Annotated in this window: 200 protein-coding genes, 5 tRNA genes and 3 pseudogenes (2 of these 208 only partly in view); 125 read left to right on the top strand and 83 right to left on the bottom strand. The window is 33.4% G+C overall.

Annotated elements, in window-relative coordinates; genetic code table 11:
* The 13 genes from porT to VRU49_RS07155 all read left to right on the top strand — a co-directional run.
* A protein-coding gene (gene porT, locus VRU49_RS07095) for a type IX secretion/gliding motility protein PorT/SprT (RefSeq protein WP_330146084.1) crosses the window boundary here: on the top strand, window positions 1-436 show its 3' portion. Its footprint begins 308 nt before the window's first position; the window shows 436 of its 744 coding nt (coding positions 309-744); its start codon lies beyond the left edge, outside the window; it ends in the stop codon at window positions 434-436.
* Between the two features lie 8 nt (window positions 437-444).
* Entirely contained in the window at window positions 445-1203 is a 759-nt protein-coding gene (locus VRU49_RS07100) for an SDR family NAD(P)-dependent oxidoreductase (RefSeq protein WP_330146085.1), read from the top strand.
* 21 nt (window positions 1204-1224) lie between these two features.
* Complete coding sequence (locus VRU49_RS07105; protein ID WP_330146086.1) at window positions 1225-1671, top strand: GatB/YqeY domain-containing protein; 447 nt, start codon at window positions 1225-1227, stop codon at window positions 1669-1671.
* Window positions 1672-1786: 115 nt separating this feature from the next.
* Window positions 1787-2554, top strand: coding sequence for an alpha/beta fold hydrolase (locus tag VRU49_RS07110; protein ID WP_330146087.1), 768 nt, complete (start codon window positions 1787-1789; stop codon window positions 2552-2554).
* Complete coding sequence (locus VRU49_RS07115; RefSeq protein WP_330146088.1) at window positions 2551-3213, top strand: CBS domain-containing protein; 663 nt, start codon at window positions 2551-2553, stop codon at window positions 3211-3213. Before VRU49_RS07110 ends, VRU49_RS07115 begins: the two co-directional genes overlap by 4 nt.
* A gap of 8 nt (window positions 3214-3221) precedes the next feature.
* A complete protein-coding gene (locus VRU49_RS07120; protein ID WP_330146089.1) occupies window positions 3222-4103 on the top strand; it encodes an NAD kinase in 882 nt (293 codons plus the stop codon).
* Window positions 4103-4885, top strand: coding sequence for a type IX secretion system protein PorG (porG, locus tag VRU49_RS07125; protein ID WP_330146090.1), 783 nt, complete (start codon window positions 4103-4105; stop codon window positions 4883-4885). The genes VRU49_RS07120 and porG overlap by 1 nt, the downstream gene beginning before the upstream one ends.
* Before the next feature lie 24 nt (window positions 4886-4909).
* On the top strand, window positions 4910-5650 hold the full coding sequence (gene uppS / locus VRU49_RS07130; protein WP_330146091.1) for an undecaprenyl pyrophosphate synthase: 741 nt from the start codon (window positions 4910-4912) through the stop codon (window positions 5648-5650).
* Window positions 5651-5797: 147 nt separating this feature from the next.
* Window positions 5798-8338 carry an outer membrane protein assembly factor BamA gene (gene bamA, locus VRU49_RS07135; RefSeq protein WP_330146092.1) on the top strand — a complete coding sequence of 847 codons (2541 nt, stop codon included), beginning with the start codon at window positions 5798-5800 and terminating at the stop codon, window positions 8336-8338.
* 13 nt (window positions 8339-8351) lie between these two features.
* The gene (locus VRU49_RS07140) at window positions 8352-8882 is read left to right on the top strand and encodes an OmpH/Skp family outer membrane protein (protein ID WP_330146093.1); all 531 of its coding nucleotides are present in this window, start codon (window positions 8352-8354) and stop codon (window positions 8880-8882) included.
* Between the two features lie 31 nt (window positions 8883-8913).
* A complete protein-coding gene (locus VRU49_RS07145) occupies window positions 8914-9477 on the top strand; it encodes an OmpH/Skp family outer membrane protein (RefSeq protein WP_330146094.1) in 564 nt (187 codons plus the stop codon).
* Between the two features lie 52 nt (window positions 9478-9529).
* On the top strand, window positions 9530-10357 hold the full coding sequence (gene murI / locus VRU49_RS07150; RefSeq protein WP_330146095.1) for a glutamate racemase: 828 nt from the start codon (window positions 9530-9532) through the stop codon (window positions 10355-10357).
* 34 nt (window positions 10358-10391) lie between these two features.
* Window positions 10392-12293: a class II glutamine amidotransferase gene (locus VRU49_RS07155; RefSeq protein WP_330146096.1), complete on the top strand. Its 1902-nt coding sequence runs from the start codon at window positions 10392-10394 to the stop codon at window positions 12291-12293.
* A 19-nt stretch (window positions 12294-12312) separates the two neighbouring features.
* On the opposite strand, the gene VRU49_RS07160 is transcribed toward VRU49_RS07155, so the two are convergent.
* The gene (locus tag VRU49_RS07160; protein ID WP_330146097.1) at window positions 12313-12942 is read right to left on the bottom strand and encodes a LysE family translocator; all 630 of its coding nucleotides are present in this window, start codon (window positions 12940-12942) and stop codon (window positions 12313-12315) included.
* 147 nt (window positions 12943-13089) lie between these two features.
* Between VRU49_RS07160 and VRU49_RS07165 the strand changes: the two genes are divergently transcribed.
* The 5 genes from VRU49_RS07165 (at window position 13090) to VRU49_RS07185 (ending at window position 18982) form a co-directional block, all read left to right on the top strand.
* Window positions 13090-14520, top strand: coding sequence for an MFS transporter (locus VRU49_RS07165; protein ID WP_330146098.1), 1431 nt, complete (start codon window positions 13090-13092; stop codon window positions 14518-14520).
* A 72-nt stretch (window positions 14521-14592) separates the two neighbouring features.
* Window positions 14593-15048: a deoxycytidylate deaminase gene (locus VRU49_RS07170; RefSeq protein WP_330146099.1), complete on the top strand. Its 456-nt coding sequence runs from the start codon at window positions 14593-14595 to the stop codon at window positions 15046-15048.
* A gap of 77 nt (window positions 15049-15125) precedes the next feature.
* Window positions 15126-16655, top strand: a complete 1530-nt coding sequence (guaA, locus tag VRU49_RS07175) for a glutamine-hydrolyzing GMP synthase (RefSeq protein ID WP_330146920.1) — start codon at window positions 15126-15128, stop codon at window positions 16653-16655.
* Complete coding sequence (locus VRU49_RS07180) at window positions 16612-17817, top strand: ABC transporter substrate-binding protein (RefSeq protein ID WP_330146100.1); 1206 nt, start codon at window positions 16612-16614, stop codon at window positions 17815-17817. Before guaA ends, VRU49_RS07180 begins: the two co-directional genes overlap by 44 nt.
* A gap of 1 nt (window position 17818) precedes the next feature.
* On the top strand, window positions 17819-18982 hold the full coding sequence (locus tag VRU49_RS07185; RefSeq protein WP_330146101.1) for an RsmB/NOP family class I SAM-dependent RNA methyltransferase: 1164 nt from the start codon (window positions 17819-17821) through the stop codon (window positions 18980-18982).
* A gap of 33 nt (window positions 18983-19015) precedes the next feature.
* On the opposite strand, the gene VRU49_RS07190 is transcribed toward VRU49_RS07185, so the two are convergent.
* Entirely contained in the window at window positions 19016-21427 is a 2412-nt protein-coding gene (locus tag VRU49_RS07190; RefSeq protein ID WP_330146102.1) for an alpha/beta hydrolase family protein, read from the bottom strand.
* Window positions 21428-21538: 111 nt separating this feature from the next.
* Between VRU49_RS07190 and VRU49_RS07195 the strand changes: the two genes are divergently transcribed.
* Complete coding sequence (locus VRU49_RS07195; protein ID WP_330146103.1) at window positions 21539-22816, top strand: DEAD/DEAH box helicase; 1278 nt, start codon at window positions 21539-21541, stop codon at window positions 22814-22816.
* A 4-nt stretch (window positions 22817-22820) separates the two neighbouring features.
* Here the strand turns inward: VRU49_RS07195 and mazG are convergent, their stop codons facing one another.
* Together mazG and mnmC2 are read right to left on the bottom strand one after the other, a co-directional pair.
* Window positions 22821-23633 (bottom strand): nucleoside triphosphate pyrophosphohydrolase, encoded by an 813-nt coding sequence (gene mazG / locus VRU49_RS07200; protein ID WP_330146104.1) that lies wholly within the window; start codon window positions 23631-23633, stop codon window positions 22821-22823.
* Window positions 23634-23635: 2 nt separating this feature from the next.
* Window positions 23636-24295 (bottom strand): tRNA (5-methylaminomethyl-2-thiouridine)(34)-methyltransferase MnmC2, encoded by a 660-nt coding sequence (mnmC2, locus tag VRU49_RS07205; protein WP_330146105.1) that lies wholly within the window; start codon window positions 24293-24295, stop codon window positions 23636-23638.
* A gap of 46 nt (window positions 24296-24341) precedes the next feature.
* On the opposite strand from mnmC2, the gene VRU49_RS07210 reads away from it, so the two are divergent.
* Window positions 24342-24683: an MmcQ/YjbR family DNA-binding protein gene (locus VRU49_RS07210; RefSeq protein ID WP_330146106.1), complete on the top strand. Its 342-nt coding sequence runs from the start codon at window positions 24342-24344 to the stop codon at window positions 24681-24683.
* Between the two features lie 38 nt (window positions 24684-24721).
* On the opposite strand, the gene VRU49_RS07215 is transcribed toward VRU49_RS07210, so the two are convergent.
* Window positions 24722-26755: a M13 family metallopeptidase gene (locus VRU49_RS07215; RefSeq protein WP_330146107.1), complete on the bottom strand. Its 2034-nt coding sequence runs from the start codon at window positions 26753-26755 to the stop codon at window positions 24722-24724.
* 133 nt (window positions 26756-26888) lie between these two features.
* On the opposite strand from VRU49_RS07215, the gene VRU49_RS07220 reads away from it, so the two are divergent.
* Entirely contained in the window at window positions 26889-29510 is a 2622-nt protein-coding gene (locus VRU49_RS07220; RefSeq protein ID WP_330146108.1) for a valine--tRNA ligase, read from the top strand.
* Here the strand turns inward: VRU49_RS07220 and VRU49_RS07225 are convergent.
* A complete protein-coding gene (locus VRU49_RS07225) occupies window positions 29505-29966 on the bottom strand; it encodes a type I restriction enzyme HsdR N-terminal domain-containing protein (RefSeq protein ID WP_330146109.1) in 462 nt (153 codons plus the stop codon). The genes VRU49_RS07220 and VRU49_RS07225 overlap by 6 nt on opposite strands.
* 75 nt (window positions 29967-30041) lie before the next feature.
* Here VRU49_RS07225 and holA point away from each other — a divergent pair, with 75 nt between their 5' ends.
* The 3 genes from holA to VRU49_RS07240 all read left to right on the top strand — a co-directional run bounded on the left by holA (window position 30042) and on the right by VRU49_RS07240 (window position 34337).
* Window positions 30042-31052: a DNA polymerase III subunit delta gene (gene holA, locus VRU49_RS07230; RefSeq protein ID WP_330146110.1), complete on the top strand. Its 1011-nt coding sequence runs from the start codon at window positions 30042-30044 to the stop codon at window positions 31050-31052.
* 160 nt (window positions 31053-31212) lie between these two features.
* Window positions 31213-33717 carry a zinc-dependent metalloprotease gene (locus tag VRU49_RS07235; RefSeq protein WP_330146111.1) on the top strand — a complete coding sequence of 835 codons (2505 nt, stop codon included), beginning with the start codon at window positions 31213-31215 and terminating at the stop codon, window positions 33715-33717.
* 212 nt (window positions 33718-33929) lie between these two features.
* On the top strand, window positions 33930-34337 hold the full coding sequence (locus tag VRU49_RS07240) for an EVE domain-containing protein (RefSeq protein WP_330146112.1): 408 nt from the start codon (window positions 33930-33932) through the stop codon (window positions 34335-34337).
* On the opposite strand, the gene VRU49_RS07245 is transcribed toward VRU49_RS07240, so the two are convergent.
* From VRU49_RS07245 to VRU49_RS07255, 3 genes are read right to left on the bottom strand one after another with little or no spacing between them, the layout of a single operon-like run.
* Window positions 34327-34848, bottom strand: a complete 522-nt coding sequence (locus tag VRU49_RS07245; RefSeq protein ID WP_330146113.1) for an acyl-CoA thioesterase — start codon at window positions 34846-34848, stop codon at window positions 34327-34329. The two genes, VRU49_RS07240 and VRU49_RS07245, sit on opposite strands and share 11 nt — an antisense overlap.
* Window positions 34849-34861: 13 nt before the next feature.
* A complete protein-coding gene (locus tag VRU49_RS07250) occupies window positions 34862-36124 on the bottom strand; it encodes a type IX secretion system plug protein (RefSeq protein WP_330146114.1) in 1263 nt (420 codons plus the stop codon).
* A gap of 2 nt (window positions 36125-36126) precedes the next feature.
* Window positions 36127-38034 carry an ABC-F family ATP-binding cassette domain-containing protein gene (locus tag VRU49_RS07255; RefSeq protein ID WP_330146115.1) on the bottom strand — a complete coding sequence of 636 codons (1908 nt, stop codon included), beginning with the start codon at window positions 38032-38034 and terminating at the stop codon, window positions 36127-36129.
* Window positions 38035-38183: 149 nt separating this feature from the next.
* Between VRU49_RS07255 and VRU49_RS07260 the strand changes: the two genes are divergently transcribed.
* On the top strand, window positions 38184-39212 hold the full coding sequence (locus tag VRU49_RS07260; RefSeq protein ID WP_330146116.1) for a quinone-dependent dihydroorotate dehydrogenase: 1029 nt from the start codon (window positions 38184-38186) through the stop codon (window positions 39210-39212).
* 69 nt (window positions 39213-39281) lie between these two features.
* On the opposite strand, the gene VRU49_RS07265 is transcribed toward VRU49_RS07260, so the two are convergent.
* From VRU49_RS07265 to VRU49_RS07275, 3 genes are all read right to left on the bottom strand, one after another.
* Complete coding sequence (locus VRU49_RS07265; protein WP_330146117.1) at window positions 39282-39455, bottom strand: spore protein; 174 nt, start codon at window positions 39453-39455, stop codon at window positions 39282-39284.
* Window positions 39456-39485: 30 nt separating this feature from the next.
* Window positions 39486-39559 (bottom strand) — tRNA-Cys (locus tag VRU49_RS07270).
* A gap of 72 nt (window positions 39560-39631) precedes the next feature.
* Window positions 39632-40384: a TrmH family RNA methyltransferase gene (locus VRU49_RS07275; RefSeq protein ID WP_330146118.1), complete on the bottom strand. Its 753-nt coding sequence runs from the start codon at window positions 40382-40384 to the stop codon at window positions 39632-39634.
* Here VRU49_RS07275 and tamL point away from each other — a divergent pair.
* Entirely contained in the window at window positions 40369-42768 is a 2400-nt protein-coding gene (gene tamL, locus VRU49_RS07280) for a translocation and assembly module lipoprotein TamL (protein WP_330146119.1), read from the top strand. The genes VRU49_RS07275 and tamL overlap by 16 nt on opposite strands.
* Here the strand turns inward: tamL and VRU49_RS07285 are convergent.
* From VRU49_RS07285 to VRU49_RS07300, 4 genes are all read right to left on the bottom strand, one after another.
* Window positions 42765-43298, bottom strand: a complete 534-nt coding sequence (locus VRU49_RS07285; protein ID WP_330146120.1) for a hypothetical protein — start codon at window positions 43296-43298, stop codon at window positions 42765-42767. The genes tamL and VRU49_RS07285 overlap by 4 nt on opposite strands.
* Before the next feature lie 4 nt (window positions 43299-43302).
* Window positions 43303-45618 carry a patatin-like phospholipase family protein gene (locus VRU49_RS07290; RefSeq protein WP_330146121.1) on the bottom strand — a complete coding sequence of 772 codons (2316 nt, stop codon included), beginning with the start codon at window positions 45616-45618 and terminating at the stop codon, window positions 43303-43305.
* Window positions 45619-45637: 19 nt separating this feature from the next.
* Complete coding sequence (locus VRU49_RS07295; protein WP_330146122.1) at window positions 45638-46126, bottom strand: TspO/MBR family protein; 489 nt, start codon at window positions 46124-46126, stop codon at window positions 45638-45640.
* A 268-nt stretch (window positions 46127-46394) separates the two neighbouring features.
* Window positions 46395-46466: transfer RNA gene (locus VRU49_RS07300), tRNA-Arg, on the bottom strand.
* A 178-nt stretch (window positions 46467-46644) separates the two neighbouring features.
* Between VRU49_RS07300 and mgtE the strand changes: the two genes are divergently transcribed.
* Window positions 46645-48018: a magnesium transporter gene (gene mgtE / locus VRU49_RS07305; RefSeq protein WP_330146123.1), complete on the top strand. Its 1374-nt coding sequence runs from the start codon at window positions 46645-46647 to the stop codon at window positions 48016-48018.
* A gap of 207 nt (window positions 48019-48225) precedes the next feature.
* Here the strand turns inward: mgtE and ychF are convergent, their stop codons facing one another.
* Complete coding sequence (gene ychF / locus VRU49_RS07310) at window positions 48226-49326, bottom strand: redox-regulated ATPase YchF (protein WP_330146124.1); 1101 nt, start codon at window positions 49324-49326, stop codon at window positions 48226-48228.
* Window positions 49327-49443: 117 nt separating this feature from the next.
* Between ychF and VRU49_RS07315 the strand changes: the two genes are divergently transcribed.
* On the top strand, window positions 49444-49920 hold the full coding sequence (locus tag VRU49_RS07315; protein WP_330146125.1) for a DUF5362 family protein: 477 nt from the start codon (window positions 49444-49446) through the stop codon (window positions 49918-49920).
* A gap of 33 nt (window positions 49921-49953) precedes the next feature.
* Here VRU49_RS07315 and VRU49_RS07320 read toward each other — a convergent pair whose 3' ends face one another.
* Together VRU49_RS07320 and VRU49_RS07325 are read right to left on the bottom strand one after the other, a co-directional pair.
* A complete protein-coding gene (locus VRU49_RS07320) occupies window positions 49954-50280 on the bottom strand; it encodes a DUF3276 family protein (protein ID WP_330146126.1) in 327 nt (108 codons plus the stop codon).
* A gap of 85 nt (window positions 50281-50365) precedes the next feature.
* Window positions 50366-52156 carry an ABC transporter ATP-binding protein gene (locus VRU49_RS07325; RefSeq protein ID WP_330146127.1) on the bottom strand — a complete coding sequence of 597 codons (1791 nt, stop codon included), beginning with the start codon at window positions 52154-52156 and terminating at the stop codon, window positions 50366-50368.
* Between the two features lie 148 nt (window positions 52157-52304).
* Between VRU49_RS07325 and nusB the strand changes: the two genes are divergently transcribed.
* The 8 genes from nusB to VRU49_RS07365 all read left to right on the top strand — a co-directional run bounded on the left by nusB (window position 52305) and on the right by VRU49_RS07365 (window position 57757).
* A complete protein-coding gene (gene nusB / locus VRU49_RS07330; protein ID WP_330146128.1) occupies window positions 52305-53258 on the top strand; it encodes a transcription antitermination factor NusB in 954 nt (317 codons plus the stop codon).
* A 3-nt stretch (window positions 53259-53261) separates the two neighbouring features.
* The gene (locus VRU49_RS07335; protein WP_330146129.1) at window positions 53262-53675 is read left to right on the top strand and encodes a DUF1573 domain-containing protein; all 414 of its coding nucleotides are present in this window, start codon (window positions 53262-53264) and stop codon (window positions 53673-53675) included.
* A 31-nt stretch (window positions 53676-53706) separates the two neighbouring features.
* A complete protein-coding gene (yajC, locus tag VRU49_RS07340) occupies window positions 53707-54021 on the top strand; it encodes a preprotein translocase subunit YajC (RefSeq protein ID WP_330146130.1) in 315 nt (104 codons plus the stop codon).
* 213 nt (window positions 54022-54234) lie between these two features.
* Window positions 54235-55017, top strand: coding sequence for an SPFH domain-containing protein (locus VRU49_RS07345; RefSeq protein WP_330146131.1), 783 nt, complete (start codon window positions 54235-54237; stop codon window positions 55015-55017).
* An 87-nt stretch (window positions 55018-55104) separates the two neighbouring features.
* Complete coding sequence (locus VRU49_RS07350) at window positions 55105-56052, top strand: YbbR-like domain-containing protein (RefSeq protein WP_330146132.1); 948 nt, start codon at window positions 55105-55107, stop codon at window positions 56050-56052.
* Window positions 56052-56642 carry a dephospho-CoA kinase gene (gene coaE, locus VRU49_RS07355; RefSeq protein WP_330146133.1) on the top strand — a complete coding sequence of 197 codons (591 nt, stop codon included), beginning with the start codon at window positions 56052-56054 and terminating at the stop codon, window positions 56640-56642. The genes VRU49_RS07350 and coaE overlap by 1 nt, the downstream gene beginning before the upstream one ends.
* Window positions 56642-57583, top strand: coding sequence for an MBL fold metallo-hydrolase (locus VRU49_RS07360; protein ID WP_330146134.1), 942 nt, complete (start codon window positions 56642-56644; stop codon window positions 57581-57583). Before coaE ends, VRU49_RS07360 begins: the two co-directional genes overlap by 1 nt.
* 3 nt (window positions 57584-57586) lie before the next feature.
* Entirely contained in the window at window positions 57587-57757 is a 171-nt protein-coding gene (locus VRU49_RS07365) for a C1orf53 family protein (protein ID WP_330146135.1), read from the top strand.
* Here VRU49_RS07365 and VRU49_RS07370 read toward each other — a convergent pair.
* From VRU49_RS07370 to VRU49_RS07380, 3 genes are read right to left on the bottom strand one after another with little or no spacing between them, the layout of a single operon-like run.
* Window positions 57741-58463 (bottom strand): ZIP family metal transporter, encoded by a 723-nt coding sequence (locus tag VRU49_RS07370; RefSeq protein ID WP_330146136.1) that lies wholly within the window; start codon window positions 58461-58463, stop codon window positions 57741-57743. The two genes, VRU49_RS07365 and VRU49_RS07370, sit on opposite strands and share 17 nt — an antisense overlap.
* Window positions 58463-59026, bottom strand: a complete 564-nt coding sequence (locus VRU49_RS07375; RefSeq protein ID WP_330146137.1) for a phosphatase PAP2 family protein — start codon at window positions 59024-59026, stop codon at window positions 58463-58465. Before VRU49_RS07375 ends, VRU49_RS07370 begins: the two co-directional genes overlap by 1 nt.
* Window positions 59023-59754 carry a class I SAM-dependent methyltransferase gene (locus VRU49_RS07380; protein ID WP_330146138.1) on the bottom strand — a complete coding sequence of 244 codons (732 nt, stop codon included), beginning with the start codon at window positions 59752-59754 and terminating at the stop codon, window positions 59023-59025. Before VRU49_RS07380 ends, VRU49_RS07375 begins: the two co-directional genes overlap by 4 nt.
* 165 nt (window positions 59755-59919) lie before the next feature.
* Between VRU49_RS07380 and glmM the strand changes: the two genes are divergently transcribed.
* Both glmM and VRU49_RS07390 read left to right on the top strand, forming a co-directional pair.
* Window positions 59920-61308 carry a phosphoglucosamine mutase gene (glmM, locus tag VRU49_RS07385; RefSeq protein WP_330146139.1) on the top strand — a complete coding sequence of 463 codons (1389 nt, stop codon included), beginning with the start codon at window positions 59920-59922 and terminating at the stop codon, window positions 61306-61308.
* A 1-nt stretch (window position 61309) separates the two neighbouring features.
* Window positions 61310-62458 (top strand): cysteine desulfurase family protein, encoded by a 1149-nt coding sequence (locus VRU49_RS07390; RefSeq protein WP_330146140.1) that lies wholly within the window; start codon window positions 61310-61312, stop codon window positions 62456-62458.
* 357 nt (window positions 62459-62815) lie between these two features.
* On the opposite strand, the gene accD is transcribed toward VRU49_RS07390, so the two are convergent.
* Window positions 62816-63670, bottom strand: coding sequence for an acetyl-CoA carboxylase, carboxyltransferase subunit beta (gene accD, locus VRU49_RS07395; RefSeq protein ID WP_330146141.1), 855 nt, complete (start codon window positions 63668-63670; stop codon window positions 62816-62818).
* Window positions 63671-63792: 122 nt separating this feature from the next.
* On the opposite strand from accD, the gene fbaA reads away from it, so the two are divergent.
* The 3 genes from fbaA to VRU49_RS07410 are packed head-to-tail and all read left to right on the top strand — an operon-like array spanning window position 63793 to window position 65850.
* Window positions 63793-64872, top strand: a complete 1080-nt coding sequence (gene fbaA, locus VRU49_RS07400; RefSeq protein ID WP_330146142.1) for a class II fructose-bisphosphate aldolase — start codon at window positions 63793-63795, stop codon at window positions 64870-64872.
* A 42-nt stretch (window positions 64873-64914) separates the two neighbouring features.
* Window positions 64915-65421 carry a low affinity iron permease family protein gene (locus tag VRU49_RS07405; RefSeq protein ID WP_330146143.1) on the top strand — a complete coding sequence of 169 codons (507 nt, stop codon included), beginning with the start codon at window positions 64915-64917 and terminating at the stop codon, window positions 65419-65421.
* A 9-nt stretch (window positions 65422-65430) separates the two neighbouring features.
* On the top strand, window positions 65431-65850 hold the full coding sequence (locus VRU49_RS07410) for a GNAT family N-acetyltransferase (protein ID WP_330146144.1): 420 nt from the start codon (window positions 65431-65433) through the stop codon (window positions 65848-65850).
* Between the two features lie 55 nt (window positions 65851-65905).
* Here the strand turns inward: VRU49_RS07410 and VRU49_RS07415 are convergent, their stop codons facing one another.
* The 6 genes from VRU49_RS07415 to VRU49_RS07440 form a co-directional block, all read right to left on the bottom strand.
* A complete protein-coding gene (locus VRU49_RS07415; protein ID WP_330146145.1) occupies window positions 65906-67330 on the bottom strand; it encodes an aminopeptidase P N-terminal domain-containing protein in 1425 nt (474 codons plus the stop codon).
* A gap of 170 nt (window positions 67331-67500) precedes the next feature.
* Entirely contained in the window at window positions 67501-68358 is an 858-nt protein-coding gene (locus VRU49_RS07420; RefSeq protein ID WP_330146146.1) for a hydroxymethylglutaryl-CoA lyase, read from the bottom strand.
* The gene (locus VRU49_RS07425; RefSeq protein ID WP_330146147.1) at window positions 68342-69637 is read right to left on the bottom strand and encodes an NAD(P)/FAD-dependent oxidoreductase; all 1296 of its coding nucleotides are present in this window, start codon (window positions 69635-69637) and stop codon (window positions 68342-68344) included. Before VRU49_RS07425 ends, VRU49_RS07420 begins: the two co-directional genes overlap by 17 nt.
* Window positions 69638-69717: 80 nt before the next feature.
* The gene (gene secDF / locus VRU49_RS07430; protein ID WP_330146148.1) at window positions 69718-72657 is read right to left on the bottom strand and encodes a protein translocase subunit SecDF; all 2940 of its coding nucleotides are present in this window, start codon (window positions 72655-72657) and stop codon (window positions 69718-69720) included.
* Window positions 72658-72766: 109 nt separating this feature from the next.
* Window positions 72767-73261 (bottom strand): dihydrofolate reductase, encoded by a 495-nt coding sequence (locus tag VRU49_RS07435; protein WP_330146149.1) that lies wholly within the window; start codon window positions 73259-73261, stop codon window positions 72767-72769.
* Between the two features lie 10 nt (window positions 73262-73271).
* On the bottom strand, window positions 73272-74066 hold the full coding sequence (locus VRU49_RS07440) for a thymidylate synthase (protein ID WP_330146150.1): 795 nt from the start codon (window positions 74064-74066) through the stop codon (window positions 73272-73274).
* A 149-nt stretch (window positions 74067-74215) separates the two neighbouring features.
* On the opposite strand from VRU49_RS07440, the gene ispE reads away from it, so the two are divergent.
* Window positions 74216-75016: a 4-(cytidine 5'-diphospho)-2-C-methyl-D-erythritol kinase gene (gene ispE, locus VRU49_RS07445; RefSeq protein WP_330146151.1), complete on the top strand. Its 801-nt coding sequence runs from the start codon at window positions 74216-74218 to the stop codon at window positions 75014-75016.
* 47 nt (window positions 75017-75063) lie between these two features.
* Complete coding sequence (metZ, locus tag VRU49_RS07450) at window positions 75064-76227, top strand: O-succinylhomoserine sulfhydrylase (RefSeq protein WP_330146152.1); 1164 nt, start codon at window positions 75064-75066, stop codon at window positions 76225-76227.
* A gap of 10 nt (window positions 76228-76237) precedes the next feature.
* Here metZ and VRU49_RS07455 read toward each other — a convergent pair whose 3' ends face one another.
* The 4 genes from VRU49_RS07455 to tgt all read right to left on the bottom strand — a co-directional run bounded on the left by VRU49_RS07455 (window position 76238) and on the right by tgt (window position 80588).
* On the bottom strand, window positions 76238-76516 hold the full coding sequence (locus VRU49_RS07455) for a lipopolysaccharide assembly protein LapA domain-containing protein (RefSeq protein ID WP_330146153.1): 279 nt from the start codon (window positions 76514-76516) through the stop codon (window positions 76238-76240).
* Between the two features lie 942 nt (window positions 76517-77458).
* On the bottom strand, window positions 77459-78352 hold the full coding sequence (locus VRU49_RS07460; protein ID WP_330146154.1) for a DMT family transporter: 894 nt from the start codon (window positions 78350-78352) through the stop codon (window positions 77459-77461).
* Entirely contained in the window at window positions 78352-79458 is a 1107-nt protein-coding gene (locus tag VRU49_RS07465) for an LptF/LptG family permease (protein WP_330146155.1), read from the bottom strand. The genes VRU49_RS07460 and VRU49_RS07465 overlap by 1 nt, the downstream gene beginning before the upstream one ends.
* The gene (tgt, locus tag VRU49_RS07470; protein ID WP_330146156.1) at window positions 79458-80588 is read right to left on the bottom strand and encodes a tRNA guanosine(34) transglycosylase Tgt; all 1131 of its coding nucleotides are present in this window, start codon (window positions 80586-80588) and stop codon (window positions 79458-79460) included. The genes VRU49_RS07465 and tgt overlap by 1 nt, the downstream gene beginning before the upstream one ends.
* 184 nt (window positions 80589-80772) lie before the next feature.
* On the opposite strand from tgt, the gene VRU49_RS07475 reads away from it, so the two are divergent.
* The 4 genes from VRU49_RS07475 to VRU49_RS07490 all read left to right on the top strand — a co-directional run bounded on the left by VRU49_RS07475 (window position 80773) and on the right by VRU49_RS07490 (window position 85220).
* The gene (locus VRU49_RS07475; RefSeq protein WP_330146157.1) at window positions 80773-81900 is read left to right on the top strand and encodes a glycosyltransferase; all 1128 of its coding nucleotides are present in this window, start codon (window positions 80773-80775) and stop codon (window positions 81898-81900) included.
* Window positions 81900-82532, top strand: a complete 633-nt coding sequence (rsmG, locus tag VRU49_RS07480; RefSeq protein ID WP_330146158.1) for a 16S rRNA (guanine(527)-N(7))-methyltransferase RsmG — start codon at window positions 81900-81902, stop codon at window positions 82530-82532. The genes VRU49_RS07475 and rsmG overlap by 1 nt, the downstream gene beginning before the upstream one ends.
* A gap of 111 nt (window positions 82533-82643) precedes the next feature.
* Window positions 82644-83738, top strand: a complete 1095-nt coding sequence (dprA, locus tag VRU49_RS07485) for a DNA-processing protein DprA (RefSeq protein ID WP_330146159.1) — start codon at window positions 82644-82646, stop codon at window positions 83736-83738.
* A gap of 120 nt (window positions 83739-83858) precedes the next feature.
* Complete coding sequence (locus tag VRU49_RS07490; protein ID WP_330146160.1) at window positions 83859-85220, top strand: pyridoxal-phosphate dependent enzyme; 1362 nt, start codon at window positions 83859-83861, stop codon at window positions 85218-85220.
* Between the two features lie 56 nt (window positions 85221-85276).
* On the opposite strand, the gene VRU49_RS07495 is transcribed toward VRU49_RS07490, so the two are convergent.
* From VRU49_RS07495 to VRU49_RS07510, 4 genes are all read right to left on the bottom strand, one after another.
* Complete coding sequence (locus VRU49_RS07495; protein ID WP_330146161.1) at window positions 85277-85603, bottom strand: DMT family transporter; 327 nt, start codon at window positions 85601-85603, stop codon at window positions 85277-85279.
* Window positions 85604-85639: 36 nt separating this feature from the next.
* The gene (murA, locus tag VRU49_RS07500) at window positions 85640-86965 is read right to left on the bottom strand and encodes a UDP-N-acetylglucosamine 1-carboxyvinyltransferase (protein WP_330146162.1); all 1326 of its coding nucleotides are present in this window, start codon (window positions 86963-86965) and stop codon (window positions 85640-85642) included.
* 22 nt (window positions 86966-86987) lie between these two features.
* Window positions 86988-87635 carry a DUF4290 domain-containing protein gene (locus VRU49_RS07505; protein WP_330146163.1) on the bottom strand — a complete coding sequence of 216 codons (648 nt, stop codon included), beginning with the start codon at window positions 87633-87635 and terminating at the stop codon, window positions 86988-86990.
* Window positions 87636-87737: 102 nt separating this feature from the next.
* Window positions 87738-90032, bottom strand: a complete 2295-nt coding sequence (locus VRU49_RS07510; RefSeq protein WP_330146164.1) for an ATP-dependent helicase — start codon at window positions 90030-90032, stop codon at window positions 87738-87740.
* Between the two features lie 153 nt (window positions 90033-90185).
* Here VRU49_RS07510 and VRU49_RS07515 point away from each other — a divergent pair, with 153 nt between their 5' ends.
* On the top strand, window positions 90186-91562 hold the full coding sequence (locus VRU49_RS07515; protein ID WP_330146165.1) for a dipeptidase: 1377 nt from the start codon (window positions 90186-90188) through the stop codon (window positions 91560-91562).
* 35 nt (window positions 91563-91597) lie between these two features.
* Here the strand turns inward: VRU49_RS07515 and VRU49_RS07520 are convergent, their stop codons facing one another.
* On the bottom strand, window positions 91598-92809 hold the full coding sequence (locus tag VRU49_RS07520; RefSeq protein WP_330146166.1) for an MFS transporter: 1212 nt from the start codon (window positions 92807-92809) through the stop codon (window positions 91598-91600).
* 79 nt (window positions 92810-92888) lie between these two features.
* Here VRU49_RS07520 and VRU49_RS07525 point away from each other — a divergent pair, with 79 nt between their 5' ends.
* The 3 genes from VRU49_RS07525 (at window position 92889) to VRU49_RS07535 (ending at window position 94657) form a co-directional block, all read left to right on the top strand.
* Window positions 92889-93197 carry a hypothetical protein gene (locus VRU49_RS07525; protein ID WP_330146167.1) on the top strand — a complete coding sequence of 103 codons (309 nt, stop codon included), beginning with the start codon at window positions 92889-92891 and terminating at the stop codon, window positions 93195-93197.
* Between the two features lie 111 nt (window positions 93198-93308).
* Window positions 93309-94226: a DUF6607 family protein gene (locus VRU49_RS07530; RefSeq protein WP_330146168.1), complete on the top strand. Its 918-nt coding sequence runs from the start codon at window positions 93309-93311 to the stop codon at window positions 94224-94226.
* Between the two features lie 68 nt (window positions 94227-94294).
* Window positions 94295-94657, top strand: coding sequence for a response regulator transcription factor (locus VRU49_RS07535; protein ID WP_330146169.1), 363 nt, complete (start codon window positions 94295-94297; stop codon window positions 94655-94657).
* A gap of 493 nt (window positions 94658-95150) precedes the next feature.
* Here the strand turns inward: VRU49_RS07535 and VRU49_RS07540 are convergent, their stop codons facing one another.
* The 5 genes from VRU49_RS07540 to VRU49_RS07560 form a co-directional block, all read right to left on the bottom strand.
* Window positions 95151-95459 carry a helix-turn-helix domain-containing protein gene (locus VRU49_RS07540; protein ID WP_330146170.1) on the bottom strand — a complete coding sequence of 103 codons (309 nt, stop codon included), beginning with the start codon at window positions 95457-95459 and terminating at the stop codon, window positions 95151-95153.
* A gap of 49 nt (window positions 95460-95508) precedes the next feature.
* The gene (locus VRU49_RS07545; protein ID WP_330146171.1) at window positions 95509-95787 is read right to left on the bottom strand and encodes a type II toxin-antitoxin system RelE/ParE family toxin; all 279 of its coding nucleotides are present in this window, start codon (window positions 95785-95787) and stop codon (window positions 95509-95511) included.
* 114 nt (window positions 95788-95901) lie between these two features.
* A complete protein-coding gene (locus tag VRU49_RS07550; protein WP_330146172.1) occupies window positions 95902-96399 on the bottom strand; it encodes a hypothetical protein in 498 nt (165 codons plus the stop codon).
* An 11-nt stretch (window positions 96400-96410) separates the two neighbouring features.
* The gene (locus VRU49_RS07555; RefSeq protein WP_330146173.1) at window positions 96411-97847 is read right to left on the bottom strand and encodes a hypothetical protein; all 1437 of its coding nucleotides are present in this window, start codon (window positions 97845-97847) and stop codon (window positions 96411-96413) included.
* Window positions 97848-98015: 168 nt separating this feature from the next.
* Window positions 98016-99116 (bottom strand): mandelate racemase/muconate lactonizing enzyme family protein, encoded by a 1101-nt coding sequence (locus tag VRU49_RS07560; protein WP_330146174.1) that lies wholly within the window; start codon window positions 99114-99116, stop codon window positions 98016-98018.
* Window positions 99117-99252: 136 nt separating this feature from the next.
* On the opposite strand from VRU49_RS07560, the gene VRU49_RS07565 reads away from it, so the two are divergent.
* Entirely contained in the window at window positions 99253-101256 is a 2004-nt protein-coding gene (locus tag VRU49_RS07565; RefSeq protein WP_330146175.1) for a thioredoxin domain-containing protein, read from the top strand.
* A gap of 11 nt (window positions 101257-101267) precedes the next feature.
* Window positions 101268-101786 carry an FKBP-type peptidyl-prolyl cis-trans isomerase gene (locus VRU49_RS07570; RefSeq protein WP_330146176.1) on the top strand — a complete coding sequence of 173 codons (519 nt, stop codon included), beginning with the start codon at window positions 101268-101270 and terminating at the stop codon, window positions 101784-101786.
* 102 nt (window positions 101787-101888) lie between these two features.
* Here VRU49_RS07570 and VRU49_RS07575 read toward each other — a convergent pair whose 3' ends face one another.
* The 4 genes from VRU49_RS07575 to VRU49_RS07590 all read right to left on the bottom strand — a co-directional run bounded on the left by VRU49_RS07575 (window position 101889) and on the right by VRU49_RS07590 (window position 106212).
* A complete protein-coding gene (locus VRU49_RS07575; protein ID WP_330146177.1) occupies window positions 101889-102335 on the bottom strand; it encodes a hypothetical protein in 447 nt (148 codons plus the stop codon).
* A 16-nt stretch (window positions 102336-102351) separates the two neighbouring features.
* Window positions 102352-103551: an ABC transporter permease gene (locus VRU49_RS07580; RefSeq protein ID WP_330146178.1), complete on the bottom strand. Its 1200-nt coding sequence runs from the start codon at window positions 103549-103551 to the stop codon at window positions 102352-102354.
* A complete protein-coding gene (locus VRU49_RS07585) occupies window positions 103548-104177 on the bottom strand; it encodes an ABC transporter ATP-binding protein (RefSeq protein WP_330146179.1) in 630 nt (209 codons plus the stop codon). The genes VRU49_RS07580 and VRU49_RS07585 overlap by 4 nt, the downstream gene beginning before the upstream one ends.
* Window positions 104178-104589: 412 nt before the next feature.
* Window positions 104590-106212 carry an ABC-F family ATP-binding cassette domain-containing protein gene (locus tag VRU49_RS07590; protein WP_330146180.1) on the bottom strand — a complete coding sequence of 541 codons (1623 nt, stop codon included), beginning with the start codon at window positions 106210-106212 and terminating at the stop codon, window positions 104590-104592.
* A gap of 56 nt (window positions 106213-106268) precedes the next feature.
* Here VRU49_RS07590 and VRU49_RS07595 point away from each other — a divergent pair, with 56 nt between their 5' ends.
* From VRU49_RS07595 to VRU49_RS07605, 3 genes are read left to right on the top strand one after another with little or no spacing between them, the layout of a single operon-like run.
* Entirely contained in the window at window positions 106269-106838 is a 570-nt protein-coding gene (locus tag VRU49_RS07595; protein ID WP_330146181.1) for a hypothetical protein, read from the top strand.
* 53 nt (window positions 106839-106891) lie between these two features.
* Window positions 106892-107473: a nitroreductase family protein gene (locus VRU49_RS07600; RefSeq protein ID WP_330146182.1), complete on the top strand. Its 582-nt coding sequence runs from the start codon at window positions 106892-106894 to the stop codon at window positions 107471-107473.
* Entirely contained in the window at window positions 107458-107934 is a 477-nt protein-coding gene (locus VRU49_RS07605; RefSeq protein ID WP_330146183.1) for a 3-oxoacyl-ACP synthase, read from the top strand. Before VRU49_RS07600 ends, VRU49_RS07605 begins: the two co-directional genes overlap by 16 nt.
* Here VRU49_RS07605 and VRU49_RS07610 read toward each other — a convergent pair.
* A complete protein-coding gene (locus VRU49_RS07610; RefSeq protein WP_330146184.1) occupies window positions 107931-109046 on the bottom strand; it encodes an RsiV family protein in 1116 nt (371 codons plus the stop codon). The two genes, VRU49_RS07605 and VRU49_RS07610, sit on opposite strands and share 4 nt — an antisense overlap.
* A 1-nt stretch (window position 109047) precedes the next feature.
* Window positions 109048-109944 (bottom strand): polysaccharide deacetylase family protein, encoded by an 897-nt coding sequence (locus VRU49_RS07615; RefSeq protein ID WP_330146185.1) that lies wholly within the window; start codon window positions 109942-109944, stop codon window positions 109048-109050.
* A gap of 189 nt (window positions 109945-110133) precedes the next feature.
* On the opposite strand from VRU49_RS07615, the gene VRU49_RS07620 reads away from it, so the two are divergent.
* On the top strand, window positions 110134-112638 hold the full coding sequence (locus VRU49_RS07620) for a S9 family peptidase (protein WP_330146186.1): 2505 nt from the start codon (window positions 110134-110136) through the stop codon (window positions 112636-112638).
* A gap of 53 nt (window positions 112639-112691) precedes the next feature.
* Here the strand turns inward: VRU49_RS07620 and VRU49_RS07625 are convergent, their stop codons facing one another.
* Window positions 112692-113312: an L-threonylcarbamoyladenylate synthase gene (locus VRU49_RS07625; protein ID WP_330146187.1), complete on the bottom strand. Its 621-nt coding sequence runs from the start codon at window positions 113310-113312 to the stop codon at window positions 112692-112694.
* 65 nt (window positions 113313-113377) lie between these two features.
* Here VRU49_RS07625 and VRU49_RS07630 point away from each other — a divergent pair, with 65 nt between their 5' ends.
* Window positions 113378-115033, top strand: coding sequence for an FMN-binding glutamate synthase family protein (locus VRU49_RS07630; protein ID WP_330146188.1), 1656 nt, complete (start codon window positions 113378-113380; stop codon window positions 115031-115033).
* A 71-nt stretch (window positions 115034-115104) separates the two neighbouring features.
* Here VRU49_RS07630 and asnS read toward each other — a convergent pair whose 3' ends face one another.
* The 3 genes from asnS to sucC form a co-directional block, all read right to left on the bottom strand.
* Window positions 115105-116541 carry an asparagine--tRNA ligase gene (asnS, locus tag VRU49_RS07635; RefSeq protein ID WP_330146189.1) on the bottom strand — a complete coding sequence of 479 codons (1437 nt, stop codon included), beginning with the start codon at window positions 116539-116541 and terminating at the stop codon, window positions 115105-115107.
* A gap of 40 nt (window positions 116542-116581) precedes the next feature.
* Window positions 116582-117784, bottom strand: coding sequence for a GAF domain-containing sensor histidine kinase (locus VRU49_RS07640; protein WP_330146190.1), 1203 nt, complete (start codon window positions 117782-117784; stop codon window positions 116582-116584).
* 103 nt (window positions 117785-117887) lie between these two features.
* A complete protein-coding gene (gene sucC / locus VRU49_RS07645) occupies window positions 117888-119078 on the bottom strand; it encodes an ADP-forming succinate--CoA ligase subunit beta (RefSeq protein ID WP_330146191.1) in 1191 nt (396 codons plus the stop codon).
* Between the two features lie 262 nt (window positions 119079-119340).
* Between sucC and VRU49_RS07650 the strand changes: the two genes are divergently transcribed.
* Together VRU49_RS07650 and VRU49_RS07655 are read left to right on the top strand one after the other, a co-directional pair.
* Window positions 119341-120042: a CoA transferase subunit A gene (locus VRU49_RS07650; RefSeq protein WP_330146192.1), complete on the top strand. Its 702-nt coding sequence runs from the start codon at window positions 119341-119343 to the stop codon at window positions 120040-120042.
* 6 nt (window positions 120043-120048) lie between these two features.
* Window positions 120049-120708 (top strand): 3-oxoacid CoA-transferase subunit B, encoded by a 660-nt coding sequence (locus VRU49_RS07655; RefSeq protein WP_330146193.1) that lies wholly within the window; start codon window positions 120049-120051, stop codon window positions 120706-120708.
* On the opposite strand, the gene VRU49_RS07660 is transcribed toward VRU49_RS07655, so the two are convergent.
* Both VRU49_RS07660 and VRU49_RS07665 read right to left on the bottom strand, forming a co-directional pair.
* Entirely contained in the window at window positions 120705-121352 is a 648-nt protein-coding gene (locus VRU49_RS07660; RefSeq protein ID WP_330146194.1) for a uridine kinase family protein, read from the bottom strand. The genes VRU49_RS07655 and VRU49_RS07660 overlap by 4 nt on opposite strands.
* Entirely contained in the window at window positions 121342-122685 is a 1344-nt protein-coding gene (locus tag VRU49_RS07665; protein WP_330146195.1) for a LysM peptidoglycan-binding domain-containing protein, read from the bottom strand. Before VRU49_RS07665 ends, VRU49_RS07660 begins: the two co-directional genes overlap by 11 nt.
* Window positions 122686-122856: 171 nt before the next feature.
* Here VRU49_RS07665 and VRU49_RS07670 point away from each other — a divergent pair, with 171 nt between their 5' ends.
* A complete protein-coding gene (locus tag VRU49_RS07670) occupies window positions 122857-124677 on the top strand; it encodes a UbiD family decarboxylase (protein WP_330146196.1) in 1821 nt (606 codons plus the stop codon).
* Here the strand turns inward: VRU49_RS07670 and VRU49_RS07675 are convergent.
* Together VRU49_RS07675 and VRU49_RS07680 are read right to left on the bottom strand one after the other, a co-directional pair.
* The gene (locus VRU49_RS07675) at window positions 124674-126152 is read right to left on the bottom strand and encodes an OmpP1/FadL family transporter (RefSeq protein ID WP_330146197.1); all 1479 of its coding nucleotides are present in this window, start codon (window positions 126150-126152) and stop codon (window positions 124674-124676) included. The two genes, VRU49_RS07670 and VRU49_RS07675, sit on opposite strands and share 4 nt — an antisense overlap.
* A 15-nt stretch (window positions 126153-126167) precedes the next feature.
* Entirely contained in the window at window positions 126168-127106 is a 939-nt protein-coding gene (locus VRU49_RS07680; RefSeq protein WP_330146198.1) for a hypothetical protein, read from the bottom strand.
* Between the two features lie 102 nt (window positions 127107-127208).
* Here VRU49_RS07680 and proS point away from each other — a divergent pair, with 102 nt between their 5' ends.
* The 5 genes from proS (at window position 127209) to VRU49_RS07705 (ending at window position 132221) form a co-directional block, all read left to right on the top strand.
* The gene (gene proS, locus VRU49_RS07685; protein ID WP_330146199.1) at window positions 127209-128681 is read left to right on the top strand and encodes a proline--tRNA ligase; all 1473 of its coding nucleotides are present in this window, start codon (window positions 127209-127211) and stop codon (window positions 128679-128681) included.
* A gap of 66 nt (window positions 128682-128747) precedes the next feature.
* Window positions 128748-129443: a hypothetical protein gene (locus VRU49_RS07690; protein ID WP_330146200.1), complete on the top strand. Its 696-nt coding sequence runs from the start codon at window positions 128748-128750 to the stop codon at window positions 129441-129443.
* Window positions 129444-129491: 48 nt separating this feature from the next.
* Window positions 129492-130631, top strand: coding sequence for a cystathionine gamma-synthase (locus VRU49_RS07695; RefSeq protein WP_330146201.1), 1140 nt, complete (start codon window positions 129492-129494; stop codon window positions 130629-130631).
* A complete protein-coding gene (locus tag VRU49_RS07700) occupies window positions 130632-131549 on the top strand; it encodes a TIGR02757 family protein (protein ID WP_330146202.1) in 918 nt (305 codons plus the stop codon).
* Window positions 131550-131708: 159 nt separating this feature from the next.
* Window positions 131709-132221: a YdeI/OmpD-associated family protein gene (locus VRU49_RS07705; RefSeq protein WP_330146203.1), complete on the top strand. Its 513-nt coding sequence runs from the start codon at window positions 131709-131711 to the stop codon at window positions 132219-132221.
* On the opposite strand, the gene VRU49_RS07710 is transcribed toward VRU49_RS07705, so the two are convergent.
* The 3 genes from VRU49_RS07710 to VRU49_RS07720 form a co-directional block, all read right to left on the bottom strand.
* Window positions 132218-133027 (bottom strand): polyprenol monophosphomannose synthase, encoded by an 810-nt coding sequence (locus VRU49_RS07710; RefSeq protein ID WP_330146204.1) that lies wholly within the window; start codon window positions 133025-133027, stop codon window positions 132218-132220. The two genes, VRU49_RS07705 and VRU49_RS07710, sit on opposite strands and share 4 nt — an antisense overlap.
* 25 nt (window positions 133028-133052) lie before the next feature.
* Window positions 133053-134648 carry a peptide MFS transporter gene (locus VRU49_RS07715; protein ID WP_330146205.1) on the bottom strand — a complete coding sequence of 532 codons (1596 nt, stop codon included), beginning with the start codon at window positions 134646-134648 and terminating at the stop codon, window positions 133053-133055.
* A 143-nt stretch (window positions 134649-134791) separates the two neighbouring features.
* Window positions 134792-135970: an acetyl-CoA C-acyltransferase gene (locus VRU49_RS07720; protein ID WP_330146206.1), complete on the bottom strand. Its 1179-nt coding sequence runs from the start codon at window positions 135968-135970 to the stop codon at window positions 134792-134794.
* Window positions 135971-136173: 203 nt separating this feature from the next.
* On the opposite strand from VRU49_RS07720, the gene VRU49_RS07725 reads away from it, so the two are divergent.
* The 5 genes from VRU49_RS07725 to VRU49_RS07745 all read left to right on the top strand — a co-directional run bounded on the left by VRU49_RS07725 (window position 136174) and on the right by VRU49_RS07745 (window position 142935).
* On the top strand, window positions 136174-138222 hold the full coding sequence (locus VRU49_RS07725; protein WP_330146921.1) for an HD family phosphohydrolase: 2049 nt from the start codon (window positions 136174-136176) through the stop codon (window positions 138220-138222).
* Window positions 138223-138460: 238 nt separating this feature from the next.
* Window positions 138461-138547: transfer RNA gene (locus VRU49_RS07730), tRNA-Ser, on the top strand.
* Between the two features lie 672 nt (window positions 138548-139219).
* Window positions 139220-141118: a phospholipase D-like domain-containing protein gene (locus VRU49_RS07735; RefSeq protein WP_330146207.1), complete on the top strand. Its 1899-nt coding sequence runs from the start codon at window positions 139220-139222 to the stop codon at window positions 141116-141118.
* Between the two features lie 5 nt (window positions 141119-141123).
* The gene (locus VRU49_RS07740; RefSeq protein WP_330146208.1) at window positions 141124-141996 is read left to right on the top strand and encodes a hypothetical protein; all 873 of its coding nucleotides are present in this window, start codon (window positions 141124-141126) and stop codon (window positions 141994-141996) included.
* Window positions 141997-142215: 219 nt separating this feature from the next.
* Complete coding sequence (locus VRU49_RS07745) at window positions 142216-142935, top strand: endonuclease/exonuclease/phosphatase family protein (protein ID WP_330146209.1); 720 nt, start codon at window positions 142216-142218, stop codon at window positions 142933-142935.
* A 192-nt stretch (window positions 142936-143127) separates the two neighbouring features.
* On the opposite strand, the gene VRU49_RS11490 is transcribed toward VRU49_RS07745, so the two are convergent.
* Complete coding sequence (locus tag VRU49_RS11490; protein WP_488803431.1) at window positions 143128-143289, bottom strand: DUF2798 domain-containing protein; 162 nt, start codon at window positions 143287-143289, stop codon at window positions 143128-143130.
* Between VRU49_RS11490 and VRU49_RS07750 the strand changes: the two genes are divergently transcribed.
* From VRU49_RS07750 to VRU49_RS07775, 6 genes are all read left to right on the top strand, one after another.
* Complete coding sequence (locus VRU49_RS07750; RefSeq protein ID WP_330146210.1) at window positions 143232-143468, top strand: DUF6804 family protein; 237 nt, start codon at window positions 143232-143234, stop codon at window positions 143466-143468. The genes VRU49_RS11490 and VRU49_RS07750 overlap by 58 nt on opposite strands.
* 390 nt (window positions 143469-143858) lie before the next feature.
* A complete protein-coding gene (locus VRU49_RS07755; RefSeq protein WP_330146211.1) occupies window positions 143859-144323 on the top strand; it encodes a hypothetical protein in 465 nt (154 codons plus the stop codon).
* Between the two features lie 364 nt (window positions 144324-144687).
* Window positions 144688-145152, top strand: coding sequence for an SRPBCC family protein (locus VRU49_RS07760; protein WP_330146212.1), 465 nt, complete (start codon window positions 144688-144690; stop codon window positions 145150-145152).
* A 128-nt stretch (window positions 145153-145280) separates the two neighbouring features.
* On the top strand, window positions 145281-145544 hold the full coding sequence (locus VRU49_RS07765) for a GIY-YIG nuclease family protein (RefSeq protein WP_330146213.1): 264 nt from the start codon (window positions 145281-145283) through the stop codon (window positions 145542-145544).
* 85 nt (window positions 145545-145629) lie between these two features.
* On the top strand, window positions 145630-146277 hold the full coding sequence (locus VRU49_RS07770) for an NAD(P)-dependent oxidoreductase (RefSeq protein ID WP_330146214.1): 648 nt from the start codon (window positions 145630-145632) through the stop codon (window positions 146275-146277).
* 178 nt (window positions 146278-146455) lie between these two features.
* The gene (locus VRU49_RS07775) at window positions 146456-147937 is read left to right on the top strand and encodes a tetratricopeptide repeat protein (RefSeq protein ID WP_330146215.1); all 1482 of its coding nucleotides are present in this window, start codon (window positions 146456-146458) and stop codon (window positions 147935-147937) included.
* Window positions 147938-147939: 2 nt separating this feature from the next.
* Here the strand turns inward: VRU49_RS07775 and VRU49_RS07780 are convergent, their stop codons facing one another.
* The 9 genes from VRU49_RS07780 to VRU49_RS07820 form a co-directional block, all read right to left on the bottom strand.
* Entirely contained in the window at window positions 147940-148587 is a 648-nt protein-coding gene (locus tag VRU49_RS07780) for a 1-acyl-sn-glycerol-3-phosphate acyltransferase (RefSeq protein ID WP_330146216.1), read from the bottom strand.
* Window positions 148577-149407, bottom strand: coding sequence for an alpha/beta fold hydrolase (locus VRU49_RS07785; RefSeq protein ID WP_330146217.1), 831 nt, complete (start codon window positions 149405-149407; stop codon window positions 148577-148579). The genes VRU49_RS07780 and VRU49_RS07785 overlap by 11 nt, the downstream gene beginning before the upstream one ends.
* Window positions 149385-149807, bottom strand: a complete 423-nt coding sequence (locus VRU49_RS07790) for a holo-ACP synthase (protein ID WP_330146218.1) — start codon at window positions 149805-149807, stop codon at window positions 149385-149387. Before VRU49_RS07790 ends, VRU49_RS07785 begins: the two co-directional genes overlap by 23 nt.
* Entirely contained in the window at window positions 149797-150609 is an 813-nt protein-coding gene (locus VRU49_RS07795) for an enoyl-ACP reductase FabI (protein ID WP_330146219.1), read from the bottom strand. Before VRU49_RS07795 ends, VRU49_RS07790 begins: the two co-directional genes overlap by 11 nt.
* A 2-nt stretch (window positions 150610-150611) precedes the next feature.
* A complete protein-coding gene (locus VRU49_RS07800) occupies window positions 150612-151961 on the bottom strand; it encodes a beta-ketoacyl-[acyl-carrier-protein] synthase family protein (protein WP_330146220.1) in 1350 nt (449 codons plus the stop codon).
* A 1-nt stretch (window position 151962) separates the two neighbouring features.
* Complete coding sequence (locus VRU49_RS07805; RefSeq protein WP_330146221.1) at window positions 151963-152220, bottom strand: acyl carrier protein; 258 nt, start codon at window positions 152218-152220, stop codon at window positions 151963-151965.
* Window positions 152221-152790, bottom strand: a complete 570-nt coding sequence (locus VRU49_RS07810; protein WP_330146222.1) for a hypothetical protein — start codon at window positions 152788-152790, stop codon at window positions 152221-152223.
* Entirely contained in the window at window positions 152774-153496 is a 723-nt protein-coding gene (locus VRU49_RS07815) for an SDR family NAD(P)-dependent oxidoreductase (protein ID WP_330146223.1), read from the bottom strand. The genes VRU49_RS07810 and VRU49_RS07815 overlap by 17 nt, the downstream gene beginning before the upstream one ends.
* Before the next feature lie 149 nt (window positions 153497-153645).
* Entirely contained in the window at window positions 153646-155793 is a 2148-nt protein-coding gene (locus VRU49_RS07820; protein ID WP_330146224.1) for a serine hydrolase, read from the bottom strand.
* A 92-nt stretch (window positions 155794-155885) separates the two neighbouring features.
* On the opposite strand from VRU49_RS07820, the gene VRU49_RS07825 reads away from it, so the two are divergent.
* A complete protein-coding gene (locus VRU49_RS07825; RefSeq protein ID WP_330146225.1) occupies window positions 155886-156773 on the top strand; it encodes a helix-turn-helix domain-containing protein in 888 nt (295 codons plus the stop codon).
* 10 nt (window positions 156774-156783) lie between these two features.
* Here VRU49_RS07825 and VRU49_RS07830 read toward each other — a convergent pair whose 3' ends face one another.
* Window positions 156784-157068 (bottom strand): hypothetical protein, encoded by a 285-nt coding sequence (locus tag VRU49_RS07830; protein ID WP_330146226.1) that lies wholly within the window; start codon window positions 157066-157068, stop codon window positions 156784-156786.
* 85 nt (window positions 157069-157153) lie between these two features.
* On the opposite strand from VRU49_RS07830, the gene VRU49_RS07835 reads away from it, so the two are divergent.
* The 5 genes from VRU49_RS07835 to VRU49_RS07855 all read left to right on the top strand — a co-directional run bounded on the left by VRU49_RS07835 (window position 157154) and on the right by VRU49_RS07855 (window position 166574).
* Window positions 157154-158107: a class I SAM-dependent methyltransferase gene (locus tag VRU49_RS07835; RefSeq protein WP_330146227.1), complete on the top strand. Its 954-nt coding sequence runs from the start codon at window positions 157154-157156 to the stop codon at window positions 158105-158107.
* Window positions 158108-158186: 79 nt separating this feature from the next.
* Window positions 158187-158630, top strand: a complete 444-nt coding sequence (locus VRU49_RS07840) for an NfeD family protein (RefSeq protein WP_330146228.1) — start codon at window positions 158187-158189, stop codon at window positions 158628-158630.
* Between the two features lie 3 nt (window positions 158631-158633).
* Complete coding sequence (locus VRU49_RS07845; RefSeq protein WP_330146229.1) at window positions 158634-159596, top strand: SPFH domain-containing protein; 963 nt, start codon at window positions 158634-158636, stop codon at window positions 159594-159596.
* Between the two features lie 265 nt (window positions 159597-159861).
* Window positions 159862-162363: a cation-translocating P-type ATPase gene (locus VRU49_RS07850; protein WP_330146230.1), complete on the top strand. Its 2502-nt coding sequence runs from the start codon at window positions 159862-159864 to the stop codon at window positions 162361-162363.
* A 362-nt stretch (window positions 162364-162725) separates the two neighbouring features.
* Window positions 162726-166574, top strand: a complete 3849-nt coding sequence (locus VRU49_RS07855; RefSeq protein ID WP_330146231.1) for a YDG domain-containing protein — start codon at window positions 162726-162728, stop codon at window positions 166572-166574.
* A gap of 873 nt (window positions 166575-167447) precedes the next feature.
* Here the strand turns inward: VRU49_RS07855 and VRU49_RS07860 are convergent.
* Both VRU49_RS07860 and VRU49_RS07865 read right to left on the bottom strand, forming a co-directional pair.
* Window positions 167448-167801: a hypothetical protein gene (locus VRU49_RS07860; RefSeq protein WP_330146232.1), complete on the bottom strand. Its 354-nt coding sequence runs from the start codon at window positions 167799-167801 to the stop codon at window positions 167448-167450.
* Between the two features lie 390 nt (window positions 167802-168191).
* Complete coding sequence (locus VRU49_RS07865) at window positions 168192-168887, bottom strand: WG repeat-containing protein (RefSeq protein ID WP_330146233.1); 696 nt, start codon at window positions 168885-168887, stop codon at window positions 168192-168194.
* A gap of 576 nt (window positions 168888-169463) precedes the next feature.
* Between VRU49_RS07865 and VRU49_RS07870 the strand changes: the two genes are divergently transcribed.
* A tRNA-Pro gene (locus VRU49_RS07870) sits at window positions 169464-169537 on the top strand.
* A gap of 906 nt (window positions 169538-170443) precedes the next feature.
* Here VRU49_RS07870 and VRU49_RS07875 read toward each other — a convergent pair.
* Window positions 170444-171139: a phage lytic cycle repressor MrpR family protein gene (locus VRU49_RS07875; protein ID WP_330146234.1), complete on the bottom strand. Its 696-nt coding sequence runs from the start codon at window positions 171137-171139 to the stop codon at window positions 170444-170446.
* Between the two features lie 627 nt (window positions 171140-171766).
* Here VRU49_RS07875 and VRU49_RS07880 point away from each other — a divergent pair.
* The 14 genes from VRU49_RS07880 to VRU49_RS07945 all read left to right on the top strand — a co-directional run bounded on the left by VRU49_RS07880 (window position 171767) and on the right by VRU49_RS07945 (window position 192396).
* Complete coding sequence (locus VRU49_RS07880) at window positions 171767-174613, top strand: hypothetical protein (protein ID WP_330146235.1); 2847 nt, start codon at window positions 171767-171769, stop codon at window positions 174611-174613.
* A complete protein-coding gene (locus VRU49_RS07885) occupies window positions 174610-180645 on the top strand; it encodes a DEAD/DEAH box helicase (protein ID WP_330146236.1) in 6036 nt (2011 codons plus the stop codon). Before VRU49_RS07880 ends, VRU49_RS07885 begins: the two co-directional genes overlap by 4 nt.
* Complete coding sequence (locus tag VRU49_RS07890; protein WP_330146237.1) at window positions 180642-181715, top strand: PD-(D/E)XK nuclease family protein; 1074 nt, start codon at window positions 180642-180644, stop codon at window positions 181713-181715. Before VRU49_RS07885 ends, VRU49_RS07890 begins: the two co-directional genes overlap by 4 nt.
* Window positions 181708-182835 (top strand): DNA cytosine methyltransferase, encoded by a 1128-nt coding sequence (locus VRU49_RS07895; protein ID WP_330146238.1) that lies wholly within the window; start codon window positions 181708-181710, stop codon window positions 182833-182835. The genes VRU49_RS07890 and VRU49_RS07895 overlap by 8 nt, the downstream gene beginning before the upstream one ends.
* Window positions 182822-183022: a hypothetical protein gene (locus VRU49_RS07900; protein WP_330146239.1), complete on the top strand. Its 201-nt coding sequence runs from the start codon at window positions 182822-182824 to the stop codon at window positions 183020-183022. The genes VRU49_RS07895 and VRU49_RS07900 overlap by 14 nt, the downstream gene beginning before the upstream one ends.
* Before the next feature lie 266 nt (window positions 183023-183288).
* Window positions 183289-184713: an HAD-IIIC family phosphatase gene (locus VRU49_RS07905; RefSeq protein ID WP_330146240.1), complete on the top strand. Its 1425-nt coding sequence runs from the start codon at window positions 183289-183291 to the stop codon at window positions 184711-184713.
* Window position 184714: 1 nt separating this feature from the next.
* Complete coding sequence (locus tag VRU49_RS07910; protein ID WP_330146241.1) at window positions 184715-185512, top strand: DUF488 domain-containing protein; 798 nt, start codon at window positions 184715-184717, stop codon at window positions 185510-185512.
* Window positions 185505-185972, top strand: a complete 468-nt coding sequence (locus VRU49_RS07915) for a DUF488 domain-containing protein (RefSeq protein WP_330146242.1) — start codon at window positions 185505-185507, stop codon at window positions 185970-185972. Before VRU49_RS07910 ends, VRU49_RS07915 begins: the two co-directional genes overlap by 8 nt.
* Window positions 185969-186607, top strand: coding sequence for a dual OB domain-containing protein (locus VRU49_RS07920; RefSeq protein ID WP_330146243.1), 639 nt, complete (start codon window positions 185969-185971; stop codon window positions 186605-186607). The genes VRU49_RS07915 and VRU49_RS07920 overlap by 4 nt, the downstream gene beginning before the upstream one ends.
* Before the next feature lie 182 nt (window positions 186608-186789).
* Window positions 186790-187797: a hypothetical protein gene (locus tag VRU49_RS07925; protein WP_330146244.1), complete on the top strand. Its 1008-nt coding sequence runs from the start codon at window positions 186790-186792 to the stop codon at window positions 187795-187797.
* A 145-nt stretch (window positions 187798-187942) separates the two neighbouring features.
* Complete coding sequence (locus VRU49_RS07930) at window positions 187943-188437, top strand: DUF4760 domain-containing protein (protein ID WP_330146245.1); 495 nt, start codon at window positions 187943-187945, stop codon at window positions 188435-188437.
* A gap of 210 nt (window positions 188438-188647) precedes the next feature.
* Window positions 188648-189547 carry an urea transporter gene (locus VRU49_RS07935; RefSeq protein ID WP_330146246.1) on the top strand — a complete coding sequence of 300 codons (900 nt, stop codon included), beginning with the start codon at window positions 188648-188650 and terminating at the stop codon, window positions 189545-189547.
* A gap of 316 nt (window positions 189548-189863) precedes the next feature.
* Window positions 189864-190526, top strand: coding sequence for a hypothetical protein (locus tag VRU49_RS07940; RefSeq protein WP_330146247.1), 663 nt, complete (start codon window positions 189864-189866; stop codon window positions 190524-190526).
* A gap of 1591 nt (window positions 190527-192117) precedes the next feature.
* Window positions 192118-192396, top strand: coding sequence for a hypothetical protein (locus tag VRU49_RS07945; RefSeq protein WP_330146248.1), 279 nt, complete (start codon window positions 192118-192120; stop codon window positions 192394-192396).
* A gap of 38 nt (window positions 192397-192434) precedes the next feature.
* On the opposite strand, the gene VRU49_RS07950 is transcribed toward VRU49_RS07945, so the two are convergent.
* On the bottom strand, window positions 192435-193307 hold the full coding sequence (locus VRU49_RS07950) for a pirin family protein (protein WP_330146249.1): 873 nt from the start codon (window positions 193305-193307) through the stop codon (window positions 192435-192437).
* Window positions 193308-193483: 176 nt separating this feature from the next.
* Between VRU49_RS07950 and VRU49_RS07955 the strand changes: the two genes are divergently transcribed.
* From VRU49_RS07955 to VRU49_RS11495, 3 genes and pseudogenes are all read left to right on the top strand, one after another.
* Window positions 193484-193990 carry a tetratricopeptide repeat protein gene (locus tag VRU49_RS07955; protein WP_330146250.1) on the top strand — a complete coding sequence of 169 codons (507 nt, stop codon included), beginning with the start codon at window positions 193484-193486 and terminating at the stop codon, window positions 193988-193990.
* Between the two features lie 465 nt (window positions 193991-194455).
* Window positions 194456-194953: pseudogene (locus VRU49_RS07960) on the top strand (RteC domain-containing protein).
* A complete protein-coding gene (locus tag VRU49_RS11495) occupies window positions 194913-195185 on the top strand; it encodes an RteC domain-containing protein (RefSeq protein ID WP_488803432.1) in 273 nt (90 codons plus the stop codon). The pseudogene VRU49_RS07960 and the gene VRU49_RS11495 overlap by 41 nt, the downstream one beginning before the upstream one ends.
* A gap of 172 nt (window positions 195186-195357) precedes the next feature.
* Here the strand turns inward: VRU49_RS11495 and VRU49_RS07965 are convergent, their stop codons facing one another.
* Window positions 195358-195822 carry an RteC domain-containing protein gene (locus VRU49_RS07965; RefSeq protein ID WP_330146922.1) on the bottom strand — a complete coding sequence of 155 codons (465 nt, stop codon included), beginning with the start codon at window positions 195820-195822 and terminating at the stop codon, window positions 195358-195360.
* Window positions 195823-196185: 363 nt separating this feature from the next.
* Here VRU49_RS07965 and VRU49_RS07970 point away from each other — a divergent pair, with 363 nt between their 5' ends.
* The 15 genes from VRU49_RS07970 (at window position 196186) to VRU49_RS08040 (ending at window position 214331) form a co-directional block, all read left to right on the top strand.
* Window positions 196186-197154, top strand: a complete 969-nt coding sequence (locus tag VRU49_RS07970) for a hypothetical protein (RefSeq protein WP_330146251.1) — start codon at window positions 196186-196188, stop codon at window positions 197152-197154.
* A 15-nt stretch (window positions 197155-197169) separates the two neighbouring features.
* Window positions 197170-198351 carry a hypothetical protein gene (locus tag VRU49_RS07975; RefSeq protein WP_330146252.1) on the top strand — a complete coding sequence of 394 codons (1182 nt, stop codon included), beginning with the start codon at window positions 197170-197172 and terminating at the stop codon, window positions 198349-198351.
* The gene (locus VRU49_RS07980) at window positions 198352-199575 is read left to right on the top strand and encodes a tetratricopeptide repeat protein (RefSeq protein ID WP_330146253.1); all 1224 of its coding nucleotides are present in this window, start codon (window positions 198352-198354) and stop codon (window positions 199573-199575) included.
* A gap of 10 nt (window positions 199576-199585) precedes the next feature.
* Complete coding sequence (locus tag VRU49_RS07985; RefSeq protein WP_330146254.1) at window positions 199586-200218, top strand: hypothetical protein; 633 nt, start codon at window positions 199586-199588, stop codon at window positions 200216-200218.
* The gene (locus VRU49_RS07990) at window positions 200215-202125 is read left to right on the top strand and encodes a hypothetical protein (protein ID WP_330146255.1); all 1911 of its coding nucleotides are present in this window, start codon (window positions 200215-200217) and stop codon (window positions 202123-202125) included. The genes VRU49_RS07985 and VRU49_RS07990 overlap by 4 nt, the downstream gene beginning before the upstream one ends.
* Before the next feature lie 377 nt (window positions 202126-202502).
* Complete coding sequence (locus VRU49_RS07995; protein ID WP_330146256.1) at window positions 202503-203501, top strand: hypothetical protein; 999 nt, start codon at window positions 202503-202505, stop codon at window positions 203499-203501.
* A gap of 44 nt (window positions 203502-203545) precedes the next feature.
* Window positions 203546-204451 carry a hypothetical protein gene (locus VRU49_RS08000; protein ID WP_330146257.1) on the top strand — a complete coding sequence of 302 codons (906 nt, stop codon included), beginning with the start codon at window positions 203546-203548 and terminating at the stop codon, window positions 204449-204451.
* Between the two features lie 20 nt (window positions 204452-204471).
* The gene (locus VRU49_RS08005) at window positions 204472-205467 is read left to right on the top strand and encodes a hypothetical protein (protein WP_330146258.1); all 996 of its coding nucleotides are present in this window, start codon (window positions 204472-204474) and stop codon (window positions 205465-205467) included.
* A 23-nt stretch (window positions 205468-205490) separates the two neighbouring features.
* On the top strand, window positions 205491-208403 hold the full coding sequence (locus VRU49_RS08010; RefSeq protein WP_330146259.1) for an RHS repeat domain-containing protein: 2913 nt from the start codon (window positions 205491-205493) through the stop codon (window positions 208401-208403).
* Window positions 208404-208416: 13 nt separating this feature from the next.
* Complete coding sequence (locus VRU49_RS08015; protein WP_330146260.1) at window positions 208417-209436, top strand: hypothetical protein; 1020 nt, start codon at window positions 208417-208419, stop codon at window positions 209434-209436.
* A gap of 14 nt (window positions 209437-209450) precedes the next feature.
* Window positions 209451-210503 carry a hypothetical protein gene (locus VRU49_RS08020; RefSeq protein ID WP_330146261.1) on the top strand — a complete coding sequence of 351 codons (1053 nt, stop codon included), beginning with the start codon at window positions 209451-209453 and terminating at the stop codon, window positions 210501-210503.
* A gap of 1 nt (window position 210504) precedes the next feature.
* On the top strand, window positions 210505-210849 hold the full coding sequence (locus VRU49_RS08025) for a hypothetical protein (protein ID WP_330146262.1): 345 nt from the start codon (window positions 210505-210507) through the stop codon (window positions 210847-210849).
* 110 nt (window positions 210850-210959) lie between these two features.
* Complete coding sequence (locus tag VRU49_RS08030) at window positions 210960-212801, top strand: sensor histidine kinase (protein WP_330146263.1); 1842 nt, start codon at window positions 210960-210962, stop codon at window positions 212799-212801.
* Window positions 212802-212811: 10 nt separating this feature from the next.
* Window positions 212812-213630 carry an alpha/beta hydrolase gene (locus VRU49_RS08035; RefSeq protein ID WP_330146264.1) on the top strand — a complete coding sequence of 273 codons (819 nt, stop codon included), beginning with the start codon at window positions 212812-212814 and terminating at the stop codon, window positions 213628-213630.
* A gap of 50 nt (window positions 213631-213680) precedes the next feature.
* A complete protein-coding gene (locus tag VRU49_RS08040) occupies window positions 213681-214331 on the top strand; it encodes a response regulator transcription factor (protein WP_330146265.1) in 651 nt (216 codons plus the stop codon).
* A 54-nt stretch (window positions 214332-214385) separates the two neighbouring features.
* Here the strand turns inward: VRU49_RS08040 and VRU49_RS08045 are convergent.
* Together VRU49_RS08045 and VRU49_RS08050 are read right to left on the bottom strand one after the other, a co-directional pair.
* A pseudogene (locus VRU49_RS08045) lies at window positions 214386-215210 on the bottom strand (RteC domain-containing protein).
* A 28-nt stretch (window positions 215211-215238) separates the two neighbouring features.
* Window positions 215239-215493 (bottom strand): annotated as a pseudogene (locus tag VRU49_RS08050) (YWFCY domain-containing protein); the annotation flags it as partial.
* 207 nt (window positions 215494-215700) lie between these two features.
* Here VRU49_RS08050 and nhaA point away from each other — a divergent pair.
* The 3 genes from nhaA to VRU49_RS08065 all read left to right on the top strand — a co-directional run bounded on the left by nhaA (window position 215701) and on the right by VRU49_RS08065 (window position 219230).
* Window positions 215701-217032, top strand: a complete 1332-nt coding sequence (nhaA, locus tag VRU49_RS08055) for a Na+/H+ antiporter NhaA (protein WP_330146266.1) — start codon at window positions 215701-215703, stop codon at window positions 217030-217032.
* A gap of 63 nt (window positions 217033-217095) precedes the next feature.
* Window positions 217096-217908, top strand: a complete 813-nt coding sequence (locus VRU49_RS08060; protein ID WP_330146267.1) for an ion transporter — start codon at window positions 217096-217098, stop codon at window positions 217906-217908.
* Between the two features lie 128 nt (window positions 217909-218036).
* A complete protein-coding gene (locus VRU49_RS08065) occupies window positions 218037-219230 on the top strand; it encodes a DUF389 domain-containing protein (protein ID WP_330146268.1) in 1194 nt (397 codons plus the stop codon).
* A 513-nt stretch (window positions 219231-219743) separates the two neighbouring features.
* Here the strand turns inward: VRU49_RS08065 and VRU49_RS08070 are convergent.
* From VRU49_RS08070 to VRU49_RS08080, 3 genes are all read right to left on the bottom strand, one after another.
* On the bottom strand, window positions 219744-220004 hold the full coding sequence (locus VRU49_RS08070) for a TFIIB-type zinc ribbon-containing protein (RefSeq protein ID WP_330146269.1): 261 nt from the start codon (window positions 220002-220004) through the stop codon (window positions 219744-219746).
* A gap of 98 nt (window positions 220005-220102) precedes the next feature.
* Complete coding sequence (locus VRU49_RS08075; protein ID WP_330146270.1) at window positions 220103-221440, bottom strand: Xaa-Pro peptidase family protein; 1338 nt, start codon at window positions 221438-221440, stop codon at window positions 220103-220105.
* Between the two features lie 152 nt (window positions 221441-221592).
* Window positions 221593-222192, bottom strand: coding sequence for a GIN domain-containing protein (locus VRU49_RS08080; protein ID WP_330146271.1), 600 nt, complete (start codon window positions 222190-222192; stop codon window positions 221593-221595).
* Between the two features lie 400 nt (window positions 222193-222592).
* Between VRU49_RS08080 and VRU49_RS08085 the strand changes: the two genes are divergently transcribed.
* Window positions 222593-222666, top strand: a tRNA-Arg gene (locus VRU49_RS08085).
* 66 nt (window positions 222667-222732) lie between these two features.
* On the opposite strand, the gene VRU49_RS08090 is transcribed toward VRU49_RS08085, so the two are convergent.
* Together VRU49_RS08090 and VRU49_RS08095 are read right to left on the bottom strand one after the other, a co-directional pair.
* Entirely contained in the window at window positions 222733-223140 is a 408-nt protein-coding gene (locus VRU49_RS08090; RefSeq protein ID WP_330146272.1) for a c-type cytochrome, read from the bottom strand.
* 1 nt (window position 223141) lies between these two features.
* A complete protein-coding gene (locus VRU49_RS08095) occupies window positions 223142-224290 on the bottom strand; it encodes a PQQ-dependent sugar dehydrogenase (protein WP_330146273.1) in 1149 nt (382 codons plus the stop codon).
* Window positions 224291-224414: 124 nt separating this feature from the next.
* Here VRU49_RS08095 and VRU49_RS08100 point away from each other — a divergent pair, with 124 nt between their 5' ends.
* The 5 genes from VRU49_RS08100 to VRU49_RS08120 form a co-directional block, all read left to right on the top strand.
* Complete coding sequence (locus tag VRU49_RS08100) at window positions 224415-225812, top strand: aminopeptidase P family protein (protein WP_330146274.1); 1398 nt, start codon at window positions 224415-224417, stop codon at window positions 225810-225812.
* A gap of 145 nt (window positions 225813-225957) precedes the next feature.
* Window positions 225958-227664, top strand: a complete 1707-nt coding sequence (locus VRU49_RS08105; protein WP_330146275.1) for a M1 family metallopeptidase — start codon at window positions 225958-225960, stop codon at window positions 227662-227664.
* A 114-nt stretch (window positions 227665-227778) separates the two neighbouring features.
* A complete protein-coding gene (locus VRU49_RS08110) occupies window positions 227779-228693 on the top strand; it encodes a dihydrodipicolinate synthase family protein (protein ID WP_330146276.1) in 915 nt (304 codons plus the stop codon).
* A 12-nt stretch (window positions 228694-228705) separates the two neighbouring features.
* Window positions 228706-230283: an aldehyde dehydrogenase (NADP(+)) gene (locus VRU49_RS08115; RefSeq protein ID WP_330146277.1), complete on the top strand. Its 1578-nt coding sequence runs from the start codon at window positions 228706-228708 to the stop codon at window positions 230281-230283.
* 1 nt (window position 230284) lies between these two features.
* Window positions 230285-230686 carry the beginning of a 4-hydroxyproline epimerase gene (locus tag VRU49_RS08120; protein WP_330146278.1) on the top strand. 600 nt of this gene lie beyond the right edge of the window, so only the first 402 of its 1002 coding nucleotides appear in the window; it begins with the start codon at window positions 230285-230287; its stop codon lies beyond the right edge, outside the window.

Raw genomic sequence — 230686 nt, forward strand, 5'->3', positions numbered from 1 at the left:
GTTTAACGATCGAATTTTAGATTATAAATATCAATATCCAAATATCATAAATAAGGAATTTACTTCAATCAGAAAGGTAATTGAATCTACCATGGCAGAAATTCCAATAGGAATTAAGTTTAAGTCCGATAGAAGAAAAAACTTTAGAGCTTATTTGTTGGCGGGGGGAAAATTGTCATTTGATTTGGCATCTAAGAAAAAGACAGACGATGCAAGTAAGTCTATTCTTTATAAATATGTTAAATCTCAGGTCTCTTATTTTTCTTATGAAGGAGGAGTTGGTTTCGATTTATATTTTAAAAATTTTAAATTGTCTCCGGAATTAAAAATGAGTTACTCCCCAAATAATATTTTAATTAAGGAACAGACGCCATTTTCAACGCCCATAGAAAAGGGTAAATTGAGACAATTTACGTTTAGTTTGTTTATAGAGTAAAATTGAATATGAATAAAATAGGATTAATTACTGGTGCCAGTTCTGGAATAGGAGAGGCTACTGCCGAAATGTTAGCTGCCGAAGGATATGATTTAATTTTATTGGCAAGAAGGGAAGATAAATTAATTGAGCTAAGTGATAAGCTTACGTCTAAATTCAATATTCAAGTAAAAAAAATTGTTGCCGACATTCGGGATAAGGAAAATATTTCCTATTTATTAAACGCTTTACCAGCTCAATGGAAATCAGTTCAAATTTTGGTAAATAATGCAGGGTTAAGTCAGGGTTTAAATTCTATTGATACTGGCGATGTTGACGATTGGGATACCATGATAGATACCAATGTTAAAGGTTTATTATATGTTTCTAGGATAGTTTCTGAATGGATGGTAAGTGCGCAAACAGGGCATATAATTAACATTGGTTCAATTGCAGGAAAGGAAGTCTATTTAAATGGGAATGTTTATTGTGCTACTAAACACGCCGTTGATGCATTATCGCAAGGAATGAGGATTGATTTACTACCTTATGGTATAAAAGTAACTGCTATTCATCCTGGAATGGTAGAGACTGAATTTTCGGTGGTTAGATTTAAAGGTGATGTAAATAGGGCAAAGAAGGTATATGAAGGGTTGGAGCCATTGTATGCAAAAGATATTGCAGATGCTATTCAGTTTGTAATTAGTAGGCCTAAACATGTAAATATAAACGACATGTTAATTATGCCTACTGCACAAGCAACAGCTGCAATTGTAAAGAGAGATTAAAAAATTAAAAGAAAGTAAGACATGTTATCAAATTCAATTGATCAAGAAATAAAATCAGCCATGTTGGCTAAAGACCAAGCAAAATTAAGAGGCTTGAGAGCAATAAAAGCGGCTTTTTTATTAGCTAAAACAGAAAAAGGTGCTTCTACAGACATAGATGAAGAAACAGAGATTAAGCTATTACAAAAATTGGTTAAACAACGTAAAGAATCTGCAGATATTTATAAAAGTCAAGGTAGAGAAGATTTATTCAATATAGAACAAGAAGAAATTTCTGTAATTGAACAATATTTACCTGCTCAATTATCAAGGGATGAGATTAAGGTGATTATTGAAAATATAATTCAAGAAATGGGTGGCGCTACCCAAAAAGAAATGGGCAAAGTAATGGGAGCGGCAAATAAAGCACTCGCTGGAAAAGCCGATGGCAAGTTGATTGCTGAAATAGTAAAAAGTTTGCTTTCTTAAAATTTACTATTAAATATTTCTACATATTTTACTTTAAAAAAGTCGGTAATTTATTAGGCTATTTAATTTTACTCTATTAACTTAGTAGCAAACCATTTTTTAAGATGGAACAAATATGAAATACGAACAAATACATGAAGATGGTTTTAGCTATGTAGAAGCAGGGACTGAAGGGGAGACTTTATTGCTACTACACGGTTTGATGGGAGAATTAAGTAATTGGGAATGGGCGATTGATTATTTTAAACAAAAATATAGGGTTATTGTACCTATTTTACCTATTTATGAACAACCCTTACTTACTTTAGGTGTAAAAAGCTTAAGTAAATTCGTGCATAAATTTGTGAAATATAAAAAGCTTAATCAGTTTGTATTAGTCGGTAATTCTTTAGGTGGACACGTAGGTTTGGTATTTACAATTAGTCACAAAGAATATGTTAAGGCATTGGTTTTAACAGGAAGTTCTGGCTTGTATGAAAACTCTTTCGGTGGGTCATTTCCAAAACGAGAAAGTTATGAATATATAAAAGAGAAGGTAGAGTTTACCTTTTATGACCCCAAAACTGCTACAAAGGAACTAGTAGACGAAGTTTTTAAAACCGTTAATGACCGAGGTAGGGTAATTAGGATTTTGGCTTTAGCAAAATCTGCTATCCGTCATAATATGGCTAAAGAGCTTCATAAGATTACAATTCCGGTTTCCTTAATTTGGGGTAAACAAGATCAAGTAACACCACCTGAGGTAGCCGAAGAATTTCATCAATTATTACCCAATTCAGAATTAAATTGGGTTGATAAATGTGGGCATGCGCCGATGATGGAACAACCTGAAATTTTTAATGCTTACTTAGAAAAGTTTCTTTCAAGAATACTTTTAAAATGACAGCCTCTTCATTAGTATCACAAGCTATAAGTCCTTTAAAATGTTCAGATTCTGTACAGGAAGCTTTACTTTGGTTAAATGATTTTAAAGTACAGCATTTACCTGTGGTATCTGAAGGCCGATTTATAGGGGTGGTTACTGAAGATAGTTTAATCGAAATTTCTGATAAAAATGCCCTTTTGAGAGATTTTTCAATATTTCATAAAGATTGGTGTGTAAAAGAAGATGTTCACTTTTTTGAAGTCTTAAAGCTTGCAAATGAATATAAATTATCATTAATCCCTGTTGTTTCTTTACAAGGGATGTATCTTGGATATATAACATTAACTTCAATTTTAGAGAAGTGTGCAGAAATAATCGGGATAAATGAAAGTGGGGGCGTAATAGTGATAGAAATGCAAGAGCACAACCATTCATTGGCTTATATTGCTCAAATTATAGAGGCTGAACAAGCAAAAATATTGTCGTCTTATGTGCAGGATTTTAAAGATTCAACACGGGTTAGGGTTACAATAAAAATAAATAGAACAGATTTAACCACAATTGTTGCAGGATTGGAGAGGTATAATTATCAAATTGTGGAAATATATAATTCTAGTAATGACTCAGGCGATTCAAATGATCGATATGATTCATTAATGAATTATTTAAATGTATAAATAGAACTATGAGAATAGCTGTTTATGGTAGGGAATTTAATAACACTGTACTTCCGTCAGTTCAAGAAACTTTTGATGTATTGGGAGAACATGGTATTGAGATATTAGTTTTTGATAAATTTTATGAATTTATTAAGGATAAGGTAAAATTGCCCTTAAAAGTCAATGTTTTTTCAAAATCAGACCGCTTATCTAGTGAAACAGATGTTTTAATAAGTTTAGGAGGTGATGGTACTTTATTAGATACAGTTGCTCTAGTAAGAGACTCTGGAACCCCTGTAGTGGGAATAAATTTTGGTAGAATGGGTTTTTTAGCGAGTATAAATAAAGCTGAAATAAGAAATGCTGTGACGGCCATTATTTGCAAAAATTATACTTTAGATAAGCGTAGTTTATTGAATATTGAATCTGGGTTGGACTTATTTGACGGTGAAAATTTTGCCTTAAATGATGTTACCATTCACAGACGAGATAATTCTGCCATGATGATCATTCATGCCTACATGAACGGAGATTTTATAAACTCTTATTGGGCTGATGGATTAATCACGGCAACTCCAACCGGATCCACGGCTTATTCATTAAGTTGCGGCGGACCAATTATTTACCCAAGTGCAGAAAATTTTGTAATTACTCCAGTAGCACCTCATAATTTAAATGTTCGACCTTTATTGGTTCCTGATACAGTAAATTTGGCATTTGAAGTTGAAGCTCGAAGTACAAAATTTTTAATTTCATGTGATAGTAGAATGGCAACTGTTGCAAGAACAGTGAAAATAATTTTAAATAAAGCCCATTTTACGTTTAATCTAGTAAGATTAAATAATGAAAGCTATTTAACTACGTTAAGAAACAAATTGCTTTGGGGAATAGATACAAGAAATTATTAATGAAATTTTTCATTTTCTCGATTGTTTTTATAACTGGAATTCAGTTTTCGGGTTATGCTCAGCAATGGGAGATTGGGAAAACTATTGGAAATACTTCGTTTATTGGCGATCTGAATCCAGATAATACATTAAAAATTGGCGGAGTACATGCGGGCGTATATATTAAAAGAGATTTTGATGGTTATTTTGGATTAGCTTTAGAATATAACTTCGGTAATTTTAAAGCGGACGATTCAAAAAATTCGAATGAAATTTATAAACAACGAAATTTAAATGTTAACACCAATTTAAATGAAGTAAACTTTAACATGCAATTCAATTTTTTTGAATTTATGCAGGGAATTGGCAAAAGTAAATTTACGCCGTTTATTTATTCTGGAGTAGGCGTTGTATTTTTTCAGCCTACAACCACTTACAATGGAAAACGTTATAACTTATCTGAATTAAATACAGAAGGACGGGATGTACCATATCGTACAAACGCAATTGTAATTCCTTATGGAGTGGGAGCGAGATTAGCATTAAATGAAAAAATTCAGCTTAATGCTAAGGTTGGATTTAGAGAAACGTTCACAGATTATTTAGACGATGTAAGTGGTTTATATCCAGATAAGTTTAAATTAGACGATTTAAGCCGGGCTCTTTCAGATAGATCTGGCGAGAAAACAAATAACTATATTGGTAATTATAGAACACAAAGGGGAGATCTTAGAAAAAGAGATCGTTATATGTTTGTAGGATTAGGCATATCTTTTACCTTTGTAAGCTCTAGATGTTATTAATATTTAGACGTATGGAAAATTAGCATGGGATTTAAAGAACAGATTGATTTAAATAAGGTACCGCAACATATTGCGATAATCATGGATGGTAATGGCAGATGGGCCAAAAATCAGGGCAAATTTAGAGTTTTTGGTCATGAAAGCGGTGTATTATCTGTTAAAGATATAGTAGAAGGTTGCGTAGAAATTGGAGTTAAATATTTAACTGTTTATGCATTTTCAACAGAAAATTGGAACAGACCCATTGAAGAGGTGAATGCCTTAATGGAATTATTAATTTCCACTATTAATCAAGAAACTGAAACGCTTAGTAAGAATAATATCCGATTAAATGCAATCGGTGATATTGCTTCATTGCCAGCAAAATGCATTGAAGACCTAAGTTCTGCAATGGAGAAAACATCGCATAATAGTAAATGTACCTTAACGTTAGCCTTAAGTTATAGTTCTAAATGGGAGATTTTGGAAGCTGCCAAGAAGCTAGCTTTAAAAGTTAAAGATGGAGCGATTGATGTTAACGATATAAATGAGGAAACATTCTCAAAAGAATTAACCACACAAAGTATTCCTGATCCGGAATTAATGATTCGTACAAGTGGCGAAAATAGGATAAGTAATTTCCTGCTTTGGCAGCTTGCTTACACGGAATTATATTTTACTGAAACACTTTGGCCAGATTTTAGAAGAGAGAATCTTTTTGAAGCAATTGTTGACTATCAAAAAAGAGAACGTAGATTTGGCAAAACCAGTGAACAACTTAACTAATTTTTCTTTTAACACTTTTTAACAAGCCTTTAAAGTATCTTAGTAGCGATTTTTTAGATTAATACACAAAAAGGAATTGATAAATAAATTATCAATAATACATTCAAATTTTGGATGTTATCCTACTGAATACGAAAACAAACCCTGATGAAAAAAATATATAGCCTTTTTGCTTTAATTTTATTTACAATACCCGCTTTTTCTCAGATTAGACAACAGCCTGCACAACAGATGCCATCATACAAAATTGACGGGTTGGATTTGGATTATTTTAGTCCAAGAGAATTTATTATTGGAGGTACTACTATACAAGGAACACAATACCTAGACAAAGGTGTGTTGGTTAAACTTTCAAAATTAACCGAAGGAGAAAGAATCACATTACCAGGAGAAGCTACTTCAAATGCTATAAAAAATCTATGGAGTCAAGGATTGTTTGATGATATTAAGTTATCCATCACCAAAATTAACTATGATACGGTTTATTTTGAGTTTGATGTGGTAGAATTACCTAGACTTATCGCTTTTGAATTTAGCGGAGTTAGTAAATCTCAAAATACTGAACTACAAGAAAAACTTTCTAATAAAGCAGGTAAGACTATTCTAAATACTGAAATTTATAATTATACAACCAATATTGTTACCAAATATCTTCAGGAAAAGGGTTATTTCTTTACAAAGGTTAGTTTTTCAACTACGCCAGATCCAAATCAAGAAAATGGGGTCTTTTTACAAGTTAAAGTTGATAGAGGTAACAAAGTAAAAGTTAACCAAATCAATTTTACTGGTAATAAAGTTTTTAGCGATGCGAAGCTTAAAAAATTCCTTAAAAAGACTAAACAAAGAGCATTTTATAAAGTGTTTGGTCCAGGAAAGTTTAATCGTGAAAAATTTGAAGCTGACAAGATTACCTTAATAGAAAAAATCCACGCTAAAGGATATAGAGATGCTCAAGTCTTAAGAGATAGTGTGTATGGGATTAATGATAAAACTATTGGTATTGATATAGATATTTATGAAGGTCCAAAATATTATTTTGGAGATATTACTTGGGCTGGAAATGCAAAATATACAACTGAGTTTTTAAGTCGTGTTTTAGGTATTGAAAAAGGAGAAGTATTTAGTGAAGAAAAACTTCAGAAAAGATTAAATGGAAGTACTAATGGCGATGACGTTTCTAGTATTTATTTAGATGACGGATATTTAACTTTCAATATTGATCCAGTACAAACAAGTGTGATTGGGGATACAATTAATATTGAAATGAGAATTTCTGAAGGTCCACAATACACAAACAACCGAATTAAATTGGTGGGTAATACCATTACCAATGAGCGCGTTGTTATGCGTGAAATTAGAACTAAACCGGGAGAAAAGTTTTCTAAAAGAGATTTAGTTGCAACTGTGAGAGATTTAGGGCAGATGGGTAATTTCGATGAAACGAAAATTAATCCAAGACCTATACCAAATGCAGCTGATGGAACTGTTGATATTGAATATACAGTTGAAGAAAAGCCTTCTGATCAGATTGAATTATCTGGAGGATTTGGTGGCGGTAGAATAATCGGTACTTTAGGTTTAACCTTTAATAACTTCTCTCTTAAAAATTTATTTAATGGTTCAGCATATAAACCTCTTCCAAAGGGTGATGGCCAAAAATTAAGTTTAAGAGGACAAACTAATGGTAAGTTTTACCAATCATATAGTTTCTCATTTTCGGAACCTTGGTTGGGTGGAAATAAGCCAATTAATTTTGGATTAAGTGCTTATACTTCATTACAGTCTAATGGATTGAGATCTTCTAGCGCTGATTATTTTAAAATTAGAATGAATGGTGTTACCGTGACTATGGGAACTCGTTTAAAATGGCCAGATGATTTGTTTAGATTGAGTTATTCAATTAATGCATCTCAGTACGTTTTAAACAATTATCCAGGTTTCCTATTTTCATCAGGTACTTCATATAACTTTAACTTAACGCAAGAAATTTCAAGGGATTCTAGAAATAATCCTATTTTCCCAACGGATGGTTCTTATTTTAAATTCTTAGTTCAAGCAACTCCACCTTATTCTTTATTGAATAATGTAAATTATTTGACAGCAACCGATAAGCAAAAATATAAGTTTACTGAATACCATAAGTGGAAATTTGATTCTCAGTGGTTTCAAAGAGTGGCTGGGAAACTGGTATTTAAAGCACAAGCTCAATTTGGTTTCTTAGGATTATATAATAGAGCAGTGGGTCAATCAGCGTTTGAGAGATTTAAGTTAGGTGGTGATGGAATGCAAGGGTTCGACTTCTTACAAGGTTCTGAGTTAATTGCAATGCGTGGATATGCAAACAATTCAATTATTCCTTTTGGTGCAAATCAAACCATTGCGCAAAATTCAGGAAGTCCGATTTTTGCTAAATATGTATTAGAGTTTAGATATCCGGTTTTGAGTAGTCAGCAAGCTACTGCCTTTTTAGTGACTTTTGCTGAGGGTGGAAATACATGGAATAAGTTTTCAGATTTTAATCCGTTGAACATTAGAAGATCTATTGGTGTAGGTGCAAAAGTATTTTTACCTATTTTTGGATTATTAGGTGTTGATTATGGTTATGGATTTGATAAAATTCCAGGAAACCCTAATGCAAATGGTGGCCAATTCCATTTTAGTATAGCCCAGCAATTAGGAGGATTATAATAAATTTTTGATTATGAAAAAGATTTTAATTCTAATAGCATTTTTATTTTCAGTGATTGGAGCATCTGCTCAGAAGTTTGCTTTTGTTGATTCTGAATATATACTTAAGCACATGCCAGAATATAAATCTGCTTTGAGTCAATTAGACGGATCTTCTAATCAATGGCAGACTCAAGTTGAGCTAAAATTTAAAGAAGTTGAAAGATTGTATAAGTCTTATCAAGCTGATCAAGTTTTACTTTCTGAAGAGATTAGAAGAAGAAGAGAAAATGAAATTGTAGAAACGGAAAAGGAAGCGAAAGAGTTTCAAAGATCAAAATTTGGTCCAGAGGGCGAACTTTTTAAGTTGAGAAATGAATTAATTAAACCTATTCAAAATAAAGTGTCTGATGCTATTGCGACTTTGGCAAAATCTAAATATATTGATTTTGTATTTGATAGAGGTAGTGATGCCACTATGATGATATATGCGAATAGTTCCTACGATTTAAGTAATGAAGTAATTATTAAATTGGGTTATAAACCTGGGACTGTAGTAAATTAAGAGCTTAACACAAATATTAAACAAAGAAAAAATGAAAAAATTAATTAACCTATTTTTAGTTGGTGCGGTGATGATGTTCACGGCAAGTAGTGCAGTTGCTCAACAAAAATTTGCTCATATTAATTCTCCTGAAATTTTACAATTGATGCCAGAAGTAAAAGCTGCTACAGCTACTCTACAATCTTTTTCTAAAACTAAACAGGATCAGATTGATAAAATGACGAATGAAGCACAAGTTAAATATGAAGCAGCATTAGCCAAACAAAAAACAATTAGCGAAGCAAACAAAGATGTTGTAGGAAAAGAATTACAACAAATGGATGCTGAGCTTCAAGATCTTTCAAAAAGAATTCAAGATGCAAGATCTAAAGCTGAAGAAGAGGTAGCAAATAAAGAAAATGAATTATTTACACCAATTCAGAAAAAAGCTAATGATGCAATTATGGCAGTAGCAAAAGAAAAAGGATATGCTTATGTTTTTGATTTAGCTGCAGCACCTGGTCAAACGCCAACCGTTATTTATTGGGCTGGAGGTGATGATATTACCAATCTAGTTAAAACTAAATTAGGTATTGCTTTAACTGCAAAACCTTAATTTATATAGATATTTGATAAATTGCGTCTCGAATATTCGGGACGCTTTTTTTATGCAAAAAAAATTAAAAATAGGAGTCTTTGATTCCGGAGTAGGTGGCTTAACGGTTTTCAAAGAAATAGTAGCTAAGTTGCCAGACTACGATTACCTATATTTAGGTGATAATGCCCGTGCGCCCTATGGCGACCATTCATTCGATGTAATATATAAATACACACTGGAGTGTGTTGAGTGGATGTTTAAACAAGGCTGTGAGCTAATTATCTTAGCTTGTAATACGGCTTCTGCTAAAGCATTAAGAAATATTCAACAAAAAGATTTAGTAGATAGATATCCCCATAAGCGAGTATTAGGCGTAATAAGACCTACTGCAGAAACCATTGGTAATTATTCTAAAACCGGAAATATTGCGGTTTTGGGTACCAGAGGTACAATAGAGTCTGGTTCATATCTTTTAGAGATAAATCATTTTTTTCCTAATTTAAAAGTTCATCAACAAAGTTGTCCATTATGGGTTCCTTTAATAGAGAATAAGGAGCATTTATCTGAAGGGGCAGCTTATTTTGTTGAAAAGGATTTAAAAAAATTAGCTATTCAATCTAATTCAATAGATGTTATTTTATTAGGATGTACGCATTATCCATTGATGATCCCAACTATTAAAAAATTTGTTTCTCCAGATGTCAAAATTATTTCCCAGGGTGAGATAGTTGCCAATAGTCTGGTTGATTATTTAAATCGTCATCCAGAATTAGAAAGGGAATTGAGCAAAAATTCTACAGTTCGGTTTTGCACCACAGGGAGTGAATTAGATTTTAAAAATCATGCCTCACTATTTTTTGACAAAGAAATTAATACAGAAAAGGTAACAGTTGGTTAATTTTTAATAAATTTGTAGCTCATCATCTTAGTTAATGAGCGAACAAATAAAGCATGAATGTGGCATAGCATTCATCCGCCTTCGGAAGCCCCTTTCGTATTATCAGGAAAAATATGGAACAGTACTTTATGGCCTAAATAAGCTGTATTTACTGATGGAAAAACAACATAATAGAGGTCAAGATGGCGCAGGCATAGCCACTATTAAGTTAAATATGAAACCAGGTAGCAGATATATTAGTCGCTATCGTTCCAAAGCAAAAAATGCGGTTTCAGACATTTTTGAATACGTCCAAAATAAGTTTGTCCCAATTCAAGAAAACTCTCCAGAGTTAATGAAAGACGCTGAGTGGCTTAAAAACAATGTTAGTTTTGTTGGAGAGGTTTTATTAGGCCATTTAAGATACGGTACTCATGGAAAAAACAGTATTGAAAATTGCCATCCTTTTCTGAGACAAAATAATTGGATGACAAGGAATTTGGTCTTAGCTGGTAATTTCAACATGACTAATGTTGATGAATTATTAGAGCAATTATATGAGCTCGGACAACATCCAAAAGAAAAAGCAGATACGGTAACTGTTCTTGAAAAAATAGGACATTTTTTAGATGATGAGAATCAGCAATTATTTGATTCCTTTAAACAAGAAGGAATTACAAATGTTGAAATCACAGAAAAAATATCGACTCATCTAAACATTCAAAAGATTTTAAAGAGATCTGCAAAAGATTGGGATGGTGGTTATGCAATTTCGGGAATTGTTGGAAATGGAGACGCTTTTGTGATGCGAGATCCAGCCGGAATTAGACCAGCTTTTTATTATTATGATGATGAAATTGTAATTGCAGCATCAGAACGTCCAGCAATCCAAACAGCTTTTAATATACAGTTTAATCAAATCAAAGAAATTAAACCAGGGCATGCTCTAATCATTAAGAAGGACGGACATGTTTCTGAAGAAATGTATCGCGAACCGGACGAAAAAAGAGCTTGTTCATTTGAAAGAATTTATTTTTCTAGAGGTAGTGATGCCGATATTTATAAAGAAAGAAAAAGATTGGGACAATTATTATGTTCGCAAATTTTAGAAAAGATTAATTACGATATTAAGAATACGGTATTTTCATTCATACCTAATACTGCTGAGGTATCTTTTTATGGCTTGGTAGAAGGACTAAATCATCATATTACCGAACAGTTAAGAAAACAACTTAATGCAAATAAGGAATCGCTTACAGAGGATTTAATTACAGAATTATTAAGTGTTCGACCTAGAATTGAGAAATTAGCTATTAAAGATGTTAAGCTAAGAACTTTTATTACTCAAGATGCAGATAGGCAAGATATGGTAGCGCATGTTTACGATACTACCTATGGCATTATTAATAATTATGAAGATACTTTAGTTGCTGTAGATGATTCTATTGTTAGAGGAACTACTTTAAAACAAAGTATTATTAAAATAATAGACAGATTACATCCTAAAAAGATAATTATTGTTTCTTCTGCACCTCAAATAAGATATCCGGATTGCTATGGTATAGACATGAGCAGGATGGGTGAATTTGTTGCTTTCGAAGCAGCTATTCAATTATTAAAGGAAAGAGGAATGGAGTCTTTAATAGAGGATGTTTATCAAAAATGTAAGGCTTCATTATCACTTCCAAAAACAGAGATGATAAATCATGTTAAGGAAATTTATGAACCATTTACTGATGAAGAAATTTCTGCTCAGATTACTAAAATAATTACCCCTGCAGGAACAAATGCCGAGGTAGAAGTAATTTATCAAACCTTAGATAATCTGCATATAGCTTGTCCAGATCATTCTGGAGACTGGTATTTTTCTGGGAATTATCCAACTCCTGGAGGAAACAAGGTAGTTAATAAAGCATTTATAAATTGGAAAGAAGGAAATAATCAAAGGGCTTATTAAATTAAGTCTTTTGATTATTTTAAAAGTACCAATGTTTTAGAATTAGTTCTAAAAAAATTCTGAGTGAAAATATTATAATAATTACGCCTGCAATTCTATTGAGGATAATTAATGTTTTTTCATTTATTCTATGCCTTAATTTTGCTGAATAATAAGTTTTTGCGACATCTACTGAAAATTGGGTAGACATAGCCGTTAAAAAGAAAGCAATTTTTTGATCCAGATTATAATGCAACTGTGCTGAAACAATACCCCCTACAATAATCCAAAACATATAGGTAGTGGGCGATAATATGCACATAAAGAAACCTTTGAGAATATATCCTCGTTTCTTGACTTTAATTTCGTCTGCAATATTATAATTGACTTTAGCCTTTCTAATTAGATAAAATAATCCGATTCCGAGTAAAAATGCACCCCCGCATAGCCCAATTACTTCGTAGTATTGAGCATTGATAGATACAATACTTGTTCCGTATAATGTTAGAACAACAAAAATTAGGTCGCTTAAAATAACACCAATTGCTAACGATAATCCTGCTTTAAATCCCTTTTCAATACTTGTTTTTATCATTGAAAAGAAAACAGGACCAGTTAGAAAGGAAAAAATTATTCCTGCCAAAATGCCTTGTAATATTGCTTCAATCATCCTCACGTTTTATTCAGGTCGCAAGATGCGATTTTTATGGTAAACTGAAAACAATTTTAATTTAAGATGTGATAAAATAGACTTTAAGAACCAATAATTTTTATTTATGTTTAGCGAAAATTATTTTTAAACAACCAAAAACTATTCATGGAACAAAATACAAAAACCAATTGGGGGCAGTTTATACCATTAGTAACTGTTTTTTTCTTTTGGGGATTCGTTGCGGCAAGTAATGATATTTTAATACCAGTTTTTAAAGAAGCTTTCAAACTTAGTCAGAGTGAAAGTCAATTGGTTTCACTTGCATTTTATATTGCCTATACAGTTGGCTCAATTATTTATTTAATTATTTCAAAAATAATTAAGACAGATTTAATTAATAAAATAGGTTATAAAAATAGTTTAGCATTAGGATTAACTATTTCGGCGATAGGAACATTGTTGTTTTATCCTGCAGCAAATTTAGGATCTTTCCCATTAATGCTTTCAGGATTATTTATTGTTGCGTTTGGTTTTTCATTACAGCAAACCGTAGCAAACCCATTAGCTATTGCATTGGGATCTATGCAAACAGGTTCGCAACGCTTAACTATGGCTGGAGGAATTAATAATTTAGGAACTACAATTGGTCCACTGATTGTTAGTTTTGCCATTTTTGGATCAGCAGTAAGTGGTAATTCACATATTAGTATTGAAGGGGTAAAAGTGCCTTATTTAATTTTGGGTGCTGCCTTTTTATTAGTTGCAATTTTCTTGAAGTTTTCATCTATTCCTGATCGCCCAGCAATGGTAGAGGTAGAGGTTAATGATACGGGATCTAAATCATCGGCCTTAAAATACCCACAATTGGTATTAGGTATGATTGCCATTTTTGTTTATGTAGGTGTTGAAGTATCTACGGCAAGTAATTTACCTGAATACATGGAAAAGGAATTGGGATTTGCGATTAAAGATATAGCTCCATACATTTCTCTTTATTGGGCAAGTATGATGATCGGTCGTTGGACTGGTGCTGTAGAAGCATTTACAAGTAATGTAAAAACACAACAGATTTTAAGATTTGTTGCGCCATATTTAGCATTTGGCGTGTTTTTGCTAGTAAATCTTATTGCAAAACATGACTTACAACATTTTTACGTTTATGGATTAATTATTTTAGTATTAATCATTGCAGATATAATAAGTAAGGGAAGTCCGGCAAGAATGTTAATGATATTTTCAATTATTGGAGTAATAGCATTATTGATTGGAATGTCTACAACCGGAATGTTAAGTGTGTATGCAATTACTAGCGTTGGATTATTCTGTAGTACTTTATGGCCATGTATATTTACATTAGCTGTAAGTGGATTAGGAAAAAATACCAGTCAAGGATCATCTTATTTAATCATGATGATTATGGGTGGAGGTATTATTAGTTGGTTACAAGGATATGTATCGGAATACACAGGCATACAATATAGTTATATTGTAGGTGTATTGTGTTTTGCATATTTAATATTTTATGCTTGGAGAGTTAAAGATATCTTAAAATCTCAGGGTATAAGCTTTGATACTAAAGTATCGGGCGGACATTAAAATTTATATTATTTAGGGAGGATACTTTAATTGGTGTCCTCCTTTTTCAATTCAGTATATTTTACACTAAAAATGATTAGAAAGGCCTATAACGAGATATTTATGAACCTGGCTGTAGATTTGGCCACACGATCTCATTGTGTGAGGGCGCAAGTTGGTGCAGTACTTACAAAGGATACACGTATTATTTCTATAGGTTATAATGGTCCACCTGCAGGAACTCATAATTGTGATGAAGAGTGGCCAGAAACGGGCTGTGCTAAAGATTCAAAAGGAAGTTGTTCATTGGCATTACATGCGGAGCAAAATGCAATTTTATACGCTATAAAAAATGGATCTAAATTAGATGGCGCTACACTTTATACTACTTTATCGCCATGTATTTCTTGTGCAAGAATTATACTTACATCTGGTATTAAAAAAGTTTATTTTCAAAAATCTTATGCAGCCTACAAAGGTATACCTAAAGATGAAGGTGTAGATTTTTTAACTAGATTTGGAGTAGAAGTTAATCAATTGCCTGAATAAGGGAAAAATTGAGCTAATTCTAATTATTTTTCATTTAATCTTCCCATAAATGTCCTTGGAAAATGGTAAATTTGTCCATGGCAGAGAAGATTATTATACTCGATTTTGGTTCTCAATTTACACAGTTAATTGCACGTCGTGTTAGAGAGCTTAATATTTATTGTGAAATTTATCCTTTCAATAACATTCCTCAATTTGATGGAGAAGTAAAAGGCGTAATTTTATCAGGTAGTCCTTATTCAGTAAGACAAGAAGACGCACCCCAAGTAGATTTAACGGAAATTCAGAATAAATACCCAATTCTAGCTGTTTGTTATGGAGCACAGTATATTGCACATATAAATGGAGGATCTGTAGAGGCTTCAAATACAAGAGAATACGGTAGAGCTAATCTTCAAACCTTAAATAATTCTAATCCTTTATTTAAAGGAATCGCAGTAGGTTCGCAAGTATGGATGAGTCATGGTGATACCATAACCTCAGTTCCGGAAAGTTTTGAAATTATTGCAAGTACAGATCATGTAAAAGTTGCTGCTTACCATATTAAAGACACCAATACGTTTGCTATTCAGTTTCATCCTGAGGTAACACATAGCATTGATGGTAAAAAATTACTTGAGAACTTTTTAGTTGGTATTTGTGGATGTTCACAAGATTGGACTCCAGATTCATTTATTGAATCGACCATTAATTCTTTGAGAAATAAATTAGGCAACGATAAAGTTGTTTTAGGTTTATCTGGTGGGGTAGATTCTAGTGTGGCGGCAATATTATTACACAAAGCAATCGGCACAAATTTACATTGCATTTTTGTGGACAATGGCTTATTGCGTAAAGACGAGTTTGCTCAAGTATTGGAGCAATACAAGCACATGGGACTTAATATTAGAGGAGTAGATGCTAAAGACCGCTTCTTAAGTCAGTTAGCTGGCCTAAAAGACCCAGAATTAAAGAGAAAAGCAATTGGAAGAGTTTTTATCGAGGTTTTTGATGATGCTGCCCACGAAGTAAAAGATGTGGTTTGGTTGGCTCAAGGAACCATCTATCCAGATATAATTGAATCTATTTCAGTAAAAGGTCCGTCTGCTACCATAAAATCACACCACAATGTAGGTGGATTGCCAGATTTTATGAAATTAAAAGTTGTGGAGCCTTTAAATACTTTATTTAAAGATGAAGTAAGAAAGGTTGGTAAAAGTTTAGGGATTGAAGATTTTATTTTATCTCGTCATCCTTTCCCAGGACCTGGTTTAGCGATCAGAATTTTAGGGGATGTAACGCCTGAAAAAGTTGATATTCTACAACAAGCTGATGCAATTTATATAAACATTTTAAAAGAAGAAGGGTTATACGATAAGGTTTGGCAAGCAGGAGCGATTTTCTTACCAGTACAATCGGTAGGTGTTATGGGGGATGAAAGAACCTATGAAAATGTAATTTGCTTAAGAGCGGTAGAATCTGTTGATGGAATGACTGCAGATTGGTGCCATTTGCCATATCCCGTATTAGCACGAATTTCTAATGAAATTATAAATAAAGTAAAAGGGATAAATAGAGTTGTTTATGATATTAGCTCGAAACCTCCTGCGACCATTGAGTGGGAGTAAAATAGTTATTTTATTCGTCTTATTTCTTACCTCTTGTAGCCCTAAAATTAGGCCTTCTAAAGATGAAGTAGATACTAAACAAGAAACAGAAAATTTAGAGGCCATTGCTAAAGATATAAATAGTAATGGCCCTGCTAAAATTTCATTGATATTGCCTTTTAATGCAAAGAAGGCGACTTTATCTACCGCTTCTAGTTTAGAAAATGCAACTATGGCCATAGATTTTTATCAAGGCTTTTTGATGGCTGTTAATGAAGTAGCAGAAGCTGGTAGAAATTTTCAATTGCAAGTTTTGGATAGTGAGCAATTAGGTAAAAATCTATCAAGCCATGCATTTAGCGAATCTATACAGCAGAGTGATTTAATTGTAGGTCCAGTATTCCCAGAAAATATAAAACAAATTAATGTAGGTGAGAAATACTTTGTTTCTCCTTTAGCTGCATCAGAACCATCGGAGTTTAATAAAAAGCACTTAATTTCTATTAACCCAAATATTAAGTTACATGCTGATAAACTTTCAAAGTTTATTAAAAAGACTTATGCTACGGAGAATCTAAAAGTCGTTTTGCTTCATCAAGCGAATAGTGATCAGCCATTTGGTGAACAGTTAAGACATCAATTCTTAAATACTAAGTTTGATTTTAGCGAGTATTTAAACATCAATGAATTTGAAACTAAAATTCAAAAGGGAGTAAAGTATATTATATTAATCAGTGCTTCAAATAGGGCAGTGGCAGCACCTACTATTGATAAATTAATTGCGCTTAAAAGGAAATATGATATCAGTATGGATGTATTTGGTCATCCTAATTGGCTAAAACAAAATTATACAATAGAAAAACTACAACTGTTAAACGTGGGTTTAACCACATCATATTTTATAAATTACAAAGATTTAAAAGTTATAGATTTTATAAAAAGGTATAGATCTAAATATAACTTTGAGCCCAGTGAGTATTCATTTAAAGGCTATGATACGGGGATGTATTTTGCTGAACTTATTGCTAAATATGGAGACAACTATTTTAGGCATTTAGACAACTTTACATTTGAAGGATTGCATAATAAATTTAAGTTTATAAAGGATCCAGCTTATGGATATATGAATATAGAACTAAATTTAGTGAGATATAAAAATCTTCAATTATATACAGTAAACTAAAATGAAGGTAGAACACCAGATACGTACTTTTGAATCTATTTTAAAAGCGTATAAACATGACATGCCCTTACATAGGTTCTTACCTAATTATTATAAGCAGCATAAGAAAATGGGTTCGTCTGATAGGCGATGGGCAAGCAGATATGTATATAGTTATTTTAGATTAGGTACTTCATTTCAAAGTTTAGATCATGTAGAAAAGCTGGGAATCGCCGATTTTTTATGCAACGAAACTGATTCGCTAATTGTAGCTAAAGTTCTACCTGAGTTAACAGCGCAACAATCATTATCTAAAATTGAAAAAGTTAACTTAATAAAAGCAAAATATCCTGATTTTGAACTTTCACAGCTATTTCCATTGTCTGGATATTTATCTCCAGGGATAGATCAACAAGAATTTCAATTATCGCATTTAACACAACCAGATGTGTTTATAGCATCAACTGAAAAAAATAGTTCTGAGATAGAAGAAATATTTATTGACTTGGGGATTCATTATAGACGCATAGGTAAAACAACCCTTGCATTCCCAAATAGTACTAAATTGGAAATGTTAATTCCAAAAAATATTGCCTATAGAATTCAAGATTTATCTTCTCAAACTACGGCAGATTTTATGGACCCTAAACCTTTCGAATATTGGTGGGATTGTTGTGCGGCATCTGGGGGGAAATCGTTATTGCTTCATCAAAAGGAGCCTAAAATTCAATTATTGGTAAGTGATAATAGAGAAAGCATGATTAATAATTTAAATTCTAGATTCGCTGAATTTGGAATAAAAAAATATCAAGCAAAGGTTTTAGATCTATTATTAAATAATGACCAGATACTACACAATTATGTATTTGATGGGATAGTTCTCGATATACCGTGTACTGGTTCAGGAACATGGGGTAGAACACCGGAAATGTTAACCAGTTTTGAGGAAAGGAAGATTGAGCAATTTAATCAACTTCAGAAATCTATATCCGGTAATGTTGTAAAATATTTAAAAATTGGAAAGCCATTAATTTATATAACCTGTTCTGTTTTTAAGAAGGAGAATGAAGATATAATTCAGTATTTGGTGGAAAATTTTCCTTTAAAATTAGAGCAGATGCAAACTATTAAAGGCTATACTGAAAAGGCAGATTCTATGTTTGTAGCCCGATTAATAAAGCAATAAAAAATCCCGCTTATTTCTAAGCGGGATTTTTTATTATTTGGCATTTTTAACATACTTGTCTAACCAAGTATTTATTTCCCATAATTGGTGTAAAATATTTTCTTGACCTCTATAGCCATGTCCTTCATAAGGTAAGAAAACAAACCTAGCGGTTCCTCCAAATCCTTTTATTGCATTAAATAAACGCTCACTATTAATTGGGAAAGTACCTTGGTTTTCATCCATATCGCCATGAATTAATAAAATTGGTGTTTTAATTTTATTGGCATAGCTAAAAGGACTCATTCTGTAATACAATTCTGGTGCATCCCAATAAGTACGGTCTTCGTTTTGGAATCCAAATGGCGTTAATGTTCTATTGTATGCTCCACTTCTCGCGATACCAGCTTTAAATAAATTGGTATGAGCTAATAAATTTGCGGTCATAAACGCACCATAACTATGTCCGCCTACAGCCATTCTATTTCTATCACCAACTCCCATTTCTGAAAGCTTATTAATTGCCGCTTCAGCATTTAATTGAAGTTGTTCTACAAAACTATCATTTGGTCTTTTTCCGTCTTGTGCTACAATTGGCATTTCTGCATTATCTAAAATTGCATAACCTTGAGTTACAAAAAACAAAGGACCTCCAGAACTAATCATAGTAAATTTATCCTGAGAACCTCTAATTTGGGCAGCATCTGCTGCTGAATTAAATTCTCTTGGATAAGCCCAAATAAGTACAGGAAGTGGGCCATCTTTTTCTTTATTATATCCTTTTGGTAAGTATAAATCGCCAGTTAAATCAACGCCATCTGCTCTTTTATAAGATATTTTTTGTTTGGTTACACCTTCTAATTGAGGATATGGGTTTTGGAAATCGGTGATTTTACGATCAGCAATTCTTAATACTAAATTTTTGATATAGTAATTTGGAACTTCTTTTTGCGATTCTCTTCTGGTAACAAGAACCAATTTCTCTGGATCTAAAATCTCATCAACAGTTTCAAAAGTTCCAGGGGCACTACGCCATATAATTTCGTTTTTCTTAGTTTTTAGGTCATACTTAGCTAAGAATGGCATATCTCCCTTTTCAGATGCACCAGTAGTATTATTCATTAATAATTTTGTTCCTTTGTCAACCAAATAAAGTACATTTCTTCCATAAATATTTTTCTTGGTATAAGGCGTTCCAGGGTTGTTATAAGCATCGGTAGTACTTCTTTCATAGAGAACTTCCATAGCCCCTGTAGTAGGGTTATATCTATTTACAACCGACATTTGTTTAGTTCTATTACTTTCATAAACCAATGCAAATTCTGGAGTTCCCCAAGTAATTCCGCTGAATCTCGATTTAGTTTTTAATAATTCAACCGGTTCTCCTGTAAACGGAGCAGGAAGTGCGTATAATGCATCATGGAATTCAACATTAGTTTTAAAAATACCTCCATCTAATGGTTTTACAAATGTAATTGTTGCAGGTTGATCATCTCTCCAGCTAAAACTTCTTTGAACATTTTGAACGTTATCGTATCCAGAAGGTCTAACCTCGGTTGAAGGTAAATCAACCAATTTTTTCACTACATTTCCTTTACGATCAGTAATATTAATAGTAGAAGGGAATCCTGAAGCTGAAACTAAATAAGAAAATGGTTTATTGATTACCCTAATCATTAAATAGTTTTTGTCGGGCGATGGAGAAACAGAAGTGTAAATTGCAGGTTTGCCAATTGGAGTTTCAACTCCATCTTTATTTTCTACCAACTGTGAAGTAGCAAAAAATTCAAATAATTGCTCGTCATATGGAGATTTAATTAAATCCTGAATGGTTGCACTTGGAGCTACTTTTCCTAAATTTTCTTGAATTACTGGTCCTTTTGGCATCAACGATTTAACAGGTGCTTGATTTGCCGGACGAATTGCAGTTCTATAAAGAATAGTAGAATTGTCAATCCAAGTAACTCCTCCACCTAAAATTAAGTTAATTGGATTTTTATTTACTTTAGTTGCTTTTTTAGTAGCGATATCTATTATGTATAAGTCGTTTTCGGTTAAACCAACGTTTACAAAAGCAATTTTAGATTCATCAGGACTCCAGCTGGTAGAAGTTGCATTCATTGGTGAAGGCAATCCAGAAATATTAAAAGAGGTATTAGATTTGATGTTTTTTAAAGAGAAGTTATTAATATAAGTTTGTCTGCTTAAAGAATAATTTCTTGGGTTAATGCGCATCCCTGCAATTTTATATTCAGGTTGAGCTAAATCTTCTACCGAAGGAAAAGAATTTCTTTCACTTAATAAAATCCATTCAGCCTTATTGTCAATAGAAACTGAAGGGGTTGCTTTTGCTAATAACAGTTCTGTTATTTCTTTAGCCGGTGTTTTATAGCTTAATTCATCTTGTGCAAAACTGGCACTAGACAATGCTATAAAAAATAAACTGGGGATCCATTTTTTAATCATATCGTTCGTTTTTATAAACTTAGTAAATAGGAATATCAATTCCTTAATGTATCAAAAATATTAAAGGTAAAAAGCTTTAAAATAGTATCCAATTAATTTGACTATTTTTGTATGTTAAAGAAAAATAAATTGGGATTAGAGGAATTAAAATTGAGTAAATCTTTGCATAATGCTATGCAAGATGCAGGATTAGCACAATCGCGAGAAATTCAAGTGAAAACTATTTCTAGGATTGTTGGTGGACAAAGCTTTGTAGCCATAGCACCATCGGAATCTGGAAAAACAACAGCTTATATTTTAGGCACATTAATGCGTTTTAAATATAGTTTGGATGAAGCTCCAAAAGTGTTGATTTTGGTTAAAGACCAGGAACGAGGAAACCAAGTTATTGAATTATTTAAAACATTAGCTAAAAATAGAGGGTTAAGAATTACAGGGCTATTTGGAACCGGGGGGATGGAAAATGAAATTTCTGAGTTAATGGAAGGTATAGATGTAGTGGTAGCTACACCTTCTAGAGCCAGAGCAGTTTATTTGAAATTGGGTTTAAATATGAATCGTTTACAAACCTTTATTATAGATGATGCTGATGAATTAATAGCTGCGGGTCAACAATTACCTATAAATGAATTAGCTAGAAGTGCTGGTAAATGTCAATATTTAGTATTTACTTCTGTTTTAACCAGAAAATTATCAGAGCAAATTTCATCATTTTTAGAGGACCCAACATTAATTGAAGTTAAAGAAGAACTAAACCGTGATGTTGCCTTGAATAATATTCAAGTCTTCGAAGCGCTTAATTTTCAAACAAAAATAAATTTGTTGCACTATTTTTTAAAGGAAGATAGTTTTTCTAATAAAGTGGTGCTTTATGTGAACTCTAGAATATCTGCAAGAAATTTGTACAAAGAAGTACAGCATTTAAATACGGTTATATTTAGGCCAATAGATTTCCATCAACAAGAGATAGAAGAATTAGAAATTTTCAATGAAGTAGAAGAATTAAATATTTTAATAGTTGCACACGAAAGTAATCCGGATTATACGATTCTTGAAAACTTACCAAGTATACATTTAGAAATATTGGATAGACCAGATGTTATGTCTTCTATTTTAACACTAAAGGAAGTTCCGGTAAATATCCAACTTTATATTAGTGATGCTGAACTAATTCATTTTAAAAGATTGGAAAATACTATTGGAAAAAAATTCGAATTTCTAGAGGTTCCAGATAGTTTAAAATCAATAAGCAACAAATCGAAAAAATCGATTAACAAAAATGAAACTGAAGATTCTGCTTTTCATAAAAAGAAAGAATCAAATTCTAAAACATTTAATTATGGTATTGGTGATAAACGTAAAATGAATAAGAAGAAAAAATATGGCTAAATCTTTATAAAGATTTGGCCTCATTCCAATAAATATCCATTTCTGCTAACGTCATATCGGATAAATTTTTCCCTAATTCTTTAGCTCTTTTTTCTAAATGTTGGAACCTGTGTATGAATTTTTTATTAGTTCGTTCCAACGCATTTTCTGGATTAATTTTAATGAATCTAGCATAGTTGACTAATGAAAATAATAAATCTCCAAATTCTGCTTCAGCTTCTTCCATATTGGTTTCTAAGTTAGAGGAGTTATTATAAGCCGATTTAAATTCAGCTAGTTCTTCCTCAACTTTTTCCCATACTTGTTCTTTATTTTCCCAATCAAAGCCAACACCTCGTGCTTTTTCTTGTAATCTGCCAGCTTTTACTAATGATGGGAGTGAAACAGGAACGCCACCTAACACAGTTTTATCCTTTCCTTCCTTTAGCTTTATCTGCTCCCAGTTTCGTTTAACTTCCTCCTCATTCTCAACATTAATGTCGCCATAAATATGAGGGTGTCTATTTATTAACTTATCGCAAACCCCATTTAATACATCTGTAATATTAAAGGCTTTTTGTTCTTCCGCAATTCTTGCATAAAAAACCAAATGCATCATAACATCTCCAAGTTCCTTTTTTATTTCGTCTAAATTGCCGTCCATAATGGCATCCGACAGTTCATAAGTCTCTTCAATGGTTAAATACCTTAACGACTCCATAGTTTGCTTTTTATCCCACGGACACTGTTCTCTAAGCGTATTTAAAACATTTAATAATCTTAAGAATGCTTTATCAGACGATATTTCTGAAGGAGGAATTGGGTTTTTCTGACTCATTGTTATAGGTTTTTAGTTGCTCTAAGCATTTCTCGTTTTCCGGGAGCTCCAGGAAGTTTTTCTATGGTACAGTTAGCGGCTTTTACCGCCCTTTTTAATTTACCTGTAATGGCATAAGTGACAAATATTCCTAAGGGTTTTAAAAAGGAACATGTTTTGTTGATGATTTCATCAGACCAAAGTTCTGGTTGATGTCTTACTGAAAAGGCATCAAAATAAATCAAATCAAATTTAGAGGATGGATTAAAATCTTCTAAGGTTGCTCGACTAATATGGAGATTTATGTTATTGTACGAGTTTTGAGGTGAATTTATTTTATATAATTTCTGAAAAATAGCCCATGTTTCTTCTGATACAAATTCGTGATGATTGAGCAATTTAATATCTTCTAATGTTAGTGGAAATGGCTCTAAAGAGGTGTAGTATAGCTCGCAATCGTTGTTTAAACATTCTTCTAAAGTCAACAGAAAATTAAGGCCAGTACCAAAACCCACCTCAAAAATTTCTATTTTTTTAGTTTTGCCTAAAATATTTTTTAGTCCAGCATCAATAAATACATGCTTACTTTCCTGAACAGCACCATGTTTAGAATGATAGTTTTCGCCAATATTTTCGTTGAAAAAGGTATTGGAGCCATCTGCTGTAAGGGTTAATAAATTCATTTGTCAAAAATAAATAAAGGGATTAACTTATGTCGAAATTAATTTTATGGATATCGAAGAAATTAGAGATTTCTGTTTAAGCTTAAAAGGAAGTACTGAGGATTTAAAATGGGGTGGGGTATTGTGCTTTACGGTGGAAAATAAAATATTTCTTTTATACGCTCTAGATTCGCCTAACCTTATTAATGTAAAAATAGATCCAGAATATTTTGATGAAGAAGTAGCGAAGCCTGGTATTTCACAAGCATTTCATATGGCCAAAAGGCATTGGATTTCTATTCACGAATTTGAAAGGCTTCCTGAAAATGATTTAAAATCCTATATTTTAAATAGTAGATCGCTTGTTATTAAAAAGTTGAGCAAAGCTATTCAACAAAAATATTTATAATAAAAAAACACCTTCAGTAAATTGAAGGTGTTTTTTTATTACCAAATCTTTATTCTTTCTTCTGGTTTTTTATAAAGCTTGTTGGTAGGTTTTATATCGAATGCTTCATACCATTCATCCATATTTACTAATGGACCAATAGTTCTGTATGGTCCGGGAGAGTGGGTGTCTGTTTTTATAAGCTGTAATGCATTTTCTGGTAAAATATTACCTCTCCATATTTGTGCCCAGCTTAAGAAAAATCGTTGAGCAGGTGTAAACCCATCAATCATCTCATTATTTTTATACTGATCGGTCATCTTAAAAGCTGTAAATGCAGCGTTCAATCCACCTAAATCACCAATATTTTCGCCAAGTGTATATCTTCCTTGAACTCTGAAAGTATCTAATACCACATAATTATCATATTGCTTTACCAATAGATCAGTTTTTTCAATAAATTTTTTTCTGTCTTCTTCAGTCCACCAATCTTTAAGATTACCATCTTTATCGTAATGACTACCAGAATCATCAAAACCATGAGAAATTTCGTGTCCAATAACTGCACCAATTCCACCATAATTTACAGCATCATCTGCATTGGGATCGAAAAATGGAAATTGTAAAATCCCTGCAGGAAACTGAATTTCATTCAATGTTGCATTGTAACTTGCATTCACAGTAGGAGGAGTCATTCCAAATCTTGACCTATCAACTGGTTGCCCCAATTTCATTATATTATCTCTATAAGTGAACATGGCAGCATTTTTTAGATTTTCGAAATATGTATTTCTTTTAATCTCTAAACCATCATAATTTTTCCAATTATCTGTATATCCAATTTTAGGAGTAAAAGTTGCCAATTTAGCCAACGCTTGTTCCTTAGTTGCGGGACTCATCCAGTCTAAGTTTTTAATTCTAATCTCAAATGCCTTTATTAAATTACTAACTAAAACATCCATTCTTGCTTTAGAATCTTCTTTAAAGTATCTAGCTATATAAAGTTGGCCTAGTAAATCCCCTAAAGTTCTGTCGGTTAAGGCCGACATTCTTTGCCAGCGTGGGGTTTGTAATTTTTGTCCAGTTTGAACCTGCTCAAATTTAAAATTGGCATTTACAAACGGACTACTCAAGTTAGGGGCAGCATTTTTTAAAATATTCCATTTTAAGTAAGTTTTCCAATCTTCTAAACTATAGGAAGATAGCAACTGATTTAAACCTTTAAAATATGCAGGAGAATTAACTAAAATAGAGTCTTGATCATTAATTAAATATTTGGAAAGCAAAAGATCCCATTTTATTGATGGGGTTAACTTATTTAATTCTTCAATAGAAAATTTATTATAGGTTTTATAAGGATCTCTAAGGTCTAATCTAGAAAATTGTTTGTCCGCCAAACTTGTTTCTAATCTAATTATAACCATCGCCTTCATGGCTGCTTCCATACTATTTGAACCAGATAATTCAAATAATTTTTTAGCGTATTCTATATATGAACTTCTTATAATTGTGCTTCTAGAATCATTTTTAAGGTAATAATCCCTATCAGATAATGTAGTTCCTCCTTGAGATAAATTTACGACGTAAAAATTTACGTTTTTTCTGTCGATACCAACGTTTAAACCAAAAAAAGCAGTTCCTAATCCTTCTACTTTGATCTTAGCAGCGTGATTTAGTAATTGCTCAATGCTTTTAATTTGATCAACCTCTCTTAAATGATCTTTTATAGGGGAATAACCCAATCTTTCTATGGTTAAACTATCCATGGCAGCTGCATAAAAATCGCCTACTCTTTTTAATATAGTGCCTGCTGGAGCTGTACTAGATGCTGCTTCTTCAACAATATCTCTCACAGCTTGAACGTTAAATTCTCTTAATTGATTAAAAGTACCCCAACGAGTTTCTTTTAAAGGAACTGGATTGTTTTTTATCCATTTTCCACTTGCATAAGTATAAAAATCATCACCTGGATCTACGCCTAAATCCATGTTTTCTGTATCTAAGTACTTTTTATTTTGTGCAAAAGTGAAATTCGAGCTAATTAGAAAGATCAATGCACAGAATAATATACACCTTGTTAATTTTATGTTCATTGGTTTAGGGATTGTGTACTACAATAATAATTTATTTAATCGAAATTTTCTATATTAAATATCGACAAATTCTAAGTATTTAAATTTTTGTAAGGAATTTGAAATCATTAGATTTGCGATTCTATTAAATAACATGAATTTAACTACAAAATACGAGCCACAATCTTCTGAAAATAAATGGTATAGCCTTTGGATGTCTAAAGGATTTTTTCATTCGGAACCGGATGAAAGAGAACCTTATACGATCGTAATTCCTCCGCCAAACGTAACCGGAGTCTTACACATGGGGCATATGCTTAATAATACTATCCAAGATGTATTAATTAGAAGGGCAAGAATGTTGGGTAAAAATGCATGTTGGGTACCTGGTACAGATCATGCCTCTATTGCAACTGAAGCAAAAGTAGTTGCCATGTTAAAAGAAAGAGGTATCAATAAATCTGATTTAACAAGGGAAGAATTTCTAAAATATGCATGGGAGTGGAAAGAAAAATATGGCGGTATAATTTTAGAACAACTTAAAAAATTAGGTGCTAGCTGCGATTGGGATAGAACACGTTTTACAATGGAAGACGATCTATCTGACTCCGTAATCGATACTTTTATTCATTTGTATGAAAAAGGTTTGATTTATAGGGGTGTAAGGATGATTAATTGGGATCCTTCTGGTAAAACAGCTGTTTCAGACGAAGAGGTTATTAGAAAGGAAGTTCAACAAAAGCTTTATTATATAAATTATCAAGTAGAGGGTACTTCAGATTTTTTAACAGTAGCAACAACGCGTCCAGAAACAATTATGGCCGATGCAGCTATTTGTGTTAATCCACTTGATGAACGCTTTAGCGCGCTTAAGGGAAAAAGTGTAATTATTCCGCTCATAAATAGAAAAATTCCAATTATAGAAGACAGCTATGTTGATATGGAATTTGGAACGGGTTGTTTAAAAGTAACACCAGCTCACGATTTAAATGATTATGAAATAGGAATGAGACATAATCTTCCAGTTATAGATATTTTAAATGACGACGGAACTTTAAATGAAAAGGCAGAAATTTTGGTGGGTGAAGATCGCTCAATCGCTAGAAAGAAAATTGCAAAATTATTAGAAGAGTCTGGTAACTTATCGAAAATTGAAGATTATAAATCTCAAGTTGGTTTTTCTGAACGAACTGATGCGGTAATTGAACCAAGATTGTCTATGCAATGGTTTTGCAAAATGGACGATTTGGTAAAACCTGCGTTAGATGATGTGCTAAATGGTGAGATTAAGTTAATCCCAGAAAAATTTATCAATACCTATAAACATTGGATGGAAAATGTTAGGGATTGGAATATAAGTAGACAATTGTGGTGGGGACAAAGAATACCAGCTTGGTATTTACCTGATGGCAGTTTTGTTGTTGCCAAAACAGCAGAACAAGCCTTAGAAAAGGCTTTGTTAAAAAATCCTGACTTAAAATTAGCTGATCTAAGACAAGAAGATGATGTATTAGATACATGGTTTTCTTCTGGATTATGGCCTATTACGGTTTTCGATGGTTTAAAAGACCCTAACAATAAAGACATAAATTATTATTACCCTACTAATGATTTGGTTACCGCTCCAGAAATTTTGTTTTTCTGGGTTGCAAGAATGATTATGTTCGGGCATGAATTTAGAGGAAAAAAACCTTTTAATAATGTTTATTTAACCGGAATTGTTAGAGATAAATTGGGTAGAAAGATGTCTAAATCTTTAGGCAATTCTCCAGATCCAATTGGATTAATAGAAGAATATGGTGCTGATGGTGTTCGTGTGGGCATGCTATTGTGTTCGCCCGCTGGTAACGATTTAATGTTCGATGCAAGTTATATTGAACAAGGAAGAAATTTTGCTAATAAAATTTGGAATGCCTTTAGATTAGTGAAAGGTTGGGAGGTTGATAATAATTTATCAAATACCAACCAAACTGCTATTCTTTGGTTTAAAAATAGATTTAATGAAGCCTTAAAGGAGATTGAGGAAAACTTCAATAATTATAGATTATCTGAAGCCTTAATGGCCACCTATAAATTGGTTTGGGACGATTTCTGTGCGTGGTATTTAGAAATGGTAAAACCAGCTTACCAACAGCCAATTGATGCCGAAACGCATGCTCAAACTGTTGAGTTTTTTGAATCGATTTTAAAATTATTACACCCATTTATGCCATTCATTACAGAAGAATTATGGCATAACGATTTATTTAAAACAAGAGGGGAAAATGATTTTTGTATTGTAGCGAGCTATCCTGTTTCAGCAGAATTTGAAAATGAAATATTAAATCAAGGAAAAGCTGTTAAAGCAATTATTTCTGAAATTAGAAATTTAAGAAACAAACAACAGATTTCTCCAAAAACAACATTGGATTTATTCATTAAGCCTCATTCAGAAAATTTATTCGCTATTTGGGAAAATGTAATTAAGCAGTTGGGTAATTTAAACGAACTTACCATAACTAATAATTTGCCAAATGGTATCGGATTTTTTGTCGGTAAGGACGAGTTTTTAGTTCCTTTAGAAATTGAAATAGATAAAGCGGCTGAATTGGAAAAATTGAATGATGAATTGGTTTATTATCAAGGATTTCTAAAAAGCGTAAATGCAAAACTGAATAATGAGAAATTTGTTCAGAATGCAAAAGCATCTATCATAGAAAATGAGCGAAATAAAAAGGCAGATGCTGAATCTAAAATCGCGTTAATAGAACAAAGTATAAAAGCTTTAAACTTATAATTCATGGAAGGGCAGTAGCTCTTCCATAAAAGTTGCCTTACCTTCTAAATGGTTAATAGACGCGTAAAAGTGAGAAAGGCCATTGGTTATAGCTAAATAGGGCGCTTTATGCACTAAATTATACCTTGCAGCTTGATCAAAGACTTCCTGATTTAGCTTGATGCTAGGTGCTTTACATTCTATTATCATTAATTTTTCGCCTTTTAAGTTGTAAACCAATATATCGGTTCGCTTCTGTAAAGCATTTAAAACTAATCCTCCTTCAACTTGAATAAGCGATTTTGGGAATTTTTTCTCGTTTATCAGGAATTGAATAAAATGTTGTCGAACCCATTCTTCGGGTGTGAGTAAAATTTGTTTTTTTCGAATTTCATCGAAAATATAATACTGCCCTAACTTTTGGGTTAATTTAAAAGGGTAGAAGGGAAGGGTTAAAGCAGTAGGAGTAAATGCCATATTGCAAATCTAAAATTTAGTGAAAGAATTTCAATCTTAAGTCGGAATTTAATTTTCAATCGGCTACATTTGAGCATGACAATAACAGAGCTTTCAAAAGAGATAAAAGCGCGAAAATTTAAGCCGGTTTATTTATTACATGGAGAAGAACCTTACTTTATAGATCAAATCACTGATTTATTAGAGCAAACTGTTTTAACAGATGCTGAAAAGGGTTTTAATTTAACGGTATTGTATGGTAAAGATACCGATATGAGTACCATTCTAAATGCTTCTAAACGTTATCCAATGATGTCGGAGTATCAATTGGTAATTGTAAAAGAAGCACAAGATTTAAAATGGGGTAAAGAAGAAGAAAATGAGCACGTTTTGGCTTATTTTGAAAAGCCTTTTGCAAGCACAATATTAGTTCTAGCTTATAAATACGGTAATTATGATAAGCGAAAAAAACTATATAAGCATATTGATAAATCGGGACAAACTTTTTTATCTGAGCCGATTAAGGATTATAAATTAGCACCTTGGATTGAAGAATTAATAAAATCTAAAGGCGCCCAGATTGCACCCCAAGCGGCTTTATTGATGGCAGAATATTTAGGTTCTGATTTATCTAAAATTGCTAATGAAACAGATAAAATGTTGTTAAACATTGCAAAGGGAACAATTATTAATTCAGATCATATTCAAGAAAACATTGGAATTAGTAAGGATTATAATGTTTTTGAATTACAAAATGCTTTAGCTAAAAGAGATCCATTAAAGTCCAATCAAATTATTCAATATTTTGCAGATAATCCAAAGTCGAACCCCATGGTGGTTGTTTTGGCAAATCTAAATGCATATTTCACTAAATTATTAAAATACCACGCCTTGCCAAATAAAGGAAATGCAGCTAAAGAGTTGGGTGTAAATCCCTATTTTCTTAAAGATTATGATATCGCAGCTAGAAATTATCCGCCCCAGAAAGTTATTCAGATCATCAGCTATTTAAGGGAGTGCGATATAAAAAGTAAGGGGGTAGATAGTTCTGGAAATGTTAGTGATGGATTGCTATTAAAGGAGCTTATTTTTAAGATTCTTCATTAGGAATGTAACGTGAAAGTTATTAAAATCAGCCTATAATTTAAGATGAATATTATCTATATTTAACGAATTAGATAATAAGTATGTTACCTAAAAAAATTAAGCTTTTTAATTTTGAAGCTTAAACCTAAACCAAATAACAAATTTTTAACAATTAAATAGAATGAAAAAACAACTATTGCTAATGGCGTTAGCTGTGGGTAGTGCTACATTAAGTATGGCACAAACCGACACTACGCGTCGTGCTGGTGGTGCAGTTCCTCCTGGGGCATCTGCGGCGGCTTCTACACAACCAAAAGCCTATTCAGCTGTCATTACAGACAAAGCTGTAACCCAAAGAGGAATGTTTACTACCCACAAAATTGATGATAAATATTTCTTTGAAATTCCTGATTCATTATTAGGAAGAGATATTCTTGTAATTACACGTATTTCTAAATCTAGTGCTGATTTACGTGCTGCACAAACTTATTCTGGAGATCAAATCAATAGCAATGTTATTAGATTTGAGAAAGGACCAAACAATAAAGTATTTTTAAGAAAAGTATCTTACAGAGTTTATAGTCCAGATAGCACAAGCTCAATGTATCAAAACGTACAACGCAATAACATCCAAGCTATTGCTGCATCGTTTAATATTTCAGCTTTCACTAATGCGAAAGATGCATCAGTTATTGATGTAACTACATATATTAATTCTGATAATGAAATTTTATATTTCAGTTCACCAGCAGCTAAAACTAGAGCTAGATTAGGTGCACAACAAGCTGATAGAAGTTATATTACTGATGTGAAATCTTTCCCAGGTAATGTTGATATTTCTGCGGTTAAAACTTATGCCTTAGCTGCTGCCCCTGCTACTGGTGGAGCTCCTGCTGGTGCTGCTTCAGGTTTTGGTACATTAGAATTAAAAGCTTCAATGGTATTATTACCTAAAGTTCCGATGAAGCCTAGATTATTTGATCCACGTGTAGCTTATTTTACAGTAGGTTATACTGATTTTGATGCAAATCCTCAAGGTGTAAAAGAAATTTCTTTAGCTAAACGTTGGAGATTAGAGCCTAAACCTCAGGATATGGCTAAATATTTACGCGGGGAGTTAGTAGAACCGATGAAACCTATCGTTTTTTATATCGACCCTGCTACACCTAAGAAATGGGTTAAATATTTAATTCAAGGGGTAAATGATTGGCAAAAAGCGTTTGAAAAAGCTGGTTTTAAAAATGCAATTATCGGCAAAGAAGCGCCAACTCCTCAACAAGATCCAACATGGAGTATAGACGATGCTAGAAATTCAGTTATTGTTTATAAACCTTCTGAAGTTCAAAATGCAAGTGGACCAAGCACCTCAGATCCAAGATCAGGTGAGATATTAGAATCACATATTAACTGGTTCCACAATATTCAAAGCTTATTGCGTGATTGGTATTTCATTCAAACTGCGAATGTTGATCCAAGAGCTCGTAAAATGGAATTAGATGAGGACTTAATGGGTGAGTTAATCCGTTTTGTTTCTGCTCACGAAGTTGGACATACACTTGGTTTAAGACATAACCACGGTTCTAGTTCTACTGTTCCTGTAGAAAAATTAAGAGATAAAGCATGGGTTGAAGCTAATGGACATACTCCTTCTATGATGGATTATGCACGTTTCAATTATGTTGCTCAGCCAGAAGATAAAATCGGGCCTAAAGGTTTATTCCCTAGAGTAGGTGCTTATGATGAGTGGTCTATTGATTGGGGATATAGAATTTACAACAAAGAAAATATTGATGATCAATCAAAAATTAACGCTAGAGTTGTAGAAGCTTCTAAAAATCCATTCTTATGGTTCGGTACTGAAAGTAATCCAGATGATCCACGTTCACAAAGTGAAGATTTATCTGATAATGCAATGGTTGCTAGTACTTATGGTATTAAAAACTTACAAGCAATTATTAAAAACTTACCGGAGTGGACTAAAACTAAGAACGAAGGTTACGATAACTTAAAAAACATGTACACTCAATTAAGAGGTCAGTTTGGTAGATATATGGGCCATGTTAATAAGAATATTGGTGGTTTAATGGAAACGCCAAAAACTTTAGAACAAGCTGGTAATATTTATGAGCGTACTCCTGCAGCTAAACAACGTGAGGCTATGGCATTCTTAGATGCTCAGTTGTTTAAAACACCAACATGGATTATTGATCAAAATATGTTAGACAAAACTGGAGAAAATGCTTTAGATGTTATTCATTCATTGCAAAACCCTACTATGTCTCGTTTATTAGGCGCAAATACACTTACTAAATTAATAAACGGTGAATTAGCTGATGGTTCTGCTGCTTATAAAATCAGTGATTTCTTTGCAGATATGGAAAATTCAATTTTCTCTGAGCTAAAAACTAATGGTCCTATTGATTTATATCGTAGGAATCTTCAAAAATCTTATGTAGATAAATTAATTGCTGTTGCTTATCCAGCTCCTGCTGCTGCAACTGCAACTACTGGTTTCGGACGCCCAACTAGTGTTGCTTTAGGTGATGCTCAGTCGTACGCAAAAGGCCAATTAAAAGCTTTAAATGCTAAGATTAAGAGTGCTACTGCTGCTCAAGGCGATTCAAGATCTAAATTCCATTTGGAAGATTTATCTGATAAAATTGAGACTGCTTTAGATAAAAAATAATCAGTTTTAAACTATATAAAAATCCCCGAAGAATATTCGGGGATTTTTTTTGCTATTATTTTTCAAAAAAGCACCTTATTATTGAAAATTTAGGCTTTATTTTCAGGTGTTCTAAGATTTATTAGAAACGAATTGTAAGAAATTATCCATATTTTAATTAACTATTTTTACCACCTCAACTTTCCCTATCTTTGCATTTTTAAAGTATAAATATGAATCATTGGTTAGTAAAATCAGAACCTAATAAATACAGTTGGGAGCGTATGCTTCAGGACGGAGAAACTTTTTGGGATGGAGTAAGAAATTATCAGGCAAGAAATAATTTGCGTGAAATGAAAAAAGGCGATTTAGTGCTTTTTTATCATAGCAATATTGGAAAAGAAGTTGTCGGAGTCACAAAGGTGGTAAAGGAATTTTATCAAGACCCAACAACCGAAGATCCTAATTGGGTAGTGGTTAATATTTCTCCAGTAGAAAGCTTAAAAAATCCGGTTACTTTAGAACAAATAAAAAAAGACGATTTGCTTAAAAATATTTCTTTAATTAAACAAAGTCGTCTTTCTGTAATGCCGATAAAACGAGAAGAATTCGACAGAATTTTAGAGTTATCTAATCCTTAAAAAATAAGGCTTTTAACTCTTTTGCATCATCTGGATGCATCTTGCCGCCTAAAATTAGACGCAATTGTCTTCTTCTTAAAGCTGCATCAAATAATTCTTGTTCTTCAGGAGTTTGAGGTAGAATTTCTGGAACTGGAATCGTACTTCCGCTTTGATCTACAGCAACGAATGTATAATAAGCTTCGTTGCTTTTTTGTCTGGTTCCTGTAGGTATATTTTCTGCCCACACATCAAGCCTTACTTCCATCGAAGTATTAAACGAACGAGTAACTTTTGCCTCTATGGTAATTACATCGCCTAATTTTATAGGTTGTTTAAACGAAACATTATCCACAGATACTGTTACCACAATTCTATTACTATGTTTCTGAGCAGAAATAGCTGCTGCAATATCCATCCAATGTAATAAGCGACCTCCCATTAAATTATTTAATGTATTTGTATCGTTCGGTAATACCAATTCGTTCATTACTGTCAACGAATCAGCTGGGTGTTTATGTTTTACTTTCATTTTTAAATTAAATTCAACGTTTTGTGGTGTTTACGTTGCTATAAGAAATAAGTTCTTCCCATCGGGATCCTGGCTTTGTGTAGTAAAAAAATACTTGATAAGTATTTTCTGTTTCATAAAAGTTTCCCTCAATCGGATTTTCATCTGCTAATTGAGCATCTTTTACCCACAAATATTTATAATCATATAAGCCTTGTTTTAATAAAATATTACCAAAATAAGATTGGCTTTGTAGGTCATATTTTAGCTCGTTTTGGTTAGTTAATGCATAGTTGTTAAATCTACCAATTACATAAATTCTCACATTTGGTTCTGGTTTAACAGTTTTTAGCCTAAAATATACATTTACATAATCTGCATCTATTTTTGGATTTCTTCCATCCTGATTTTGAATAAAAAAGTTGCCATTTTCATCAAATTGCGAAGTGTATCTAAATCTAGAATTAGCATCATCCACCACTAAAATTACTCTATTGGTAGAATCTCTAAATATATCTTGAACATTTATACCTTTAAATCTTAACGATCTAATATCAAATTTTCTAAATTCAGAACCACCCGGAAAATCGTTCATTATCATATCATTATAGATTAATGAATTATTTCTAATATAAGTAGGTTGGGTAAACGATTTAGCAGTTAAAGCGTTAAAATTTTGCATTATAACCACTTTTAAATCTGTATTAGGATTTGAAATCGGGAAATTATGCGATAAATTAACATTTACTTTTTGATGTGTATTTCTTTTATTTACTTGTTCACTAGGGGTAATATCAATATTTACAGTAGCAATATTGTTGGTGATATAAATTCTTTGAGTAAACACTGGGTTTTTCTCTTTTCCGCTTTCAAAAACTTTAACGATATAATTGCCAGCTATTTTTGGTATAATACGAGTATTTGGGAAATTGAATTTATAATGCGTGTATTTTGTTAATGTATTGAACGAAAGCTTATAATCTGAAATTCTATCTGATGTAAATCCGCCTGAATAATCTAATTTAGAAATGGGAGAAATTTTCCAATCAGAGGTACAATGTTCTATAGAATACTGATAATTTGAATTAGCTCTACCCAGCTCATCAAACTCAATAATTATTTCTTCTCCATTATTTAATTGAATAACAGGAATTGATTCTTCATTATTGCTATTATAAGCCTGTACCGATAGAATGGTGTTTTTAAAAATTTTATTTTCCTGGATAGAAGGATTTTGTTGGCCATTACTTTTTGTCCAAAACAAAATCATTCCGAAAAATAAAATCATTCTAATCATATTTACGCTTCTAAGTTCATAATTTCTTCTGCAAGCGTTTCCCAATCTTGTTGTGCTTTTTCTAAGGCAGATTTATCTGAAATATAAGCATTGTTAATTAAAGATAATTTATCTTGATTGTTGAAAATTTCAGGATCTGCCATTTCGGCTTCTTTTTCCTTTATGGCTTTTTCTAATTCTTCAATTAAACTTTCTAGTTTAGACAAATCCTGATTTAATTTTTTAAGCTGTTGCTTGTTGTCAGCATTCGTATTTACAGGCTTTTTTTCTTCTTTTTTTGTAGGAACTACTGGGATTGATTTTGAAGGTGGAATTACTCTTTTACTGTTCCAAACTTCAAATTCTGCATAAGTTCCTGGGTATTCTTTTATTTTTTCTTCTTCAATAAACCATATTTTATTAGCTACTGAATCTAAAAAATATCTATCGTGGGAAACTGAAATAAAAGTTCCTTCGTATTGTTGTAATGCTTGAATTAAAATATTTACCGACTGAATATCTAAGTGGTTCGTAGGCTCATCTAAAATTAAAAAGTTAGAATCAGTAGTTAATGATTTAGCTAATGCCACGCGCGACTTCTCTCCACCAGATAATACCCTAATTTTTTTAAATACATCGTCTCCCGTAAACAAAAAGCAACCCAAAAGCGATCTCAATTCAGTATCCGAATGTTTCGGTGCAAAAGCTTGTAGCTCTTCTAAAATAGAATTATCCAAATGCAAGGATTCAAGCTGATGCTGTGCAAAAAACGTGGTTGTTACATTATGTCCAGTTTCAACTTTTCCTTTAAAGGTTTCTGTTCCTGCTATTATTCTTAATAGGGTAGATTTACCTTTACCGTTCGCTCCAATTAAAGCAATTTTATCGCCTTTTTCAATGGTAGCCTCTGCATTATCCAAAATATCTACATTAGGATAACTTTTGGTTACATTTTCTAATCTAACCACATGTCTTCCAGATGTTTTGGTGAATTTAAAGCTAAAGTTTACAGTAGGGTTATCGTCATCTACATCTTCAACTCTTTCAAGTTTATCGAGTGCTTTAATCCTAGATTGTGCCATTTTTGCCTTACTGGCCTTGGCTTTAAAACGCTCAATTAAGCGTTCTTCTTGTTTTATTTTCGCTTGTTGATTTTTAAACTCCCCACGTTGAATTTCACTTCTTAATGCTTTTTCTTCAAGGTAAAAACTATAATTTCCAGCATAACTGGTTAATTTACCTTTTCTAGACTCCACAATTCTATTTACAATTTTATCTAAGAAATATCTATCGTGCGAAACAATTACAATTGCACCTTCAAAGCTCTGTAAATACGTTTCCAACCATTTAATAGACGGTAAGTCCATATGGTTAGTAGGCTCATCTAGTAATAGAATATCAGGATCTTGTAATAATATTTTCGCAAGCATTACCCGCATTCTCCATCCACCAGAAAATGTATTTAATGGCCTTAATTGATCTTCGGTACTAAAACCTAAACCTGCTAGTACTTCGTTCGTTTTATATTCAATATTATAACCATCTAATGCACTAAACTCTTCTTGTTTATTTGATAATTTTTGAAGAATATCATCAGAATAATCGGTTTCCATTTGTTTTAATAGCTCATCAATTTCTTTTTGAAGCTGATTTTGGCGCTCAAAGGCTTCCATAGCTACATTTAAAATAGGGAGATGAGAATCATAAGAAAGTAAATCTTGGTTTAAGTAGCCAATTTTTAAATCTTTAGACATAGAAACTGTACCAGATGTTGGTGCATATTCTCCTACAATAATTTTTAACAGCGTCGATTTTCCTGTTCCATTTGCGCCAATTAAACCCACTCTATCTCCGGGTTTTATATGCCAGTTCGCTTCGTCATATAATGCTCTGGAACCAATTAGAAAAGTTAAATCGTTAATGGAAATCATGTGTTTACTTTATTGCGGTGCAAAAGTACGGATAAAATGCGAATTTGAGTTCGTAATTTCCAATATTGGAGTAGTTTAGACTTAAAATTAACCTGTATTTTTAGCTTTTTATTCAATAAGTAATACAAAAATCATTGTACATTTGCTCCATGTATAATTTGTTCAAACCCCTATTTTTCAAACTTAATCCAGAAGATGCTCATTATTTTGTAGTTAAAAGATTAAAATGGTTTTATGATCATTTTCCTTTTGGTAAATCGCTTTTAAAGAGTTGGTTTGATATAGAAGATAAGAGATTGGAGCGGGAGGTTCTGGGCATTAAATTTAGGAATCCAGTGGGATTAGCTGCGGGATTTGATAAAAATGGAGAATATATTGAGCCATTAAGTGCGTTAGGATTTGGATTTATAGAAGTTGGAACGGTTACACCATTGCCTCAACCGGGAAATGATAAACCCAGAATGTTTAGGTTAATTGAAGATAGGGCTTTAATAAATAGAATGGGATTTAATAATAAAGGGGTCGATACTTTAGCAGAGCGATTAAGATTATTAAGAAACCAGAACACCAAGATTATTATTGGTGGAAATATTGGCAAGAATAAAAATACGCCAAATGAACAAGCAGTAGAGGATTATATTAAATGTTTTGATAGGTTGCATGATGTTGTGGATTATTTTGTAGTAAATGTAAGTTCGCCTAATACTCCAGGATTAAGAGCTTTACAAGAAAGAGGTCCCTTAACCGAAATTCTTAATACCTTAAATCAGAAAAATGCATTGCTCTTAAAAAGAAAGCCTATTTTACTTAAAATAGCCCCAGATTTAACCAATGAGCAGTTAAATGATATTGTAGAAATTGTACTAGAAACAAAAATTGATGGTATAATTGCTACCAATACAACCATAGACAGGTCGGGATTAAAGGCAGATGAAAAATTGAAGAATGAAGCGGGTGGGGTGAGTGGACAGCCCTTAACTAAAAGATCAACTGAAGTTATTCGATATTTATCTGAGCGTTCTAATAAAGCTTTTGTTATAATCGGGGCGGGAGGAATAGAAACTGCAGAAGATGCAATTGAAAAATTAAATGCTGGAGCAAGTTTGGTTCAAGTTTATACAGGTTTTATTTACCAAGGGCCAAGTTTGGTAAAAAATATTTGCAAAGCATTGATATAAATAAAAATTCGAGCATAAAAAAAGCATTTCCGATTATCGAAAATGCTTTAAAATAATTTTATTCTTAGATTAAGCTTTTGCTAATTCAGCTAAAATAGCATTGTTTTTAGCCAACTGATCAGTAGTAGATTGTGCTGATCTGCTTCCTTTTTCAATGTTTGTTGCTAATTTTAAGAATTTCACCTCAAGACGTGAAACCGTTTTATTTTTTCTGTCTTTTCTTTTTAATCTTGTAACTGCCATGGTTTGAAGTCTTTTATATTTAAATAAATCTGGAGGTCGAGAGCGGATTCGAACCGCTGTACAAGGTTTTGCAGACCTCTGCCTAGCCACTCGGCCACTCGACCATTTTATTAAGGTTGCAAAAATATGAAATTATTAATTAGGATGCAAGATAATTAGATAACCAAATAAAAATATTATTTTTTTATCAGTGCATTTCTTCGTATTTCACTGCAAAACAGCGCAGTACTTATTCCAACATTCAATGATTCGGTTATTCCGAGGCCTGGAATCGTGATTTTTTGAGTTATTGTTTTTTCTACAGCTTGTGATATTCCCTGACCTTCATTCCCTAAAACAATGAATCCATTTTCTGGCCAATTCATTTTGTAAATATTATCGCCATTTAAAAATGCACCACCAACCCATGGTTTATCTTTTAAAAACTCTGCAATATTGGTATAATAAACTTTTATTCTACTTAAACTTCCCATACTAGCCTGTACAGTTTTTGGATTAAATACATCGGCTGTATCTAGTGAACAAATAATATTATTGAATCCAAACCAATCGGCCGTTCTAATTATGGTGCCCAAATTTCCAGGATCTTGAATGCCGTCTAATACTAAATTTAATTGATTAGAATAAACATTTGGCTCTAATTTGGTGTTATTAGGCTGATGAAGTATCGCCAAAATACCTTGTGGATTTTGAAGTGTACTTATCTTATTGATTTCAGCGTTGTTTACTTCAAATAACTTTATATTTGTTGCAAGTTTTGGTAGATTATCTATTAATTCTGTTGTAGCGTAAATACTATGAAAACTGAAGGACGTATTTAGGAAATCTTGGATCGATTTAAGACCTTCCACAATAAATAAATTATGTTCCTTCCTGAATTTTTTTTGATGCAGCGATTTTATAAAACTGATCTGTGATTTTGAAAGCATATACTAAACTATTAAGCGCAAACCTACCATTTTACGCAATATTACTTATAATAATTGTTTTTTTTGCTGCTTGTTCTTCAACTCAATATATTGAGCCATACCAATCAATTGTAAAAAAAGTAAGAATCGATAGTATTGAAAATCAATACGAAGAAGCTGCTTACGATTATGTCCAAAAAGATATTAGGCCTGCTTCCAAATTGAGTATTAACGTATTAATATATAATATGTTTAATACTAAAGATGGTAAGTATAAGACATCAGGAATAAAACAATTAGGTTCTGCGCCACCCATATTAGATAGTACTTTAGTTGAGATTTCTAGAACGCAAATAGAAAAATACTTAAAAAGTAAAGGTTATTTTAATGCCAAAGTTGGTTCAGAAGTTAAAGTAGAAAACAAAAAGGCAACTATAATTTATAAAGCGAATCCCGGAATCCCTTACCAAATAAATAAAATTGATTTTACTATACCAGATACAGTTGTAAAAGCGCTCTATTTTGATGAGAAAGCACTTTTTTCTAATCTAAAAGAAGGTATGCAATTCGATGAAGATTCATTGTCTCACGAGGTAGAACAAATATATCAGATGATGAAAAGAAATGGGTATTATGATTTTTTAAGACCCTATATAAGTTTCGAAGTGGATTCTGCCTTGAAAAATTATAAAGTGAATTTAAACCTCCAAATAGACAACCCTAAGAATAAAAGTCGACATACCGTTTTTAATATTGGTGATGCTGATTTTCTTATCGCTCCAAATTCTGAAGGCTTTGTTGATACGCCTACGTTGAGTAATGATTTACAAAACGGGATTAGGTTTACAGATCTATCAGGAAGATTTAAAAGAGGTCCTATTGTAAAGTATGATTTCCTTTTTAAAGGCGATGTTTACGATATTAACAAAGAAAAATTAACATACGATAGACTTTATGAATTAAATGTCTTTAAAAACGTTAAAATAGATTATTTAAAAGCCAGTGATAGTTCTAATACTTTAGACCCAATTATTACTCTAATTCCACAAAAGCGAATGAGTAATAGAATTGAAGGGGAGGTGCCATTTAATAGTGGATCTGTAGGGTTTTCGGTTAGTAATACTTATACAAATAATAATTTATTTAAAGGAGCAGAGAGATTTGAGTTTCAAATAAAAGGCGGATTGCAAAGTAGAATAGGCCAAAATACGTCACTTTTTAAGGATGTTTATCAAAGGGATTTCTCCGTTAGTACCAAATTAACTATTCCACGATTATTGTTACCTTTTTCTTTAGGTACAATGGGTAGAAATGGTATGCCATTTACTACAATATCTACAAGTTATCTTTTTGCATTACAAAAGGATTTTTCAAGACGTCGGGTGTTTTTGAATTCTATTTCATATGATTGGGTTGAAACTAAAAATAAGCTTCATTCTGTAACACCATTAAACTTTGAATATAGGTTTGGCGATTTGTTATTAGATACGAATACGGTAAGTGGAAAAGCTATTCTAAATGCAAATTCATATAATATTCAATTATTAGATAGAAAAGACTTAACACTAGGAATAAAATATACTTTCTCTTATAACTTTAACCGTTTAAATCAGCTAAATAACTTCGTTTATTTTAGGGGTAATTTAGATATTGCGGGTAATTTATTAGGGCTTATTTCTAAGTTAGGAGGTAGTTCATCAAATCCTACTCAAGGCATATATTCAACAGTTTTTGGTTTGCCTTATAACCAATACATTCGACCAGAATTTGATTTTAGAGTTTATAAATCTCTAGGTGGAAATCACCAATTTATTGTAAGGTTAAATGCAGGTGCAGGTATTGCATACGGAAATTCGCGATCAATGCCTTTCGAAAAGTTATTTTATGCAGGTGGTGCAGGCGGTATTAGGGCATGGCAGGCACGTACCCTGGGTCCAGGAAATTATAATCGGGATATAATTCCTACAGATTCTTTAAGAAGAACATTTTATGGGTTGGATCAACTTGGAGAAATGAGAATTGAAGCCAATATGGAATACAGATATTTACTAATCAATAAATTTTTTGGCGGACAATTAAAAGGTGCCACATTTGTTGATGCGGGTAATGTGTGGAATATTGGTAAATCGAACGCAAACCCTGAAACTTTTTTTAATTTTAATAAACTTGGATCACAAATTGCATTGGGTATAGGCTCAGGAGTAAGGTATGATGTAAAGTATTTTATCTTTAGGTTCGATGTTGGACTTAAACTAAAAGACCCTCAGTTTCAACCTGGCAAACAATGGGTAATTGGAGATTTCCTAAAAGGAGGTCGAGATTTTAAAGATGCGTATTATTTAACCCATAGTCCAGAAAGATATAGGTTTATTCAGTATAATTTTGGAATTGGAATGCCTTTTTAATTAAAAAGATTCTTTAATCCGTCGAAAAACGTTTCAAATAAAGTACCCAAGCTTAATCCATTGCTGAAATTGAAATAGAAATATACGATCAATAAAATAGCGGCAAAAATTATTAATTTCCTAAACATAAATGCCAGGATAATTATAATTAAAGGGATAATAAAAAGCCACCATCCGTTAACTGAAAATGGAGTTAGGTCGTTATTTTTTTTATAAACATAGACTAGTTTGCTATGTGTTCCCGATTCATTTTCGTGCTTTACATAAATAAAAGTTGATTTTTCTATCTTAAGCGGAACAACTGCCACTCCATTATTGAAATTTAATGATTCAGTAAAACCACTGAAACTAAATGTATACAAGCCATTTATTTCTTCATTCGGTACATTAAGTGAGTCGACAGCAATAACCGCTATTTTATTGTTTTTTAATAAATTCTCCTTAATGATGAAGTTATTAATAGCCGTATTTTGAGAAAATGCTGAGCCAAAAGAAGAGAAAAAAATTAATAAAAGGAGCAAATTTTTCATACCCTTATTCTACAGATTTCTTGTTATAAATTAAGTAGCCCAAATGTAATAAAACACCATGTCTTTTTACTGGATCATCGTATAAGTTATAACTCAAACTTATTGGACCAAGCGGTGTATTATAAACCAAACCTGTAGAACCTGCATAATATGCGCTTTTGAAAGCAGATCCAAATTTTACATGTTGAAAATTTACTTGAACAAATTCTTTATAAGGTAGGAAGACATAACCCTCAACCCTTAAATCTAAGTTTCTTTTAAGTGTAAATACATTTTTTACGCCTCCCGCTAAATAAGTAGAAGCTCTAAAGTTTTTAATAAATAGTGATTTACTATCTTGAAGTGGATTAAATGTTGGTGCAACTAACAGCGTTGAATAATAATTAGAATATAAGGGCTGATTAGAAACTACAGCTTCAATTAAATAAGCTAAAGCATATTTTTTATTAGTGAAAAAATAGTTTTCATCTGTTAATTGAAGTTTCCCCCATTGTTGTTTGTTTCTTTCAACTGCAATTTGATTGTAAACAATAGAATTCTTTAAAATATTGCCGGGGGTGTAATTCTCTTGTCCATTTAGAAAACTTGCACTAAATAAAAATCTTCTGCCATAATTGGCATATTGTTTTCTGTTTAAACTATTCTGATCTAGTTCTATACTTGCTCTAAAACCATTAAAAATGGTTCTATCCAAGGCATCACCTTCGGTATAAGTATTGTTTGGGCTATAACGATCTCTATTGTTTATATAAGATGCCGCTAAAACCACTTTTCTGTTATTGTTTAAAGGGAATCCCATTTGCAAGGCAACTTTTCTATCACTCTGCTCAATAAATGTAGGTTCTCTGCTTTCAATAAAAATTTGACTGGTATTAAAATAATTGAAATTATTATAGGTTATTTCTGTTGCTAAAAATAGGGGTAGATTAGATGGGTAATCTATTCTACCTGTGAGTTGTACCGATTCATAAAACTTGCCAGAATAGAAATTTATTCCGGCAGAATAAGATTTATCTCTTAGATAATTGTATTGTAAACCTATAAAAACATTGCTTATTGGTCTGGTAGAAATATTACCGCCCAAATCAATTCTTAAATTATTGGTTGGGTTAGCTAAAATATCAAAATTATAAGAATCAGAATTCTTAATATAATTTATTGAAGGGAAGACCTGTTCAAAAGTTTCATCAGCAACTAACTTATAATAGCCTCTTTTAACATCTCTTAAAGAATGAGGTCCTTTATCTGTTTTAAATAGTCTTTCTACATATTTTTTTTGAAGATTTCCAATGCCAGAGGCTGTAACACTATGAAATTTGAAAGGTGGTTTTTTGTCATTAAAAACTTTTCTTCTTTCATATAATTCTGTTTGAGGTATTCTTCTATTAATTTGACCTAAAATCTTTGGGATTTCTTTTAAGGCTGCTTCATAGCCTTTTTGTATTAAAACTTGTACGGCACTAAATTGCGTTGCATTAAACTCATCAATATCAGGTTGTATGTAAACACCTTTGTCGCCAATTTTAGTGGAATCAGATTTAGATAAAAACATAAAAGTTATTAATCTATTCACTAATTTTTCGTCATCATTAGAGGGATATTCGTTAAAAACTTTCGAAGAAACATTTACACCGATAATATAATCTGGGTTGAATTCTTTTTGCATAATATCAACTGGAAAATTATTATACAAACCACCATCAAAAACAAACTTGCCATCTAATTTTAATGGCCTGTAAACCAATGGAACTGCCATAGTTGCACGAGCTGCTTCGGCTAAATTTCCTTTAGAAACGGTAATGCTTTCTTGAGAAAGCACATCAGAAACCATACATCGATAGGGAATAAATAGCTGGTCAAAGTTATTATTTGCTACAGTAGAAGCTTGAGAAAGTAATTCTAATAAAGCAAAATTGAGTGGGATATCACTAATTAAATTAGATCGAAAAATTAAGCGAAGCTGTTCTTCAACTTTTAGTTTTGCCGAAATAAATGAAGCATTTGTAGAAGTTTTCTGGAAGTAATAAGAATAATCGCTTTTATATCTTCCCACTACCCAATTTTGAAAATCATCGCCTAAGGCAATTTTTTCTATTTCTTCTGGAGAGTAACCTGCGGCATACAATGCGCCTACAATCCCACCCATTGAAGTTCCGGTTATGTAGTCTATTGGAATATTGTGCTCTTCTAAAGCCTTTAAAGTGCCAATATGAGCAAGCCCTTTAGCGCCACCACCACTTAATACCAGTCCAACTTTTTGAGCATTGATTTGGTTGATAAAAATTAATGAAAAGAATAGAATATAAATTGCTCTTACCACATAGCTAAAATACTTGTTTTTAATTAAAAAAGTATAGGTAATAAGACAAATATCCTATATAGGAAATCCATATTAAATAGGGTAATGTTAATAAGCCTGCTACTTTATTAATTCTGAAAAATGTAATGCTTGTTGTTAATATTAAAATGATTAAAGCAATCATTAAGAATGAACTTATAAAATAATCTGTAAAATTTATAAATGTAATTCTCCAGAGTAAATGAATTAAAAATTGTGAAAGGTATAAAGCAATTAAAGTATAATAATGTTTAATTTCTTTTCTTCTTTGCCATATTAGAAAAGCTGCAATACCCAATAAAATTGAAATAATTATAATGATTTTAATGGTAATACTTAAACTGGGGTATCCTAAGTGTTGACCACTAACTTCATAAAATTTCACTACATTTTTCTTGGTGAAATACCTACCAATTGCTCCAAAAACTAGGCAAATGGTTATATTAATGATAAATGGAAGGAATTGAAATTTTTTACGTAATTCTTGCATGTTTTAGGGATTATACTGCAAATGAATATGTTTTTTTTATATACTAGAAATAAAAACTATAAATATTACACAATTAACCTAGAATAAAAATTTAAACGCCTTATTTTTTATATTAAAGTTAATCTAAATTACCATGCAATGTAAATATAAATTTGTTTTTTAACCAACAGCAAATAAATATTGAAATCAATAAATTTAAGGAAAGTTTTTTTGAAGTTGGTAATAAAAAAGTCCTGCCAAACAAAAAGTTGGAAGGACTTTAAGGAGGTGTCCCCGACGAGATTCGAACTCATATCAGCTGAACCGGAATCAGCCATTCTATCCATTGAACTACGGGGACAGAAAGGTTGCAAATATAGACATAATTAAAATTATTTATGCTTGCCAAGCAAGGCCAAATTACTTAATCTTAAATTTATATGTTAACTATGTAAATATTTAAGACTAAAAACTCAGAATTTCTGAAAATAAAACCCCAAATTTGTTCCGATACTGAGATTTAAGATTAACCGTGGAATATGGAGGAAAAATTAGTTAATGATGCATTGGAATTTATTGAAGCTGATCAAGACCGTGAATTAAAAGCATGGTTAAATGAGCTTAATATTTCGGATGTAGAACATTTAATTGATGAATTACCTCAATACGCCGTTAAAATTATTGAAACCCTATCTACAAAAAGGGCTGTAAATGTTTTCAGAATTCTAGATTTTCCCACTCAGGAAAGAATAATTAAAAAACTAGCCGGTAATAAACTAACAGAAATTATTAGGCAATTACCTCCTGATGATAGAACAGCATTATTTAGTGAGTTAAAAGGTGATGCCGTTAAGAAATTACTGATTTTATTAAACGATGAAGATAGAATAGAGGCCTTAAATCTTTTAGGTTATAAAGTAGATAGTGTGGGCCGACTAATGACCCCAGATTTTATAGCTGTAAAGACAGAATGGACCGTTCAACGTGTGCTTTCACATATTAGAAGATATGGTAAGAATTCTGAAACTATTGATGTTGTTTATGTTATAGATAAAGAAGGCGTATTGTTAGACGATATTAGAATCAGAGAAATTTTACTTTCTGATCCTGATGCAAAAATTGGTTCACTAACCGATAATAGGCTAATTTCTTTAAATGTAAATGATCCTCAAGAAGAAGCTATTCAAACCTTTAGAATGAATAATAGGGTAGCCTTACCAGTAGTAGATGATAATAATATTTTGTTAGGTATAGTTACGGTTGATGATATTTTATGGGTGGCAAATGAAGAGTTTACCGAAGATATGCATAGAATTGGAGGTACTGAAGCATTAGATGAACCCTACTTAGATGTTCCTGTTTTTCAATTGTATAAAAAGCGAATTGTTTGGTTAATCGTTTTGTTTTTTGGAGAACTTCTAACCATAACTGCCATGTCGAATTTTGAAAATCAAATTGCGAAGGTGGTTATTTTGGCAACATTTATACCGTTAATTATTTCTAGTGGAGGGAATAGTGGATCTCAGGCTGCCACTTTAATTATTCAGGCTATGGCTTTGGGTGAAGTTTCTGTGAAAGATTGGTGGAGAGTAATGCGTAGGGAAATATTTTCGGGCATTTTATTAGGTTTCACCTTATTTGCCTTAAGTTTTGGTGTTATTGCATGTTGGCAATTATTAGCACCTTCTTTTGCTGAACATTACATTCGCATTGGTTTAGTAGTAGGTTTTTCTTTATTGGGCGTAGTTCTATGGGGAACTTTAATGGGCTCTATGTTGCCTTTGTTGTTAAAGCGGCTAAAAGCTGATCCGGCAGTTTCATCAACACCATTTGTTGCAACATTGGTTGATGTAACCGGACTTATAATATATTTCTCATTCGCTTTATTATTTCTTGAAGGCGTTTTGCTTTAGAAATTCGATTAATTGGGGTAATCTATATAACGCTGGATCTATTATCTAGGAGTGGGATACAAAGCAACAAAGGATCTAAAAGAATTTAACTCTCAGATCCTTTGCAAACTTTTATTATAATCAAGGTTGGACTTCTAGAATAAAGCCAATTGGACAACTGACTATAACAGGTCTCTATGTTGACCAGTTGAAGTAATAATTCTTTATTTAAACATTAAAACGGAAATGCATAATATCGCCATCTTCTACGATATAAGTTTTTCCTTCAACACCTAACTTTCCAGCTTCTTTACATGCCGCTTCTGAACCATAAGTAACAAAGTCTTGGTATTTTATTACTTCAGCTCTAATAAATCCTTTTTCAAAATCTGTATGAATAACACCTGCTGCTTGAGGAGCTGTAAATCCTTTAGTGATGGTCCAAGCTCTTACTTCTTGTACTCCAGCAGTAAAATAGGTGTAAAGGTCTAATAATCTATAGGCAGCTCTAATTAATTTATTAACGCCTGATTCATCTAATCCCATGTCTTCTAAGAAAATCTGACGTTCTTCGAAGCTCTCTAATTCTGCGATTTCAGATTCAATTTTTGCAGATATAATTAGCATTTCTGCATTTTCATCTTTAATTGCTTCTGCAACTTTCGCGGTAAAGGCATTGCCATTTACAACTGAACCCTCATCTACATTACAAACGTATAATACTGGCTTTTGGGTTAGTAAACCTAAATCTTTAATAAATTCAAAGTCATCTGCCTCAACTGCTGCAGATCTTACAGATTTACCCGACTCTAAATGTGTTTTAATTACTGATAAAATTTCAAAAGTGCGTTTTGCATCTTTATCTGAACCCGTTTTGGCCATTTTTTCAACCTTTTGGATTCTCTTGTCTACTGTATCTAAATCTTTTAACTGTAATTCAGTATCAATAATTTCTTTATCACGAATAGGGTCTACACTTCCATCAACATGTACAACATTACCATCTTCAAAACAACGTAGAACATGAATAATGGCATTGGTTGCGCGAATATTTCCTAAAAATTGATTTCCTAATCCTTCACCTTTAGAAGCACCTTTAACTAATCCGGCGATATCAACTATTTCAATTGTATTTGGAACTACTTTATTCGGTTTTACTAATTCTTCTAATTTGGTTAATCTACTATCTGGAACAGTAATTACGCCAACATTTGGTTCTATAGTACAAAATGGGAAATTTGCTGCTTGCGCTTTTGCATTAGATAAACAATTGAAAAGAGTAGATTTTCCAACATTAGGTAATCCAACAATACCACACTGTAAAGCCATTATATTTTATATTTAATTTCTAACTGTCAATAAAAGTTGCAAAGATACGGCGAATTTTAAAGCTATTATTATTGTTATTAAAATTTTATTTAAGTTTATAGGATAAAAAATAATTTTATGGAGAATAATTTAGAAGAAAATCAGGATGTAAATACTGAATCAGTAGATTTAAACGTAACAGAAGCTATGAGAAGCTATTTGTATGATACCGCGAGATGGGCAAAGTTTATAGGTATTTGCGGATTAGTAATAACTGGTTTTTTTGTTTTAATTGCATTCGGTATAAATTCAATTATAGGGAGTGGAACTTTAGATGGAGGTCCGTATGCTACCTTAGGTCAGTTAGGTTCTGCAGCATTAACTATAATCTTCTTGTTTTACGCATTAGTAATATTCTTTCCTAGCTTTTATTTGTATAGATTTTCAGTTAAAACTATAAAAGGTGTTTTATACCTAGATAGTGAATCTTTAACTGAAGGATTAAAGAAGTTAAAGTCTTATTTTTCTTTTGTGGGGATTTTAATAATTATCGGAATACTATTAAATATAATGACCATGGTTTCTACGTTGATAGTAGGATCTGCAATGGGCTAAAAAAAATCCCCGAATTTAATTCGGGGATTTTTTTTAGAAGCTAAAATCGTCGAGATCAGATTTTGAAGAACTGTATTCTCCATCGTTGAATTCGTATTTCTTTTCTACAACTTCCTGATGCTCGCGTATATATGCTATAGTATCTTGGAAACCTTCATTAAACTTTTCAAAATCTTCCTTATAAAGGAAAATTTTATGTTTAATAAACGCACCATCTTCCAGTCTCTTTTTACTTTCGGTTAAGGTTAGGTAATAATCTCCAGCACGTGTTGCTTTTACATCAAAAAAATAAGTACGCTTACCTGCTCTCACTTTTTTAGAATAAACTTCTTCTCTCTCTTTGTTGTCAAAATCTCCCATATAAGTTTTGTTTAAGGTTGGGGTAAATATAAGGCAATATTAAGTAATTTTCCAAAAGTCAAAATATTTTCCTTCCAAAAAACAATTAATTTATTAGCACGTCTTCTTCAAGAAGTTGATTTTTATGTATTTCAGCATAAACACCATTTAATTTTAATAATTGTTTATGGGTTCCTTGCTCAACTATTCTACCTTCATCCATTACTAAAATCTTATCTGCATTTTTAATTGTAGATATTCTATGGGCAATAATTATGGTGGTTTTACCCTTCATAATTTTGCCAAGATTTTTTAAAATAGATTCTTCAGTCTTTGTGTCAACAGCACTTAAGCAATCGTCGAATATTATTAATTTAGGCTCTTTAATTAATGCTCTGGCAATGGATACGCGCTGTTTTTGTCCGCCCGACAATGTAATTCCGCGTTCGCCTAACATAGTTTCAAATTTATGCTCAAATCCTTCTATATTATGATATACAGAAGCAGATTTTGAAGCATTTATAATCTGCTCATCACTTGCATCATCAACACCAAATGCAATATTATTTTTGATGGTTTCACTAAATAAAAATACTTCTTGGGGTACAAAGCCTGTTTGTTCTCTATAGTCTTTTAAATTTAGATCTTTTATATTTTTATCGTCTATAAAGATGTTACCATTTGTTGTATCGTACATTCTTAATAATAAATTAGCGAGTGTACTTTTTCCAGAACCGGTTCTACCAATTACGGCCATAAATTTGCCTTCTTCCAATTCAAAACTCACATCTTTTAGTGCTGTAATCCCAGTATCAGGATAGGTAAAACTCACTTCTTTGAAATCAATTTTTCCTTTTAATTCGTGCGTATCTGTGTTGGTTGAAATTATTTCAGGCTCAAGTTTTAGGAATTCATTTATTCTTTTTTGAGATGCAGAAGCACGTTGAATTAAAGAAGTAACCCAACCAAGCATGGTTACTGGAAAAGTTAATTGATTAACATATACAATAAACTCAGCAATATTTCCTGGTGTAATTGCGCCATTGATTACTTGCTTTCCACCAATATAAACGGTTAAAATGGTACTTAATCCAACCAATAACAACATGGTCGGGTAAAATAAGGCTTGTATCTTAATCAAATTAAGCATGCTATTTCGGTAGCCATCACTTTCTACTTCAAAAGTTTCGTTGGTATGATCTTCTCTTACATAAGATTTTATAACTCTGATACCTGAAAATCTTTCCTGCACAAACGAAGATAAATTGGATAATTGCTCCTGAATTTTTTCGCTTTTTTTAATGATCAGGGTATTTACCAAATAAATAGTTACAACCAACACGGGAAGTGGTAACAAGCTAAATAAGGCCAATTCTGTATTTACAGAAAACATGGAGTAAATCACCAAAATAAACAAAACTGTAGTATTTATGGCGTACATAATTGCTGGGCCAACATACATTCTAACCCTGTTTACGTCTTCTGTAGCACGATTCATTAAATCGCCAGTATTGTTTCTTCTGTAAAAAGCCAGTGTTAAAACTTGATAATGAGCATAAATCTCGTTTTTCATATCATATTCAATATGTCTGCTCATCAAAATCAATGTCTGACGCATTAAAAACAAGAAAAATCCTCTTAATAAATAAAGAATAAGAACTAATAAACCGAAATAAAGTAAACTTTTACTGAAAATACTGTAAACTAATTCTTGTCTGTTAAACCCATTAAATAGGCTGTAGATTGCAATTTCTTCAGTAATGAGATTAAATGCATGTCCAATTACTTGTGCAGGAATAACCCCAAATATATTAGAGATAATTACAAAAATTACGCCTGGTATAATCCACCATTTATATTTAATGAAATATTTGTTGAGGTGGGCTAAGTGCTTCATAGTAGGGTAAAGATACTCTTTTACTAAAATAATATCGCTAAATGTTGATGAATTGACATAAAATAAACCAATAAAATATGTAAATTTGTAACTCAGTTTTTGATAGAATTGAAAGTACACACAAATAATACATCATCGTTCTTAAATAATGTTAAATAGAAGGCATCTCAGGATAAAAGCATTGCAAAACATTTTTGCATGGCAAATGACCGATAAAAAAGATACTCAAAATAGAGTAAAAGCTTTAATGCAAAGTATAGATCAGGTTAATGAAATGTACGTGCGGATGTTGGCTCTTATTGTAGAAATAACTCAATATACTGCAATTGATGCTGCCGAAAGAGCAAATTTAAATTTACCATCTGAGGAAGATTTAAATGTAAGTCAAAAATTATTTACCAATAAATTTATTTCAGTATTAAAAGAAGTACCAGAATATGTTGCTTCGATAAATAAGTATAAAATAAACTGGAATAACGATCCCTCATTAATAAAAGGTGTTTTTATAAAGCTTAAAAATTCTAAAGAATACGCAGCTTATATTAATGATACTGAAGAAGAAACTCTCGAAAATTCAAAAGAAATAATCAAATATATTTTTAGAAAAATTATTTTAAAGGATGTTAACGTAATTCAGGCTTTTGAAGATAAATTTATTAACTGGAGCGTAGACCGAGAGGTTATGCAGGGAATGGTTGCTAAAACCATAAAAAATATGGTTGACCCAGATCCGTTTAGTAATTATTTGGTAGATATTAGTGCTGATTGGAATGAGGATAGCAAATTTGTTGAAGATTTATTCTTGTTTACTATTAAAAACGATAAACAATATCAGTCTATTATTTCAGAGCGGACTAAAAACTGGGAAGCGGATAGAATTGCGATAATGGATACCATTTTAATGAAAATGGCCATTTGTGAAATGATGAACTTTCCGACTATACCAGTAAAAGTTACCATCAACGAATATTTAGAAATTTCAAAAAATTACAGTACTCCGAAAAGTAATACTTTTATAAATGGTATACTTGACAAAATTTTAAATGATCTTCAACGTAATAACAGTATTGTTAAAACGGGTAGAGGATTAATGGAAGGGTAATTTATGAAATCAACTTTTTTATTGTTTTTGTCAGTAATATTGCTTTCAGCATGCAATAGCGCAGATAAAAAAAATAGTTCTAGTATTAATGATGCAGATAAAGCTGTAATTTTATTTGAAAATGAAATGCATAACTTCGGGTCTGTAGCAGAAGGAACGAAAGTAACGCATACTTTTAATTTTAAAAATACAGGAAAATCGCCTCTTATTATTGAGGACGCAAGTGCATCTTGCGGATGTACAGTTCCAGAATATTCAAACAATCCTATTCAGCCTGGTCAATCTGGGGTAATTAAGGTGGTTTTTGATACACAAGGAAGAGCTGGATTAAATGATAAAGTAATTACTGTTCTTTCTAATGCAACAGAGGAATCTGTAAAACTACATTTGGTAGGAGAGGTAAAATTAAATAAATAACTAAACAACACATAAAACTTAAATTTTGAATATGTTATCAACAATTATCTTACAAGCTGCGGGAGGCCAAGGTATATTAGGTACAATTTTACCAATGGTATTAATCATGGTTGTATTCTATTTTTTTATGATCAGACCGCAAATGAAAAAAGCAAAAGATCACAAGAAATTGGTAGAAGAGCTTAAAAAAGGCGATAAAATTGTAACTACTGCTGGGATTCACGGGATTATCCGCGATATGAACGAAACTACATTTGTTGTAGAAGTTGAAGGTGGAACTAAAATTCGTTTCGATAAAACAGCGGTTTCTTTAGAAGCAACTAAAGCAGTTACTCCAAAGGCATAAGCTTTAATTAAAAAATAATACAGTAAAACCTCGCTAATGCGGGGTTTTTGTGTTTAGAGCAAAAAGTTATTTCTATCTTTCGGGTTTTCCTGCTTAGCTTTGAAATAAACATATTATTTAATGTTTATTTCAAAGAACATCTGATGTCTTGTTTGAATTTAAAGTTATTTTTTGTATATTAAAATAAATAATAAACCTTATAACTAAAAATATATGAAGATACCTTTAATTATTGCCGGTGTTTTAATAACCGGACTTATTATCTTATTTACATTTACAGAAAGAATTGATGCCGGGCACGAAGGTATCTTAGTAAAGCTTTATGGAAGCGATAAAGGTGTGCAAGATGTTACTCAAGTAACGGGTAGAGTTTGGTATAACCCACTTACTGAGAGTGTATATGAAATACCAACTTATGTGCAAACAGTAAATTACAGCGCATTTACAGTCAATGCAAAAGATGGATCTGTGTTTACGGTTGATCCAACTTTGTCTTTAAAAATACAGGATGGACAATCGCCCAGAATTTTCAAGAAATACCGAAAAACTTTAGCTGAAGTATTAGACAGGACTTTAGTAAATCATATAAAGGATGTTTATAGAATTGAGTTTAATAAATATCCTACAGATAGTATTATTTCACAACGTGAGAAATTTGAAAACGGGGTTCAAACCAAGATGGAGGATTTTTTAAAAAAGGAAGGCTTTATGTTGGAACAGTTAACCAGTGGAATACAATATCCAAAAAGTATAACTGATGCAATTAATTTAAAAAATGCAGCTATTCAGAAAGCTCAGCAAGCCGAAAATGAATTAAGGGTGGTAAGAGCTCAAGCTCAAAAGATGATCGTTCAGGCAGAGGCAGAAGCTAAATCTAATGAGTTGCGCCAAAGAACATTAACGCCATTAATTGTACAGCAAATGTTTATTGAAAAATGGGATGGAAAAACACCACTTTATGGCAATTCGCCTACTTTATTTAAGAATATACCCTAGTGTTTCTACCTAATTCCATGTTTAGAATTGCATCAACCTATACTTTTACTTACTTTTGATTAGCTTTCCTATTTAAGTAATTGGTATATGTCATTCCTAAATCTTTCGAAATTAAAACGTAAAAGAATTACGGTGGTAATTACCTGTTTGCTTATTGCCATTTTGGGATGGTTGTTATTGGCTTTAAATAATCAATATACCTACAGCGTTAAAACGATAATGTTGTACAAAAATTTCCCACAAAACAGGGCATTTCATCCTTTACAATCAGATACGGTAGATTTATTGGTAAAAGGTACAGGCTGGGAATTAATTTTTGAAAAGTTTAGAATTAAACCAGAATCTGTGGATATTGATTTGGCTAAACTTAATCGTCAGGATTTTTTAGTGTTTTCTAACCAATTACCAGAAATTAATAAGATGATTAATTCCACTCAAAAGGTGGTTGGCGCAGATCCTGATACCCTATATTTTAATTTTACTAAATCTTATTTGCGGAAAATTCCAATTCGATTGCAGCGCCAATTAATTTATAAAAATCAATTTGGTCAAAGTGCAGATATTGAATTAAAACCGGCTTATGTAAATATTAGAGGTCCTTTAGAAATTTTAGATAGCTTGAAATTTTGGGTCACTGATACTTTAAAATTGGATAATATTGATAAAAAAACAGTTTTAACGGTTAAATTAAAAAATAATGCCGTTAAGAATGTTATGGTTTTTCCGACAACAACTCAGGTTACTATTCCGGTAGAAGAGTTTACAGAGAAAATTATTGAAGTGCCTATTAAAGTTTATAATAATAATGCATTTCATGATGTAAACATTTACCCTAGAAAAGCCTTTATTACTTTAAAAGTGCCATTTTCCAAATATCATAAAATAGACGCAGATAGGATAGTGGCATCGGTTGATTTAAACGATTGGAAATATAAAAAGCACAGGCAGTTAACGGTAAGGGTTTTAAAAATTCCAGATTTTTGTGAACTGGTAAATATTGATCCTATAAAGGTTGATTTTTTGATCGAAAAATAATGTTGAAAATTGGAATAACAGGTGGTATTGGTAGTGGAAAATCTACAGCATGTAAGGTGTTCGAAATTTTAGGGATTCCAGTGTTTTATGCCGATGATGTAGCCAAACAAATCATGGTTATAGACCCATTGCTTAAATCTCAAGTTAAAGATACTTTTGGCGTAGAGAGTTATTTAGAGGATGGTTCTGTAAACAGGAAGTACTTAGCACAAATTGTATTTAACAATGAGCAGGAACTTCAAAAATTAAATAAATTGGTTCATCCAGCTGTTTTTAGAGCTTTTGATAATTGGGCATTAGGTTTAACTTCTAAAGCTCCTTATTTGGTGAAAGAAGCCGCTTTATTGTTTGAGTCTGATAGTTATAAAATGTGTGATCAAAACATTTTGGTAACCGCACCTCTAGAGGTAAAAATTAATAGAGTGATGCAGAGAGACCATGTAAGTAGGGAAGAGGTTGAGGCAAGAATGTCTAAACAGTGGACAGATGAAGAAAAGATAAAATTGGCAAATTTTATTATTTATAATGATGAGCAACATTCTGTGATTTCGCAGGTTTTAGAGTTGCATGAAATATTTAGAAAAGGTTAATGATTTTAGAGGATTTTTTAATAAAAAATGAGGTGGGCTTGTTTTGTAAGTATGGTAATTTTTATCTCGATCCCCAACAACCTGTTCCATTAGCAATTATTTCTCATGCCCATGCAGATCATGCAATAAGAGGAAATAAAGTGGTGTATTGTACATTGGCCACTGCCGAATTCATGAAACACCGTTATAAAAAGTTTGCAGCAGATGAGTTTAATATTCTGCCATATAATGATGATTTTCAGGTAAATGGCATTAAGGTTACTTTTGTTTCTGCTGGACATATTTTAGGTTCTGCACAAATTTTAATGGAATATAATGGTGTAAGATATTTGTATACTGGTGATTATAAATTACAATCAGATGCAACTTGTGAGCCTTATACTTTTGTGAAAGCTGATGTTTTAATCACGGAAACTACATTTGCAGATCCGAATATTAAACATCCTGACCCGATAGACGAAATTAAAAAACTGAATGCTGAGCGAATCAATATTATGTTGGGGGCTTATGCTTTAGGAAAGAGCCAAAATATAATAAGGTTAATTAATGACCATTGTGTTGGGAAAAATATTTTACTTCATCATAGCATTTATCCTTTTGCAAAAATCTACGAAAATTTCGGAATTGATCTTGGTAAATACAGTATTTATGATAGAAAAGTGATGAAAAACAACCCAGGAGGAAATGTATATATTGTTCCTCCAATGGTGTTTAATAGTTACCATAAGGCAATAAATGTTAAAAAGGCATTTGCTTCTGGTTGGAGTCGTTTACAGCAAGGAAACGAAATAGAATTATATATTTCTGATCATGGCGATTGGTTAGACTTGTTAAAAGTTATTGAAAATACTAATCCTCAACAAATATGGACATTGCATGGAGATGGAAAACCATTGCAAAATTATTTAAAGCAAAAAAGAGAAGTTAAGATTTTGAATTAAATTATGAATCATCCACAAATTGTAGAAGGCGAGGACTATTATTTTAATGAACAAGGATTAATGGTTTTTACGGCACAGCATCATTTAAAAAGGGGCTATTGCTGTAAAAATGGATGTTTAAATTGTCCTTGGAAATTTAAAAAGAAGCAAAGTAAGATTAATGCTGATGACTAAATAAAAAGCCAGCAATAGCAATACCCATTCCTAAAAGTACAGCAATCATTTTCTTTTTATTGATTTTATGACCTGCACTGCTTTCAAATAAGATGGTTGTAGAGATGTGTAAGAAAATACCAATTACAACTCCCATCATCTTATTAAAATGAGCTTCCAGACCTAAAATACTGCCTTCGTTTATACCGCTACTAATGAAATAACCAAACGGTGCCATAACAGCAAATACGGCAACACAAATCATAATTTTAGAAGAATTAAAATTATTCTGCATCAGAATACTAGCTAAAGCAAATGATGCTGGAATATGGTGAATAGATATTCCATAAATTAATTCATTATGCGGATCATTGGCAAGTGGCATACCTTCTAAAAATGCATGCAAGCATAAACTAAACATTATTCCTACTGGGAATACATTTTTTTCTCCATGTTTATGAATATGGCCATGTTCTACACCTTCAGAAAACTGTTCTAAAAACACTTGCAGCATAAAGCCGAAGAGAATGTATAAACCAATAGATGCACCTTCCGCACCTTTATATGCACTCGGTATAAGATGTAATACAGTAATTGAGAATAAATAAGCTCCACTAAAAGATAAGACCAATTTTAATAAATTAGACTTATCGCTTTTAACGAAGAATATGGCTAATCCACCTCCAAAAGCTGCAATAAATAAGAGTAAGAGTTTCCAAGTTTCCATTAAAATTCTGGCTTTAATTTTTTAAATAATTGATAAACTAATAAGCCAATACAAGTTCCCAGTAAAGCACCAACAGTTACATCAATTGGGTAATGAACCCCTACATATACTTGCGAAAATGATATAGATGCTGCCCATAATAATCCGATTGGTAATACCGGTTTCCAGTGTTTATAAAAAACTAATATAACAAAAATGGCAATTGCAAAGTGGTTAGTTGCATGAGCAGAAGGAAAACTAAATCCTGAACCACAAGTTACTCTAGTAATTATTTCATCAGCCAAAAGCGGGTCATTGCATGGTCTAATTCGCTGAACGGCATTTTTTATTAATCTAGATGCGGTTAAGTCGCCAATAGCAAAAGTTAAAAGTGTTCCTCCAATAACGTAATACCCGTCTTTTTTATATTGTTTAATACAAAAAACAATAAAAAATATATATAAAGGCGACCAAAAGAAACGGTTTCTTAATAGTGGTAATAGAAAATCGAAAAAGTCGTTAGATAGACCTCTATGAATCTTAAGAAATAAATTTATATCGGTTTGATATAGCCAGTCTATCATACTTTAGAACAAATCATTATTAATCTATCAGAATTTTCTTTATCAAAAGCACCAAGATTGTAATCGCCAAAAACATTATTCACTTTTAATTTCGAGGCTTCAAACAACCTGTTAAAGTCATTTAATGTATAGGCAGAAACACGTTCCGTAAAATCATAATTTTCGCCATTATCTTGAAATTTAATGTTTTTTATAATCTTTCCTTTTTCTATCGTCTTTGTAATTTCGAAGCTAATATCGTTTGCTTTTACAAATGATTTAGGTTCAATATTAGCAATTACTTTATGAACATTGAAATAATCTAATACAAATAAACCATTCTCGTTTAACCCCTTTCTAAAAGATTTTAAAGCTTTTATATGCTCATAGTCCGTTTCAAAATAACCAAAACTTGTAAATAGATTTACAGCAATATCAAAATAGTTAATGTAAAGTAATTTGCGCATATCGTGAACAAAAAAATGAAGGTGACCATCTTCGTGTTTTTTTGCTTCGGCAATACTATTTTCCGAAAGATCAATCCCAGTTACATCATAACCTTTTTTATGAAGATAAATAGAATGGCGACCTTTTCCACAAGCAATATCTAGAATTTTAGCATCGTTTTGTGGACGAATGAAATCCATTAAATGGTCCATAAAATGTTCAGCTTCCGCCATATCTCTATTTTTATAGAGCTGATGATAGTAAGGAGAGTTAAACCATGATTTATACCATTTCTGTTGCATTGTATTCTACTTAATCGGCAAATATACAATTTTGAGACCGCCAAAAGAATGAATTTTGATTCTAATATATTGAGAATATTACTTTACAGGTTAATAGTTTTCTACAGAATTAGCTCATTATTTCTACTTAAAATTCTGTATTTTTGATTTTTAATACAGATCGGTTTGACATTAATAAAATCAATTTCAGGAATTAGGGGTACCATTGGTGGTGCTCCAGGAGAGGGTTTAACCCCTATAGATATTGTGAAATTTGCTGCTGCTTATGGAATATGGGCTACACAAAAATCATCTAATCAAACTATTGTAATTGGAAGAGATGCTCGTATGTCGGGTACTATGGTAAACCAATTGGTAGTTGGAACATTAACAGGATTAGGGATTAATGTTATAGATATTGGTTTATCTACTACGCCCACCGTTGAAATTGCTGTTCCAAAATTAAAAGCGGCAGGCGGTATTATTATAACTGCAAGTCATAATCCAGAACAATGGAATGCCTTAAAATTATTAAATGCCAAAGGTGAATTTATAGATGATGCTGAAGGTAAAATGGTTTTATCATTAGCAGATGAAGGCAATTTTACTTTTGCTGAAGTTAGAGCCTTAGGGAAATACATTCAAGATGATTCATTTCTTGATCAACATATTCAAGAAGTTTTAAATTTGAAATTAGTTGATGTTGAAGCAATTAAAAAGGCCAATTTTAGTGTTGCAATAGATTGTGTTAATTCTACAGGAGGTATTTTTGTCCCTGCTTTATTAAAAGCATTAGGTGTAAATACAGTCCACGAACTTTATACAAATCCAAATGGCGATTTTCCGCATAATCCTGAGCCATTGCCAGAAAATTTAGTAGCCATTTCTAAAGAAGTGGTAAATAAAAAAGCAGATTTAGGTATAGTAGTAGATCCAGATGTTGATCGTTTATGCTTCGTAAATGAAGATGGTAGCTTTTTTGGTGAGGAATATACTTTAGTAGCAATAAGCGATTTTGTTTTGTCGAACACGCCTGGAAATACAGTTTCTAATTTATCTTCTACAAGGGCATTAAGAGATGTTACAGAAGCAAATGGAAATGAATACTTTGGTGCTGCGGTAGGTGAAGTTAATGTTGTTACCAAAATGAAGGAGGTTAATGCAATTATTGGAGGAGAAGGTAATGGCGGTGTTATCTATCCTGAATCTCATTATGGAAGAGATGCCTTGGTTGGAATTGGTTTGTTTTTAACTCATTTAGCTAAATCGGGTAAGAAAATGACGGAGCTTAGAGCATCTTATCCAGCTTATCATATTTCAAAAAACAAGATAACCTTAACTCCAGAAATGGATATAGATCAATTGTTAATTGATTTAGAAAAGAAATATGCACATCAACCTTACTCTACAATAGATGGATTAAAAATTGAATTTGATAAATCTTGGGTGCATTTAAGAAAATCTAATACGGAGCCAATTATCAGAATTTATAGTGAGGCAAAAGATGAAGCTGCTGCTGATGCATTAGCTCAACAAATAATAAAAGACATTAAGGAAGTTTTAAATATACAATAATATGAATCGCATCTATTTAGATAATGCAGCAACTACGCCAATTGATAAAGAAGTAATAGCTGCTATGACGCATGTGATGGAGAATTTTTATGGAAATCCATCGTCTATTCATGCTCAGGGAAGGGAAGTTAGAACATTAATAGAGCGCTCTAGAAAGACGGTTTCATCTTTATTAAATGCAAGTCCGGCAGAAATATTTTTTACTTCAGGAGGTACTGAGGCAGATAATACAGCAATAAGATGCGGAATTCAAGCATTTAATATTAAACATGCAATTACCTCTAAAATAGAACATCACGCAGTAGAGCATACCCTAGAGATGTTATTAAAACAAGGCATAATTGAAAAATTAAGTTTTGTGAATATAGACAGCAAAGGAAATATAGATTATAAGCATTTAGAGGAATTATTAAGTACAAACGATAGAAGTTTTGTTTCTTTAATGCATGCCAATAACGAGATAGGAACGTTAACTGATATGGAAAAGGTTGGCGATTTATGTGAAAAGTACGATGCAATTTATCATGCAGATACGGTTCAAACAATGGGACATTATAAGCATGATGTTAAAAAACTTAAAGTTCATTTCTTAGTTTGTGCTGCCCATAAATTACATGGCCCAAAAGGTGTTGGTTTCTTGTATGTAAATAGTTCCATTAAAATTGCTCCTATGATTTTTGGAGGTGCTCAAGAAAGAAATATGCGCGGTGGAACAGAAAATGTATATGGTATAGTTGGATTAGCTAAAGCTTTAGAATTGGCTTATACCGATATGGAGGCTCACCAAAGTTATGTTCAAAATCTTAAGGATTATTTAAAGAATAGATTAAAAGAAGAAATTGAAGATATTTCATTCAATGGAGAGACAGATGCTGATAAAAGTCTTTATACAGTTTTAAATGTTTCGTTCCCGGCTATGGAAATGGCAGATATGTTATTATTTAATTTAGATATTAACGGTATTTCTGCATCTGGAGGAAGCGCATGTTCTTCTGGTTCTAATATTGGCTCGCATGTTTTAAATGGTATTGGAGCCGATCCAAAACGACCTTCAGTAAGATTTTCATTCAGTAAGTATAATACTATTGAAGAGCTTGATAAAGTGGTAGAGGAGGTTAAAAAGTTAGTAGCACAGAATGTAGGGGCTTAAAACTTTCCCGACTCCAAGCAAAGAAACTTATATATTGATTTGCTTGTTTAAATATCTAAGGGTAGACAGTAGACAGAAAAAGGTAGACGGTAGACAGTAGATGGTAGACAGAATTTAGCTTTAAGCTTTATACCTTTTTCCTTAAGCTACCCGCTTTTTGAAAGCGTTGAACCCGTAATCTCTACCTATAAATAGTAAGTGGAGAAATCTAATTGATGAGATTTCTCCACTTAGGTTGGAATGACAATTCAAGGGTTATAGTTGGCCGACACATATTAATAGGATTAAAGCTTTGAGCGCTTATCTTCCTAATTTCTTCCCTCAAAGGGTTGTCAGCTGTATTTTCTGCCTTTAGTTTTATCCCTTTGCCGGATAAACCATTTTTAAGAAGTTGGAAATTTTATTTTTCATGTCTCTTCTGTCCACAATAAAATCTAAAAATCCATGTTCTAAAACAAATTCTGAAGTTTGGAATCCTTTTGGAAGGTCTTTTTTAATTGTTTCCTTAATTACACGAGGACCCGCAAAACCAATTAAAGCGCCTGGCTCTGCAATATTTATATCGCCTAACATGGCATAAGAAGCCGTTACTCCACCAGTAGTAGGATCTGTTAATAATGAAATATATGGGATTTTTGCCTGACTTAATAAGGCTAATTTAGCCGAAGTTTTAGCCATTTGCATTAATGAGAACGCTGCTTCCATCATTCTGGCACCACCAGACTTAGATATCATTAAGAAAGGGATTTTATTTTCTAAAGCATAATCAATAGATCTTGCAATTTTTTCGCCCACAACTGATCCCATTGAGCCACCGATGAAATTAAAATCCATACAAGCAATCACAATTTTTTCACCATTAATGGTGCCTGTTGCAGAGCGTATAGCATCTTTTAATCCTGTTTTTTCGGTGGTTTCTTTAATTCTATCTTTATAAGATTTACTGTCTGAAAAGTTTAATGGGTCGCCTGAAGTTAAATTTTCAAACAATTCTGTGAAATTGTTTAAATCAAATAATACTTCAAAATATTCTTTAGACCCTACTCTTAAATGGTAATTGCAATAATGGCATACATATTTGTTTTCTGTTAAATCAGATATATGAACTGCCTTTTTACAGTTTGGACATTTATTCCATAAACCATCTGGAGCTTCTAATTTTTCTTCAGTGGTTGTTATTATTCCTTTTTTCTCTCTCTTAAACCAAGCCATATTTTTTTTAGCGATTTAGGTTACAAAGAAACAAAAAAAATATGATACCCTTTTACTATCAATTGTGGAATAAATATTTATTATTTCATAACTTCGATTCATTATTTAATGTTTAGAAAAATATGAGCTTAAAAGGATATAAGGGCGTAATTTATGGAGATGCGCTTCAGGAATTATTTGAAATTGCCAAAAAGCATCAATTTGCTTTACCTGCAGTAAATGTTACAGGCACAAATACCATTAATGCTGTAATGGAAACCGCAAAAGCTGTTAATTCGCCGGTAATGATACAACTTTCTAATGGAGGTGCCCAATTTTATGCGGGTAAATCTATGAATAACGACCAACTTCAGGCTTGTATTTTAGGGGCTGTTTCTGCTGCTAGGCATGTACATTTATTAGCTGAGCATTATGGTGTTGCAGTAGTTTTGCATACAGATCATGCAGCTAAGAAATTGTTACCATGGATTGATGGATTATTAGAACACGGTGAGCAATTTTACAAAGAAACTGGAAAGCCGCTTTTCTCTTCACATATGCTAGATTTATCTGAAGAGCCTATTGAAGAAAACATTGAAATATGTGTTGAATATTTAAAACGCATGTCTAAAATGGGTATGACCATTGAAATTGAACTAGGTGTTACAGGTGGGGAAGAGGATGGTGTTGATAATACAGATGTAGATAGTTCGAAATTATATACTCAACCACAGGAAGTTGCTTATGCTTATGAAGCTCTTAGTGCTGTAAGTGATAAATTTACCATTGCAGCTGCTTTTGGTAACGTTCACGGCGTTTATAAGCCTGGTAATGTAAAACTTCAACCAATCATTCTACATAATTCTCAAGTTTATCTTAAAGAGAAATTGAACTTGACTGCCGAAAAGCCTATCAATTTTGTATTCCATGGTGGATCTGGTTCAACTCAAGAAGAAATTAGAGAAGCAATTTCATATGGAGCCATTAAAATGAATATTGATACAGATATGCAATGGGCATTTTCTGAAGGCGTATTTGGTTATTATAAAAAGAATGAAGCTTATTTACAATCCCAAATTGGTAATCCAGAAGGAGAAGATAAGCCTAACAAAAAATATTATGATCCACGTGTTTGGTTGCGTAAAGGCGAAGAATTATTTGTTTCAAGGTTAAAACAAGCTTTTGAAGATCTAAATTGTATAAACGCATCCGATAAGCTATAAAACTATATCTATATTGCTTTGTTTTTTAGGAAACTAAAATATATGAGCAAGCAGGTTAAGCATAGTTTTTTTGAGAAATTTGCGAATGTTGCTACTAAATTTACAGGTAGCTCATTCGCTTTTTTATTGGCACTCTTTTTAATTTTAATTTGGGGAATATCTGGACCTATTTTTAATTTTTCGGAAACCTGGCAATTGGTGATAAATACGGGTACAACTATTATTACCTTTTTAATGGTATTCCTAATTCAAAAAACTCAAAATAAAGACAGTAAAGCAATTCAGCTAAAACTAAATGAGTTAATTGCAGCAAATAAAGCGGCCAGTAATAGATTGGTAGATATTGAAGAACTTACAGAAGAGGAACTAGACCAGATTGATCAATTCTACGCAAAGCTGGCTAATTTGGCTAAAATTGACGAAAATATACATCAATATTATTCTATTGATAGTGCAGAAGATGTTCAATCAAATAAAAAAAGGACAAGAATGCGATTGAATAAAAATAAACAGCGAAATACTGGTAAAAATATGGAATCGAAATCCTAATTTTAATTTATGGATATACAAGTTAATAAAGTAAGTTCGGAAGAAGAGTTAGAAAAAGTATTTGAAATTAGGAGAGTAGTTTTTGTTGAAGAACAAAATTGTCCGCCAGAGTTAGAATGGGAGAATGAAGATGTATCAATACATTTTTTAGCTACCGCAGATGCTGTGCCTTGTGGCGCTTGCAGATGGAGGAAAACTGAAAATGGGTATAAATTAGAACGATTTGCGGTTTTAAAAGAATTTAGAGGGAAGGGAATAGGGTATAAGCTTGTGGAAACCATACTAAAGGATCTTCCGCAAAATGCAAATCCTATTTATTTAAATGCCCAACTAGATGCCATGCCATTGTATGCTAAATTTGGCTTTGTAGCCGAAGGACCTCAATTTGAAGAGGCCGGAATTCAGCATTTTAAAATGGTTAAGCAATAAAAAAAGGAGCCTATAAAAGGCTCCCTTCGCATTAACAAGTTTAGTTTGGTTTTTGTTAATTTTTACTTGCAGATTTTAAAGCTGGCAATTTAAAGTTATCTAACGGACTTTTTGCACTCATTAATTTTTCTATATCTTCTATTTTTCTAGGCGCACCTATTGATAAATTTTCATATCCAGTTTTGGTAATTAAAATATCATCTTCAATTCTAACACCAATTCCCCACCATTTTTTATCAGTCTCGCTATTTGCAGGGATATAAATTCCTGGTTCAATGGTAATCACCATATTTTCAGCTAAAGTAGCCATTCCACCTCTATCGTGAACGTCTAAGCCAATATGATGTCCTAATCCATGTGTATAATATTTTCTTACTTCTCTAGCTTCTTTAATAATGCCTAATTTAATTAAACCATCAGAAATAACTTTAGACGCAGCAGCACTAGCTTCTGAGAATTTTGAACCATCTTTTAAAGTTTTGAAAGCAGCTTCCTGCGCATCATAAACTATTTGATAGATTGCACGTTCTTCAGGCGAAAATTTTCCATTAGCAGGAATAGTTCTTGTAACATCGGCAGTATAGCCATGATATTCTGCACCAACATCCATTAAAATTAGAGAATTTCCAACTTTGGTTTTGGTATTGGTAACATAATGTAGGATACAACCGTTTTCACCCGAACCTATAATTGAACCATAACCCACTGCTTCTGCTCCATAAATTTTATGAACATATTCGTGTAATCCTTGGATTTCCAATTCGCTCATATTTGTATGAGCAGCTTTCATTACTTCAATTTGTGCGTTTGTAGATATTTCTACTGCTTTACGTAACATTACCAGTTCTTCTGGTGTTTTTATTGCTCTTAACTGGCCAGTAATGGTCATGTAAGTTCTATCTACTGGTGTAGTTTGATTAATATTCGCTTTTTTAAAGAACGATGCCACTAAACCACCTAAATTAGCGTTTTCATTTGCTGGAATTGGTAATTGATCAGGCAAGCGGTACAATAATTTTGAGAATTTTGTTAGATCTAAAGGGAAGTTTTTAAACTCATCTGAATTGTAAGAATTTTCTATTCCTAATTTATTTTTTGCACCTTCTACACCTATACGTTTTCCATTCCAGCTTTCAGCTTGAGGATTTCTTTTTTGTACAAATAACAATTCATTATAAGATTTTCCATCCTCCCCTTTTTGAGTTTCTTTAAATATGAAAAGAATTCCGTCTGGTTCTTTATATCCAGTAAAATAATACATATCTGGATTTTGATGATACGGATAATCTACGTCGTTTGCATAATTTCTTTCAGGATTAGCAAATACAATTGCCACACTGTTTTCGGGCATTAATTTACGCATTGCTTCGCGTCTGCCTTTGTGAAATTCTTTTGGAAGGTAGTCTTTTGGTTCAAAGTCTTGAGCAAAAATAGGTAAAGCTATAATTGCCGCTAACATGAAACTAATTAGCTTTTTCATAGATGTTTAGTTTTATTAATTTTAAATAGTTTAGGTCATAAATATATTAAAATACCTGTTTATAATTGATTGGTATAAAATATTTTACAATTAAAAATTAATAAGAATAGTCGATACTTTTTTCAAGTAAAGAAAAAAATATAATTAAAAATTGGACTTAAAAATTAAACTTAGGAGAATATTTCTACGGCTAGTGACCTTGCTTCGTTAAATTTAGAATTGTCAATCGTTAAATTTTCTTCTTTATGATTTAAGAAAGCTAATAATTCTTCTGTCGCAATATTTCCTGTTAATTCGTCGGTGGCCATCGGACAACCGCCAAAACCCATCATTGCGCTATCGAACCTTCTACAGCCAGCATCATATGCTGCTTTTATTTTTTTTCCAGCTTCAAATGGTGTACTGTGTAGGTGAACGCCCCATTCTATTTGCGGAAATTTATTGAGTAAATAAGCTACTACCTCAGATATTTGTTCGGGCGTTGCCATTCCTGTTGTATCTGCAATAGATAAGATTTTTACGCCCAATTTAATTAATTCACTGGCCCAATTTTCAAGAATCTCAACACTCCAGTTATCTCCATATGGATTTCCGAAGGCCATTGAAAGATAAACGACCAACGTTTTTTCTTTCTTCTCACAAATTGAATGCATTTCTTTAACCACCAACAAGGCATTTTCTATACTCGAATTGGCATTACGCTGTTGGAAAGTTTCTGAAATGGAAAATGGAAAACCTAAATAGGAGATTTCAGGAAAACTTGCGGCTTCTTCTGCTCCTCTTACATTAGCCACTATAGCCAATAATTTGGTCTTAGTTTCAGATAAATCTAATAAACTAAGCACCTCTTTAGTATCCCTCATTTGAGGAATTGCTTTTGGAGATACAAAACTTCCAAAATCTAATGTATGAAAACCAACTTTTAATAGTTTATTTATATAGGCGGCTTTAGTTTCTGTAGGAATAAAATCGTGTAACCCTTGCATAGCATCTCTAGGGCATTCTATTAACTTAATGGGTGTTAACATTTCTTGTTTTCTTATCGTATGATCTAATTATTAAGCGCGTTCCTCTATCATAGCTTATATAGCTCCAAACCCAATTCACAAATACTACCAGTTTATTTCTAAAACCCGCTAATGTCATTAAATGTACGAACATCCAAGTGAACCATGCAAATATTCCTTGAAATCTTATTTTATTTAAATCAACAACTGCACGATTTCTCCCTACGGTAGCCATAGAACCTTTATCGTTGTACTTAAATATAGTTGAACTATTTAAAGTATGAGTTGCAAAAAGTTTAGCTAGATTTTTGCCTTGTTGAATAGCAACTTGTGCTACACCTGGGTGACCATTTGGATAATCATCAAGAATCATCGCTGCCACATCGCCAATGGCATAAACATTAGAATAGCCTTTTACTTTACTCGTTCCATCTACAATTAATCTATTTCCTCGAGTTATTGAGTCTGAAGAAAATCCATCTAAAATAACACCTTTTACACCTGCCGACCAAATAACTGTTGCCGAATGGATAGGCTGTTGATCTATTAAAAATAAAGTCTTACCATCATAATTTTCTACCCTAGTATTGAGCATAACATTTACGCCCATTTCCTCTAAAAATTCCTTAGATTTTTTTGAAGAATTGGCCGACATTGTGCTTAAAAGCTTATCTGAACCTTCAACTAAAAATATATTAACACTATTTAAATCTAATTCAGGATAATCGTTAGGTAAAACATGCTTTTTAAGTTCGCCGAGTGCGCCCGCTGTTTCAACCCCCGTTGGTCCGCCGCCTACTACTACGAAGTTTAACAATTCATTTTTTTCTTCAATAGTAGGGGCAATTAATGCGCTTTCTAAGTTTTGGAGAATAATACTTCTTAAATTTAAAGCTTCAGGAATTGATTTCATGGGCATCGAATTCCTTTCAATATTTTCCTGCCCGAAAAAATTACTGGTAGATCCTGTTGCTATAACCAAATAATCGTAAGCAATTTCGCCAATCGTTGTATGCAATAAATTGTTTTGAGTATCTACTTTATTTACTTTGGCTACTCTGAAAATTAAATTGTCTTGTCCTTTAAAAATTTTCCTTAATGGGAAAGCAATAGATTCTGCTTCTAATCCGCCTGTAGCTACTTGGTAAAGCAAGGGTTGAAAAGTATGGTAATTGTGTTTATCAATTAATACAATTTGATAATTCTTGTTCTTAAGCTTTTTGCAAAACTCAATTCCACCGAATCCACCTCCTATTACAACAATTCGAGGATGTTTACTATGAGGGATAATTGTATTCATTTTTTGAAATTTTAGTTAAATATAATAAAAAAGGCGTTCTGAATTAACAGAACGCCTTACCAAGAAAATTGTTTAATATATTATTTCTCTTTGTTTTTTCCGAAGTCGATAACAATTGGCGTAGAGATACATAATGAAGAATATGTACCAATTACTCTACCAATTAACAAGGCGAAAATAAATCCTCTGATACTATCACCACCAAAAATGAAGATGGCTAATAATACAAATAATACAGTTAATGAAGTTAAAATTGTACGACTTAAAGTACTGTTTAAAGCGAAGTTAATAAGTGTAATTCTTTCTTCACCATAAACTTCTTTCTTGCCTGCATGACTTAATTTCTCACGAATTCTATCGAATACAATTACCGTTTCTAACATGGTATAACCCATTACAGTTAAAATTGCTGCGATAAAATCTTGGCCAATTTCTAATGAGAATGGAAGAACACCGTCTAAAATAGTATAGAATGATAATACCAATGCAACGTCGTGAATTAAAGCGACAATTGCACCTAAACCATATTCCCATTTCTTAAATCTAATTAAGATATAGATAAACATTAGGATACAAGAAACAATTACAGCACCATAAGCACCCATTAAAATGTCATTTGCAACAATAGGTGTTACTTTTTGTGAACTTCCGGTTGTAAACTTAGCACCAGTAGCTTTTAAACCTTCATCTAATGCTTTTTCAACAATTTTATCAGCGTTTGGATGCGTGTCTGCGATATGGTAAGTAGTTGTAATTTTTAACTTATTATTTCCACCAGCAGTTTTAACCTCAGTTTGCTCATCTAAACCAAATACAGCTTCTAATTTCTCTTTAACTTCGGCTGTATTCATATCTCTATCGAACTCCACCAAGAAAGTACGTCCACCTTTAAAGTCGATACCTAAGTTAAATCCGCCATGTTTAATATAGAAGCCGATACCTAAAATGATAATAATTAAAGAACCGATATAGTATTTTTTTCTATGCTTAACAAAGTTGATTGCTACATCTTTAAATGCATTTCTAGTAACGTTATTATCGAAAGTGATGTTTTGTTTACGTTTTAACATACTATCGAAAACTACTCTTGAAATTAAAACAGCAGCAAATAAAGAAGATAAAATACCAATACATAATGTTGTAGCAAATCCTCTAATTGGTCCTGTTCCGAAGAACATTAAGATTAAGCCTAAGATGAATAAAGTAGCATTTGAGTCGATGATAGACGACATTGCATGTTTAAATCCGTCCTTAATAGCTGTTTCTGTAGATTTTCCATGTGCTAATTCTTCACGTACACGCTCAAAAATAAGAATGTTAGCATCTACCGATAGACCAATAGTTAATACGATACCTGCAATACCAGGAAGCGTTAATACGGCCCCCAGAGATATTAATATTCCGAAGATGAAGAACAAGTTAATTAGCAAAGCTAAGTTAGCTACCCATCCTGCTTTGTTGTAATACAAAGCCATAAATACTAGAATAACAACAAAAGCGATAACAAATGATAATAAACCATTATTAATAGCTTCCTGACCTAGGGTAGGACCCACCACATACTCACCAACAATTTTTGCTGGAGCTGGTAATTTACCTGCCTTTAAAATATTTGATAAATCTTTGGTATCTTCTGAAGTGAAATTACCTGTAATAGAAGAATTACCATTAGGAATTTCACCGTCTACAGTTGGTGCAGTATAAACTTGATTATCTAATACGATAGCAATTGCACGTTTATTATTTGGATCTGCAGAAGCATCTGCGGTCATTTTTTTCCATTTAGCAATACCTTCAACATTCATGTTCATAGATACTGCTGGTTTTCCAGATTCGTCGAAATCATTTCTAGAATCTGCAATAGCTTCACCACCTAATTCTGGTTTGCCATCAGGAGTAGTAATTTTAATAGCGTATAATTCAAACCTTTTATATAATTGGTCAGGTTTTACACTCCACATAAACTTCATATTACTTGGAATGTTTGCTGCTACTTCTGGTCTGCTTAAATAACTATTTACTTTTGCTGTATCTTTTTTGTCAACATAACCTATTACGGCAGACTGAGGATTTAATTGAGGTCCTTGTGGTCCTTGTACCAATGGGAATTGGAATAAGCTCAACATAGGATTGGTTTTGCTCAATTGATTCTTTTGAATTTCTAAAGAATCTTTAGCCTCAGCTTTATTTCTTAAGCTAGCAAGCTTACTTTCGTTATTTTTAGTAGAATCTTCTTCAACTGTAGTAGAAGGTAATGAAGCTGCTAAAGTTTTATCAATATTTTCTAAAAGAGAATATACTTCTTGAATTTGGTAAACATGCCAGAATTGTAATTCAGCAGTACCGGATAATAATTTACGAACACGTTCTCTGTCTTGAATACCAGGAAGCTCAATTAAGATTCTGTTTGAGCCTTCCTGCTTTTGCATATTCGGACTCACAACGCCAAATCCATCAATTCTACTTCTTAAAATTGTAAATGAGCGGTCGATTGCGCTATTAGCTTCTGCTGAAAGGTATTTTTGAACATCAGCATTGCTAGAATTAGCTTTAATATCTCTTGAATTATCTTGGCTAGCGAAATAATCTGCTAACTTAACTCCAGGTTTAATTTTCTCAAATTCATCAACGAAAATAGCTACGAAATCTTTACCGCCTTCAGTGATTCTTTTTTCAGCGTTTTGTAAGGCTGTATTGAAAGCAGGATCTGTAGGATTACCGGCTAATGAACTAACCAACTCAACTAGGGAGATTTCCATGGTAACGTTCATACCACCTTTTAAATCTAAACCTAAATTGATTTCTTTTCCTTTTGTAAATTGATAAGTAAATCCTAAAACTGGATATACTTTTACATTAGCCATAGAGTCAAGATATTCTTTCTCTTTTAGCGGATCGCCCTTCGCAAATTCTTTGGCGTCCTTTTCAACTCCAGCATTCACGAAATTGAACGACAGTGCGTACAAACAGATTAGCCCCAGTAGGACCGCCATGAATTTTATAAAACCTTTACCTTGCATTGTTTAGTTGTGTTGTGTTGTTGTGTTTGTTGATTTTTAACAAGTCGGCAAATCTAAGGATTTTTTTATATAAAAATCTGCCATCTAATTAATTAATTAAGTATATGTATTATTTTTTAATAAGTGTAGAAAATGTATAATCGTAAGCATTGCTTTCATCTGCATAAAAATGATGTTTTTTCACTACTTCCCATTCCTGAAATGAAATTTCGGGGAAATATACATCAGCCTCCCAAACACCATGTACAGTTGTAAGTTCAATTTTATTAGCTAACGGCAAAGCTTGTTCATAAACTTTTCCACCGCCAATAATACAAATTTCTTCTGCATCTGCACAAATTGTTATAGCTTCATTTAAACTTTTTACTGCAATTACCCCTTCAGGGAATTTTAAATCTTGACTGGTTATAACAATATTGGTCCTGTTTGGTAATGCTCTTCCGATTGATTCGAATGTTTTTCTTCCCATAATTATGGGTTTCCCGGTTGTTAAAGCTTTAAAATGCTTTAAATCTGCAGGTAGGTGCCATAAGAGGTCGTTGTTTTTGCCAATTGCCCAATTTTCGGCGGTAGCAACTACGATTGTGATATTTTTATTCAACATATTTTAAAGCTTAAACAGCTACAGCTCCTTTAATATGTGGATGCGGATCATAGTTTATCAATTCAAAATCCTCGTATTTAAATTCAAAAATATCTTTTACTTCCGGATTTATTTTCATGGTTGGCAATGGCCTAGGTTCTCTTGATAGTTGAAGTTGGGCTTGTTCTATATGGTTATTGTATAAATGAGCATCTCCAAACGTATGTATAAACTCACCAACTTTTAAATCGCATACTTGAGCAATCATCATGGTTAATAAAGCATATGATGCGATGTTAAACGGAACACCAAGAAAAATATCTGCGCTGCGTTGGTAAAGCTGACAACTTAATTTTCCATCAGCTACGTAGAACTGAAAAAAAGCATGACATGGAGGAAGTGCCATATTTTCGATCTCAGCAACATTCCATGCAGAAACAATTAATCTTCTAGAATCAGGATTATTTTTAATTGAATGAATTACATTTTTAATCTGATCTATTGGTTCGCCATTGGGTGATGGCCAACTTCTCCATTGAGAGCCATAAACAGGACCCAAGTTTCCTTCTTCGTCTGCCCACTCGTCCCAAATTTTCACACCATTATCTTTAAGGTATTTTATATTGGTGTCGCCCGATAAAAACCAGATTAATTCATGAATAATCGATTTAAGGTGTAGTTTTTTAGTGGTCACCATTGGGAAACCTTCTTGAAGATTAAATCGCATTTGATGACCGAAAACACTTATTGTACCTGTGCCAGTACGGTCGTGTTTTTGTGTTCCATTGTCCAGCACATGCTGCATTAAATCTAAATACTGTTTCATTGTCTGCGGATAACTTGCCTTTTAGTTGTTCTACTTACAAATCTAATGTATTTGATGGAAAAAAATTGGCAATTTCCTAACATCTATTATAGACTTTCTATAATTAACAGGGGTATTTTATAGATTTGTGTATAAAATTTGATCAATAAATGCTGGAATTTCCGAACGCTAAAATAAACTTAGGTTTACATGTTACCGAAAAAAGAACTGACGGATATCATAATCTGGAAACTATTCTTTTTCCTATTGCCATAAAAGATGCTTTGGAAATTCATGATTCAAACGAACTCGAATTAACCATCAATGGAGCAGAAATTCCAGGCGATATAAATCAGAATCTATGTATCCGCGCATTTAAACTTTTAGAAAGGGATTATAATTTGCCGGCCCAGCACATCACATTGCTTAAAAATATTCCAATAGGGGCGGGTTTGGGAGGTGGATCTTCTGATGCAGCTGCGTTGATTAATTTATTGGATAGAAAATTTGAACTGGGTATTTCTGTGTCAAAAAAAATGCAATATGCTTCGCTGTTGGGGTCTGACTGCGCTTTTTTTATAGAAAACAAGCCTGTTTATGCGACAGGGATTGGAAATGTCTTTGAGGAAATTGAATTAGATTTAAAGGCATTTAAAATTGTTGTAGTGATGCCAGATGTTCATGTTTCAACTGAAAATGCTTACAAAAACATTGTTCCAAGAAAATCTGATGTTAACCTAAGAGATGTAATTAAACAACCGGTCGGAACATGGAAAGAAAACATGAGGAATGATTTTGAAGCCACAGTTTTTGCGGCACATCCGGTTATTGCTGACTTAAAAGATTTGATGTATAGTCAAGGGGCTTTGTTTGCTTCGATGAGTGGGAGTGGAGCTAGCGTTTTTGGAATCTTTGATCACTATGTTCCAATTAAGCTCCCCGCGAACTATAAAATTTACGAAAATTTATAAATGAGATTAGTCCACCATACTTCCATAACTATTTAAATTAACTAGAAATGAGCTATAAAAATTTTGAAACCATCGCTATTCGTATACAAGCCGAACGAAGTGAGCATAAAGAGCATTCTGTGCCATTATATATGACTTCGAGTTATAAGTTTGATGATGCAGATGATATGCGTGCACTTTTTGCAAATGAAAAGGATGGAAATATTTATAGCAGGTATTCTAATCCAAATGTGACGGAGTTAATTGATAAAATGGCAGCTTTGGAAGGCGCAGAAGCAGGGTGGGCAACATCAACAGGTATGGCGGCGATATTCACTGCTTTGGCGGCTCTTTTGGGTTCGGGAGATCATGTGGTTTCGAGTAGGTCGGTTTTTGGATCAACCCATCAGTTATTGAATGGTATATTTCCAAAGTGGGGAATAGATTATACTTATGCCGATTTAGATAAACCTGAAGATTGGGAGAAAGCCATAAAAGCTAATACTAAGCTACTGTTTGTAGAAACACCATCTAATCCTGGTATTGATATAATTGATTTAAAATGGTTGTCTGAATTGGCAAAATCTCGAGGGGTTTTATTAATTGTGGATAATTGTTTTGCTACCCCATACCTTCAACAACCTATTGCCTTAGGCGCAGATTTATCTATTCATTCTGCTACTAAATTTATAGATGGACAAGGCAGATGTTTAGGGGGTGTGATTTTAGGGAATAAAGAATTGATTTTAAAAATTGAAGCATTTGCCCGACACAGTGGGCCAGCTATGTCGCCATTTAATGCTTGGTTGCTCTCTAAGAGCTTAGAAACGCTTGCGGTTAGAATGGATAGGCATTGCGAAAATGCAATTAAAGTGGCAGAGTATTTAGAAAATCAAGCTGGAATAAAAGCTGTAAAATATCCTTTTTTAGCTAGTCACCCTCAATATGAAATTGCGAAACGACAAATGAAACAGGGTGGGGGAATTGTAACTTTAGTTTTAAAAGATAGTGCGGCTGCGGTTAAATTTATGAACGGATTAAAAATGTTCTCTATTTCTGCCAATCTTGGCGATACTAGATCTATCGTTACTCACCCTGCTACGAGTACGCACTCCAAGCTTTCTGAAATGGAAAGATTACAGGTTGGGATAGAACAAGGAACAGTTAGGCTTTCTATTGGCTTAGAAAACATAAACGACATTCTTGAGGATTTAAAAAACGCTTTAGGTTAATCTAAACCTATTAAGAAATATAATCCCTGTCTTCTTTATTCAAAGTATCGTTGGGTAAATCTTCTTCCTCGTTCTCGAACTTAGGGTCGTAGGTGCTTACCACAGTTTTTGGTCGTGCAACCAATAATCCGATAATAAATCCGATTACAACACATACGGCCATTACAATTAATTTAGATACTGAAATCACCGTAAAAAAGAAATCGAAATCTACGCGGTCGTCGTTACGCACCAAGAAAACAGTAATCAATGCAGTAAGTATTATTGTGACGATGGTTTTTGTTTTCATCAGAAAAAGATTAAGTGAAAAATTAGTAGGTACAATATCGTAATAAAGTAAAGATAATTACAAACACTTAATAATTTAATGGACCGAATATTTCTGTACATAGGGGGTATCGTGATTTCAAATTCAAGATAAATGTTCGCCTTCTTTTCTTTCTACCAGTTATTGTCTTTTTGTTTCTAAGTTCTTCTTAAATTGATGGTAAACTATGTGTTTAGTTATAGGGCTTAATCTCGATTTTAAAAATTTACTTAGTGTATTTTATACTGAAAAAATTGTACTTGTTTTTTAGGTGTAGGTTAGGGCTAGAAAAAAGTGGTGAAATTTTGAATAATGTGGTCCCCAAATTTAAATTAAATTTTAAGTTTGATTTAAAAATAAATTTAGCTTAGTCTAAAAATAATTTTACAAAATTTGAATTGGATTATTTTGTCGGTCTAAATTGATAAAGTGAGCTAAAAATGGGTATTATCAACTTTTTGTTTATGTAAATTACATAAATGTATTGATAATTAATACTTTAAATGTTTTAAATTTATGCAAAAAGCATCAATACTAAATATTTTAGTATTTCTTACTTGTTTTGAATAATTTTTTTTGAATTGATTATTTAGTTGGTTTAAATTTTAAACTTGATTATCAACTACTTATGAAAAGTTAATTTTGATGATATTAAATTTTTTGTTCTTTAATATCTACTTATATTTAATCAAATATAGGGTTTAAATGGGTTATTTCATAATAACAACAATTTAAACTTATAAATGTTTTTGCAGTATAAAGTGCATAGAATTTGTCATCCAAATGGTATACATTACATACATTATATAAGGGATTTCTTCTCCCCTATTTATCCAATTAATCGCCGATGAATAGGAATTTTTACTACTTGGGGTAAATATAGAAGGTAAAATGAAAGAGATTTACGTTGCTTTAAATAGTTACTTAGTGTACTAAACTTCTTTTTTTCTTGTAGATTGGATAGCCGAAAATTGCAACTAAAATAAGCAGTGTACCCGCATAAAACCCATAGGTCATTTGTTCAGAATTACCGAAAATTAGGTAGGCTAAAACGATACCATAAACTGGTTCTAAGTTAGTAATTAGTGCTACCCTAAAAGCCGATAAACTGCGCATAACTTTTACTCCTGCAACATAGGCAAGAGCTGTACAAATGGTACCTAAACTAATTAACCAAATCCAATCATCACCCTTTAATATTAGGGTATCAAAATTTAGTTCGCCCGCAAAAATCTGGTATAAACTTACCCAAATGAAGGCGCCTAGAAGCTCATAAAAACCGATAATTTTAGGGTCATTATTTTTAACTAATGTTGAATTTATAGTTGCAAATAATGCGGATCCAATAGCGGCGAATAAACCAGTTATAATGCCCCAAAAGTATTGTGATTCGAATTTGAAAATTAATAAAATACCACTGATTATAATTAATCCTACCACAACATCTTGTATGAGAATTTTATTTCCCTTTATTAAAGGCTCTATAATAGATGTAAATAAAGTAGCTGCAGATAGTGCTACAAGCGCTACAGAAACGGTAGAAAGCTTTATAGAGTAGAAGAATAAAATCCAATGTATAGCAACAACGCCCCCAGTTGCTAAATACTTTAAAATTTTAGTTTTATCTATAGCTAACCGCTTAATTCCAGTAATTGCTATATAAATAAAGAGGGTTAGACTTGCAATTCCTACTCTAAACCACACCAAAGGAATAGCATCAATAGTAATTAGTTTACCTAAAATGCCAGTAAATCCCCATACCATTACCGTAAGATGTAGTATAATTAAATCTTTCTGGATAGGGTTAGAATTTTTCATTATTTGGGGGCTTTATACAATAAATAGGCACCTAAGGCTCCAAAGAATAGAGTAGGTGAAAGCGCTGCTAAAAGAGGCGGAAATCCACCTTGTGTAGCAAACATTTGTGCAAATTGGTTAAGAACGATGTAAATAAAACTTAAAAATATGCCTATTCCTAACGGTAGTCCAACTCCACCTCTTACTTTTCTTGAGGATAGTGCCACACCAATTAATGTTAATACATAGGCAGAGAGTGGGTGATAATATCTTCTGTACAATTCATATAATAAATCGTTCATTACCCCAGAACCTCTAACTTTTTCTTTTTCTATTTTTTCCTTTAGTTTTTTTGTGCTAATGTTCTGATAAACATTGTTATATGGAGAAAAATCGTCAGGATCCATATCTAAAACAGTATCTATTTTCTTTCCAGAACCATTGATCAATTTTTCTTTAAGTCCGTTAACTTCTCTAATACTGTAATTGGTAATTTGCCAGTTCTTTTTTACTGAATCCCACTTTACAACATCAGAAACTAATTTAGAACGTAATTTATCGCCATCAAAAATATCTAAATTAAAGCCATAGCCGATACCCTGTTTACTGTCGAAGGTTTTCATATAAACATAAGTATTGCTATCTAGTCGCATGTGAATATTGCTTCTGTTGCCTATACTTTGGCGTCTTTTAATGTATGTATTTTCGAAATCATTCTTAATTCTATTGGTAGTTGGCAATAAATATAGATTAGAACCTAAAGTGATAAGGAAAATAATAGATGCAGAAATAAAATAAGGGAACAGAAATCGATTAAAACTTATCCCACCACTTAAAATAGGTACAATTTCTGTTTGGTCGGCCATTTTTGCGGTAAAGAAAATTACAGCAATAAAGTTTATAAGTGGACTTAATAAATTAACATAAAACGGTATAGATCCAGCGTAATATTCGCTGGTGATTTGCCAAAGACTAAGGTCGTTTTCCAGAAAATTATCTAATTTTTCTGATAAATCGAAGATGATAATAATTAGTACAAACACACAAAGGGTATAGAAAAACGTACCTAGATACTTTCCTATAATAAATCTGTCTAATAATTTTAACCTGTCTTTGATTGCGTTCATTAAAGTTTTTGTCCTAAAATTTTAACCATTTTTTCTTTCCAAGGATAAAAAGTTCCTTCAATTATTTTTTCTCTGGCTTCATTTACTAACCATAAATAGAAGTGTAAGTTATGCAAGGTAGCAATTTGCGCGCCTAACATCTCTTTACTATGCATTAAATGTCTTAAATAGGCTTTTGTATAAACCTGGTCGGCATGTAAATCACTTTCAGCATCTATAGGTGAATAATCATTTGCCCATTTTCTATTTTGAATGTTAATGATCCCATTTCTAGTAAATAACATGCCATTTCTAGCATTTCTGGTAGGCATTACGCAATCGAACATGTCTATTCCTAAAGCAATATTTTCCAAAATGTTTATTGGAGTTCCTACACCCATTAAATATCGTGGTTTATTTTCTGGCAAAATATTGCAAACCACTTCGGTCATGGCGTACATTTCTTCTGCAGGCTCACCCACTGATAAACCACCAATTGCGTTTCCTTCTCTTTCTGTTGAAGCAATAAATTCAGCCGATTTTATACGCAAATCTTTATAAACCGATCCCTGAACAATAGGGAAGAGGGTTTGGTTAAATCCATAATGCGGTTCAGTAGTATCAAATCGTTCACAACATCTTTTCAACCATCTATGCGTCATTTCAATAGAATTGGCAGCATATTTATAATCACATGGGTAAGGTGTACATTCATCAAAAGCCATTATAATATCAGCACCAATGGTTCTTTGAATATCCATCGCACTTTCCGGTGTAAAAACGTGTTTCGAACCATCAATATGACTTCTAAAGGTTACTCCTTCTTCTTTAATCTTACGAACTTTACTTAGTGAGTAAACCTGATAACCACCACTATCTGTTAATATAGGTCTATCCCAACCCATAAATTGGTGTAATCCGCCCGCACCACTTAAAATATCTAGTCCGGGTCTAAGGTATAAATGATAGGTATTCCCTAAAATAATTTTCGCATTAATGTCTTCTTTCAGCTCACGCTGATGTACGGTTTTTACAGTCCCAGCTGTTCCTACAGGCATAAAAATTGGGGTCGGAATATCGCCATGGTCAGTAGAAACTACTCCTGCTCTTGCTTTCGACTGCTTATCCTGTGCGGATAAAGTAAATTTCATATATCTATCTTGCTTAATGAGGAAATAAAGCTATTATTGTATAAAAATTAATAGAATTATTAACCCTGAATCTTTTGATTCTAATAATCTCCAAAAATAATAAATCCTATTGGTTTAATTTCTGATTTTATTTATCCACAAAATCTTAAATTATTCCTATAAAAACGGACATTTGGAAAATATTATGCAATTTAATTTCCTTCCGCTAGAGATCGTTCTGCTCGTAATTTCTGTAATTTCGTTATTAATTCAGTTCTGGTTTACACTGGGAATTCATAGAAGTTTACTCTTTTTTAAATCTTCAGATAAGTTAAATCGGGATTTAAAGCCATTGAGTGTGGTTATAGCTGCAAGAAATGAAGCAGAAAATCTTAAACAATTTTTACCTAAGATTTTCGAACAAGATTATCCAAATTTTGAGGTGGTGGTTGTAAATGATAGATCATGGGATGGAACGGCAGATTTATTAAAGGAATTTTCGCTCCTATATCCTAATCTAAAGATTGTAACTATCGCAGAAGGCGAGAAGTTTATTGCAGGTAAAAAATTTGCTGTTTCAATGGGAATTAAAGCAGCTAAAAACGAATGGTTGGTGTTTACGGATGCCGATTGTGAACCATCTTCTGACCAGTGGCTAAAGGAGATGAGTACCCCAGAAGATGAAAATGTAGAAATTTTATTAGGTTACTCCCCATATTTTAAGTCGTTCGGTCTTTTAAACGCGCTAATTAGGTATGAAACTTTTTTTACGGCGGTCAATTATTTAAGTTTTGCCTTAAAAGGAAACCCGTATATGGGTGTTGGACGTAATTTGGCGTATAAAAAGTCATTGTTTTTTAAAGGAAAGGGATTTGCAGCACATATGCATATTTCTTCTGGCGATGATGATTTATTTGTAAATGCAAATGCAAATTCAATAAATACGGGTATTTGTATTGATAAAGATGCTCAAGTATGGAGTGTTCCTAAAGATTCTTGGTCCACGTATCTAAAGCAAAAAAAGCGACATGGAAGTGCTGGTAAGCTTTATAAAGCTAAACATAAATGGATTTTAAGTGTACAAGTAATTTTCCAGGTTATTTTTTATGCCTCATTATTGTTCTTAGTATTTTTACCTAATGGGTTGTATTTTGCAATCGGGATATGGTTATTTAGTACATTAATTAGAGCATTTGTATATCCAACCTTGTTAAGTCGACTGAACTACCCGGAATTGCGTTGGTGGTTTCCTTTCTTGGATGTTTTACTCTATGTTTTTCTGATGTTTAATGGTGTAGTGTCTATATTTGTGAAAAAATCTTCTTGGAAATAATGGAATCGAGTTTAGAAATTATTAAAAAATATTTTCCTGACATTACAGCAGAACAGGAAAATCAATTTAAAATGTTATATCCTTTATATCAGGAATGGAATGCGCAAATAAATGTTATTTCTAGAAAAGATATTGATGAATTATACATCAGACATATTCTTCATTCATTAGGTATTGCAAAGTTTATTTCATTTAAAGAAGGTGAAAATGTACTTGATGTAGGAACTGGTGGAGGTTTTCCGGGTATTCCGCTTGCAATTTTATTCCCTAAAACTAAATTTCATTTAATAGATTCTATTGGAAAGAAAATTAAAGTTGTGAGAGAAGTTGCACAGGCATTAGGTTTAAAAAATGTTGAAGCTTCACATATTAGAGCGGAGCAGGTTGATGAAAAATTCAATTTTGTAGTTTCAAGAGCGGTAACCAGATTGGCAGATTTTTACCCATGGGTACGTGGAAAATTTAAAAAAGACTCTAAACAAGCCATTCCAAATGGTATTTTATATTTAAAAGGTGGCGATTTAACCGAAGAAATTAAAGAAAGTAAGTTAAAAGCTGAATTATACCCCTTGTCGGAATATTTCGACGAAGAATTCTTTGATACCAAATACGTGGTCTATATACCTCAATAGAATTTAAAGCCGTTAAAAATAACGGCTTTTTTGTTTTTAGCGTTTCTTACTTAATTTATTTTTTAATTACAATTATTAATTTTAAATTAATAATTTTGTATATTTACAGATATGAGTAAGCTGCATCAATTGGCAATAACCAAAATAGAGGGGGTGGGGTATGTATTAGCTCGACTATTAATTAAACATTTTGGAGATGCTTCCTTAATTTTTAAGGCAACAAAGAAGCAATTGATGCAAATTCCAGGGATTGGTCCACTCACCGCAGAAAGTATAAAAAGCACAAATGCATTAAAATTAGCGGAAGAGGAACTTCGTTATTTAGAAAAGAATAATGTTCAATTAATCTATTATACGGACGATAATTATCCCCGAAGGTTAAGAAATTGCAATGATGCGCCTATTATTCTCTATTATAAAGGAGTAGCCGATTTAAATCATTTAAAAATTTTAAGCGTTGTAGGTACAAGAAATGCAACAGCATACGGCAGAGGCCTTTGTGAGCAATTGGCAGCATCTATTTATGATAAGAATATATTAATTATAAGTGGATTGGCTTATGGAATAGATATTCATATGCATAGTTCTTGTGTTAAAAATAATATTCCAACAATTGGGATTTTAGGTCATGGTGTAGATCGTATTTATCCTAGATTGCATGCAAATGTTGCCAACCAAATGCTCGAAAATGGAGGGATTTTAAGTGAATTTCCTTTAAAATCAGTGCCAGATAGGGAAAATTTCCCAAAGCGGAATCGGGTTATTGCGGGCATGGCCGATGGAGTCATTGTAATAGAAGCAGCAAAAAAGGGCGGAGCATTAATTACAGCAGAATTGGCAAATTCGTACAATAGAGATGTATTTGCCTACCCAGGAAGAGCTGGAGATTACTTTTCTGAAGGATGTAATTTCTTAATTAAAACCAATAAAGCCGCATTGGTTCAATCTGCAGACGATATTTTATATTATTTGGGTTGGGATAAAATTTTAAAATCTAAGCCCAAACCTATTCAAAAGCAAATGCCATTAGATTTATCGGAATTAGAAAAACAGGTTTATTTGGCTTTAGAGAAGGAAGATCAACATATAGATAAACTTTGTGTTCAACTCCTCATTCCACAGAGCAAATTAAATTTTACCTTGGTTAATTTAGAATTAAAGGGTATTATAAAACATCTTCCCGGAAATATGTTTGCCTTAGTATAAGTTTTTCAGTCGAAGTGGACTTATATGAAATTCTTATTTTTTAATTCATAAATATGCCATATAATATTCTGAAGCGATTGAAATAGGAAATATATGATTTGGAAATCTTAAATTTGTAACATGTGGTACAATAATATATTAGAAACTGTAGGCAATACGCCGTTGGTAAAATTAAATACAATTACCAAGAATATTCCAGGTACAATTTTAGCGAAAATTGAATCTACAAATCCCGGAAATTCTATTAAAGATAGAATGGCAATTAAAATGATAGAAGATGCAGAGAAATCTGGAAAGCTTTTACCCGGAGGAACAATCATTGAAGGAACTTCAGGAAATACAGGGATGGGATTGGCGATGGCAGCAGTTGTAAAAGGATATAAATGTATTTTTACGACCACCGATAAACAATCAAAAGAAAAGGTTGATGCTTTACGTGCATTTGGGGCTGAGGTAATTGTATGTCCAACAAATGTTGAGCCTGAAGATCCTCGTTCATATTATTCTGTGTCTTCTAGATTAGAAAAAGAGGTTCCAAATTCTTGGAAACCGAATCAATACGATAATTTATCCAACTCTGCTGCGCATTATGAGCAAACAGGTCCTGAAATTTGGGAGCAAACAGAAGGAAAAATCACCCATTTGGTAGTAGGCGTGGGTACAGGAGGTACAATTTCTGGTACTGGCAGATATTTAAAAGAAAAGAATCCAAATATTCAGGTTTGGGGAATTGATACATATGGTTCGGTATTCAAAAAATATAAAGAAACGGGTATTTTCGATAAAAATGAGATATATCCATATATAACTGAAGGAATTGGAGAAGATTTTTTACCAGCAAATGTTGATTTCGATGTTATTGATTTATTTGAAAAGGTAACGGACCAAGACGCAGCATTAATGACCCGTGAAATTGCTAGAAAAGAAGCAATTTTTGCTGGTAACTCTGCTGGTTCTGCTTTAGCAGGTTTAATTCAGTTAAAAGATAAATTAAAACCTGAAGATGTTGTAGTTGTAATTTTCCATGATCATGGATCGAGGTATATGGGTAAAATGTACAACGAAGATTGGTTAAGAGAAAGAGGGTTTTTAAAAGATGAAAAACTAACTGCATCATCTATTATTAATAAAAAGGAAGCTTCTGAGATCGTTACATTGGATATTGATAAATCTGTTTTAGAAGCTATTAATACCATGAAAATGATGAATATTTCTCAAATTCCAGTAACTCAACAAGGAATGGTAGTTGGGAAAGTTGCAGAATCTGATATTCTTAGTGCTTTATTAGAGAACCCTGGAGTGCGTTCGGCAAAAGTGGGTGATGTGATGAGCAATCCTTTTCCATTTGTAGATTTAAATACTTCAATTGATAAAATTTCAAGTTTAATTAATAAAGAAAATTCAGCAGTATTAGTAGAAACAGCAGAAGGTAAAATTGAAATTATTACTCAATATGATATTATAAATGCTATCTCTGCCTAAATTTAGGCAATTGATTAAAATAAAAAACCCATCAAATTTTTGATGGGTTTTTTATTTTAGTTAGAAACTACTTTAAGTCCGATTATAGAACCTATTAAAGTAGTTATGAAAAATATTCGCCAAAAAGTTGCTGGATCTTTAAAAACAAAAATTCCAACAAGAACGGTACCAACAGCGCCAATTCCTGTCCAAACGGCATAAGCTGTCCCAATAGGAAGCGATTGACTAACTTTAACCAATAAGCTCATACTTATAGTTAAGGATAGTAAAAAACCGCCATACCACCATATTGCAGTGGTACCGGTAGATTCTTTTGCCTTCCCTAGGCATGAAGCAAAAATAACTTCGAATAAACCAGCGATAATGAGTAAAATCCAATTCATATTGGGTTAATAATTAACTTTTTAATAGATTAATTATTAATGAGAAGGAGCATTAGCATCTACTCGTTTAATATCAGCGCCAAGAGCTCTTAATCTAGTATCTATATCCTGATAACCTCTTTCTATTTGCTCAATATTAAATATAGTTGATTTACCTTCAGCACTTAAAGCGGCGATTAATAATGATACACCAGCTCTAATATCAGGCGAAGTCATGCTAATTCCTCTTAATTTGTATTTTTTATCAATACCATTTACGGTTGCTCTATGCGGATCACAAAGAATAATCTGCGCACCCATATCTATCAGTTTATCAACAAAAAACAGTCGGCTTTCGAACATTTTTTGGTGAATTAAAACCGATCCACGCGCTTGAGTTGCTACTACTAATACAATACTTAATAAATCTGGTGTAAATCCAGGCCAAGGCGCATCAGCAATGGTAAGAATAGAACCATCGATAAAAGTATCAATTATATAATGCTTTTGAGATGGGATGAAAATATCGTCACCTCTTCTTTCTAATTTAATACCTAATTTTTTAAACACCTCAGGAATTACCCCTAATTCATCATAGCAAACGTTTTTGATGGTAATTTCTGATTCGGTCATTGCAGCAAGACCAATGAAAGAGCCAATTTCAATCATGTCTGGAAGCATTCTATGTTCGGTACCGCCTAATTTTTTAACACCATTAATGGTTAATAAATTAGATCCAATACCTTGAATATCTGCACCCATTCTATTTAACATTTTGCATAATTGCTGTAAATAAGGCTCGCAGGCAGCGTTGTAAATTGTAGTTGTTCCTTTTGCTAGTACAGCTGCCATAACAATATTGGCTGTACCAGTTACAGAAGCTTCATCTAAAAGAATGTATGCACCTTTTAAATCTGTTGCATCTACATTAAAAAATTCATTTTTAGAATCATAGACAAATTTTGCCCCTAATTTTTCAAATCCAATGAAATGGGTATCTAATCTTCTTCTTCCAATTTTATCACCTCCTGGTTTAGGAATAGCTGCTTTCCCAAATCTTGCCAAAAGAGGGCCAACAATCATTATTGATCCGCGCAAACCTCCACCTTTAGATTTGAAAGTCTCGGATTGGAAGAAGTCTAGATTTATGTTTTTGGCTTCGAAAGTATAAGTATCTTTATTTAAGCGTTCAACTGAAACACCTAGATCGCCCAATAATTCGATTAGTTTATTTACATCCTTTATGTCAGGAATATTGCTAATCGTTATTTTTTCTGAAGTTAAAAGTACCGCAGATAAAATTTGTAGAGCTTCATTTTTAGCTCCCTGAGGGGTAATTTCACCTTTTAATTTTTTACCACCAACTATTTCGAATGCCTTCATTATTTCGATGAAATTTTAAATATTAATAACGCTTTTGTTTACTGTTTTGATGTCTGTTTTTACCACCATTATTTTGGCGATTTTTCCCGTGATTATTTTTCTGACGAGCATTTTGAGGACGGAATTCAACTTTATTTAAATTGATGTTCTCATCCAATTGAAGTGCTCCACCAGATAATTCACTAAGGTTTTTTATAATGGTTTCGTCGGCAACATTATCTTTATTCCATTGAACGTATGCCATTTTCATAAAGTTTGCTATAGACTGAACCATATCTGCTTTACGCTCAGGATCTTCTTCAGATTTTGCTTTTTCTATTAAAGCTTCAACTGTTTTACCATAATGTTTATACCTGATTTTTTGTTGAGGATAACCTATATGTACTGGTTTTGGGCGCTCGGCTTCAGGTAATGGTTTAGGATATGGACTATCCACATCTATTTTAAAATCAGATATAATGTGGAGATGATCCCATAATTTATGCTTAAAATCTGCTACATCTCGTAAATGTGGGTTTAAAAAACCCATTAAATCAATTACTGCTTGCGCATACTTATTGCGTTCTTCTTTTGTAGGAAGATCAATAATGTATTTGACCATATTTTGTACGTTACGGCCATATTCCGATAAGATTAAATCGCTTCGGGTTGTGTTATAATCAAAACTCATGTAAGTATTTTAGGTGATAGAGAACTAGTGAAAATTGCTAGTATAAATTAATCACGACATATAAAAGTACAGAATATTTATAAAAAGCTAAAATCTTAATGATTATTTAACAATCATAAGTTTAGCAAATTTCAACAATAGCATTTTATTTCCTAGTCCTTGGAAAAAAACTGTGGCTTTAACATCCGGTAAATTCCCTTCCAAACTAATTATTTTTCCAAAACCAAATTTCTCATGTTCAACTTCCATACCTACTTGTAATTCATTAGGTGCTGCTGGACTAAAATTTGCGCTAGGCACATGGGCTTTAGGTAGTATTGAAGTAGTTTTTGGTCGAACCAATGGGGTGGTTGTTTGACTAGCTGCAGGCTTTGGTTTACTAAAGAAATCTTTTTGTTGCGACCAACTTCTTCGCTCATCATCAAAACTAGAATTTACCACACTTTGTTTATTTGAAAGTGTTTCAATTTCTAAATACCTAGGATTAAGTTCATTAATGAATCTACTTGGTTCACAGCTGGTTAAACTTCCCCATCTATATCTGGAAGTAGCATAAGTAATTACTAATTTTTTTTCTGCTCTTGTAATAGCAACATAGAATAGCCTTCGTTCTTCCTCCAAGTCTGTTCTAGAATTTAAGGACATTTGAGAAGGAAATAAATTCTCTTCTAAACCTACAATGTAAACGTTTTTAAATTCAAGCCCTTTAGAGGAGTGAATAGTCATTAAAGAAACGGTATTTTTATCCTTATTTTCTTTATCATCATTCGTTAAAAGCGCTATATCTTGCATATAAACAGCTAAGCTTCTATCCTCAATATCTTCTCTTTCACCAAATTCTTTTATACCGTTTAATAATTCCTGTATATTTTCAAATCTGCTTCTGCCTTCAACGCTATCGTCACTATGTAATTCTTTTAAAATTCCAGTATGTTGGGCAATATAAAGTGCAGTTTCATAAGCATCTAGCTTTTTTGCTTCTGCCATAAAACTTCTAATCAGCGTTGCAAAATCTTGAATCGGCGCAGCTATTCTACCTTCAATATATTTAGTAGGGTCGTTAATTATTTCCCAAAGTGTTTTATCATGTTTGTCGGCAGCAACAATTAATTTATCAACAGAAGTATCGCCAATTCCTCTTTTAGGATAATTAATTACACGTTTAATAGCCTCTTCGTCACTCGGATTAAATGTAATTCTGAAATAAGCGATCAGATCTTTAATTTCTTTTCGCTGATAGAAGGATAGTCCGCCGTAAATTCTATAAGGGATATTTAATTTTCTAAGCCCTTCTTCCATAGATCTACTTTGCGCATTTGTTCTGTAAAGGATGGCAAAATCACTATAATTCAATCCTTTTAAACTATGCTCCTGAGCGATAGACTCGGCAACCAATTTTCCTTCTTCATTGTCCGAAAAAGCTCTATTTATTTTAATACGATCGCCCTCTTCGTTGTCTGAAAATACATTCTTCTTAAGTTGATTTTTATTATTGGCAATAATGCTATTTGCTACTTCAACTATGTTTTGGGTAGATCTATAATTTTGTTCTAGCTTAAATACATTTAACTCAGGATAATCTCTTTCGAAGTTTAGAATATTTTGAATATTAGCACCCCTAAATCCATAAATACTTTGTGCATCATCGCCCACTACACAGATATTTCTGTTGGCTGCGGCTAGCTTTCTAACGATGGTATATTGTGAAAAATTGGTATCCTGATACTCATCTACCATTAAATATTTAAACTTGTGTTGATATTTATTTAGAACATCTGGATGATCTTTTAGTAACACATTGGTTTTAAATAGTAAATCATCAAAATCCATTGCACCAGCTTTAAAACAGCGCTTTGTATAGGTTTCATATATTAAACCCATTAAAGGACGATTATTTGAATTGTCTTCTGCCTGGATTTCGGCACTGTTCATGTATTCTGACCAAGAAACCAGGTTGTTTTTTGAAGATGAAATTCTGTTATAAACGAAATTTGCATTGTACAATTTATCGTCTAACTGCATTTCTTTTAAAATAGAGCGAATTAAACTTTTACTGTCATCCGTATCATAGATCGTAAAATTTGGCGGATAACCTATTTTTTCGGCTTCCACTCTTAAAATTTTCGCAAAAACAGAGTGAAAAGTACCCATCCAAAGATTTTTAGCTTCTGGACCTATTACTTGAGTAATACGTTCACGCATATCTTTAGCCGCCTTATTGGTAAAGGTTAGTACTAAAATATTGAAAGGATCAATACCTTTTTTAATTAAATGTGCAACTCTATATGTAATTACCCTTGTTTTTCCAGAACCAGCGCCTGCTACTATCATAACTGGACCTTCAGTAGTTTCTACTGCTGCTCTTTGCTGTGGGTTTAATCCTTCTAAATAATTCAAAACTTCTACTTTCTTCTAAACCTCAAATTTACTGATTTTATAGAAGAGAAATTATAGTTTTTTTAAATAGTAAGATGATAAATAAACCACATTTTTTAGGTTAAAAACTAAACTTCAAATTCTATATTTGTATGAGTTCAATAACCATTAAGTATGAAAGAAATAAAATCTTATGTGGAGGCCAATAAAGACCGTTTTTTAAACGAGTTATTCGAATTATTGCGTTTTCAATCGGTAAGTGCCGATCCAAAATATAAAGAAGAAGTAATCAAAACAGCAGATTATATAGCTCAAAAACTAAAAGATGCTGGTGCAGATAATGTAGAAATTTGTGCAACGGCTGGTTATCCTATTGTTTACGGTGAGAAAATAGTAGATCCATCATTACCAACCGTTTTAATTTACGGTCATTATGATGTTCAACCTCCAGATCCATTGGAGTTGTGGGAAACACCTCCATTTGAACCTACTTTACGTGATGGAAAGATTTATGCACGCGGAGCATGTGACGATAAAGGACAGGTTTATATGCATGTTAAAGCTTTTGAGCTGATGATGAAAACCAATACTTTAGCTTGTAACGTGAAGTTCATGATTGAAGGAGAAGAGGAAGTTGGATCTTCAAATTTGGGTATTTTCGTTAAAGCTAATCAAGAAAGACTTAAAGCTGATGTCGTATTAATCTCTGATACATCCATGATTAGTATGGAACATCCTTCTATTGAAGTTGGTTTAAGAGGATTAGCTTATATGGAAGTAGAAGTGGTTGGACCAAATAGAGATTTACATTCTGGTGTTTATGGTGGTGCTGTAGCCAACCCAATCACCATTTTATGTAAAATGATTGCTTCTTTACATGATGAAAATAACCACATCACCATACCAGCATTTTATGATAAAGTGGTAGAGCTTTCTGATGCTGAGAAGGAAGCTTTAAATGCTGCACCATTTGATTTGGATGAGTATAAAAAAGATTTAGAAATTGATGAAGTTTGGGGTGAGAAAGGTTATAGTACTTTAGAAAGAACCGGAACAAGACCTACTTTAGAAGTTAACGGAATCTGGGGTGGATATATTGGAGAAGGTGCGAAAACCGTATTGCCTTCAAAAGCAAATGCTAAAATTTCGATGAGATTGGTTCCAAATCAAAGTTCTGAAGAAATTGCTGAAATTTTCGCTAAACATTTTGAAAGTATAGCCCCTAAAAATGTTAAAGTAAAAGTTACGCCACACCATGGAGGTGAGCCAGCCGTAACGCCTACAGATAGTAAGGCTTATAAAGCTGCAGAAATGGCCATCATGGATAGTTTTGGCAAGAAAGCTATACCAACTCGTGGTGGTGGTAGTATTCCAATTGTAGCTTTATTTGAAGAGGTTTTAGGTCTTAAAACTGTTTTATTTGGCTTTGGTTTAGATAGTGATGCTCTACATTCGCCAAATGAAAAGTATGATTTATATAATTATTATAAAGGAATAGAAACCCTTCCATTGTTTCATAAATACTTTGCAGAATTAAATGCAAATGGTTAAAAAAGAATCCCGATTGATTTCAATCGGGATTTTTTTTACACTTTAACAAAATGTTTGCCCATTAAGTAGTATCCAAGAGAAACCAATAAAACACATACTCCTAGAAATATCCATAAAACATTATAACCTGCAGTTTCTGCTAAATAAAATCCTGCAGCTGGACCAACAACAGATGCTATAGACCAACTTAAGGTATATCCACCAGCGTATTGTCCGCGGTTATAATCGTTACTTCGGGTATAAACAAAATTGTTTATAAATGGTAGCGCTAACATTTCGCCAATAGAAAAACATGCAATACATGCCAAAGCCAAAACAATAGGCATAGTAGGGGGTAATATTAAAAAGACAAATGAAACGCCGACACAAAAAGTGCCTGCAATAATGTAAAAAACCGGTTTTCTTTTGTTTTCTAAATAATATAAAAGCACCATTTCGAAAAGAGCAATTAAAACCCCGTTAACACCTAAAATAATCCCAATCTGAAATTCATCTATATTCCATTCTTCCTTAAAAAATATGGGTACAACTCTAAACATTAAAAAGAAGCAAATGGCAAAAATTATGGTTAGAACAATGAATTTTAAAAATACAATATCCTTATAGGGAGGAATAATTTTTACTTTTTTATCTAAATTATCGTTCGCTGCTTTTTTGATTAACACATTAGGAAGCAATAAAAAAATTATAATTCCGATCACAATATTTACTATCCCATCTATATAAAAAAGTAATTTATAATTATAGGAAGCCACAATTCCTCCTAAACTTACCCCAAATGCCCAACCTAAATTGGTTGCCAATCTATTTAAAGAATAAGATCTGGTTAAATTTTGAGGTTTAGAATAAGCAGCAATTGCCGAATAATTGGCAGGTTTAAAGGCTTCAGAAAAAAAGCTAATAACTAAGGATAAAATACAAAGAATTTGAAAATCTTTTATTTCGGCGAAAAGAATAAAAAAAACACCCGTGCAAACAGAAGAAATAATTTGAACGGTTTTAAAACCAATCATATCTGTGAATTTACCTCCAGCAGTGGCGCCTAACATTGATCCGATTCCAAAAAGTGATATTATTAATCCAGCATCTGAAGTAGAACGATGTAAACTTTGAGTAATGTATAAACCCATAAAAGGTAATACCATATAACCAGCTCTGTTGATAAAAAGTACTAAACTTAATAACCAAGAGTTTCTATCGAGACCACTAAATGCTGATTTATATATTTTGAAAATGGAGGTAATCATAGGTGACTCAAAATTATAAGTTTTTATAGATTTTTTTAACCTTTTAAAATATTGCTTTATATTTAGTTAAAGTAAAATTATGTTGAGCAGAAATTGGATATTTTGGGTGGCAAGTTTTCTCTTAATTTTAATCCTATATGATGTAGTTACGTGGATTTTAATTGCTACAAAAGCAGGAAGTCATGAAACATCGGTAATAGAATATCTCCAGAGATTTCCAGATTTTCTTCAAAACCCAAGAGTAATCACGTTTTTAGAATTGATTGTTTTAGGATGTTCAATCTTTTTATTTTATAAATCCAGCAAATTAAATTATAAAGTTTGCTCAAAAATCGGCTTCTTTATTGCCTCAATACTATTTGGCTGGTTAACATTTTCATTGATGTAAGTTGTTGTTTTTCTATTAGTTACTAATAAATACTGTAAAATTTTATGGAATATTATTGAATTACTGAATTATTTTATATTTCTTTGTTTATAATTAATCTAAATAAAAATAATGAAAAATATATTAAATTTAATATTCGCTCTATTCATTTCCACAACCGTATTTTCGCAATCCAATATTGAAAAAGACAGGAAAGCCATAAAATCTATGTCGGGTTTTTATGAAGTAAGTTTTAATTATGTTGAAACTTTCGCTTCGAACAATACTTATGAATTTAAACCTAGATATGAAAGTCATGGTAGCGAATGGGTTTTGATACTAGAAGATACACCAACCAAAATTGTTATGCAACATATTTTGGTTTTGGGTAAGAATATGGTGATGAAGCATTGGCGTGAGGATTGGATTTATGAAGCGCCAACTTTATTAAAATATGAAAAGGATAACAAATGGATTAAAACTAAAGCATCAAATGATGAAGTAAAAGGTACTTGGGTTCAAAAAGTATATCAAGTAGATGATAGTCCACGTTATGAGGGAAGAGGTACTTGGACGCATGTGGATGGAAAAAGCAGATGGGAAAGTGAAACAGATTCTCCATTGCCAAGAAGAGAACATTCGAAGAGAAATGATTATAATGTTTTAAAGCGTCTAAATAGATTATACAGTACAGAAACAGGCTGGATGTTTGAGCAAGATAACCAGAAAATTATAAGAGATAATGGTAAAGATATTTTATTAGTTCGAGAAAAGGGATTAGAAGAATTTAATAAAATTGATGAAAAGATATTTGATGTAGCAAAAGTATGGTGGAAAGAACAAGCGCCTTTTTGGAAAGTTGTAAGAAATATATGGGAGAAAATATATGAGCAAAATGAGGTGATACAATTTCAAAATACTATAAATAGCAAGGCGCTATACGATCATTTATTTCCTTTGGCCCAAACCTCTATAGATAATAAATGGGGTGAAGAAAGAATAAATAAAGAGGTTTTTACTATTATTCATACTTATCTAAAAGAAAAGTAATTCAATTTTTTATTTCTCTAAACATTAATTCCTCGAAAGTGTTTATTAAGAAAAACCAATAATAAACTATGCCAAAACGTATTCATATTTTAGAAGATGATAAGGATATAAGTTATATCATCAATTATTTATTAAAAGATGAAGGCTTTGAATTGCAGTTGTCTGCTTCTTTCGCCGAGTTAAAAGAAAAAATAAAGGACGGATTGCCAGATTTATTCATTTTGGATGTTATGCTTCCGGATGGTAATGGCGCAGATATCTGTGAAGATTTAAAAACCGATTTATTTACAAAACATATTCCAGTTATTCTTATGTCGGCCAGTTCTGTAAATAAAGAAAAGAGTGAAGAGGTGTTTGCCGACGATTATATTAGTAAACCTTTCGATGTGGATTTTGTATTAACGAGGATTAATAAGATTTTGAATAATTAAAGGGAGTAATTTATGTACTTCTGTTTATGTCTAAAATATTAGGTAATTCAGGGAAATAAAATATAGAATAATCGGGCATAATAGCCCGATTATATTTAATTATTATTCGTCGCCGTTTAATTATTCATATTGTTTTTAGATGGTTTTAAGTTAATTAATAACCCACTTCTCACACACTTGCAAAAAATCCTCCTTCACTGTAGCGCCAATACCTGGTGCTTCAGATATGCTTAAATCGTAGCTATGTACACAAATTTTATGCGCATAGTGTACTATTTCACCTTTCTTGAATGTGTTGAAAGTTATTTGGGTAGTCAACTCCTGATTTAGTTCTTCACTAAGCGAGATGTACTTTTAAATATGGGCAACTATGTTTCCAGTAATTTTAATAAGGATTTTGCAAAAGTTTTAATGGAATTGCACAGTTAGGATAAGTATTTGTTGGTACAATAACAATGTTTACTTCTGTCGATTGCCTTGTAATTCAAAGTTTTTATATTTTGATAAATAATTCCAATTGACCTTCTAGCCCTACTTCCACAATTTTTTGAAGCGTGGAGAAGCGTATATCTTTTGTGTTGTTTTCTATTCTAGAAATGTAGCCCTTGTTGGCGCCAATTTTTTGAGCCAATTCTTCTTGAGTCATGCCCTTTTCCATGCGCTTTTGCTTGATCAAAATGCCTAATTTGAAAGCTTTGTAATCTTCCTCGAATTGATTTCGTCTTTTTGTGCCTTTTGCCCCATATTCCGCATCAATATATGTGTCTAAAGAAGTAAGTTGCTTAGGCGATGGAGTTTTCATATGCGTGTTTTATTGTTGTTGCTTTAATGATTTCAGTTAATGGTGTTCTCTATGTTTTCTTTTGGAAACCGTTTGCTAATACAACTAAATTATCTTGGTCAAAAAAGCAGAATATTCTAAATATATCTTTTCCTAACTGTATCCTAATTTCATATATTACTGCTGTCCCTTCTATAAGTTTTAAGAATTGCCTTGGTATTCTAGGTAAGTCTTCTATTAACTTTAAAGTCCAAATAATTTTCTCTTTGACCTTGGGCCGCTGCTTATTGAAGAAGTCTGCAAAGTAATTTTTGTATAGATATACAGTCCTAATTTTCTTTGTTTCCATCTACAACAAATGTACGTTATAGATGTTGTATAATAATACAACTTTTTTGGTAGAAAATATAAAGGTTTTCGATAGATTTCTGTTTGTGCTTCTTCCGTAGCAATATCTGCCCTGTTAGTGATCTATAACCACCTCCAAAATTATTGGCTCCATCCAGTATGCTTTGCCAGTGAAACTGGTATTATTGAATTTACCAAAATCTTGAAAATTAATTCTGTAAACTTCTGATTTGTCTTTCTTTAATACGTAAACTACTATGGGGATTAGTACTTCGATTGATCTAATCTTTTTTTTATTTAAAAAGTTCTGTAGAAGTTTTTTATCAAGTTTTTCCATTTCTGATTGAAAGGCAATTTTGTCTGAAGCATCTAAATTATCGGAGTAAGTGATATTTGAAATTGCTCCTCTTTTATTTAACTCAACTTTCATCAAAGTAATAATAGAATAATTATTTCTCTCGGTATTTTGTGCAAATTGGACAAGATTTCCAAGTATTGCTTTTCTCAAAGTTTCAAGTTCTTCAGAATGGTTCTGAGCTTGTGAGTTTACATATCCAAACAAAGCAAAAGCTATACAAAATGTAAATTTTATAAGTCTTGATATTTTTCTCATATATCTATTATTTAATTGCATCCAGTACCAACGTTAGTTAATGCATTATTTCTATGGTTAAAGGCTATTGTTGCATGATTAGCTGGTACTTGAATTGATGCTGGGGGATTACTGAATGTAGAGGTTGAAGCTAGGCCCACCCAAGATAACGACAAAGCAGTATTACGGTCAATTCCGAAAGTTGCTACTAAAATGTCTGTCATAGTAGATACGTATTTTGAAGCTAAAAGTTCATGGTTTTGGTGGGAAGAGCCAAAATCATATGATCTAGTATATGCATGAAGAGCTTCATGTAAAATGGTAGCTGCAATATATTCCTTTGAAGCATTCGAGAGCACCGTTTTATTTAATGTTATTTTTGCATCCAAACTTGGTGGAAGTGTAATGCTTGTTGTCGCATCGTCCATATTACTAAGATTTGCTGAATCAAATATTTCTAAGTTAACATTCCCGTTTTGACCATAAACACTTTTTACTAACAAAGATATATCATTTTCAACACTCCCTAATAATATATCATTCACCATACCCTTCAAACATGGGTCTTCTACCTTGTTTCTTATATCCCACTCATCAAAATCATCGTCATTTAAATCACAAGGGGCAGGTATACTCGCAAACCTTTCTCTAAATGCACCGTTAAAATTAATAGGGTCAGGTTCAGAAGGGCAAGGTTCATAATCTGGTGGAGTTGTTGGAGAAGTTGGTCCGCCTCCTCCCGGGCTACCATCGCAAACCGTGACATACGAAAAAGCGGTTCCATATCCTGCGGCATCTGGTCCGAATAAAGCACACCCATCTTCCCAAGGCCAATGCATTCCAGAGGAACATTTGTAAGGTACATCATAGTATACAGGATACACAGAACAGTCTACAGGCATTGAGGCTACTTTATCTAAAAGTGGGGATGTGCTACTTAAATATTTTCCTATGGCAGAATTTTGAGTGTAACTATTGGGTAGTGGAGTGGTGCCATCCAAATTGATGGGTGTAAATGTAATTTTGCCTTCAAATTTACCAGTGTTTTTAGTCTTACTAGCTCTGATCCACTTTTTTGTAGGAGTATAGGTTGTGATAAAAGAGGAAAGTTTTCCATCCTTTTCTACTATTGTCAGATTTTGAAAGGTTGTGGAATACTTGTATTTAGACTTTACAGCGAAAATATAACTGGTAAAGTCTTGCCCAGTTAAAACTTTGATGCTGTCTGTATGTAATTCTAAACCAGTATAAGCTTCATTGATATTAACAGACATCAACTTTTCCATGGACTTAGTTTCTATAAAAGCATCTTTTAATGTTCCTAACAAATCTGGATTAACCTTTTTTCTAAAATTGTTTAGAGAAATTTTTGTGATTTTAGGCGTATTGTAAAGTTCAATATTCTTTTCTTTTAGAGAAGAATTAACAACTTCATTTAAAACACCCTCTTTTTTACAACTATTAATCACAGTTGTAAGAATAATTAAACAAGCAAATAAAAAAAACGCTGATTTTTCATGTAATATTTTTGTTGAGTATCAAATATTTATATTTAATAATTGATAATGAATTTTTTTACATGAAATTTTATCTGTCATTGCAAATAAGTATTATTTAGTGGAAAATATGTTTTAATTTTACATAACTACCCACTTCTCACACACTTGCAAAAATTCCTCCTTTACTGTAGCGCCAATACCTGGAGCTTCAGATATACTTAAATCGTAGCCAGAGTATGTTAATCCGCCTTCAATAGGATCTACCAAATGGCCCAACATACAAGTATCCATATCGTAAAAGTGTATGTTTGGACTAGCTAGCGATAAATGTAAAAATGCAGAAGCTGCCAATCTACTTTCCAACATTCCGCCCATCATACATTTTACGCCATGTTGAGTAGCAACATCCAAAATTTTTATAGCTTCTAATATGCCTCCACATTTAGCGAATTTTATATTTATGTAATCAGTTGCCTGGGCATTTATTAGTTTTCTGGCATCATGGTGTAAATAACAACTTTCATCGGCCATAATCTTTATCGGCGAGTTAGCACATAATTCCGGAAGTAAATCGTCGTACCAAGTACGCATAGGTTGTTCACAAAATTCGATATCATATTTACCCATTTCACCTAATCCATATAGAGCATCATCGAAACTCCAACCTTGATTAGCATCTAATCTGATTTTAATATCAGGACCAACTGCAGTTCTTATTTTTTCTATACGAACAATGTCTTCATGTACATCTTTGCCAAGCTTTATTTTTAAAATGGTACATCCTTGTGAAACATATTTTTTAGCTAATTCTGCCATTTCATCGGCTTTGCCAATACCAATGGTCATATCAGTAGTAACACTTTTTTGCGTGCCACCTAGGAATTTGTATAATGGGAGTTCGGCATTCTTCGCTGCAATATCGAATAAAGCCATATCAAATGCACTTTTAATCGTGCCATTGCCTGCGGCCATAGCGTGCAATTCATCCATTCTTTCAGGTATTTCTAATGGATTTTTACCTATCCACATCGGTGCAAAATATTTAGCCATAGCCAAACAGGTGTCCTGCGTCTCACCAACAATCATAGGAAATGCAGAACATTCTCCATAGCCAATAATATTATTGTTGGTTGTGATTTTTATGAGGGTATTTTGCGCATAATCCATCGTGCCGGTTGCTATAACAAAAGGCTCCATTGGAATACTGAATCTGTAAATTTCTATTTGAGTAATTTTCATTTTTTAAGCTAATATTCAGAATTCTTATTTTAAAAACATTAAAAATGTTGAGATTTATAATATAAATATTAAATCTTGACTTGCTAAAGATAAAGAATAGAACAAGTTATTGGGACTTTTAATTTAATTTTACAAGATGAACAAAGAACCCAATTTATTAATTCATTCATCCTCACCCTATTTATTGCAGCATGCTTACAATCCGGTTAATTGGCAAGAATGGGGAGATGCAGCTTTGGAAGAGGCAAGAAGGGACAATAAGTTAATTTTAGTGAGTATTGGCTATTCGGCTTGCCACTGGTGCCATGTAATGGAGCACGAATCTTTTGAAGATTATGAAGTGGCAGATATTATGAATACCCACTTTGTTTGTATTAAAATAGATCGAGAAGAACGACCAGATATAGATCATATTTATATGATGGCGGTTCAATTGATGGGCATAAACGGGGGCTGGCCATTAAACTGTATTTGTTTGCCAGATCAGCGACCAATTTATGGAGGTACTTATTTTAGGAAAAATGATTGGATAAATATTCTTTTAAATGTAGCTAATCTTTACAAAAATGAGCCTAAAACAGCTTTGGCTTATGCCGATAGAATTACTGAAGGTATAAAAAGTGCTGAATTGATTTTACCAAAATTAGAAGCTGCCGATTTTAATTTAGATCAGATAAAATCTACAGTAGAAGTTTGGAAAAGAAATTTAGATATGCACTTTGGTGGTTATACAAGGGCTCCAAAATTCCCTTTACCAAATAATTGGCAGTTTTTATTACAAGCTGGTTTTCATTTAAATGATGAAGCATTAACTACTGCGACCTTATTTACTTTAGAAAAAATGGCGCTGGGGGGAATTTATGACCAAATTGGTGGTGGATTTGCAAGATATAGTGTTGATGAATATTGGCATGTTCCGCATTTCGAGAAAATGTTATACGATAATGCCCAGTTAATTAGGGTATATGCCCAAGCTTGGCAGTTTTCGCAACTTCCATTATTTAAAGAAGTGGTTTATGATTCGGTGGATTGGTTAAAACGTGAAATGTTATCGCCAACAGGGTTGTTTTATTCGGCATTGGATGCAGATAGCGAAGGGGTGGAGGGAAAATTTTATGTGTGGACTAAATCTGAATTTGAAGAAGTAGTAGGAGAAGATGCTGTATTAATCGGAAAATATTACGATGTTACAGAATCTGGTAATTGGGAAGAAGAAAATGTAAATATTTTACGAGTAAATGTAGCTTTAGAAGAATTTATTAACCAGAATAATTTGGATGCTTCCGATTTTAAATCAAGGTTAAGCAATGCAAAGAAAAAATTATTTGAAAGGCGGAAGTCAAGAATTTATCCCGGACTAGACGACAAGTGTTTAACTTCTTGGAATGCCTTATTAATAACTGCATTAGCAGAAGCATCGGCCATCTTTGATGATGCTGAGTTTTATAAACTAGCAGAAAATGCCGCTAATTATTTAGTAACCTCTTTAAAAGAGGAGACTGGAATATTATATAGAAATAAAAAAGGCGGTATTCCAGGTTTCTTGGATGATTATGCTTTCTTAATTGAAGCTTTTATTCAATTATATCAAGTAGATTTTAATGAAAAATGGTTGTTGGAGGCAGATGAATTAGTAAAATTTGTTTCCGAACATTTTAACAGTAATGAATCTCCAGCGTTATTCTATACATCTGATTTAGATAAAGCCTTAATAGCCAGAAAATTTGAAGTAATTGATAGCGTAATGCCCTCGTCAAACTCAGTTATGGCTCAGAATTATGAAAAATTGGGTTTACTTTTAGATAATAATGATTATGCTGATAGAGCTATAGAAATGTTAAAACCTATGGTTTCTTCTATATTAAAGTACAATGGATCTTATTCTAATTGGGCGCTTCAATTGTTAAATAAGGTAGTCGGGATAAATGAAATCGCCCTAACTGGAGTAGCCATTAAAACTAACTTTAAGGCCATAAATAAGTATTATATTCCTAATAAGATTGTCATAGCCGGAACAAATAGTAATTTACCTTTGTTAAAAGATAAGGATGGATCCCAATCAAACATCTATATTTGTAAAAATAAAACGTGCAGCCTTCCTGTAGAAACACTCGATGAAGCACTAGAATTAATAACTTAAATTTTTAAAAAATGACGATTAAACCCAATACAGTAGTTGCTTTAACGTATGTGTTGCACACCACCGGTAATGAAGGAAATTCTGTTGATGCAGGAAACAAGGTATTTGTAGAAGAGGCAAAAGAGGATAACCCTTTAGTGTTTTTATATGGTGTAGGTATGATGTTACCCAAATTTGAAGAATATTTAAGCGGACTAAAAGTTGGCGATGAATATGGTTTTGAATTAAGTGCTGCGGATGGTTACGGAGAAAAAGATCCAGGTGCAAGAGCAGATTTATCAGTAGAAATGTTTAAAGAAGGTGGATTACCTCAAATTGGCGATAAATTACCTTTACAAGATGATACAGGTAATCGTTTTCAAGCAGTTGTAACTGGAATTTCAGATGCAGCAGTTTCGGTTGATTTAAATCACCCTATGGCTGGACAGAGTTTACATTTTACAGGAAAAATTATTGCTGTACGTGAAGCTACGCAAGACGAATTGAACCATGGTCATGCTCATGGCATTGATGGTCATGCTGGACATTAAAATATAAAGGCCGAAAGGCCTTTTTTTATGAATAAAAAAGCCGTTTTCAAATAATTTCGAAAACGGCTTAAAGTTATGAAAACAAGTATTTAGAATTTATTCTTAATTTACTAATACCGAATTGGTTAAAGTTATCGGCGGATTATCCATTGAATTTCCTGTAAATAATTTTAAATTTCCTTTAATTTTTACAGTTTGGTAAGTGAATTTAATAGGTTTAGCCATTTCTACCATCACCATGATTGGAATTCCATCTTTACCACAATAAAAACATTGATTAATAGGTAAGGTAGCCAACATAAATTTAGTTTGTTGCATTCCGTCTTTAATTGGAACAATATAACCTTCAAGTTCAAAAGGTTTATTCTCATGTTTTTTAATTTCACTTCCAAAAATGGCATACATTTCAGTTTCTTTTGGAGTTCTAAAATCTACTGTCCCAATTATATTCCAGTTATCAGAACTAATTAAATCATCTGGATTGTGTTGTGCATTTGCCGTAATCCCGATGCCCAAAAATACTAGGAGTAAATAAAAGATTTTTTTCATATTCATTCGTGTCGATTTAGTTTTTACTTAATGTTTTAGATATATTAGCTCTGTAGGCTTGAATAGATGGTATAAGCGATGCTACAAAACCTATAGCCAACCCAGCTAAAATTAAATATAATTCTTTGTTTAAAAATAATTTTCCTGTCAATTTAGCTTGCGATTGCTCTTGGTAACTTCCAATTAATTCTAACGCAGTATGCCCTAAAACTAAACCAATAAAAGTACCTATTATTGCTAAAATTAAGCCTTCTAAAATTACTATCCAAAATAGTTTAGCTCTAGAAGCACCTAAAGTTCGCATAATTGCTAAATCATAACTTCTTTCTTTTAGTGAATTGTATAAGTTTACAAAAACACTGATTACGGCAATTGCCATTACCAAATAGGCAAACCATTGTAAGGTATCTACACCTACACCAATCAATGAAAATAAACGAGTACTTTCCATTGCAGGAGATGCAGATTGCATATTGGTTGTTGCATTTACCATGGCCGGAAACATAACTACCGACATAGGGGAGCGGTACTGAATTAGTACTGAAGTAAGTTCTTTGTCGTCTAAATTATCTGATTCTTCAGCTGCATGCTCTTCATCATGGTCGCCATGCATTTTCCAAACACTTGCTACATCAGTTAATATTAGATTGTCGGTAACATTACCCGACTCTTTTAAAATACCAACAATTTTATAGGGATTTTCTGCGTGCTTATCTTTTTCAGTAGTTAAACCATGGGCTCCTTCAAAAGTATCCCCAATTTTTAAATTATTTTGTTTAGCTACGGCAGAGCCAATTGTAGCTTCATAATTCTCAGTCCAAAATTTGCCCTGATCAATTTTTAGATCATAAAGCGCAACAAAATTTGAATCTGTACCTACAATTCTAATTCCCTTATAGTTATCGCCTAAAGCCAATGGAACTGCACGTTTTACGAATGGACTCTTCATAATTGGTAAAACCTCCTTGTATGGAATATTACCAGTAGGGAAGTCTATATAATAAATACTACTTAAAATAAGTTGAAGCGGACTACCTTTGGCGCCTACCACTAAATCTATATCTTTTGAGTTTTTATTTAATTTTTCATCTACTTGGTGGGATGCCAAAAGTAAAAGTGTTAAAATTCCAGTACCAAATGCAATTAATAAAACACTTAATGCAGACGATAGGGGTTTAGATATTATACTTTTCCAACTTATAAATAATGCCGTCATATTATGTTATAAATTTTAGTGAAAACATCTTTTACCCGCTTATCGTGTGTAGCTACAATTAAAGTTGAGCCATTTATAGAGGATTGTTCTTTTAATAAATCTATAACGGCAGTTGCGTTCTTATCATCTAAACTAGAAGTGGGTTCATCGGCAAATAGCAACGCTGGTTTATTAATTACAGCGCGGGCAATAGAAACCCTTTGCAGTTGACCTTGACTCATTTCATCAGTATAGTTATTCTTTTTTGAAAGAATATTTAAAGAATCTAGAACAGCATCAATACGTTTATTATCAACAGGTAATCCTGCAAAACTTTGTGCTAATTGTAGATTTTCTTTAATATTTAAGCTTTTAATTAAATGGGGTCTTTGAAAAATTATACCAATGTTTTGACCTCTAAATTTATCAAGCTCCCTAGAACTTAACTTTAAAACAGGTGTATCTTTAATAATTAATTCGCCTTCAGTAGGCTTCAAAATACCCGTAAGAATATGCAATAAAGTAGTTTTTCCACTTCCAGAATCGCCAGAAAGTAGCCAACTATCACCTTGTTCAATTTCCCAATCTTTAAAAGACAGAGAAAATCCATTTGTATATATATGTTTTAATGATTTAGCTCGTAGCATATAATTACAAATATTACCAATACCCACCAATTTACAAATTAAAAAAGTGTAAAGTAATTGCTACAACCAAAGGGTAGTGTTTATTAAGTGTCATAAATATAAAAGCTTAAAATTTCAGGTGATTTTAATCCGACTTCTTCCCTAAAATAGATGAAAAAAATAGTCGTAGTTTTCAGCATCTCCGACTATTTTATTATGATTTTTTAAATTATTTAGAGAAGTAGTGTAAAGCCAGTTGCGGCGAAATTAGGCTGCCAAGAAATTATTAAGGAGTTCAAAAACTCCCATCTTCCCGTCTTTCGGACTCCTCGACTCCTCGACTCCTCAACTCCTCAACTTCCCGTCTTCCCGTCTTCCCGTCTTCCTGACTTTCCGCGTCTTCCCGCCTCCCTAACTTTCGGACTTCCCGACTTTATTTATAATACTCCGCCCTTAAAGCAGCTACATCACTGCTATTGATATACTCATCGTACGTCATAAGCTTATCAATAGTACCTTTAGGAGTAATCTCAATAATTCTGTTTGCAACAGATTCTGTTAATGCATGATCTCGTGAAGTAAATAATATCGTGCCTTTAAAATCTTTCATACCGTTATTTAAAGCAGTAATAGATTCCAAATCTAAGTGATTCGTAGGTTCATCAAACATCAAGAAATTGGCTTGTTGTAACATCATACGAGAGAACATACAACGCATTTTTTCGCCTCCAGAGAGTACCTTCACATTTTTCAATACTTCTTCACCTGAGAACAACATTCTACCCAGGAAACTACGTACAAATTGTTCATCAGCATCTGTTCCCGAATATTCGCGTAACCAATCAACCAGATTTTCATCTTTTCCTTCAAAATAATCTGAATTATCATTTGGAATATCGGCAATACTTATAGTTACACCAAATTTAAATTCGCCGGTAAAATCTTGGTCTCTGCCCGAAAGAACATTATAAAAGGCCGTAGTAGCTAAGCTGTTTTGTGATAGAATAGCTATTTTATCGCCTTTATTTACCATAAATGAAATATCTTTAAATAATACTTCGCCATTCATGGTTTTGCTTAATTTCTCTGCTTGTAAAATCTGATCACCAGCTTCTCTTCCTGCATTATTGAACATAATTGCCGGATATTTTCTACTTGAAGCCTTAATTTCCGAAATATCTATTTTATCTAAAGCTTTCTTACGTGAAGTTGCTTGCTTAGATTTAGAAGCGTTTGCACTAAAACGTTGAATAAACTCTTGAAGCTCCTTAACTTTTTCTTCTAATTTTTTGTTTTGGTCACTGCGTTGTTTTAAAGCTAGCTGACTACTTTCGTACCAGAACGTATAATTACCTGAATATATACTCATTTTAGAGAAATCTATATCCACAATATGTGTACAAACTGCATCTAAAAAGTGACGGTCATGGGATACAACCAATACAATATTTTGGTAATCTGCTAGGAAATTCTCTAACCACGCAATAGTTTCGATATCTAAATCGTTGGTTGGCTCATCCAGTAATAAAATATCAGGATTCCCAAATAATGCTTGAGCTAATAAAACCCTTACCTTTTGGTTACCATCAAGCTCTTTTACTAATTTATAGTGAAATTCCTCTTTAATACCTAAGTTGCTTAATAGGGTAGCGGCATTACTTTCCATATTCCAGCCATCCATTTCAGCGAAACGATTTTCTAATTCTCCTGCACGTTCACCATCTTTTTCAGAAAAATCTTCCTTTAAATAAATGGCATCTTTTTCTTTCATTATTTCGTACAACTCTTTATGGCCCATCATCACCGTTTCAATAACGCTTAATTCGTCAAATTCATAGTGATTTTGTTTTAAAACTGCCATTCTTTCACCAGGGGTGATGGCTACTGAGCCGCTGGTTTGACTAACCTCTCCAGATAAAATTTTAAGGAAGGTAGATTTACCTGCACCATTAGCACCAATTACACCATAACAATTACCTTGAGTAAACTTTAAATTTACATCTTCAAATAAAGTGCGTTTGCCATATCTTAGCGAGAGATTAGAGACTGATATCATATTGTAAAAATTTGGTGCAAAGATACGAAAAAAAAGCGCATAAAGCTATTTTGAATATGAACGAATCCAATAGAATAGAGGAAGAAATGGTTTCCAAATTAGAGAAACCAATTGGAAAGCAAAAGGTGCTAGAATTGGCGGCAATTTGTGTGGATGATGAACTTGTTTTTAAAGTGTTTTTTAAACTCATGTTTCATACAGATCCCTTAATCTGTTTTAGAGCAGCTTGGGTTTTAGAAACAACTGCAATATTAAATGTAGCTACTATTCAAGTCATTTTGCCCGAGTTTATTGATAAGTTTCCATCAATTACCAATTTATCTTGTAAGCGACATATAACACGTATTATAATTGTTTTAAATAAACAATCAGCGGATTCTCCAAATTATAAAAATTACAGGAATTTAAATTTAGATAAGGTGGTAGATGCTTTGTTTCTATGGCTCGTAGATGAAAATACACCTGTTGCTGTAAAAGCCAATTGTATGGAAGCACTTACTGGCTTTATTAATACACATTCTTGGGTTAAAGATGAGCTAATTGCTACGGTTGATTATTTAAGTTGTAGGGAGTCGGTTGCATTTTATGGTAGATTAAAGAAAATTCGACGACATCTTAAATCTTAATCATATTTTAAAATAATTAAGTGTTACTAGCCTACAATGATGTACTTTTGAATATGGATAAAGGCATAGAAATTTTAAGGAATTTAATTCAATCTAGACGGAGTATATTTCCGAAAAGTTATATAAATAATATTATTGAAGAATCGGTAATTGAGCAAGTAATAGAAGCTGCAATTTATGCGCCTACACATAAAAAAACAGAACCTTGGAGGTTTGTTGCTTTTACTGGCGATGGTAAATCTAAATTGGGTAGGCATGCCGCCAATATCTATAAAACACTTACACCTGAGGATTTATTTTTAGAAAAGAAATACAATAGTTTTATAGAAAAGGCAGATCAAGCTGGATGTGTTATAGCTATTATTGTATCATTACATCCAGATAAGTTACCAGAATGGGAGGAAATTGCGTCGGTTGGCTGTGCAGTTCAGAATATGGCTTTAACAGCAGAATCGTTTAATTTGGGCGGATATTGGAGTTCTCCAGCTTTAATTATTAATAATATTGGCGATTATTTATCATTGGCTCCTAATGAGAAATGCCTAGGTTTTTATTATTTAGGTTACCATAATGAAGCACTAAGAAAAGCAGTAAGGACGCCTTTAGAAAGAAAATTAACATGGATAAAGGATTAAATTCCGACTCAAAAAATATACGTGAAGCATTGTTAAATGCATGTTCAGATTTTATTACCCAACGACTTAAAACTGCTCAAATTGCCTTAGATCAGGCAGTAGAAGCCAGTAATGACGACACAAAAAGTAGTGCTGGAGATAAATATGAAACGACGCGCGAAATGATGCAACAGGAAATTGAGCGCAATAAAAAGATGCTTTTAGATGCTGGTCAGCAAGGACAGGTTCTAAAACTTATTGAGCTCAATACATCTTCCCAAAAAATACAATTGGGATCTGTTGTAGAAACCAATCGTGGAAATTTTTTTATGGCTATAGGTGTGGGTAAAATCCAAATAAAGGGTGTCGATTTTTATGCTATTTCTCAAGGTTCTCCCTTGGGATTAAAACTAAATGGTCTCCAAAAAGGTGATGTTATAGATTTTAATGGCAATCGTTATCAGATATTAGAAGTTTATTAATTTAATCCCATTCTATTAGCAAAATCCGGCACCAAGAATGGCCTAATTTGTTTGTACGGAATTAAGATAAAAATCTGACCATCAGCATAACTCGCAATGTCATAAGGATTATATAGAAAACCTAATCCTAAATCGTTGAAATAGAATTCCTTGCTTGGCATAATTTTATTTTGAAACAAATAGTTTTCTAATTTTTCATTTTCAGGAATATTCCTAGAGATTCTATAATTTTTGGTGATAATTTTACCCAATTCATTAGAATCTATTCTAATAACATCTTGAAGCTTCATTTTCTTTTTATTCTTCACATCATAGTTATGAAGTAAACTAAAGCTAAACCCATGCGCTCCACCAGAATAACTATCGCTAAATCTGTTTAAGACAACGTAACCATGATTATTGTAATGAATAATACCCTGATTGCTGTTAAAATAATTAAGTACTGCAAGGGGCATTTTAGGATAATCTTTTATTAATTCTTCAGCATCGTAAACATAGTTTGCGAGATAATTTTTAGATTGTTTTAAGGCAATGTCTATCCAATCGCCAGTCCCAACAGAATCCATTGCTTTTTTAAATTCTGAGTTAATCCAATTATTTTCAGAGGTTGGTGCATAAAAATAAAACTTCGATTTCGGACTGTCTTTCTTATTTTTAAAGGCAGTTAAGCTCTCTGTGTATTCAAAAATATCGAACTTTAAGCTTCCTTGAGGGTATTTTTCTTTAGTTAATACAGGTAAAGTTTCTTGACTCTTTTTACTATTCCAGTTCCCGTTGAATCCATTTCCAACCCATTTTAAATGTAATCTAGCTGCATTTACATGATCCCATTCTCTATCAGATAGTTTATAATCTATAAGAATTAGGCTATCACCAATTACAGAATCTAAAATTAAATGGTGCTCTTCACCTTGGTTTGTATAGCCTCCAAATAATATAGAGTCGTGTTTTTGAAGTTGGATTATTACTTGATCTCCACCAATACTGCCTTCTAAACGCTTATAATAGTTTTTTGTTAATAGCGTACCGTTTTCAGCGTCATTAAGCTTTTCTTGCTTACAAGCAGATAAAAAAATTCCTGCAGCGATAAATAATAATCCAATATTTTTCATATTAAAAACTGTTTACCATGCTTCTGTGGAGGGTTTTTGCGTCCCAATATCCACTAGCAATAATTCTTCTAATTGTGTATAGAGGATCTTTTTCATCTCTTTTGGTAGCCAAAATAAATGCGGCTTTCATTCCTCTTTTCTTTAATTCTGGAATAGCTTCTGGGTTCCATAACCCAAATGGATAGGCAAAATATTCAATTTTTTTACCTGTAATTTCTTCTAATTTTTTCGAAGGTTTCTCAATTTGTTCTACCCAATCGTTTCCTGCATATTTTTTAACGTTTTTATGGTCATAAGTATGGCTACCAATAACGTTTCCGGCATCAGACAATTCTTTAATTTCATCTTTAGACATATAGCTAATCAATCCTTTTTTGCCAATAGAGACGGTCATGATAAAATAAACGGCTTTAAAACCATATTTTTTTAATTCTGGTGCTGCAACAGTATACTGATCTCTTCCTGTATCGTCAAATGTTATCATAACTGGTTTTTCAGGAAGTGGTTTACCTTCATTTAAATAAGCATATAGTTGATCTGGAAGAATGGTATTATAACCACTATCAGCCAACATTTTAATATGCGATTTAAAAGTTTCAATTGGCGTGATGTAGTCTTTGCCTACTTTTCCATCTTTTTCTGTCCAGTTTCTTATTTGATGATAGCATAAAATGGGTACTTGTTTTCTTTCTAAAATAGTTTTTGCAGAAGCTACTTTTATAGCATCGGTATCTATTTGTTCGGTTGAATTTGTAGAATTGGATGTGTTTTCTTCTTTTTCTAAAGAAACTTCCGTAGAATCTGCATTTTCTGCACTTTTAGTTTCTGTAGAACAGCTTGAGAAACTCCACATTATAGTTCCTGTAAATGCGTATAATAAGAATTGTCTTAATTTCATTGAGTAGTATTTTTAATAATTATGCTTCTAATACAAAACTAAAAATAAGTAGGTAGTAATGTAATATATTTTAAAAGTGTTGATAATTTACTGATTTTGTTGATAATATCTCAATTTTTCTAATCTTTCAATTTTTAAAGGAAGTTTTTAATCAATAATTTAGCGGGCGAACAAACTATTTTCTCATTCATGAAAAAATTAATACCCTTAGTATTGTTGGCCTTGAGCAGCAATTTTGCCATGGCCCAATCCACTTTTACCTTAGTTGAGCAACAGCCCGACAATAAGGTAAGAGCAAATTACCAATTAGCATCTAGGTTTTCTCCAGAAAAGTTAAGGAAGCTTGTTTTCTCAACTTCAGTAGATCCACATTGGTTAAAATTATCTAATAAATTTTGGTATACCTACGAAACACCAAACGGAAAAGAATGGTATATCGTAGATCCTGTAGCAAAAACCAAGCGCAAAATGTTTGACATGGATAAATTGGCTGCAGGAATTACTACAATTGTTAAGGATCCATTTGATGCACAACATTTACCAATTGAAAATTTAAAATTTTCTAAGGATGAGAAATCGGTAACTTTTGAAATTAAAAGTACGGTAGATGAATTAAAGCCTGATAGAAAGGATAAAAAAGCGGCTGATTCTCTGCAAAAAAAGGTTTTTTCATTTAAAGTAGATTTAGATACCGAAAAACTAACTGAGATTCCCAATTTTCAAAAGCCTAAAGCTAAACCGAGCTGGGGTTCTGTAGCACCAGATAGTTCGGCTATTATTTTCAGTAGAAATTATAATTTATACTGGATGGATAAGGAAAATTATAAAAAAGCCATCCAAAATGAGGAAGATAGTACTATTGTGGAGCATCAATTAACAAAAGATGGTGTGAAATATTATTCTTATGGTAGCGATGGAGATGGAGAAAATAATGAGGTAAATGAGAAAAATAATAAAAAGAGAAGGGGTGCATTTGTGTACTGGTCGCCCGACTCAAAACACTTTATTTTAAATAGAACAGATAGTAGAAAAGTTAAAGATTTCTGGGTTATTAATTCAGTTTCGGCTGGCCGACCAACCTTAGAAACTTATAAATACCATATGCCTGGTGAAGCAGAGGCGCCTCAAAACGAATTTGTTTTATTCAATTTTGCTACAAAATCTTACAAAGTATTAAGTCCAAATGCTTTTAAAGACCAAACAATCTCGTTATGGGGAGCACCATCTTTGGCAAAAGATAGAGATAATGAATTTAGACCTGCAATTTGGTTGGGCGATAATACTACTTTCTATTTCAATAGAACCAGTAGAGATTTAAAACGTATTGATGTAGCTACTTATAATATTCAAACAGGGGAAATTAAAACCATAATTGAAGAACGTTTTAATACCTATGTAGAAATCACGCGTCCGGCTTTAATTGATGGTGGAAAAGAATTGATTCACTGGAGTGAGCGCGATGGTTGGGCTCATTTTTATCTATATGATGGAAATGGTAAAATGAAAAATCAAATTACAAAAGGTCCTTATCATGTTGAAGCGATTGTTCATGTAGATCAAAAAAATAGAATGTTGTATTTTACGGCTAATGGTAAGGAAGCTAAAGAAGATCCTTATTATTATCACTTATACAAAGTAAATTTTGATGGTACAGGTCTTCAGCTATTAAATAAGGGTGATTTTGATCATCAGGTGAGCATGAATGATGATGGAAAATTCTTTGTAAATAATTTTTCTAGAGTAAATACAGTTCCTACTTCTGTTTTAATGGATAATTTAGGAAACAAAGTGATGGATTTAGAAATCGCTGATTTAAGTTTATTAATGCAAACGGGTTATAAATTCCCAGAGCCATTTAAAGTTAAAGCAGATGATGGAATTACCGATTTATATGGTGTAATGTATAAACCATTTGACTTTGACCCGAATAAAAAGTATCCAATTATTGAATATGTATATCCAGGACCACAAACTGAAGCGGTTAATAAATCATTCAGTAAGTCGATGGATAGAACAGACCGTTTAGCTCAACTTGGTTATATTGTAATTACGGTTGGTAATAGAGGCGGACATCCGGCACGCAGTAAATGGTACCATACTTATGGTTATGGAAATTTAAGAGATTATGGATTGGCTGATAAAAAAGCTGCAATTGAGCAATTAGCTGACCGCCATAAGTTTATTGATGCATCTAAAGTGGGTATTACAGGTCACTCTGGTGGTGGTTTTATGTCAACTGCCGCTATGTTGGTTTATCCAGATTTCTTTAAAGTAGCTGTTTCTGCTGCAGGAAATCATGATAATGCAATTTATAACCGTTGGTGGAGTGAAAAGCACCATGGAGTAAAAGAAGTTATCACAGCAAAAGGCGATACTACTTTTAAATATGCTATTGATAAAAACCCTGAATTGGCGAAAAACCTTAAAGGTAGATTGTTAATAATGCATGGAGATATTGATAATAATGTAAATCCAGCGGGTTCTATTAGATTAGCTAATGCATTGGTTAAAGCAAATAAGCGCTTTGATTATATGCTAGTTCCAGGACAGCGCCATGGCTTTGGAGATATGACAGAGTATTATTTTTGGCGTTTAGCTGATTATTTTAATCAGTATTTATTAGGAGATTTTTCTCAATCCGTAAATATTATGGAAATGGATAGAGAAATTCCGATGAATGGGAAGGGTAGGTAAATAAGCCTAATCAAAGAAATGGGATAATGTTAATTTACATTATCCCATTTTTATTATAAATATAAATTCAAATCACCTTTTCCTTCTCTTATTACTTCGAAGTATCCATTGGTACAATCTACTACTGTAGAAGCTTCGTTATCTCCATACCCGCCATCGATAACAATATCTACTAAATCTTCATACTTTTCATGAATTAATTCTGGATCTGTAGAATATTCTATCAACTCATCTTCATCCTTAATGGAGGCAGATACAATTGGGTTTCCTAGTGCCTTTACAATTTCGCGAGCAATATTATTATCGGGAACTCTAATACCGACCGTTTTTTTGTTAGAGCTCATTAATTTAGGGACATTATTATTTGCATTAAAAATAAATGTAAAAGGCCCTGGCAATGCTTTTTTTATTACCCTAAAAGTTGAAGTATCAATTGGCTTAATATAGTCAGAAATATGGCTTAAATCTGAGCATACGAATGAGAAATTAGCCTTTTCGGGCTTAATACCCCTGATTTTACAGATCTTTTCAATGGCTTTAGGATGAGTTATATCGCAACCTAATCCATAAACTGTATCTGTTGGATAAATAATTAATCCACCCTTCTTTAACACGTCTACAACCTGTTGGATGTGTTTTTCATTGGGATTATCAGAATAAATTTTAATTAGCATATGTAAAAGTACGTTAGTTGAAAGTAATTTAGGATATTTGTAAAAAAAAACTGCTAACAAAAGACATGAGAAAAGCATTTATCGCATTAGCCGCTTTCTTAATAACCGCTACGGTTATGATAAGTTTGGCTTGGCCGCCATTTATTTGGGCATTTATATTTATCGGACCATTTATAATTTTAGGTGTTTACGATCTTTATCAGCCTAAACATAGTATTGTGAGGAATTATCCTGTTTTTGGTCGTCTTCGTTATTTCATGGAAGATTTAAGACCTAAAGTTTATCAATATTTTGTTGAAAGTGATACCAACGGAAAACCATATAGTCGTTTAAATAGATCATTAATTTATCAACGTGCAAAAAAAGAAAATGATACTATTCCTTTCGGAACTCAATTTGATGTTTATGAGAATGGATATGAATGGTTAAGTCATAGTATTAATGCAATTAGTCATCATGAGTTAAATTCAAACCCACGTGTAATGGTGGGTGGTCCGGATTGTAAACAACCATATTCGGCGAGTATTTTTAATATTTCGGCGATGAGTTTTGGTTCATTAAGTAAGAATGCAGTATTGGCATTAAACGGTGGAGCAAAAATGGGTGGATTTGCACACAATACTGGAGAAGGTGGTATAAGTGACTACCATGAATTGCCAGGTGGCGATTTAATTTGGCAAATAGGAACCGGTTATTTTGGATGTAGAAACCAAGATGGAACTTTTAATTTTGATGCTTTTGCAGAAAGGTCTAAGACACCTAATGTGAGAATGATTGAAATTAAATTATCTCAAGGCGCAAAACCTGGGCACGGAGGTATTTTGCCGGCGAGAAAAGTAACACCAGAAATTGCAAGAATTCGTTTGGTAAAAGTAGGAGAGGATGTATTATCGCCTCCGGGACATAAAGCATTTACCACGCCAATGGAGATGTTGCAATTTGTGAAGAAATTAAGAGATTTAAGTGGTGGAAAACCTATCGGTATAAAATTATGTATTGGTCGTAGAAGTGAGTTTTACGCAATATGTAAAGCCATGGTAGAATCTAATATTTATGTAGATTTTATTACTGTTGATGGGGGTGAAGGTGGTACAGGAGCATCGCCACAAGAGTTTTCTAACTCAGTGGGTATGCCTTTACGTGAAGGATTAGCCTTTGTTTATGATGTGTTGTCTGGATTTGATTTGAAAAAACATATCCGCATTATTGCATCAGGAAAAGTATCATCTGGATTTGATTTGGTGAAAAATATTGCCCTTGGAGCAGATTTATGTAATTCTGCAAGAGGAATGATGTTCGCTTTAGGTTGTATTCAGGCTTTAGAGTGTAATAGCAATACTTGTCCTACTGGTGTAGCTACACAAGACGAAAGTTTAATGAAAGGTTTAGTGGTTGAAGATAAAACCGTTAGAGTTTACAATTACCATAAATTAACTGTTGCAAGTGCTGTTGAATTATTAGGCGCTGCGGGATTAAGAGAACCTTCTCAATTAACTAGAGCTTATATTAACCGTAGAGTTAGTCAAAATGTAGTTCAAAGTTATATTGAGACCTTCCCTTATGTTCCAGCAGGAAGTTTATTACAAACACCATATCCAGCTCATATGGAATTAGGAATGGCGTTGAGTACTTCATCAAGCTTTGCACCAACAGATTATAAAGTTTCTCCTATAGATTATGAAAATGCTTCTTCTTACGGAAGAGTAAATAAAAACGTATAGTAGCTAACATTAGTGCATAAAAAAGGCTTCATAAATTTTATGAAGCCTTTTTTATGGAATATAATTTGAGATTAAAATTCAGCACTTTTTGGGAAACGTGGAAATGCAATAACATCACGAATATTAGTCATCCCGCTAACGAACAATACTAATCTTTCGAATCCTAATCCAAAGCCAGCATGTGGAGCTGATCCAAATCTACGGGTATCTAAATACCAAGACAACTCGTCTTGTGGTACATGCATTTCAACCATTCTCTCTTTAAGGATGTCTAAACGTTCTTCACGTTGCGATCCACCAACAATTTCGCCAATGCCAGGGAATAAAATATCCATAGCAGCAACGGTTTTTCCATCATCATTTAAACGCATATAAAACGATTTAATATCTTTTGGATAATCCGTTAAAATAACTGGTTTTTTAAAGTGCTTTTCAACTAAATAACGCTCGTGCTCACTTTGTAAGTCGGCACCCCAGCTATCAATTAAATATTTAAATTGTTTCTTTTGATTTGGTTTACTTGCTTTTAAAATATTGATGGCTTCCGTATAAGTTATACGCTCGAAATCGTTGCTAAGGCAGAAATTTAACTTTTCTATTAATGAAAGTTCACTTCTTTCTTGTTGAGGTTTCTGTTTCTCTTCTTCTAATAATCTATTATTTAAGAATTCTAATTCTTCTTTACAGTTTTCTAACGCGTATTTAATAACAAATTTTAGCATATCTTCTGCTAAGTTCATATTGTCTTCTAAATCTGCGAAAGCAATTTCGGGTTCCATCATCCAGAATTCGGCTAAATGACGAGTAGTATTAGAATTTTCTGCTCTAAAAGTTGGTCCAAAAGTATAAATTTGTCCAAATGCCATGGCAGCTAACTCACCTTCAAGTTGTCCGGATACCGTTAAATTGGTAGCTCTTCCGAAAAAGTCTTCGGCATAATTGATAGCTCCATTTTCAGTTTTTGGAGGATTATCTAAATCTAAAGTTGTTACTTTAAACATTTCTCCAGCACCTTCTGCATCACTTGCCGTAATAATTGGCGTGTGCATATAAACAAAACCTCTTTCATTAAAGAATTGGTGAATAGCAAATGCTAATGCATGTCTTAATTTAAAAACAGCATTGAAAGTATTAGTTCTGAAGCGTAAATGAGCTATTTCTCTTAAGAACTCTAAACTATGTTTTTTAGGTTGAAGCGGGAATTTCTCAGGATCGCTATCACCTAAAATTTCAACACTCGTTGCTTTTACTTCAACGGTTTGACCTTTACCTAAACTTTCCACAAGTTGTCCAGTAGCTTTAATTGCTGCACCGGTATTAATTCTTTTTAGAATAGCATCGTCGGTATTATTAAAATCAACTACCACTTGTAGATTCCCCATGCACGACCCATCATTAAGGGCTATAAATTGATTATTTCGAAAGGTTCTAACCCAACCCATAACCGTCACTTCTCTATCAAACGTTGTTGATTGTAATAAATCGCTTATTTTTTCTCTACTGATCATTATTTTTGGACTTAAGGAATACAAAAATAAGGATTTTGTTTTAATCTACCACAGCTCTTGGTAAGCTAATGTAAAAGGTTGTTCCCTGGTTTTTTCCTTTGCTCTCCGCCCAAACTTTACCATGGTGTAAATCGGTTATGGTTTTTACCAAAAACAGACCTAGTCCATTAGAATGTTCTTTCCCTGTAGGTTGAGAACTAAGACTAACGAACTTTTTAAATAGTTTGTCATAATCATCTTCACTTAAACCTAAACCTTCATCTTTAATGTATATAACAACATTTTGCTCGTCAGAAACAGCGCCAATATTAATGGTTGAATTGGGGAAGGAGAATTTTAATCCGTTGCTTACTAAATTTTCAAAAAGGTCAGTTAATTTAGATTTATCGCCATTAATGGGTAATGGATTATTGATGTTTATTTTGATGTCCTGAGATTTTGATTTCGCAACCAGTTCTAAATTATTGTAAACCGTTTCTAAAATTTCCAATAAATCGCAAGGTTCTATTTTTAAAGCATACCTACCGGCTTCAATACTCGAAGTGTCTAATAATGAATTAATTTTTTTGAGCGTATTACCGCTTGCCGAATTAATTTTAGAAGTTAAAGTTTGAACGATTTCATTCTCCTTAGTCTTGGTTTGAATAATTTCGCTTGATAATTTTATAGTAGTTAGTGCATTCTTAATATCGTGTACCACTCTATTTAAACGATCTCTTTGTGTTCTAATAACAATACGAGAAGTTAAACGTTGTTCTAAAATATCCATAATAATAGATGATAATATGGATAATAAGTATAGATTACTACTAAACTCTGCTTTTGCTTGGTAATCTAAAATAGAAATAGATCCAATAATAAATCCTTCCTTGGAAACTAGTGGGGCAGAGGCCATGAAATTTATGCCATCATTAACCTGAAATGCAAATTTTGTTGGTGAATTAGCTAGATTGGATATATCGTTAAAAACAACAATTTCATAATCATCTAAATTAAGATTGAATAAACTATTATTTCGGGGTATATCTACGACATTTATTTCTCCAACTATCGACTTAAAAAAAATTCGTTTATCGTCTATAAAACTTATGGTAGCAATAGGCGTTTTAAAAATCTCGCTAGCCAAAATGGCTATTTTTTCGAAGGCAGCATCGGGAGGGGTGTTTAAAATCTCGTAACGATATAATTTATGTAATCGTTTGATTTCGAAATAATCAACATTTAAAGAATTTGCCTTCACCATCAAATTTACATTTTAAAAATTATTTAATATTAGACAAAAAAACTTTTAAAGCAAAAAAAAACTCCCAGAAATTTCTGGGAGTTTCATTAATAAAATTTATTATTTAGGCCAGTACTTTCGTTACCAAGTCTGCAGCATCTTTTAATGCAATTGCAGAATAAACGTGTAATCCAGATTCGTCAATTAATTTTTTTGCTTCTTCGGCGTTTGTACCTTGAAGGCGACAAATAATTGGAACAGGAATATTTCCAATTTCTTTATAAGCATCAATTACTCCTTGCGCAACGCGATCGCAACGAACAATACCACCAAAAATATTAATTAAAATAGCTTTTACATTAGGATCTTTAAGGATAATATTGAAAGCTGCTTTAACCGTTTGAGCATTTGCCGTACCACCAACATCTAAGAAATTAGCTGGTTCGCCACCTGCCAATTTAATTATGTCCATAGTTGCCATTGCTAAACCAGCACCATTAACCATACAACCAACGTTACCATCTAATTTAACATAGTTTAAGTTAGATTCACTTGCTTCAACTTCGGTTGGATCTTCTTCAGATTTATCGCGCATTGCGGCATAATCTGGGTGTCTAAACAAAGCGTTTTCGTCTAAATTTACTTTCGCGTCAACTGCAATAATCTTATCGTCACTGGTTTTTAAAACCGGATTAATTTCGAACATTGCAGAATCGGTATTATCATAAGCTTTATATAAAGCGTTTACAAATTTTACCATTTCTTTGAAAGCATTTCCGCTTAAACCTAAGTTAAAAGCAATTTTTCTAGCTTGAAAAGCTTGTAAACCAACTTTAGGATCTATTTCTTCTTTAAAGATAAGGTGAGGAGTTTTCTCAGCAACTTCTTCGATATCCATACCACCTTCTGTACTATACATAATTATATTGGTGCCATTACTTCTGTTAAGTAAAACACTCATATAAAACTCTTTAGTTTCAGATGGACCTGGATAATATACATCTTGAGCAATAAGTACTTTATTAACTTTCTTGCCTTCTGGACCAGTTTGAGGTGTTACCAATTGCATTCCAATAATATCGGATGCTCTTTGTTGAACTTCTTCTAAATTCTTAGCCAACTTAACACCACCACCTTTACCGCGACCACCTGCATGGATTTGTGCTTTAACCACAACCCAGTCAGAATTATAGTCAGTTTTCATTTTTTTAGCTGCTTCTACTGCCTGTTCTGGTGTTTCTGCAACTATACCCTCTTGGATATTAACACCAAAGCTTTTAAGGATCTGCTTTCCCTGATATTCGTGGATGTTCATTCTGCTTAATTATTTGCTCAAAGCTACAATTTTCGAGTGAATTTTTTAACAATTATCTTTAGTTAATCTTATAAATTGATTGTAATAGTATAAAATTATTGTTATACTGATTACTTTAGATGTTATAGAAGGCTATAAATTAAGGTATTAGAGTGTTTGTAAGTCTTGCTATTACATCTATGCAAATTGGCGTCTGTTAACTTTTCTATTTTTATACCATTCCATTGTCTACGATTGCTTAATTTAGCAAAAAACTAATCATATGATAAACAAAGTTGTAGAGGGTCCTGAAGTAGCAATTAGTGACATTCAAGATGGTGCAACCATAATGCTTGGCGGTTTTGGATTATGCGGTATTCCAGAAAATTGTATCACCGCTTTAGTGAAAAAGGGAACAAAAAATTTGACCTGTATATCTAATAACGCAGGGGTTGATGATTTTGGAATTGGCTTAATGCTTAAAACCAAACAGGTAAAAAAAATGATTTCGAGCTATGTTGGCGAAAACGAGGAGTTTGAGCGACAACTCTTAAGTGGAGAACTAGAAGTAGAATTAATACCTCAAGGTACGTTGGCTACCCGTTGTTTAGCAGCCGGGTATGGCATGCCAGCAATATTTACACCTGCTGGTATCGGAACCGAAGTTGCAAAAGGTAAAGAAGTACGTAATTTTAAAGGTAAAGATTACTTAATGGAGTACGCATTTGATGCTGATTTTGCCATAGTTAAGGCCTGGAAAGGAGATACCGCAGGGAATTTAATATTTAAATCTACCAGTAGAAATTTTAACCCAATTATGGCGATGGCTGGTAAAATTACCATTGCAGAAGTAGAAATTTTAGTAGAAGCCGGAGAATTAGATCCTGATCAAATTCATACACCTGGTGTTTATGTACATAGAATTTTCGAGGGGAAAAATTATGAGAAGCGTATTGAACAAAGAACAGTAAGATCTAAAAAATAATAGCATATGTTAGATAAAAACGGAATTGCAAAACGTATAGCAAAAGAAATTCAAAGTGGCTATTATGTTAATTTGGGTATAGGAATACCAACATTGGTTGCTAATTATATTCCAGAAAGTATGCCTGTGGTTTTACAATCGGAAAATGGATTGTTAGGAATGGGACCATTTCCTTTTGAAGGGGAAGAAGATGCAGATTTAATAAATGCTGGAAAACAAACCATTACTACTTTGCCCGGATCTTCTATATTCGACTCAGCCATGAGTTTTGGAATGATACGTGCTCAAAAAATAGATTTGACTATTTTGGGAGCGATGGAAGTTTCTGAAAATGGAGATATTGCCAATTGGAAAATTCCTGGGAAAATGGTGAAAGGAATGGGGGGAGCAATGGATTTAGTAGCATCAGCTAAAAACATTATTGTGGCTATGCAACATGTAAATAAAGCTGGAGAATCTAAATTACTTCCAAAATGTACACTTCCACTTACAGGAATTCACTGCATTAAGAAAGTAGTAACTGAATTGGCCGTTTTGGATATTTTACCAACGGGCGGTTTTCAATTAGTAGAAAGAGCGCCAGGTGTTTCAGTAGATCATATTAAGCAATCTACTGCCGGAAAGCTTTTTGTGCCAGATTATGTTCCAGAAATGATTATCGACTAAAGTGTTTCTGCTAAATAGATTTTTTTTAATTCTCCGGATATATCGTCAGTAACTCTGATGATATCATCCGGATCATTAGAATTATTGATAATTATCCGATTACAGGATTCTTTATAAGGTAGTAAATATTCCTTGTAGGCTGGTAATACATGGTTGTACCATTTATAAAGCACATCTTCTTCTGGATAACCCCTTTCAAATCCATCTCTCTGAATTCTCCGTTGTAAAGAAATTTCTTCATCAGCTTCTATAAAAATAGTATGGTCTAGTAAAGAGGCAATTTCTTTAAAATGTAGAATAAATAAACCTTCAACAATGATTATTGGAGCGGGTTTTATTTCTAAAATTTTATTTACAGCAATAGGGTTGTTAAAATTGTATTCTTTTTTATAAACAACTTCGCCTGAAATTATTTTTTTGATATCAATTAGAAATTGTACATCATCAATGGTAGAAGGTAAATCAAAATTGTATAATTTATTTTCCTCCTGGGTCATTTCGCCCGCGGGAATATAATAATCGTCTTGCGATACTAGCGTTACCTCATCTTGTTTAAAATGATGTAAAAAGCAATTTAAAAAGAAAGTTTTACCAGAGCCGCTTCCTCCGGCTATACCTATAATGTGAGGTTTATTATTTGTCATTCCCTTGTGCTGCATAACTTAAATTGCAGAAAAATCTTTTGTCTAAAACACCTAGTTTCTCGGCTACCGCCTTTGTAACTACGATTATTACATCTTTTGTAGTTTCATTCTCAGTGAATTTTCCTACAACTTTTGCAAAGGTAGAAATATTTCCCATTGGATTTTTAACCATTATAATTGTTCCTATAGGTAAAGTTCTATGAAGAACCAACATTTTAGTAGGGTCTAAATCTGGATCTTCTATCCAAACCGCAGTACCTTTTTCTTCAACATGGTTTAATCCGTAAACACTAGGACTTCGTCTTAAATTAGGGTCTGAAATGGTTTCTACTGTATCAGCAAATGTAGTATTTCTATTTGCTTCAGGAACAGAAACACCTGTCATACTAGATCCTGGAACTTTTAAAACTTGTCCAACGTTAATGGTATTATCAGTTAAGTTATTGGCTTCCCTAAGTTGAAAAGCAGTTAAAGCATAGCGTTGTGCAATGCTGAAAATAGTTTCTCCAGCACTTACTGTATGTGTTCTTCCACTAGTATTTGGTGCATTTTGACTAGTAACATTGGAGTTTGTTGGTGTAGGATTTGTAATTACTGGTGTTGTGCTTACTGGCGCATTGGTATTGGCCGCGACATTAGTCGATTCGGTAGGGATTTTTAAAATTTGACCAATTTTTAAGCTGTTTGAGGTAAGGTTGTTTGCACTTTTAATAGCTTCTACAGTAGTATTATAATCTTGGGCAATTTTATTTAAATATTCTTTAGGTTTTACCGCATGTTCTACAAAATTAGTAATTGTTGTATTTGCAGGTTTATTAACCACAGGAGGTGTATAAACTGAGGTAGTAGGAGTGGTATTTACAACTTGAGCGGCTGCAGTTGGTAGGCTTGGAGCTGTCCCGGGAATAATTAATTTTTGTCCGATTGATAAATTATTAGAATTAAGTTGATTTGCTTCTTTTAATTGAGCAACCGTTATTCCGTATAGATTAGATATAATACTTAAATTTTCTTTGGCTTTAACAATATGCGTTTTTTGAGCACCAGATTCAGTTGAAACAGCCGCTTGGCTTGTAAATGGAAGCTGAGTAGGTACTTTTATAATTACACCGGGCACTAATGTCTTATTATTGTTAAAACTTATGATATCTTTTGGAGCTACGTTATATTTTCTTCCTAAAGCATAGTAAGTCTCACTAGGATCTATTTTATGCAATACAACTTTCTTGCCGTTCAAATTTTCGACACCAATAGAATCTAATAAGCTATTTGCCCTTACTGTGCTGATTGTAAGAATGATAGAAATGCATGTAAGGCTTAATATTTTCTGCATGTTAGCTTTATGGTTGTTTTCATTTACAAATTTACGATAAAAATATTTTATCGGTGGATATGCAGATAAAACGATTGAACTAGTTTCGTATTGTTCTGATGCCTAATTTCATTAAAAATTATGAATATATTATGAATATTATATCAGAAATTAGTTAATATCTTTATCCCTATGGGATATAAAAGTTTAGAAGACTGTGTTCGAGATTTAGAAGCGAACAAGCATTTAGTTCGAATAAAAGAAGAAGTAGATCCATATTTGGAAATGGCCGCCATTCATATGAGGGTATATGATAATAAAGGGCCAGCTTTATTATTTGAAAATATAAAAGGATCTAAATTTCCAGCTGTTTCTAATTTATTCGGAACTTTAGATCGATCTAAATTTATTTTTAGGGACACCTTAAATAGTGTTGAACGTTTGGTTCAATTGCGTAACGACCCAATTAAGGCCATAAAAAATCCATTATTGGCTGGAAAAGCTGCAATGGGTGCTATTTCGGCCTTGCCATTAAGACAAAGGTTTTCTAAATCACCCTTCCATAAAACTACCATAAGTGCATTGCCGCAAATTGTAAACTGGATGGACGACGGAGGCCCGTTTGTTACTATGCCTCAAGTTTATACGGAGGACGTGGCGAATCCAGGAATCATGAAGTCTAATTTAGGGATGTACAGGATTCAACTTAACGGGAATAATTATATTCCAGACAAGGAGATTGGTTTGCATTATCAAATTCATAGAGGCATCGGTATTCACCAAGCAAAGGCTCAAGCAATAGGTAAGCCTTTAAAGGTGAGTATATTTGTTGGCGGTCCACCCGCACATCCATTATCGGCAGTAATGCCACTTCCAGAAGGACTTTCTGAATTGACATTTGCAGGCGCTTTATGTGGACGAAGATTTAGATATTTTTATGACGATGAAGGATTTTGTATTTCTGCGGATGCTGATTTCGTGATTACAGGGACAGTTTATCCGAACGATAATAAACCCGAAGGACCATTTGGAGATCATTTAGGTTATTATAGTTTGGTTCATCCATTTCCTGTAATGAAAGTGCATAATGTTTACCATAAACCTAATGCTATTTGGTCGTTTACAGTTGTAGGCAGACCACCACAAGAAGATACCAGTTTCGGAGAATTAATACATGAGATTTCGGGATCTGCTTTACCGCTAGAAGTTCCAGGTTTAAAAGAGCTTAATGCGGTTGATGCAGCAGGAGTACATCCATTGTTGTTTGCGATTGGCAGTGAGCGATATACCCCTTATTTAGAAACAAAAAGGCCTCAAGAATTATTAACTATTTCGAATAGAATTTTAGGGACTAACCAATTGAGTTTAGCTAAATTCTTATTCATTGCTGCGCAGGAGGACAATAAAAATTTAAAATCTACGGATCATGCAAATTTTATGATTCATATGCTAGAACGCGTAGATTTTACAAGAGATATACATTTTCAAACTCAAACTACAATAGATACGCTCGATTATTCTGGTGACGGAATAAATTCTGGTTCTAAAGTGGTTATCGCAGCAGTAGGTGAACCAAAATATGAATTATTAAGAACTGAAGCTAGTTTAGATGGCTTTGAAAGTAGTTTTGTATTGCCTGGTGTATTGGCGGTTAAAGGCGCAGCTTATAAAAACGAAGACGAAACTTTGACTACCATAAAAGCTTTAGAAGAAGCTTGGAATAAAAAACCAATTTCAGGTGCTAGGTTATTCATTTTATGTGATGATCTGCAATTTTTGGCTGCCACTTTAAATAATTTTCTGTGGGTAACTTTTACTAGGAGCAACCCAGCTGCAGATATTCATGGAATCGGTGCTTTTACAAAGAATAAGCATTGGGGATGTACAGGTCCGTTGATTATCGACGCAAGAAAAAAGCCCCATCACGCACCAGAATTAATCAAGGATCCAGCTATAGAAAGCAGGGTTGATGCACTGGGCCGAAATGGAGCTTCTTTACAGGGTATAATTTAAAATCTGGCGCCTATCGTCAACATCACGTTGTTCTTTTTTAAGTTAACATCGGTTGATGGTGTGGTGCCGTATACTAAATTATAAGGACTAAAATTACTGTTGTTTTCTAAATGTTGATAAGCTAAATCTATAGAGTAATTGTTTATACGAACACCTAATCCACCTGTATAAACTTGAGTGTATTGATCTTTATTGTCTTTATATGGACTACCATTTAATGCATATCCACCTCTTAAGCTAATATTATCAAATTTTATTTCAGCACCAATTCTATAATTTAATGCTTCCTGATACCTGTTTCTAATATTGGCATTATTTTCATTTACCAATTGGGTTTCATAAGTATAAGGATCAGAAATTCTAGCTGAAGCATAATCCACATAATCAATATCGGCACTAATTAATGCTGTGCTAGCGATTACATAACTTGCTCCAATAGAACTTTTCATTGGCGTTTTTATATTGTAATTGTATTCGTAAGTATTGGTATTGCTGGTGCCTCCAGCTGTTTTTCTATTGTCTAGGTATTCTGTATAGGTATCTTTTACCTCCATCCAGGTTGGCGTTTGGATAGTAGCTCCAATTCTAAATTCAGGAACTGGTCTAAATATAAAACCTAATCTTCCGTTTACACCTTCACCGGTGGTAGTTTGGTTTTGTCCGAAAATAAAATTATAAGGTTTTTGATTTCCTGTTGGAACACCTTGAGTGGTTAATTCACGGGCCATTCCTTTTTCGTTAAATTCTGCATCCCTTGTATAATCTAACGTAAGAAAATTAATTCCTAAACCAATATAAAACTCGTTTGAAATATTTACTGCTGCAGATAAATTAAACTCAGAACTATTACCTTTTCTTAACTCTTTTGCTAATTGAGTATTGTTTACATAAGTTTCGGGATAGTAATAACCAGCATTATCATAACTAATTAGATAATTGTTGTATGCCCATTTTTCGAGGCTGTTGTTACCTAAATTAGAAGGAGAAGAAGAGCCACCAATTTCTGCAAAATAATCGGCGAAAGAACTTTGGTTATTTACACCACCAAAAGTAAAATCGTTATTATAATCCGCCACTCTATTGTAACCCAAACCAAATACCACACTTAATGCGCCTTTAGAATTATTAGAAGTATAAGAAGGAAGGTAGAATGCAGCGCCCATTTGTCCGACGAAAGGAATTGTTTTACTGGTTTTATACCCTTCATTAAAATAATTGGTTCTGGTATTTAGGCTACTAAATTCTGGAGAGAAATTAAATTCAGATTTTGTAAAAAGTCCTAAACCTGCTGGATTTCCACCCAAAGAACTTAAATCGCCACCCACACCAATTTGTGCGCCTCCCATAGCTTTAAATCTTGCATTAGAAGAATAATTTGTTTCTGAGAAGCGTAAAACATCTCCTGCATATTGTGCATATGTTGTTGCTGTGATAGCTGATAATGCTACCATTAGACTAAGAATTTTAAATTTCATAAGCTTAAGTAATGTTTAATTTCCACCTCTTGTTGGTCGGCCCGAACTACTGCTTCCGCCACTACTACCTCTAGAAGAACTTGATCCAGAATTTCCTGAACTAGAAGAACTCGGTCTTTGTTGTTGAACCTGAGGTCTAGAAGCTGGAGCTGAACTTTGTCCGGATGGTCTAGATTGAGTAGTAGTTTCTCTCGAAGGTCTTGCTGGTGCATTTGTATTTGCAGTAGCGCCTCTTTGAGGGGTACTTGTATTTGGACGAGTCTGATTGGTATTGGTTGGTCGGCCTTGAGTCTGAACATCTCTATTAGGTCTTCCATCGTTAGTACCACTCATTGGGTTTCTATTTATATAATCATTACCTCTGTTTGGTCTTGGACCATAATTAGGGTTTACAGCTGGACTTCCTATAGGATAGCGAATTCCGCCATAGTAACCGCCACCATAGTAACCTCCGCCATAATAACCACCTCCAATGTAGTATGGATAACCTAAACCAAAATATGGATTATATCTATATCCATAGTAAAAATCGCTATACCAAGGATCGTAGTTATACCATGAATTTCCCCATCTAATTCCCATGTAAAGCGATGGAGAATAAGTGTACCAAGGCATAAATCGGTTAGAATAATAACCAAAATAGTAATCGCTATTATAATAAGGTCTGTATAAACCAGTACCGTAAAAATTATTTAAACGTGTAGAGTAATCTAACCCATAATATGGATCGTCATAATAATTATTGTCATAATTATCTTGCTGATTATCAGGATAAGCACTTGCAACGGATTCAGAATTAGATGAAAAAGTGTCTTCATAAACAGGTGTTTCTACACGAGTAATGTAAACATCGTCATCATAAGCTCCATGCTGCGCAGTTCTTGGTAGCGAGCAAGAGGAGACGACTAAAATAGTCATCAAAAAAGCTGTGTAAATAAATAATTTAGATTTCATATGATGTGTTTTATTTGTATGCGAGCTACAATCTTGTATTAAATTTATAAATTTGTGGATAACATAACAAATAATTTAACACAATTAACATTCCAATTATATATGAGCAAGGGTATAACAAGTCAAAACGAGGATTATTCGCAATGGTATAACGACATTGTTATTAAAGCCGATCTGGCTGAACACTCCTCAGTACGGGGATGTATGGTAATTAAGCCATACGGTTATTCTCTTTGGGAGAATATGCAGTCAGTTTTAGACCAAAAATTTAAGGAAACAGGGCATTCAAATGCATACTTTCCATTGTTTATACCCAAATCGTTTTTCTCTAAAGAAGCTTCGCACGTAGAAGGATTCGCAACAGAGTGTGCAGTAGTTACGCACTATCGTTTAAAGAACGATGGAAACGGACAAATTATTGTTGATGAGGAAGCAAAATTAGAAGAAGAGTTAATTGTTCGTCCTACTTCTGAAACCATTATTTGGAATACATACAAAGGTTGGATTCAATCTTACCGCGATTTACCAATTTTAGTAAATCAGTGGGCAAACGTTGTACGTTGGGAAATGAGAACACGCTTATTTTTACGTACTTCAGAATTTTTATGGCAAGAAGGCCATACAGCACATGCAACATCGAAGGAAGCCATAGAAGAAACAGAGAAAATGTTGGATGTTTATGCAGATTTCGTAGAAAATTGGATGGCTGTACCGGTTGTTAAAGGTGTAAAATCGCCGAACGAACGTTTTGCTGGTGCTATAGAAACTTATTGTATAGAAGCATTAATGCAGGATGGAAAAGCTTTACAAGCGGGTACATCTCACTTTTTAGGTCAGAATTTTGCAAAAGCTTTTGATGTAAAATTCACCAATAAAGAAGGTAAAATTGAGCATGTTTGGGCAACCTCTTGGGGGGTATCAACCCGCTTAATTGGGGCTTTAATTATGGCGCATAGCGACGATTTAGGATTGGTACTTCCTCCAAAATTGGCACCTACTCAAGTTGTAATTGTTCCAATTCATAAAGGAGAAGAAGATTTAGCTAAAATTACTGAATTTGTTGATGGCCTTATTCTAAAATTAAAAGCGCTTAATATTAGAGTTAAATATGACGACCGCGACACACAACGTCCGGGCTTTAAATTTGCAGAATACGAATTAAAAGGTGTTCCATTGCGTATAGCTATTGGTGCTAGAGATATGGAAAATGGTACCGTAGAATTAGCAAGAAGAGATACAAGAGAGAAATTTACTGTAGCTCAAGACGGTTTAGATACGTATATCCAGAACTTATTGGAAGAAATTCAAAAATCTATTTTCCAAAAGGCTTTAGATTATAGAAATTCACATATCACTAAGGCAGATTCGTTAGAAGAATTTGTAGAATTATTGGATAATAAAGGCGGTTTTATAGCGGCACATTGGGATGGAACTCCAGAAACCGAGCAAAAAATAAAAGAACAAACAAAAGCTACTATTCGCTGTATACCTTTAAATAATCCTTTAGAAGAAGGAACGTGTATCTTAACTGGTAAACCTTCTAAACAAAGAGTGTACTTTGCTAGGGCATATTAAAAAATATTAATTTGTTGAAAATTTAAGGCTATTTTGCCATTTGAAATTCAACATAATTGGAAAGTAATGGAAACATCAAATTATCAGTTAATACTTCAAAAATTAGAAACCAGAGCTTCCCTTAAACAACAAATTTACAGGAATACGGTCGATGTTTTTGCCTCAACCAAAAAGGCATTGTCGAAATTAGGGTCGCGCTTGCACCAAGATTATACGCTATCTGACCCATCTGTAGAAATTGTTTATAAGGACTCGCATCAATTTGAAGCAGAATTGAAATTTTCTGGTGATATGATCATGCTTTCTATGCATAGCAATGTGTTTAATTTTGAAGAGGGACATAGAATTTATTCTTCTACCTACTTAAAGCAGGATTTTTCTAGAAGCTATTGTGGCGTAATCTATATTCATAATTTTCTGGCAGACTCAATTAAATACAATAGATTAGCCGATGAGGGAACCTTAATTGCCAGGATTTTGGTAAATAAGGACAAGAAATTTATTGTTGAAGGCGAAGGTGAACTCGGATTTTTGTACGAAGCATTTAGTGAAGAAGAGATCAATGAAGAGCAAATTACCAAGATTTTGGAAATAGCAATTCTAAATTGCATCAATACAGATCTTAGATTACCGGCTTATGAATCTGTAAGAGACATAACCCTATATCAAAAACAAACCATTTTGGCGGCCAGCGGATACCCAACCGGAAAACGTTTAGGCTATCAGTTTAAAGCAGAAATGCAAAACAACAATAATATATAATAAACCCATGTAAACGTTTATACTTTTACAATTTAAAATAGTAAAATCATGAAATTCGCAACAAAAGCTATTCACGCTGGTCAAGAGCCAGATCCAACAACTGGAGCGGTTATGACTCCAATATATCAAACTTCTACCTATTGGCAACGTTCTCCTGGCGATAATAAAGGTTATGAATACTCTAGAGGAACCAATCCAACTCGTAAGGCATTAGAAGATTGTATTGCAGCTTTAGAAAATGCAAAATACGGATTGGCTTTTAGTAGTGGGATGGGTGCTACAGATGCTGTTTTAAGGTTGTTAAGCCCTGGTGATGAAGTAATTACGGGTGACGATTTATATGGTGGTTCTTATAGGATATTCACCAAAATTTATGAAAAATATGGGATAAAATTCCATTTTCTAGATTTAGATAAACCTGAGAATATTGAACAAGCCATCAATAAAAACACCAAATTAATTTGGATAGAAACGCCTACCAATCCAACTATGAGAATTGTGGATATTGCAGGTATTTCTAAAATTGCCAAAGCTAATGGTATAAAACTTTGTGTAGATAATACTTTTGCCTCGCCATATTTACAAAACCCGATAGATTTAGGTGCTGATATTGTAATGCACTCGGTTACCAAATATATTGCCGGACATAGCGATGTGGTAATGGGCGCACTTTGTGTTAACGACGAAGAACTTTATAAATCGTTATGGTTTGTATATAACGCATGCGGTGCAACCCCTGGTCCACAAGATTCATTCCTAGTATTAAGAGGGATTAAAACCTTGCATTTACGAATGAAAGCACATTGTGAAAATGGCGCTAAGGTGGCACATTACCTTAAAAATCATCCAAAAGTAGAGCATGTTTATTGGCCAGGATTTGAATCTCATCCAAATCATGAAATAGCGAAAAAACAAATGCGCGATTTTGGTGGTATGGTTTCAATCACATTAAAAAATGCAGGATTAGAAGAAACCTTTAAAATAGCTTCTAAATTTAAAGTATTCACCCTGGCAGAATCATTGGGAGGGGTAGAGTCTTTAATTAATCACCCAACAACCATGACACATGGTTCTATTCCGAAAGAAGCAAGAGAGAAAGTAGGGGTAACCGACAACCTATTGCGTTTAAGCGTGGGTGTTGAGGATATCGACGATTTAATTGCTGATTTGGAACAAGCATTAGCTTAAATGCAAGGGAAGGATGTAGCTCAATTAACGGAAGGTTCATTTATTGCTTTACGCGATTATTTAAATCATAAAGTAGAAAAATACAATCAACCCGCATTTATAGAAAAGGATCCAATTTGTATCCCACATAGGTTTTCTAAAAAACAAGATATAGAAATAGCTGCATTTTTTGCAGCTATTCTTGCTTGGGGACAAAGGAAAACCATTATCAATAAAATGACTGAGTTGATGGAACGCATGGACAATGCGCCTTATCAATTTATGCTTCATCATGAAGATCATGATCTAAAAAATCTATTAGGTTTTAAGCACAGAACATTTAACGATACCGACTTACTCTATTTTGTGGAATTCTTTAAAATGCATTATCAACGCCACGAAAGTTTAGAAGATGCATTTATCCCTAATGACTTAGCGTTTAATATAGACTATTTAGGGGGTGTGAGTATGAATTCGGCTTTAAATTCATCGCCTTGTATGGCGAGTAATATGGGATTTGAAATTGAAGATGCATTAAATTATTTTAAGCAATATTTCTTCTCTTTAGAAGATTTTCCATGGCGAACTCGTAAGCACATTTCTTCGCCCCTTCAAAAATCGACCTGTAAACGATTAAACATGTTTTTAAGGTGGATGGTACGTAGCGACAATAAAGGGGTAGATTTTGGAATTTGGAAAAAACTTAATCCGAGTATGTTAATTTGTCCTTGCGATGTACATGTCGACAGAATTGGAAGAGCCTTAGGCTTAATTAACCGTAAACAATTAGATTGGCGGACGGCCGAAGAACTCACCAGAAATTTGCGACTTTTTGATCCAATGGATCCTGTAAAATACGATTTTGCTTTATTTAGTTTGGGTGTAGAAGAAGTAAACAGAATGGGCGGTATACTTAATTTTAAGAAAACTAAATATTAAGCTATAAGCACTAAATAAACCCTAATCCTACCTTTAGACACAAAATAAACTCATTAAAACAGTTTAAAGATCCATTTTCAATAATTGGTCAATTTATTCATTCCCCTTTATTTCTAATTGAAAATTGCAAAATGCAATGATTAAAATTAAATTTATCCAATGGTAAAACTAGAAAGTGTAATAGAAAGATTTGATGAAAAGGGAGATAAAACAGGGTGGAGGTATATCTTAATTCCACAGTCAACAGCCCAAAAAATTAAACCTAATTTTAAGAAGAGCTTCCGGGTTAAAGGTTATTTAGATAACGTTCCAATTAAAGGCATGGCAACCGTCCCAATTGGGGAAGGCGATTTTATTTTAGCCTTAAAACAATCTTTAAGAAAACAACTTTCTAAAAACGAGGGCGACCCAATCATCGCATTATTAGAAGAAGATAAAGACTTTAAAATAGAAGCTCCAGACGATTTATTAATTTGTTTACAAGAAGAGCAATATCTATGGGAGAACTTCGAAAAACTAGCGCCATCTCATCAGGGCTATTTTATAAAATACATAACGGATTCAAAAACCTTCGAAACCCGATTTAAACGAATATCTATGGTGGTTAATGCTATGGATAAACAATGGGATTACGGGAAAATGATAAGGGAAAGCAGGGGCAACAAATTTTAGTACTTTCTAAACCAACTATTGATCTTCAATTGAAGAACACCTAGGAAAGCTTCACGGAAAATTTTGGTACTCATTTTAGAAGTGCCTTCGGTTCTATCTGTAAAAATAATAGGTACCTCAGTAACTTTAAAACCATATTTTATGGCTGTAAACTTCATTTCTATTTGGAATGCATAGCCAATAAACTTAATCTTATCGAACGGTATTTTTTCTAAAACACATCTTCTATAACATTTAAATCCGGCGGTAGCATCTTGAACTTTTATGCCAGTAATAATTCTAACATACATAGATGCGAAATAAGACATCAGCACACGTCCCATTGGCCAGTTAACCACATTTACCCCTGTAACATACCTCGATCCAATAGCAACATCTGCATTATCTTTTTGGATAGGGAAAATATGGGAAGAAAGCTCATGTTCAGCATCAACAGGAAGCGTATTGCCTAAAAATTCTGGTGTATTGGCAGGCAAACAAGCCATTCTTAAACGGATTAAATCTTTCGGATTATGAGAAAAATCTGCATCCATTTCAAAAATATATTCATATGACCTTTGCAAAGCCCATTTAAATCCATGAATATAAGCTGTACCTAAACCTAATTTTCCAGAGCGTTCTTCTAAAAATAAACGCTCTGGAAAAGTATTTTGAAGACTTTTAACAATATTTCCAGTGCCATCTGGAGATCCATCATCAATTATTAAAATATGGAAAGGTTGGTGTAATGAAAACACTTTCCTGATTATTTTTTCAATATTCTCCTTCTCGTTATAAGTTGGAATAATGACTAAGCTATCTGACACGTAGAGTTAAAGTTAAAAGTAAATATTAATGAACACCATGCATCCACTTACGTAAAATTGGAGAGATTGCAAATGCGAATAAACCAACTACAATAGGTAGAATAGTGAATATTAAGAAGAATACAGAAATAGAGTATTCGTTAGATATTTGATCAATTAAACCTCCAGATGTACCTGCTAACCAGTTACCAATAGCAGAACAAGTAAACCAAACACCGAACATTAAACCTACAAGTTTAGCTGGTGCTAATTTACTTACATAAGATAAACCAACTGGAGAAATACATAATTCGCCCACTGTATGGAAGAAATAAGCAAAAATTAACCAGAACATACTCACCTGAGCCACTGTAGCGCCTGCAGCAATATCTCTACCACCATAAGCTAATCCGGCGAAGCCTAAACCTACAAAAATTAATCCCATACCAAACTTAACTGGTCCGCTTGGATTAAATTTAGTTTCCCAAATTTTAGAAGCGAAAGGTGCTAAAGAAACAATAAAGAATGAGTTTAATATACCAAACCATGATGCTGGAACCTCAGTACCTTCAGCAGAAAATTCTTTATTTAATTTCCAAATTGCCAATCCCCAAATAATTAAAATACTCAAAGTAGTTAATAAAATAGACAATGGATATTTTTTCATTATTTTCTTAGCCAACGCAAACAATACTACAGAAACAGCTAGGAGAGGGAAAATAGTAAGTGCTGCATCAACGTATTTAAAAATTGTAGCAGAATTTCCGGTTAGGTTTCTCAAGGTATAATCCTTCGCAAAAATAGTCATAGAGCCTCCAGCTTGTTCAAAAACCATCCAGAAGAAAATGGTTAGAACAGAGAATACACCGATAACGTATAAACGTTGGGTTACAACTTTTTTATCTTGAATTTCATTTGCAGATGAAGTAGTTTCTTTTACTTCTTTTGCTTTTTTCTCGGCTTTAAAGCCTAATTTCCCGAAAATTCTTTGTGCAAAATAAAACTGTAATGAACCGAAGAACATAAAAATTCCGGCTAAACCGAATCCCCAGTGCCATCCAACTTTTTCGCCAATATATCCGCACATTAACATACCTAAGAATGCACCTGAGTTAATACCCATGTAAAAAATAGCGTATGCTGAATCTTTTTTATCGCTGATTGCCGGATAAAGTTGTCCAACCATTGATGAAATATTTGGTTTAAACAAACCATTTCCTAAGATCATTAGAACAAGTCCAACATAGAAGAAATTTGGATTAAAACCTTCTAAAGCCATAGAAGCATGTCCTAAGGTCATAATTATACCCCCTAAAACAATAGCTTTTCTATATCCAGTTAGTCTATCTGCAATAAATCCGCCAATAATTGGTGTTAAATAAACCAATCCTGTGTACCATGCATATAAATCAAGTGCATCTTTTCTGTCCCATTCCCAGCCACCTTTAGAAAGTTCGCTGATTAAGAAAAGGGTTAATAAAGAGCGCATACCATAATAACTGAAACGTTCCCACATCTCTGTCATAAAGAGTACAAATAAACCCGCAGGGTGATTGTACAACTTGGTTTGCTCTACATTGTTTTCAGCTAAGTGCTGGTCTAATGCTTGTTCATTTTCAAGCGAATTAACGACTGCTGCCATATTTTTTGGTTAAAAATTCAAATGTAAATTCAGTTTTATTTTTTAGTTAAGGGCGCAATATACTTACCACCAGTGGAAGTTTCAAAATATATAAATCATAAAAAATGAAAATACCACTGGTGGTTTAAAAAATATGCTATTGATTAAGCTAATTTTTCAATAACTATAGCACTGGCACCGCCACCACCATTACAAATTCCTGCTACACCAATTTTTCCGTTCTCTTGTTGTAGAACACTTAATAAAGTAACAACAATACGAGCACCTGAAGCGCCAAGCGGGTGACCTAATGCAACTGCGCCACCATTAATATTTACATTCTTATCTGTAATGCCTAATAATTGATTATTAGCTAGGGCTACCACAGAAAAAGCTTCGTTAATTTCAAAGAAATCTACATCTGCTACACTTAATCCAGCATTTGCTAATGCACGAGGGATGGCTTGAGCAGGAGCAGTAGTAAAATATTCTGGTGCTTGTTGAGCATCAGCATAACTAAGCACTTTAGCCAATGGTTTTAACCCTAATTCTTTTGCTTTATCGGCCGACATTAAAACTAATGCAGCAGCACCATCATTTAAGGTAGATGCATTTGCAGCAGTAACACTACCATCTTTTTTAAATACTGGTTTTAATCCAGGTATTTTGTCGAAATTAACAGCAAAAGGCTCTTCATCTTTATCGAAAACAGTAACATTACCTTTTCTATCTTTAATCTCAACTGGAATAATTTCACCTGCAAACTTGTTATTATTTACTGATTCTTGAGATCTTTTGTATGAATTAATAGCATAATTGTCTTGATCTTCACGCGAAATATTGCAGTCTACAGCACATAATTCTGCTGCCGAACCCATATGATAATCATTATAAACATCCCATAATCCGTCTTTAACTAAGCCATCAATTAATTGACCGTGACCTAATCTATATCCATTTCTAGCTTTATCTAAATAAAATGGAACATTACTCATACTTTCCATTCCACCAGCAATAGCAATATCTATTGAACCTAATGCAATTGCTTGAGCAGCCAACATAATTGATTTTGTACCTGAAGCACAAACTTTATTAATAGTAGTTGCAGGAAGATCTGGTAATCCAGCAAATTTTGCAGCTTGTGTAGCAGGAGCTTGACCTAAATTTGCAGATAATACGTTCCCCATAAATACTTCTTGAACCATTTCTGGTTTAATTCCGGCCTTTTCTATTGCTCCTTTAATAGCAATTCCACCTAATTGGGTAGCTGAGAATCCCGATAAAGATCCTCCAAATGAACCGATCGCTGTACGAACAGCAGATACAATTACAACTTCTTTCATATTATTTAATTGGTTAAAGGATGCAATTTAGCGAAAACCTACTAGAAATGGAGAATTGATCTGCTTTATAAAACAATTGTTGCTAAATAACAATTAGGTTAATATTATCTACAGCTATGCACCGCTGAAAATCATTAATCAAAAAAATATACTAATTTTGAAATACTTATACTTTGAAATTGGAAAAGAACTCAAATCCAAATATGATTGCAGATGGGAACTATCCCAGAAACATGAAGTACTTTATGATGGTACTTTGTGTATTGTTAATTTCCTATTTTCTTCCTAAACAACCCCGTTTTAGATATGAATTTGAAAAAGGGAAGGAATGGAATAATAAAGACCTAGTATCGGCTTATACCTTTGGTATTCTAAAAACCAATCCGGAAATGGCTACCGATAAGAAAAAAGCCATACAAAATGTTCCTCCAATTTATATTTACGACGAAACCATTGGTCAGACCGAAATAGATGCCTTTCAAACCGAATTCGATATCAAATGGAATAGTAGCGGTTTGCCTGAAAGCTCAAAACTAAAAGTAAAACAACGAAGCACAGAATTACTTAAAAATATTTATGCCAAAGGAATAATCGGCATTATACCTAAACATAGCGACAACCTAAGTGGGTTTATATTAACCCTTGTAAAACAAAATGTAAGTCAGAAAGTAAACAGCGACGATTTATACACTGCTCAATCTGCCTTATTCTACATCAAAGAATCCATTAAAAACAAAACATTAGCTGAGCAGAAATTGGTGTCCACATTAATCGAAGACCATATTCAGCCCAATGTTAATTTTGATGAACGTTTAACCAAAACTATTCAGGAAAGCACAGTAAATAGCATTTCTACTACTCGAGGTATGGTGCAAAAGGGAGAAGTAATAGTTACCAGAGGTAGCGTGGTTGATGAAGAAACTTATCAAAAACTACTGTCCTTCAAAGAAATTTATGAAAGTCAGGCTCGTGCAACGGGGAACACTAATTTTGTATTCTTTGGTCAGATTTTACTTGTAACCTTCATCATCAGCTTGTTGATGATATTCCTCTTCATGTTTAGGAAGGATATATTCGCCAACACGCGACAACTTATCCTATTACTCATCATCATAACCTTTATGTTGTTGGCCTTAACTTGGGCTATTAAACTAAACTTAAGCAGCTTATACTACATACCGTTTTGTATAGTTCCCATTATCATCAGAATCCTATTTGACACCCGACTTGCTTTATACCTTCATTTATTAGTTGTATTGATAGCTGGATTCTTTGTGCCAAATAGCTTCGAATTTGTTTTCTATCAGATTACGGCCGGAATGGTAGCCATTTATAGCATAAGAAACTTACTGAAGCGGGAACAACTTTTAATATCAGCCGTATTCATTTTAATATCTTATTTTATTTCATTTACAGGAATTTCCTTATTAAGAGAAGGTTATTTAGCCGACATAGAATGGAGTAACTTTATACCATTTTTATTCAGTGTATTATTAACCTTATTGGCTTATCCTTTGATCTATGGATTTGAAAAAATATTTGGTATAACATCAGATATTGCACTCATTGAGCTAACCAATACCAACAGCAGATTACTTAGGGAATTGGCCTTTAAGGCGCCTGGAACCTTCCAGCACTCCTTACAAGTTGCCAACCTAGCCGAAGCAGCAATATTTAAAATTGGCGGGAACTCATTATTAGTTAGGGCAGGGGCTTTGTACCATGATATAGGAAAAATAGAGAACCCTCAGTACTTTATTGAAAACCAGACCACCGAATTTAATCCGCACGATAAAGTATCTTATGAGAAAAGTGCACAGATCATAATTCAGCATGTTTTTAAGGGCATAGAAATTTGTAGAAAGAGTCAGATTCCTGAGTCGATTATAGATTTTATTAGAACCCACCATGGTGATACTCGTGTCGATTATTTTTATCAATCTCATTTAAAAAATTCTCCGGATGAATTTGTGGATGAGAACACCTTTAGGTATCCCGGACCTATTCCTTTTAGCAAAGAACAAGGCGTATTAATGTTGGCAGATTCTGTAGAAGCGGCCTCTAGAAGCTTGAAAATTCCGGACGCCAACAACATCGATGACTTGGTTGAGCGCATCATTAACTATAAATTAGACCAGCAACAATTAAATAATTGCGATTTAACCTTAAAAGATTTAGAAACTATTAAGCTGATTTTCAAGTCGATGTTAAAAAGTATCTATCATGTTAGAATAGATTATATACAAACGTGATAATTTTTCTTTGTAGAGCGTAAGGAATTATTATATTTGCAACCCGAAAGGCAAATGAAAATTAGCCTTTAAAAAGGAGAGATGCCTGAGTGGCCGAAAGGAATCCCGAAGTTTCGGGACTAAACTGTCGCTAAAGGTATCGAGAAATAAAAAACACGGAGAGATGCCTGAGTGGCCGAAAGGAATCCCGAAATTTCGGGACTAAACTGTCGCTAAAGGTATCGAGAAATAAAAATAAGGAGAGATGCCTGAGTGGCCGAAAGGAACAGTTTGCTAAACTGTCGTACTGGTAACGGTACCGAGGGTTCGAATCCCTCTCTCTCCGCTTCAAATGCCTGCCAACTATGTTGGTGGGCATTTTTTTTCGGAGGTATTCTCCTCGACCCGTCCTCCTGGAGCGAAATGCAATGCAGCGGTAGGATCTCTAAAAATAATTTCCATTTTTTTTCAATTTGCGGGTTCCCGCAATATTAAGAGTTTTTGGTGCGGTATATTTGGATTAATAATAAGTTGTTATTTATTAAAGTTTAACGAAACTAACGGTAATGTGTTGTTTATTGTTAAATAATGAAATGGGAGCTTATTTATAGGAAATTTTGAGGAATAAAGTAGTGGATATAAATTCTCCCAATAGATGTTTATACAAAGCTTTAGTTAAATCCAAAATTGAAATAGGCAGTAACAAAATGGGTTAAAACAATGGAACATCAGACATCTATTAATTGCAGAAAAGATTTATAATATAGTAGAGAGTTATTGAGAATAAATACTACAAAACAACTGAATTTTCATTTGTAAGTACTAAATCACTCTAAATGTTAAAAGCAAATATGATGGTTTTAAAAAAATGAATTGGAAAATAGGAATAGTAAATATCAAAATTTAACATCTAAAATAGAATGTGAATGATAGACTAGCTATTCGCTAATTATTGGTAGACTTTAGCGCTTAATTCCAAATTGGCAGGCGCAGATAAATACAAAACAAGAACAAAAATATGAACGATTTTATAACTAACGGAACTGAAATTAAACAAAGAATTATTTCCGAAATCAATAATGCAAAACAATGCATTTATGTTGCAATGGCATATTTTACAGACAGAGAAATTGCCATGGCAATTGTTGAAGCTAAAAATCGAAATATAAACGTTGATATTATTCTTTCTTCAAATCTTCAGAATGATACCGTAAAGTTAATGCTTAAAGGTGCTAACATTAGTGTACATGCCTTTGAAACAGGTGACGCACGTGGAATTATGCATCATAAATTTTGTCTTATTGACAATAGAATTTCGATTAACGGTTCATACAATTATTCTTTAAATGCAAGTAATAACAACGTTGAAAATATTACAGTATCAGACGACCTGACAACTTATACACAAATGCTTTCAGAATTTGAACGATTAAAATATAACATAGATAATCGTATAGCAGTAAATGAACCTACTCAAAGAACAGAACAAAAAATCGCAGAAGTTCAACCGTTAAATATTATTGACACTTTCTCAAAACGGTTACATGACCTTGTCTATTCTGCTGCACAAATAGATACCGAAAAATATAGGCAACAAGGATATGAAAACTCAAGAGAAAGTCATGGGAATCTAGATATTTTTCGGGTTGAGTACGAAAACATAAAGGAACGAATTAGAACTTACGCCACAGATGAAGGTTTGGGCAATATGAAAAATGTTTTGTCTTCTAATGTTACAATCGCTTATGAAAGTACGAAAGCCAATTTAGAAACGGAGAAGCAAGAAAAATTAAGTATTGAAAAACGAAATGGTGAATTAGAAAATCGACAAGTCAATGAAAAAATTGATGATCTTAAACAAGAAAAATCAATTTTAGAGACGGGTAATCAAAATTCTGGAGAAATAGGACTTTTTCAAATTAATATAAAGATTGAAAAAAACAAACTAGAAAGAAGAACATTAGAACAATCATTCTTAGTGAATAGATTTTGGACTTTGGGAAATATTTTTGTTTTGATAGGATTAGCGATTTTTGCGTTTTATTTATCAATATTTTTTGCTTCGGCAATTTACAAAGTCTTTTTTGAAGGCAATGTAATTCGTGAATCTTTGGAAGCTGGAATAAATCCAGGAATTCCACAACTTGTTGATGCAAATGCAATTATAAAAATTTTTAGACAACAAGGTGTGTTATTCGGTATTATTGCTTCACTTTTCTTTCTTATACCTATTCTTCTATCCAACATAAAAATTCTTGGAAGTAAAAACAAAGTAATAAACTTTATTTTGTTTTTGGTTGGGTTGTTGATTTTTGATATTTTGGTTTCATACATGGTTGCAATGAACACCGACGAAATAAAAAGTTTGTTGGTTGCAAAAAAATCAACACTTCAGTTTTGGGATGTTGTAAAGCTCGGAGAATTTTGGCTGATTTTTGTATTTGGTATGTTCCCTTTAATTCTAACACACTTTTTGATTGAAAATATTACAAATGCTTTTAAAAATTCACAAAAAGATTTGGTAGATGCAGAAAAAAACAAAAAAATTCAATTGTTGGAAGAAGAAATGATAGAACTTAATTCGGAAAAAGAAAAAATAGCAAATAAGTTAAAAGAAATAGAAGAAGCTATAAACTTGCAAAAAGGAAAGATTCTTCAAATAGAAAGTGAGATGAACAATCATCAAACTCAAATTGAAATTAGATATTCAGAATGGAAAAATCAATTAAAAGCGATATATGACGATTACAGTGCAAGGATCTTAAGTGGAAAAATATTTACTGATGTAATATTTGATAGTGTTATTTCTGCATATAAATCAGGTTTTATTGAGTTTCTACCAGAATATTATGCGACAGAAGAGGTTGCATTTAGAGTAAAGGAAATAGATAGAGCAAGTGAAATAGCAATTTTATAAAAAAAATGAAAAAAATATTAATCTTATGTTCGGCAATCGTATTACTTAACTCTTGTAGTACCGAACCAAAAATTAAACATTTGACATATCAAAATATAGTTATTCTATCTGATTTATCTAGTCGTATTGATAACAAACCATCTAAAGATATTAATGAAATTCTTAAAATTATTGATTTTTTTAAAAATGAATGCGTTAAGCCAGGTGAAAAAATTGGAGATAGATCTTCCATTATTTTTTCTTCATTTTCCGACAAGGTTATTGCAACAATTGATATTGATAAAATTAAAAAATTGGAAGACAAACAACAATTTATTAATTCATCAGGTAAGTTTCAAAGTAATGGTTTGAATTATCAAATTAACGACTTTGTACTTAAAGTAAATAATTCTTATGCAAATATTAGAAATAAGGGATTGGATCTAATTAGTGTTTTAATAGAAAAAATTGAAAACGAACCAATCGTGAAAAAAGACTCTAGTTTGACTAATGGTATAGATACAACATACATTAACTTCGACAATCACATATACATTTTCACAGACGGTTATTTAGAGTATTTTAATAAAAATTCTAACAATCAATTTTATTTTGGAATTTCTGAAATTGATAAAGTGAGACAGTATTCCAAAATAAACAACGTTGACATTCAAACTGCGCTCAACACAAACCAATCATTAAGTTTAACACCAATTAAAAACAAAAAAAATCAATTTATTAATCTACACATATTAGAGACTCACGAACGTGATAAGAACGACTTATTGCAGACTTATAAGTATCCAATTGGACAGAGGGACAATGAGATTTTAGAGGCTGTTTGGCGAAAATGGGCAAAAGAAAGTGGATTTAAAAGTTTTGAATGGAAAAAGTATTAAAGTATTAAACATAATTCAGATTGCCCCTAACAACGGCGTGAGAATGAAAGTAGACAAAAGGCCAGTTTACAACTATAAGTAAATAGGGGTTTCGTGCTTCGTAAGGCTGGAATAAGGTAAGTTTAAAGTTCAGTACTTCATAGGAAGTTCAGAGGTAAAATTCCCCTGCTCGCGTTATGAAGAGAATAATTAGCTGGAATTGTAAAAAACGACACGAAATTGAAAATAATAACTTGGAACTGTAATGGAGCATTTAGAAAGAAATTTGACAGGCTTTTATATTATCAAGCAGATATTCATATAATTCAAGAATGTGAAAATCCGACTGAATCAAAGCACGGCGATTACCAAACTTGGGCTGAAAATTATTTATGGACTGGCGACACAAAAAACAAAGGACTTGGTGTTTTTGCAAAACCAGAAATCAAGCTTGAAAAATTAGATTGGACAAATAATTTCAATAATTATACTGTAAAACACTTTTTACCTTGTAAAGTTAATAATGAATTTGACTTACTTGCCATTTGGACACATAGAAACAACTCACCAAACTTTGGTTACATAGGACAGCTTTGGAAATATTTGCAAATAAACAAAGACAAACTGAAAGGTGCTTTAATTATAGGGGATTTTAATAGCAATGCAATATGGGATGAATGGGATAGATGGTGGAATCACTCAGATGTCGTAAAAGAATTAAAAGAAATTGGAATTGAAAGCATTTACCATAAATTGACAGGAGAACAACACGGAAAAGAATCTATTCCTACATTATATTTTCAGCGAAAAATTGCAAGGCCATACCATATTGACTACATTTTTGGACCTGAAAAATTAATTGAATTAACAAAGAAATTTGAAATTGGACCTGCAGAAAAATGGCTAAATCTTAGTGATCATATGCCGATATTTTATGAAATTGAGACAACTAAATTATAAACAATGACCCATAATAGCCGTTTTGCAAAATCGGGGGTTCGTGCTTCTAAGAAAGTGAAGTGGTAAATTTAAGATTTGTGTATCTAATTTATCTTCCTGCTTCGAAATCCTCAACTACTCCAATCCCGAAACTGCTAACAACAACTACATAAATTCACCTTATGACACATTAGTTTGTTCAACTAAGGTGCCTTAAGGAAATAATTTTCTAAAAACAAACCTTACAAATGGTCCAGCAATAATTAATTGCGGCGGATATGACATAGCAAAGTTAACTGAAATACTTTTTGCCCATATTGGTATTACATCAGTTTGTAAGGTTCGCAGGATTTTTAGGTTTTGCAATTTTAGCATCTCATGCAAATAGACAAGGACGACAAACGGAAATGATAATTTACGGTGGACTTGCTTTGTTATTTCAACCTTTTTTTAAAATCGCCTTAGGAAGAGAAATTTGGAATATTGTTGACATAGTTGTAGGAATTGGGCTTTTAATTTCAATGTTTTTAAAACCAAAAGAAAACTCTCGCTAAAAGCTGTTCTATATGAATTACGCACTTTTCTCAATTTTTGTTTAATATTCTAATTTCACTACAATAAAAATTTTGTGTTTTGAAAGGCAAATTGATTACTATAAAAGATTTGAAGTTGAAAAAACAGATATGATTTTATTGATCATTACTATTATTTCAGAAACTAAATAAAATAACAATAGCCATTGAAAATAAATATTTGGTTTTACGGTTTTATTAGTAAGTTAGTGTTGGTTAGGTGGTTTAAGTTTTTTTATGAGTTCAAAAAGCAGTCTAAAGTAGGTCTGGTTTTTTCTGAAACTATTTTTCAAAATAAAGCATAGCGCTCATTATTCCTACTTTATAAATCCAAAAATTTTAATAACGTAACTAAACTAAACTAAATAATCTATGAATATCAAAGAACTTAATAGTAGAGAAGACATTTCTAATGACGACAAACTAAACAAAGCATATTCTCAATTTGGTGAATTGCTTAACGAATTGAAGAGTAAGGAATTGAACCATGATGTTTACAATTTAATTAACGATAGTGTTGATGTTTTAAATTCATCAAATCTTAATGGGGTTCAATTGATTAAACTTTTAAAGCAAAAGCAAACAGCAATTCTGAAACAAGTAGAAAAAACACACAAAATTGTACCTATAAATTATTATAGAACCTTATGGATGGTATTAGGTATGACTGCTTTTGGTCTACCACTTGGTGTTGCTTTCGGACTTAGTGTGGGTAATATTGGTCTTTTAGCAATTGGACTTCCAATCGGTATGGGAATAGGGGTTGTTGTTGGAATGTCGATGGATAAAAGAGCATTAGAAGAAGGACGACAACTTAATATTGAGATTAAGAATTGATTTTAATTAAATAGGACCAATTTACCAACCCATTTTTCAAATTAATCCCTAATAAAAGTATAAAGCTTCAAAGTAGTTTTAATTGTTATTTTACCTGTATTTAGCATTTAGCAAAATGAGAAGCTTTTTTCAAAGGCATATAATTGTCATGCTTTTTGTTGAAAATGTTGGAGGTTAATTGTGTTGATTTACAAAATTTTACGGCAAAAAATGCATCAACTTTCTATTAAATGTTTTATATTTATTTAAGGTTTTAGAAAACCGATTTGTACTCCTTTTTAGTGATGTTTAGGTTCCCATAACGATCGTTAGATTTAATTCTAAAGGCGTGCAATGGTTAGCATTCATTTTTAAATTATAAGCTATGAAAAGGATTAAATTCACTACAACAATCAATGCACCAGCAGATCAGGTATTTGATGCGATGCTGGGCCTTTCTAACAAATCTACTTATGAGCAATGGGTGGCATTGTTTAACCCGACTTCTACATATGAAGGTTCTTGGGATAAAGGAAGTAAAATATTATTCCACGGAACGGATGAAAATGGAGAAAAAGGAGGGATGGTTTCCGAAATTTTTGATAATATTTTGAACAAATTTATTTCAATCCGTCATTTCGGGTTATTAAAAGGGGATGAAGAAATTACGACAGGTCCTGAAGTAGAAAAATGGGCAAATGGTTATGAAAATTATTCTTTCGAGGAAATAAATGGGGTTACAACAGTTACTGTTGAGTTAGATACTTCGGAAGATTTCGTAGATTATATGAATGAGGTTTATCCTAAAGCACTTAATAAGTTGAAGGAAATTTGTGAGAAAGCAAAATAATAGGCTTTACGATTGAGTTTTTTTATCAACCTCAGAGATGATTTAAAACCCTTATTATTGATAAAGTACCCCATTTTCCAATTTTGCAATTAAGTTTATGTATTTTAGTTAAATGCTGTAAGGGGGATATGAAAAAATGGTTTTATGTGTATGTTATAGAATTATGTAATGGTCGACTTTATATTGGGTGTACCAATAATTTAAGGGAAGGATTAGAGAAACATAATCAGGGTAGAAATAGGGTAACAAAAAAGCTTCTTCCATTAAAACTATGTTGGGTGTGTAGCTATCCTAAATTGAAAATGGCTTTATCTTTCGAAGCATTTTTGAAATCTTCTTCAGGTAGGGATTTTGCTAAAAAGCATTTCATAAGCGAAGTTAATAGTAGTTAACACCTCAAATTTGGTTTAGCTAACCCAAGAAGTTGATTTTTGAAACCAATTCCACATCTTTGTGCTATAATCTAAAATTAACATAATGAAAATAGCAGTTATTGGAGCTACTGGTTTTGTGGGTAGTAAAATTATACAAGAATTGGTAGATCGCGATTTTAAGGTAATTGGAATTTGTAGAAGTGCTAATTCTTCTTCACATACAAATTTGGAATATATAAAAGTAGATGTTAATGATGTGGCATTGCTTACGGAGAAGTTAATGGGCGTTGATGTTGTAGTAAGTGCATTTAATGCCGGATGGCAAAATCAAAATATTTATGATGATTTTATTAAAGGAGCCAAATCTATTCAACAAGCAGTAAAGGATGCTAAGGTAAATAGGTTTATCGTAATTGGTGGTGCAGGGAGTTTGTATGTAGATAAGGATGTGCAGGCGGTAGATACACCAGATTTTCCAAAGGCAATTTATGGAGGTGCTTCTGCAGCTAGAGATTATTTAAATATATTGAAAGAAGAAAAGGAACTCGATTGGGCATTTTTTAGTCCAGCTTTTGAAATGCATCCAGGAATAAATATCGGAAGGACAGGAAAATATAGATTGGGTAAGGATGAACCTATTTTTGATGAAAAAGGTCATAGCGTTTTATCTGTGGAAGATGTTGCAGTAGTAATTGCAGATGAAATTGAAAAACCAAAACACCATAGAATGAGGTTTACTGCTGCTTATTAAAGTTCTTTTAATATCCTATCTATCTTTATACAAGACTTTTCTAGGATTAGAATAATTTTAAATCGTTGATTAACTTGTTTTTAGATTTTTTTAAGGCTTAAATCTTATTCTAAAAATCTATTTGGTACTTTTATTGTGCTCAAAAATGTTTTCAAACTCAATTCGAGGAAACTAATTTATGCTTAAAAAACTATTACTCTCTTTTCTATTTTTTACTTTTATTAGTTTCCAGTCTAAAGCTCATTTCGATTTTAATGCAAACTGTAAATCAGCTTTTGAAGCCATTTTTGATCTTCGTTTAAATGATGCTAAGGCTATTGTAGCAAAAGAGAAAAGGTTAAACCCAAATAATGGAATAACTATTCTTCTAGATAATTATATAGATTATTTCACGATTTTAACATCAGATAGTAAGAGTGATTTCGACCGACTAAAGGGCCTCAAAACGGGTAGGCTAGAAGCGTTAGAAGGCATGGATAAAAATTCGCCATACTATTTATTTGCTCAAGCTGAGGTTAATTTACAATGGGGAATGCTAAAAAGTAGGTTTCAGGAGTATTTTTCATCCGGTTTAGATATTAAAAGAGCCAATACCTTATTAACCACAAATGCAAAGAAGTTTCCTCAATTTTTGCCCAATAGAAAAAGTCTAGGTTTAATAAATGTTATTTTTGGTGCTATACCACCTAATTTGAAAGGGGTTTTTTCTACAATTGGTATCAGAGGAGATGTAAATGTAGGGATCCAAACTTTAGAGGCATTAATGAAAACGATGCCAAATTCCGAGTATCAATTTTTTACCGACGAATTGGTGTTTTTCCTTTGTTATATCAATACTGAATTGGTGAGCAATAAAGCACATTACAATAAATTAATGTCCTATATAGAATACCTCAATAAAAATAGTTTGTTAAAGAGCTATTTACAGGGTTATGTTTCTGCGAAAAATGGGCAAAATGATAAGGCTATTGATTATTTATTGAAAATGCCAAAAGGTGATGAGTATGTAAATTATCCTTCAGCAAACTATATTTTGGGTAATGCGAAATTGCAAAGAGGAGATAATGATGCAAATCTTTATTTATCCGATTATATTGAATCGTATAGAGGCCAAAATTATATTAAAGATGCTTATCTTAAATTAAGCTATTATTATTTAATAAGAGGTGATGTAAATCGATATAAAGCTTATTTGAAAATGGTTTTAGATAAAGGTTATACGGTTGATGAAAAAGATAAACAAGCATTAAGAGAGGCTAAAGATGTTGCACCTGATTTAGATCTTTTAAAAGCACGCTTATATTTTGATGGAGGTTATTACAATAAAGCTTTAATGCAGCTTAATAATAAGCCATTTAAAGAGTTAAAAGTGATTAGAGATCATATAGAGTTGTACTATAGATTAGGAAGAATATACGATGAAGTAGCTAAAGATAGTTTAGCCATTGTTAATTATAAAAAGTCTATTCAGATTGGAAGTGAAACAACTTATTACTATGCTGCCAACGCGGCTCTATTTCTAGGAGCTATTTACGAGAAAAATAAAGATTTTGCTAAAGCAGCTTATTATTACAAGCAAGCTGTAGATATGAAGAATCATGAATATGAGAAAAGTATAGAAGGAAAAGCAAAATTGGCTTTAAAAAGGATAGGTTATTAATTTTATTCCTTTGTAAATCTTATGTTTTTCTTGAGTGCTTCTTTATGAAAGCTATTGATATTTTGAGATATTTTCTCAAAATCAAACTCTTTGTTCGTGCCACAATCCAACAAGTTAAAATGAGCGCTGGGTTGTAAACTTTCGAAAAATTCTATAATGGTGCTGCACCAAATAATCTGGCAATTTCCATTGATATTAGGGACAATGGTATTTATTCCTTCCTTAATTTCGATGTTCCTTACATGAATAGATTCTAAATTTCCTTGAGGAAACATCAATAATACATTACCTGGCGTACTTAAAATTTCTGAAGCATAATTTAAACTTCTGCCAATAGTTCCTTTCCCTGGGTCAACCGAAAATCCACCTAAATATTTTAACCAAGGCTTCATCTGCATTTGCTTTTTTAAGATCATAAAATATAAACCTTTAAAATCAGCATTCATTAATCCACTCTTTCTACATAGGTGGAAGGCAAGCATCCCATCTAAAAAACTAAAATGATTGCACATTAATAGATAAGAATGGTTTGTATTTAGTTTTATAGGATGTATTGTCAATTTATTAAACCGTCTGTTTAAATACCAAGACACCACCGAATAAATCAATTTTATAATGGGTAAGGGTAATAATTTCGGCTTAATAATCATTTAGTAAGTTTAATAAATTCTGGCTAAAATTAACATTAATCATATCATGATTTTCAGGTACGATTAATTGTTTGGCATTTTCTAATTTTAAAAGGTACTTTTTGCCAATTTTAGGTGGGTAATTTTTATCTCTTTCACCAAAAATATAATAGCTTTTAATTTTATGTTGATTTAAGTTTTGGATGTATTTTTCCTGATCTAATTTCAAGTGTCTTAAATAAGTGGCGCATCCATATAAATTAAATCTTAGCTGTTGTGTGCCTACTTCGCGTAATAAGATTTCTAATGTAGGTTCATCTATCACTTTAATTTTAACTAAACTTTCTAAGAATTTATTCATCCCGTTCTTACTCAGAGTTAGTTTTTCTAAGATTTTGTTTCCAATTTTATTCTGACTAAAAAAATTAACCACTAAGCCTGGGTTTAGACAGGAAGGGGCTGCAATTATTACTTCATCTATTTTTTCTGGAATTATCTCAACTAAGGTGGAGGCATAATGAGAGCCCATAGAGTAAGCCAAAACAGAAAAATTATCTATCCCTTTTGCAGTACAAAAGGCAGCAAAAATTGCGCTTAATTCTTCTTTTTTAATGCCGTTTTTTATGTTTTCTATGGAGTTGTTTTGTAATTGCGTTTGCTCATGGAAAAACAAATCGAAACCATAGAAGGTATAAGTGTCTTTAAATTGGTTTTCAAGGGTTTTAAATTGTCGTCCATGCATGCCATATCCATGAAAGCACAGCATTGTTTTGGGACCATTCCCAAAAGTATAATAACTTAATTTTACCAAATCGGTTTCAAAAAACTGATTTTTCATCATTATTTCTTTTGTAAATAGCAATGGCCCATGTATAGTCGCCATCGTGCGTGATACTTAAGCTTATAGGAGCGAGGTTTAAAGAACTGGGGATATTAACTATAGGTTCTCCAGCAGTTTTTTTTCTTAGAATTTCTATTTTCTTCGGTCCAATTTTAATGTTTTTAGATAATTGTTTGATGCATTTATAAACTGCTTCTTTTGCAGCCCAAGTGGATGCATATCTTTCTAAAGTATTATCAAACTCCTCGCAGTACTTTATTTCGTTTGCCGTGTAAACTTTTTTTATAAATAATGGATTTAACGATAGAGCAAAATTTGGAAAATACACTAAATCGTTTCCAATCGCATATTCCTTACTTAAGCCTAAATTATTAATCGTTAAATCTAAATTATTGTTCATGAGCAGGGACTCCCATAATATTAAATCCACCATCCACAAAATGGATATTTCCTGTTACTTTGGTCGATAAATTAGAAAAATAATATAAAGCCGTTTGTGCAACATCTTCGGCTGTAATATTACCTAATGGTGCGATTACTTTTCCGGCTTTTCTAAGTTTTCTAACGCCATTAATTCCGCCAGAAGAGGTGGTCATAACTAAGCCTGCTGATATGGCATTTACTCTTACATTTTTAACCTTAAAATAATCGGCTAAATACAACATGATGTTTTCTAAGGCTGCTTTGTTGATGGCCATTCCAGCATAGCCGGGGAATACTTTTTGGGAAGCGTTAAATGTTAAGGTAAGTATAGATGCGTTTTCGGAAAGCATAGGTTCTGCAACTCTCGAAATCCTTAATAATGAGTAGGAACTGATATTAAATGAGTCCATAAGTTCATCAAACGGAATATCTATATAAGCGGGAGCTGGTTGATTACTTCCCGGTAAAGTATAGCACATTACATTTTGCGAACCAAAAGCAATGGCATGTAATAAGTAATCAATTTTTCCAAATTGCTTATAAATTGGAGTTAAAAAATCTTCAATTTCTTGTTCATTTCTTACATCCACTTTTTTAGAAAATGCTGTGTTAAATTCGTGTATTTTCAAAAGATGAAGCACATCGTCCTTGGTTTCATCAACATAACTAATAAAAACATTGCAACCTGATGCTTTAAGCTGAAGTGCTACATTAAAAGCAATAGAAGCATCGTTTCTAACGCCAAAAATAACTGCAATTTTATTTTCATTATTAATCATAATTATGCTTTAGAGATTAAGATTGAACTATTTGTGCCGCCAAATCCATAATTTAAGCATGCAATATGATTAATTTCTTTTTTTAGGCATTGCTGCGGTAATAAATCTCTATACGCCAAAACAGGTTCTTTTGGTCCTGTCCAGTCGTCCTTTTTTTGGAAATTCTCTAATTCAGGGTTTAGGGTATCAGAATTTAGGCAAGGCAATACTTCTTGTCGTTGCAGCATTAAAATGGATGCAATAAATTCTACCGCTCCTGCAGCGCCTAGCATATGCCCAAATTGCGATTTAGGAGCCGAAATATGATATCCTTTATCTCCCAGTTGATCCACTATACTAAACAATTCAATGGCATCACCCGCTGGAGTAGAGGTGCCATGAACTTTTACTACATCAGGTTTTATGTTGGTGTTTGATAATAATCCTTGCCATAAGCGTTGCTGACCGTTAAAAGATGGATAAAACATATCGCCATCGCCATCACCATTGTTGAAATAGCTATCTATCACCCCTAAAATATTTGCACCTCTGGCTTTAGCAATATCGTAAGCTTCTAAACAAACTACGCCCGCGCCAAATGAGCAAACAAAACCATTTCTATGCATATCAAATGGCCTTGAGCTTTCTTCAGGTTTAAAGTCTTTACTTAAAACATACATCGCATCGAAGCCTAAAAAGGACTCAATTGAAGTGCCTTCGGTTCCTCCAGCGACTACTCTATCTTGAAGTCCAAATTTAATTAGTCGATATGCATAACCTATATTTCCTAAACCAGTGGCACATGCAGAGCCAATAGATTCACAAATACCACGATTTTTAATTAAACAGGAAATATTGGCGGTATCACGATAAACCATGGCACGGTCGACATTATGTGTGCCTAAGGCTCTTGATTTTTTACCCAGTTCAAAGAAATTATTCCAGGCACTTCTTAATATTTCGCCTGATCCACTTCCACCAGTTCCTACCAACACGCCCGTTAATTCGGATTGAGTTTCTGTGGTATTCCATCCCGACATTTTAATCGCATCCTGAGCAGCCAACATTGCCCAAATACTACCTAAATCGGCAGTAGCCAAATTAGCTGTTGGAATTCTGTTTAAATGATCAATATACGTTTCTGGGTAATTTATTAAATGGGAAGCATAAACAGGAGAGAGGTTCATTTCCTCTTCTGTTATGTAGCCTGCAACAGTAGAGCGGACGTTTTTTCCAAATTGCTGGATTTTATCCCATGATCTAATTAAAGACTGGTTGTCGAATATTTTACGCTCGAACTCCTCAATATTAGAACAATTAGGAAAAACACCTCCCATGCCAACGACAGCTACTTTTCTTCCACTGATTTCCATTTTAGCGGTTTTTTGCTGTGATAATTAAATCGATAATATCTTTCACCTGAGAACCTAATTCATCAATATCTTCATCTTCAAATTCTACGTCGAAATGACTTTCTACTTTAGCTGCAATATTGATTAATTCAGAAGATGGTGCATTCAAATCTTTTAAAAAATCTGTTTCTTCTGTAATTGTACTTAATTTACTTTCGTCAATTGTTCTAATGGTTTTTAATACCTCAACTAACCCGGTTAAAATTTCTTTTCTGTCCATTTATTTTAAAATTGATTTGTCTTTTTTAAACGCTCTTCCTGTTATGTCAAAGCATGTAGCTACTAATTCAAAGCTATCGTCTAAATTATAATTTTCCAGGTCTTCATCTTTAAAATTCTCGAAGTAGTCCTTTAAATTTAATCCTTTTGGAGCTTTATATATTCTTCCATCAACCACCATCTGACGAAATTTATAAAACTTAATATTACCTAAACATATAAAAGTTTCACCTTCTAATAAATAATGATGAAAATTTACACCCCCAACACTGATAAATAAAGGGATATAATTTTCTTTTAATTGTAAAGGAGTAAGGTTTTCTTTTTCACATTGATTAAATGTTGCGCAAGAAACTACTGTTGCCTGTGCAAAAGATTCTATCTGATCTACACCTCTAAATACATCAAAATGGTCCAATACATCCTTGGCTTTTGGGGTATATGATGCTATAATGCCAACCGCTGGATTATGCCATAAAAACTCATCTACCAATAACTTGCTTGGACCATAAAGAAGAATATCTTTAGGATTTAATTCTACTAAACTCTTGGCTTTAAAGAAGTCCTCCATTTACATTTATATTAGTTCCGTTAATGTAACTTGCTTCTTCTGAAAGTAGGAAACGTACCGTTGATGCAATTTCTTCGGCCTTGCCCATCCTTTGTGCGGGTACCATAGATAGATATTTATCCAGATAATCTTGGGGGATGGTTTGGGTCATCTCCGATTCAATTAACCCTGGCGATAGACTTAAAACCCTAATTTGATGTTCATGATTTAGAACACCTGCTTCTTTAGCTAAAGATTTTGAAAATGCGATTAACCCAGCTTTAGTAGCTGCGTAAACAGATTGAAAGGCATTTCCAGACTCAGCAATGCAGGAGCTGATATTTAAAATCACACCTTTATTTTTAAGACCGAATATTTTAAATGCTGTTTTAGAAATCATGATGGGGGCTTTTAAATTTACCATCATCATTTTATCTATGTCTTTCTCAGGTTGAAAACTTATTGGCTTATCTAATGCAATACCTGCATTATTAATTATAGCGTATAATTCGTCGCCATGCTGTTCTTTTAATGTTTTGCAGAAAGTTTTAAGTTCTTCTTGGTTAGAAAAATCAGCCGCTAAAACAAAATTGCCCTCCCTACATTCTTTAATATTTTCATCTTTAGAAGAATGAAGAATTAAGCAATATTTATCTTGTAGTTTTTTGGCTATGGCTAAACCAATCCCTTTACTGGCACCAGTAATTAATACTTTTTGCTTCTTCAAATTGATGAATTTTTATTTTGTTTGATTATAGCAAATTTATAAATATAGGTTAAATATTGAACTAAAATATAATTAAAATTAATATGAGGTAATAAAGATGATTTTCTGTCAAAATATGAAAAAATCATCTCTATTAAATAAATTTTGGGTTAAGGGTTTTCCTCTAGAAACTGATTAATGTGTTGTAAGATCAATTCATATCCATCAAATGGCTTAATCTTTTTACCGCCAAATTTATTAATCATAGAAGGCACAACAAATGGTGCATCTGAAAAGGAGAGATGCCCGGCACCTTTAATTTTAATCTCTTTTTTATTTTTAAAGTTTGAGTAGCCATCATGGAAACTTTGGTCAATTTTAAGCCCCATTTCCTCCCATTGTTGCTGAGAAATATTTCGTTTATTTAAATCATCAATTGTATAATCTGGCTGACTTCTTAAAACTAATAATGGTCGGTTTTCTGGTTGATTTATGGTTTTAAAAATTCCGCCATCTAGATTTATTGCTCCTTTAATATTTTTATTTTGTTGCATCCAAAATGCTGCGGTATTACCACCTAAAGAATGCCCCATGGCATATAACTTATTAAAGTTAAGGGCAGATTTAAGATTTTTTATTTTTCCTGATTTTAAGAGGTTTAAAATCTCTTCGTTTTGTGTAGACCAGTTTTCTATAATTTTAAAATAGCCTTGCTGCCCTTCAGAATTTTTTAAAAATTCATCTTGCTTAGAGCTTTGTGCTGTACCATCCTTCAAAACCCTTAACCCACCCAATTCGTAATCGGGAGCAATAACAATATATCCTTTGCTGACTAAATATTCATAAATTAATGAATAATTAATGGCAGCCATTCCGTGTCCGTGAGAAAAGAAAACAACTGGAAATTTCATGTTTTGTATTGGACTACTATTTAACTTTCCCTTTCTTTTGTATGTGCCTAAGTTTTTAATTTCATTTTTTTCCAATCCATTATATCCATACGCTTGCATAGCTTCCAATAAATTTTCATTATTTATATAAGGTTGCTCTTGGTAATCCGTATTTTCAATCGGATACCAGATTTGAAATTGTAGATTTTGACCTTTGGTTTTTGAACTTGGAAACTCATGAATTTGGTAGCCTATGCCATATTTTTGTTGTGCAACAGGCAAATATTGATGCACCAAAGCCGCAAATTCATTTAAAATAGAAATGGTTGATTTTTTTAATAGTTCTGTATCGTCTGTATTAAATTGGATAGCGATAGAAATATCTACGTCAGGGAAATATGCTGCATCTGTAATATAACCTGGAAACCACCCGCTGTGTCCGTAAGAATTCCCTAAAAGCTCGCTCGGTCTAATTTGTAAACCCATAGCATACTTATGGTTTTTTCCAGTTTTAGCATCAACTCCATGCAATAACTCTTTTAAGGATGAGGCAGATAATTGAGGGAAACTGTGTATCGTTTTCATCCATTTTGCTAAATCAGAAACATTAGATACAAAACCTCCACCTGCCCATTCAAATTGGGGATTGAAACGCATTTTATTGTCTTCAATGGTTTTACCTGGAAATGGGAATGGATTATTAGCAATGCGGGCATATCCAGCTGCAAAATCGTTGTAATTTAATTTGACAGAAGGTTCTGTAAGTGTTAATTTATATGGATTTAAAATGCGTTCCTGAATAATTTTATATAAATTTTGTCCAGATATTTTCTCCAGAATATAACCTAAAAGAATATAGTTTGTGTCTGCATAACTCCAACCTTCTCCAGCATTAAATAAAGGTTTTTTGTTTAGACTATAAGAAATGGATTCTGTTGGTGAAAATGATCTATATGGATTTTCTTTTAATAATTCCATGAAATTACCTAGTGGATAATATTCCATCAAGCCAGAACTATGATTTAAAAGATGCCTGAATGTAATAGACCTCGCATTTGGCAAATCATCAATCCACTCTTCATCCTTTAAATAAGTATAAATTAAATCGTCTAATTTAAAATAACCTTGCTCCATTAATAACAATGAAGCCACAGCGAAATAAGACTTACCATTACTGCCCGATAGCATCCTAGTAAACGGTTCCATAGGTTTTTTTAATTCCAGGTCCTGAAAACCGGTGGCAACAATTAGTTCTTGTCCGTCTGGAAGTATAACTGCTAAATTTGCGCCTGGAAACTGATTAGTTTGTTGAAACTCATCTAATTTTTGCTGCAAGAGGACTTTTATTTTCTGCGTAGGATAAACTTGTGCAATTGTTGGCGTTATTGAAATGGTCAAAAACAAACTAATTAACTTTAACTTTCTCATATAGGTAGAATTAGGCTACAAAAATCTTACGAAAACTATTTATTTACTTGTAAAATTCTGCCTATTTTCGAAAATTACAAACCTGTAAAATCATGTTAGATTTATTATCTGTTAATTGTGATTTCTCTTATGTAAACGATAGCAATTTTTTCTCACAGAAAAAGAAAACTGTGGGTAATGCTATAGTTATGAGTAATATAAACAGGTTAAACGTGCCAATTAAAGTTAATAATTTGGCATTCAAATATGTGATAGAAGGGAAGGAAGATTATTATATCGGGGAAAAAAAAGTAGGGGTTACAGCAGAAACCTATTTATTGGTAAATCCATCAGACCCTTTGCTAGAAGTAGATATAAATAGTGAACAAACCAAGGCCATTTGCATAAATTTAGAAGAAGACCTTATAAATAATGCCTTACAGTTTTATATAAATCCCAATGGATTTGAAGAAGAGTATAAAGACAATTTATGGTCGCCAGATTTATGGAATGGATTAAATATTGCAGATAAAAACATAGTTAACCAAATGAGTTTACTTCGGCCGAATAAGAACGCTGAGGAATATAAAGCTTGGTTATATGATTTTATTCCACTTTTATTAAATAACCATCAACAACAGTTGGATTATTTTTATAAACTTAAAGTTGAGAAGAAAAGCACTCGACTAGCTTTATTTGAAAAAATTCAACGGTCTAAGGCTTTGCTCAGGGATTCTATCTATGAGCCAATTAAAATAAAAGAAGTAGCAACAGAAATTGGACTTTCGGAATTTAGATTTTACAGGGTTTTTAAAATGTGTTATGGGATTAGTCCACTTCAATATTTTATAAATTGTAAGATGGAAAAAGCTTTAGAACTGAAAATTAAGGGATTTAATTGGATAGAGGTTTCAAATATTTTAAACTTCACTGATCTTTCAGCTTTTAACCATGCTTTTCATAAATTTTATGGCATGAACCCTAGAAAAAAGCTTAAATAAATCAGTAAAATCAATCGAAAACTATATCTTCTCTATCTTTATACCCAACTGGTTTATCGTTGGCATCTAAAACTCTAATTTCTTGCTGCTGTTCGTTACCAAAACTACTCCCAAAAACAATTAGTTTGTAGCCATTCTCATATTCAGTATAATAACCGCAGGGATATTCGTTAAATCCGTTATCCATTTTAACTGGATTAGGCATTCTAAATCCCCAGTTCACCACTTTCTTGTCCTTTATAAAAATTTCGAATGCTTCTTCGAATGATAATTTACTTGGGTCGGTTTCCATCATCTTTATGCTTAAAAATAAGGACAAGTTAAAAAATATATCTATTTAAGAAATAAAAAATCTATACCTTAACATCCGATTTTAAAAAATGGAAAAGAAAAAGCTAGTAAGGCCTATTACAATTATTGGAACTCCGCTAACTTACCTTTCTGCCTGGTGGTTAAAACTGGTTAGGAAAGTGGGAATTAACCGAATAGAGAACTCAATATTTAGTCATGTAGGGTTGTTACCTGTTCACGATCATTATTATCAGCCTTTAATCAACCCAAAGCATCATTTAAAAAAGCCCTTAAATGAAGATAGAAACTTGCCTGGGATAAATTTTAATGATGCTGAGCAGTTAGATTTAATTTCACAATTTAAATTTCAGGCTGAATTACAGAATTTTCCATCCGAAAAAGTTAATGAACTTACCTATTATTATAAAAACGGCACCTATGAATCGGGTGATGCAGAGTATTTATATAATTTGGTTCGTTTAAAAAAGCCACGTCGGATTATTGAAGTAGGTTGTGGTTCATCAACCTTAATGATTCAGAACGCGCTTAAAAAAAATAATGAAGAAGATAAAAATCATCATTGCGAGCATATTTGTATTGAGCCATACGAGCAGCCGTGGTTAGAAAAATTGGGCATAAAAATAGTAAGGAAGAAGGTCGAAGAATTAGATATTACTTTTTTTAATCAATTACAATCCAACGATATACTATTCATTGATTCTTCACATATCATTAGGCCGCAGGGCGATGTATTGTTTGAGTTTCTTGAAGTATTGCCAGTTTTAAATGCAGGTGTAATGGTTCATGTTCATGATGTTTTTACACCTAAGGATTATCCGGAGGCATGGATATACAAAGAACATAGATTGTGGAATGAGCAATATTTATTAGAGGCTTTTTTAACCTATAATAATCGATTTAAGATTATTGGATCTTTAAATTACTTAACTCATCATTACAAAGAAGAATTTTGTAAAGGACATCCAATTTATGCGCAAACTAAAAATGCAGAGCCAGGTGCATTCTGGATAGAAAAAAATTAAATATTTTAATAAATAGGAGTTAAAAGTTTGTTATTCTGATTAATTTTCAGTAAATTACGGAAACAACCAACCAACTTTTATGAATGAATTTTTAAATATTTCTGTGATTTGGGTGTTGTTAGGATTTGCATTTCTTTTATTAGAATTTATAATCCCTGGCTTCATCTTATTCTTCTTTGGCGTAGGCGCTTGGATAGTAGCATTGTTAACTTTCTTCTTCGATATCAGCCTAGATGTCCAAATTTTAATTTTTATAATAAGTTCTAGTCTTTCTGTTTTGCTGTTTAGAAAATGGCTGAGAGGAAAAATGGGGCATTATTCTGAACCTAGTGCTGAGCTTGCCGACGAGTTTATAGGCAGAATATGTGTTACTGAAACCGCTTTTACATCAAATGGTAAAGGTAAGGTAACTTTTAAAGGTGCTATATGGGAAGCAGAATCTATAGACGCTTTGGAAGTAGGAGAAGAAGCAGAAATTGTAGGTACAAAAAGTATCGTTTTAATCATTAAATCAACCAAATAATATATGAGCGCAACAACCATTATTTTAATTATTCTAGCAGTCTTTGTACTGGTGGCCTTTATGTCTACTTTTAAAGTAGTACCACAAAGATCAGTTTATATTGTAGAACGTTTAGGGAAATATAGCAGAACATTAGACGCTGGATTTCATATTTTAATTCCTTTTATAGATAAGGTTGCTTATCGACAAAATTTAAAAGAACAAGCAATTGATGTAGCTTCACAAATATGTATTACTAAGGATAATATAGCTGTTGAGGTAGATGGAATTCTGTATTTACAAGTTGTAGATCCTCAAAAAGCATCTTATGGTATAGATAATTATCGTTTTGCGGTTATTCAAATTTCACAAACTACCATGCGTAGTGTTATTGGTAGAATGGAATTGGATAAGACTTTTGAAGAGCGTGAAACAGTAAATGCTACAATTGTAGAAGCTGTAGATAAGGCGAGTGAGTCGTGGGGTATAAAGGTATCTCGTTATGAAGTAAAAAATATATCACCACCTCAAAGTATTCGTGATGCCATGGAGAAACAAATGCGTGCTGAGCGTGAGAAAAGAGCGATGATTGCTGAATCGGAGGGTGATAAGCAGGCCAAAATAAATCGTGCTGAAGGTGATAAACAAGAGGCAATTGCCCGCTCCGAAGGTGAAAAAATGCGTAAAATAAACGAAGCAGCTGGTACGGCATCTGAAATAGAAATGGTAGCATTTGCAACAGCAAAGGGTATTGTTGAAATCGCTAAATCTATAAACGCAGAAGGAGGAATGAATGCGGTGAATTTAAGAATTGCCGAGCAGTACCTAAGTGAATTTGGTAAGTTGGCCAAAACCAATAATTCGATGATTGTTCCGGCAGATTTATCTGATATTGCTGGTGTACTTTCTAGTATTACCAATGTAATTGGGAAGTCGAACCTTGAATTACCAACTATGCAATCAACAAAGCCACCTAGGCAAAAATAAAAACAAAGGAATCCGCCAATCGGCGGATTTTTTTATGCCATTTCTTTTTAGATTGATTTAAGTTATAAAATGGATCAAGATTAATAACTGTCCATAATTATATTCATAGCTAAATGATGTGTTTTAATTAGGATAAATTAAATTTATTTTGAAATAATTTATATAAAATATGCATGGTAAGGTTATAAATTTTAATTTATATCTTGATACAGAAATTTAAAACAACAAATAGTATTTCCGTTGTTCAATAAATCATGAAATTATAATGAACTATAATATTCCCAGTCATTTAATCGGCTTATCTGAAGAAGAATTAGCTCAATCGAGGAGTCAATTTGGTTATAACGAAGTAGAAAAAAGTAAATCAGCAAAGTGGTATCAAATGCTTTTGGATATTTTAAAAGAACCCATGCTGATTTTGCTAATTGCAGTTTCCATTATTTATTTAATCGTAGGTAACTATTCGGAAGCTTTATTTATGTTGGGGGCAATTATCGCGGTTTCTGCCATTTCTTTTTATCAAGATAATAGAAGTAAAAAAGCATTAGAGGCTTTAGAGAAATTAAATGAACCTTTAAGTTTAGTTATTCGTAATAAACAAGTGTTAAGCATTCCTACTCATGAAATTGCGGTGGGCGACTTATCTATTATTGAAGAAGGAAAAATGATTAATGCGGATGGGAAGATTGTGCACAGTAACGATTTTTCGGTGATTGAGGCGTCATTAACAGGAGAAAGTTATTCGATTTTTAAAAGTAAAGACACTGAAGATAGAAATGTTTATAGTGGGACACTCGTAGCCTCTGGATTAGCCGTTTTTGAGGTAGAAAAAATAGGAGCAAATACCAAAATTGGCGCAATTGGTAAATCCATAAAAGATATTGAAGCAGAGATTTCTCCATTACAAATTCAGATTACCAAATTTGTAAAGGGGATGGCTGTAATAGGTGTAGTGGTATTTTTAATGGTTTGGGTATTTAGTTATTTTCAAACTGGAAGTATTATAAACAGCTTGTTAGCAGGATTAACCCTAGCGATGTCTGTTTTACCAGAAGAAATACCGGTTGCATTTACCACATTTATGGCCTTAGGCGCCTGGAAATTAATGCGTGAAGGCGTAATAATTAAACGCAGTAATGTAGTTGAAACTTTAGGGAGTACTACTGTTATTTGTACCGATAAGACGGGGACAATAACCGAAAATTCAATGCATTTAAAGCAATTGTATGATTTTAAATCGGATAAAATATATGATGATAAGGATTTTAATGAGCCAATTTTAAATGAAATTATTTCCTATTCAATGTGGAGTAGTGAGCCGGTGCCATTCGATCCGATGGAGAAAACCATTCATAAAGTTTATGAAGAAACCCAAACTGTTGATTTAAGACCTCAATTTAAGTTGTTTCATGAATATCCATTAGAGGGAAAACCTCCTATGATGACACATGTATTTAAAAATGAAAATGGTGAGCTAATAATTGCTGCTAAAGGTGCGCCAGAAGCTATTATCTCAGTTTCAAACTTATCGGATAATCAATTATTGACATTAAGAACCCAATTTAAAACCTTGGGTCAACAGGGTTTTAGAGTATTGGGTGTAGCTAAATCTATTTTTACTGGGGAACAATTTCCAGAGAAGCAGCAAGATTTAGAATTTGAGTTTTTAGGTTTTACTATTTTTTATGATCCACCTAAAAAGGGAATTAATGATGTATTTCAAAAAATTTATCATGCAGGAATCAAAGTAAAAGTTATTACTGGCGATAATGCAGATACAACCCATGCAATTGCCGCTCAAGCTGGAATAATAAATGAAGCACCTGCAGTGAACGGAACAGAAATAATGGCATGTGGAAAAGAAGAATTGGTTGTTTTGTCGAATAAAACAAGCTTATTTACCAGAATGTTTCCTGAAGCTAAGTTGGAAGTAGTAAAAGCGCTAAAGCAAAATGGAGAAATTGTAGCAATGCTAGGGGATGGTGTAAATGATGCGCCAGCATTAAAATCTGCTCATATTGGTGTGGCAATGGGAAATAAGGGGACAGAAATTGCAAAAGCAGCAGCATCATTGGTTATTACAAACGACGATTTAGACAAGCTAATTATTGGAATAGAAGCGGGAAGGCGAATTTATGCCAACCTAAAAAAGGCAATTCAATACATTATCTCTATTCATATTCCAATTATATTAACGGTTTCAATTCCTTTATTCTTAGATTGGATATTCCCTAATATATTTACCCCAGTACATGTTATATTTCTTGAGTTGGTGATGGGGCCAACTTGTTCTATTGTTTATGAAAATGAACCGATGGAAAAAAACACCATGTTGTTAAAACCAAGAAAACTTACCGATACATTTCTAAATTGGAAAGAACTTTCAATAAGTATAATTCAGGGATTAGTAATAACGATAGGCGTATTATTTGCTTACCAGTTTACAGTGAATAATGGAGGTGATGAAGAAAAAACAAGAGCCGTTGTATTTACAACTTTAATTTTCTCAAATATTCTATTGAGTTATGTAAACCGATCATTCTATTATAGTATTTTCGAAACTTTTATGAATAAGAATTCCCTTTTATTTGGGGTTACAACAGCTGTATTAGTCTTCTTAATGATAATTTTATATGTACCTGCTGTAAGTGAATTTTTTAAATTATCTGCACTTAATTTTAATGAATTGATCTTTGCAGGTGTAGTTTCTATAGTTTCTGTTGGATGGTTTGAGATTTATAAATTTTTGAAAAGACAAAAAAGCTAATCAGTCTGTTTTAAAATTTAAAATATCATTTTTGCCGTTAAAGCACTATTAATTTTTTTTCTATAATCAATTTCAATTTATTAATCAGTTGCTACTTTTCTAATTGACTGATTAATAATTTTTTGTGAATTTATTTTTCTTTTTGTTTAATAAAAGACTTCTTGTATTTAAAAATTAAGCTTTTTGTAATCATAATTATACTTTTGTAATAAAATCTTTCTGTTATTTTTGAGGGGTTACCTGTAATAATTAAGTTGTGTGTTTTGGTGAGAAAAAATATTAAGGTAATTGCTTGTATGTTTGCACTAAAACCTTTAAATATTTTAAAACCACTTCATCTATTTATGTTTAAAATTAAGTTTTTGACTTTACAATTAATTTCTGTTTTCGTTTTATTCTCATTAGTTGTTGAAGCGCAAAATCCGCCTGTTATTGTAACTACACCCACAACTACTGCTCCAGAAAATATTCCTTATTCTTATGGATTAAGAGCAGAAGATGTTAATAATGATGTTTTAACTTTTTCAGCCCCTACCTTACCATCTTGGTTAACATTCTCGGCAACTGGGCAAGCAACTCCTGTGCAGTTTGGAACAAACATGACATCTCCTGGTGGTGTAGCAGGAGATGCAAATGGAAATATTTATGTAGCTGAGTTAAGTGGAACTAATATTTTTAAAATAAAGCCAGATGGTACTACTACGGTTTTTGCTCAAAAGTCAACAGGAATAGGCAGCACTTATTCCATGTTAGTAGTTGGAGATTATTTATATTTAAGTTTCTATAGAACTACGACTGGATATATTAAAAGAATTTCATTAAGTAACCCAGGAGCGGGAGAGGAGGAAGTATTTAATAGTGTAGGGTCTAGTTATGAGGGTCAAGGTGGTGTTCTGTCTATGACAGAAAAAGATGGATTTTTATACGCTTGTTTATATCCAGCTGGTAAAATCATGAAATTAAATTTAACCGATTTTACCACATCTGATTATGTAACAGGAATTGGTGCTAATGAGCCATTTGGCTTGGGTTTTGATGCAAGTGGAAATTTATATATAACTCGTTATCAAGCTAAGGAGGTGCTTAAATGGGATGGTACAACTTTTACAACAGTATTATCGTCACTTCCTACTTTTGTTACAGATATTAAAATAGATAAATTAGGTTATAAATATATAAGTTTTAATAGTGGTAAAATAAGAAAATATAGTTCTGATTTTTCAACCTATACAGAAATAGGTACAAGTATTTTGTCTTGGGGTATGACATTGACTCCAAATGGTTCATTGGTTTATGGTGATTATAATAATAATAGAATCAATCGTTTGCAAACCGGGGCTAGTTTAACGGGTACCCCTACCTCTAATGATGTAGGAGTTCATCCAGTGGTATTACAGGTAAGTGATGGGACAAATGTTGTAAACCAATCTTTTAATATAACAGTAACCGATCCTAATCCTCCAACCGTTTCAACCTACAGCCCAGTATTAGAGTCTAGTACCAGTGAATCTAATACCAATATTAGTTTAACTTTTAATGAGAATATTAAGAAGGGGACAGGATTTATTACAATTAGAAAAATGTCTGACAAGTCATTGTATGAGCAAATAGATGTAACTTCTGATCGGGTAAGTATTTCTGGTAAAACCATTACCATTAATCCAAATTTAAATTTTATTCCAAATCAGGATTTTTATGTTTTAGTTGATGCTACAGCTATCCTAGATTTAAATAATAATGCTTATTCAGGTATCAATAGTCATTGCACTTGGTATTTTAATACAGTGAAGGCAAATCAGACTTTAACTTTTGCTTCTACATCAAGCGTGAATTATGGCTTAGCTGATTTTAGTCCAAATGCGACCAGCAATAATTCTTCAATTACCATAAATTATACCTCCAGTGATTTATCTGTAGCAACTATTGTAAATAATAAAATACATGTTTTAAAACCTGGAACGACCATAATAACTGCAACACAAGCAGGGAACGATTTTTTTAATGCAGCAACAAATAAAACTCAAACATTAACAATCAATCCTAAACCAGTAAATGTTTCCTTCAATAATACTTTAATTTCCAAAGAATACGATGGAAACGCAAATGTGGTAATTTCCAATTCTAATTTTAATTTGGATGAATTTGTTGCAAATGATCAAATTAGCATTAAGGGTGATTTTGCATTTATAAACAAAGAAGCAGGAATTGCAAAAGCTATAACTGGTAATAATTTGAGTTTGGATGGGGTTGATAAGGATAAATATGTTTTACAAACAACTGGTCTTACAACTACTGGGAATATCACATCAAAACCATTAACTGTTGCATTAAAAGAAAATATTCAGCTTTCAAAAACTTATAATGGTAATACGAGTATTGTATTGCCAGATGATTATTATTCTATAACTGGCAACCTAATAGGTGATGATGTAAAGGTTCAAGTAGGTGGAAATTTCACTTCAAAAGAAGTGGGAGAAGCCAAGGCTATAGCTTTAAATAGTTTTGTATTAGAAGGCGCACAGAAATCAAATTATTCTGTTTCTACAAGTGTGATAAATACTACTGGAAATATCACTGCAAAACCATTAACAGTAAGTTTAAAATCTACACCAGAGATTTCTAAAACGTATGATGGAAATGCAAACGTGGTTTTACCGGCTAATCAATATACCTTAACTGGGGTAGAGAATGGAGATGAAGTTGTAGTTTCAGGAACTGCAGTTTATAATTCAAAAGAAGCAGGTGATGATAAGATCATAACGGTCAATAATTTCACCTTAAGCGGTGCACAGAAAAACAATTATGTGTTAAATACTTTGAGCGCAACAGTTGGTGGAAAAATATTGAAAAAGGAATTAACCGTTACTGCAGCTGATAAGTCGAGATTTCAAGGTTTAGAGAACCCTGTTTTAACTTATACGATTAGTGGATTTATTAATGGTGAAAACGAAAGTCAAATTAGCACTAAGCCTGTTATTTCTACTTCGGCAACTGCAACTTCTGAAATGGGAGTTTATGCAATCAATTTGAGTGGTGGTATTGCAAATAACTATTCATTTAAATATGTTCCAGGGAAATTAACAGTAATCGCTGGAGCGCCTTCGGCTATTAATTTAGCGGAAAAGGTGATTTTTGAAAATCAACCTGCTGGCACAGTAGCTGGAATATTGAGTAGTGAATCTCAAGATCAAAACGCTACTTATACTTATAGTTTAGTAAGTGGCGCAGGAGGAGAGGACAATAACTTATTTTCAATCGTTAATAACGAATTAAGAACAAATAGTCTTTTAGATTTTGAGTCAAAATCAGCTTACAAGGTATTGGTTAGAAGTAAGAATCAATATAACTTATTTACAGATAAGTCATTTGTGATTAACATTAAAGATGTAAATGAGTCGCCTACTATGTCCGCGATTAGCAACCAAGTTATTTGTTATACCGAAGCGCCTCAAACCATAGAATTGAAAGGAGTGAGTGCTGGACCAGAAACTGCTCAGCAAACTAAACTATCGGTGAGTGTTTCTAATTCAAATTTGTTTGATAAAATAAGCGTAAATGGAAATGTTTTGAATTATACCGTTAAAGCAGGGCAGAGCGGAATTTCCATTGTTACGGTAACCGTAAAAGATAATGGCGGTGTAGAAAATGGCGGTGTGGATACGTATAGTCGTGCTTTTAGCATCCAGGTAAACGCTATGCCGAATGCAGAAATTACTTCTAGTAAAGGAGTGTTTGAACTTTCTAAAGGCGATGCAATACAATTAATTGCATCGGGTGGAGATATTTATGAATGGGATAATGCACCAGGAATTGTATCAGGTAAAAACACATCTGTATTAACCATCCGTCCGGAACAAACCACTACTTACAAAGTAACTGTAAAATCGGCTTCTGGCTGTACGAGTTATAAAGAAATAACAGTGAGGGTAAACGACGACTTCTTAATGGTTAAGAGAGCGAATATATTAACGCCAAATGGCGATGGTATAAATGATTATTTTGTTATTGAAAATATAGACATGTATCCTAAAAATGAGTTAGTCGTATTTGATAATAATGGAAGAGTAATTTATAGGAAGGAAAATTATAAAAATGAATGGGATGGGACTTTTAAAGGTATCGGTTTAGCAAAGGGAACTTACTACTATATCCTTGATTTTGGAGATGCCAAACCTAAGTTAAAAGGCTTTATATCTGTACTGGGAAACTAGATTCAAAAATTCATTTATAGAAATAGGGTAAAGGTTTAATAACTTTTACCCTTTTTTTGTGCGGTTAATATTACTTGTATTTATAATTTATTGGGTATTCGGAATTTAAAAAAAACAAAGCAGAGATAATAGTAATACCACTTATTAATTTTATTAAAAATACCTGCTTTCTAATTATCATCTTTAAATAATTAGAGCAGATAAAATTTTAAACATTTAATTTTTCAAATGATTTAAAAACCTTACTAAATTAATACAGTTGAATAAAATATTTTATTTATTCATGTTTATTTTAAAGATTAAAAATGCGTTAATCAGCGTTAATATCGAAAAAAATCTTTCAATCCTATTTTCAGCTAATAAATTACCTAAAGTATTCAGAATAAAATAAATAAAGAAAACCCATAAAGTAATCGAAACAAATTTGTCATTTAAAAATTGATGTAAAAACCTTCCTTTTTGCAATAAAATAAAAATGAAAAAACAGTTAATTAAAATAGAAATAATCGATAAAATATATATTTGAGATTGTGTTTTTAATTTTCCTCCCCAAATTATATCGAATGGAATAAAATTAAATAAAATCATTAATTGAAATAAAACGGCAATAATTGATATGGAAATTAATATTAAAATATATGCGGAATTAGGTTTAGCGATCATTTAATGCAAAATTTTATTTTTTATGCAGGGAAAATATTATGCTGATTATTTATTAAAAATTTATTTCGTTTAAAATTAAATAAATCAGTACGTAAAAAATGAGTTTAAAATTTATAAAGAATTTAGTCGAACAGCTTAAAACTGTTTGCATTAATTAGGCTTAATAAAATAAGCCTATATAATATTTAAATAAAACCATGTTACAATGTTTTATTTAAAATCATTTTCTTCGACATGTAAAATGTGCAATAATCTATGAATTATGGGGGCAAAGAATACAGCGGTAATACTTAAAAATGCTACACCGCTATATAAAGCATAAAATGAAGAGAACAATTTTGCATGAACTGAATTCATTTCTACAACCGGTCCCATTCCAGTTAATATCATACATGCCATGTGAAAACTGTCGAGCCACGATATTTTTCCGAAATAATGGTATCCAACAGTGCCTAAACAAACAGAAAATATTATTAACCCAGCGGCAAAAAAACCATATCGTCCAACTCTGATTAAGAAGTTAGGCATGGCTGCAACTTTTTGTTTTCGATTTTCAAAATTCATTTTTTTAATTGTTATAACACAACTTACTTTATTGGTTAAACTCGGAAATAATATTATAACTTTCTTATTCAAAATCTGGAAAATCAGATTTTATTAAATTAAGAATTCCCAATCTTAAATCCCCACCTTTAACTTCCTCGCCTTTTAAATTTCGACTTTACTAATTTGGCTAACTTACATCTGAATTGTATTTTGAAATCTAAATTAAAGGTCTATTGTTGTAATGATAAATAGAAATTCATAACTCTAAACTAGAATAATGAATTGAAAAAAACTTCATCTGTTTTAAAATAAAAAAATACATTTACGATTTTCATTAATTGAAAAAGAAATAACCAATTTAATATTTAAAGAGGTCTGATAGTTCAAAAACTTCATTTAGATAAAAAATTAATTTTTTATTTCATTACCTAATTTATCAATAATAAACACCTTGCCATTTAATTTTACTTCGGCCTTACCTTTATCAAAACTAAGTATATAATCATATTCTTTTAGAGGAATAACAATTTCACCAGAGGTATTAATATAGCCCCATCTTGTTTTATAAGGGAAAACATTTTTTTCGATCATTTTTACGGCTGCCAGACCTTCTGAGAATTCGGAAACCGCATCATATTTAATCGGTATAATTTCATCTCCATTCTTATTAATAAACCCATACTTATCATTTAAGGATACCATAGCTAATCCATTAATAAAGTCAACCGCCTGATCATATTTCTCTGGAATTATCATTTTACCTGCTTTATTAACAAAGCCGAACTTTCCTTGAAGCGAAACCAATGCCAATCCTTCACGAAAATTATTGGCAAACTTATATTTAATCGGTAGAATTTCTTTTCCTGATTCGTCTATAAAACCCCATCTAAAAGTTTCTCCCCATTCATCCGAATCAGCCAGCGCAACTGCAGCCAACCCTTCAGAAAACTCTTGCACTTGCTTGTATTTTGGGGCAATAATAATACTTCCTTTTTTATCTTTAAATCCAAATAAATTCCCGTCAGACTTAAATGATTTTAAATTTTGTGCATTTAAATTTAAACTTAATACACAAATGATTAATGTAGTTAAAATTGCTTTCATTTAGTTATTATTACATTTTAAATTATTTGAACGGTTCTGTCAGATTTAATTAATTTATTTTTAAAATTAAAAAGTTTTTCATTGTTAATTAATAAGTTGAAATTTATTTTAAGCTGTATTGAATATCAGTTGGTTTTTGTATGATTAAATCAAATTCTTCAATACGAGATAACGAAAAGTGATAAAAAGAAGGTCGTTTTTGGAGTAAATAGTATTTAAAAAGTTTTTTTAGATACTATTCCAATTTCAAATTTGGTTAATGTTCTTGATTTGAAACCTAGCAAATTCTAATAAATTCTAGAATTAGATTATTTATTCAATTACTTTTAATTTGTCTATTAAAAATGTAAAAACTGATTAATCTGACTGTTTACTAAAATTTTTATGCGCCAAAATAAAAATAAAACAAAAAATGGATTTTGTATAACTCATTGATTTATATCATGCTTATAAAAATCCGCTAAAAGAAGCACAAAAAACAATCATTTTATTTTAAAATAAATTTTGCAGTTGTCTAAAATAATTTTACTTTTGCAACCTGTTCAGGGAGATCAGGATTGATTAAAATGAATAGCTCGGGGTGTAGCGTAGCCCGGTATCGCGCCACATTTGGGATGTGGAGGTCGTAGGTTCGAATCCTGCCACCCCGACAATTTAAAAGCCTCTTTTGCGAATAGCAAAAGGGGCTTTGTCATTTCAGAGCGAGCTTGAGACCAGTCAGCAGGGCGGTTTCAAGAGCGAGGCTCAGAATGACAAAGCCAACCCGCAAGCGTAGCGAGGGTTGAGGCTTTATTAGGATTGTCTCTAATAACTCATTAAAGGATCACCATAGCGCAGCGGAGGTAATCCTGCCACCTCTACAAACATAGCCCCTTCTGGTTTTCCAGAAGGGGCTTTTTTGTGTCCACGCGAGCCTCAAGCTGGCGCCGCCGGAGTATTTCCTTTATTTTTTGAAAAAGATTTTAGCGATTGTTTGAAAGGCGAAGCGGGGACACAAAAAAGCGGCCTCGACGTAGGAGAGGCCAGGGCTATGTTTGAATCACCCCCTCTCCAGAATCACCGGAGCGCAGCGGAGGTAATCCTGCCACCCCGACAATTTAAAAGCCTCTTTTGCGAATAGCAAAAGGGGCTTTGTCATTTCAAAGCGAGCTTGATACCAGTCCGCAAGGCGGTTTCAATAGCGAAGCTCGGGAATGACAAAGCCAACCCGCTAGCTTAGCGATGGTTGAAGCTTTATTAGTATTGTCTTCAAAAACTTATTTAAGGATCAACGCGCAGCGTTAATCCTGCCACACCGACAAACGAAAGCCTTCAGCTGATAAATCAGCTGAAGGCTTTTTTGTTTCAAGCTGAGCCTCAAGGCGAGGTTTACCAGATTAAATGTTTTTAGTGAGTGATTTGGCCTCGGTTTGAAGGGCGAAGCGGGAACCAAAAAAGCAGGCTGTGAGGAACGAGCAGACTAAGGATTGAGTTTGAATCACCCCCACCACAGGAAAACCGTAACGTAGTGGAGGTAATCCTGGAATGAATTATATTTCGTTGCAAGAATCGTGCTTTTATAAAAAATCCAATGGGCTAGGGGTGCGCTTTTTATCAATATCGGTAATGTGTGTATAGATCATGGTTGTTTTTATGTTTTCATGACCGAGCAGTTCTTGAACAATTCGGACATCAATACCAGATTGAATTAAATGTGTAGCGTACGAATGACGTAATGTATGTACTGTGCCTTCGGTTTTTATTTTCGCGTTAGCTAATGACTTTTTCAATACAAGTTGCACACTACGTTCACTGTATCGATTTCCTTTTTCTCCTTCAAAAAGGTAGTTTGTAGGTTTATAAACCAAATAATACTCTCTTAAAATATCCAGTAATTTATCTGGTAAGGATACAATCCGGTCTTTGTTACCTTTGCTTTGGTTGATTCGGATAATCTTTTCAGAAGATCGTATATCTTTTATCTTGAGGTTCAGCAATTCGTTTAGGCGTAAGCCACAACTATAAATGGACATTAATATTGCTCTATGCTTAATATTGTCGGTGCTATCTAATAATTGTCGAATTTCTTCTTTGGAAAAGAATTTGGGCAGTTTAGAAAACGATCTTTTGGGATATAAGTAATCGAGCTGAACCTTTTGGTTAAGTGTCAATTCGTATAGCTTCTTAATAGCTCCAACTAAACCTTTCTGATAGGAAACACTGATCTGCTCTTTAAGAACTTTTTCATTAATGAAAGATTCTATAGCAGTCACGGGCACATCTTTTAAGGATGGTTATTCATTGAGATGCTTCAAAAATAGGCTAGCATAGTCCATATATGACTTAATAGTATTCTTGGCGTATCTCTGTGTGCTCAATTTTGTTTGAAATGTCTTCAATATAACTTCGCTTTCCATAATTACGATAACGATGAAATAATAAGATTTGTTTCGCTATTCATGATTTTTAAATTAATTAAACGGTTAAATAATAGCGTATTGTATTATATTTAATGCTTGTGACACGCGATTCGTCTATAAGGATGTATTGGCGAAACTTTTTGTATATTAGTTTCGCTAATACAATTGTTGGCAGCAAGTGTAAAGACGACTCCACAACGACAAACAGACGACTAAAAACAGAAATAAAGTAAACCATTTTGACAGGTGACCAAAAACATAGAAACGATATTACAAGCGGACAACGAGTAAGCCGACCCTCATTGCCAACCCTATGTTTTTTATTTTTTCCCCACCCGCATTTTTTAAAAACAATTTTAAGCCAGCACGCAAGTGGCACATTTAGCTTTGCCCCTGCCCGCCAAGCCGACCCTTCGCAAAGCCAAAAGAGCCACTTATTATCAACGCTGATTTGTAAACAAAATTTACTTTATTGAATCTATGATGAAGTATTTAGAATGGAATAATATCATATCGGCTTATTTTTTCAATCCTGACAATGCAGGAAAGGATATTCATTTGTATCTAACCAAGAATGATATTATTGGTTTAGCGAGGCAAAATTTCAACGAAGAAACAGAAGACGAAATTTGGACTGATTTTATCAATTCTATTAAACGAGGCATTCCGGGCTCAAACGGAAATGTGATTGCAAAGGCAAAACACGCTCATTCCAAAAACAATCTTATCGGCTTAAAAAAAGCGGACGGAACATTTGCCACAATAGACGATGTTCCTGTTTTATATCCACCTTACATTTCTTATTTGACTTTCTTCGTGCTACCTTTAATTGAAAGTATTGACAACACTAACCTAAGAGCAAACAACTATTACGGCAGGCTTAATACTTTTTTACAAAGTAATCAAATAAATGAGAACATAGGAACAAGCGATTTTAGCAACAATCAAATAAATAGTTTGTGGGAAGATTTGGCGAATTGGGCTAATATCAAAAAAAATGGTGATTTAGGTTTGTTTAATGTAGTTCCCTTTTCAAATGCAAATTGGGTTTATGTTGGTAAAGTTTTTTCGCAATGTGTTTTACCGCCAAAATTTTTGAATCGTTTACCGGAACTATTTGAGTCTATTGGTTTAGTTCCGGACACGTTTTATGATGACAAGTTTTTACAAGAAAAAATCAAAAACAGTAGAACAGATTTAATTCCGAAAAGTACGTTAGATTTTTTGAAAAAAGATGATGAGTTATCCAACTCAATCATTCAAACAATCCAACGCCAATACAAAAAATGGTCAGGCGAAACACACGAAGAAATTGAAGAAGGAACAATAACAAGAAAGAAAAGGAATTACACGGTTGCCCCATTGTTTCTTCAATTCAAAGTAAACACAAATGATGAAGTTATTTCGTTTTCTTACAGAATGTATTCCTCAAATGATTATCCGGAAGATTTAAAATTTAGCGAACACGAAAACTTGTATGAAATCAACGGTTGGTCAAAAACACTACCGCTTGAATTTAAAGAAGGTCTTGAACTAAAAGACAATTTCAATAAATGGCTTGCTAAATTTCCAATTCGTGATGTGAGATTATTTGTAAGTGCGGGAACGTTTCAATTAAGCAACGATTTTTGGATTGAAACGGACTTTCTTTCCAAAACAGAACGAATGTATTTGCTATGCAAAAACGACAAACAGGGCCTTGTAAAAGAATGGGGCAAAACATTTGGTAACGGAAATTTCAAACAAGAAGATTTTGAAGGTTTGCCTGACAACTATTCTTTGTTTTGGTTTCGTAACCCAACACAAGGACTTACCGAAATTCCACTTCTTACACTCTATACCGAAAAACGAATTGAATTAGTTGGTGGTTTAAAAATTAATTTCAGAACATACTCAAATGAATTTTTACCGGAAGTTGAAATTATTAATTCTGACGGTAACGAAAAAGTGTATTTGCAATACAAAGATACGGACGAAAAAATATTTCTTTCTAAAATAACATCGCTCAACAATCGTTGGTTGTTACCAGCAAAAACGGCAATAAATACAGATTTTTATATTAAAGTTGAAGATGAAACTTTTTCAGGAAATACACTTGCATACAATCTTGTTTCATCAGATAATACAGCAATTAAAGTTGACGGCTCAAACTTACCGAAACGAGATTCATTTGGACGAAACGTTGCAACAGATGTAGAGCAGTTTTGTTTGGGTAGCAATATTATAAATCCAATGATGTCAAGCCAAAGATATATCTCTACTTATGGCTCACTTTTTACTTCTACATTCCAAGAAACACAACCAAACATTTCAAGTGCTATTTTCAACAATCACAATGGAAATAATCTTTGCAATTTTCTATCATTGAAAAGCGAGCTTACAACGGAGGATTTTTTCAAGGCGTTTGAATTTTTCTATTCAAAAGAATTTCCTGAATATCAGGCAAACACAAACTACAATCTTACAAAACTCAAAAGAGCGTCATTGAATTTTTACGATTTCATCGGAATACTTGACTTCGATTATGAAACGAAAAAGATTATTTTAAATCCACCGCAATTTATTTTCATACCGGCAGAAAAAGGGAGAAAAGTTTTACTGATTGGAGCAAGAGATACAGCGTTAATTGAAAAAATCATAACCACAGGACCAAAGTACAATTTGCAAGTAGAAATTACAAAGCAATTTTCTTCAAACGAAAGATTGCTTTTGCCTGATGTAATTACCATAAGGGCTTTTCAACAAGCAAATGATTCCTATGGAGAAAACAGTATTAAAACATTTGCAAACGAATTGAATATAAAATTTACAACGGATTATTATCCGCAAGTTGCATTGCAAGATTTTTCTGCAACCATTACAGATTACGAAGAAACATTACAAGAAACTAATGAAAATGATTACGATTGGGCGAGATACATTTTCAATCCTGATACATTAGATTTTGACAAAAATGAAACACCCACTTTTGACAAATCATTCTCATTAGTTAGATACAAACTAAATGAATATACTTATGAGTTCAAACTTTGGAAAAACAATAAATGCTATAAAGTTGATATGAATTGGGGAAGATTTATTGCGTTGAAACACTTCCAAAAGGAAGTTATTTTGTTTGACAACTCAAGCAAAAAAGTTGCAATTCCTATTGCAACCCCTTTGCCAAGATTATTGTCGGAAGCAATTATGTTGTTAAGCGGGAAAGCACCCGACTTCAAAGAAATTAACGGAAAGAAATACAGGGTTTATGAAAATGTAGTTGGCATTTTCACTCAAAACTTATTTAGATTAAAATTAGGTCAAACAGCAATAAATACAACATTATGAAAGACCCAATTGGTTCGTTTGAAACCATAAAAGAAAATTTTATACGCTATGTGAAAACTGCGTTCGGAACGAAGTTTGAAGGCGTTGAAAAAGAGCGTAACGATTTACTGAATTACGACAGAGTTCTTTATCGTAAACCTTGGATTGAACCATTGCCCGACTATGTTTCAAGTGGAAAAAAAATAAATGACTTAACAGCAGAAGATTTAGGAAATGCTTTGAACGAAGGAGAAGTCGAAACATTCAAAGGACTTGTAAATACCGGACTTGTAGGGAATTTCCCTTTGCATTCGCACCAAGCAGAAATGTTGAAACAAGCATTGCTCGGAAATAATTGTATTATCACTTCCGGTACAGGTTCAGGAAAAACAGAATCTTTTTTGCTTCCGTTGTTTGCTCAACTTTCAAAAGAACTTGCAAATTGGACAGCACCCAATCAACAATCTACAAGCATAAATACTTGGTGGCGTGAAAATGGTGGAATTTCTGCAAGGCAAATTGTTAATACATCAAATTTCACGTTAAGCAACGATGTAAGACAACGCAATCACGAAACACGAAAAGCCGGTGTAAGAGCATTAATTCTTTATCCAATGAACGCTTTGGTGGAAGACCAAATGAGTCGTTTGCGTAAAGCGTTAGATTCTGACGACACAAGAAATTGGTTGAGCGAAAACACAAACGGAAATAAAATTTATTTTGGACGATACAACGGAAGTTCACCTGTTGCCGGTGAGTTGAAGAAAATAAAAGATGACGGAACTTTTGCAATCAATACAAACAAAGTAAATCAACTCAAAGAACAGTTACAGCAAATTGAGACGGACTCAAACCGTGTTGCACAATACATTCAACAAACAGGAAAAACAGGAAACGAAGCAAAAGATTTAAAATCATTTTTCCAACGCTTAGACGGTGCAGAAATGAGAAGTCGTTTTGATATGCAAGTTGCACCACCGGACATTATGATTACAAACTACTCAATGTTGAGCATAATGTTAATGCGTGATATTGACAAAGGAATTTTTAATGAAACAAGACAATGGTTAGAAGAAAACGAAAACAACATTTTTCACTTAATCATTGACGAGTTGCATTTATACAGAGGAACGCAAGGAACAGAAGTTGCATATTTGCTCAAACTTGTTCTTAATCGTTTAGGGTTAAATCCTAATCACCCACAATTGCGAATTCTTGCTTCAAGTGCTTCGTTGGAAGCAAAAGAAGAAACGAAAGAAGGACAGGAAAGCAAGCAGTTTTTGAAGGACTTTTTTGGAACAGAAAAACCATTCAAAATTATTGAAGGAAAAAATAATCCTATTAATGCGTTCCCTGAAAATGGAATAAAACTTCCAATAAATCCTTTCAAAGAAATTGCGAATAAATTTTCGGAAGTAAAAGGAAATATTACTGACGTAAATTTCATTTCAACTTGTGAAGCAAGTGCAACACAACTTGCAACAGCGTTTAATTTACCACAAGACGGAAACGGAATTTCAAAATTAATATCAGTAATAATCAATCCAAGCTTTCAATTAAAAGAACGTTTGTTTTCGCCTTGTCAAGATTACAAAGCAGTTTGTTCAACCCAAGCAAACGGTGATAATGATAACGGAAAATATTTTGCTGAAACAATTTTTGAAAGAACATCCAATAAAAAAGATTTAGAAAATGCTTTGCGTGGTTTGTTGATTGTAAGAGCAATGTTAGACGAAAAAGAATTTGAAGACATTGCAAAAACAATTCCTGATGATAGGAAGTTACCACGTTTTAGATTTCACTATTTCTTTAGAAACATTGAAGGAATTTGGGCATCTGTTAAGCCAGATGAAATTAACGAAGCATATTCAGACGAAGAAAGAACAGTTGGAAAATTATATTCTACCACACGTATAAATTCGGAAAATGGAAACCGTGTTTTAGAATTGCTCTATTGTGATAATTGCGGAACAACCTTATTTGGTGGTAGCCGATTGGTAACAAGAAATGAATCAGGAAACAACTCTTTTGAAATGCTTCCGATTAGCCCTAACATTGAAGGTATTCCTGAAAAAACGCCTGCAAAATTGGTTGAAAGACGAAGTTACCAAGAATACGCTGTATTTTGGGCTTGCGGAAATCAACAATTCACGCCACACGATGCGGAAGCAGGTATTCCGCAAGTTGGTTGGCGACAACCAACTATGAACGGTTTTAATCAAACTGATTTTCTTGCAGATTGGATTCCTGCTTCACTGAATTGTATTTCGGGCGACATTGATAATTCACATAACAAGGCGGACGAAAAACCTGAACAATGGATAAAAGGATATTATTTCATCATTACAAACAATTCAAATCGTGACATTGCTTTGCCTGATGCAAATGGAAACATTTCTACGATTGAAACACACAAAGCATTACCAAGCGTTTGTCCAAGTTGTGGCGTAAATCATCAAAAAAGACGACAAGATTGGAATAAAAATAAAACTTCTTCTATTCGTGGTTTTAGAACCGGTTTCGCTAAAACAACACAAATGTTTGCAAAGGAATTGATGTATCAACTTCCGAGTAACGAAACAGAAAGAAAATTAGTCGTATTTTCCGATAGCAGAGAAGATGCGGCACAAATTGCAAACGGAATTGAACGCAATCACTTTTCTGATTTAATGCGTGAAGTTTTAGTCAAAGAATTGCATTCAAACTTGATGTTCCGTTTTCAAATTGTAGATGCTTTTGACAAAGGAAATACAGCAAGACAACAAGAATTAAAAGAGCAATCGCAAACAATTTTTGATGAAATTGAATTCTTAGTTGAAAATTCCGCTTACACCGGAACAAACGCAAGCCGCATACGAGAGAAACAAGAAGCAGAAATAAAGTTGAATGAAATCCGTTCGCTGACTTTAAATGTAAGAAGTTTAGTTCACATCACAAATTCATTAAATCTTGCACCACTCATTAAACACTTTGTTGGTTTAGGAATAAATCCAGGCGGTAATGACATTTCGTTGCAAACAAGGTTATTGAACAACAATTTTGTTCCTTGGTATGACCTTATTGATTTTACAAATTTTCAATGGGCTGCCGGTGCAAACCAAGATTACATTGACGCATTGAAAGAAGGTTCATTTGACGGACTCGCTACAATGTTTTTCGGTTCGCTGTTTTATTCGTTTGAGTCTTCCGCATTGGGTTATGTTTGTATAAATCCTGAATTACAGGTTATCACAGACCAAGCAAGAATTGTTGCTTTAGCAAAAGATGATTTTTTACAAATCGTAAATTCTACAATCCGGATTTTAGGTGATAAATACAAACACAACAAAGTTGAAGATGCAAGTCCATTCAACTTTACGCAATACAACGATTTACCCGGACAAGTCAAAAAATACATTCGTGCAGTTGAAACAAGGTATTCAAAAAATCAAAACGAAATTGGCGATGCCGTTTTTAATACGCTTTCAACAAGTAGTTTAATGAGAGGCGACACAGGCATTCAAATTGAAAACCTTTTTATCAAAGTGGCACGTTCAACGGATTCAATTTGGACAAGTCAAAGAGGAAGCCGACCACACTTGCATTTTAGCGGTGGAATTTGCACTCATTCTGTTACGGCACTGCAACAGCAAGCGGACAGAATTTGTGATGATGTTTGGAAAGAAAATTATCTTTCTTACAACGCCATTAAACAACAACGTGAACCAATCCGTTTGCATTGCGAAGAACTCACCGGACAAACAGATGACCAATTTGAAAGACAAAGACATTTCAGAAATATCATTTTACCAGATGAAGGCAACAAACAAGTAAAAACAATAGACTTATTAAGCGTAACAACAACACTTGAAGTTGGTGTTGATATTGGTGCATTGCAAGCCGTAATGTTGGGTAATATGCCACCGCAACGTTTCAACTATCAACAAAGAGTTGGTCGTGCAGGACGTAGAGGACAAGCTTATTCCGTTATTTTGACATTTTGTAGAGGTAGAAGCCACGATGAGTTTTACTTTGCTAACCCTCAAAAAATTACAGGCGATGCCCCACCAACTCCTTTCTTGACAATGGGGCAAGAAAGGATTTTTAAACGTTTGCTTGCAAAAGAAATTTTTCGCAGAGCATACGTTGAAAAAGAGATTGACATTACTTCTGATGATAAATCAAGTGTTCACGGAGAATTTGGTTCAGTTGATAGTTGGACGATTTACAAACCTGAAATTTCAAATTGGATAAATGAAAACAGAACTGTCATCGAACAAACAGTTGATGCATTACTAACGCCACAGCTAAAAGACAAAAAAGATGAATTTGTAAATTGGGTTGCAGATACAACAACGCCAAATGGTTTAATTGAAAAAGCAGAAAGCATTATCAAGAATGAAGAAATTGCAAGTAATGACATTTCTGAAAAATTTGCCGAAGGCGGAATTTTGCCAATGTTTGGAATGCCAACCACAGTTAAAAACTTGTACCACGGTATTAACAGGAAACCAGAACCACTTTCAATTGACAGAGCACAAGCAATGGCAATTTATGAATTTGCACCGGGAGCACAGAAAACAAAAGATAAAGCGATTCATCAAGTAATTGGTTTTACAAGCGATTTTATCAATGTTCACAATGGAATTAAAAATGCTGACACAGCCAATCAACTTCCCTTTTCACTTAACCGTTGGTTTGTGCGTTGTAGGGCTTGCGGATTTTTTGAAACGTATTCGGAAGAACGAAAAGCAGAATTGGAGAGTCAAAGTCAATTTGATGTTTGTCCAAATTGTGGTGAAGAGAATCCGAATAAATATCAACCGCCATTTAAACTGAAATCGCCAAGAGCATACAGAACAAATCTTTCAGCCGGAAGCGACACGAAAGATGATTCTGAATTTTTGCTTTCACGTCCGCCAATTTTTGCAGAGAAAACCGGTTCAGCAAACGTAGAAACAATAAGTAACGCTTCAATTTCTATTTCTGATAATGATGTTACTTGGCGTGTGAATACAAATTCTGATAAATTTTTTACAGGAAGATTATACAATACAAATAATAAATTTCCTTTTAATCAAAGCGGATTTTGGTTTAACAATCAATGGTTGTTAAATGATTTAGCATTGCCAACAAATGACAGCAATGGTCATTCAATGTTTGTTCAATCAAATCCAACAAGTTCTGATGAACTAATTGCATTAGCCAGCAATAAAAACACCGAAATTTTCCGAATTGCACCAACAAATGTTCCTTATGAACTTGACTTAAATATGTTTTTTAGCGAAACAGATTTGCCACACGTCAAAGCACAAAGTAACGGAGTGCGTTCCGGTTATTATTCCGCAGCATTTTTACTTCAAAGAATATTAGCAGACAAACTTGACGTTGACCCAACAGAAATTGAGATTGCGGATATTCCAGTTAAAGTTCTTGAAGACGGAAGAAGGATTGCCGAAATTATCTTGACTGATGAATTACCAAATGGTTCGGGCTTCGTAAGATATTTATACAACAATCTTGCAATTATACTTTCAGAATCTATAAATCCAAGCAATGCGAATAGTTATTTAGGAAAAATTCATTCGCAAACTCATCAAGGAAAATGTGATGATGCTTGTTATGATTGTTTGAAAGTGTTCCGAAATATGAATTATCATAGTTTGCTTGATTGGCGTTTAGGTTTATCAATGCTTCGTGTAATGAATGATTCAACTTTTGTTTGTGGTGCGGACGGAAATTTTAACTTTATTGAATTGCAGAATTGGCTTGATTTTGCAAAACAATTACGTGATTCTTTCTTTTTCTCATTCTATTCTCATTCAAATACAGCAGTACGAACAGAAGTAAATGGGTTGCCAATTATCAAAATGGGTAATAGACAACGAAATGTTGTTATGATTATCCATCCATTTTGGAATATGAGAAATTTCACAGAAGCAAATTGGTTAGCGGAAATTTACAATGAAATAAAACTACATACAGAAAGTAACGGTGGGAAAATTAGCATAATTGACACCTTTAACTTGCATCGCAGACCGGGTTGGTGTTATGAAAAATTAATTGAGAGATGATGAATAAAATTGGAGAAACGAATTTTAAGGAAATCAAACGTATTTCGCCAAGCCAATTTTATTCAATGAAAAATTGTGCTTACAAATCATTATTGGCAGAAGCGTTTAAAAAGAAGCCGTTACTTCCACTTTCGCCAAATGCGTATTTCGGCACAGTTTTGCACAAAATGCTTGAGCTGATTGCAAAAGGAATTGTGAAAAGTGAAGATGATTTTAATGCGGAATTTGACAAGCAAGTGAAAGCACTTGAAGAAGATTTAAAACAAAAAGGCTTTGGTTTTTTTGTTCCGCTAAAAGTTAAATTACGAAATTTTGGGTTGAAGAAAATTCAACTAAAAAAGCATTTGCGAAGCGAATCCGAAAAAATTACAAGTTTGGGTAACATCAAATTTGTTTCTGAAAAATGGTTTGAATCAAACGACAAATTGATTGGCGGAAAAGTTGATTTAGTGATTGAAAACGGAAACGAAATTGAAATAATTGACTTTAAAACCGGAGCAATTACACAAGATTGCTTAGATGATGAAGGCGAAATTTATTCAGATGTAAAGAATGAATACAAAGAACAACTTAAACTTTATGCTTACTTGTATTTTCAAAACACAAACAAGTTCCCAACGGACTTGAGTTTGGTTGATTTAGCTAAACAGAAATTTCCGGTTGAGTTTTCACAACAAGAATGTAAATCGCTTTTTGATGAAGCGAAAAGCCTTTTAAAATCTACTAATGATAGCATAAAAACAAAATCATTTTCAGCAAATCCAAAACAAGAAAATTGCAAGTATTGTCTTTACAGACCAGCTTGTTCTTTCTTTCATAAGAAACTTGAAACAGATTTTTCTTTCAACGATGTGTTGGGTGAAATTAAAGACGTGAAGAAATTTCAGAATGGAAATGTGAGTTTATTTTTACAAAATGGAAATATGAATTTAACCATTAAAAATTTTTCTGAGGAAGAATTTGATGAACTAAACAGAAACAAGAACAAACAAATTAGAATTTACAATGTAAGAAATGAAGCAAAAGAATTTGTTTATTCTGCTACTGACACGACAATAATTTATGAGTAAGAATAAAGAACATAAAATTCCGATACTTTCTTTTTTTTCTGGAGGAGGATTTATGGATATGGGTTTTGAGCAAGCCGGATTTGAAGTAATTTGGACAAATGAATTTGATGAAGTTTTTGCTAAACTTCACGCTGCTGGTGTGACTTCGTGGAGAAAATCTAAAGGCAATGGAATTAAAGCGGAAATTTTTAATACTAAATCAATCGTTGAAGTAACATCAAAAGAAATTGTTTCTGAAGCTTTTCCAAATGGTAAGCCGAAGCATTTTGGAATGATTGGAGGCCCGCCTTGTCAGGACTTTAGTATGAATGGTTCATTAAAAGGTTTTGGTGGAGAAAGAGGAAAACTTACAATTGTTTACTTTGATAAAATCTTGGAATTAAAACCAACGTTTTTCGTTATGGAAAATGTAACCGGTTTAACAAAAAGAAAAGACACAAAAGAATATTTACAAACGCTGTTGAAGCGAGTTGAAAAAGAATACTACGTTGACCACGAAAAACTTAATTCGTTGAATTATGGTGTACCGCAACACAGAGAACGTGTATTTTTTATAGGTATTAGAAAAGATTGTTTGAACAAACAAGCCATTGAACAAGCACTGTTTGGTAAATGGTTCCCGTTTCCTGTAAACGAGAAATATCAGGATTCTGCGACAAAGTATAATTGGGGGAAACAAGTTTCTTTTGGGAACAAATTGAAAAAACCGGAAGATGTTCCTTTTGAATTGTGTGTTGAAAGCTGTTTAGTTCCAAATAGTAAAATTGATGTAATTCCGAATGCGAATGAGGTATTTACCTTATACAAGCCTATATCTGAATTAAATAAAATAGCTGAAGGTGAAACGAATAGACCATCATTTAAACGACTTCATCGTTTTAAATACAGTCCGACAGCTTGCTACGGAAATAACGAAGTTCATTTGCACCCATATTTAAATAGACGTTTATCTGCGAGGGAGGCTCTAAGAATACAAGGTGTGCCTGATGAATATATACTTCCGTCAGAAATTTCATTATCGAAGAAATTTAAAATGATTGGTAATGGTGTTCCTGTTCCATTAGCAAAAGCAGTAGCAGAATCATTAAAAGACTTTTTATTTACAAATGAAATCATTTAAATCTCTCAATATTTTGCAAGCACATTGCCAAAGCCGCACAAGCCCAAGCACAGTCCAAAGCTTTGTCAAAGAGCTTGCAAAGCCAACGCAAGAAAAATTGTTTTTAAAAAATGTCCCGACCCATCAAAAAATAAAAAACGCTATGCACAACCCGACTCAGATAAACAAAAAAGCAAACGGACAATGACACTGAAACTCAACACTGACAATGGTTTACAAAGACGAACAGACAGAACACCAGCTGCCAACAGCGTGTTGCCTCAATTGGCGGTGACGTGCAAAATTGAAGATGAGTGCTACTATCAAACTTTAGTGCTGGGTGACAGTGAAGTGCTCCGAAATCGCCAACTGCGGCAACACGCAAAACGTTGTGTGCAATGGTAAAAGACGACAGCTTAACAAGAAATGAAAATCCGAAACAGACAAACACTGCTTTATTAATGAAATTACAGAATGGCTAAGTCAGAAAACATCAGAATTAATTCTTCGGAGATTAGCAACCCATTTCTAATGGTTTACATAAATGACTATGTAAAAAAATTTCGTGACTACAACTCAGATGAATTTCATATTGTCATAAATGGACTTAATAATTTTATTCCTAAAGGCGACCAACTCTTTGATGAATTGCTTAGAGAACTCAAACAGCACAATTTCACCATAGAAAATGAAGGCAACCAAGAAAGAATAAATGAAATAACTGTTACTTGCAAGAATACAACAAAGGACACGACATATAACTTTAAATATCAAGTTAAAAACTTACCCGCTATAGTTGAACTTTCTAGCAAAACTGACATAACTGTAGTAGGTGTAATCATAACCAAGATTATTGCAGAAATAATAGGTAAATTAAAAACACTGTATAAAGCAATAGTCCTTGATTTAGACGATACCCTTTGGATGGGAACCCTTTCAGAAGATGGAATAGAAAAAATCAGAGAAAACATGAATTCCGAAAAGGGGGCACCATTTATCGAGTTCATGAAATTTATTAAAACATTAGGTAAAGAGTTAGGATTATTTCTTGCTCTTTGTTCGAGAAATAACACAAATTTGATTGAATCAACAATTAATGAATTAGATGAGACTATTTTTCCGTTGAAAAATCAGATTGATTACATCATTGCAAATAACAACGATAAAAGTGACAATATTAAAATCATATCTGAACAGCTTTCCATTTTGCCAAACTCAATCATTTTTATTGACGACAATCAAATAGTCAGAGATGAAGTAAAAACCAAATTGCCTACAGTCTTTGTTCCAGAATGGACAAACCACATTGACTTAGTTACTACATTATCTGTTAGTTGTGCTTTTGAAAGAAATGAGTTGTCCTTAAATTCTCAGAATAGAAGAAAGCAATTTAGAATTATACAAGCAGAGCGTATTCAAAACTCTTTACCTAAGCTATCTATCAAGACAATTACTGACGAAGGTCACTGCGAGTCAATAAAGTTATTCTCAAAATCAAACCAATTTAAATTTTCACGAAACGATAATGATTTTGGTAATGATGCATGCTCATTATATTTTGAAATAATTAGGGAAAATGGCGACAACCTTGGTATTTGCTCAGCAATTACATACAGTCACACTATGGAAATATTTCATATCCATAACTGGGCATTAAGTTGCAGGTATTTTGAAATGGGGCTTGAAGAGTATATTTTACTATTCATAAACAACTTGGCGAAACCAAAAAAGTTATTGATTGATTATGATGAAACGGAATACAACCAAAAGGTAGGTGAACTCTTAACCAAGTATTCAGAAGCCTTCAAATATAATCGAGAAAACAACCAAATAGAAGTAGTTTTGACTGATGAAAGTATTAACAAAATCAACCAAAACACAAATTTGAGAAATTTATAAAATGGAAAAACGAAAATTATATACATTGGGTTATACATTGTTTCAAAATGGGTCAATTATTGACATTGAAAGCATGCTAACTACTTTGAAACATTTCAATGTATCACATCTAATTGATGTTCGGTCTATGCCCTATTCAAAACAGTTTCCACAATGCAATGCGGACAACCTAAAAGTGGCAGCTAAACATTTTTCTATTACCTACGGTCATGTGCCTGAACTTGGTGCAAAGGCAAGTCCGATGCAAGATGTATTCTCGAAAGCTTCTGATATATTTTTTGAAGACATTTTTCCTATTTCAAAGAGCAATAGACCAGAAAATACTGAACTCTATGCCTATGAGCAGATTGTAGATTTTCAGAAGTTTAGAAAAGATGAATATTTCTCAGAAGGAATAAAAAGAATTGAAAGAGCATATGACAATGATTACACACTTGCACTTATGTGTAGTGAGAAAAGACCGGTTGATTGTCACAGATTTTTTTTCGTAAGTAAAAAAATTGAAGAAAAGTTTGGGGATTGGATTGAAGTGCATCATATAACAAAAAACAAACTTGGTGAAATTGTTACTGTCTCTAGTGCAGAAATAAATAAGGAGTTATCTGAGGTCGTATTTAATAAAACTGAAATAAAAAAATTGGATGTTCTAAATTCCAGTTTTTTTGAACCTGCTAAAATCAATAATTATTTTGGTAGCACAGTGCAGGATAAAGTAATTGACTTTTGCGATAGATATTGGAATTTATTGCATGGTTGGAAAATGGAAACTAAAAATCAAAACAACATAGAATATGATTAATTTATTTAGCATCGGCTTTACTCAAAAATCCGCAGAGGATTTTTTTGGATTACTAAAAGACAATAATATAGATTGTCTGATTGATGTTAGGCTAAATCCTAACGGACAATTATCAAGATTTGCGTTTGAGAAGGACTTGCCCTACTTCTTGGACAAATTGGCAAATGGTTGCAAGTATGTTCACAGGGTAGACTTAGCACCTCAAGAAAAATTATTAAAAGAGGTTAGAACTAAAGGGTCTGCAATGAGCAAAGATTATACGTTGTTTGAAATGGAATTCAACAAGTATTTAGAGAAGGAATCTAAAATTGAAAACTTTGTCGAGCAATTTAAGGATTACAAAAACGTAGCACTTCTTTGCTCTGAACATACTACAGAAAAATGCCATCGTAGGTTAATTTCTGATATGTTATTAAAAAAATTTAGCAACGACATTAAATTTGGAAAGCATTTAAAATGAGAAAGCGAGTTTTATTACTAGCCGTAAGTTGCAAAACTGGTGGATTATGTCCTGGAGGTCTGGACTTGGACGACCCTACTAAATGGATAAGAATTGTTCGTGACGATGGACATGCTGGAGCTGTACAAGGTCATGAAATTGACTTTGCAAGCCCATTAGACATAATTGAATTTGACGGAAGACATATGCCTCAAGGCAAACAACAAGAAAACTGGGTAATTGACAATAACTCTTGTAGGAAAGTAGGCAATAGAAACCAAGATGTTTTAGAATGGGCTTATCAACAATACTCCTATAAAGGCTTTTGGGGTAATTACAAAACATTTTTAAATGAACAGGAATTTAATTCTGTAACTGCACCAACAGAATCATTTATGATAGTGACAAATGTCAGAATATATAAAAATGAGTGGGATAGAGCGAAAATTGATTTTAATTGGGATGGTGCTAGATTTAGAATTACAGGTGTCTCTATGACCGACCAAGATTTTTACGGAAGAATAAGAAATGGTGATGTAACTTATGACAATGCTTATATTCTAACTTCCATACCTAAAGCGATTGATGATTGGGTTCATCCTGAGACTGGTGAAAAAAGAGCATACAAGTTTGTTAGTAAGATTTATGGAATATAGCATGGCAAAACCACAGCACACAACATGCGTTTGGCGTCATGCGGGGTGAAGTGCTTCAATTTAAGTTCAGTTTTTCAAATCAACTTTAGTACTGGATTGACAGTTTGGTGCTCCGAAATCCCGCACGAACGCCAAGCGCAAAAACGTTAGCTGCAAGGTAAAACAACGACACAGCAAGAAAAATGAATAATATTGACACGACAATAGAAAAACTTAAAGCAAGTCCTTTATTTTATCTTTTCCTTTCTTCAAGAGAGTTATTCCACTCTAATTTTTGGTTTTGGTTATCAACTTTGAATAAAATTGAAACAGCAAAACTTTTTAGCGACAAAACATTAAACAACGACATTACTTTCAAAAGAGAATACAATCAAAGCAATGGAGAATTCAAAGCTAGTGTTGACCTGTATGTGGTAGACAAAATTGCAATAGAAAACAAAGTCAAAGACTTTCCAACATCAGCACAGCTTGAACGAATTAAACACTCATTTGGAAAAACTGATATTGAGTTTGTGCTTACAACTTTATTTTGGACAAATGATTTGTTTTTTGAAGGTTGGACAGTCAAAACATATAGAACTATTTCTGATTCTATAGAACCAAACAAATTCACGAATGACACTTACTACCAAAGCTTAATATCGGATTACAAACAGTTTGCATTTAATTTATCCGAATTATCCAAACAGTTGGAAATAAAGCAGGAATACGATTTTGCCATTTCATTAAACAAAGTTCTATACGGTAAACTAAACGAAATAAAACTTTGGGAAGGTTATCAGAAATTAAGAGCAAGCCACTTGTTAATCCATTTTAGCAAATCAAACAGTCATAACATAACGACAGCATACAGCATCAACAATCAAAAAGCAACAATCGACTTTGTTCTTGACTTACAAGACGGCTATAAATTAGGTGTTCAGATTGAGGATATACAATACAGAAAATTTGTAATTGGAAGAAAAGCGGGAAAATTCGCAGAAAATTTAATTGACAGCAACTTGTTTCTCAACAATACATTTTCAGGAAGAGGGAAAAAGCCTTACCTAAACTATGGTGACACTTTTAAATACCAATATGAAAAAATTGAAAGATTAACTTTTAATGACTTGTTTGAAAAAATAAACAATGACTTTCAAAACATTAATAACGAAATTGACAATATTAAAGAACAAATACCCAGCAGCTAACACGGGTTTTGCGTCAGGTGGGGTGACGTGCAAACTTGGAGCTTTGTGCTTCTATTCAAGTTCAGTGCTGGTTGACAGTGTAGTGCTCCGAAACCCGCCCGTCGCAAAGCCCCGAACCGTTAGCAGCAATTATAAAAACCTGAACATGAGCGCTTACAATGATATAATTGGAATACTTGCACAAATAACAACCATTCTAGGTTTAGCCGTTATAATTTTTCAAATTAGGCAAACGACAAAATGGAATCGAAGAGCATCAAATTATAATTTCATCAATACTGAAATTACTGCAAAACTCGAAAGTGAGGCTAGAAAAAAAATTGAAGACTTAAAAATATCATTTAGATATGGAAGCGATTGGCAATTAACAAATGAAGAATGTAAAAAAATTATCAATAATCACGATGCAGCTTTTTCAATAAATCAACTTTTAAACGACTTTCAAAATTTATCAGCAGCATATCAAGAAAATTTGCTTGATCGAAAGATGTTTAAAAAGATTCATTCAGGCAGACAAATTTTTTGGTATAGAATACTCTCAAATTATATTGAAGAAGCTAAGTACTATTATGCCGATAAAAATATTTGGAAAGATTTTGTGGAAACATCTAAACAACTGATAAAAGAAAACGAGCAATAACAGATGCTAACATCGGTTTTGCGTTATGGGGGCTGAAGTGCTTCTATGAAACATTTGTACAAGGTTCAACATTTGGTTTTCAAATGAACATTTGTGCTAAAAATCCCCCACAACGCAAAGCCGAGAAACGTTCAAGGTAATTTTTGCAGACCATACTCTATCACAATAGGATAATTATAAAATTAAAAAACAAAAGATAGAATCACTACAATGAGATGGAAAATTGACACTATAAATGGATTAGCTGGTAAGACCGTTTCAGTTACATCAATATTGTTAAAAGGATATGGACAAATAATGCTTCAAGAAAATAGTATTACTGGCTTACTTTTTCTTTTTGGCATTTTTTACGGCTCATTTCTAATGGGTTGTGCTTCACTTTTAGCAACTATATGCGGAACAACCACAGCATTTTTATTAAAATATCCCAAAACAGAAATTGACAAAGGACTTTACGGATTTAGTGCGGCTTTGGTTGGCGTTGCTGTAGTATTGTTCTTAAAGCCAGTGTTTTTGAGTTGGGTATTTATCATTTTAGGTTCAACATTGGCAACAATAATACAGCACTTTTTTATTAAACGGAAAATACCTGTATTTACGTTACCGTTTGTTTTGATAACTTGGCTAATATTATTCATTAATAACAATTATAATATATATTTATTAGCAGAACCAATTCCATCTATTAACCAAACAACCGGTTACTTAGCTAATGCTTTTAAAAGCTACGGACAAGTAATTTTTCAAGACAGTTTAGTATCAGGAATATTATTTTTTACCGCAGTATTTATTAGTTCACGCATTTCAGCATTATATGGACTTTTAGGAGCAATTCTGTCTACTATTATCGCATTCAAATTTTCTGCACCAATCAATGATATTAACCTTGGACTATATGGCTATAACGCTGTACTGTGTGCAATAGTATTTGCAGACATTCAGGTCAAGGACGGCATTTGGGTTTTAATTTCTGTATTGTTATCACTTGGCATTAGTCTATTGATGACGAAATTTGATATTACCCAACTTACATTTCCGTTTGTTTTGGCATCTTGCATTACACTTTTGTTAAAAACTAAACTTAACTTTGAATACAAATCGTTAAATTAATATGACAAAAAAATTAGGATTTAAGTAGCCGTATTTATAGTTGGAAATCAGCAGGCTAGACAAACAAAATTCAAATAATAGAACTCAAAAAATAGTATCCCGAAGTTAAAACTACCACTAACATTGTATTGGCAAAAGACGGAGTTTCGGTAAAGTTGAATATTTAGTGATATTTATCCGCAAAACCCTTTTTTATTTTACTAATTTGGCAAAAGAAAAAAGTTTTTGCTTAGTTCAGTTTTTATAGAACTTTTCGTTAGTTAAATCCCGTCCTTCGGTAATACTTTTTCCGTTGGTGGCAATACTTGGAAAAACCATGCAAAGAGAGGAAATCATAATAGGGGATTGCTCCATCTGTCGACCTTTAGAAGGCGAAATAGATAATTATAAAACAGAAATTATTGCGAGACGCTCTCTCTGGAAAGATAATTTGGAAACCAATTACGCTTTAGAACAAAGTCCATATGTTGGACATACATACTATGTGTTTTTAAAACAACCAGGAAGATTTAGCTTGCATTCGAAATTTTGGCTATTCTATCAATGCCCTAAAGTATTTTACGATGGATATGAAAAAGAAGAGGAATTTGAAAAGACAAAGTTTTGCTACGGCCAAATTACAAAGGTTAATTCCTACGACAAAACAGGAGCTACTATTAGTTTTACGGTATTAAAAACCAAGTCTTTAAAAGACATTTTAGAGACAGATCAGGCGATAGATATGCCTTTATTTTTAGAAAACATCTTTATTCAATCTTTAATCAATAAGGATTACAACCTTAGAATAATTGGAAAATATTTTCAATTAAGTACTTCTTTTGCACAGGGTGACATTGGACAATTTTGCATTTGTACTAAACACGAAGATGCGTATACCATTTGCTTATACGGCGAATGGTTTTTAAATGAAGATTGGAATTTTGGAGTAAAATATATATTACCAGAAAGTATGAGAAAGGTGTTAATGATAAATCCATAGTACTGCCACCAACATTGTATTGGCATAAGGGGGGCTTTGGTAGGTGCTTTGAGCTTTGGGTAATTCTATTGAACTTTATATCGGCGGCTTAAATCACGGAAATCAATAACAGGTTGCTGCCGCCAGGCTGTGGAAATTCTATTTCCCCACCTCCGCTAATGCTTCAACGTTACCTACAAGCATAGAAAACCGAAACACAAGATAAAATATAATGAACTGGATAAAATTTAAGAAAAGAATTTATAAAATATTTTTTTAGGAAGCTTACTTTCTATAATTTTAACTTTAACAGTTTTAGGACTTTGCCAACAACATATATATGAGACAGGCGAAGTACGGGACTTTTTTCTTTACGAACAAGGATTATTGGCAACCATTAGGACTTTTAATAGTATTTTTTTATTGACACAGTTTTTTGCCAGTTTTTTTGATAGCTTTAGAATAATAATCAGGAAATTTCAAAAGAAAAAATTAGAAAAAAGGAATTAATGTGCTTTGGTGTTGCTTTTCTAGCAGCTCTAATTTGGACTTTCATTGTTTTTAGACTAAATGGTAATTGACATTGCGACATATTGATTGGTCCATCAGACTACGTAATGACATCGCACTAATTGTGGCGAGTGGTATAAACTTTTGGAAATTAAAAATAATTGAACAGAAAAGTAAATAATGGAAACAGTATTTTGGATATGTGTAAAAATTATGCAAGTAATGAGTAATGTTCTTGGCATTACCTATCAGCAATTAAATGTGCTGTTATTTGTAATATTACATCCGACAATCACTTTGATCTTGTTCTTGAAATATAGGAAATATAAACAACTATGGAAAGAACAACAAAAAATAACTAATGACAATAAGGCCAGCAGGTAACAAACAAATTGGCAATAGAGCCGGAGAAGTACTTCTATTGAGCTTTTGTGCAAGGTTGAAGATTGGTAATTCTATTCAACATTTGTGCTAAAAGTCGACTCTGTTGAATCTTTTCCTGTTTCGACATTCAGAGAGCTTGTAGAACATACTGCCAAACTTGCTTTTAAGATTAAAGACCACTTAATTTTTTACCGTGGTCAAGCAACAGTCTATAAAAACAAGGCAGGAAAATCAACATTTTATCCAAGTATATATCGTGGAGGTGTGTGCTTCGCCGAAATTGGTCCGATTAAAATTAGAAAAAGACACTATTTTTAATTAATAATTGTGAAAACAACACAATTTACGGAAGCACGGATTGTTTTAATATTGAGACAGCACGAAAAAGGCGTTAAGGCAAGTGATATTGCCAGGTCAAATGGCATTTCAGAGAAGCATATAAAGCGCAGCATGGTGCTGGCTTTTTACTATGCTCTCGAAAAACTCTATAACAGGGTCATCCTGTCACATTTTTATGTTTTTTGTTAGCCTAAAGTCAGGTGGACTTTTCATATAATTTTTCAAGTATATTTTTTAATACAAATTTTACAATTTCCTAAAATTACTTCATGTTTTTAGTGATTAGCTTTGTGTATATTTACTAAATTAGAACGTTGAGTTATGCTTATTAAAACAAAAAGTATTATTCATCGTTTTTGAGTTATTAAGTTGTTAAATAATGATTGGAAATAATAATACCAAAAGAAATTTATTGATTGCCGCGGCAGGAGTTTCTGTGGCTACAGGTTTATTTTTAATTTCAAAAAGTCCTAAAGCTAAACGTTTTTTAAAGAATTGTTTAAGAGGTAGCTTAGGTCTAAATAGTGTTGATGCTTGTAATAAAGAGGAGGATAATTGGGAAAATGCTCATTTTATAAATAGTAATCAATATAAAAAGAATAAATACGAACCAGCGCCTAGCAGTAATGTTTGGGCTGATGAATGGCATAGTGAATAAAAAAGTCCCTTATTTTTAAGGGACTTTTAAGTTTATTTTTAGTGGGCTAATACCCCAAATTTTCCTGAATTATATTCGTCTATAGCTTCTTGGATTTCTTCGTAAGTATTCATTACAAACGGTCCATAACTTACTATTGGCTCTTCTATAGGTTCGCCACTCATTAATAGGACCAAACTGTCTTTATTGGCTTTTATGGTTATTTCATCACCTTGATTGGCAAATAAAACAAAGTTATGTTGTTTTGCTAACTCACCATTTACCTCAATTTCTCCTTCTAAAATCAATAAACTTGTATTGTGTTCTGCAGTTATAGAGGTGGTAAATTGTCCACCATTATTTAAGTGAAGATTCCATAAATTAATAGGGGTATATGTATTTGCTGGTCCGTTAGCTCCATTTAGGCTTCCAGCAATAATTTTTACTACACCACCATTATTTTCTAACTGTACTTGCCCCATAGAAGCAGCGGTAATTTCTTGGTAATGTGGATCTACAGATTTATCTTTTTTAGGAAGATTTACCCATAATTGTACCATTTCGAATAATCCGCCTGTTTTAGCGAAATTTTCTTCATGGTATTCTTTATGTAAGATTCCTCTTCCGGCAGTCATCCATTGTACATCACCAGGGTTAATAATTCCGCTGCTACCACTACTATCGTGATGGGCAACCGAACCTTTATAAGCAATGGTTACAGTTTCGAATCCTTTGTGCGGATGTACGCCAACACCTTTAGGTTGTTTTGAAGGACCAAAATCATAAGCCGGATTATAATCTAACATTAAAAATGGGCTAATTCTTTCTTGAGAAATGCCTGCGCCAGGAATATAATTGAATACTCTAAATCCATCTCCAACCATGTGAGGTTGACCCGGATTGGTAACAATTTTTTCTATGAATTTTTTCATGTTTTTTCCTTTATTGTTTATACAAATTTACAGTTAATAAAGTTTTTTTTTATTGATGTAGGATAAGAAGCATAAGGAAGAAAAATATCCATATAAATTAAATTACATGACTTTATAACAACCAAAATTTATTTTCTGGATTTTATCTTTGCCTAGTTTTAGTTTAAATAGATAGTATGCCATCCTTAAATAAACCAAATAAATGGAATTGGTCTTTCTTTAGAATCATTTTTTTAGCCGCATTTTTAGTTTTTGTAGGCTATCATATATTTAAGGATGGCAATAATTTTGAAGATTTTGAAAAGGGAAGGGGTTTGTTTGAAAAAGCTAATTCTTCTATTCTTAAGAACGATTTATCGACCGCAACTGCCTTGCTTAACGAATCGTTGGAGTTGGGTTTTGAACCCGCAAATCTGAGTTTAGGTTCTGTTTATTTACAACAGCACGATTATAAAAAGGCTAAACACTTCTTAGTTTCAGCATTAAAGGTTGAAAATGCTGAACGTTTTATTCCAAATTATTATGGTAAAGCAAATTTTGATTTAGGAATGGTTTATTATTTGGAGCGCAATGGTAATATCGCTTATAAATATTTTAAAAAGGCTCAAGATTTAGGTTTTGTAGCAGCTAATGAGTACGTGAAGTTGTTAGAAAATAGAGAAAACAGACTTCCTAAAGGTTAGTTTTTTTATCAAATTTTCCAGTTTTTTTTAAAAAAAAAGATTAGAAAAGCTGAAATCAGCTAATAAAGAGTAGTTTACAAGAACCGAAAGTGCTATCGGTAACGATTTAGTAATGGTGCTTATTGCATTTGCTTTCACTTGATTACCTTGTAAATCATTAATGCAAATGTAATAAATTAAAGGGTAAAGCACACTACTGTTTTACCCTTTTTTTCGTCCGGTATGCATAAAAAAAATTCCCCCATTGGGGGTAATCTGTGGGATTGGTTTCAATATTATTTCCAAATTTTGGCGTATCAATATTAGTTGTATCTCCGAAACAAATAGTGCTAACTTCTAAAAGACTATGCTATGGAAATCGTGTTGAACAAAATATTATCGCAAATTCGGCATCAGGAAGACAAACTTTCTTCCCAAATGATGCGAACAGGAGATGAGGCATACCTGACCTTGTACTTAAATGAAATGTTGGGAACTATCAAAGCCAAAGTACTACAAGATGGCTTTATAGATAAACGACAGGAGATTGATTTCTTTAAGAATATCAAACCTCAAATTTTAGGGAAACTCATCTACTACAACAAAGTTTTCCGTATTGAAACAACCTGTCCTGTGAGCAACGGAGAAATTCATCAGAGCTACTTTGAAAACCTCTTGAAAACGCTCAAATGAGAATATAAAGAGAGTATCTGCAATGAGGACTTTTACAGGTATTATCGTGCGGACAGGACAGACCGTGACGATATATATTTCAGGCTGGGGCAAATCAATTACCACGATGGGTTAAAGAGTGGCGTATTTGAAATCGACCTTAGTTTTTCAACGTATTACGATAACAAAATAGCTTATATTATAGCCAATGAATTACTCTATACTTATATGATTACAAAAATAAGCCCCGAAAAAAAATCCCGATATGATTATGATAAACGGAGATACAAACAGGGATATTTATTGGACTAATTCACAAAATGTACTCATTGAACTGATTTACGACCTCTATGCTTCAAATTCCATCGCCTACGGAAAAATAGGCATCCGAAAATTAGCCTTGATTTTTCAGGTGCTGTTCCAAACACCATTGAATGATATTCATCACTCTTTCCACAGAATGAAGAAAAGAGCAGGCTCTCGAACTGCATTTTTAGACCAACTCAAAATTTCGCTCGAAGAATATATGGATAAAGACCTTTAAATTAATCCTGGTCTTTTGTTCAAGGCAGTGCATCAAAAGTGGACTGCTTTTTTGTTTGCACCCTTTGCCAATGTATGCCAATTGGCAAAGGGTAGCAAAACTCCATTACAAAATATCCCCAACACGCTAAAACCCATATTAAACAAGGGTTTCCATAAATTGCAAAAAAAAATCAAAAAACTACCAAACCAATAGGCGAGGGTTGGCAGACAAATACTACCACCTTGGGGAATTTTGCATTGTAAACATTAAGGAGCAATGCGATGAAAATAATTACAATCGAAGAAGAAGCGTGGAAATAGCTAAACAGCCGTATCATTGGTATTAAATCGTTCGCCAGTATCTTACCAGATTTATAATCGCCAATGGTAGAAAAAGAATGGTCTGTTTCAAAATAAAAGGTATCCAAATTCAATATGATATCATTCTTTCCCCTAACAAACAGTTGGTCATCAATAAAGGTATTATTGGTACGGTAATATTTGTAAAATTCAAGGTTATTGTCAAACAACTTTTTGAGCTTCTTCAATTCGTTGTTAATATACTTCTTTGCCGACTTTGATTCATTTGGATTTTTGCTTTCTAATTTATAGACAGCATTATAATATATCAGCTTTGCAATAAATTGTGGCTTGATATGCTAAAAAAAATATATTTCCTCCTGTGTGTTTTTAAAACCTGTTTTGAGCACATATTCTTTTAGCTTGGTCATCTTCAGCAAAATAACTTCAATTACCTGCTCTTAGGATGTTAATTGATTTTCCTGTTCAAAGAGCAGTTCATTCATCTGATTTTCTAATTCATTAAAGGCTTTCTTGTAATATCCTGTCATTATACTATTGAAATTTGTTAATACGCTTCTTGTGCAAGCTATCCGCTTTGCCGTTTTTGTGCCCCAAAAGTAAAGATTGCACCCACGACAAAAAATGGTGCATCTGCCCTATTTTACGGCATAGCCCTTATGGGTAATATTGCTGTATCAACAATAAAGGATAATGTTATGAAAGCAAGACTAATCATTACAATGGCACTTTTGATGGGAATATTTACCGTGAGTGCCCAGAGTTTGGGAGATTTTAAGCCGGGGAAAGCCGGTCCTAAAAGTTTGGAAAGACCAAAATTCGACAACAAAAATTTATATATCGCCGATTTTGCGGTGCACTATCAAGTGTATAGCGAGAAATCTGCTTCTAAAGAGGGAGGCTCGGGAATATATGGGAAAGTGATGGGTGCAGCAAAAGCCTCGCTTGCAGTAGGTTTGGATATTTCGCAGGAAACACTTCAAAACATTACGAATGATGCGTATGCTAAATTTATAGCAGATTTAAAGGCGAATGGATTTAATATAATGCAGGGAGATGAGGCAAAAAACACCGATTTTTATAAAGGATATAAATACAGTACAAACCTGACTATGTCCCCATCAAACACAATGGAAGGTGCTGTTACTGTCCATCCGCAAAACGTCGGATTTTTTTACAACGAAAAAGGTTCAAGTACGAATACCACAAAACTTTCTAAAGAGCTTAACGATGCGGCTGTTGCCCGCATTGATTTGTATGTGGAATTTGTTAAAACAAGAGGCTCTAACAAAAGTGGTATCGGGGCAAATGTAGTAGCCAAAACAAATTTGGTCTTGTCGGACAACAATACGATTGCACATTTTATAGTGGGGCGAAACAAAATCGGCGGTTCGCCTTTGGGCGAATATCAAGGAGTTCTGAACAAAGATTTGGACATTGATGGCGTTATCAAAGAAGAAAAAATAACCAATTATGTAGCTTCCGATTACGACAATTGGGGGACAAGCACCGCATTTGGAAGAGTATATTCTGCAAAAAACAAAGCCACATCCAAAGCAGCAATTGTTCCTGCCGATGCCGATAAATACGAAAAAGGAGTAGAATTAGCCATTGACACTTTTTTGAAGCATCACGTCAGTGAGTTTAAAAGCAAGTTTTTCAAATAAACCCCAATTTCAGAAATGATGAAAATAACCAACATAACAAAATGGATAGTTCCGGCATTATTTGTTGGGCTATCGCTTACCTCGTGTAGCAAAGATGATGAAAAAGATTTAGACGGCAATCCTGACACAGAGGCTATTGTTACCATAGTTCACGAGCAAGATTGGGATATGGACACATCGCTACCAATCAATCAACGTGTAGGAAGCCATCGAAAAACCGTAGGTGCTGTTATGGAAGTTGGTGGCAAAACCTATCATCATCAAATTTACAATACGGGCTATCAGGTTAAAGGTTCAATTTGCGAGTTTAACGGAAGTGATTGGGTAAATTGCGTTAATTCAGGTTACAACATTAATTTAGCATATACCGATAATCTTATTGTAAATGTAGGTGTTTGGAACACGTTTGAAATTACCACGCAAGTATTTGACAGCGACTTGCAACAATGGAAAATATACGAACAGCCAATTAACAACAATTCTGTTTCAGGTGTAAAAATTGTAAGTTCAAACAACACATTGCTTTTGGCTACATACAGGAACAGGTATGAACCTATTGATTTATATCTTTGGAACAATACAACAAAAAAATGGGATTTATTGATTGATGATTTAGAGAACTCTGAAAACTGGACAACCTTCCATATCCTTCCCGGAATAAATAACGAATTCTTATTTAGAATTTATGAAAAAGACAATAACTATTCCTATAAATTCTATACCTTAAACGATACTGTTTTCAGTCATCTATACACCACAAAAAACTATGAATTGATAAATGGATTATCTGTTTGCAATGTACTACCTTACAAAGGACAGTATATACTTATTGATGGTAATGTAGAAATCATAACAGGCAAAAATTCAACCAAACCACTTGTAAAAGGATTAAGTGGCGGAAATATATATTCACAGATTTCTGATGATAAATTATTCTTACTTTCTGGCACACGACCATTAAATACCTACAACATTACAGAAGTGAGTGTTTACGATTTCAACACAAACAAATTGCATCTCATTGGGAAAAGCGAACCTGTGGCGAAAACTATCGGAGGACAGCAATTGCCGGGCGGTTGGTTCACGCCTACCGAAAACGGCATTCATCTTATTACAAATTTAAACAGTGGCGTATCCGGGGTATCAGGCTCCATAGTGGGCGAGGTAAAGCTACTCACTTATGATTTAAAATGGTAATTGAAAATAGAAACCCATTCAAAAATGAAAAAATCAATCCTACTTATCATCACATTCTTTACCGTTTTTGCCGTTTCGGCACAAAGTACGGACAGCCTTGTGGTTTTGGCAAACAAAGGTGTGGTAACGGCACAGTTCAAACTGGCGATGCGTTATCTGGAGCAGGACGATTTCAAGCAGGCGGTACATTGGATGGAATGTTCCGCCAAAAACGGACACGCCGAAGCCCAAAACAATATGGGCGTATATTACCAAAACGGTATGGTGGACGGACAGCATAACTACGATAAGGCTTTTCAACTCTATACCGCTTCTGCCGAACAAGGCTTTGTGGTAGCCATTTATAACCTCGGCTTGTGCTATTTCAACGGCAGGGGCACTCCCGCAGACCGTAGCAAAGGCGTATCGCTACTGAAAAAATCTGCTGATATGGATTACCCACCGGCTCAATATTATACGGGCGTAGCCTATATGAACGGTTTTGGTGTAGAGAAAAATATGCAGACGGCACTGGCTTATCTTGAAAAATCTGCCGAGAACAACAATGCAATGGCAACCAACCAAATGGGCGTATTGTACGAGTTTGGCAACGGTGTTCTGCAAAACGGACAAAAAGCATTCAGCTATTACCAAAAAGCGGCGAATGATTATTACCTCGCCGCCTACAACCTTGCCCAATGCTTTTTCAATGGAACAGGCGTATTGCAAGATTACCGCCTTGCGTTACAATGGTTTGAAAAAGCCGCTACGGCAGATTATCTGCCCGCCATTTACAATATCGGCGTATTCTACGACAGAGGTTACGGCATAACACAGGATTTCGTAAAGGCAAGGGAATACTATCAGCTGGCAGCAGACAAAGGCTATGACCTTGCACAATTTAACATCGCAAGCATTTATGAAGCCGGGCAAGGTTTGAAGCAGGATTTTATCAAAGCCCGCAAGTATTTTGAAATGGCTTCGGAACAGGGCTTTGTAAGGGCCGATTACAGCATCGGGAATATGTACATCGAGGGTAGGGGCGTAACGAAAGACTATGCCAAAGCTATCAAACATTACACCAAAGCCGCCAACGGCGGACACGCCAGTGCACAGTTCAATCTGGGACTGATGTACAAAACAGGCATTGGCGTAGCTCCCGATTTGGAAAAAGCAAAATATTGGCTGAAGCTCGCTGCCGACCAGGGCGATGAAGAAGCCAAACAGGAACTGAATAAATTGTAGCAATATCAAAATGAAACAATTCTTTTCTACCCTAACGCAACAGGCACAGCATTACCGTCAATGGGATTTTATCACTTTTACGGTGCTAACCTTATTGTCGGTATTGAGCGGACAGACCACCGTTTTTTACCTTATCTATTTCTTTTGGTGGAATGAGCTTGTACGCTTGTTCGTGGATAGGTTTTGCTACAAACGAAATCCAAATGCGGTATATGAAGACGGACACGCTACGGATTTTGGAAGCAGTTTGTTTCTGATGGGGATTTATTGGGTGTTTATTGTGGTCATCTTCGGTTTTATTGCGGGCACGGACAGTACGGAGATTATCATTGCCAATATGCGGGTTTTGGTATTTCATAACTGGTTTTTCAACCTCAACCTGATATTCGTATTGCTCGAACGCATCTATTTGCACAAAACCCGGCAACCGCTACAAATTTACTTCGGTGCTTTCAATCCCAATACCATTGTACTGCACATCTCTATCATCGTTGGCGGTGTCGTGATGTTCTTTGTCGTCAAAGAATATCCGAACATTTTCACGCCCGAAAACCGCTGGGGCTCGGCACTTATCGCCTTACCTTTTCTATTGCTGAAAATGTGTGTTGGCTATCTATCTAATGCTGAAAAACAATTAAAATGAATTACCTTTTCAAACAAATCGTTGCTTTTTTGAGTTTTATTATCGCTACACTTAGCTTTTCAAACCTTTATGCACAAGAAAATTATCGGTTAATAAAAAGCGATTATTTCTTATTTAATCGAGAGTTTCAGGAATATATCAAACTCCACAAACTACCACAAACAAGCGTTCAAGAAGGCGATTTCATACACACTGTAGTTCGCAATAAAAGCAATCAAATTTTACTGGATTTGTACACTTCCGATTTCAAAAAAAATGTAACAACATCAGATGAGTTAGGCACTTATTCTACCAGTGGATTTTCAGAACCCATCATTTCTCCGTATGCAGAAAAACCCTCAACAATTGTTTTGGGAGGAGGCGATTATTATGTTGGTTATTTGGAAGCGGGTAGCTATTATACAGGCGATGGTTTGATTTTTACTGGCTTTATGTTGCCCACTTTAAAAGAATTTGGCAATGGATCGGTATTGTTTATGGAAGACACCAAAAATAAAAAATGTGCTTGGACATTAATTGTAGATGGCAATATTGACTGGACTATTCCTGCCAATTACAGTGAAAAACCCGATGTAGAAAGATTGCATCAAGACTTTAATCGGGACTATAAAATTATTTCAGATTTACCACGAATAAAGTTACATCTCAAAGAAAAAGAAAATCCGGTTTCCAACGAGTTTATGAGCGAATTGGCGATGGTGAATATCCAACCCAAAAACAACACAAACTTTAGTGGTTACGGCTTGCTTATGAACCAAAAATCTAAAAATGCGGTGGCCGATGAAGTGCAGGTATTTGTGGGTCAATTTAAAAATAGTGTGTTGCATGGAATGGGTTATTATGCAACCGTTACCAACACATTTAAACCGACATCAGAAGGCAAATATCGAGAGATACAAATCACAGAACAAAGTGTACATGCGATGTTTGGTTATTTCAAACAAAACAGACTGTTGCAAGGCCGCACCATCAATGCGCAAAACCAGCCAAAAGATATTGACTTTTGGTCGGCTACAAATTATCCAGGCATTTTGTATTCCAAGTATGACAAAGGCAGAAAAATATTATTTCCAGAATCTCAATATCTGAGTGGAATGCCCGAAAAGGTTACTATTTATTTGCCATCTATAGATCGAGAATTTGTAGCCATAGTAGATAAATCAAAAGGTGTTTTGAGAATAAAAAGTGACTACAATACCGAAGATAAAATCCAACAATGGCAATATATTGATGGTAAAAAAGAACTCGTCTATTACCAAACCAAAAACAGTTATACCACCAATCAAAGTTGCCCGAAAGAAGTGAAGAAGCCGATTTATGGAACCAAGAAGGAAGCTTATGTAGCCTACAACGAATTTTCTCATATACGGCAAGTTACAAAAGGTGTTTATTACAACAGAGAGTACAATACTTCATCTATTACACCAGTGTACAAAACCAAAGAAGTAAGCTATTTTACAGGTCAATACAGTACAGAAACTTGCCCCTATTGCAATGGTACGGGAAAAGCACAACACTTCTTCAATGAAACGGTTTACAAACCCATTGACTTTGATTTGCCACAATCTGAAATATTGATGGTATTTGGATTGCACACACAAAATCTCTATTCCAAAGAGAATTATATGAGTGCAAAAACGCAAATGATTTTCAGCACTATTAATAAAAAACCTGATGAATTGAATCTTACTGTTCAAATGGTTGATGAATTAACACGCAATCAATTTGGAGAAAACGAACAAGCCAAAACCAATGCTTATGCGGATATAGTAGATGAATTGGTGTTTTTTGAAGAACCCGAAGCGGCTGCACTATTTTTACGTTATTTCGCTCCTGTACGTAGAGTATTGATTATAGACATTCTCAATCCTGAAGCTAAAAATTATTTAAAAAATACCAAATGGTAAAATAATATTCAGCAATAGTGTTTGTTTTACAACCTGATACCTAAATTCCACTTTATTTGTTGGCGTTGATAGCGTTCAAAGGTGTTTATTATCCACGCTTTTTTTTGTGCAGCTTGCACTTTCCCAAATACTTAAATTCGTTTCTATACACTTTTCTCTACCATTCAATTTCACATTACAATGGAAAAACGGTTTGTTTTCTTTACATCTTTTGCTACTTTACGGTTTTTTTTTCAAAACCACAAAGGCACAAAGAGCACAAAGGTTTTTCTCTGTGAACTCTGTGGCGTGGTGAGTTCTCTCAAAAAATGGTGCATATGCCCTATTGAACGACATCAGCCAAAACCTTTACTTTACACCATTAAAAGTATTGTACAATGAAATACAAAGTATTCACACACACCATTGACAAAACAAAAGCAAAAGTGCGTAAAGCAACAATCAAACATGCCGCAATAGTATTGCTTCTTTCCCTCGGCTTTACAGCCACCGCACAGGAAAGCACCGCACCCAAAGATTTCGATTTTCCCGAAAACACCGAAATGGCATTGGAAATTAAAGGCACTTACGATGCGGAAAAGCACACCTTTACCCAAACCAATGCAAAGGAGTACCGCTTCAACGGCAAGGGACAGCTCGTCCAGTTAAAAGAAATGTTTACCGCCAAAATTGGTAGCCAAGACACCTATCACTACGATGAGAAAGGAGAATTGGTAAAAGTAGATTACCTCGTTGGCACGGCGGAAGGTCCAATTTCCGGCTCATCAACCCACACCATCGAAAAGGAAAGCTACAAAACCACTTACATACGCAAAGACCAAAACGGCGATATGTTGCGAACCATCGCTTTTTTTAACGAAGCGGGAGAACTGCGAGGCAAAAGTTTTTACAATGCAAAGGGAGAGCGGGAAAAGCAAATCGAATACGACGGAACAAAAGCATACCGCACTAAGAAGTTCAAAGGCGATAAGCTCGTGTCGGATATTATCTATGAGAACAATAAACAGTACAAAATGGTAAAGAAGATTGAATTTACCGAACCCGGTAAAGTTCCGACTAAAGAACAGTTGACCTCATTCGACTACAATAAAAAAGGCGATGCCGAAAAAATGCAGGTACACTACGAAACCGAAGCAGGAAAGACACCCAAAGTAATGAATACCTACACGATGGAATATTTGTACGATGGCGATTTGTGGGTAGCTCGGATAGAATACAGACACGGTTATTACAAACCCAGCCCGACACTAAACATCACACTACGCAGTATCAAAACTTCGGATAAAATGTACACTGCCAAAGACGAAAAAGCCGTATTGGATTTTTGTAAGCAAGCCTATCAAAATTATTTGAACACCGAAAAAACAAACAAATGAAATACAAAGTATTCACGCACACCATTGGCAATATAAAAACAAAGATGCGTAAAACAGCAAAAAACATACTGACTATATTGGGTTGCGTAGTTGCCAACCTCGCCTTTTCCCAAAACTACATTCCGTACTATCCTGCCGATTGGGAATTTAAAAACAATGCAGATTTAGTAGACTTTTCGCAGGTAAAAAGTGTAACCACGAAATATCTGACTATTGACGAAAACGAGGAGTTTCCCGTTTATGAAACCTATCTTTCGTGGAACAATACCTATCAACTAAATGACTACCAGTTCGTCAATTACAACAACAGTTATGCCGACTTTGACGTACAGATAAATTACGCAAACCCCAACGGTAATGCTTTGAAATCGGTAAAAATTGTAAACCCCAATACCTTAAAACCATTAGAAGAATGGCAATATATCAACGGCTCATTTAATGTGGAGAAGATAAGCGTAAAACGCTACCTGCTGAATGTAGCCGAACCCGATGTTTTTGAGGTAAAATATGAGGGCAACGATGACGATTTTGTACAGGAAACTGTTTATACTCCACAAAACAAGATTAACAGCCAAACCAAATATTGGGAATATCGCAAAGATGACGGTAGTTACCAATTGGTCAAAAAACTGTATCTTGATAGTTTTCTTGACCAAACCGACAGCTTAATCTTCAACTCCGACAGAAAAAAAATAGCACATTATATTACCAACACCGGTATAACCACACAAACCCAATATCAATACAAACCCCGAAAAGTAGAAATTTTTGGAGACGAACACGATTATCAACAATTGGAACGCATCTTAAAAGATGGAAAAGATACCGAACGCTACGAATATGAGTACGATGCAAAGGGCAATTGGATAGTACGAAAAACCTACAAAATGAAAAACGGAAAATGGGAATATACCGATATAACGAGGCGTGAAATAGAATACAAGAACTAACTCTTTAAAACAGCAACAAAATGAAATACGCAGTATTCACGCACACTATTGACAATAAGAAAACAAAAGTGCGTAACTCAATCATCACTTTAATATTTCTTGCTGTTGGGCTTTCAGCTTCGGCACAGCACCTTACACCGCCTAAAACTTATTGGCAATCGTTTGGATATCAGAAGCAACCCGACCATTTACAAACCGTACATTACAAAAGCGATAGCTTGGGTTATGAGCCGACAACTGTTTTGGTAAAATCTTTTAATAAAGAAGGATTTATCATTCAGGATTATATAGAAGTATTGGGAAATTTTGCCAGTAAAACGGCTCATAATTATGTGTACAAAAATGGTGTTTTAGACAGTATCAATACCCTTACGACCAACAAAAATTTTAACAGTACCCAAAAACTGCATTATGATGCAAACGGAAAGTTGAGTAAAATTATTTCCAATGGAACATACACCAACTACGCCGACCATTTCACTTACGACCATAACGGATTGGTGCAAACCATTCAACGAAAATATGCCGATGAGCAAAGTACATTAACCGCTACTTTCAACCATCAAAAAAATTATGTAACCGAAGTAGATGCTTTGAAAAACGGAGAAAAAAAGACCCGGTATTTTGTATATGAAGGCGATGATTTGTTTGCAATGATTTCGGGTAAAAGCATTTATACCATTAGGTTTTACAACAATTTCCATCGATACAATTTTGAAATTGAAGTAGAAAAAGATGCCTTACAATATGCTTTAGATAAACGAAAATTGTACCAACAAGACGAAAAATATTTAGGGAAATTATTGGAAGAAAAAAACGGGAAAATAGTGTATGATATTCCTGCCGAAACAAAAAACGAAAATAAAGATGTGATAAGGCAATTAGAATTAGACAAATTGTATAAAACCACCAAACGAAGATTGATATTTAGCAAATATGTTTATGCAGACGGAACAACAAGCGGAAGCACCGAAATGGATTTGATTTTTGAAAGTAAAGTAAGAAAAATGAAGTAACAACCACCCAAAATATAAATATAATGAAAACAACAATCACACTTTTGCTTATACTGTTTACAAGCATTGCCACATTTGCCCAAAATATTGATTGGATAAATGCTCCGCTGAATCCGGTTCCGCAAGGTATGGATCTCAAATACCAACACCTGAAAGGAGATGTGATGCAAGGTAGCATTCTCAATTATTTCACACGAGATGGAAAATGGTTTTCTTATAGAGGAAATGAGAAGCTAAAAAAAGATGCACAAGGCAGAATCATTGAATATACAGATGAAAAGGGAACAGCACGTACTTACCAATACGACAGCAAAGGAAATTTGATAAACTCTTCTGGGAGCATTTACGAATACGACAACAAAAACCGACTGATAAAAGCAAATCACAAATACGAAACTTCGCAATACAGCTATAAAAATCAAGGCGATTTACTCATCATTACAGAATTGAATACATTTGACGGAAAAACATCCGAATTAGAACATCATTATAAAAACGGATTGAGGATTTTACAAAAATCAAGCGGAGGAACTTTAAAATACGAATATACGTTTGATGCTAAAGGCAACTGGGTTTCTATGACTACAATAGATGCAGCAACCAACAAAACATTGCTCAACCAATATACCGGTAAACCACTAAAACCTACGGTAAGAAATATCATTTATTATTCCGACTATGACAAAGGTTTAAGTGCTATTACGGTTCAATTAATAGATTTAACTGAAGGAAGAGTTGCCAATGCTCCATTGATACCTCATCCGTTTTTCAATGGTAAAGAATTAGAAAAACAAATGATAGCAAGATTGATTGATGATTATGTGTTTTACGAACCATTGGCAAAAACCTATTACATTGCCCGAAATGCTTTTCTGAAAACCAATAAAGTTGGGCAAAAAATTCCGGTAGAAATACTCATTTCTGGTGTAGAAAACATCCTTTTGTACAATGGAAAGTACATTGGCGTTGTAGAAAAAGGAAATAAAGGAGAAGATGAAAATGATTGGAAAACAATAAATTACACAGAAACATTGAGTAGTTTTGTTAGCGTCCATCAAAAAACGGGTAGTGCTTACGCTTTTGAGAATATACCTAAAATTTCAAATGGAAAAACAGTTGCCATTGTTGGGAAATCTATCCCTGATTTTTGGTATGCTACAATAAATAATAAAAATGGTATTTATGTTTTTAAAAATGGTTTGGCTTTAAACCTTAAAAGTATTTCGGGTTATCTGGCAAATTCAAAAACACAAGATTTAATTGTTGCCGTTGAAGGAGGAACAGAATACATATTACCTGATTATGAAAACTCGGTAGATAAAAAATTCTATAAAGCACGTTTGTTCAACCCTGCCACAGACAAAATCCAAACGCAAAAATCATCATCTTCTAATACCACACCAGCCACCACAAAAACAACAAGCTCAAATACTTCGGAGCAAACCACCGAAACCCGATATTATAACGGACGATATGATTACGACAATGGATTGAGTAGTAAAGAAGTCGTTTTACACAAAATAAACAGTTACATCAACATCAAAAATAAAGCCGGTGCTACGTTTTTGAAACTCGAAGAAAAGCAGGACTTTCTCTCCGGTACCTGGACTATTAAATCGTCACAAGGAAATATTGTCATAGCATTAGACTATTTAATTGGAGATAAGAGCTTAACCGTAAAGCTCAAATATCTTATGGTTGGTTCGCAGGTTATTTCTAAAAATCATCCAAAAGGAGAAATGAGAAATTTACACAATGTCGCAATCGAAAACTTCATTTTAGACCTTTTTAAATATTTAGAGATAAAAAACAATACCACTTCCAAGCAAACCACCACCACAACAGCAAGCTCAAATACTTTGGAGCAAACCACCGAAACCCGATATTATAACGGCAAATACACCAAAGAAACGGCTTTGCAAAAAGCCAATGACTTTTTCAACCGTACAAATGGAGAAAAAATAACTTTTACAAAAATGGAGAAAAAATCAGATTATCTATTTGTTGGTAACTGGATTATAAAAGGGGCAGATGAAAGTTTACAATCTAAAATAGAATACTCGTTTGAAGATGATGGTTTAAAGATAAAAATAAATGAAATCGTACTGAACGATAAATATGGTACATTAAAAATGGATAAAAACCATAAAGACGAAGCTGTAAGAAAAACGGCAGAAAATCTTTATACCTCTATAAACGATTTATATGTAAAAGCAGTTTTTGTTCATTTAGATATTAACAATAACACATTAAAAAAAACCACAAAAACAGGCTCAAATACGTCGGGACAAAGCATAGAAAAGGATTATTCAAAAGACAAGATAACGGCGTCTTATAATGAGAATTTAAGTTTATATGTTAGAAAGATAAACGATGCCACTGTCTATTTTTATCAGGATAATAGTAGAATAAACCAACCGATACATTACGAAATCATCGAGGACGGCAAAAACCTACGGCTCTTCACAACCTATACCAAAGATTATTACAGTGCTTTTTCTTTGAATGATATGTCAACTGACAAACTTTATCCTTTAACGCATAGAAATGGGGTGTTTTATCTGTATATCTATAAAAAAAACGGAACCTATTCATTTACTTATCAGGGAAAAGCGCTTCATTCGGCACAATATGAATTGTATATAAGCAAAGGAGATTATACTGTTGTAAAAGTTAAATCGGATAATACAATCTATTTGTTTAAGAGTGATTTGTCCAAAGCCGCTATCAGCAATAGTCAGGCAAAAGGAGTTTTAGTACATTTTGCAGATAAAAATCCAATTTTTGTTGAAGCCGGAAAACCAACCGAACCAACGAAATGGAAAATTGAAAAAGAAAATGACAAATACTATCTCATCAATAGTTCGGAAAATAAAAAACACGGCGTGACCGATTATGAAAAGAGTATCAACTGGGGAATTTATACCATAAACTAAAACCTTATCACAAATGAAAAACCTAATTTTTGTCTGTTTACTTTTCTTTTTGACAAATGCTTTTGCTCAATCCCTGCCCGACATCAGCTACCGGGAATATGGCTACAAAAAGCAGGTGAAAAAAGTAGAACAAATCTATTATAGTTTTGACGGCGAAAACGTAGAAAAGGTCGAACAACTAATCCGTATTTTCAATACCGATGGAAATGTGGAAAGCTACGAAAACCAAAGTTTTTTGGACAAAAGTTGGGCAAAATCCAAAAGTGCATACAAACAGGGGCGTTTGCATAAACAAGTTTGGACACACAGCAATCCGTACCTGAACAGGACTTATACTTACGTTTACGACAAGCAGAGCAGGATTTCCGAAGAAAAAATCCGTTTCAAGGACGGAAGCAAAAGCCATATCAAATTTCGCTACAAAGACAGTTTATTGACCGAAATAGAAGCCGATATAGACGGGACACAGTCCGTTACCGAGCGTTATTATTCTGCCAAAAACAAATTGTACAAAGAAATTCATCGGCAAAAGGTACCCAACGAAGCCGACATCGTAACCAACTATTTCTACCTCGAAAACATAGAAATACTGTCTTACGTAGAGCCAAAAAGCTATTTCTATGCAACAGCATATTTAATAGATGCGATGGGCCATCATTTCGGCGAAATCAAATTTAAGCTCATCGAAGACAGCACCGCACAAAATAAACTATTGAAAGGTATTTTGCGATTTGATAAAGAAGCACCAAATGACAATTTGCCATTTGATTTACAGGCCTATTCCGACCAAACTTTACAGGCATACAAGAAAAACCCAAAAGAACTGAAGCCTTACCGAATGGTGCTGTACTTACGGGACGAAAACAACAATATCTACGCCGAAGCTGAAGTAGATTTGCAAGCCAGAAAAATTGCCGGTATCGGTTTTTTCAAAACAGAATTTGCCGACGGAACGACCACCGGTACAACCGATTTCAGGCATAAAAAGCTACATATATTTGAAGCGATGCTGGAGCAAACCAAATTACCTTAAAAACACATACTGATATGAAAACGATAGTACATAAATTTTTAGTAACGGCACTTTTTCTGATTGCTGTTGCCACATCTCAAAAAGTGTTTGCCAATGCCGCACAACCCGGCATTTGGAATGCAGGTGGTACGGTCTTTACAATGCTCTATCCCGAAGATAGTCTTACGTTCAAAAAAGTGCAGATGGTAGAAGAAAAAATCTACATTCAACTGTACAAAGGTTATGCGGTGGTAAAAGGCGAATACATTTTCAAAAACACCACTTCCGAAATGCTCAATTTCAAAATGGGCTATCCCGTAAACGGAATTTATTCGGGTGGCGATGTGGATTTGAACCAGGTGCAAATAAACCAGCTCAATCAATTCAAAATAAAATCCAATGCAATTTGGTTGCCGTTAGACGAAGAACCCAATAGAGAATATGGAAAAATAAACAGTTTTAGCGATAACTGGAAAATATGGCAAATGGAATTCATGCCCAAAGAAACCAAAAACGTAGCAGTATATTTTATCGTCAATACCAATAATGGCATTGTCAGAAAAGGATATGAAAAGGAAAGCTACAATGCTTTTATTTACTTGCTCGAAAGCGGAAGCGTTTGGAAAAGTCCTATTGAAAAAGGAAATTTCTATGTTCAGCTAATGGACGGTTTACAAGAAAAAGACGTAAAAGGATTGTCAGATAATTTCGGTTTTCAATACAATGAAAGCGAACACATATTTTGGGGAAACAAAACAAATTTTTCCCCTACACCTAAAGACAATTTGATTGTAACGTATTCCAATCGAATAGAAAATTTTCAGTACGAAAACAGCATTGCCCAATCCGAAAACCTATTTACAAAGGTTGATAAATTAAGCAGTAAAAACCTTCAAAGCCTCAACTACACAACTGTATCATCAAAAAATCCTTACGAAGTTGAAAGAACATTTATTGGTAGCTTTCCAGGATTACTAACACTCTTTGTTATTTACGCACCGTTCATTATCGGAATTATTGTAGTAGCCATCATTATTTGGGCAATTGTAAAGTGGAGAAAGATTAAAAGAAAAAACAAAAGAATGTAGTATGATAGCTTTAGCCTTATTATTTTTCGTGATTATCGGTCTGCTGGCGGTCATTGTGTGGTTGTTGCAAAAATATTTTAAAATGTATAGCAATCTACACACCTCAGAGAGCAATCAGAAGACGGCAGCGTTGCAAAGCCATTTGTATTTGCAGAAAAACGAAATGGAAATCCTCCAAACGGATGAAGAAATCAACACGCTAATAAAAAAATGGCTGACCGAAATGGAAGAGAAATTTCCAACGGAACAACCACAGGAAGAACTGTCGGAAATGCTCATAGGAAACTTTAAAAAAGTGCTTCACTCCACATTAAACTTATTGAAAACAGAGCGGTATGAGCCATAGCCTTAAATTAATTTAATAAATTTACTGCATATTTTTCTGAATGTATTGGATAATATCATTCGGTTATACAACAGCATTTAGCTATTATGTTCAACTGTTTAACAACGAATATGACAAGATTTAAAACAATAATATATATACTGTGTATCGGACTATTTCCGATAAGTTCATTCGCACAAACCGCACCATTAGCGGACAGCATTGTACAATCCGTACAGCAAGAAAAGAATTACGACCAAAAGATAGCGATACTCCAAAAGAGCATCAAAGGGATTTACAATACAAAGTCTGATGAAACCCTAATACTTGCCCGCTTTGGTTACGACCTTGCCAATCAAAAAAACGACAAAGTAAATAGAGGTGATTTTTTGCGGATAATCGGTCTTTCACTGATGAAGAAAGGAAACATAGACAGTGCATCTGCTTATTATTACAAAGCCCTGAAAGAGTTAGAACCAACTAAGAACACAGAAAAATTAGGCTTGCTATATGATGATATGGCACGGATGTATCGCAAGTTGAAACAATCCGAAAGGTCGTTGGAATTTTACGACAAAGCCCTAAAACTATATGAAGCCGAAAATAATTTGGAGGGCATCGCCCGTATCAACAATGAAAGCGGTGCGGTTTTTCGGGACGATTTTGCCGATTACAAAACCGCCAACGAACGTTTTGAAAAATCTTTGCGTATCCAACGACAACGGAATGACAGCGTGGGAATTGGCTATGCTTTGGAGTTTTTGGGATATAACCAACTGCTCATCAAAGACTATAAAAAATCGGAAAGTTATCTGATGGAAGCGTTGGCTATTCGTGAAAAATTGAAAGATGATTTTGCCACAATGTTGAATTATACCGCATTGGGAGAATATTATAACCAGACAAAGCAACCTCTAAAATCCAACGCATACTTTGAGAAAAGCAATGCTTTAGCCGAAAAAATAAAGTACCCCGATATTCAGAAATACAATTACGAAAACATAATGCACAATTATGAGATTTTGGGTGATTATGAAAAGGCATACCAAAGCCTCAAAGCGTTCAACGTATTGAACGATAGTCTGTACAATACCAAAAGGCTGAAAGATGTAGAAGAAATCAGCACCAAATATGAAACCGCCGAAAAAGAAAAACAAATTGCTGAAAAAGAACTTGCTCTTAAAAATCGTAATCAATGGATTTTCGGATTAGTTGCATTGGCCGTCATCATTGGACTGATAGGTTTTTTGCTGTACAAACAACAAGCACTTAAAAACGTCAAACAGCAGAAAGATAACGAACTAAAATTAGCATTGGAAAAAATAGAAAGCCAAAACAAATTACAGGAACAACGGCTGTCTATCTCAAGGGATTTACACGACAATATCGGTGCACAGCTATCGTTTATCGTTTCCGCTATCGACACCATCAAATATTATGTTGCCGATAAAAACGAGCAACTGACAGGTAGGTTAAGCAATGTCGGTGTTTTTGCCAAAGAAACCATTCAGGAACTTCGGGACACCATTTGGGCAATGAACAAGTCGGGCATTACCATCAAAGACCTGCAAAGCCGTATTGCCAACTTTATCGAAAAAGCCAAACATTCCTATCCCAACATTCGTATTTCGTTGATAACGGACAAAAATATTACGGATGATACAGTATTCACAGGATTGCAGGGGCTGAATATTTTCCGCATTGTACAGGAAGCCACCAACAATGCCCTGAAATATGCCCAAGCCGAACAGATAGAAATACGGATAAGCAAAGAAGACGACAATATCCATTTCCAGATAACAGACAACGGTAAAGGCTTCGTAGAAAAAGACGTGGAGGCAGGCAACGGACTGTTGAATATGCGGAAACGGGCTTCGGAGCTGGGCGATGAATTAGCGTTAAGTTCCTCAGCAGGTAGTGGAACGAGTGTGTCGTTCGGAGTAAAGAATAACGAACAATTATATTCAGCATAAATCAGAAATTATGAAAGTGATCTACCCAATCGTATTTTTTATACTTGTAACATTTACAAGTTGTTCCAATGTTTCTCGACCGAGCGACCCTATTCCCCAACACGAAACCTTTACGATCCAATCCAAGCAATTAGGAGAAGACAGAGTGATTAACGTGTGGACACCCGAAGATTATAAAACTGCTATGGACACTTTGCCTGTAATGTATATGGCAGACGGTGGCATAAAAGAAGACTTTCCACACATAGCAAATTCACTTTCCGAGCTTATAAAAGCTCAAAAAATCCAGCCAATTATTTTAGTCGGAATTGAAAATACACAACGAAGAAGAGATTTGACAGGTTTTACCGAAGTGGCAAAAGACAAGGAAATCGCTCCCATTGTAGGCGGTTCGGAAAAATTCAGGGCATTTATAAAAGATGAACTCATTCCCGCAATCAATAAAAGATACCGGACAACCGATAAAAGAAGCATTATCGGCGAGTCCGCATCTGGGCTTTTTGTAATGGAAACGTTTTTCCTTACGCCCGAAATGTTTGACAATTATATCGCATTCGACCCATCGCTGTGGTGGAACAATCATTATTTGGTAAGAACGGCAAAGGAGCATTTGGCAAAATTCCCGACAGATGAAAAACGGCTGTGGTTTGCAGGCTCAAACGCAACAGATATTTCGCCTTACACCAAGGAATTAGCCAACATTTTTGAAACCCAAAATATCCCAATGCTGAAATGGAACTATTCGGACGAATCCAAAGAAGAACATACAACAATTTTCAGAGCTACGAAAGAAAAGGCAATAGTTTGGACATTGGGCAAGCAGGAGTAAAACTATGGTATGGAAATGGCGAAAAAGACAACAAATAAATCATCAAAGCAATGAAAATACGTATAGCTGTCATAGACGACAATAATTTCCTGATAAAAAGTGTAAAAGAAAAACTTTCGTTTTTTGAAGACATAAGCATTTCCTTTACCGCCAACAACGGTCTGGAATGTATGGACAAGCTCAATGAAAACCGTCAGACAGACCTTATCCTTATGGATATCGAAATGCCCAAACAAAACGGCATTGAAGCAACCGCTTTGGTCAAGCAAAAATATCCGCAGATTAAAATCATTATGCTGACGGTTTTTGATGATGACGAAAATATCTTTAAAGCCATACAGGCAGGTGCAGATGGCTATTTGTTGAAAGACACCGAGCCACAGGCTCTTTATGAAGCCATTACCCAAACGTTGGAAGGCGGTGCAGTGATGACGCCGTCTATTGCAATGAAAGCCCTTAATCTTTTGCGTTCGCCTTTGGCAGAAGAAGCCGAAGAGGCCGAAGAAACCATAAAGCTGACAAGCCGTGAAGTTGAGGTATTGGAACAACTCTCCACAGGGCTTCCGTACACGTCCATAGCAGAGAACCTGATAGTTTCGCCCTCAACCGTCCGCAGGCATATTGAAAATATCTATCAAAAATTGCAGGTGCACTCTAAAACCGAAGCTATTGCGCTGGCAAAGAAGAAGCGGTTTATATGAAAGAAATAATGTAACTATTCCTGCTGTATCAAATGCTGAAAGTTCGGGTCGGGCTCATTTTTCGTCCTGTTCGTCCATTTTCTTTATCAATGCTTCGCACAGGCTGTCAAGGAATTTGGTACGGTTTATTTTTCGGGCTTTCAGTTCCAAAAACGTGTGGTAAAAATCCCCTAAATCTATATTAAAGGCACTTTCAAAAGTTTTGGCAATGATTATAATGTCCGCATTTCCACTGTCGAACACACTTTGGGTGTGCAGCGCATATATCAGCTCAATTAAGGAAGTCTTGCTACCAGTCCAGTTTAAGGTAGCTTTATCAAGCTCTTTCTTGTAATTTTTATTGTAAAGCTGGTCTTCAATGTATACCTGAACTAAATCGTTGGCTATAATTTTTGCTACCTTATAATCGTGTGAAGTAGAAAAACTCCGGACTGCTTCAAAACAAAACGTGTCTAAACTTAGCTTTATATCATATTTGTTTCATACAAACAGCTTGTTATCAATAAATGTATTATTGGTGCCGTAGTATTTATAAAACTCCAGATTGTTGTCGAAGTATCTTTTGAGCTTGTTCAACTCTTCATTAAGATATTTTTTAACCGCCTTTGCTCCCTGTGGCTTTTTGGTTTCTATTTTATAAACGGCATTATAGTATATCAGCTTTACAATAAACTTCGGGTTGATTTGCTTAAAGAAGTGTATCTCCTCCTGCTGATTTTTAAAGCCGGCTTTAAGAGCATAATCTTTCAGCTTGGCGGTCTTCTCCAAAAGAATTTCAATTACCTTTTCGTATGGTGCCAAAAGATTATCTTGTTCAAAAAGCAATTCATTAATCTGTTCTTCTAATTCATTAAACACCTTTTTATAATATCCTGTCATTATTGTATTCAAGTTCGTTAATTCAAATTACGCCCTTTGTTCCTAAACAGCTTAAAGCCAACAAAACCAAAGCAAAGGCTTTGGTATATAAGGTATGTGAAAACAGCCCCGCCGTTCCCTGAAAATTACCTAATATTTTTTTGATTACTTCTAACGTCCAGCCCCGTTCCAAAAAGAAACCGTAGCAAAACCAATAAAGGTGCATCAGTACCAATAGGATACGCACTGCCCTCATAAATGTCATAATCTTGGCAAGCCCTCGTAAATCGTCTTCTCCCTGCATTATTTTAAGTTTTAATGTTCGGGCGTGAATTTATGGGCTGTATAGCTTGGCTATAAGATTGTGGCAGGCATTGGCGGTACGTGGCAGTGTTTGGCTGAATTGTATCGATTATATGCCTGTAATCGTATGGTATTTTGTAAATTTGTGCTTTTATTTTATCGGAAGACTTGCTTTCCAAGTCTTTTACAGCTGTATAACGAAATTGAAATGAACGAAATCAAGAAAGCTCCTATTGACAGGGTTGTTTCGCCTATCCAGAGATTTATCCAACAGGAAAAATCCGGTGGATTGGTATTAGGTATCAGTGTAATTATCGCTTTATTTTTAGCTAATTCGCCTTGGCATCACGAGTACCACCATTTTTTTGAACAGAAATTAGGTTTTCAGTTTAACGGAAACACCTATCTGGAATACAGTTTTCACCATTGGATAAACGATGGATTGATGGCAATTTTCTTTTTCGTGGTGGGATTGGAACTGAAGCGGGAAATTGTAGCCGGAGAGCTATCCAAACCGAGAAAAGCATTGCTCCCCATTGCTGCAGCAATAGGCGGAATGCTTGTGCCTGCCCTTATTTATTTCGGCTTAAACCCAACAGGCGAAGTGCAAAGCGGTTGGGGTATTCCTATGGCAACGGATATTGCTTTTGCTTTGGGTGTTCTGTATCTTTTGGGCAATCGTATTCCGTTGGCTCTAAAAGTTTTTTTAACAGCATTGGCTATTGTAGATGATTTGGGAGCGGTATTAGTGATTGCTTTTTTCTACACTTCCGATATTTCTATGATGAATTTGGCTATCGGTTTGCTTTTTCTGTTAGCAATGTACATTGGCAACAAAATGGGTGTAAGGAGCATTTTATTTTATGCAATCTTGGGTATTGGCGGTGTTTGGACAGCGTTCCTATTGTCCGGTGTTCACGCAACCATAGCCTCTGTTCTTGCGGCATTTACCATACCTGCTGATGTGAAAATAAAGGAAGATGTTTTCATTGAAAGAATAAAAAAACATTTGGGAAGGTTTGCAAGTGCAGACCCCAATAATAAAGTCCCTACGTTGACCAATGAGCAACTGCACATTCTCGAAAATGTAAATACGGATACCAATCACGCTATTCCGCCATTGCAGAAGCTGGAACACGCAATGCACCCTTTTGTAACCTTTATTATCATTCCCATTTTTGCCTTAGCCAATGCGGGTGTTTCTGTATTGGATATTGATGTTGATGAGCTGTTCAGTACCAATGTAGCTACCGGTGTAGCGTTGGGTTTATTGCTGGGCAAAGTTATAGGCGTAGTAGGTTTTACTTGGCTTTGTGCAAAATTGAAGATAGCTCCATTTCCTGATGGTATGAATATGAAAAACCTTTTGGGTTTAGGACTGCTGGCATCTATCGGGTTTACGATGTCCTTATTTGTAACCGAATTAGCATTCACACACGAAGAATACAAGGTACAGGCAAAGGTTGGTATTTTTGTAGCCTCTCTTATTGGCGGTGTATTGGGTTATATGGTATTGAGCAAACAAAGTAAGAAAAACTAAAACCTGCTTATGCCCAACTATTTTGACAATCCCAAGAGTAAACTTGACCTTTTCCGTCAGAAAATGTATATCATCATATATGGTGTGAATACTCCTGCTGGAAAGGCTTTTGACGTAGGCTTGCTCATAGCTATCTTGCTAAGCGTTTTTACCATAATGGCAGAAACGGTCGAAGGCATCGACCATACTTACCACAGGGAACTCATTGTTTTAGAATGGATTTTTACCATCATCTTTACGTTGGAATATGCGTTACGGATTTTTGTAAGTAAAAAACCGTTAAAATATATATTCAGCTTTTACGGTATCATTGATTTGCTTTCCATATTGCCAATGTTCCTTTCCGTATTTATCAAGGGTAGTCATATTTTAAGTAGTTTAAGGATTTTAAGATTACTCCGACTGTTCAGGGTACTCCGGTTGATTGAATTTGTGGAAGAGTCTGCAAGACTTAAAGTGGCACTGATGGCAAGCAGAGCCAAAATAATGGTATTTCTTTACACCGTATTAATCATTGCCGTATTGATTGGTACATTGATGTATTACGTTGAAGGACCTCAAAACGGTTTTACAAGTATCCCAAAAAGCGTGTTTTACACTATTGTTACGCTGACCACCGTAGGCTATGGCGATATGGTGCCAACTACCGCTTTGGGGCAGTTTTTGTCAATGCTACTAATGGTTACCGGTTATGGTATCATCGCTGTGCCTACCGGAATTGTAGGTGTAGAGATTGCAAAAGAAGTAAGAAAATCCATCGGCAAGGAAAAAGAACATAACAAATTGAACGGTATAGTGTGTGCTCATTGCAACAAAGAGGGTCATCGGGATGATGCTAAATATTGTTACAGTTGCGGGCATTACCTCAATTCCTAAACTTAATAATTCCTATGAGCAATAAAGTATTTGACTTTATAAATCTCCATAATGGAGAGGAATAAAAAAACAAAGTACTCGAAAATGTAACCGCAAACATCTCTTTCCGTGGCTCAAACCTGTGGATTTTGGCTTGTGCCATTATCATTGCCTCTATCGGGCTAAATGTAAATTCTTCTGCCGTAATTATCGGTGCGATGCTGATTTCTCCGCTGATGGGACCAATAGTAGGTGCGGGTTCTGCGTTGGGAACTTACGACTTTGCCCTGCTTAGAAAGTCAATGATGAACTTATTGATTTCTACGGTAGTGAGCTTGTTTGTTTCGGTATTTTATTTCTATTTAAGCCCTTTCAAAGATGTACAATCAAAACTGTCGGCAAGAACTTCTCCCAATATTTACGATATGCTGATTGCCTTTTTCGGCGGATTGGTCGGTGTGATTGCCATTACAAGGGTGGAAAAAGGAAATCCTATTCCCGGTGTGGCTATTGCCACAGCGTTGATGTCCCCTTTATGTACCGCAGGTTACGGATTGGCAACGTTTAATTTGTCCTACTTTGCGGGTGCGTTTTATCTATATACCATCAACTGCTTTTTCATTTGCATTGCCACTTTTTTTGTGGTCAAATATTTAAAATATCCCGCTAAGAGCTTTAAAGGCAGGCTTTATGAAAGGAAAATCCGATTGGGCATAACCACTTTGGTAATGATAATGATTGTTCCGAGCTTTTACTTGGCTTACAATCTTTTCAATGAGAAAAAGTTTACCAAAACCGTTGAGGATTTCATTAATACGGAGTTCAGCAGTAGAGGCTTTACCGTGTTTTATAAAAGGCTGAACTACAACGCAAGTCCTCGAACGGTGGATATCGCTTTCCTGAACAAAAAGCTGAACAAAGATGAAATAGCGATGTACAACCGCCTGCTTGACGAAAGAGGAATACATAACACTGTATTGACGTTCCGGCAGGATGAAGAAGATATAAAGGCTGAAATACTCAACGAAATAAATAAGCAAAATACTGCTGTTTCCGAAAAGGATGTAACCATTAATAATTTACGGCAGGAGCTGGAGAAATACACCGTAAACGAACCTGGAGTAGTAAAGGAACTTAATGTGCTGTTCCCCGAATTAAAGGACGTATCGCTCGGAAAGATTGAAAGATATGCCGGTACTGACAGTACAAAGGTAGAGTGGCTGGTACTGTACCATCTGGAAAAGGGAGCAAAGCAAACAGACAAAACAAAAATTAAAAGCTGGTTGAACGAACGGCTTAAAGTTCAGAATATCCTGCTTTTGCAGGACACGCAGAGCGAGTAACAAAGCCGGATAATCATAAGAGAAATGAATACTACCGCTGACCTCTTTTGCGTTTCCGTTTCTTCTTCATACTGGTACGGTACCATTCTTTTTCGGCTCGTTCTTTTTAAGGTAGAAAAGGAGTTTGTACGTTGATTTTTTTGTCTGCTCCATAACTCAAATCTTTAATGTTTAAAATTAAATTACATTGAGTTACAAGGAAATATAAAAAGAGGTGCAAAATACTGAGATATAACCTGTTAGATAGTATCGTTACTGACCTAAATCGGTAACGATTTAGTAACCTAACCTTGTCAATTTAAGCCTAAAATCATACAGACACGGACTACCAATTTAAGCCTACTATTTTATAAAGTATTGTATAGCAACGGTTTTAATCGTTTTGCTTATTTTTGCTTTAATCTAATCTTTTTTTATAAAAAAAACGTACCTACTAATTTTATTGAAATCTCAATTCTATTAATAGATACGTAGTTAAGGGAAAATAATAAGGAATATTCCTTAGTTTTTTATTTAGAAATCGAAAAGGTCACCTAAAAATGAATCTCTTTTCTTTTTCTTATATCCATAATGCTTGCTGTCGTGTTCAGAATAATATCTATCCTGAGGTATTCTAGTCGGCTCAGCTGGACGACTATTTTGAGTAGATCTTTCAATTATTTTATCTAATTCTCCTCTGTCGAGCCATACACCTCTACATTCCGGACAATAATCTATTTCTACACCATTACGGTCGGTCATTACTAAGTTGATAGAACAAGTTGGACATTTCATATTTGTTTATAATTATAGGTCAAACCAAATTTAATCGATTAAAATAAAATTTTGGTCAATGAAATACCATATTAAAGTTTTACATCTAAAAATTTGACTTATTCTCCAATACCTTTCTGGTTCATTAATTTATATATTTCTAATGGATTGGTAGGTGTAGATTTAGTAAGGTTCTCATAGCTATTTGCTGTAACTACAATGGTATCTTCTATTCTAACATGAATTTTCTGTTCTTTGTCCTCTAAAATAGGTTCAACATTAAATACTACGCCTGGCTCAAATGGCTTAGAATAATCGCCCACATCATGTACAGACATACCTACAAAGTGTCCGATGGAGTTAACATAGAATTTTTCCAAGCCATGTTTAACAAATACATCTTTACAAATTTTCCTTAAATCATCTACAGTAACCCCAGGCTTAATAGCTGCGATAACTTTTTCTGAAGCTTCTTTTACGCAATTATAATATTTAAGTTGAGTAGGGTTAAATTCTCCCTCTACTGGCCAGGTTCTAGTTATATCGGTTGAGTAATAATGAACCTCTGGGGCATAATCTAAATAGAATAGTTCCCCTTTTTTAAGTTTATGATTATTTGCATTGTAATGCCAGCTTAGTCCATTAGCTCCACCTGCAGCAATAGCAAAATAGGCAGGGCCAAATGCACCACCATTACCGTACACAAAGTCGGTAGCCGCAACTACTTGATATTCATAAATTCCAGGTCTGGTTACTCTCATGGCTTCGTCGAACCCTCTAGCAGCTAATTCTCCACATTTTCTTAGTACAGCAATTTCTTTTTCATCCTTAATCCACCTCATATTATCTAGAATAGGGGTTAAATCTTTTAAGCTGATTAAAGGAAATCTTGTCTTTAAATTATTAATAAATGCTAATTCTTTGGAGGTTCTACCATCCCAAGGGTCGTTTGTGATGTTGTGTTGTTGACTTTGGCATCTGCTTCTAGTCATCTGAGCTGTTTCTTCAGGTGTTGTAATAACCCAAATGTCATGATTCCTCATCACCAAGTTTGTAATTTGAGAAGTCATAGCAGTTTTAGAAACTATATTGGTGAATTTATATTCTGAAGCTGAGTTAGACTGAGGCGTTATTCTTGCTTCATCTCTTATATCTGCAGAAACTTTATCTGGAACTAATAGGGTAGAGGTTTTGGTTCGCCCATTTAAAATTAAAACAGCACCAGGTGTTTCAACGCCTGTTAAATAATAAAAATTATTGTCTTGTCTAAATTTAACATATCCATCTGGAAGATTTGCACCTTGTAAAATGGCTACTCCATCGCCAATTTGTTCCATTACTTTGGCTCTACGTTTTTCAAAATCATCAGCCGAGAAGTAAGTCCACATACTTTGAGCATAAGTTCCCAAGCTTGAGGAAAGCAGAATTGCGGTAATTGCTGTTTTTAATTTATTCATTTTAAGTGAGTTTGGTTTAGGTCTTGGTAATTTCTTAATCCTGTTTTAATAAAGCAAAAAGTTCACAGCTTTATTACGAAAAAGAAAACCCCAATGTTATCCAACATTGGGGTTTCTAACTAAACTAAACTAAACTTATTGAGATATGATTTTTATTTTCCTAGGTTGTTAAATTCACCGTCGTTGTTTGTTTTAGCTACTCTTGTGTTTTTTGTAGCGAATGAAGTATTGTCGGCAGTAAATTTATTTAAGTTAACACTTGCAACATTAAAAATGTTTGCTTGGTGACTTAAAGTTGAGCCTTCTAATATTAAGTTTGAAGTACCAGTAACTTGAGTATTTAAATTAATAGTATTTAAATTTAAGTTAGCAACTGCTTGATGTTTTAAGTTAACTTCTAAACCTAAAGCTGATAAAGCATTATAACTGTTTACAATTGCATTGTCTGATGCAGTTAATTTTTCGATGTTTTTAAAAGTAACTACTACAGTTAATCTTTCTTTTTCGTATGAGCTAATGTTTAATACACCGTTTTTAGATTGTACTAAAGCATTGTTTTTGTAATAATCGTTGTAAACCTGTACTTTTTCTTCATTAGATTGAACTAAGATTACTTCAACATTTCCAGATACATTAATTTTATTGAAATTTTTAACCTCTGATAATACTGTAACATCGCTAGCTACTGCTGCAGTAGAAATTGTTAAAGTTGTAAGAACGATTGCGATTAGAGATTTAATAGACATTTTCATTTTATATTTATTTAATAGTTTTTGTGATTGTTTGTATATAAGACATAGTAAATGCCTAAAGGTTTCATTGAAAATCAGGGTATTATACCAGTCTCGGAGGTTTATCGACGAACGTCCATTTTTCTTAGACGAAATTTTTTAACGTTCTACCAACCCGATCTATATTTCACAGTGGATAGTGTAGAATCTAGATTTTTTAGAATAATTAAGAGAATTTTAACGAGCCGTTTTGTGCGGATTTTAGAGATATGCTCGATGAAAATATAAAATAACTGAAAAAAAATATTTTTAAACTACTTGTATATCAGTTAGTATTTGTTTTTATTGAGTTTTTGAGTGAAAAATGCAATAAAATATTTTATTGGAATTAAATATTTTCTATCTTTGCAGGCACTAAGGCGCCTTGGTAGCTCAGTTGGATAGAGCAACGGTTTTCTAAACCGTGGGTCAGGGGTTCGAATCCCTTCCAGGGTACAAAAAAAGGGTTATGTGAAAACATAGCCCTTTTTAATTTTATACCAATTTGTATTTTTCTTTAGATTAAGGTTTTTTAATCCCTTCTACCATTTTTACAGTAACCATTTTCTTGTTTACATTGCCCCAGCTATTTTGAATATAATTCATTACATCAGCTATTTCTTCATTAGATAGCCCTGGATTTGGCATCATCCCATTATACTCAACACCATTTACAACAATTTTGCCTTTCTGACCAAATTTTACAGCTGCAATAGATTCATTAGGAAATTTCTTTAAATAATCTGATTGTGCAAGGGGAGGTATCATACTTCCCATTCCCTTTCCATTCCCCATATGACAGGAAATACAAAGTTCTTCATAAATTAATTTCCCGTTTTTTATACTTTTTTCTAATGGGGTGCCTTCTTGTAAGCCCCAAATATTGGTTAATACTGTGGCAGCAACTACCACTGCAATTTTAATTTTCATCTTATTTTTTTGGACTAATTTTAATTATACTTCCTGTATTCTCAACTACTACATAAATATATCCGTCATTAGCCTGACGTACATCTCTTACTCTACCAATGTTTTCGAAAATAATGTCCTTTTTAACAACTTTATTTCCTTCTAATTTTAAATGTTGTAAATGGTTGAATTTTAGCGAACCTACAATTATATCACCATTAAATTCCTTGAAAAGATTGCTATTAATTATAGCCATTCCACTTGGCGCAATAGATGGCGTCCAATGTATTACAGGTTGTTCTAATCCCTCTCTAGCTGTGTCTTTAGAGATTATACTTCCATTATAATCTATTCCGTAAGTAATTAATGGCCAGCCATAGTTTTTTCCTTTTTCAACGATGTTTAATTCATCGCCACCTTGTGGACCATGCTCATGCTCCCAAATTACTTGTGTGGTAGGGTGAATAGCCAATCCTTGAGGGTTTCTATGTCCGTAACTCCAGATTTCTTTTTTAGCCTCTGGTGTATTTACAAATGGATTATCAGTTGGGATTTTTCCATTATCATGTAAGCGGACTACTTTTCCTTGCGCTTTTTCTAAATTCTGCGCATCTTCTTTTCTTCCTCTTTCACCTAAAGAAAGGTATAGGTATCCTTTTTTGTCGAATATAATTTTTCCGCCAAAATGTACAGTTGCTCTAACATTTGGTAAGGCTTTGTAAAGGTGTTCTATATTAGTTAAGGTATGTCCGTTTAATTTTGCTCTCATTAAAGCGGTATTCGCACCACCATCTTCTCCAGGCTCGCCTTCAGCTTTTGGTGATGAATAGCTGATGTAAATCCAACCGTTGTTTTTATAATCAGGGTGTAATGCAACTTCTAATAAACCTCCCTGACCACGGTATAGTACTTTAGGAACGCCTGCAATTTCTTGTGGATCAATTTTTCCATCTTTTACGATTCTTAATTTACCGGTTCTTTCTGTCACCAACATCCTGCCATCAGGTAATAAAGCCATAGACCATGGCATATCTAATCCAGAAACCACTGTGGTTTGTGTCCATGTGCTATTTTGCGTGTTTACATTAGTAGGTTTTTTATCTACTAAAAAATAAATTAACGTTAATCCAACTACAAGTGGAGTAATAAATTTTAAGAACAATATTTTCATTTAAATTAAATTTATCGGGTTTATACTACAATGATAAGTAATTATTTAGTAAAATATTTGAAGATTATCTAAGATTCATTTCCCCGCTTTCAAAAACCATAATATCATTGTTATATTTACCATTATGTTTCAAAAATCTATTTACAAAGACCGAAGATCTGTATTGAAATCCAATGTTGGATCTGGTTTAATTATACTTCTGGGCAACGAAGAAAGCCCGATGAATTTTAAAGACAATACTTATCACTTTAGACAGGATAGCACTTTTCTTTATTATTTTGGCATTAATGACCCCAATTTAGTTGGGATTATTGATGTTGATGCAAACAACGAATTTATTGTTGGTGATGAATTAAGTATCGATGCTATTGTGTGGATGGGCAGACAAACTACCCTAAAAGAAAAATCTGCAGCTGCAGCTATTGATGTGGTTTTGCCTTCAAAAGATTTTTCATCAATTATTTCTAATGCATTAGATGCGAAAAGAAAAATACATTTTTTACCACCTTACAGAGGTGAAAATAAAATCAAGCTTTCTGGCTTATTAGGAAAAAGTATAATAGAAGTAGAAAATGGTGCGTCTGTTGATTTAATTAAAGCTGTTGTAAAGCAAAGATCACATAAAGCTCCAGAAGAGGTTGCAGAATTAGATAAAGCTGTTACGCTTTCTGCTGAAATGCATAAAATGGTTATGCAATTTGCGAAACCAGGAATGTCCGAAAACGCTATCGCAGCAGCCATTCAGGAATATGCATTAAATCATGCTAATGGACTTTCGTATCCAGCTATTTTAACAGTAAACGGACATATTTTGCATAATCATTACCATGGGAATACTTTAAAAAGCGGACAAATGGTATTAAATGATTCTGGTGTAGAAACTAAAATGGGATATGCTGGCGATTTAACCAGAACTTTTCCAGTAGATAAAAAGTTTACCTCATTGCAAAGAGAGATGTATGAAATAATTCTTAATGCGCATAAACATGCAATTAGTTTGTTAAGTCCGGCAGTTCGTTATTTAGATATACATTTTGAGTCTTGTAAAATGCTGGCAACAGGATTAAAAGAGTTTGGTTTAATGAAAGGCAATGTAGATGATGCAGTGGCAGCTGGTGCGCATGCTTTGTTTTTTCAATGTGGAACCGGACACATGATGGGTTTAGATGTGCATGATATGGAAGATCTTGGAGAACAATATGTAGGTTATACCGAGACCTTAAAGAAAAATACAGATACATTTGGATTAAAGTCTTTACGTTTAGGTAAGCAATTAGAACCTGGATTTGTATTAACTGTAGAACCTGGATTATATTTTATTCCAGAATTAATAGAAATGTGGTCGGCAAAAGGCATGTTTAAGGAGTTTATTAATTATGATAAGTTAGAGAAATTGAGAGATTTTTCAGGAATTCGTATTGAGGATAATTTCTTAATTACCGAAAACGGTTATCAATTGTTAGGAAAACCTTTAGAAATTGAAATCGAAGATGTAGAAGCAATTAGAGCAACTGCATATTAATTTTTTCTTTGCTTATGTAAATAGCCACTTGAATATTCTTTCAAGTGGCTATTTTTTTGCCAATTTCTTTCATATTTTAACATTTATTAAAAACTAAAAAAGGTAAAAACTATCTTACCTCAGAAAATTAAAATTCATCGCGCAAATGAAAAAAAATAGATTAAAAGTTTTATTGTTTTCCCTGGCAATATTATTTGCTCTTCCTTCGGCTATGGCTCAAAATCAGCGTCCTACGCCAGTATATAAATTAGCAGATACTTTAAGAGGAACCTTAACACCCGAGCGAACATGGTGGGATGTTCAACGTTATGATGTAACTATAAAAGCTGATTTTGCAACAAAATCTACACAGGGTTCTAATAGGATTACCTATAAAGTAGTTAAAAATAATTCGGGTGCTATAAAGATGCAGATTGATTTAAAAGCACCATTAAAAATAGAAAAGGTAGTTTATAATGATAAGAAGGCGTTGAAGTTTGAACCTAAGAATGGCGTTTGGTATATTTCTATGCCAGCACAAAAAAATGGAGAAGAAAACTCAGTTACGGTTTATTTTAATGGAAAGCCACAAGAAGCAGTTAGGCCACCTTGGGAAGGCGGTTGGTCTTTTAAAACAGATTCACTAAATAGACCATGGATGACTGTAACTTGTCAGGGTGGAGCAGGCGCTTCTATTTGGTATCCCAATAAAGATCACCAAAGTGATGAACCTAATAATGGCGCGTCTTTAACTATGATTGTGCCCGATAATTTAGTAGGTGTTGCCAATGGAAAGTTAGAATATAAGCGTAGTAATGGTGATGGAACAACTAGCTATAAATGGAATGTGATAAATCCTATAAATAACTATTGCTTAATTCCTTATATAGGTTCTTATGTGAATTTTAAAGAGGTTTATGCTGGAGAAAAAGGGAATTTAGATTTAGATTATTGGGTGCTAGATTATAATTTGGAAAAAGCTAAAAATTACCTTCCTAAGCAAGTTAAAAATATGTTGAAAAGCTTTGAGCACTGGTTTGGGCCTTATCCGTTTTACGAAGATGGGTTTAAATTGGTGGATGTAAATTATCCAGGTATGGAACATCAAAGCGCTGTTTCTTATGGAAATCAGTATAAGTATGGTTATGGTGGAAGAGATCAGTCGGGCACAGGTTGGGGTTTACTTTTCGATTTTATTGTGATTCATGAAAGTGGACATGAGTGGTTTGGAAATAATATTACCACTAACGATTTAGCTGATATGTGGGTACACGAAGGATTTACCAATTACAGTGAAACATTGTTTGTTGACTATATTTTTGGGAAAGACGCAGCCGATGCCTATAATCATGGTGTTAGACGTGGAATTAGAAACGATAAACCTATAATTCCTCAATATTCTGTTAATGCACAAGGTAGTGGAGATATGTACCCTAAAGCCTCAAATATGATTCATTCTATTAGGCATAGTGTAAACGATGATGTATTGTTTAGGGATTTGCTGAGATCAATGAATAAAGATTTTTATCACCAGACTGTTAATTCATCGGATATAGAAAATTACATTTCTCAAAAAACTAAATTTAATTATTCGAAGGTATTTGATCAATATTTAAGAAATACCAGTATTCCAAATTTGGAATATTATTTTTCAAGAGACAGAAAGAAAGTATTTTTCAGATATACCAATTGTATTAAAGGATTTAATTTGCCTTTAACCTTGAAAAATCCGGCTTTAAAAATAAAGATTTTCCCTACAGACGAATGGAGTTCTTATGATTTAAAAGCCAATGAGACTGATTTATTTAATCCTGATGATATTGTTAAACAATATTATATCGGAGCAAAGCAAGTACAACCTATATCAAATTAATAACCATTAGTAATAAAAAAAAATTGGAACTAAGTTTTAGCTACTATGAGATACGCTTTATCCATATTTACTAAATCTGAAAATTCCTAAACCTTAAACTTTCAGAACAAAATTATGAAGATCAATTGGAGCGGGGTTTACCCAGCAGTTACTACCAAATTTACCGAAAACGAAGAGTTGGATATGCCTGCATTCTTTAAAAATTTAGATGCCCAACTAGAAGCTGGCGTAAATGGTTTTATTTTAGGCGGTACCTTGGGTGAGGCAGGCGTATTAAATGAAAACGAAAAATATAGATTACTCGAAGAAACAGTAAAATATGTTGATGGTAAGGTGCCAGTATTATTAAATATTGCCGAGTCGACTACCAAAAATGCCATAGCGTGTGCAAAACGTGCTACAGAACTTGGGGCTAGTGGTTTAATGTTGCTTCCGCCATTGCGTTATTATGCTGATAAAAACGAAACTTTAACTTATTTTGAATCGGTGGCAAAGAGCACACCATTACCCATCATGATTTATAATAATCCAGTGGATTATAAAATTGAGGTTACTTTAGAAATGTTTGCATATTTAGAGCGTTATGAAAATATTCAAGCTGTAAAAGAAAGTACACGCGATACAACAAATATCACAAGGATGATAAATCGCTTTGGAGATAGATTTAAGATTTTAACAGGGGTTGATACCATTGCTTTAGAAAGTATGATTTTAGGCGCACATGGTTGGGTAGCTGGGTTGGTGGATGCTTTCCCTAAAGAATCTGTTGCTCTTTTTAGACTGGCGAAAGAAAACAGAATTCAAGAAGCATTAGAAATATACCGTTGGTTTATGCCAGTTTTAGAATTAGATATACATCCAAAATTGGTTCAATATATTAAATTAGCAGAAGTAGCAACCGGTATTGGAACCGAAAAAACACGCGCACCAAGATTACCTTTAGAAGGAGAAGAAAGAGCTAGGGTTTTAAATATTTTGGAAACTGCTTTAAAAAATAGACCTACCTTGCCAACTGGAAGCTGGGGATAAAAAATTAAACTTATGAAAACAGAAAATATTGTTGCCTGTAACTATGTTGAATCTAATGGAGGCTCATTTAAAGCAATAAATCCATCTTTAAATTTGCCTATTTCAACACCATTTGTTGCTGCCGATAATGATATTATTGATTCGGCATTGGATAAAGCTGCGGCTGCATTTAAGGTATTTAAATCAATAAATAAAGATCAAAAATCTAATTTTTTAAGATCGATAGCTAATGAATTAGAGCTTGTAGCAACAGCTTTAATTGATGTTGCGATGCAAGAATCTGGATTAACAGAAGTTAGATTAAAGGGAGAATTAGCCAGAACAACAGGTCAGCTTAGAATGTTTGCTGATTTAATTGAGGAAGGATCGTGGGTGGATGCTGTAATTATGCCGGCTATGCCCGATAGATTACCAATACCTAGAGCAGATATACGACGTATGTTGAGACCTCTTGGTCCCGTAGTAGTTTTTGGAGCGAGTAATTTTCCATTAGCATTTTCTGTTGCCGGTGGCGATACAGCTGCTGCATTTGCTGCGGGTTGTCCGGTTATTGTAAAGGTACACCCAGCACATCCAGGAACCAGCGCTATTACTGCAACGGCTATAATTAAAGCAGTTAAGAATAATCATCTTCCAGATGGTTGTTTCTCCATGCTTTATGATGGTAGTTATGAGGTAGGCACAGCATTGGTACAACATCCACATACTAAAGCTGTTGCTTTTACGGGTTCATTAAAAGGTGGAATGGCTTTACATAAGTTAGCTCAGAATAGAAAAGATCCAATTCCTGTTTTCGCTGAAATGGGAAGTACAAACCCAATTTTTGTGTTTCCAGAAGCTGTTATTAATAATGCTCAAAGTTTATCCGAAAAATTAGCTGTTTCAGTTACCAGTGGAGCTGGACAATTTTGTACTAAACCCGGTTTAATTTTCGTAATGGAAAATATAAACCTGGATAATTTTAAAAATCATTTAATTACCGCTTTTCAAAATTCTCTGCCTGTAACTATGCTTACGCCAGGAATTTGTGCTAATTATTTTGAGAAAAATGCAAAAGTATTATCAGAAAATGGGGTTTCTGCATTGTATGCTAGTGAAATAGATAAATCGGCACTGCCAAATGGTGGAAATCCAATTTTAGCAGAAGTTACTGCCGAAAATTGGCTTAAAAATCCATTACTTGCGGAAGAAGTGTTTGGACCTTTTTCATTATTAATTATCATAAAATCAATTGATGAGTTAAATGCAATTGTAGAAAAATTAGAAGGTCAACTTACCACTACAGTTATTGCAGAAGCAGAAGATGTAGCAAAATATTGCGCTATTATTGAAGATTTAACTGATAAGGCCGGTCGTTTAATATTTAATGGTGTACCAACGGGGGTAGAGGTAAATGCAGCTATGAATCATGGCGGACCATTCCCAGCAACCAATAATAATTTTACTTCTGTAGGTTCAAAATCTATTTACAGATTTGTAAGACCAATTGCTTATCAAGATTGGCCAGATCATTTACTTCCAATGGAATTAAAGCGCGAAAATCCATATCATATTACTCGACAAACCAATCAAACTTTAAGTAAAGATTAAGATGAGTTCTAAAACATTTTTTTGTATTGATGCCCATACTTGCGGAAATCCGGTAAGGGTAGTTGCGGGAGGCGGACCGAATTTGGCAGGTGTAAATATGAGTGAGAAGCGTCAACATTTTTTAAAGGAATACGATTGGATCAGAACCGGCTTAATGTTCGAACCAAGAGGTCATGATATGATGTCGGGCAGTATTTTATACCCACCTCATGATCCTGAAAATGATGTTGCTGTATTATTTATAGAAACCAGTGGTTGTTTGCCAATGTGTGGACACGGCACTATTGGAACCATTACCATTGCAATTGAAGAAGGGTTAATTCAGCCGAAAATTCCCGGAATTGTGCGTATGGAAGCACCAGCGGGATTAGTTTTAATAGAATACAAACAGGAAGGCAATAAA

It is taken from the genome of Pedobacter flavus (assembly GCF_036324285.1).
GTDB classification, from domain to species: Bacteria; Bacteroidota; Bacteroidia; order Sphingobacteriales; family Sphingobacteriaceae; genus Pedobacter; species Pedobacter flavus.

Excerpts from the sequence above, each read along its gene's own strand:
- VRU49_RS07100 (WP_330146085.1), top strand. The coding sequence starts at position 445 with ATGAATAAAATAGGATTAATTACTGGTGCCAGTTCTGGAATAGGAGAG.
- VRU49_RS07105 (WP_330146086.1), top strand. The coding sequence starts at position 1,225 with ATGTTATCAAATTCAATTGATCAAGAAATAAAATCAGCCATGTTGGCT.
- VRU49_RS07110 (WP_330146087.1), top strand. The coding sequence starts at position 1,787 with ATGAAATACGAACAAATACATGAAGATGGTTTTAGCTATGTAGAAGCA.
- VRU49_RS07115 (WP_330146088.1), top strand. The coding sequence starts at position 2,551 with ATGACAGCCTCTTCATTAGTATCACAAGCTATAAGTCCTTTAAAATGT.
- VRU49_RS07120 (WP_330146089.1), top strand. The coding sequence starts at position 3,222 with ATGAGAATAGCTGTTTATGGTAGGGAATTTAATAACACTGTACTTCCG.
- porG (WP_330146090.1), top strand. The coding sequence starts at position 4,103 with ATGAAATTTTTCATTTTCTCGATTGTTTTTATAACTGGAATTCAGTTT.
- uppS (WP_330146091.1), top strand. The coding sequence starts at position 4,910 with ATGGGATTTAAAGAACAGATTGATTTAAATAAGGTACCGCAACATATT.
- bamA (WP_330146092.1), top strand. The coding sequence starts at position 5,798 with ATGAAAAAAATATATAGCCTTTTTGCTTTAATTTTATTTACAATACCC.
- VRU49_RS07140 (WP_330146093.1), top strand. The coding sequence starts at position 8,352 with ATGAAAAAGATTTTAATTCTAATAGCATTTTTATTTTCAGTGATTGGA.
- VRU49_RS07145 (WP_330146094.1), top strand. The coding sequence starts at position 8,914 with ATGAAAAAATTAATTAACCTATTTTTAGTTGGTGCGGTGATGATGTTC.
- murI (WP_330146095.1), top strand. The coding sequence starts at position 9,530 with ATGCAAAAAAAATTAAAAATAGGAGTCTTTGATTCCGGAGTAGGTGGC.
- VRU49_RS07155 (WP_330146096.1), top strand. The coding sequence starts at position 10,392 with ATGAGCGAACAAATAAAGCATGAATGTGGCATAGCATTCATCCGCCTT.
- VRU49_RS07160 (WP_330146097.1), bottom strand. The coding sequence starts at position 12,942 with ATGATTGAAGCAATATTACAAGGCATTTTGGCAGGAATAATTTTTTCC.
- VRU49_RS07165 (WP_330146098.1), top strand. The coding sequence starts at position 13,090 with ATGGAACAAAATACAAAAACCAATTGGGGGCAGTTTATACCATTAGTA.
- VRU49_RS07170 (WP_330146099.1), top strand. The coding sequence starts at position 14,593 with ATGATTAGAAAGGCCTATAACGAGATATTTATGAACCTGGCTGTAGAT.
- guaA (WP_330146920.1), top strand. The coding sequence starts at position 15,126 with ATGGCAGAGAAGATTATTATACTCGATTTTGGTTCTCAATTTACACAG.
- VRU49_RS07180 (WP_330146100.1), top strand. The coding sequence starts at position 16,612 with ATGATATTAGCTCGAAACCTCCTGCGACCATTGAGTGGGAGTAAAATA.
- VRU49_RS07185 (WP_330146101.1), top strand. The coding sequence starts at position 17,819 with ATGAAGGTAGAACACCAGATACGTACTTTTGAATCTATTTTAAAAGCG.
- VRU49_RS07190 (WP_330146102.1), bottom strand. The coding sequence starts at position 21,427 with ATGATTAAAAAATGGATCCCCAGTTTATTTTTTATAGCATTGTCTAGT.
- VRU49_RS07195 (WP_330146103.1), top strand. The coding sequence starts at position 21,539 with ATGTTAAAGAAAAATAAATTGGGATTAGAGGAATTAAAATTGAGTAAA.
- mazG (WP_330146104.1), bottom strand. The coding sequence starts at position 23,633 with ATGAGTCAGAAAAACCCAATTCCTCCTTCAGAAATATCGTCTGATAAA.
- mnmC2 (WP_330146105.1), bottom strand. The coding sequence starts at position 24,295 with ATGAATTTATTAACCCTTACAGCAGATGGCTCCAATACCTTTTTCAAC.
- VRU49_RS07210 (WP_330146106.1), top strand. The coding sequence starts at position 24,342 with ATGGATATCGAAGAAATTAGAGATTTCTGTTTAAGCTTAAAAGGAAGT.
- VRU49_RS07215 (WP_330146107.1), bottom strand. The coding sequence starts at position 26,755 with ATGAACATAAAATTAACAAGGTGTATATTATTCTGTGCATTGATCTTT.
- VRU49_RS07220 (WP_330146108.1), top strand. The coding sequence starts at position 26,889 with ATGAATTTAACTACAAAATACGAGCCACAATCTTCTGAAAATAAATGG.
- VRU49_RS07225 (WP_330146109.1), bottom strand. The coding sequence starts at position 29,966 with ATGGCATTTACTCCTACTGCTTTAACCCTTCCCTTCTACCCTTTTAAA.
- holA (WP_330146110.1), top strand. The coding sequence starts at position 30,042 with ATGACAATAACAGAGCTTTCAAAAGAGATAAAAGCGCGAAAATTTAAG.
- VRU49_RS07235 (WP_330146111.1), top strand. The coding sequence starts at position 31,213 with ATGAAAAAACAACTATTGCTAATGGCGTTAGCTGTGGGTAGTGCTACA.
- VRU49_RS07240 (WP_330146112.1), top strand. The coding sequence starts at position 33,930 with ATGAATCATTGGTTAGTAAAATCAGAACCTAATAAATACAGTTGGGAG.
- VRU49_RS07245 (WP_330146113.1), bottom strand. The coding sequence starts at position 34,848 with ATGAAAGTAAAACATAAACACCCAGCTGATTCGTTGACAGTAATGAAC.
- VRU49_RS07250 (WP_330146114.1), bottom strand. The coding sequence starts at position 36,124 with ATGATTAGAATGATTTTATTTTTCGGAATGATTTTGTTTTGGACAAAA.
- VRU49_RS07255 (WP_330146115.1), bottom strand. The coding sequence starts at position 38,034 with ATGATTTCCATTAACGATTTAACTTTTCTAATTGGTTCCAGAGCATTA.
- VRU49_RS07260 (WP_330146116.1), top strand. The coding sequence starts at position 38,184 with ATGTATAATTTGTTCAAACCCCTATTTTTCAAACTTAATCCAGAAGAT.
- VRU49_RS07265 (WP_330146117.1), bottom strand. The coding sequence starts at position 39,455 with ATGGCAGTTACAAGATTAAAAAGAAAAGACAGAAAAAATAAAACGGTT.
- VRU49_RS07275 (WP_330146118.1), bottom strand. The coding sequence starts at position 40,384 with ATGCTTTCAAAATCACAGATCAGTTTTATAAAATCGCTGCATCAAAAA.
- VRU49_RS07285 (WP_330146120.1), bottom strand. The coding sequence starts at position 43,298 with ATGAAAAATTTGCTCCTTTTATTAATTTTTTTCTCTTCTTTTGGCTCA.
- VRU49_RS07295 (WP_330146122.1), bottom strand. The coding sequence starts at position 46,126 with ATGCAAGAATTACGTAAAAAATTTCAATTCCTTCCATTTATCATTAAT.
- mgtE (WP_330146123.1), top strand. The coding sequence starts at position 46,645 with ATGGAGGAAAAATTAGTTAATGATGCATTGGAATTTATTGAAGCTGAT.
- ychF (WP_330146124.1), bottom strand. The coding sequence starts at position 49,326 with ATGGCTTTACAGTGTGGTATTGTTGGATTACCTAATGTTGGAAAATCT.
- VRU49_RS07315 (WP_330146125.1), top strand. The coding sequence starts at position 49,444 with ATGGAGAATAATTTAGAAGAAAATCAGGATGTAAATACTGAATCAGTA.
- VRU49_RS07320 (WP_330146126.1), bottom strand. The coding sequence starts at position 50,280 with ATGGGAGATTTTGACAACAAAGAGAGAGAAGAAGTTTATTCTAAAAAA.
- VRU49_RS07325 (WP_330146127.1), bottom strand. The coding sequence starts at position 52,156 with ATGAAGCACTTAGCCCACCTCAACAAATATTTCATTAAATATAAATGG.
- nusB (WP_330146128.1), top strand. The coding sequence starts at position 52,305 with ATGTTAAATAGAAGGCATCTCAGGATAAAAGCATTGCAAAACATTTTT.
- VRU49_RS07335 (WP_330146129.1), top strand. The coding sequence starts at position 53,262 with ATGAAATCAACTTTTTTATTGTTTTTGTCAGTAATATTGCTTTCAGCA.
- yajC (WP_330146130.1), top strand. The coding sequence starts at position 53,707 with ATGTTATCAACAATTATCTTACAAGCTGCGGGAGGCCAAGGTATATTA.
- VRU49_RS07345 (WP_330146131.1), top strand. The coding sequence starts at position 54,235 with ATGAAGATACCTTTAATTATTGCCGGTGTTTTAATAACCGGACTTATT.
- VRU49_RS07350 (WP_330146132.1), top strand. The coding sequence starts at position 55,105 with ATGTCATTCCTAAATCTTTCGAAATTAAAACGTAAAAGAATTACGGTG.
- coaE (WP_330146133.1), top strand. The coding sequence starts at position 56,052 with ATGTTGAAAATTGGAATAACAGGTGGTATTGGTAGTGGAAAATCTACA.
- VRU49_RS07360 (WP_330146134.1), top strand. The coding sequence starts at position 56,642 with ATGATTTTAGAGGATTTTTTAATAAAAAATGAGGTGGGCTTGTTTTGT.
- VRU49_RS07365 (WP_330146135.1), top strand. The coding sequence starts at position 57,587 with ATGAATCATCCACAAATTGTAGAAGGCGAGGACTATTATTTTAATGAA.
- VRU49_RS07370 (WP_330146136.1), bottom strand. The coding sequence starts at position 58,463 with ATGGAAACTTGGAAACTCTTACTCTTATTTATTGCAGCTTTTGGAGGT.
- VRU49_RS07375 (WP_330146137.1), bottom strand. The coding sequence starts at position 59,026 with ATGATAGACTGGCTATATCAAACCGATATAAATTTATTTCTTAAGATT.
- VRU49_RS07380 (WP_330146138.1), bottom strand. The coding sequence starts at position 59,754 with ATGCAACAGAAATGGTATAAATCATGGTTTAACTCTCCTTACTATCAT.
- VRU49_RS07390 (WP_330146140.1), top strand. The coding sequence starts at position 61,310 with ATGAATCGCATCTATTTAGATAATGCAGCAACTACGCCAATTGATAAA.
- accD (WP_330146141.1), bottom strand. The coding sequence starts at position 63,670 with ATGGCTTGGTTTAAGAGAGAGAAAAAAGGAATAATAACAACCACTGAA.
- fbaA (WP_330146142.1), top strand. The coding sequence starts at position 63,793 with ATGAGCTTAAAAGGATATAAGGGCGTAATTTATGGAGATGCGCTTCAG.
- VRU49_RS07405 (WP_330146143.1), top strand. The coding sequence starts at position 64,915 with ATGAGCAAGCAGGTTAAGCATAGTTTTTTTGAGAAATTTGCGAATGTT.
- VRU49_RS07410 (WP_330146144.1), top strand. The coding sequence starts at position 65,431 with ATGGATATACAAGTTAATAAAGTAAGTTCGGAAGAAGAGTTAGAAAAA.
- VRU49_RS07415 (WP_330146145.1), bottom strand. The coding sequence starts at position 67,330 with ATGAAAAAGCTAATTAGTTTCATGTTAGCGGCAATTATAGCTTTACCT.
- VRU49_RS07420 (WP_330146146.1), bottom strand. The coding sequence starts at position 68,358 with ATGTTAACACCCATTAAGTTAATAGAATGCCCTAGAGATGCTATGCAA.
- VRU49_RS07425 (WP_330146147.1), bottom strand. The coding sequence starts at position 69,637 with ATGAATACAATTATCCCTCATAGTAAACATCCTCGAATTGTTGTAATA.
- secDF (WP_330146148.1), bottom strand. The coding sequence starts at position 72,657 with ATGCAAGGTAAAGGTTTTATAAAATTCATGGCGGTCCTACTGGGGCTA.
- VRU49_RS07435 (WP_330146149.1), bottom strand. The coding sequence starts at position 73,261 with ATGTTGAATAAAAATATCACAATCGTAGTTGCTACCGCCGAAAATTGG.
- VRU49_RS07440 (WP_330146150.1), bottom strand. The coding sequence starts at position 74,066 with ATGAAACAGTATTTAGATTTAATGCAGCATGTGCTGGACAATGGAACA.
- ispE (WP_330146151.1), top strand. The coding sequence starts at position 74,216 with ATGCTGGAATTTCCGAACGCTAAAATAAACTTAGGTTTACATGTTACC.
- metZ (WP_330146152.1), top strand. The coding sequence starts at position 75,064 with ATGAGCTATAAAAATTTTGAAACCATCGCTATTCGTATACAAGCCGAA.
- VRU49_RS07455 (WP_330146153.1), bottom strand. The coding sequence starts at position 76,516 with ATGAAAACAAAAACCATCGTCACAATAATACTTACTGCATTGATTACT.
- VRU49_RS07460 (WP_330146154.1), bottom strand. The coding sequence starts at position 78,352 with ATGAAAAATTCTAACCCTATCCAGAAAGATTTAATTATACTACATCTT.
- VRU49_RS07465 (WP_330146155.1), bottom strand. The coding sequence starts at position 79,458 with ATGAACGCAATCAAAGACAGGTTAAAATTATTAGACAGATTTATTATA.
- tgt (WP_330146156.1), bottom strand. The coding sequence starts at position 80,588 with ATGAAATTTACTTTATCCGCACAGGATAAGCAGTCGAAAGCAAGAGCA.
- VRU49_RS07475 (WP_330146157.1), top strand. The coding sequence starts at position 80,773 with ATGCAATTTAATTTCCTTCCGCTAGAGATCGTTCTGCTCGTAATTTCT.
- rsmG (WP_330146158.1), top strand. The coding sequence starts at position 81,900 with ATGGAATCGAGTTTAGAAATTATTAAAAAATATTTTCCTGACATTACA.
- dprA (WP_330146159.1), top strand. The coding sequence starts at position 82,644 with ATGAGTAAGCTGCATCAATTGGCAATAACCAAAATAGAGGGGGTGGGG.
- VRU49_RS07490 (WP_330146160.1), top strand. The coding sequence starts at position 83,859 with ATGTGGTACAATAATATATTAGAAACTGTAGGCAATACGCCGTTGGTA.
- VRU49_RS07495 (WP_330146161.1), bottom strand. The coding sequence starts at position 85,603 with ATGAATTGGATTTTACTCATTATCGCTGGTTTATTCGAAGTTATTTTT.
- murA (WP_330146162.1), bottom strand. The coding sequence starts at position 86,965 with ATGAAGGCATTCGAAATAGTTGGTGGTAAAAAATTAAAAGGTGAAATT.
- VRU49_RS07505 (WP_330146163.1), bottom strand. The coding sequence starts at position 87,635 with ATGAGTTTTGATTATAACACAACCCGAAGCGATTTAATCTTATCGGAA.
- VRU49_RS07515 (WP_330146165.1), top strand. The coding sequence starts at position 90,186 with ATGAAAGAAATAAAATCTTATGTGGAGGCCAATAAAGACCGTTTTTTA.
- VRU49_RS07520 (WP_330146166.1), bottom strand. The coding sequence starts at position 92,809 with ATGATTACCTCCATTTTCAAAATATATAAATCAGCATTTAGTGGTCTC.
- VRU49_RS07525 (WP_330146167.1), top strand. The coding sequence starts at position 92,889 with ATGTTGAGCAGAAATTGGATATTTTGGGTGGCAAGTTTTCTCTTAATT.
- VRU49_RS07530 (WP_330146168.1), top strand. The coding sequence starts at position 93,309 with ATGAAAAATATATTAAATTTAATATTCGCTCTATTCATTTCCACAACC.
- VRU49_RS07535 (WP_330146169.1), top strand. The coding sequence starts at position 94,295 with ATGCCAAAACGTATTCATATTTTAGAAGATGATAAGGATATAAGTTAT.
- VRU49_RS07540 (WP_330146170.1), bottom strand. The coding sequence starts at position 95,459 with ATGAAAACTCCATCGCCTAAGCAACTTACTTCTTTAGACACATATATT.
- VRU49_RS07545 (WP_330146171.1), bottom strand. The coding sequence starts at position 95,787 with ATGGAAACAAAGAAAATTAGGACTGTATATCTATACAAAAATTACTTT.
- VRU49_RS07550 (WP_330146172.1), bottom strand. The coding sequence starts at position 96,399 with ATGAGAAAAATATCAAGACTTATAAAATTTACATTTTGTATAGCTTTT.
- VRU49_RS07560 (WP_330146174.1), bottom strand. The coding sequence starts at position 99,116 with ATGAAAATTACTCAAATAGAAATTTACAGATTCAGTATTCCAATGGAG.
- VRU49_RS07565 (WP_330146175.1), top strand. The coding sequence starts at position 99,253 with ATGAACAAAGAACCCAATTTATTAATTCATTCATCCTCACCCTATTTA.
- VRU49_RS07570 (WP_330146176.1), top strand. The coding sequence starts at position 101,268 with ATGACGATTAAACCCAATACAGTAGTTGCTTTAACGTATGTGTTGCAC.
- VRU49_RS07575 (WP_330146177.1), bottom strand. The coding sequence starts at position 102,335 with ATGAAAAAAATCTTTTATTTACTCCTAGTATTTTTGGGCATCGGGATT.
- VRU49_RS07580 (WP_330146178.1), bottom strand. The coding sequence starts at position 103,551 with ATGACGGCATTATTTATAAGTTGGAAAAGTATAATATCTAAACCCCTA.
- VRU49_RS07585 (WP_330146179.1), bottom strand. The coding sequence starts at position 104,177 with ATGCTACGAGCTAAATCATTAAAACATATATATACAAATGGATTTTCT.
- VRU49_RS07590 (WP_330146180.1), bottom strand. The coding sequence starts at position 106,212 with ATGATATCAGTCTCTAATCTCTCGCTAAGATATGGCAAACGCACTTTA.
- VRU49_RS07595 (WP_330146181.1), top strand. The coding sequence starts at position 106,269 with ATGAACGAATCCAATAGAATAGAGGAAGAAATGGTTTCCAAATTAGAG.
- VRU49_RS07600 (WP_330146182.1), top strand. The coding sequence starts at position 106,892 with ATGGATAAAGGCATAGAAATTTTAAGGAATTTAATTCAATCTAGACGG.
- VRU49_RS07605 (WP_330146183.1), top strand. The coding sequence starts at position 107,458 with ATGGATAAAGGATTAAATTCCGACTCAAAAAATATACGTGAAGCATTG.
- VRU49_RS07610 (WP_330146184.1), bottom strand. The coding sequence starts at position 109,046 with ATGAAAAATATTGGATTATTATTTATCGCTGCAGGAATTTTTTTATCT.
- VRU49_RS07615 (WP_330146185.1), bottom strand. The coding sequence starts at position 109,944 with ATGAAATTAAGACAATTCTTATTATACGCATTTACAGGAACTATAATG.
- VRU49_RS07620 (WP_330146186.1), top strand. The coding sequence starts at position 110,134 with ATGAAAAAATTAATACCCTTAGTATTGTTGGCCTTGAGCAGCAATTTT.
- VRU49_RS07625 (WP_330146187.1), bottom strand. The coding sequence starts at position 113,312 with ATGCTAATTAAAATTTATTCTGATAATCCCAATGAAAAACACATCCAA.
- VRU49_RS07630 (WP_330146188.1), top strand. The coding sequence starts at position 113,378 with ATGAGAAAAGCATTTATCGCATTAGCCGCTTTCTTAATAACCGCTACG.
- asnS (WP_330146189.1), bottom strand. The coding sequence starts at position 116,541 with ATGATCAGTAGAGAAAAAATAAGCGATTTATTACAATCAACAACGTTT.
- VRU49_RS07640 (WP_330146190.1), bottom strand. The coding sequence starts at position 117,784 with ATGGTGAAGGCAAATTCTTTAAATGTTGATTATTTCGAAATCAAACGA.
- sucC (WP_330146191.1), bottom strand. The coding sequence starts at position 119,078 with ATGAACATCCACGAATATCAGGGAAAGCAGATCCTTAAAAGCTTTGGT.
- VRU49_RS07650 (WP_330146192.1), top strand. The coding sequence starts at position 119,341 with ATGATAAACAAAGTTGTAGAGGGTCCTGAAGTAGCAATTAGTGACATT.
- VRU49_RS07655 (WP_330146193.1), top strand. The coding sequence starts at position 120,049 with ATGTTAGATAAAAACGGAATTGCAAAACGTATAGCAAAAGAAATTCAA.
- VRU49_RS07660 (WP_330146194.1), bottom strand. The coding sequence starts at position 121,352 with ATGACAAATAATAAACCTCACATTATAGGTATAGCCGGAGGAAGCGGC.
- VRU49_RS07665 (WP_330146195.1), bottom strand. The coding sequence starts at position 122,685 with ATGCAGAAAATATTAAGCCTTACATGCATTTCTATCATTCTTACAATC.
- VRU49_RS07670 (WP_330146196.1), top strand. The coding sequence starts at position 122,857 with ATGGGATATAAAAGTTTAGAAGACTGTGTTCGAGATTTAGAAGCGAAC.
- VRU49_RS07675 (WP_330146197.1), bottom strand. The coding sequence starts at position 126,152 with ATGAAATTTAAAATTCTTAGTCTAATGGTAGCATTATCAGCTATCACA.
- VRU49_RS07680 (WP_330146198.1), bottom strand. The coding sequence starts at position 127,106 with ATGAAATCTAAATTATTTATTTACACAGCTTTTTTGATGACTATTTTA.
- proS (WP_330146199.1), top strand. The coding sequence starts at position 127,209 with ATGAGCAAGGGTATAACAAGTCAAAACGAGGATTATTCGCAATGGTAT.
- VRU49_RS07690 (WP_330146200.1), top strand. The coding sequence starts at position 128,748 with ATGGAAACATCAAATTATCAGTTAATACTTCAAAAATTAGAAACCAGA.
- VRU49_RS07695 (WP_330146201.1), top strand. The coding sequence starts at position 129,492 with ATGAAATTCGCAACAAAAGCTATTCACGCTGGTCAAGAGCCAGATCCA.
- VRU49_RS07700 (WP_330146202.1), top strand. The coding sequence starts at position 130,632 with ATGCAAGGGAAGGATGTAGCTCAATTAACGGAAGGTTCATTTATTGCT.
- VRU49_RS07705 (WP_330146203.1), top strand. The coding sequence starts at position 131,709 with ATGGTAAAACTAGAAAGTGTAATAGAAAGATTTGATGAAAAGGGAGAT.
- VRU49_RS07715 (WP_330146205.1), bottom strand. The coding sequence starts at position 134,648 with ATGGCAGCAGTCGTTAATTCGCTTGAAAATGAACAAGCATTAGACCAG.
- VRU49_RS07720 (WP_330146206.1), bottom strand. The coding sequence starts at position 135,970 with ATGAAAGAAGTTGTAATTGTATCTGCTGTTCGTACAGCGATCGGTTCA.
- VRU49_RS07725 (WP_330146921.1), top strand. The coding sequence starts at position 136,174 with ATGATTGCAGATGGGAACTATCCCAGAAACATGAAGTACTTTATGATG.
- VRU49_RS07735 (WP_330146207.1), top strand. The coding sequence starts at position 139,220 with ATGAACGATTTTATAACTAACGGAACTGAAATTAAACAAAGAATTATT.
- VRU49_RS07740 (WP_330146208.1), top strand. The coding sequence starts at position 141,124 with ATGAAAAAAATATTAATCTTATGTTCGGCAATCGTATTACTTAACTCT.
- VRU49_RS11490 (WP_488803431.1), bottom strand. The coding sequence starts at position 143,289 with ATGCTAAAATTGCAAAACCTAAAAATCCTGCGAACCTTACAAACTGAT.
- VRU49_RS07755 (WP_330146211.1), top strand. The coding sequence starts at position 143,859 with ATGAATATCAAAGAACTTAATAGTAGAGAAGACATTTCTAATGACGAC.
- VRU49_RS07760 (WP_330146212.1), top strand. The coding sequence starts at position 144,688 with ATGAAAAGGATTAAATTCACTACAACAATCAATGCACCAGCAGATCAG.
- VRU49_RS07765 (WP_330146213.1), top strand. The coding sequence starts at position 145,281 with ATGAAAAAATGGTTTTATGTGTATGTTATAGAATTATGTAATGGTCGA.
- VRU49_RS07770 (WP_330146214.1), top strand. The coding sequence starts at position 145,630 with ATGAAAATAGCAGTTATTGGAGCTACTGGTTTTGTGGGTAGTAAAATT.
- VRU49_RS07775 (WP_330146215.1), top strand. The coding sequence starts at position 146,456 with ATGCTTAAAAAACTATTACTCTCTTTTCTATTTTTTACTTTTATTAGT.
- VRU49_RS07780 (WP_330146216.1), bottom strand. The coding sequence starts at position 148,587 with ATGATTATTAAGCCGAAATTATTACCCTTACCCATTATAAAATTGATT.
- VRU49_RS07785 (WP_330146217.1), bottom strand. The coding sequence starts at position 149,407 with ATGATGAAAAATCAGTTTTTTGAAACCGATTTGGTAAAATTAAGTTAT.
- VRU49_RS07790 (WP_330146218.1), bottom strand. The coding sequence starts at position 149,807 with ATGAACAATAATTTAGATTTAACGATTAATAATTTAGGCTTAAGTAAG.
- VRU49_RS07795 (WP_330146219.1), bottom strand. The coding sequence starts at position 150,609 with ATGATTAATAATGAAAATAAAATTGCAGTTATTTTTGGCGTTAGAAAC.
- VRU49_RS07800 (WP_330146220.1), bottom strand. The coding sequence starts at position 151,961 with ATGGAAATCAGTGGAAGAAAAGTAGCTGTCGTTGGCATGGGAGGTGTT.
- VRU49_RS07805 (WP_330146221.1), bottom strand. The coding sequence starts at position 152,220 with ATGGACAGAAAAGAAATTTTAACCGGGTTAGTTGAGGTATTAAAAACC.
- VRU49_RS07810 (WP_330146222.1), bottom strand. The coding sequence starts at position 152,790 with ATGGAGGACTTCTTTAAAGCCAAGAGTTTAGTAGAATTAAATCCTAAA.
- VRU49_RS07820 (WP_330146224.1), bottom strand. The coding sequence starts at position 155,793 with ATGAGAAAGTTAAAGTTAATTAGTTTGTTTTTGACCATTTCAATAACG.
- VRU49_RS07825 (WP_330146225.1), top strand. The coding sequence starts at position 155,886 with ATGTTAGATTTATTATCTGTTAATTGTGATTTCTCTTATGTAAACGAT.
- VRU49_RS07830 (WP_330146226.1), bottom strand. The coding sequence starts at position 157,068 with ATGATGGAAACCGACCCAAGTAAATTATCATTCGAAGAAGCATTCGAA.
- VRU49_RS07835 (WP_330146227.1), top strand. The coding sequence starts at position 157,154 with ATGGAAAAGAAAAAGCTAGTAAGGCCTATTACAATTATTGGAACTCCG.
- VRU49_RS07840 (WP_330146228.1), top strand. The coding sequence starts at position 158,187 with ATGAATGAATTTTTAAATATTTCTGTGATTTGGGTGTTGTTAGGATTT.
- VRU49_RS07845 (WP_330146229.1), top strand. The coding sequence starts at position 158,634 with ATGAGCGCAACAACCATTATTTTAATTATTCTAGCAGTCTTTGTACTG.
- VRU49_RS07850 (WP_330146230.1), top strand. The coding sequence starts at position 159,862 with ATGAACTATAATATTCCCAGTCATTTAATCGGCTTATCTGAAGAAGAA.
- VRU49_RS07860 (WP_330146232.1), bottom strand. The coding sequence starts at position 167,801 with ATGAATTTTGAAAATCGAAAACAAAAAGTTGCAGCCATGCCTAACTTC.
- VRU49_RS07865 (WP_330146233.1), bottom strand. The coding sequence starts at position 168,887 with ATGAAAGCAATTTTAACTACATTAATCATTTGTGTATTAAGTTTAAAT.
- VRU49_RS07880 (WP_330146235.1), top strand. The coding sequence starts at position 171,767 with ATGATGAAGTATTTAGAATGGAATAATATCATATCGGCTTATTTTTTC.
- VRU49_RS07885 (WP_330146236.1), top strand. The coding sequence starts at position 174,610 with ATGAAAGACCCAATTGGTTCGTTTGAAACCATAAAAGAAAATTTTATA.
- VRU49_RS07890 (WP_330146237.1), top strand. The coding sequence starts at position 180,642 with ATGATGAATAAAATTGGAGAAACGAATTTTAAGGAAATCAAACGTATT.
- VRU49_RS07895 (WP_330146238.1), top strand. The coding sequence starts at position 181,708 with ATGAGTAAGAATAAAGAACATAAAATTCCGATACTTTCTTTTTTTTCT.
- VRU49_RS07900 (WP_330146239.1), top strand. The coding sequence starts at position 182,822 with ATGAAATCATTTAAATCTCTCAATATTTTGCAAGCACATTGCCAAAGC.
- VRU49_RS07905 (WP_330146240.1), top strand. The coding sequence starts at position 183,289 with ATGGCTAAGTCAGAAAACATCAGAATTAATTCTTCGGAGATTAGCAAC.
- VRU49_RS07910 (WP_330146241.1), top strand. The coding sequence starts at position 184,715 with ATGGAAAAACGAAAATTATATACATTGGGTTATACATTGTTTCAAAAT.
- VRU49_RS07915 (WP_330146242.1), top strand. The coding sequence starts at position 185,505 with ATGATTAATTTATTTAGCATCGGCTTTACTCAAAAATCCGCAGAGGAT.
- VRU49_RS07920 (WP_330146243.1), top strand. The coding sequence starts at position 185,969 with ATGAGAAAGCGAGTTTTATTACTAGCCGTAAGTTGCAAAACTGGTGGA.
- VRU49_RS07925 (WP_330146244.1), top strand. The coding sequence starts at position 186,790 with ATGAATAATATTGACACGACAATAGAAAAACTTAAAGCAAGTCCTTTA.
- VRU49_RS07930 (WP_330146245.1), top strand. The coding sequence starts at position 187,943 with ATGAGCGCTTACAATGATATAATTGGAATACTTGCACAAATAACAACC.
- VRU49_RS07935 (WP_330146246.1), top strand. The coding sequence starts at position 188,648 with ATGAGATGGAAAATTGACACTATAAATGGATTAGCTGGTAAGACCGTT.
- VRU49_RS07940 (WP_330146247.1), top strand. The coding sequence starts at position 189,864 with ATGCAAAGAGAGGAAATCATAATAGGGGATTGCTCCATCTGTCGACCT.
- VRU49_RS07945 (WP_330146248.1), top strand. The coding sequence starts at position 192,118 with ATGATTGGAAATAATAATACCAAAAGAAATTTATTGATTGCCGCGGCA.
- VRU49_RS07950 (WP_330146249.1), bottom strand. The coding sequence starts at position 193,307 with ATGAAAAAATTCATAGAAAAAATTGTTACCAATCCGGGTCAACCTCAC.
- VRU49_RS07955 (WP_330146250.1), top strand. The coding sequence starts at position 193,484 with ATGCCATCCTTAAATAAACCAAATAAATGGAATTGGTCTTTCTTTAGA.
- VRU49_RS11495 (WP_488803432.1), top strand. The coding sequence starts at position 194,913 with ATGATAAACGGAGATACAAACAGGGATATTTATTGGACTAATTCACAA.
- VRU49_RS07970 (WP_330146251.1), top strand. The coding sequence starts at position 196,186 with ATGAAAGCAAGACTAATCATTACAATGGCACTTTTGATGGGAATATTT.
- VRU49_RS07975 (WP_330146252.1), top strand. The coding sequence starts at position 197,170 with ATGATGAAAATAACCAACATAACAAAATGGATAGTTCCGGCATTATTT.
- VRU49_RS07985 (WP_330146254.1), top strand. The coding sequence starts at position 199,586 with ATGAAACAATTCTTTTCTACCCTAACGCAACAGGCACAGCATTACCGT.
- VRU49_RS07990 (WP_330146255.1), top strand. The coding sequence starts at position 200,215 with ATGAATTACCTTTTCAAACAAATCGTTGCTTTTTTGAGTTTTATTATC.
- VRU49_RS07995 (WP_330146256.1), top strand. The coding sequence starts at position 202,503 with ATGAAATACAAAGTATTCACACACACCATTGACAAAACAAAAGCAAAA.
- VRU49_RS08000 (WP_330146257.1), top strand. The coding sequence starts at position 203,546 with ATGCGTAAAACAGCAAAAAACATACTGACTATATTGGGTTGCGTAGTT.
- VRU49_RS08005 (WP_330146258.1), top strand. The coding sequence starts at position 204,472 with ATGAAATACGCAGTATTCACGCACACTATTGACAATAAGAAAACAAAA.
- VRU49_RS08010 (WP_330146259.1), top strand. The coding sequence starts at position 205,491 with ATGAAAACAACAATCACACTTTTGCTTATACTGTTTACAAGCATTGCC.
- VRU49_RS08015 (WP_330146260.1), top strand. The coding sequence starts at position 208,417 with ATGAAAAACCTAATTTTTGTCTGTTTACTTTTCTTTTTGACAAATGCT.
- VRU49_RS08020 (WP_330146261.1), top strand. The coding sequence starts at position 209,451 with ATGAAAACGATAGTACATAAATTTTTAGTAACGGCACTTTTTCTGATT.
- VRU49_RS08025 (WP_330146262.1), top strand. The coding sequence starts at position 210,505 with ATGATAGCTTTAGCCTTATTATTTTTCGTGATTATCGGTCTGCTGGCG.
- VRU49_RS08030 (WP_330146263.1), top strand. The coding sequence starts at position 210,960 with ATGACAAGATTTAAAACAATAATATATATACTGTGTATCGGACTATTT.
- VRU49_RS08035 (WP_330146264.1), top strand. The coding sequence starts at position 212,812 with ATGAAAGTGATCTACCCAATCGTATTTTTTATACTTGTAACATTTACA.
- VRU49_RS08040 (WP_330146265.1), top strand. The coding sequence starts at position 213,681 with ATGAAAATACGTATAGCTGTCATAGACGACAATAATTTCCTGATAAAA.
- nhaA (WP_330146266.1), top strand. The coding sequence starts at position 215,701 with ATGAACGAAATCAAGAAAGCTCCTATTGACAGGGTTGTTTCGCCTATC.
- VRU49_RS08060 (WP_330146267.1), top strand. The coding sequence starts at position 217,096 with ATGTATATCATCATATATGGTGTGAATACTCCTGCTGGAAAGGCTTTT.
- VRU49_RS08070 (WP_330146269.1), bottom strand. The coding sequence starts at position 220,004 with ATGAAATGTCCAACTTGTTCTATCAACTTAGTAATGACCGACCGTAAT.
- VRU49_RS08075 (WP_330146270.1), bottom strand. The coding sequence starts at position 221,440 with ATGAATAAATTAAAAACAGCAATTACCGCAATTCTGCTTTCCTCAAGC.
- VRU49_RS08080 (WP_330146271.1), bottom strand. The coding sequence starts at position 222,192 with ATGAAAATGTCTATTAAATCTCTAATCGCAATCGTTCTTACAACTTTA.
- VRU49_RS08090 (WP_330146272.1), bottom strand. The coding sequence starts at position 223,140 with ATGAAAATTAAAATTGCAGTGGTAGTTGCTGCCACAGTATTAACCAAT.
- VRU49_RS08095 (WP_330146273.1), bottom strand. The coding sequence starts at position 224,290 with ATGAAAATATTGTTCTTAAAATTTATTACTCCACTTGTAGTTGGATTA.
- VRU49_RS08100 (WP_330146274.1), top strand. The coding sequence starts at position 224,415 with ATGTTTCAAAAATCTATTTACAAAGACCGAAGATCTGTATTGAAATCC.
- VRU49_RS08105 (WP_330146275.1), top strand. The coding sequence starts at position 225,958 with ATGAAAAAAAATAGATTAAAAGTTTTATTGTTTTCCCTGGCAATATTA.
- VRU49_RS08110 (WP_330146276.1), top strand. The coding sequence starts at position 227,779 with ATGAAGATCAATTGGAGCGGGGTTTACCCAGCAGTTACTACCAAATTT.
- VRU49_RS08115 (WP_330146277.1), top strand. The coding sequence starts at position 228,706 with ATGAAAACAGAAAATATTGTTGCCTGTAACTATGTTGAATCTAATGGA.